191 protein-coding genes, 2 tRNA genes, 1 rRNA gene and 8 pseudogenes (1 of these 202 cut by a window edge) are annotated in these 230686 nt (G+C 41.4%); 21 read left to right on the plus strand and 181 right to left on the minus strand.

Annotated elements, in window-relative coordinates:
• The 8 genes from PCY71_RS06910 to PCY71_RS06945 form a co-directional block, all read right to left on the minus strand.
• Positions 1-411 (minus strand): 16S ribosomal RNA (locus tag PCY71_RS06910); the annotation flags it as partial.
• A 301-nt stretch (positions 412-712) separates the two neighbouring features.
• A complete protein-coding gene (locus PCY71_RS06915; protein WP_004192139.1) occupies positions 713-1639 on the minus strand; it encodes an ATP-binding cassette domain-containing protein in 927 nt (308 codons plus the stop codon).
• A gap of 10 nt (positions 1640-1649) precedes the next feature.
• Positions 1650-2717, minus strand: coding sequence for an ABC transporter ATP-binding protein (locus PCY71_RS06920; RefSeq protein ID WP_301412487.1), 1068 nt, complete (start codon positions 2715-2717; stop codon positions 1650-1652).
• A gap of 8 nt (positions 2718-2725) precedes the next feature.
• The gene (gene oppC / locus PCY71_RS06925; protein WP_002893621.1) at positions 2726-3652 is read right to left on the minus strand and encodes an oligopeptide ABC transporter permease OppC; all 927 of its coding nucleotides are present in this window, start codon (positions 3650-3652) and stop codon (positions 2726-2728) included.
• The gene (locus PCY71_RS06930; RefSeq protein WP_301412488.1) at positions 3652-5148 is read right to left on the minus strand and encodes an ABC transporter permease; all 1497 of its coding nucleotides are present in this window, start codon (positions 5146-5148) and stop codon (positions 3652-3654) included. The genes oppC and PCY71_RS06930 overlap by 1 nt, the downstream gene beginning before the upstream one ends.
• Positions 5149-5212: 64 nt before the next feature.
• Positions 5213-7198, minus strand: a complete 1986-nt coding sequence (locus tag PCY71_RS06935) for a peptide ABC transporter substrate-binding protein (protein WP_301412489.1) — start codon at positions 7196-7198, stop codon at positions 5213-5215.
• A gap of 232 nt (positions 7199-7430) precedes the next feature.
• A complete protein-coding gene (locus PCY71_RS06940; RefSeq protein ID WP_301412490.1) occupies positions 7431-9401 on the minus strand; it encodes a peptide ABC transporter substrate-binding protein in 1971 nt (656 codons plus the stop codon).
• 191 nt (positions 9402-9592) lie between these two features.
• Positions 9593-11548, minus strand: a complete 1956-nt coding sequence (locus tag PCY71_RS06945; protein ID WP_032911845.1) for a peptide ABC transporter substrate-binding protein — start codon at positions 11546-11548, stop codon at positions 9593-9595.
• A 295-nt stretch (positions 11549-11843) separates the two neighbouring features.
• Between PCY71_RS06945 and pbp3 the strand changes: the two genes are divergently transcribed.
• Complete coding sequence (gene pbp3 / locus PCY71_RS06950) at positions 11844-13112, plus strand: D-alanyl-D-alanine carboxypeptidase PBP3 (RefSeq protein ID WP_004185468.1); 1269 nt, start codon at positions 11844-11846, stop codon at positions 13110-13112.
• Positions 13113-13251: 139 nt separating this feature from the next.
• On the opposite strand, the gene sufB is transcribed toward pbp3, so the two are convergent.
• The 9 genes from sufB to PCY71_RS06995 all read right to left on the minus strand — a co-directional run bounded on the left by sufB (position 13252) and on the right by PCY71_RS06995 (position 23505).
• Positions 13252-14664: a Fe-S cluster assembly protein SufB gene (gene sufB / locus PCY71_RS06955; protein ID WP_002893631.1), complete on the minus strand. Its 1413-nt coding sequence runs from the start codon at positions 14662-14664 to the stop codon at positions 13252-13254.
• Between the two features lie 17 nt (positions 14665-14681).
• Entirely contained in the window at positions 14682-15119 is a 438-nt protein-coding gene (gene sufU / locus PCY71_RS06960; RefSeq protein ID WP_048774121.1) for a Fe-S cluster assembly sulfur transfer protein SufU, read from the minus strand.
• Entirely contained in the window at positions 15106-16338 is a 1233-nt protein-coding gene (locus PCY71_RS06965; RefSeq protein WP_002908866.1) for a cysteine desulfurase, read from the minus strand. The genes sufU and PCY71_RS06965 overlap by 14 nt, the downstream gene beginning before the upstream one ends.
• Before the next feature lie 41 nt (positions 16339-16379).
• A complete protein-coding gene (gene sufD / locus PCY71_RS06970) occupies positions 16380-17642 on the minus strand; it encodes a Fe-S cluster assembly protein SufD (RefSeq protein ID WP_125342582.1) in 1263 nt (420 codons plus the stop codon).
• Positions 17643-17683: 41 nt separating this feature from the next.
• Entirely contained in the window at positions 17684-18454 is a 771-nt protein-coding gene (sufC, locus tag PCY71_RS06975; protein WP_002893635.1) for a Fe-S cluster assembly ATPase SufC, read from the minus strand.
• A gap of 89 nt (positions 18455-18543) precedes the next feature.
• The gene (locus PCY71_RS06980) at positions 18544-19710 is read right to left on the minus strand and encodes a glycosyltransferase family 4 protein (protein ID WP_002908072.1); all 1167 of its coding nucleotides are present in this window, start codon (positions 19708-19710) and stop codon (positions 18544-18546) included.
• On the minus strand, positions 19701-20453 hold the full coding sequence (gene mecA, locus PCY71_RS06985; RefSeq protein ID WP_002911767.1) for an adaptor protein MecA: 753 nt from the start codon (positions 20451-20453) through the stop codon (positions 19701-19703). The genes PCY71_RS06980 and mecA overlap by 10 nt, the downstream gene beginning before the upstream one ends.
• Positions 20454-20627: 174 nt before the next feature.
• Complete coding sequence (locus PCY71_RS06990) at positions 20628-21470, minus strand: undecaprenyl-diphosphate phosphatase (RefSeq protein ID WP_101771966.1); 843 nt, start codon at positions 21468-21470, stop codon at positions 20628-20630.
• Between the two features lie 139 nt (positions 21471-21609).
• Positions 21610-23505: a DUF2207 domain-containing protein gene (locus tag PCY71_RS06995; RefSeq protein WP_002893641.1), complete on the minus strand. Its 1896-nt coding sequence runs from the start codon at positions 23503-23505 to the stop codon at positions 21610-21612.
• Positions 23506-23636: 131 nt separating this feature from the next.
• On the opposite strand from PCY71_RS06995, the gene PCY71_RS07000 reads away from it, so the two are divergent.
• Positions 23637-25202 (plus strand): ABC transporter substrate-binding protein/permease, encoded by a 1566-nt coding sequence (locus PCY71_RS07000; protein WP_002893643.1) that lies wholly within the window; start codon positions 23637-23639, stop codon positions 25200-25202.
• Positions 25199-25939: an amino acid ABC transporter ATP-binding protein gene (locus PCY71_RS07005; RefSeq protein ID WP_125380133.1), complete on the plus strand. Its 741-nt coding sequence runs from the start codon at positions 25199-25201 to the stop codon at positions 25937-25939. Before PCY71_RS07000 ends, PCY71_RS07005 begins: the two co-directional genes overlap by 4 nt.
• Before the next feature lie 95 nt (positions 25940-26034).
• On the opposite strand, the gene PCY71_RS07010 is transcribed toward PCY71_RS07005, so the two are convergent.
• The 16 genes from PCY71_RS07010 to PCY71_RS07085 form a co-directional block, all read right to left on the minus strand.
• A complete protein-coding gene (locus tag PCY71_RS07010) occupies positions 26035-26250 on the minus strand; it encodes a hypothetical protein (RefSeq protein ID WP_002893653.1) in 216 nt (71 codons plus the stop codon).
• 108 nt (positions 26251-26358) lie between these two features.
• Positions 26359-27252 carry an SPFH domain-containing protein gene (locus PCY71_RS07015; RefSeq protein ID WP_023917194.1) on the minus strand — a complete coding sequence of 298 codons (894 nt, stop codon included), beginning with the start codon at positions 27250-27252 and terminating at the stop codon, positions 26359-26361.
• A gap of 95 nt (positions 27253-27347) precedes the next feature.
• Positions 27348-28598 (minus strand): threonine ammonia-lyase IlvA, encoded by a 1251-nt coding sequence (gene ilvA / locus PCY71_RS07020; RefSeq protein WP_002902420.1) that lies wholly within the window; start codon positions 28596-28598, stop codon positions 27348-27350.
• 99 nt (positions 28599-28697) lie between these two features.
• Positions 28698-29720, minus strand: a complete 1023-nt coding sequence (ilvC, locus tag PCY71_RS07025; protein ID WP_002902418.1) for a ketol-acid reductoisomerase — start codon at positions 29718-29720, stop codon at positions 28698-28700.
• A 64-nt stretch (positions 29721-29784) separates the two neighbouring features.
• Positions 29785-30261 carry an acetolactate synthase small subunit gene (ilvN, locus tag PCY71_RS07030; protein WP_002898887.1) on the minus strand — a complete coding sequence of 159 codons (477 nt, stop codon included), beginning with the start codon at positions 30259-30261 and terminating at the stop codon, positions 29785-29787.
• Positions 30254-31954 (minus strand): acetolactate synthase large subunit, encoded by a 1701-nt coding sequence (locus PCY71_RS07035; RefSeq protein WP_125380131.1) that lies wholly within the window; start codon positions 31952-31954, stop codon positions 30254-30256. The genes ilvN and PCY71_RS07035 overlap by 8 nt, the downstream gene beginning before the upstream one ends.
• A 262-nt stretch (positions 31955-32216) precedes the next feature.
• Positions 32217-32816, minus strand: coding sequence for a response regulator transcription factor (locus PCY71_RS07040; protein WP_125380130.1), 600 nt, complete (start codon positions 32814-32816; stop codon positions 32217-32219).
• A complete protein-coding gene (locus tag PCY71_RS07045; protein WP_101771965.1) occupies positions 32813-33913 on the minus strand; it encodes a sensor histidine kinase in 1101 nt (366 codons plus the stop codon). The genes PCY71_RS07040 and PCY71_RS07045 overlap by 4 nt, the downstream gene beginning before the upstream one ends.
• Positions 33914-33917: 4 nt before the next feature.
• Positions 33918-34652, minus strand: coding sequence for an ABC transporter permease (locus tag PCY71_RS07050; RefSeq protein ID WP_004192169.1), 735 nt, complete (start codon positions 34650-34652; stop codon positions 33918-33920).
• A 10-nt stretch (positions 34653-34662) separates the two neighbouring features.
• Positions 34663-35538 carry an ABC transporter ATP-binding protein gene (locus tag PCY71_RS07055; protein ID WP_301412491.1) on the minus strand — a complete coding sequence of 292 codons (876 nt, stop codon included), beginning with the start codon at positions 35536-35538 and terminating at the stop codon, positions 34663-34665.
• A 417-nt stretch (positions 35539-35955) separates the two neighbouring features.
• Positions 35956-36564, minus strand: coding sequence for an SP0191 family lipoprotein (locus tag PCY71_RS07060; RefSeq protein ID WP_048774099.1), 609 nt, complete (start codon positions 36562-36564; stop codon positions 35956-35958).
• Positions 36565-36673: 109 nt separating this feature from the next.
• Positions 36674-38338 carry a DAK2 domain-containing protein gene (locus PCY71_RS07065; RefSeq protein WP_048774096.1) on the minus strand — a complete coding sequence of 555 codons (1665 nt, stop codon included), beginning with the start codon at positions 38336-38338 and terminating at the stop codon, positions 36674-36676.
• A 2-nt stretch (positions 38339-38340) separates the two neighbouring features.
• Entirely contained in the window at positions 38341-38706 is a 366-nt protein-coding gene (locus PCY71_RS07070; RefSeq protein WP_002893676.1) for an Asp23/Gls24 family envelope stress response protein, read from the minus strand.
• 141 nt (positions 38707-38847) lie between these two features.
• Positions 38848-39036, minus strand: coding sequence for a 50S ribosomal protein L28 (gene rpmB / locus PCY71_RS07075; RefSeq protein WP_001140948.1), 189 nt, complete (start codon positions 39034-39036; stop codon positions 38848-38850).
• A 126-nt stretch (positions 39037-39162) separates the two neighbouring features.
• A complete protein-coding gene (locus PCY71_RS07080; RefSeq protein ID WP_002905297.1) occupies positions 39163-39825 on the minus strand; it encodes a hypothetical protein in 663 nt (220 codons plus the stop codon).
• 5 nt (positions 39826-39830) lie between these two features.
• Positions 39831-40277 (minus strand): LytTR family DNA-binding domain-containing protein, encoded by a 447-nt coding sequence (locus PCY71_RS07085; RefSeq protein ID WP_023917202.1) that lies wholly within the window; start codon positions 40275-40277, stop codon positions 39831-39833.
• 272 nt (positions 40278-40549) lie between these two features.
• Between PCY71_RS07085 and PCY71_RS07090 the strand changes: the two genes are divergently transcribed.
• Positions 40550-40813, plus strand: coding sequence for a SemiSWEET family transporter (locus tag PCY71_RS07090; protein ID WP_002902394.1), 264 nt, complete (start codon positions 40550-40552; stop codon positions 40811-40813).
• Between the two features lie 52 nt (positions 40814-40865).
• Here the strand turns inward: PCY71_RS07090 and PCY71_RS07095 are convergent.
• The 30 genes and pseudogenes from PCY71_RS07095 to PCY71_RS07240 form a co-directional block, all read right to left on the minus strand.
• Positions 40866-40938, minus strand: a tRNA-Thr gene (locus PCY71_RS07095).
• Between the two features lie 51 nt (positions 40939-40989).
• Positions 40990-41448, minus strand: a complete 459-nt coding sequence (locus tag PCY71_RS07100; RefSeq protein WP_002902392.1) for a GNAT family N-acetyltransferase — start codon at positions 41446-41448, stop codon at positions 40990-40992.
• A 50-nt stretch (positions 41449-41498) separates the two neighbouring features.
• Positions 41499-42284 (minus strand): ABC transporter permease, encoded by a 786-nt coding sequence (locus tag PCY71_RS07105; protein ID WP_002905302.1) that lies wholly within the window; start codon positions 42282-42284, stop codon positions 41499-41501.
• Position 42285: 1 nt separating this feature from the next.
• Positions 42286-43104, minus strand: a complete 819-nt coding sequence (locus tag PCY71_RS07110) for an ABC-2 family transporter protein (RefSeq protein WP_002905303.1) — start codon at positions 43102-43104, stop codon at positions 42286-42288.
• A gap of 1 nt (position 43105) precedes the next feature.
• A complete protein-coding gene (locus PCY71_RS07115) occupies positions 43106-44098 on the minus strand; it encodes an ATP-binding cassette domain-containing protein (protein WP_002905304.1) in 993 nt (330 codons plus the stop codon).
• Positions 44099-44318: 220 nt separating this feature from the next.
• A complete protein-coding gene (locus PCY71_RS07120; protein ID WP_002905305.1) occupies positions 44319-45236 on the minus strand; it encodes a zinc ABC transporter substrate-binding protein in 918 nt (305 codons plus the stop codon).
• Between the two features lie 70 nt (positions 45237-45306).
• A complete protein-coding gene (locus PCY71_RS07125) occupies positions 45307-47739 on the minus strand; it encodes a pneumococcal-type histidine triad protein (RefSeq protein ID WP_048774093.1) in 2433 nt (810 codons plus the stop codon).
• A gap of 319 nt (positions 47740-48058) precedes the next feature.
• Complete coding sequence (locus PCY71_RS07130; protein ID WP_002908770.1) at positions 48059-48940, minus strand: class II fructose-bisphosphate aldolase; 882 nt, start codon at positions 48938-48940, stop codon at positions 48059-48061.
• A gap of 177 nt (positions 48941-49117) precedes the next feature.
• A tRNA-Leu gene (locus PCY71_RS07135) sits at positions 49118-49203 on the minus strand.
• 144 nt (positions 49204-49347) lie between these two features.
• A complete protein-coding gene (locus tag PCY71_RS07140) occupies positions 49348-49758 on the minus strand; it encodes a GyrI-like domain-containing protein (RefSeq protein ID WP_002908767.1) in 411 nt (136 codons plus the stop codon).
• A gap of 70 nt (positions 49759-49828) precedes the next feature.
• Complete coding sequence (locus PCY71_RS07145) at positions 49829-51442, minus strand: CTP synthase (protein WP_002908765.1); 1614 nt, start codon at positions 51440-51442, stop codon at positions 49829-49831.
• 197 nt (positions 51443-51639) lie between these two features.
• Positions 51640-52326 carry a B3/4 domain-containing protein gene (locus tag PCY71_RS07150; protein ID WP_048774090.1) on the minus strand — a complete coding sequence of 229 codons (687 nt, stop codon included), beginning with the start codon at positions 52324-52326 and terminating at the stop codon, positions 51640-51642.
• A gap of 120 nt (positions 52327-52446) precedes the next feature.
• Positions 52447-52596 (minus strand): annotated as a pseudogene (locus PCY71_RS07155) (DNA-directed RNA polymerase subunit delta); the annotation flags it as partial.
• 354 nt (positions 52597-52950) lie between these two features.
• On the minus strand, positions 52951-54738 hold the full coding sequence (locus PCY71_RS07160) for an ABC transporter ATP-binding protein (protein WP_048774088.1): 1788 nt from the start codon (positions 54736-54738) through the stop codon (positions 52951-52953).
• A gap of 3 nt (positions 54739-54741) precedes the next feature.
• Positions 54742-56448 carry an ABC transporter ATP-binding protein gene (locus tag PCY71_RS07165; RefSeq protein WP_048774086.1) on the minus strand — a complete coding sequence of 569 codons (1707 nt, stop codon included), beginning with the start codon at positions 56446-56448 and terminating at the stop codon, positions 54742-54744.
• On the minus strand, positions 56442-57134 hold the full coding sequence (locus PCY71_RS07170; RefSeq protein ID WP_048774085.1) for a 4'-phosphopantetheinyl transferase superfamily protein: 693 nt from the start codon (positions 57132-57134) through the stop codon (positions 56442-56444). The genes PCY71_RS07165 and PCY71_RS07170 overlap by 7 nt, the downstream gene beginning before the upstream one ends.
• 8 nt (positions 57135-57142) lie before the next feature.
• Positions 57143-58849 (minus strand): FtsX-like permease family protein, encoded by a 1707-nt coding sequence (locus tag PCY71_RS07175; protein ID WP_048774082.1) that lies wholly within the window; start codon positions 58847-58849, stop codon positions 57143-57145.
• A gap of 1 nt (position 58850) precedes the next feature.
• Positions 58851-59552 (minus strand): ABC transporter ATP-binding protein, encoded by a 702-nt coding sequence (locus PCY71_RS07180; protein WP_048774080.1) that lies wholly within the window; start codon positions 59550-59552, stop codon positions 58851-58853.
• Positions 59553-60146: 594 nt separating this feature from the next.
• Positions 60147-60818 carry a hypothetical protein gene (locus PCY71_RS07185; protein ID WP_048774078.1) on the minus strand — a complete coding sequence of 224 codons (672 nt, stop codon included), beginning with the start codon at positions 60816-60818 and terminating at the stop codon, positions 60147-60149.
• Positions 60811-61257, minus strand: coding sequence for a 3-hydroxyacyl-ACP dehydratase FabZ (gene fabZ, locus PCY71_RS07190; protein ID WP_048774077.1), 447 nt, complete (start codon positions 61255-61257; stop codon positions 60811-60813). The genes PCY71_RS07185 and fabZ overlap by 8 nt, the downstream gene beginning before the upstream one ends.
• Positions 61254-62288, minus strand: a complete 1035-nt coding sequence (locus tag PCY71_RS07195; RefSeq protein WP_048774075.1) for a beta-ketoacyl synthase N-terminal-like domain-containing protein — start codon at positions 62286-62288, stop codon at positions 61254-61256. Before PCY71_RS07195 ends, fabZ begins: the two co-directional genes overlap by 4 nt.
• A gap of 1 nt (position 62289) precedes the next feature.
• Positions 62290-63507 carry a beta-ketoacyl synthase gene (locus PCY71_RS07200; protein WP_048774073.1) on the minus strand — a complete coding sequence of 406 codons (1218 nt, stop codon included), beginning with the start codon at positions 63505-63507 and terminating at the stop codon, positions 62290-62292.
• Positions 63508-63531: 24 nt separating this feature from the next.
• A complete protein-coding gene (locus PCY71_RS07205) occupies positions 63532-63765 on the minus strand; it encodes an acyl carrier protein (protein WP_002279484.1) in 234 nt (77 codons plus the stop codon).
• Positions 63766-63794: 29 nt separating this feature from the next.
• Positions 63795-64532 (minus strand): 3-oxoacyl-ACP reductase FabG, encoded by a 738-nt coding sequence (gene fabG, locus PCY71_RS07210; RefSeq protein ID WP_048774069.1) that lies wholly within the window; start codon positions 64530-64532, stop codon positions 63795-63797.
• A 103-nt stretch (positions 64533-64635) separates the two neighbouring features.
• Complete coding sequence (locus PCY71_RS07215; RefSeq protein ID WP_048774067.1) at positions 64636-70320, minus strand: non-ribosomal peptide synthetase; 5685 nt, start codon at positions 70318-70320, stop codon at positions 64636-64638.
• Positions 70317-72782, minus strand: coding sequence for a type I polyketide synthase (locus PCY71_RS07220; RefSeq protein WP_048774065.1), 2466 nt, complete (start codon positions 72780-72782; stop codon positions 70317-70319). Before PCY71_RS07220 ends, PCY71_RS07215 begins: the two co-directional genes overlap by 4 nt.
• An 11-nt stretch (positions 72783-72793) precedes the next feature.
• Positions 72794-79282: a non-ribosomal peptide synthetase gene (locus tag PCY71_RS07225; RefSeq protein ID WP_048774063.1), complete on the minus strand. Its 6489-nt coding sequence runs from the start codon at positions 79280-79282 to the stop codon at positions 72794-72796.
• 40 nt (positions 79283-79322) lie between these two features.
• Positions 79323-82280: a type I polyketide synthase gene (locus PCY71_RS07230; RefSeq protein ID WP_048774061.1), complete on the minus strand. Its 2958-nt coding sequence runs from the start codon at positions 82278-82280 to the stop codon at positions 79323-79325.
• Between the two features lie 20 nt (positions 82281-82300).
• Positions 82301-85537 carry a non-ribosomal peptide synthetase gene (locus tag PCY71_RS07235; RefSeq protein WP_048774058.1) on the minus strand — a complete coding sequence of 1079 codons (3237 nt, stop codon included), beginning with the start codon at positions 85535-85537 and terminating at the stop codon, positions 82301-82303.
• A gap of 36 nt (positions 85538-85573) precedes the next feature.
• Entirely contained in the window at positions 85574-86323 is a 750-nt protein-coding gene (locus tag PCY71_RS07240; RefSeq protein WP_048774055.1) for a thioesterase II family protein, read from the minus strand.
• 729 nt (positions 86324-87052) lie between these two features.
• Between PCY71_RS07240 and tnpA (PCY71_RS07245) the strand changes: the two are divergent.
• Both tnpA (PCY71_RS07245) and PCY71_RS07250 read left to right on the plus strand, forming a co-directional pair.
• Positions 87053-87516 (plus strand): annotated as a pseudogene (tnpA, locus tag PCY71_RS07245) (IS200/IS605 family transposase).
• 258 nt (positions 87517-87774) lie between these two features.
• Positions 87775-88009, plus strand: a pseudogene (locus PCY71_RS07250) (IS3 family transposase); the annotation flags it as partial.
• A gap of 55 nt (positions 88010-88064) precedes the next feature.
• Here PCY71_RS07250 and PCY71_RS07255 read toward each other — a convergent pair.
• From PCY71_RS07255 to PCY71_RS07365, 23 genes are all read right to left on the minus strand, one after another.
• Positions 88065-88943: a helix-turn-helix domain-containing protein gene (locus tag PCY71_RS07255; protein WP_301412492.1), complete on the minus strand. Its 879-nt coding sequence runs from the start codon at positions 88941-88943 to the stop codon at positions 88065-88067.
• Between the two features lie 92 nt (positions 88944-89035).
• On the minus strand, positions 89036-89629 hold the full coding sequence (gene rpoE / locus PCY71_RS07260; RefSeq protein WP_048774053.1) for a DNA-directed RNA polymerase subunit delta: 594 nt from the start codon (positions 89627-89629) through the stop codon (positions 89036-89038).
• Positions 89630-89814: 185 nt separating this feature from the next.
• Positions 89815-91098 (minus strand): trigger factor, encoded by a 1284-nt coding sequence (tig, locus tag PCY71_RS07265; RefSeq protein ID WP_268689447.1) that lies wholly within the window; start codon positions 91096-91098, stop codon positions 89815-89817.
• Positions 91099-91177: 79 nt separating this feature from the next.
• A complete protein-coding gene (locus PCY71_RS07270) occupies positions 91178-91741 on the minus strand; it encodes a TIGR01440 family protein (protein WP_048774048.1) in 564 nt (187 codons plus the stop codon).
• Positions 91742-91753: 12 nt separating this feature from the next.
• Positions 91754-92236, minus strand: coding sequence for an ECF transporter S component (locus PCY71_RS07275; protein WP_048774046.1), 483 nt, complete (start codon positions 92234-92236; stop codon positions 91754-91756).
• The gene (locus tag PCY71_RS07280; RefSeq protein ID WP_048774044.1) at positions 92217-92987 is read right to left on the minus strand and encodes a bifunctional hydroxymethylpyrimidine kinase/phosphomethylpyrimidine kinase; all 771 of its coding nucleotides are present in this window, start codon (positions 92985-92987) and stop codon (positions 92217-92219) included. The genes PCY71_RS07275 and PCY71_RS07280 overlap by 20 nt, the downstream gene beginning before the upstream one ends.
• On the minus strand, positions 92977-93726 hold the full coding sequence (truA, locus tag PCY71_RS07285; RefSeq protein WP_048774042.1) for a tRNA pseudouridine(38-40) synthase TruA: 750 nt from the start codon (positions 93724-93726) through the stop codon (positions 92977-92979). Before truA ends, PCY71_RS07280 begins: the two co-directional genes overlap by 11 nt.
• A gap of 256 nt (positions 93727-93982) precedes the next feature.
• Entirely contained in the window at positions 93983-99610 is a 5628-nt protein-coding gene (locus PCY71_RS07290; protein ID WP_301412493.1) for a ZmpA/ZmpB/ZmpC family metallo-endopeptidase, read from the minus strand.
• 318 nt (positions 99611-99928) lie between these two features.
• On the minus strand, positions 99929-101062 hold the full coding sequence (gene dnaJ, locus PCY71_RS07295; protein ID WP_301412494.1) for a molecular chaperone DnaJ: 1134 nt from the start codon (positions 101060-101062) through the stop codon (positions 99929-99931).
• A gap of 198 nt (positions 101063-101260) precedes the next feature.
• The gene (locus PCY71_RS07300) at positions 101261-101893 is read right to left on the minus strand and encodes a DJ-1/PfpI family protein (RefSeq protein WP_048774037.1); all 633 of its coding nucleotides are present in this window, start codon (positions 101891-101893) and stop codon (positions 101261-101263) included.
• Between the two features lie 227 nt (positions 101894-102120).
• Positions 102121-103950: a molecular chaperone DnaK gene (dnaK, locus tag PCY71_RS07305; protein ID WP_002908744.1), complete on the minus strand. Its 1830-nt coding sequence runs from the start codon at positions 103948-103950 to the stop codon at positions 102121-102123.
• A 260-nt stretch (positions 103951-104210) separates the two neighbouring features.
• Positions 104211-104747 carry a nucleotide exchange factor GrpE gene (grpE, locus tag PCY71_RS07310; RefSeq protein WP_002905347.1) on the minus strand — a complete coding sequence of 179 codons (537 nt, stop codon included), beginning with the start codon at positions 104745-104747 and terminating at the stop codon, positions 104211-104213.
• 35 nt (positions 104748-104782) lie between these two features.
• Complete coding sequence (gene hrcA, locus PCY71_RS07315; protein ID WP_301412534.1) at positions 104783-105817, minus strand: heat-inducible transcriptional repressor HrcA; 1035 nt, start codon at positions 105815-105817, stop codon at positions 104783-104785.
• Between the two features lie 163 nt (positions 105818-105980).
• Positions 105981-106709 (minus strand): ABC transporter permease, encoded by a 729-nt coding sequence (locus PCY71_RS07320; RefSeq protein ID WP_048774034.1) that lies wholly within the window; start codon positions 106707-106709, stop codon positions 105981-105983.
• On the minus strand, positions 106702-107559 hold the full coding sequence (locus PCY71_RS07325) for an ABC transporter ATP-binding protein (protein ID WP_185761346.1): 858 nt from the start codon (positions 107557-107559) through the stop codon (positions 106702-106704). The genes PCY71_RS07320 and PCY71_RS07325 overlap by 8 nt, the downstream gene beginning before the upstream one ends.
• Before the next feature lie 23 nt (positions 107560-107582).
• Positions 107583-108155: a DUF2812 domain-containing protein gene (locus PCY71_RS07330; RefSeq protein ID WP_048774030.1), complete on the minus strand. Its 573-nt coding sequence runs from the start codon at positions 108153-108155 to the stop codon at positions 107583-107585.
• Entirely contained in the window at positions 108155-108478 is a 324-nt protein-coding gene (locus PCY71_RS07335; protein WP_002908738.1) for a PadR family transcriptional regulator, read from the minus strand. The genes PCY71_RS07330 and PCY71_RS07335 overlap by 1 nt, the downstream gene beginning before the upstream one ends.
• A 218-nt stretch (positions 108479-108696) precedes the next feature.
• Positions 108697-109485: a D-alanyl-D-alanine carboxypeptidase family protein gene (locus tag PCY71_RS07340; RefSeq protein ID WP_048774029.1), complete on the minus strand. Its 789-nt coding sequence runs from the start codon at positions 109483-109485 to the stop codon at positions 108697-108699.
• Positions 109472-110170, minus strand: coding sequence for a histidine phosphatase family protein (locus tag PCY71_RS07345; RefSeq protein ID WP_048774027.1), 699 nt, complete (start codon positions 110168-110170; stop codon positions 109472-109474). Before PCY71_RS07345 ends, PCY71_RS07340 begins: the two co-directional genes overlap by 14 nt.
• A 99-nt stretch (positions 110171-110269) precedes the next feature.
• A complete protein-coding gene (locus PCY71_RS07350) occupies positions 110270-110971 on the minus strand; it encodes a histidine phosphatase family protein (protein WP_048774025.1) in 702 nt (233 codons plus the stop codon).
• Between the two features lie 136 nt (positions 110972-111107).
• The gene (locus PCY71_RS07355; RefSeq protein ID WP_048774023.1) at positions 111108-112004 is read right to left on the minus strand and encodes a hypothetical protein; all 897 of its coding nucleotides are present in this window, start codon (positions 112002-112004) and stop codon (positions 111108-111110) included.
• Between the two features lie 132 nt (positions 112005-112136).
• Positions 112137-113474, minus strand: a complete 1338-nt coding sequence (locus PCY71_RS07360; protein WP_002908731.1) for a PFL family protein — start codon at positions 113472-113474, stop codon at positions 112137-112139.
• A gap of 10 nt (positions 113475-113484) precedes the next feature.
• A complete protein-coding gene (locus tag PCY71_RS07365) occupies positions 113485-113751 on the minus strand; it encodes an ACT domain-containing protein (protein ID WP_002905356.1) in 267 nt (88 codons plus the stop codon).
• A gap of 255 nt (positions 113752-114006) precedes the next feature.
• On the opposite strand from PCY71_RS07365, the gene PCY71_RS07370 reads away from it, so the two are divergent.
• Positions 114007-117114 carry an LPXTG-anchored zinc carboxypeptidase gene (locus PCY71_RS07370; protein WP_002908729.1) on the plus strand — a complete coding sequence of 1036 codons (3108 nt, stop codon included), beginning with the start codon at positions 114007-114009 and terminating at the stop codon, positions 117112-117114.
• Positions 117115-117172: 58 nt separating this feature from the next.
• Here PCY71_RS07370 and PCY71_RS07375 read toward each other — a convergent pair whose 3' ends face one another.
• Positions 117173-118207, minus strand: coding sequence for a dihydrodipicolinate reductase (locus PCY71_RS07375; RefSeq protein WP_032912381.1), 1035 nt, complete (start codon positions 118205-118207; stop codon positions 117173-117175).
• Between the two features lie 86 nt (positions 118208-118293).
• Here PCY71_RS07375 and PCY71_RS07380 point away from each other — a divergent pair, with 86 nt between their 5' ends.
• A complete protein-coding gene (locus PCY71_RS07380) occupies positions 118294-119130 on the plus strand; it encodes a helix-turn-helix domain-containing protein (RefSeq protein WP_002908727.1) in 837 nt (278 codons plus the stop codon).
• 150 nt (positions 119131-119280) lie between these two features.
• Here PCY71_RS07380 and PCY71_RS07385 read toward each other — a convergent pair whose 3' ends face one another.
• The 9 genes from PCY71_RS07385 to PCY71_RS07425 all read right to left on the minus strand — a co-directional run bounded on the left by PCY71_RS07385 (position 119281) and on the right by PCY71_RS07425 (position 130213).
• Positions 119281-123507 (minus strand): GH32 C-terminal domain-containing protein, encoded by a 4227-nt coding sequence (locus PCY71_RS07385; RefSeq protein ID WP_223310343.1) that lies wholly within the window; start codon positions 123505-123507, stop codon positions 119281-119283.
• A 281-nt stretch (positions 123508-123788) separates the two neighbouring features.
• Positions 123789-124727, minus strand: coding sequence for a RimK family alpha-L-glutamate ligase (locus PCY71_RS07390; RefSeq protein WP_032912379.1), 939 nt, complete (start codon positions 124725-124727; stop codon positions 123789-123791).
• 14 nt (positions 124728-124741) lie between these two features.
• Positions 124742-125992 (minus strand): dicarboxylate/amino acid:cation symporter, encoded by a 1251-nt coding sequence (locus tag PCY71_RS07395; protein WP_002908724.1) that lies wholly within the window; start codon positions 125990-125992, stop codon positions 124742-124744.
• A gap of 184 nt (positions 125993-126176) precedes the next feature.
• Positions 126177-126506, minus strand: coding sequence for a hypothetical protein (locus PCY71_RS07400; RefSeq protein WP_002908723.1), 330 nt, complete (start codon positions 126504-126506; stop codon positions 126177-126179).
• A gap of 15 nt (positions 126507-126521) precedes the next feature.
• Complete coding sequence (locus tag PCY71_RS07405) at positions 126522-126803, minus strand: hypothetical protein (RefSeq protein ID WP_002908722.1); 282 nt, start codon at positions 126801-126803, stop codon at positions 126522-126524.
• A gap of 38 nt (positions 126804-126841) precedes the next feature.
• Positions 126842-128566 carry a hypothetical protein gene (locus PCY71_RS07410; protein ID WP_032912378.1) on the minus strand — a complete coding sequence of 575 codons (1725 nt, stop codon included), beginning with the start codon at positions 128564-128566 and terminating at the stop codon, positions 126842-126844.
• Positions 128559-129011: a hypothetical protein gene (locus PCY71_RS07415; protein WP_002908720.1), complete on the minus strand. Its 453-nt coding sequence runs from the start codon at positions 129009-129011 to the stop codon at positions 128559-128561. The genes PCY71_RS07410 and PCY71_RS07415 overlap by 8 nt, the downstream gene beginning before the upstream one ends.
• 267 nt (positions 129012-129278) lie before the next feature.
• Positions 129279-129722 (minus strand): hypothetical protein, encoded by a 444-nt coding sequence (locus PCY71_RS07420; RefSeq protein ID WP_002908719.1) that lies wholly within the window; start codon positions 129720-129722, stop codon positions 129279-129281.
• A 47-nt stretch (positions 129723-129769) separates the two neighbouring features.
• The gene (locus PCY71_RS07425) at positions 129770-130213 is read right to left on the minus strand and encodes a hypothetical protein (protein WP_048774020.1); all 444 of its coding nucleotides are present in this window, start codon (positions 130211-130213) and stop codon (positions 129770-129772) included.
• 413 nt (positions 130214-130626) lie between these two features.
• On the opposite strand from PCY71_RS07425, the gene PCY71_RS07430 reads away from it, so the two are divergent.
• Together PCY71_RS07430 and PCY71_RS07435 are read left to right on the plus strand one after the other, a co-directional pair.
• Positions 130627-130863 (plus strand): hypothetical protein, encoded by a 237-nt coding sequence (locus PCY71_RS07430; protein WP_048774018.1) that lies wholly within the window; start codon positions 130627-130629, stop codon positions 130861-130863.
• A complete protein-coding gene (locus PCY71_RS07435) occupies positions 130853-131989 on the plus strand; it encodes a YcjF family protein (RefSeq protein ID WP_048774016.1) in 1137 nt (378 codons plus the stop codon). Before PCY71_RS07430 ends, PCY71_RS07435 begins: the two co-directional genes overlap by 11 nt.
• A gap of 104 nt (positions 131990-132093) precedes the next feature.
• Here PCY71_RS07435 and PCY71_RS07440 read toward each other — a convergent pair whose 3' ends face one another.
• Complete coding sequence (locus PCY71_RS07440) at positions 132094-132642, minus strand: GNAT family N-acetyltransferase (protein ID WP_048774014.1); 549 nt, start codon at positions 132640-132642, stop codon at positions 132094-132096.
• Positions 132643-132805: 163 nt separating this feature from the next.
• Here PCY71_RS07440 and PCY71_RS07445 point away from each other — a divergent pair.
• Positions 132806-132988 (plus strand): annotated as a pseudogene (locus tag PCY71_RS07445) (site-specific integrase); the annotation flags it as partial.
• A gap of 327 nt (positions 132989-133315) precedes the next feature.
• Here the strand turns inward: PCY71_RS07445 and PCY71_RS14965 are convergent.
• From PCY71_RS14965 to PCY71_RS07490, 10 genes and pseudogenes are all read right to left on the minus strand, one after another.
• Positions 133316-133567 (minus strand): annotated as a pseudogene (locus tag PCY71_RS14965) (hypothetical protein); the annotation flags it as partial.
• 42 nt (positions 133568-133609) lie between these two features.
• On the minus strand, positions 133610-133948 hold the full coding sequence (gene cadX, locus PCY71_RS07450; RefSeq protein WP_000711078.1) for a Cd(II)/Zn(II)-sensing metalloregulatory transcriptional regulator CadX: 339 nt from the start codon (positions 133946-133948) through the stop codon (positions 133610-133612).
• Positions 133949-133959: 11 nt separating this feature from the next.
• Entirely contained in the window at positions 133960-134574 is a 615-nt protein-coding gene (locus tag PCY71_RS07455; RefSeq protein ID WP_002911684.1) for a CadD family cadmium resistance transporter, read from the minus strand.
• Between the two features lie 299 nt (positions 134575-134873).
• The gene (locus PCY71_RS07460; protein ID WP_009660066.1) at positions 134874-136937 is read right to left on the minus strand and encodes a heavy metal translocating P-type ATPase; all 2064 of its coding nucleotides are present in this window, start codon (positions 136935-136937) and stop codon (positions 134874-134876) included.
• Between the two features lies 1 nt (position 136938).
• Positions 136939-137217 (minus strand): DUF6110 family protein, encoded by a 279-nt coding sequence (locus PCY71_RS07465; RefSeq protein WP_002893755.1) that lies wholly within the window; start codon positions 137215-137217, stop codon positions 136939-136941.
• 180 nt (positions 137218-137397) lie between these two features.
• A complete protein-coding gene (locus tag PCY71_RS07470) occupies positions 137398-138000 on the minus strand; it encodes a transposase (protein ID WP_255260894.1) in 603 nt (200 codons plus the stop codon).
• Between the two features lie 477 nt (positions 138001-138477).
• Positions 138478-139527 (minus strand): DUF389 domain-containing protein, encoded by a 1050-nt coding sequence (locus PCY71_RS07475; RefSeq protein WP_000126416.1) that lies wholly within the window; start codon positions 139525-139527, stop codon positions 138478-138480.
• Positions 139524-139847, minus strand: coding sequence for a potassium channel family protein (locus tag PCY71_RS07480; protein ID WP_048774011.1), 324 nt, complete (start codon positions 139845-139847; stop codon positions 139524-139526). The genes PCY71_RS07475 and PCY71_RS07480 overlap by 4 nt, the downstream gene beginning before the upstream one ends.
• Positions 139844-140203 carry a hypothetical protein gene (locus PCY71_RS07485; protein WP_000397555.1) on the minus strand — a complete coding sequence of 120 codons (360 nt, stop codon included), beginning with the start codon at positions 140201-140203 and terminating at the stop codon, positions 139844-139846. Before PCY71_RS07485 ends, PCY71_RS07480 begins: the two co-directional genes overlap by 4 nt.
• Positions 140128-140430 (minus strand): TMEM175 family protein, encoded by a 303-nt coding sequence (locus tag PCY71_RS07490; protein ID WP_006151097.1) that lies wholly within the window; start codon positions 140428-140430, stop codon positions 140128-140130. The genes PCY71_RS07485 and PCY71_RS07490 overlap by 76 nt, the downstream gene beginning before the upstream one ends.
• A gap of 603 nt (positions 140431-141033) precedes the next feature.
• Between PCY71_RS07490 and PCY71_RS07495 the strand changes: the two genes are divergently transcribed.
• Positions 141034-141183 (plus strand): hypothetical protein, encoded by a 150-nt coding sequence (locus PCY71_RS07495; RefSeq protein ID WP_158002082.1) that lies wholly within the window; start codon positions 141034-141036, stop codon positions 141181-141183.
• Positions 141184-141420: 237 nt separating this feature from the next.
• On the plus strand, positions 141421-141639 hold the full coding sequence (locus PCY71_RS07500) for a hypothetical protein (protein ID WP_048774009.1): 219 nt from the start codon (positions 141421-141423) through the stop codon (positions 141637-141639).
• A 320-nt stretch (positions 141640-141959) separates the two neighbouring features.
• Here the strand turns inward: PCY71_RS07500 and PCY71_RS07505 are convergent, their stop codons facing one another.
• From PCY71_RS07505 to PCY71_RS07525, 5 genes are read right to left on the minus strand one after another with little or no spacing between them, the layout of a single operon-like run.
• Positions 141960-145034, minus strand: a complete 3075-nt coding sequence (locus PCY71_RS07505; protein WP_048774140.1) for a type III restriction-modification system endonuclease — start codon at positions 145032-145034, stop codon at positions 141960-141962.
• A 9-nt stretch (positions 145035-145043) separates the two neighbouring features.
• Complete coding sequence (locus PCY71_RS07510; protein WP_048774007.1) at positions 145044-145874, minus strand: hypothetical protein; 831 nt, start codon at positions 145872-145874, stop codon at positions 145044-145046.
• A gap of 1 nt (position 145875) precedes the next feature.
• Positions 145876-147816 carry a site-specific DNA-methyltransferase gene (locus PCY71_RS07515; protein ID WP_048774005.1) on the minus strand — a complete coding sequence of 647 codons (1941 nt, stop codon included), beginning with the start codon at positions 147814-147816 and terminating at the stop codon, positions 145876-145878.
• Positions 147817-147872: 56 nt separating this feature from the next.
• Positions 147873-148547 (minus strand): DUF4391 domain-containing protein, encoded by a 675-nt coding sequence (locus PCY71_RS07520; protein ID WP_048774003.1) that lies wholly within the window; start codon positions 148545-148547, stop codon positions 147873-147875.
• Positions 148531-151800: a helicase-related protein gene (locus tag PCY71_RS07525; RefSeq protein WP_048774001.1), complete on the minus strand. Its 3270-nt coding sequence runs from the start codon at positions 151798-151800 to the stop codon at positions 148531-148533. The genes PCY71_RS07520 and PCY71_RS07525 overlap by 17 nt, the downstream gene beginning before the upstream one ends.
• A 428-nt stretch (positions 151801-152228) precedes the next feature.
• Here PCY71_RS07525 and PCY71_RS07530 point away from each other — a divergent pair.
• Positions 152229-152891 (plus strand): annotated as a pseudogene (locus PCY71_RS07530) (tyrosine-type recombinase/integrase); the annotation flags it as partial.
• A 109-nt stretch (positions 152892-153000) separates the two neighbouring features.
• Here PCY71_RS07530 and rpsI read toward each other — a convergent pair.
• From rpsI to rlmB, 5 genes are all read right to left on the minus strand, one after another.
• The gene (gene rpsI / locus PCY71_RS07535) at positions 153001-153393 is read right to left on the minus strand and encodes a 30S ribosomal protein S9 (RefSeq protein WP_002902303.1); all 393 of its coding nucleotides are present in this window, start codon (positions 153391-153393) and stop codon (positions 153001-153003) included.
• A 19-nt stretch (positions 153394-153412) separates the two neighbouring features.
• Positions 153413-153859, minus strand: a complete 447-nt coding sequence (gene rplM / locus PCY71_RS07540; RefSeq protein ID WP_002893769.1) for a 50S ribosomal protein L13 — start codon at positions 153857-153859, stop codon at positions 153413-153415.
• 180 nt (positions 153860-154039) lie between these two features.
• On the minus strand, positions 154040-154903 hold the full coding sequence (locus PCY71_RS07545) for a DegV family protein (protein WP_048773999.1): 864 nt from the start codon (positions 154901-154903) through the stop codon (positions 154040-154042).
• Positions 154893-155414: an NYN domain-containing protein gene (locus PCY71_RS07550; RefSeq protein WP_002902298.1), complete on the minus strand. Its 522-nt coding sequence runs from the start codon at positions 155412-155414 to the stop codon at positions 154893-154895. Before PCY71_RS07550 ends, PCY71_RS07545 begins: the two co-directional genes overlap by 11 nt.
• A complete protein-coding gene (gene rlmB / locus PCY71_RS07555) occupies positions 155411-156139 on the minus strand; it encodes a 23S rRNA (guanosine(2251)-2'-O)-methyltransferase RlmB (RefSeq protein ID WP_002914047.1) in 729 nt (242 codons plus the stop codon). The genes PCY71_RS07550 and rlmB overlap by 4 nt, the downstream gene beginning before the upstream one ends.
• Positions 156140-156291: 152 nt before the next feature.
• Here rlmB and PCY71_RS07560 point away from each other — a divergent pair, with 152 nt between their 5' ends.
• Complete coding sequence (locus PCY71_RS07560) at positions 156292-157248, plus strand: aromatic acid exporter family protein (RefSeq protein ID WP_048773996.1); 957 nt, start codon at positions 156292-156294, stop codon at positions 157246-157248.
• A gap of 124 nt (positions 157249-157372) precedes the next feature.
• On the opposite strand, the gene PCY71_RS14970 is transcribed toward PCY71_RS07560, so the two are convergent.
• The 9 genes from PCY71_RS14970 to pnp form a co-directional block, all read right to left on the minus strand.
• Entirely contained in the window at positions 157373-157795 is a 423-nt protein-coding gene (locus PCY71_RS14970; protein WP_002907990.1) for a hypothetical protein, read from the minus strand.
• A gap of 358 nt (positions 157796-158153) precedes the next feature.
• Positions 158154-158585, minus strand: a complete 432-nt coding sequence (locus tag PCY71_RS07570; protein ID WP_048773994.1) for a hypothetical protein — start codon at positions 158583-158585, stop codon at positions 158154-158156.
• Positions 158586-158604: 19 nt separating this feature from the next.
• Positions 158605-158997: a Mini-ribonuclease 3 gene (locus PCY71_RS07575; protein WP_048773992.1), complete on the minus strand. Its 393-nt coding sequence runs from the start codon at positions 158995-158997 to the stop codon at positions 158605-158607.
• Positions 158990-160333: a cysteine--tRNA ligase gene (cysS, locus tag PCY71_RS07580; protein WP_048773990.1), complete on the minus strand. Its 1344-nt coding sequence runs from the start codon at positions 160331-160333 to the stop codon at positions 158990-158992. The genes PCY71_RS07575 and cysS overlap by 8 nt, the downstream gene beginning before the upstream one ends.
• A 17-nt stretch (positions 160334-160350) precedes the next feature.
• Complete coding sequence (locus PCY71_RS07585; protein ID WP_048773988.1) at positions 160351-160872, minus strand: dihydrofolate reductase family protein; 522 nt, start codon at positions 160870-160872, stop codon at positions 160351-160353.
• An 8-nt stretch (positions 160873-160880) separates the two neighbouring features.
• Positions 160881-161645, minus strand: coding sequence for a nucleoside phosphorylase (locus PCY71_RS07590; protein ID WP_048773985.1), 765 nt, complete (start codon positions 161643-161645; stop codon positions 160881-160883).
• 13 nt (positions 161646-161658) lie between these two features.
• A complete protein-coding gene (locus tag PCY71_RS07595; RefSeq protein WP_048773983.1) occupies positions 161659-161877 on the minus strand; it encodes a YdeI/OmpD-associated family protein in 219 nt (72 codons plus the stop codon).
• 30 nt (positions 161878-161907) lie between these two features.
• Entirely contained in the window at positions 161908-162525 is a 618-nt protein-coding gene (cysE, locus tag PCY71_RS07600) for a serine O-acetyltransferase (protein ID WP_002899011.1), read from the minus strand.
• A gap of 91 nt (positions 162526-162616) precedes the next feature.
• Positions 162617-164818 (minus strand): polyribonucleotide nucleotidyltransferase, encoded by a 2202-nt coding sequence (gene pnp / locus PCY71_RS07605; RefSeq protein ID WP_048773980.1) that lies wholly within the window; start codon positions 164816-164818, stop codon positions 162617-162619.
• A 409-nt stretch (positions 164819-165227) separates the two neighbouring features.
• On the opposite strand from pnp, the gene PCY71_RS07610 reads away from it, so the two are divergent.
• Positions 165228-166589, plus strand: coding sequence for an MFS transporter (locus PCY71_RS07610; RefSeq protein WP_048773978.1), 1362 nt, complete (start codon positions 165228-165230; stop codon positions 166587-166589).
• A gap of 115 nt (positions 166590-166704) precedes the next feature.
• Positions 166705-168501 carry an oligoendopeptidase F gene (gene pepF, locus PCY71_RS07615; RefSeq protein WP_048773976.1) on the plus strand — a complete coding sequence of 599 codons (1797 nt, stop codon included), beginning with the start codon at positions 166705-166707 and terminating at the stop codon, positions 168499-168501.
• Between the two features lie 68 nt (positions 168502-168569).
• Here the strand turns inward: pepF and tnpA (PCY71_RS07620) are convergent.
• A pseudogene (tnpA, locus tag PCY71_RS07620) lies at positions 168570-169015 on the minus strand (IS200/IS605 family transposase).
• Positions 169016-169179: 164 nt separating this feature from the next.
• Between tnpA (PCY71_RS07620) and PCY71_RS07625 the strand changes: the two are divergent.
• Positions 169180-169512, plus strand: a complete 333-nt coding sequence (locus PCY71_RS07625; RefSeq protein ID WP_048773974.1) for a hypothetical protein — start codon at positions 169180-169182, stop codon at positions 169510-169512.
• Between the two features lie 76 nt (positions 169513-169588).
• On the opposite strand, the gene PCY71_RS07630 is transcribed toward PCY71_RS07625, so the two are convergent.
• The 8 genes from PCY71_RS07630 to PCY71_RS07665 all read right to left on the minus strand — a co-directional run bounded on the left by PCY71_RS07630 (position 169589) and on the right by PCY71_RS07665 (position 175270).
• Positions 169589-170899 carry an AAA family ATPase gene (locus PCY71_RS07630; protein WP_239683264.1) on the minus strand — a complete coding sequence of 437 codons (1311 nt, stop codon included), beginning with the start codon at positions 170897-170899 and terminating at the stop codon, positions 169589-169591.
• 6 nt (positions 170900-170905) lie between these two features.
• Entirely contained in the window at positions 170906-171940 is a 1035-nt protein-coding gene (locus PCY71_RS07635) for a hypothetical protein (RefSeq protein WP_048773971.1), read from the minus strand.
• Entirely contained in the window at positions 171933-172577 is a 645-nt protein-coding gene (locus tag PCY71_RS07640) for a hypothetical protein (protein WP_048773968.1), read from the minus strand. The genes PCY71_RS07635 and PCY71_RS07640 overlap by 8 nt, the downstream gene beginning before the upstream one ends.
• Positions 172578-172639: 62 nt before the next feature.
• Complete coding sequence (locus PCY71_RS07645) at positions 172640-172981, minus strand: helix-turn-helix domain-containing protein (RefSeq protein ID WP_048773967.1); 342 nt, start codon at positions 172979-172981, stop codon at positions 172640-172642.
• 565 nt (positions 172982-173546) lie between these two features.
• On the minus strand, positions 173547-173906 hold the full coding sequence (locus PCY71_RS07650; protein ID WP_111675286.1) for a hypothetical protein: 360 nt from the start codon (positions 173904-173906) through the stop codon (positions 173547-173549).
• Positions 173907-174114: 208 nt separating this feature from the next.
• Complete coding sequence (gene trxA / locus PCY71_RS07655; protein WP_111675285.1) at positions 174115-174429, minus strand: thioredoxin; 315 nt, start codon at positions 174427-174429, stop codon at positions 174115-174117.
• 18 nt (positions 174430-174447) lie between these two features.
• The gene (locus PCY71_RS07660) at positions 174448-174669 is read right to left on the minus strand and encodes a DUF4649 family protein (RefSeq protein ID WP_002899027.1); all 222 of its coding nucleotides are present in this window, start codon (positions 174667-174669) and stop codon (positions 174448-174450) included.
• Between the two features lie 187 nt (positions 174670-174856).
• Positions 174857-175270 carry a YjdF family protein gene (locus tag PCY71_RS07665; protein WP_111675284.1) on the minus strand — a complete coding sequence of 138 codons (414 nt, stop codon included), beginning with the start codon at positions 175268-175270 and terminating at the stop codon, positions 174857-174859.
• A gap of 287 nt (positions 175271-175557) precedes the next feature.
• Here PCY71_RS07665 and PCY71_RS07670 point away from each other — a divergent pair, with 287 nt between their 5' ends.
• Complete coding sequence (locus PCY71_RS07670) at positions 175558-176484, plus strand: S9 family peptidase (protein ID WP_111675283.1); 927 nt, start codon at positions 175558-175560, stop codon at positions 176482-176484.
• A gap of 332 nt (positions 176485-176816) precedes the next feature.
• Here PCY71_RS07670 and PCY71_RS07675 read toward each other — a convergent pair whose 3' ends face one another.
• From PCY71_RS07675 to PCY71_RS07695, 5 genes are all read right to left on the minus strand, one after another.
• The gene (locus PCY71_RS07675; RefSeq protein WP_049547646.1) at positions 176817-179210 is read right to left on the minus strand and encodes an AAA family ATPase; all 2394 of its coding nucleotides are present in this window, start codon (positions 179208-179210) and stop codon (positions 176817-176819) included.
• 685 nt (positions 179211-179895) lie between these two features.
• The gene (gene rpsO / locus PCY71_RS07680) at positions 179896-180165 is read right to left on the minus strand and encodes a 30S ribosomal protein S15 (protein ID WP_004193424.1); all 270 of its coding nucleotides are present in this window, start codon (positions 180163-180165) and stop codon (positions 179896-179898) included.
• A gap of 275 nt (positions 180166-180440) precedes the next feature.
• Entirely contained in the window at positions 180441-181436 is a 996-nt protein-coding gene (locus tag PCY71_RS07685; protein ID WP_049547647.1) for a hypothetical protein, read from the minus strand.
• Positions 181437-181633: 197 nt separating this feature from the next.
• The gene (locus PCY71_RS07690) at positions 181634-182362 is read right to left on the minus strand and encodes a pseudouridine synthase (RefSeq protein ID WP_301412495.1); all 729 of its coding nucleotides are present in this window, start codon (positions 182360-182362) and stop codon (positions 181634-181636) included.
• Between the two features lie 11 nt (positions 182363-182373).
• Complete coding sequence (locus tag PCY71_RS07695; RefSeq protein ID WP_301412496.1) at positions 182374-183543, minus strand: MFS transporter; 1170 nt, start codon at positions 183541-183543, stop codon at positions 182374-182376.
• A 194-nt stretch (positions 183544-183737) separates the two neighbouring features.
• Between PCY71_RS07695 and def the strand changes: the two genes are divergently transcribed.
• Complete coding sequence (gene def, locus PCY71_RS07700) at positions 183738-184370, plus strand: peptide deformylase (RefSeq protein ID WP_032912376.1); 633 nt, start codon at positions 183738-183740, stop codon at positions 184368-184370.
• Positions 184371-184430: 60 nt separating this feature from the next.
• Here the strand turns inward: def and PCY71_RS07705 are convergent, their stop codons facing one another.
• From PCY71_RS07705 to PCY71_RS07755, 11 genes are all read right to left on the minus strand, one after another.
• Positions 184431-184661, minus strand: coding sequence for a GlsB/YeaQ/YmgE family stress response membrane protein (locus PCY71_RS07705; RefSeq protein WP_002893807.1), 231 nt, complete (start codon positions 184659-184661; stop codon positions 184431-184433).
• Between the two features lie 94 nt (positions 184662-184755).
• On the minus strand, positions 184756-185997 hold the full coding sequence (locus PCY71_RS07710; RefSeq protein ID WP_301412497.1) for an aminopeptidase: 1242 nt from the start codon (positions 185995-185997) through the stop codon (positions 184756-184758).
• Positions 185998-186018: 21 nt separating this feature from the next.
• Complete coding sequence (locus PCY71_RS07715) at positions 186019-186171, minus strand: hypothetical protein (RefSeq protein WP_002893811.1); 153 nt, start codon at positions 186169-186171, stop codon at positions 186019-186021.
• A gap of 87 nt (positions 186172-186258) precedes the next feature.
• Positions 186259-186537 (minus strand): type II toxin-antitoxin system YafQ family toxin, encoded by a 279-nt coding sequence (locus tag PCY71_RS07720; RefSeq protein WP_002926081.1) that lies wholly within the window; start codon positions 186535-186537, stop codon positions 186259-186261.
• Positions 186530-186793 (minus strand): type II toxin-antitoxin system RelB/DinJ family antitoxin, encoded by a 264-nt coding sequence (locus PCY71_RS07725; RefSeq protein ID WP_002905395.1) that lies wholly within the window; start codon positions 186791-186793, stop codon positions 186530-186532. Before PCY71_RS07725 ends, PCY71_RS07720 begins: the two co-directional genes overlap by 8 nt.
• A gap of 108 nt (positions 186794-186901) precedes the next feature.
• A complete protein-coding gene (locus tag PCY71_RS07730; RefSeq protein WP_048773947.1) occupies positions 186902-188791 on the minus strand; it encodes a DUF262 domain-containing protein in 1890 nt (629 codons plus the stop codon).
• Complete coding sequence (locus tag PCY71_RS07735; protein WP_301412498.1) at positions 188785-190131, minus strand: DUF262 domain-containing protein; 1347 nt, start codon at positions 190129-190131, stop codon at positions 188785-188787. The genes PCY71_RS07730 and PCY71_RS07735 overlap by 7 nt, the downstream gene beginning before the upstream one ends.
• Positions 190132-190171: 40 nt before the next feature.
• Entirely contained in the window at positions 190172-190294 is a 123-nt protein-coding gene (locus PCY71_RS07740; RefSeq protein WP_002893824.1) for a hypothetical protein, read from the minus strand.
• Positions 190295-190380: 86 nt separating this feature from the next.
• On the minus strand, positions 190381-191328 hold the full coding sequence (locus PCY71_RS07745; RefSeq protein ID WP_301412499.1) for a YafY family protein: 948 nt from the start codon (positions 191326-191328) through the stop codon (positions 190381-190383).
• Between the two features lie 37 nt (positions 191329-191365).
• Positions 191366-193276: an AAA family ATPase gene (locus PCY71_RS07750; RefSeq protein ID WP_048773939.1), complete on the minus strand. Its 1911-nt coding sequence runs from the start codon at positions 193274-193276 to the stop codon at positions 191366-191368.
• A gap of 75 nt (positions 193277-193351) precedes the next feature.
• Entirely contained in the window at positions 193352-197740 is a 4389-nt protein-coding gene (locus tag PCY71_RS07755; RefSeq protein ID WP_048773937.1) for a PolC-type DNA polymerase III, read from the minus strand.
• 166 nt (positions 197741-197906) lie between these two features.
• On the opposite strand from PCY71_RS07755, the gene PCY71_RS07760 reads away from it, so the two are divergent.
• The gene (locus PCY71_RS07760; protein ID WP_048773934.1) at positions 197907-198455 is read left to right on the plus strand and encodes a lipoprotein; all 549 of its coding nucleotides are present in this window, start codon (positions 197907-197909) and stop codon (positions 198453-198455) included.
• A gap of 83 nt (positions 198456-198538) precedes the next feature.
• On the opposite strand, the gene PCY71_RS07765 is transcribed toward PCY71_RS07760, so the two are convergent.
• The 30 genes and pseudogenes from PCY71_RS07765 to rsgA form a co-directional block, all read right to left on the minus strand.
• Positions 198539-198919, minus strand: coding sequence for a PH domain-containing protein (locus tag PCY71_RS07765; protein ID WP_032912374.1), 381 nt, complete (start codon positions 198917-198919; stop codon positions 198539-198541).
• Positions 198920-199009: 90 nt separating this feature from the next.
• Positions 199010-200860, minus strand: a complete 1851-nt coding sequence (locus PCY71_RS07770) for a proline--tRNA ligase (protein WP_048773932.1) — start codon at positions 200858-200860, stop codon at positions 199010-199012.
• A 65-nt stretch (positions 200861-200925) separates the two neighbouring features.
• Positions 200926-202182, minus strand: a complete 1257-nt coding sequence (rseP, locus tag PCY71_RS07775; protein WP_002908668.1) for an RIP metalloprotease RseP — start codon at positions 202180-202182, stop codon at positions 200926-200928.
• 226 nt (positions 202183-202408) lie between these two features.
• A complete protein-coding gene (locus PCY71_RS07780) occupies positions 202409-203212 on the minus strand; it encodes a phosphatidate cytidylyltransferase (protein ID WP_002905403.1) in 804 nt (267 codons plus the stop codon).
• Positions 203213-203230: 18 nt separating this feature from the next.
• Positions 203231-203980 (minus strand): isoprenyl transferase, encoded by a 750-nt coding sequence (locus PCY71_RS07785; protein ID WP_002905404.1) that lies wholly within the window; start codon positions 203978-203980, stop codon positions 203231-203233.
• Between the two features lie 230 nt (positions 203981-204210).
• Positions 204211-204546 (minus strand): preprotein translocase subunit YajC, encoded by a 336-nt coding sequence (gene yajC, locus PCY71_RS07790; RefSeq protein WP_004192420.1) that lies wholly within the window; start codon positions 204544-204546, stop codon positions 204211-204213.
• Positions 204547-204723: 177 nt separating this feature from the next.
• Positions 204724-206700, minus strand: coding sequence for a transketolase (gene tkt / locus PCY71_RS07795; RefSeq protein ID WP_002908667.1), 1977 nt, complete (start codon positions 206698-206700; stop codon positions 204724-204726).
• A gap of 462 nt (positions 206701-207162) precedes the next feature.
• Positions 207163-207420 carry a hypothetical protein gene (locus PCY71_RS07800; protein WP_002893837.1) on the minus strand — a complete coding sequence of 86 codons (258 nt, stop codon included), beginning with the start codon at positions 207418-207420 and terminating at the stop codon, positions 207163-207165.
• A 199-nt stretch (positions 207421-207619) separates the two neighbouring features.
• Positions 207620-208369, minus strand: a complete 750-nt coding sequence (locus PCY71_RS07805) for a CPBP family intramembrane glutamic endopeptidase (protein WP_002908666.1) — start codon at positions 208367-208369, stop codon at positions 207620-207622.
• Between the two features lie 209 nt (positions 208370-208578).
• Entirely contained in the window at positions 208579-210717 is a 2139-nt protein-coding gene (locus PCY71_RS07810; RefSeq protein ID WP_301412500.1) for an ATP-dependent Clp protease ATP-binding subunit, read from the minus strand.
• 457 nt (positions 210718-211174) lie between these two features.
• Positions 211175-211939 carry an amino acid ABC transporter ATP-binding protein gene (locus PCY71_RS07815; protein WP_002908664.1) on the minus strand — a complete coding sequence of 255 codons (765 nt, stop codon included), beginning with the start codon at positions 211937-211939 and terminating at the stop codon, positions 211175-211177.
• Positions 211940-211951: 12 nt separating this feature from the next.
• On the minus strand, positions 211952-212638 hold the full coding sequence (locus PCY71_RS07820) for an amino acid ABC transporter permease (RefSeq protein WP_002908663.1): 687 nt from the start codon (positions 212636-212638) through the stop codon (positions 211952-211954).
• 3 nt (positions 212639-212641) lie between these two features.
• Positions 212642-213334, minus strand: coding sequence for an amino acid ABC transporter permease (locus tag PCY71_RS07825; protein WP_002908662.1), 693 nt, complete (start codon positions 213332-213334; stop codon positions 212642-212644).
• Positions 213335-213541: 207 nt separating this feature from the next.
• A complete protein-coding gene (locus PCY71_RS07830; protein ID WP_002908661.1) occupies positions 213542-214426 on the minus strand; it encodes a transporter substrate-binding domain-containing protein in 885 nt (294 codons plus the stop codon).
• A gap of 15 nt (positions 214427-214441) precedes the next feature.
• Entirely contained in the window at positions 214442-215443 is a 1002-nt protein-coding gene (locus PCY71_RS07835; RefSeq protein ID WP_048773928.1) for a uroporphyrinogen decarboxylase family protein, read from the minus strand.
• 88 nt (positions 215444-215531) lie between these two features.
• Complete coding sequence (locus PCY71_RS07840) at positions 215532-215732, minus strand: hypothetical protein (RefSeq protein ID WP_048773927.1); 201 nt, start codon at positions 215730-215732, stop codon at positions 215532-215534.
• 55 nt (positions 215733-215787) lie between these two features.
• Entirely contained in the window at positions 215788-216834 is a 1047-nt protein-coding gene (locus PCY71_RS07845) for a uroporphyrinogen decarboxylase family protein (RefSeq protein ID WP_301412501.1), read from the minus strand.
• Between the two features lie 212 nt (positions 216835-217046).
• Positions 217047-218096 (minus strand): annotated as a pseudogene (locus PCY71_RS07850) (LLM class flavin-dependent oxidoreductase).
• A gap of 230 nt (positions 218097-218326) precedes the next feature.
• Positions 218327-220138: a glutamine--fructose-6-phosphate transaminase (isomerizing) gene (glmS, locus tag PCY71_RS07855; protein ID WP_002920298.1), complete on the minus strand. Its 1812-nt coding sequence runs from the start codon at positions 220136-220138 to the stop codon at positions 218327-218329.
• 350 nt (positions 220139-220488) lie between these two features.
• Positions 220489-221496, minus strand: coding sequence for a type I glyceraldehyde-3-phosphate dehydrogenase (gene gap, locus PCY71_RS07860; RefSeq protein WP_002893859.1), 1008 nt, complete (start codon positions 221494-221496; stop codon positions 220489-220491).
• A gap of 323 nt (positions 221497-221819) precedes the next feature.
• Positions 221820-223901, minus strand: coding sequence for an elongation factor G (fusA, locus tag PCY71_RS07865; RefSeq protein WP_002902195.1), 2082 nt, complete (start codon positions 223899-223901; stop codon positions 221820-221822).
• 272 nt (positions 223902-224173) lie between these two features.
• Complete coding sequence (gene rpsG, locus PCY71_RS07870; RefSeq protein WP_002893865.1) at positions 224174-224644, minus strand: 30S ribosomal protein S7; 471 nt, start codon at positions 224642-224644, stop codon at positions 224174-224176.
• A 19-nt stretch (positions 224645-224663) separates the two neighbouring features.
• A complete protein-coding gene (rpsL, locus tag PCY71_RS07875) occupies positions 224664-225077 on the minus strand; it encodes a 30S ribosomal protein S12 (protein WP_002893867.1) in 414 nt (137 codons plus the stop codon).
• A 215-nt stretch (positions 225078-225292) separates the two neighbouring features.
• On the minus strand, positions 225293-225757 hold the full coding sequence (locus PCY71_RS07880) for a hypothetical protein (protein ID WP_301412502.1): 465 nt from the start codon (positions 225755-225757) through the stop codon (positions 225293-225295).
• Positions 225758-225778: 21 nt separating this feature from the next.
• Positions 225779-226594: a pur operon repressor gene (purR, locus tag PCY71_RS07885; protein ID WP_032905583.1), complete on the minus strand. Its 816-nt coding sequence runs from the start codon at positions 226592-226594 to the stop codon at positions 225779-225781.
• Positions 226595-226686: 92 nt separating this feature from the next.
• Positions 226687-227631, minus strand: a complete 945-nt coding sequence (locus PCY71_RS07890; RefSeq protein WP_002893873.1) for a 3'-5' exoribonuclease YhaM family protein — start codon at positions 227629-227631, stop codon at positions 226687-226689.
• On the minus strand, positions 227621-228877 hold the full coding sequence (gene rmuC / locus PCY71_RS07895) for a DNA recombination protein RmuC (RefSeq protein WP_002920302.1): 1257 nt from the start codon (positions 228875-228877) through the stop codon (positions 227621-227623). Before rmuC ends, PCY71_RS07890 begins: the two co-directional genes overlap by 11 nt.
• Before the next feature lies 1 nt (position 228878).
• Entirely contained in the window at positions 228879-229511 is a 633-nt protein-coding gene (locus PCY71_RS07900) for a thiamine diphosphokinase (protein ID WP_048773920.1), read from the minus strand.
• On the minus strand, positions 229504-230163 hold the full coding sequence (gene rpe, locus PCY71_RS07905) for a ribulose-phosphate 3-epimerase (protein WP_048773917.1): 660 nt from the start codon (positions 230161-230163) through the stop codon (positions 229504-229506). The genes PCY71_RS07900 and rpe overlap by 8 nt, the downstream gene beginning before the upstream one ends.
• A gap of 11 nt (positions 230164-230174) precedes the next feature.
• Positions 230175-230686, minus strand: the 3' portion of a protein-coding gene (gene rsgA, locus PCY71_RS07910) for a ribosome small subunit-dependent GTPase A (RefSeq protein WP_048773915.1). 367 nt of this gene lie beyond the right edge of the window; 512 of the gene's 879 nt are visible here — the last part of the coding sequence; its start codon lies off the right edge, out of view; its stop codon occupies positions 230175-230177.

Raw genomic sequence — 230686 nt, forward strand, 5'->3', positions numbered from 1 at the left:
ACGCGGCGTTGCTCGGTCAGGGTTCCCCCCATTGCCGAAGATTCCCTACTGCTGCCTCCCGTAGGAGTCTGGGCCGTGTCTCAGTCCCAGTGTGGCCGATCACCCTCTCAGGTCGGCTATGTATCGTCGCCTTGGTGAGCCGTTACCTCACCAACTAGCTAATACAACGCAGGTCCATCTGGTAGTGATGCAATTGCATCTTTCAATTAATTATCATGCGACAATTAATATCATGCGGTATTAGCTATCGTTTCCAATAGTTATCCCCCGCTACCAGGCAGGTTACCTACGCGTTACTCACCCGTTCGCAACTCATCCAAGAAGAGCAAGCTCCTCTCTTCAGCGTTCTACTTGCATGTATTAGGCACGCCGCCAGCGTTCGTCCTGAGCCAGGATCAAACTCTCATTAAAAAGTTTGAGTTCGCACTCATTACTGTCCACTGACAGATTTATTTCTCGTTTTTTGACAGGTTACATATCTCTATGTCACCCTGCACTTGGTTCGTCTTGTTCAGTTTTCAAAGGGCTTTGTCTTTCGCGACAACTATATTAGTATATCACCTATACCACCAACCTGTCAATACCTTTTTTGAAAAATTTTTAAAAAATATTATTTTTAAATTGGTGGTTAGTTCTACATACCTTCGAGGCTGTTAATTGACCTACATTCTTTCTTTTAAAGGCGCAAAAAATGCCCTTTCGGACATTTTTTCTATTCTTGTTCTTGTTTATACTTTTCGAGTTCAGCTTTATTAGCCCAGACATAATGTCCTGGACGAATCTCTGCCATTTCTGGTTTATCAACTGAATAATCGTGCTGTTCAGGATCATAGACCTTCAACACTTTTTTACGCTCCAAGATTGGGTCTGGAATTGGTACAGCTGAGAGCAGGGATTGTGTGTAAGGATGGACAGGATGGTTGAATAGCTCCTCTGTCTCTGCCACCTCTACAATGACACCTTTGTAAATCACGGCGATACGATCAGAAATAAAACGAACTACCGAAAGGTCATGGGCAATAAACAGGTAGGTCAAGCCAAGCTCTTTTTGAAATTTTTTCAAAAGATTCAAGACCTGTGCTCGGACAGACACGTCCAAGGCGGAAATCGGCTCATCAGCAATCACGAAGTCTGGTTGCATGACCAAAGCACGAGCAATCCCAATCCGTTGACGCTGTCCACCAGAGAATTCGTGAGGATAGCGAGTTAAATGCTCAGCCAACAAACCGACTTCATTGATGATATCTTTGACTTTTCTTTGACGGTCTTCTTCGCTATCAAACAAATGGTAATTATAGAGACCCTCAGATATTATATAGTCAACCGTTGCACGTTCATTCAGGCTAGCTGCTGGGTCTTGGAAAATCATCTGAATCTTGCGAATCAAGTCCGCTTCTTCTGCTTTTGACTTTTTACCATTAATCTTTTTGCCTTCATAGAAGATATCGCCTGCACTGGTATCATTAAGGCCAATAATAGCTCGACCAATAGTAGTCTTACCAGAGCCTGATTCTCCTACAAGAGAGAAAGTTTCTCCCTTATTGATGAAGAAATTTGCGTTTTTTACTGCTACAAATTTCTTACTTCCTTCGCCGAAGGAAATTTCTAAATCTTTAATTTCAACTAATTTTTCAGTCATTTCCTTCCTCCTAAGCTTCTAATTGATTGAAGCCCATTTTTGAACGAATTTTTTCATGTAGGTTTTCGATAATCTCTGGTTTATCAACCTTAGGCGCATCTTCGTGCAGCAACCAAGTCTTAGCCCAATGAGTATCTGAGACCTTGAAAGCCGGTGCTTCTTCTTCAAAGTCAATTGACATGGCATAGTCAGAACGCAAAGCAAAGGCATCCCCTTTGATCGGTGAATAGAGAGACGGCGGAGTACCAGGAATCGAGTAGAGGGCACCATTCGCATCTGCCAACTGAGGTAAGCTGGATAGCAAACTCCATGTATAAGGATGTTTTGGCTCGTAGAAGATTTCTTCAACTGTACCGTATTCTACAATTTCACCGGCATACATGACCGCAACCTTATCTGCAATACTAGCCACAACACCAAGGTCGTGCGTAATAAAGATGGTTGTGAAATGATATTCTTGCTGCAAGGATTTGAGCAAGTCAATAATCTGCGCTTGAATCGTTACATCGAGGGCCGTTGTTGGCTCATCACAGATAAGAATATCAGGACGGCAAGCTAAGGCAATAGCAATAACAATCCGCTGACGCATACCACCTGAGTATTGGAAAGGATATTCTTCGAAACGTTTTTCCGCATCTGGAATTCCGACCTTGCTCATGTAATCAATGGCCATTTTTTTAGCTTCTTTGGCTGATTTTCCCTGGTGCTTGATAATGACTTCTGTAATCTGGCTTCCAATCGTATTAATGGGATCCAAGCTCGTCATCGGATCTTGGAAGATAGTCGCAATTTTTGCACCACGAATTGGCTCCCAATCCTTATTACTCTGAAGAGTTGTCAAATCTTTGCCACGGTAGTCAATGGTTCCTTTAGCTACACGGCCATTTTCTTCTAACATACCCGTAAAGGTCTTGGTTAAGACAGACTTACCTGAACCAGATTCACCAACAATAGCCAGTACTTCACCTTCAATCAAGTCCAGAGAGACTCCGCGAATGGCTGTTAAAACTCGGTCGCGAACATCAAATTCCACGACAATATCGCGAGCAGTCAATATTACATTTTCATTCTTTGTCATATTTACTCCTATCTATGTGTACGTGGATCGCTAGCGTCGGCTAAGTTTTGACCAACTACGAAGAAAGTAAGGGATACCAAAATCAGAGTTGTGAGTGGAATCCAAAAGAGGTAGGCATTCGTCGTCACGTTTTGTGAATAATCTGAAATCAAGCGTCCCAAACTTGGCACTGTTACAGGAAGACCTAATCCAAAAAAGGACAGAAAGGCTTCGTAAGAGATAAAACTTGGCAGCATCTGTGAAGTGGTGGTCACGATAACAGATACCAACTGCGGCATAATGTTCTTCGTAACAATCTTGAGGGTTGGTGTACCAAGGGTACGAGAGGCAAGGTTATATTCCAAATCCCGATAGCGCATAATCTGCACACGGATAGTGTAGGCAATACCGACCCAACCAGTAATCGTCATGGCAAAAATAAGATTCCAGAAACCAGCACCGATAGAGTAGGTCAAGACAATAACAATCAAGAGGGCTGGAATATTTGAAATGATATTGTAGATTTCCATCATGACACGGTCAACTGTTTTGGAAATTCCCCAGATACCGCCGATGATAACTCCGATAGCCAGATTAATAACCGTCGCAATAATCGAAATAAGAATAGAGTTACGGGCACCAAACCAAACACCGTCAAAGAGAGACTTACCATTACTATCCGTTCCAAACCAGTATTGAGAACTTGGTTTGATGTAACGCATGCTAAAGTCATTTACCTTGCTCACGTCATTAAAGTCGAAGTTTGAAAACATAGGATAAATGAAGCTCATGAGAATAATGGCAATCAGAATCCCCAGCATGGTAATGGTTGATTTCTTTTTCAAGAATTGACGCATGACTGATTTCCAGTAAGAGTAGGCTGGAGCATCAATCGTTTCAGAGGCAAAATCGTCACGTTTGACAAATTGGAATTTGCTTTTATCAATTGTAGCCATTATTTACCTCCTTTTGATGTTAACTTGATACGTGGGTCCAGTACAGTCATCAGAATGTCACCCAGCAAGAGAGCAAAGATAGACAGACATGTGAAGATGAATACAAGACCAACAACCATAGAGTTATTGGATGCCTTAACGGAATCAATCAGCATCTTACCCATACCAGGGAAAGCAAAGACTGTTTCTGTCAGGGTTGCACCGGAAATAACTCCGACGATTGAAGCTGGGATACTAGATACCAGTGGCACCATAGCATTTTTAAATATGTGCTTGTTAGAAATTTCCTTTTCTGAGAGACCCTTAGCACGCGCAAAGCGGACAAAGTCCTGAGACTGTAGGTCAATCATATACCGGCGAATCCAAACCGCTGTCCAAGGAGCACTCAAAAGGCCTAGGATAACAGCTGGCAAGACATAAGAACGCCAATCTCCCGCTCCCAAGATTGGGAAAGAGTCTGGAAGACCGACAGCAGAGCCCGCCAAACGAACGATGTAAACCAAGGCGATGGTTGGCAGTGACATCATAAAGGTCAAGCCCGCTGTAGAAATGCTATCAAACCATGTATTCTTGAGTCGAGCCATGTAGGATCCGAGTGGAATAGCAATCAGATAAGACAGAGCCACACCAATCAAACCGATAATGGCTGAGCTGGTAATCATGGATGGATTTTGATAGTTGCTTTGAGTCGCCGTATAAGCATCTCCCTTACCAAACTTAGCAATATCCTGTGAGTCGGCTTTGCTTGGCGTCTTATAGGTACGAGAGTAAATGTTAACAGATGATATCTTTTTACCTGTTGGGAATTGAACTTCAGAAGACTTAGTTTGTCCTTGTCCCTGTGTAATAACTTGCAGAACAGGGATATTAGCATAGGTCGGATAAGAATTACCTAAATTAAAGGTAATAAAGTTCTGGTGGACAAATGGAAACTGACCATTAAAGTAAAGCAAATATTTATGCTTGGTACCAGAACCCACAAGAGACCAGCCAACAGAAGGATCATTTTCAAACCGGATATAACGCTCTAGGTTTGGATTCTCCTCATCTTGGATAACATTTGGATGGTCAATTTGAATCAAATTAGCATAGAACTCAAAGACACGTTCATAAACAGGTACTTCACGTACAGCATAGAATTCTCCGCTCAGTGGGAATTTCTGCAATTTCCAGCCATTACCGAGTTTATCAATATACTTCTGATAAATCTTCTCGTTTGCTTCAGTAGCTTCTGTGGTAACAGAAGAATCTTCCTTGCTAGCCTTCTCCTGCAGTTCCTTGGTATCATAATAGTCAATGTAACCCATCCGCTCAAAGATGGTGTTTTCATAGTTAGTCTTTTTATCTTTATTGGTCGCTATTTTATTATAGTTAGGATCCTGCTTGAAAATCAACCTTCTTGGCACCATAGTATAGATAATGGCATAAGTCAGGGTCGTCACCAAGAAAATCGACACAATTGAGCGTAAGATACGCATAAAAATATATTTTTTCATTTATCGTTTCCTTTAAATTCCAAAAGAACTTTCTCCTCTATTAGAGAAAGTTCTCTTAGCAAGCTTATTTCACGTGGTCTGCTAATTCTTCTTGAGCTTTTTTATTAGATTCCGCACGTTCTTTATTCCATTTTTCCTGAGCGCTATTATAATCTTTTGTCGTTACAGGCTCATCCTGCAATTTCATGTATTTATAACTTGCTGCTTCACGCGCCTTAGCACCAGACCAAGCAAACGGTGCTGAGAAAGGCACTACCTTAGTCAAGGTTGGACGACCTGTTCTAGAAGTTACCGGAATCAACAAAGCACTATCAGTCAGCCAAGCCTGAGCAGCCGCATATTTTTCATAACGCTTGTTCAAATCTTGCTTTTCTGCACCAGCTTCGTCAACCAGCTTGGTATATTCATCCAAACCAACTTGTTTCGCTGCGGCATTATCTGTGCCATCAAATCCTAAGAAGGTCTTGGTGTTTTCACCACCAGGTTTGATAACATCAAGATAGGTAGATGGATCTTGATAGTCCGGAGACCAGCCGACATTATCTGAAATATCCCAGTCCTCTTCAGCAGCAGAAGGAGCAAACAAGGTAATGTTAGTCACTTCATCCTTAGACAATTGGTGAACATCAATCACAACATTATCTGTTCCCAAAGTCTTCTCAATGGATTGCTTGAGGGATTGAACGCGCTGTACTTTAGAAGTAGCTGTTTGATCAACCGGAATGTCCAGATGAATTGGGAATTCCACTCCATCAGCTTTCAAAGCTTCTTTTGCTTTAGCGAATTCAGCCTTTGCTTTGTTCTCGTTATAGAGACCATCTTGACCATCTGAGAAGTCAACGTCTTTCCATTCGTCGCCATAAGTTACTACTTTTTCCTTAACTAAGTCACCGAAGGACTTGTCACCAGCCTGCACAAATGTAGGTGGGATGTAAAGGTTACGAAGAAGTTTGTCTGCTCCGTCCTTACCATTAATCTGAGATGCATAGGACTCACGATTGAAAGCAAAGGTCAAAGCCTGACGGAAGTCTTTGTTAAACAAGGCTTTCTTAGTTGAAGTCTTTTGAGCTTCTGATGTCTTAGCAGTATGGTTGTAAGACTGACGATCAATGTTAGTACCTACTAAGAAAGTTGAGGCATCCTGCGGTGTATAGACGATATTATCTTTAAAGTCTTTTTCAACCTTTTCATAAGTCGCACTAGTTGGGAAGAGTCTAGCTGTTGTCAGAGCCCCTTGACTGAACTGATCAGCTAGTTTCCCTTGATCTTGTCCGTCATAGAAAGAGAGTTTCACTGCATCTACATGAACATTTTCTTTGTCCCAATAATTAGGATTCTTCTCAAATTGGATTTCCGATTTTGAAGTCAATGATTTGAGCAAGAAAGGTCCGTTATAAAGCAAGCTTGTTGGATCAGTTGCTTGAGCGAACTTATCACCTTGGTTTTTCAAAAAGTCTTTGTTTACTGGGTAGAGAATTCCCATTGTAGTTTTAGAATTCCAGAAGCTTTCTGGCTCATTAAGAGTATACTCAACGGTATGATCATCGACTGCTTTGATCCCTACTTCTGAGAAATCAATCTTCCCAGAAATATAGTCCTTAAGCCCTTTGACAGAATCCTGAACCAAGTAGATTGTTTCAGATTTATTGTCTGCCGCATACTTAAGACCTGTAACAAAGTCTTCTGCTGTAACATCTGCGTACTCTTCACCTTCGGAAGTATACCACTTAGCGTCTTTGCGAAGCTTATAAGTATAGGTTTTCCCATCTGGTGATACAGTCCATTCCTCTGCCATTGAAGGAACTAAGTTTCCATATTGGTCGTTTTCTAAAAGACCGTCAATGACATTGGCAGTCAAGTCTGTTGTAGCAGCCTTGCTTGAAGTGAGATAGTTCAAGTTTTCAGGATCTGTCTCGTAGATATAATTAAAGGTGTTAGAAGAGTCTGAGCTGCCTGACTTTGTGTTTGGCTTAGAGCCTGAGCAAGCTGCAAGAAAGCCAGCCGCAAGAAGAGTAACTCCTGCTAACGCAAGGACTTTTCTTTGTTTCATATGGGTTTCTCCATCTTTTAGATTTTTAGATTTAATTAAGATTATAGCATAGATAGTACTAAAAGTAAAATAAATTTTCAGAATATTAAGTTAGCTCACTAACACCCTAAGATGTTTATGTAATCAGGCTTCCTGCATGTTTGCTATATAGGATTAGACAAGCTCAAACTCGCTTATTCTATCTCTCAAATCATCAAAAACCCCACTGTTGCTACAATGGGATTTTCTTGATTTATTTGATATGTTCTGCGAGTTCTGCTTGAGCTTTTTTATTGGATTCTTCCTTTTCTTTTGCCCATTTTTCACGCGCTTTTTCATAATCTTTAGTCGTTATTGGTTTATCTTGGATTTCAACATATTTAAAACTGTATTCGCCCTTGTTTCCAGTCCAAGCAAATGGTCCTGAGAATGGAACAACCTTACGGACACTTGGTGTTGCACCAGATGACCAAGCTGGCATCAACAGAGCACTGTCTGTCAGCCAAGCCTGAGCTGCAGCATATTTTTCGTAACGTTTGTTAATATCCTCGTTTTCCGCAGCTGCGTCTTCCAAGAGCTTGTCATACTCTTCAAAGCCGGCCTCTTTAGCTGCTGCATTATCTGTTCCAGGGTCAAAACCAAAGTAGCTGTCAACATTCTCACCAGTCTTAGAGCCAGTGATTTCCAGATAAGAAGATGGATCGTTATAATCTGGACTCCAGCCAAGATTATTATTCAAGTCCCAGTCTTCTTGGGATGCAGAGGTTGCAAAGTAGGTGATATTATTCAACTCATCATCTGTCATCTGCTGAATATCAATTACTACATTGTCAGAGCCAAGATTGGCTTCAATAGACTGCTTCAATGACTGAACACTCTTAACGCCATTGGTATCTGCTGAGCTAACTGGAATATCCAGATGGATTGGGAATTCCACTCCTTCTGCCTGCAGCGCTTCCTTAGCTTTGGCAAATTCTGCCTTGGCTTTTTCTGGATTATAAAGACCATCCTGAGCGTCGTCTAATTTGACTCCCTTCCACTCATCACCGTAGCTAGCCAGATTTTCTTCTACAATGCTGCCGAACTCTTTACCATTAGCTTGAACAAAGGTTGGCGGAACAAAGGTATTACGAAGCTGCTTGTCTGCTGCTTCTTCGCCATTGGTTTGGGCAGAATAGGCAGTACGGTCAAAGGCAAAAAGCAGAGCCTGACGGAAATCTTTATTGAGCAGTGCTTTCTTAGTGGAAGATTTCTGTGCATCTGTTGTCTTGGAGGTATGCTCGTAAGACTGACGGTCGATATTAGTTGTGACAAAGAAGGTTCCTGAACCTTGAGGAGTGTAGACGATATTATCGCCATACTGTTTCTTCACACTGGCAAAGTTGGAGCTATTTGGGAAAAGACGAGCAATGGTGTAGTTGCCGTCAGAGAAGCCACGCACTAGAGATTCTGTATCTTGACCATCGTAGTAAGAAAATTTGACAGTGTCAATTTTCACCTTTTCCTTATCCCAATAGTTTGGATTCTTCTCTAAGCTAATTTGAGATTTCGAAGTGATAGATTTCAAGATAAACGGACCGTTATAGAGGACACTGGTCGGATCCGTTCCCTGAGCAAACTTGTCACCTTTTGATTTCAGGAATTCTTCGTTAATTGGGAAAAGAATCCCCATGGTTGTCTTAGAATTCCAGAAACTTTCTGGCTGATTCAAAGTGTATTGAACAGTAGAATCATCCACCGCCTTGACACCCACTTGGGAGAAATCAGTTATTTTACCATTGACATAGTCGTCCAAGCCTTTAATGGATTTTTGAACGATATAGAGACCATCAGACTTGCTGTCAGCAGCATGCTTAAGACTGGTCACAAAGTCCTTAGCAGTCACATCTGCATATTCTTCACCATCAGAAGTATACCATTTCACTCCCTTACGAAGCTTATAAGTATAGGTCAGACCATCTTTTGAAACAGTCCAATCTTCCGCTAGAGAAGGCACTAAGTTACCATACTTATCACTTTCCAGCAAACCATCTACTACATTAGCCATAATCTCATTGGTTGCCCGCTTATTGGACACAGTGTAATCCAGCGTATCTGGATCTGCCGTATAAACATAGCTATAGTTTTTCCCAGATGAATTGGAGCCGCCAAACGAACAGGCAGCCAAAATTCCTGCAGAGAGAATGACAAGCCCAGCAGCTGCAGCTAACTTAGATGTTTTCATAAACTTCCTCCAGTTTTCATTAAGATTACTTTCATTATAGCACTTCTGCGACAGGATGTAAACGCTTCAATGTAATGGAGAGTCATATAAAAAAGAGACTGGGACAAAATGTCTCAGTCTCGCTTTATCGTATTCACAAACTTTTGATTCCAAACTGTTTATAAAGAATCAAAAGCTCGCGGTTCAGAACCTTATTTAATGTGTTTTTCTAAGTCTTCTTGGGCTTTTTTATTGGATGCTTCCTTTTCTTTTTCCCATTTCTTAAGAGCCGCTTCATAGTCTTTAGCTGTAACAATATCATTTTGGAGCTCCATGTTCTTAAAGACATAGGCATCTCCTTTGATTCCGACATAAGAGTAAGACTTGGTAAATGGCACAACCTTCTGAACGACTGGTGAACCACCACCAGAAACACTAGGAATAACAATGGAGCTATCCGTCAACCAAGCCTGAGCTGCTGCGTATTTGGTGTAACGAGCATCTGTATCTTGTTTTTCTTGATCAGCTTCATCCAGCAAAGCCTTGTATTCATTCAAGCCAACCTTATTTGCCACATCAGCATTTTTCCCTTTTTCTATACCAATATTATCTGCAGCATCACCTGTTTCAGGGTTAAAGATATTCAGATAAGTTGATGGATCTTGGTAGTCTGCTGACCAGCCAGACATGTTGAGATCGTAGTCTTTCTGAGCTGCTGTTTCTGCAAAGTAGGCAGAATTATCAAAGTCATCTGTTGACATTTGCTGAACATCAATAACGACATTTTCTTGGCCAAGCGCTGATTCGACAGACTGTTTGAAGGAATTCGTCCGTTGTACCAAAACCTTGTCAGACTGATCGACAGGGACGTCAATATGGATTGGGAATTCTACACCTTCAGCTTGCAAGGTTTCTTTTGCCTTGGCAAATTCCGCCTTGGCTTTATCAGCATTGTAGATGCTGTCTTGGGCATCTGTCAGTTTGACACCGCTCCACTCATCACCGTATGTAGGAAGTTTGCTCTCTACTACATCTGAAAAGTCTTTGCCATCAACCTGCACGAAGCTAGGAGGAACTAGCAAGCTACGGATGAGTTTAGTCGCCCCATCTTTACCATTCATCTGAGCTCCAAAAGATGTCCGGTCAAAGGCAAAGTTGATTGCCTGACGGAAGTCTTTATTTTGAATAGCAGCTGTAGTTGATGCCTTTTGAGCATCTGATGTCTTAGACGAATGATTATAAGTCTTACGATTCAGATTGAAAGCAAAATAGAAACTAGTTGAATTCTGTGGTGTGTAAATAATATTGTCTTTGTACTGCTTTTCTACAGAAGCATAGTTAGAGCTCGTAGGGTAAAGCCGTGCTTGAGAATAAGCCCCGTCTGAGAAGTTGCGGATCAAGGATTCCTGATCCGAACCATCAAAATAAGTCAGTTTTATATTTTCAACCTTGACATTGTCCTTATCCCAATAGTTCTGGTTTTTAGCATATTCAATGACAGACTTAGAAGTGAATGCTTTCAGAACATAAGGTCCGTTATAAAGAATGGAAGAAGGTTTTACGGTACCAAAATCTTTGCCTTGTGACTTCAAGAAATCCTCATTGATGGGGAACAGAATCCCCATGGTCGTCTTAGAGTTCCAGTAGCTTTCTGGCTGGTTGAGCGTGTATTCGACCGTGTGGTCATCAACTGCTTTTACTCCAACTGTTGAGAAGTCTTTAGACTCTCCTTTGACATAGGCATCCAAGCCTTTGATAGAGCTTTGGACGATAGGAAGAGCTTCAGAATTTTCATCTGCCGCGTGCTTCAAACCTGCTACAAAGTCTTGTGCTTTAACCTCTGCATATTCTTCACCATCTGATGTGTACCACTTAGCATCTTTACGAAGCTTATAGGTATAGGTCAAACCATCCTTTGATACAGTCCAGTCTTCCGCAATAGATGGAACCAAATTGCCATATTTATCATTTTCTAAAAGGCCGTCCACCAAGTTTGTAATAACATCGGACGTAGTAGCCCGATTTGAATTGACATAGTCCAAAGTATCAGGGTCACTCAAATAGACATAAGAATAGGTATTGCTGGCACTAGAGTTTCCACAAGCAGCTAAAATCAGTGTTGACACGACTGTCAGTCCAGTAATGGCCAACCATTTAGATTTTTTCATGAGCATTCTCCTTCTCAATTCAGTATATTGTATTATTATACAATATTTTTCTAAAAAAGTAAACGCTTTATGTAAAAAAGTAATAATTTTCTATTTTTCAGCCTTATAAACTGTGTTATTTCAAATATTTTTTAATTATTGTCATATTTTTCTATGCTAAACTTTATAAAAATGCGTTTAAAGTCAATATCAGCGCCTTTTTACATCTATTCTGTAATATTTTTATTATCCTTCATTTGTGAAAGAAAAGAGCTTTTTATGATACAATGGTTATATCTTGTTTTAGGGGAAAGAAATGAAACGATTATTCCTATGTTTACTAGTTTTGGTCGGAATGACCGCCAGCAAGGTTGCAGCAGATGATTTCAACATTGCAGCTAAGAGTGCAATGGCTGTAGACGCTACTTCCGGAAAGATTCTCTACGAAAAAGATGCTAATACTCCAATCGAAGTCGGCTCCATCACCAATCTTTTGACCGTCTATCTGGTCTATGAAGCCATTGACAGAGGAGACCTGACTGCCGATACCTATGTTGATATCTCAGACTACGCCTACACTCTAACATCTAATCCAAATATCAGCAATGTCCCTTTGGAAGCCAAACGTTACAAAGCCAAGGACTTGATTGCCGCTTCCTTGATGTCCAGCTCCAACAGTGCCACGATTGCCTTGGCTGAAAAGGTTGGAGGCAGCGAAGAAAATTTCGTCCAAATGATGAAGGCCAAGCTTAAAGAATGGGGAATCAAAGATGCTACTATTGTGAACTCCACAGGGCTGAATACTCTTCTTCTAGAATACGCAACTGAAGAAACAGAGTATAGCGCCTCAGCTAGCACATCTAAAAAAAGCAAGGACACTGAAAATAAATTCAGTGCCTACGACTTGGCTGTTATCAGCCGGCATCTGATTATGGACTTCCCTCAAGTGACAGACATCACTTCCAAGTCCACAGCTAAAATTGCAGGGACGAGTCTGGAAAATTATAACTTCATGTTGGAAAACCAGTCCAACTTCCGCTCAGGTGTAGACGGACTCAAAGCCGGCAGTTCGGATAAGGGAGGCTCTTCCTTTGTTGCGACGACTACTGAAAATGGTATCCGCATGATTACTGTTGTGCTGGACGTTGAGCAAACCGACGGCGACCCCTACGCACGCTTTGTAGCCACAGCATCTTTGATGAACTATGTTTCGCAAAACTTCACTCAGACGACCATTGTGGCTGAGGGGGAGACCTACAATAAAAGTAATTCAACCGTTATTGACGGCAAGCAAAAGACCGTTCCAGCCGTCGCCAGCAAGGATTTCACCATCATTGAGCGCATCGCCAATCAGGCTGAGCACAAGGTGGAATTTTCCACCAACGAAAAAGGCTTCCAAGCTCCGCTGAAAAAAAATACTGAGCTCGGAACCTTGACCTATACCGACCCTGAGCCAATCGGCCAAGGTTATCTGGAAAACAAAGCGCCTTCTGTCACGATGGTGGCAGGCCAAGAGGTAGAAAAAAGTATCTTCTTCAAGGTCTGGTGGAATGACTTTGTCCGCTATGTCAACGAGAAATTATAAAGAACAACCGCGAATCAAATGATTCGCGGTTGTTTTGTATGTTTTCTAAATGTTGGACTAGAGCTAGCAAACATCTTTGAATATTAACTCACAATGCGTGTCTTCAAGCAGTGATTCAAAATTTCGCTTAGACGAAGCTTTACCCAACTGATCCTTCCATTTCATAGCTGATAAGGCGGTTAAGCTCAACAGCATACTCCATAGGCAGTTCTTTAGTAAATGGCTCGACAAAGCCCATGACAATCATTTCGGTGGCTTCGGATTCGGACAAGCCACGGCTCATGAGATAGTAGAGCTGCTCTTCTGAAATCTTAGAAACCTTGGCCTCATGCTCCAGAGCCACCTGAGAATTATGAATTTCATTAAAAGGAATGGTATCTGACGCTGAAATATCATCCATGATAATCGTATCACACTCAATATGGCTGACGGATTTCTGTGAATTCTTTCCAAAGGTCACTTGACCGCGGTAATCCACCTTACCTCCACCCTTAGCAATAGACTTAGACACGATAGATGAGCTGGTATGAGGAGCATTGTGAATCATCTTAGCACCTGTATCTTGGTGCTGATTGGTATTAGCAAAGGCAATGGAAAGCATGGTTCCACGCGCTCCAGGTCCATCCAGATAGACAGACGGATATTTCATAGTCGTTTTCGCACCGAGGTTCCCATCAATCCACTCAACCGTCGCATCTTTCATAGCCCGCGCCCGCTTGGTCACGAGGTTGTAGACATTATCTGACCAGTTTTGAATAGTGGTGTAGCGCATATAGGCACCATCGAGGGCAAAAATTTCGACAATCGCAGCATGCAAGCTATTGCTAGAATATGTCGGAGCAGTACATCCCTCAACATAATGGACGCTAGCGCCCTCATCAACAATAATCAAAGTCCGCTCAAACTGACCCGAATTTTCATTGTTAATCCGAAAATAAGTCTGCAAGGGAACATCTACCTTGACACCTTTTGGCACATAGATGAAGGTACCACCTGACCAGACGGCGGAGTTGAGAGCTGCTAGTTTGTTATCTGTTGGAGGGACCAATTTAGCAAAATACTGCTTGAAGAGCTCTGGGTATTCCTTAAGAGCTGAGTCGGTATCCGTAAAGACAATTCCTAGCTTTTGGAACTCTTCCTTCATATTGTGGTAGACCACTTCGGACTCATACTGAGCAGCCGCTCCAGCGAGGTATGCTCGCTCTGCTTCTGGGATCCCAATCTTCTCAAAGGTTTCCTTGATCTTCTCAGGCACTTCATCCCAGCTTCTAGCAGGCTTATCAGAGGCCTTTTGATAATAAATCAAGTCATCAAAATTAATTTCCGACAAATCCGGCCCCCAAGTCTGCATCGGCATCTTCTTGAAAGCCTCGTAGGATTTGAGGCGGAAATCCAGCATCCATTCTGGTTCATCCTTGGCTGCAGAAAGCTCACGAATGACCGCTTCATTCAGCCCTTTCCCTGTCGAGAGAACAGGCTCAACATCGTCATGAAAACCAAACTTGTATTCACCGAGATCAATCGGTTTTGGTTCTACTCTTTCTTCTGACATAATTTCCTTTCACATTCTTACTTTTTATCTTCTTCAATTGCTCGCTTAAGGGCATTCCAACCCAAGGTCGCACACTTAATCCGCTGCGGGAATTTGGCAACGCCTGCTAAAAAGGCTCCATCTCCCAATTCTTTCTGGCGACTGTCTTCTTGGCCCTGAACCATCTGCGAGAAAACTTCTGCTAATTCCAGCGCCTGCTCTTTTGTCTTGCCCAGAACCGCATCCGTCATCATGCTGGCCGAAGCCGTTGAAATGGTACAGCCGGAATTCACAAAGGCAATATCCTCAATGTGGTTTTCAGCATTAAACTTCACAGACAAGCTGATAACATCACCACAGGTCGGGTTATTAAGGACTACCTGCTCCACATTTTCCAGTTTCCCATGATGATGGGGGTGAGCCGAGTGGTCCGTCACAACCGCCTTGTAAAGACTGTCTAACTTAGAAAGTGCCATTGAAAAACTCCTTTGTCTTTTCTAAAGCATCTACCAGCTTGTAGCAATCCGCATAGGTATTGTAGATATAAAAGCTAGCCCGCACAGTCGCTGGCACCTGCAGATAGGTGAGCAAAGGCTGGGCACAATGGTGACCCGCCCGAACAGCCACTCCTTCGTAGTCCAGAGCCGTCGCGACATCATGCGGATGGAGACCATCTAGGTTAAAGGCAATCACGCCTGAACGCTGGGCCAAATCCTGAGAGCCATAAATGGTCAAGCCTTCCACTGCCTGTAGCTTAGGAAATACGTAGGCAATCAGGTCCTGCTCATGCTGGGCAATGGCATCCATGCCCAATTCTTCCAAATAATCAATGGCCGCCGCAAGACCGATTGCTCCTGCCATATTTGGAGTGCCGGCCTCAAACTTCCAAGGAAGCTCCTTCCAGGTCGCTTCCTGCTCATAGACGAAATCAATCATTTCGCCGCCGAATTCGACTGGCGACATCTGCTCTAGCAGCTCTTCCTTGCCATAGAGAACTCCGATACCAGTAGGTCCGGCCATCTTATGCCCCGAAAAGGCGAAGAAGTCCGCATCCAAATCCTGCACATCAATCTTCATGTGCGGAATGGATTGAGCCCCATCTACCACCAAAAGTGCTCCTTGCTGATGAACCAACTGGGCAATCTCCTTGATGGGATTGATGACACCGAGGACATTAGAAGCATGAGCCAGAGAGACAAACTTTGTCCGATCATTGAGCTTAGTACGGAAATCTTCCATATCCAGAGCACCATCTTTGAGATAGACATAGACTAACTTGGCTCCGGTCTTCCTACAAGCTTCCTGCCAAGGAATGACATTGGAATGGTGCTCCATGATAGAAATCATCACTTCGTCACCAGGCTGCAGCCTTTCAGCCGCAAACTGAGCCACCCAGTTGAGACTCGTCGTGGTTCCTCGTGTAAAGAGGATTTCTCTGCTAGAAGCTGCGTTGATAAAAGCACGAACTCTTTCTCGGGCTGCTTCATAGGCCGCTGTCGCCCGCTCGGCTAGCGTATGGACACCGCGGTGGACATTGGCATTGTCTCTAAGATAGTAGTTTTCAATAGCTGCCAGCACCTGCTTGGGTTTCTGGGTTGTCGCCGCATTGTCCAAATAAACCAAAGGCTCATCATTGACAATTTGGTCCAAAATGGGAAAATCTTGCTTGATTGCTTCTGCATTAAACATGGACATGAAGGCTCCTATCTAACTAATACGGGACAAGGCCCAGCTTTTTATCTTTTTGCGAGAATAATATCGATATTTTCAATCATTTCATCACGGACTTCCTTAACAGGGATTTCTACTATCACTGAGCCCAAGAAGCCGCGCACGACCAAGCGTTCAGCCGTCGCCTTATCAAGACCCCGACTCATGAGGTAGTACATATCCTCTGGATCCACCTGGCCGATAGAAGCCGCGTGACCAGCTGTCACATCGTTTTCATCAATCAAGAGGATTGGATTAGCATCTGAACGAGCCTGGTCAGACAGCATGAGAACTCGGCTTTCCTGCTGGGCATCTGCTCCCTTGGCACCTTTGATAATATGGCCGATACCATTGAAGGTCAGGGTTCCTTTTTCTAGGATAACCCCGTGCTGCAGGATATTTCCGATAGAGTTGCAGCCATAGTTAGTTACTCGGGTATCAATCCCCTGAACCTGCTTGCCACTTGAGAGAGCCACTACTTTCATATCCGCATGGCTGCCCTTGCCATAAAGGTCGCTATCAAAGTCAGCCACAACATTGCCTTCGTTCATAACGCCGATAGCCCAGTCAATCATGGCATCATTGTCCAGCTTACCTCTACGGCTGATATAAGCTGTTACATTTTCGCCCAAGCGATCAATAGCTGAAAACTTAATCTGAGCTCCAGCCTGAGCAATAACTTCGACAGTGATATTGGCTGTTACTGGGACAGAGCCCTCGCCGTAAGTTTCCAAGCGTTCCAAGTAGCTAACCTTGGAATGCTTGCCTGCGATAATCAAAATATGCTTGTTAAAAGGAACATCGCTTTCGCTGTCCTGATAAAAAATTCCTTCAATTGGCTGGTCAATCTCAACATTGTCCGGCACATAAAGAACGGCACCGCTGTTGAAATAGGCAGTGTGGTAAGCTGCCAATTTGTCCTCGTCGTACTTGACCGCAGACATAAAATGCTTCTCTACCAGCTCTGGAATCTCTTCTAAGGCAGTGTGGAAATCAGTGAAAACCACACCTTGTGCTGCCAAGTCAGCTGGCAATTGCTCCAAAACAATATGAGTTCCCACTTGGACAAGCTTGAGATTGTCATCTAGGGCTGTAAAGTCTGGAACACTTGTCAGCGGCTCACTCTCTGAAATACGGCCGTCACCCAGATTCCAACGGTGAAATTTAACCCGCTCAATACGCGGCAATTCTAACTGGTCAATCTTATCAAAGGCCTGCTGGCGCAGTTGAAAGAGCCAATCTGGCTCTGCATGTAGCTGTGAAAATTCTTGAATCAATTCTTTAGTCATGTCATTCTCCTATCTTTTATCAAAGTCAAAAGAATGTTTGACTAGGCTTCTTCGGTATAGGTGAAGCCCAACTCTTCAGCCAATTTAGCATAGCCTTCTTTCTCCAAGCGGACTGCCAATTCAGGACCGCCAGAAAGAACGACTTTACCATCCATCATGACATGAACTACATCTGGAGTGATATAGTTGAGCAGGCGTTGATAGTGAGTGATAATCATAGCACCAAAACCTTCACCTCGCATAGCATTAACCCCTTTAGATACAACTTTAAGAGCATCAATATCGAGACCAGAGTCAATCTCATCTAAAAGTGCAAAAGTCGGCTCTAGCATGAGCAACTGCAAGATTTCATTGCGCTTCTTTTCCCCCCCAGAGAAACCTTCATTAAGGTAGCGCTCAGCCATTTCTTCTTTCATGTTGAGCAGTTCCATCTTTTCATCCAGCTTCATGATAAAGTCGCGGACAGAGATTTTTTCCTCGTCTTCCTTGCCAGCATTCATAGCTGCACGTAGAAACTCTGCATTAGTAATACCAGGAATTTCACTAGGGTACTGCATAGCCAGGAAGAGTCCCATGCGAGCACGCTCATCCACTTCCAACTCCAAGATATTGACTCCATCAAAAAGCACCTCTCCTTGAGTCACTTCGTAGTTAGGATTGCCCATGATGGCTGCAGACAAGGTTGATTTCCCTGTTCCATTCGGGCCCATAATTGCTGCAACCTCTCCCGTTTTCAGAGTGAGATTCACCCCTTTGAGAATTTTTTTCCCTTCAATTTCAACATGAAGATCTTTGATTTCTAAGACAGACATTTCTTTTTCCTTTCTTTGCTTAGCTGATTTACACACTTTAGTATACCAAAAAAAAGCCCAAAAGGCTTTTATTTTGTTTAGAGCTATTCTTATTTATTCCTCTTTTGACGCCATTTCCGCCGAACTTCCTCTCGGTAGGAGGAGTTGCCAATAAAGCGGAGAATATTGAGTAAAGGAGTACGATTAGGCCCCAAAACTCCAACCAGCTCAGCAAAGAGCTCAACTCCCAGAAGTAAGCCTATCATCAAGAGCACGCCACCAATTCGACTGGAAACATTCAACAAGAGAGAAATCATGGCAAAGACCAGTGAAATCCCATAGATAACCAACACTGTTCCTCGGTGAGTCAATCCCAAGGACAAGAGTCTGTGATGGAGATGGTGCTTGTCAGGTGTGTAGAATTTCTGGCCAGATAGAGTACGGCGGATAATCGCCAGAAAAGTATCCGTAATCGGCACCCCTAGGATAATCATAGGGGTCACCACTGCAACAGCCGTCGCATTTTTTAGCCCTTGCAAGGACAAGACGGCAATCATAAAGCCGATGAAGAGGGCCCCTGTATCACCAAGATAGATGATAGCTGGGTGGTAATTGTAAGGGAAAAAGCCCGCAATTGACAAGACCAAGACGAAAATAGTCAAGGTCAGAAAGAGATTGTGCTGGGGTAAAAAGAAGTAAGAAACAATCCCCATCGTCACTAGCGAGATGATGGACACCCCACTCACCAGACCATCCAAACCGTCAATCAAATTAACTGCATTGGTGATAGAAATAATCCACACCACTGTCAAAATATAGGACAACCAAGGCTCAAAATGCAGGAAAGGTCCGCCAAAAGGAAGCTTAAAATCATCCAATCGGAAATCAGTCAGCCACCAGATTAGACTGGCTGCTAGAACAATCCCACCCATTTTCAGCAAAGGCGACAGTTCTTTGATATCATCAACCAGCCCTGTAAAGGCAATAATCAAACCACCTAGAACGACCGGCCAAACATAATCAAAATAGGTCTGTCCAAAAAAATCTACAGCAACAATCTGCGGCATCAAGAGCAGAGTAGAGATAGAAAAGGCCGCTACAATCGCCAACCCGCCACTGCTAGGCATGGGCTTTTTATTGATGCGGCGCGCATTGGGATAATCTACCGCCCCAATCTTAAAGGCTAGGAGCCGAACCAAGGGTGTCAGAATCACCCCGATAAAAAAAGTTCCCAGCAATACCAAGATAAACTTTAAAGGAAAAGTAATCATAGGCATTCAACCTTCTGCAGGCCGGAGACAGCATCTGTCACCAAAAGCAGATGACCGTGTTCCTGCAGCACTGCCCGAGTAATATCTGAATCATCTGCGAATTCACGCATCTTGGCCAAGAGCCAAGCTGGATAGCGCTCTGGGAAACCCTCAACGTCTACCAAAATCGTCAAATAATAAGCTGAATCATACTTATAAAGCTCTGATAAGTCAATCTTATAGTCCACCGTCTGGGCAAAAGCCGCAGCAGCCTTAATATCTTCAAAACGCAGGATATAGTATATATAGCGCTCTGCATTTTCTGCCGACTGCTCATCCGCCGCCTCCTGAGAAAGCTGCTCTCTTTCCTCTGCTTCGGCTGTTTCCAAAGATTGGACCGCTTCTATATCTTCCTTGCTCTTTTCAAAAATGCTCTTTTCCAATGTCTTGAGGAATTCATCGGGAGACATATGAGATAGCTCATCCATGTCTGGCAGATCTGCCAAATCCTCAAAACTCAGATTCTTATCCAACTTAGACTTGGTAACAAACACATCCACCTTATCTGGCTTAGGCGTCACACGGAAACTCAGCATACCGCTATCCAAAAAATTATCCGGCATTTCCAACTCATCTAAGATGGTATAGAAAAACTCTTCCGTCTTTTCTTGGGGAACCAAGAAATCAGCCATTTCCATGCCGCGCTCTTCCAAATCTTCCAGCTGAATCGTGATTTTTATGGTCGAATCACTAATCTGTTTCATTTCCATATCTCTACCTCATACACTTCTAGTCCTACTATTATACTAAAAAATCCCCCGTATTTCAAAAAATAGCTAGTATTGGTCTGAAAATGGAGGTTGCAAGAAAAAAACTCTCAGAAAATTCCGAGAGCTTATTATTTCACTACATGAGAGAGTCAGGGAAACATTAAAATTACCTTTTTAACCCATCAAGGCTTTGATGGCTGCATAAACCAGAAGCACGCCGCCTAGGCCAATCCGATATTTCCCAAAAATTGTAAAGTCATGCTTTTTGACGTAGTCTGTCAGAAAACGAATCACGATTAGACTGACACCGAAGGCCACCCCCATGGCAACCAAAAGCAAGAAGATTTGCCCAAATCCCAGACCATTCCCATTCTTGATGAACTTGAGAATTTTCCAGCCGCTAGCGCCAAACATAATGGGAATCCCTAGATAGAAAGTGAACTCTGTCACGACAGAACGGCTGACACCATTTAGGAGACCGCCGACAATGGTGGCACCAGAACGGCTAGTCCCAGGAAAGAGAGCTAGAATCTGAAAGAGACCAATTTGCAAGGCAGTCTTGTAAGGAAGAGAAGCTAAATCTGTCACAGCAGGCTCCTCATGCTCACGCCTTTCCAGATAGATAAAAGCCGCCCCATAGACAATCAGCATCACTGACACAGAGACCAGATTATAAAAATGCGCTTCAAACCAATCATCCAAGAATAAGCCGATAACAGCAGCCGGCAAGGCTGCCACGACGACCTTGGCCCAAAGCTGCCAGGTCTTTTGAACCTGACGTGCTGACTTGCCTGATTTAAAAGGGTTGAGCTTGTCAAAATAGATGACGACAACCGCCAAAATGGCTCCCAGCTGGATAACAACATTAAACATTTCCATAAAGGCTGGACTTTGATTCTTAAACTGGATAAAGTCTTGAATTAAAATCAGGTGCCCTGTACTGGAAATCGGCAGCCATTCTGTGATTCCTTCGATGATACCGTAAATAATAGAGATAAAAATTTCAATGATAAACATAGAATACTCCTGAAACAAGGGTTTACTCAAGGAAAGTCACATTTAAATTCCCAAAGAGTATTAAGCCTTATTATATCACAATTTCAAGGCCAGGAAAAGCCAGTACTAAGACTTTTCCGGATAGGCGGGGGCTTGTCTATCAGAAAGCTCCACCGCCTCCACCGCCTCCGCCGCCGGAGAATCCACCACCTGAACTTCCGCCAGATGAGACAGAGAAATTGCTGGCTGTGGTGGCTACATGGCCGTAGTTTGAGAAGCTGTGCATACTACTATAGAAGGCATAGTGCAAGTTAGCCTGAACATAGCTGTCCATAGATGGATTTTCCAAGTGAATCTGACGTAGAGCCATGACACGGCTGACGCGATCTGCATAGCCAAAGAGGGTCGCATAGACCAAGAGACGGTTCCAAAGGATAATGCCTTCGATTTCTGTCTTGTCCAGATGGGCAATATCTCGCAGCATATTGGAAAAACTTCTCCACAGATAGTAATCATGCGCGCCTTCATCATTCAGGACACCGTCTTGCCAATAAAGCTGTGCCTTACTAGCAAAAATGCAAATCATAACAAGTCCCACCAATGCTAAGGGAATATATATCCAGATAAGACTTTCAAAAGCGGCCATATAGACAAACAAAACTCCAAGAGAGAACAACAAAACAGCACTAGCTAGAATAATGGCAGTAATCAGCAATCTCTTTTCCTGAACTTTAAGAGGCCGGTAGTGACCAAAGAGACCCAAACGCTTGCCTTCCGAGCGCACTTCTTTAGATAGGGAGCGCAAACTGTTAGTAAATAAGGACTTGATATTACTACCGATGTTACGGATATAGGACTCATCTGCAGAAGACTTGTGCTTATAAATATCTTCTGAAATTTGATAGGCTGAAAATAGATCTTTGACTTTTGCTTGGGATTGCTTGTTAAAAGCCATGCCCAGAAAACGTCTCTCAAAGTCCGCTAACCCATCATAGGTCGCTATTTGCAGAACAGGATTTTCAGCATCTCCCTGCAGGAGGAGATTGCCCCTATCCAGCAGGTCTAACAGAGTCGCCTGGACCATGTTTTCAAAGTTCAGCACTGCCTTGCCGCCCCTAGTCGGATCGACATCCTCCATGTCTACTGCGTAAATATTTTCCGCCAAGACAAGGGGAGCCAAGTCCTGAGGAGCTTCGTATAGACGGGCATTCTTAGGATAAGACTGCTTAGGCTTGATCTTCTGAGCAAAGACAAAATAAAGGATAGCCGCTGCAAGGATGGCACATAGGAGCAGCAAGGGTATATAAATTTCTCCTAGCTGCCGGTAAAAGACCGTCTTGCGGGCAATCTTTTCTTCTTGAGCTTTAAAGGTCGGCAAGTAGTCGCTCTCGTCTTCATTCTGGGACACAAGAGAGACCGCTTGTCGATCCCAATAGCCGTGGAGCTCGACATTATCGCCCGAGCCAATTCCATTGATTTTGACCAGATAATCGGTGCCATTCTTATCCACGAAAGGCTGAGTACCAAAGTAGCCACTATGAGCAAAGAGCTCGCTCTTATCTGGATTGCTCAAGCCAGAAACTGTCAAGACGACCTCTCCTATCCCCTGGTCCCAGTCGCTGATAGGAGTCCAGTTGAGCTCAGCAATATCCCTGTGAAGAAAAAGGAGATTTCTCAGCTGCCAAGTTACAGTGACAACAACTCTGTCACCGTCGTTTCCGGAGTTATAGATTTTGACTTCATAGCCATCTCCCAAGTCTTTGACTTGGGGGTTAATGTCCATATCTGGTTCACCATTCGTCAGAACCGAGACCGTCGGATTCCCATCAATGGCAAAGCCATTAGGCATCTTTCCAGCAGAGCCCAGCGAAACAATCTGACCATTATAGTCGTCATTAAACTTGTAGGTCACTTTCTCTGTGTAGGTAGCTGTATTGTCCTCACGCAAGGCCAGATCGCCTTGATAGGATTCAATATCATAGTCAACAGCCGAGACAACCCGACCAAAACAAAGGCAGGAAAATAATACTAACAGGAGATAAAAATATCGTTTCATACTCAACCTCTCTTTACAGATATTTTGTTCTATTATATCATTTTTATCAAGTAAGGGCTTACTTGGATTGAAAAGAACGGTAATTTTCGATAGAATAGGAAGAACTATTATTAGATAAGCAGGAGAAACCCATGAAGAAATTATTACTCACTTTATTTACTGCCCTCCTGGTCGCTTTAGGAACAGCCCAAGTTATCCAAGCCGATGACTACCTGAGAATCGGTATGGAGGCAGCCTACGCCCCCTTCAACTGGACTCAAGATGACGATTCCAACGGTGCTGTAAAAATCGAAGGCACCAACCAATATGCCAACGGATACGATGTGCAGATTGCCAAAAAAATTGCTCAAGAGATGGGCAAGGAACCTCTGGTTGTCAAAACTTCCTGGAATGGCTTAATTCCTGCTCTGACTTCTGGCAAAATTGACATGATTATTGCGGGTATGAGCCCAACTGCCGAGCGGAAAAAGGAAATCGCCTTTTCCAACAGTTACTACACCAGCGAACCAGTTCTCCTAGTTCGTAAAGATGGAAAATATGCATCTGCTAAGACTCTAGAAGACTTCAAAGACGCTAAAATCACTTCCCAGCAAGGAGTTTACCTCTACAATCTCATTGACCAACTGCCTGGTGCCAAAAAAGAAACAGCTATGGGCGATTTTGCTCAGATGCGTCAAGCCTTGGAATCCGGCGTTATTGATGGCTATATCTCTGAGCGGCCAGAAGCCTTGACTGCCGAGACTGCCAACTCAAACTTCAAAATGATTCAATTTGAGAAAGGCTTTGAAGTTGGTGAAGAGGATGCTTCTATTGCCATTGGTATGCGCAAGGATGACAGTCGTATCGAGCAAGCTAATGCAGCAATCGCTAAGATTACTACTAATGATCAAGTCAAGCTGATGGATGAGATGATTCAGAAACAGCCTGTTGATACGGATAGTGAAACAACGAATGAATCATTCTTCAGTCAAGTGGCTAAGATCCTGGCTGAAAACTGGCCTCAATTCCTACGCGGAGCTGGTTTGACTCTACTCATTTCGATTACAGGGACCATCGCAGGTCTCATCATCGGACTGCTGATTGGCGTTTATCGGACGGCACCAGCTTCTAAGAATAAACTCCTGGCATCACTGCAAAAAATCTTCGGCTGGTTCTTAAATGTCTATATTGAGATTTTCCGCGGAACTCCAATGATTGTTCAGTCTATGGTTATCTATTACGGAACAGCCCAGGCTTTTGGAATTTCTATCGACCGGACTATCGCTGCCATTTTCATCGTCTCCATCAATACTGGAGCTTATATGAGCGAGATTGTCCGCGGTGGTATCTTTGCCGTTGATAAGGGGCAATTCGAGGCCGCAACAGCACTGGGTATGACCCATGGCCAGACCATGCGCAAGATTGTACTGCCTCAGGTTGTCCGCAATATTCTGCCCGCAACTGGTAACGAATTTGTCATCAACATCAAGGATACATCCGTGTTGAACGTTATCTCGGTAGTTGAGCTTTATTTCTCTGGAAATACTATCGCTACCCAGACTTACCAGTACTTCCAAACCTTTACTATCATCGCTGTAATCTACTTTGTCCTGACATTCAGCGTGACACGCATCCTGCGCTATGTTGAAAAACGCTTTGACACAGACAACTACACGACAGGTGCCAATCAAATGCAAACAGGAGAAGTAAAATCATGACAGAAACCATTTTAGAAATTAAAAACCTCAAAAAGTCCTACGGTGAAAACGAAGTCCTCAAGGACATCTCCCTCACTGTTCATAAAGGAGAAGTGATTTCCATCATCGGCAGCTCTGGCAGCGGAAAGTCAACCTTCCTGCGCTCTATTAATCTTTTGGAGACACCAACCGGTGGTCAGATTTTCTACCGAGGTAAGAATGTCTTGGCAGAGAACTATAATCTGACCCATTACCGTGAAAAGCTGGGCATGGTCTTTCAGTCTTTCAATCTCTTTGAAAATCTTAATGTTCTGGAAAATACCATCGTCGCTCAGACAACAGTTCTGAAAAAAGAACGGTCAGAAGCCGAAAAAATTGCCAAAGAAAACCTCAAGAAGGTTGGAATGGGCGAGCAATACTGGCAGGCCAAGCCTAAGCAACTCTCAGGCGGTCAGAAGCAGCGAGTCGCTATTGCCCGTGCCCTCTCCATGAATCCTGATGCTATCCTCTTTGACGAGCCGACTTCAGCCCTCGACCCTGAAATGGTTGGTGAAGTTCTGAAAATCATGAAAGAACTGGCTCAGGAAGGGCTGACTATGATAATCGTAACCCACGAGATGGAATTTGCCCGTGATGTCTCCAGCCGTGTCATCTTTATGGATAAAGGCGTCATTGCTGAATCTGGCAGTCCGCAGGATATCTTCACAAATCCAAAAGAAGAAAGAACCAAAGAATTCTTGCAACGATTCCTCAGCTAAATTACTTCTATTTTCAAAAGCAAAAAGGAATCTGGAACTAAGTCCAGATTCCTTTTTTTATTTAATGAGCAATATCAGTTGCACGATTTTGAAGTTTAGTCTTCAAATTTTTCATGGTTTTTGTCGTAGAAATCAATCAAGCCAAGAGCTGTTTCAAAAGAGATATTTTTCACTTTTGCACGTCCTTGAGCAAGAGCAATGATAGACATTTCACGTGCATTTGTTTCTTTACTAATACGGTAACCGGTGATCTTCTTATCACGTACCCAACTAACAACAGATTCTACTTTCTCGAAATTAGATTTAGCCATTTCTTACTCCTCTCTATTCTAGCTACATCAACTACTATAATTGTTTTTATACAGTTTGTCAACTTAAACAAACCAAATTCGAACAAATTAAATAATTCTGAATTTTCTTTACTTAGCTTTGAGGGCTGAAAGTATCTGAGTCCGAATACTTTCGACACCTTCTGGATTTGCTGGAAGGAAGATAGTATTATTACCCGAACTATCTGCAAAATTATTCAGCGTATCCAGGTACTGGTTGGTCAAAAGGATAGACATAATCTGCTCTTCTGTCAACTCAATATTGGCCCCCTTCAATTCTTTGATGGAGTCAGCCAAACCATCCACAATGGCCTTCCGCTGCTCAGCGATACCAACCCCATGAAGACGGTCTTTCTCAGCTTCTGCAGAGGCGGCTGTCACAATCTTAATCTTATCTGCTTCAGCCAATTCCTGAGCAGCCACACGCTTACGCTGCGCCGCATTGATTTCGTTCATAGACTGTTTAACTTCAGCATCAGGCTCAACCTTGGTAATCAAGGTTTTGACAATGATATAGCCATAGGTCGACATTTCTTCAGCTACCTGTTTTTGGACCTCTAGGGCAATTTCGTCCTTCTTTTCAAAGAGCTCATCCAAGGTCAGTTTTGGAACGGAGGAACGAAGGGCATCTTCAATATAGGACTTAATCTGTGCTTCTGGTCGCATAAGTTTGTAATAAGCGTCAATCACGTTGTTCTCATTTACACGATACTGGGTCGCAACATTCATAGTTACGAAAACATTATCCTGTGTCTTGGTCTCAACGACAATCTCGCTCTGCAGCAAACGAAGTTGGACGCGAGCCGCTATCTTGTCAATCCCTAAAGGAAGACGGAAATTGATACCGCTGCTGCTGGTTTTGTGGTAACGTCCAAAACGTTCAATGATTGCCACAGATTGCTGACGAACCACATAGACTGCACTAAGCAGCAAGAATATAAAGATTATAATCAATATGATAAAGAAAAATGGAATAAACAACATGTTCAAGCCTCCTTGATTCACTATAGTATATTCTAACATATTTAATTTGCAGTTTCAAATAAAAGCATACAAATTAGGCTAAAATATATTTACAATTAGACAAGCATATTGTAGAGTGTTTCATTCCCGTTCAGATTGATAAAGGACGGATCAAACTGCTCAATACGGTTAATCAAAGAAGCATAATCATGCTTATCTGCCAGAGAAATACCAATCAAAACTGGTCCCGTTCCCTTACTCGCCCGCTTGATATATTCAAAACGAGTGATATCGTCATTAGGCCCTAAAATATCATTTACAAATTCCCTCAGGGCACCCGGACGCTGCGGGAAGTTGACCACGAAATAATGCTTGATACCATCATAAATAAGTGCCCGTTCTTCCATCTCTGGCATACGGTTGATGTCATTGTTTCCACCTGAGATAATGCAGCAGATAGTCTTCCCCTTGATATACTCGCTCAGCACTTCCAAAGCAGCAACACTTGCCGCACCAGCTGGCTCTGCGACAATCCCTTGCTTGGAGTATAGGTCAATAATGGTCTCTGAAATAAGCCCTTCATCTACACCGATAAGATTTTGAACATTCTTTTGTGTAACCTCATAGGTTGACTCACCAACCTTCTGTACTGCGATGCCGTCCGCAAATTTGTCGATTTCTTTAAGCTTGACCGGACCTCCAGCTTCAAAAGCTGCTTTCATACTGCGGGCACCGTTGGCTTCCACACCAATAACTTCGATATCTGGCTGACTTTCTTTGATATAGGTTGAGACTCCTGATATCAGGCCGCCGCCGCCAACTGGTACTAAAACTGCATCAAAATCGATAGCTTCTCTCTTGGCCTCATCTAAGATTTCATAGGCTACAGTCCCTTGACCAGCTTGGACATCATCATTATCAAAAGGATCGATAAAGGTGCGATTTTCAGCCTTAGTATAGTCAAGCGCAGCCTTGGCCGAAGCATCAAAGGTATCTCCGACCAATTTAATTTCCACAAATTCACCACCAAAGAAGCGGACCTGGCCAATCTTCTGCTGAGGAGTCGTGATGGGCATAAAAATAGTTGCTGGAATTTTCATTTCCTTACAAGTATAGGCCACTCCTTGGGCGTGATTTCCCGCAGAAGCACAGACAACCCCACGCTGACGTTCCTCTTCATTAAGTTGAGAAATGGCATAATAAGCCCCGCGGAGTTTAAAAGAGCGTACCCGCTGCATATTTTCCTTCTTCAGGTAAATCTTGGCATGGTACTTCTCCGACAAATAGTGGTCGTAGTCAAGCGGAGTATTGACAACCACATCTTTTAACACTTTATGAGCATGAGTGATATCTTTTGCTCTGAGCATATTTTTTCCTTCCCTGTCTCTCCAGTTTATTCTCTATCAAGCAAAACAAGGGGCTGGGAATTCGCATTCCAACCCCTAATGTCTTATCTGCTCTTTACCTTAATTGTAAATCTTGAAAGCATCGTCGTCGTTTTTACCAACGAATGGCATTGCTTTACGCAATTCTGCACCGACCTTCTCAATCTCCAGATTAGCAGCTTGCTCGCGGTAAGCAGTCAGTTTTGGACGACCAGCTTTATAGTCATCAACGAAGTCGTTCGCAAATTTACCGTTTTGGATATCAGCCAAGACCGCCTTCATGTTTTCTTTGACTTGCTCAGTAATCACGCGCGGACCAGATACATAGTCACCATATTCGGCTGTATTTGAGATAGATTGACGCATCTTCTTGAAGCCACCTTCATAGATCAAGTCAACGATCAGTTTCATTTCATGAAGAACTTCAAAGTAAGCCAATTCTGGGGCATAGCCTGCTTCTGTCAAGACTTCAAAACCTGCTTCGATAAGGGCAGTCAAACCACCACAAAGGACAGCTTGTTCACCAAAAAGATCTTCTTCAGTTTCTTCTTTGTAAGTTGTTTCAAGCAAACCAACACGAGCCGCACCAACACCTTTACACCAGTCCATTGCGATGTCTTTGGCATTTCCAGTAGCGTCTTGGTAGACTGCATACAGAGCTGGTACACCAAAACCTTCTTCGAAAGTACGGCGAACCAAGTGACCAGGGCCTTTCGGTGCACACATAAAGACATCTACATCGGCAGGAACTTTGATAAATTCAAAATGGATGTTAAAACCATGAGCAAATCCAACTGCGTTTCCAGCTTCCAAGTTTGGAGCGATTTCTGCTTCATAAAGATCTTGTTGGATTTCATCTGGAGCCAAAATCATGATAACATCAGCCAATTTAGCTGCTTCTGCTACTGTATAAGTATCAAAGCCGTCTTCTTTAGCCTTGTCAAATGACTTACCAGGACGAACACCGATAATCACATCGTGGCCTGTATCGCGCAAGTTTTGCGCATGAGCATGACCTTGTGATCCATAGCCGATTACGGCAATTTTCTTACCGTCAAGCGCTGCTACTTTTACATCTTTTTCGTATTCCATTGTTACTGCCATAAGTTTTACTCTCTTTTCTATTTTTATTGCCTGTTAGGCGGTTTTAACAAATTAAAGGTTTGATTTAATCTCGGGTAAAGCCTGTCGCTCCAGTCCGAGCAATATTTTTAATACCATATGGGCGAATGACTCGAAGTAGAGCCTCGCTCTTCTCCGCATCACCAGTCATCTGAACGGTAATGGAGCTAGGTGCTACATCCACAACTGTTGCCCGGAATGGCTGGATAATAGACAGAATCTCTGCTCGCTTATCAGCTGGAGCCGAGACCTTAACCAGAATCACTTCACGCTCCAAGTGAGGACGGTCTGTGATATCTCGAACCCGAATCACATCAATCTGACGATTGAGCTGCTTGATAATCTGCTCGACTTCTGCCAATGAAGCCACATCAATGATGATGGTGATACGGGATACTTCTGGATTTTCCGTCGTTCCGACTGAGATACTCTCGATATTAACCTGACGTCTGGAAAGGACACCCGTGAAGCGGTTCAGAACCCCCGAACGGTTTTGGAGTTTAGCTGTCAACATTCTACGCATGGAACTTCACCCCCAACATCTCATGATTGCTCTTGCCAGCTGGCACCATTGGAAGAACGTGCTCCTTGCGAGAAATATCTACCTCAATAAACATCGGTATATCTTCCTTCAGGACTTCCAAATCCTGGACAATAGTCTCTGGATCGTCAAATTTATAGGATTTAACACCATAAGCCTGAGCCATGAGCTGGAAATCTGGCAATGTTTCAAAGACAGACTCAGAGGTACGACCATCATAGAAAGCTTCCTGCCACTGGCGCACCATGCCTAGCGAATGGTTGTTAAGCATGATGACCTTAATCGGAATCTTATAGATATTGAGAATAGCCATCTCTTGGTTTGTCATCTGATAGCCACCATCTCCAACAAAGAGCACCACTTCCTTATCCGGGTTGGCAATCTTAGCCCCAATCGCTGCTGGAACACCGAAGCCCATGGTTCCTAGACCACCAGACGTTACCAGTTGACGCTCGTTTTTATAAGGATAATATTGGGCAGCCCACATCTGGTGCTGACCAACGTCTGTTACAACGATGGCATCACCCTTGGTCAGCTCACCAACGCGCTCAATGACAGCTTGAGGCTGTACAACACGTTCTTTCTTATCATATGAGCGAACTCGTTCCTTATCTTGCGTTACTTTGTCAATCCACTTGCTGGTATTATTATGCACCTGCTCTTCATTCAGCAACATCTGCAGGGCTTTCTTAGCATCCCCTACGATAGGAATATCTACGCTGATAATTTTTCCAATTTCCGCTGGGTCAATATCAATATGTGCTACTTTAGCGTTCTTGGCAAAGGTTTTCGGATTACCGGTCAGACGATCATCAAAGCGGCAGCCGATACTAATCATAAAGTCAGCCTCAGTCATAGCAATATTGGCCGCAAAAGAACCGTGCATTCCACCCATACCTAAGAACAAAGGATGGTCTGTCGCAATGGTCCCTTGCCCCAACAAGCTAGTGACCACTGGAATCTGATAACGCTCCGCAAACGCAACCAATTCCGCTGCTGCCTCGGCATAACTGATACCCCCTCCCGAAAGAAGGACCGGCTTTTTAGCCTTAGAGATTTGCTTGATAATCTTCTTAATCTGCAATTCATTGGGCTCAATAGTCGGCTGGTAACTCGGCAGATGCAACTTGCTGTCGTAGATAAAGTCCGTTTCCAGAGCCGAGACATCCTTAGGCAAATCAATAACGACTGGCCCAGGACGACCTGTCGTCGCAATGTGAATAGCTTCTGTAATAATACGCGGAATGTCTGCCGTCTCCCGCACCTGATAATTGTACTTGGTAATAGGAGTCGTAATCCCAACAATATCCGCTTCCTGAAAAGCATCTTTACCGATCCCAGCCTTGGCTACCTGACCAGTAAAGACTAAAAGGGGGACGCTATCACTCATGGCGTCCGCAATACCGGTAATGGCATTAGTCGCTCCCGGACCGCTAGTCACAACTGCAACTCCGATTTTCCCAGTAGACTTAGCATAGCCTTCTGCTTCGTGAACACAGCCTTGCTCATGGCGGCCTAGAATATGACGGATGCCTTCAAAACTATAAATAGCATCATAAAGCGGCAGTACAGCGCCACCGGGATAGCCAAAAATCGTATCAACACCAAGATTTTTCAAGGTTTCCAAAACAAGCTCTGAACCTGTCTTAGAAGTTTCTAATTTGATTTTCTCCATTCTTCCCCTTTCATTTATTTACAATTTTCTAAAAATTCAAAAAGCTTTCTACTATGATAACATTTTTGAAAAAAATTGCAAGCCATGCAGAATGTTTTTCTACATTTTTTCTCTAAATCCGAATGTTTTTTTTCTAATAAAAGATAAAAAGCCAGAACTATATTTATAGTACTGACCTTTCATTAGAATTATTAGCTCTCAAATGTTCCGTTTATGGGAAAGCTCCCGCTCCTCATCTTTTCTAAAAAACTGATTCTACCAGCTATAACCAGCCTTGCTCTTGGCCAATTCGGACGGCTTCTGTTCGATTTTCAGCATCTAGCTTGGTCAAAATAGCAGACATATAGTTACGAACCGTTCCATTTGACAGGAAGAGTTTTTCAGCAATTTCTTTATTGGATAGGCCAGTCGCCGCAGCTTGCAGGACTAGCCTCTCCTGCTGAGAGAGAGGGTTCCTACTGGTCATTAGCACCTCCATCAATTCCGGCGAATATTCCTTTTGCCCATCTAGAACGGTATGGATGGTCTTCATCAAATCCGCAATGCTGCGCTCTTTGAGCACATAAGCATCTACATCCGCCTTAACAGCTCGCTCAAAGTAGCCCGGTCGCTTGAAGGTTGTGACGATGATGACCTTGATGTTGGGTCGATTGGCCTTGACCCATTCGAGAACGTCTAGGCCGGTTTGGTGGGGCATTTCCACGTCCAAAATAGCTACATCAACAGTTTCTGAGCTAAGACAGTCAATAGCCTTCTGCCCATCTGCGGCCTGATAGACTTCTTCGACATCTGGCTGCAGCTGCAAGAGCTGAGCTAAGGCATCTCTCAGCATACTTTGATCTTCTGCTAACAAAAGTTTCATGCTTCCTTCCCTCCGTATGGCAATTCAATTCGAATCCATGTTGGATCTTGGCTGCTAAGAATCTCAAGCTTTCCTGATAAGGCAGACAGCCGCTCTCGAATACTATGCAACTCCCGTCCGGTCAGCTTCTGAAAACCACAACCATCATCCTGAATGTCTAAAATAAGCTTTTCGTTTTTCTTTACCAAAGAAAAATTACTCTTTTTAGCCTTGGCATGCTTGATAATATTGGTAGCAGCCTCCAGCAAAATCATACTGATTGTTGACTGCTGACTCGGTGGGACACTGGCAACATTGAGCTGGTTATCCATTTCTACCTGAACACCGCTCATCTCCAGCATGGCACGAATGGTCACTAGTTCCTCGTCCAGCGTCCGATTCTTTAGATCATTAATAATCCGCCGAACATCAGCCATGGACTTCTTGCTGATCTCTTGCACTTCCTGCAGTTCTTTTGCTGCCTTGTCATAGGCTTCCATCTGCAAAAACTGCTGAGCCAGCTCCGCCTTAACACTGAGCATAGCAAAGGTATGCCCTAGACTATCATGTAAGTCACGGCCAATCCGATTCCGCTCATTTTCTGCCAGGAAAAGATTCAGCTGGGCATTTTGCTTGACCTTTTCTTCCTTGATCTGCTCTGCCGTCTGAATCCGATAGAGACCAAATGTCATACCATCCGAAAAGAGAAAGATTACAATATAGAAAAGCAATTCTGTTGGACCAACATTGCCCATCAAATAATTAGTTAGTACAATAGCAGGCTGCAAGGCGATAAAGGTCAAAAAACGCCAGGATTTAAAAGAAATATCATCCAGTTCGTAAATTAGCAGATTAGATAGATAAAAAATATACCAGGTAAAACCTGTATTTAAGAAGACAGAACTATAATATATGTAAGAAATCAAGAGCCACCAAGAAAAAAACTGGATAAGGCGATGGTTACTTAACAAGACCGCATAGTAAGCCACAACAAAAATAGCTGTCCAGAGCAAGAGGAAAAGCGGGTATTCCCCGCTGATTACTCCCGCCACTGGAAAGATGATAAAGACCAGCGCAATATGAAACATATAGTGGACTTGTTTAAGCTTTTCCCACATGCTTTTATTTTACCTCAATTCGCTTTTTGAGCTGCAGCACAAGAATGCTGACCAAAACCGTATAAATCAGAACAATCAAAGCTGCCTTGCCATTGAACTGATGGTGTTCTAGATAAGAAGACACGACTTGCATCAGTTGATAACTTGGCGTCAACTTACCGATTGGCTGGAGCCATTTTGGAAACATAGTCAGAGGGAACCATAGACCGCCCAGAACAGCCAGTGCCATATAGACAATATTGCCCACTACAGACATGAGTTGAGCACTTGGCAAGAGGCTGACCAATACACCCATGGCAATAAAGACCACACTTCCTACCAGAAGGATCAAGGCAATAAGAAACCAGTCCACCATTGGCAGATTAACCCCGCGAACAAAATGCCCAATCGAGAAGACTACGATTATGGAAAGCATAAAAGTCAACAGCGTACTGCAAAGCTTTGATATATAATATTTTACCATAGAAATCGGCGAGTGCTGAATCATTTTTTGCCAGTTATTATTTTTATCAGACTGCAAAGTGCTTGGAATGCTAAAGAAGGCACTAGACATGATACTAAAAAGAGTCATAGAGAAAAGGTAGCCTCGAAGCACATGTTCAGGCGTATCACTTCCAGACATCATTCCTGAGAAAATCAGGTAAAAGACGCTGGGCAGACCAATAGACAAGAGATAATAAGCAGCCTGCCGCTTCATTAAAATCAACTCAATCTTCATAAGACTTGCCATATTTTTCATGATTACTCTCCTATTCTTGTGTCGTTTCAAAAATACTATCCAAGAGGGTACGGTTACGTACTTCAATCTCTTCGATTGTACAGCCGTTTTCCTGAAGAACCTGCCAGACCTGTCCAGCATCCCTAGTAGCAAAAGATAAAGCCTTTTGCTTGATTTCTAAATCAGTCACATTATCCAGTTTTTCCAGCACAGACTGATAAGTCAGCGGCAAGGTAAAGTGTTTTTCCTGCTCCTCACTGCGCATGGCATAAGGCGTCGTGTCCCGAATCAACTCGCCCTTGTGCAGCACCAAAATCCGATCTGCCGTATGCTCGACTTCTTCGATATAGTGCGAAGAATAAACGATGGTCACTCCCTGCTGCTTGAGCTGATTAACAATTTCCCAGAAATGCTGACGAGTAGAGGTGTCCATAGCAGAAGTCGGTTCGTCCAAGAACAGAATCTTAGGACGGCCAATCAGACTCAGAACAAAAGAGAAGAGACGCTTTTGTCCACCAGACAGCTTGCTGGCCAACTGATTCTTTTGCTTGTCTGTAAATTGCAGCAAGTCATCAATTTCTTGATCAGACAGACTATTTGGATAAATAGCTTGGAAGAACGTCAAGAGTTCCTTGACCTTCAAATCCTCCACCACTGTATTTTCCTGTGGTAAAATCGCTACCGACTGCTTGAGATGATTTTCAGTAGGCTTTAGTCCCTGAATCCTTGCCTGACCTGCTGTCAGAAACTTATCGCCCAACAAACAGTCCATGAGAGTTGTTTTCCCTGCTCCGTTGGGACCAATCAAGGCCACACAGTCACCTTGAGAGATTTCAAACGAAATATCCTTTAAAATCTCCTTACCGTGAATGCTTTTTGAAAGCTTCTTTACTTCAATCAGTTCCATTTTGCTCCTCCTTTGATTTGATAAACCGTATGTGCATCTTTCCTTTATTTTTCCAAAGCCGGAAGAATACTAAGCACTATCGCTTTTTCAATGCCTACAGCAACCTTTTATCATTTTGTTAACTATATTATAAGGCAAAGAAATTTTTCCTACTAGTTGATTTTGTCACCAGCTGACATGACAAATGTCACTATTCCGCTTTTAGAGCACAAAGCCAGCAAATATTGGAATAATCTGTTTATCTCCCTTCTGAATGAAGACACAAAAAAAGCCGGTCCCCCTCGTTGAGAGGAGCCGACTAGTTGTATGTCTGTTGCAATTTAGATAGAAGCTGGAATTAAAGCAGCCTAATCTAAAAAATTTTTCAATAGACTAGCTACTCAATTTGTAAGATGAGAGACAAACGCTTTTTAAACTTTAGCTCTGCACCTCTTCTTTGAGACCATTGAGCTTCAGACTCAGAATGAACATCTCAGGTGTAATATCCTTAATATCCTTCAGTCCAAAACCTTGGAAGAAACTGTTCTTTTCCACCTCTTCGACATTGACCTTTTGCAAATCAATTTCAATCAAGGTCTGCAATTTCTTCTCTGCTGTAACTGAATAATCAATATTAACACCTTCCAAACTCTTAGCTGCTACATAGTTTGAATCAGACTGCATTCCTTCACGAATGATAGTCGTCATTTCCTCTGGAGTCAAAGTAGCTGATGCCGCACTAGCTTCTTCTGGCAAGGAAGTGAGCAATTCCATCCGAAGATTCAAGATTTTCTTGCCCTGATAGGTAATTGTATCACGATGATGAATTTCTTCAATGTCTCCAACCAAGGTTTTAGAGACAATCTCTGTACTTTCGGAAGAAGAACTGGATGACTTGCTAGAGCTGGAGCTGGAGCTAGATTTAGTCCGCCTAGAAGAAGCTGCTGATTCAGAAGAATGTCTAGGACGATGCTTGCTGAAGCTAGGAAGCACACAGCCCGTCAAGAGTACCGAAGCAGAAATAACAAGAATGAAAAATTTTTTCATAGTTCACCTTTTTTACTTTTTATTTGTTACAGTATAACATAATACCAGTTTCTTGTCTAAGTATTTTCTATAAAATGACAAAAGGCAACCTTTCGATTGCCTTTTTATGCTATTCAACACTAAAAATATATGGATAAACCGGCTGACTGCCCTGATGAATTTCTACTTCAACATCCTCGAATTGTTCCATTAAATCTTGAGCAAGACTGCTAGCCAACTCTTCGCTGCCGTCTTCACCGATATAGATAGAGACAATCTCGCTGTCTTCATCCAGCATCTTGCTGAACGTTTCTTTCAAAGCTGTCAGCATGTCTGGATTAGAAACAACAATCTTGCCATCCACCATACCGAGGTTGTCATTCTCATGAATTTCCAAGCCATCAATCGTCGTATCACGAACCGCAGTCGTCACGCTGCCGCTGACTACTTCTGCCAAGGCTGCAGTCATACGCTCTTGGTTTTCCTCAATAGTCTTGCTGCCATCAAAAGCTAGGAGACTGGTCAAACCTTGAGGGATCGTGCGAGTCTCAATAACAGCTGCAGGCTGTTCAATCACTTCTGCTGCTGATTGGGCTGCCATGAAGATGTTTTTATTGTTTGGCAAGATAATAATATTACGAGCATTGACTTGCTCCACAGCTTTGATGAAGTCTTCTGTTGATGGGTTCATAGTTTGACCGCCAGAGATGATATAGTCAACTCCCTGAGCCTTAAAGATTTCAGCCAGACCATCACCAGCCACTACAGCAATAATCGCAAACTCTTTTTCTTGAGCCGGCTTAGCTGAGCGCTCTTCCTTTTCAACCTGGGCTTCGTGTTGGTTGCGCATATTGTCAACCTTGACCTTGACCAAACTACCGTACTTGAGACCTTCCTGCATAACCAATCCTGGATCTTCAGTATGGACATGGACTTTGACGATTTCATCATCGTTGACTACCAACAGGGAATCTCCCAAATCGTTTAGGTAGTTGCGGAACTCATCATAATCAAAATCTTTTACATAGGTTGGTCCTGTCTTAAGGGCCACCATGATTTCAGTACAATAGCCGAAAGTGATGTCTTCTGTCGCAACATGGCCAGCTACAGACTTATGATGCTCAGCATTAATCATCTCAGACATGGTCGCAGGTGTCGCCACGAAGTCCTCGGAAGCAATATATTCGCCTGTAAGAGCAGACAGGAAGCCTTCGTAGATAAAGACCAACCCTTGACCGCCAGAGTCCACAACACCGACTTCTTTCAGAACCGGCAGCATATCCGGTGTCTTAGCCAAAGCAGCCTTTGCTCCTTCAAGAGCTGCTTTCATAACTTCTACAGCATCATTAGTGACTTCAGCTTTCTTCTTGGCTCCGATAGCCGCACCGCGGGAAACAGTCAAAATCGTTCCCTCAACCGGCTTCATAACTGCCTTGTAAGCCACTTCTACACCAGACTGAAAGGCCAGAGCTAGATCTTCACCAGTCAGCTCTTCATGCTCTTTCACACTTTGAGAAAAACCGCGGAAAAGCTGGGAAGTGATAACTCCTGAGTTACCACGCGCGCCCATCAAAAGACCTTTGGCAAAGATACCTGCCGCTTCTCCAACTGTTGAAGCAGACTTATCTGACACTTCCTTAGCACCATTTTCAATGGTCATGCCCATGTTGGTCCCTGTATCTCCGTCTGGAACTGGGAAGACATTCAAAGAGTTTACATATTCAGCCTGTTTATTTAAGCGAGTAGATGCTGCCTGCACCATTTCTTGGAATAAACTAGTAGTAATATTTGCCACGATTATTCTCCTACGACTTTAATATTTTGGATATAAACATTCACTGCATGGGCAGTAATTCCGAGCTTGTTTTCCAAACTGAATTTAACACGCTCTTGGATGTTTTTGGAAACTTCGCTGATTTTGACTCCATAGCTTAACACAGTGTAGACATCAACTGCGATATCACCTTCATCAGTCGCTTTCACAACCACGCCCTTAGCATAGTTTTCTTTTCCTAAAAGGGCTTGAAAATTATCCTTGATTGCATTTTTGCTGGCCATGCCAACTACACCAAAAATTTCAGTCGCTGCACCGCCGACGATTGTCGCAATCACATCATCAGTCAGCTCAATTTGACCATCTTTTGTATTAATTTTCACAGTCATAATTTGTACCTCAAAAGTATTTTATAGTTTATTCTACCATATTTTATACAGGGTGTAAAAGAGGAAGGGTCTAAATCAACTGTCTAGGCGGAAATTTACAAGCAAAAAAGGACGGAAAATTTCCATCCTTTTAAATAAAAATTAAACGCGTTCAACTTTACCTGATTTAAGGGCACGAGCTGAAGCCCAAACTTTTTTAGGTTTACCGTCAATCAAAACAGTAACTTTTTGAAGATTTGGTTTAACAGCGCGTTTTGTTTGGTTCATCGCGTGAGAGCGGTTGTTTCCTGATACAGTCTTACGACCAGTAAAGTAACATACTTTAGCCATTATCGTGTTTCCTCCTATTAGATCTAATATTACGGATGTGCTAGCACCACATACCTTCCTATATTACCAAAAAACTTGACGTTTGACAAGTACATTTGTCCAAAGTTTCGAAATTAATCCGTTTTCCTAAACATAGCTAATCTTCAAAGAACCGAAAGCTACGTTGCCTTTGACATAGAGAGTTTTTCTCTTTTCATTGACATTGCGGGGATTGTAGACAGAGCCAAAGGCATTATCTACATCCAGCTCTACACGCCAGTCGCTGGGCACATAAAGCATCACACTGCCAAAAGACAGATCCACTTCAAAAGTTGCTGAGTCCCCTTCGATAGTCGCATTATCAAAATAAACCGATGCACTGCCAAAAGCACAGTCTAACTTTTCATAGGTGAAGTTATCTGAGTTGATATAGCGCGTGCCGCTGCCAAAAGCAATATCATCTTTTGAGGAAGAAGAGGCAGTTGAGAAGATACGCCCCTTAAAAATGCGCCGGGGCTTGAAAATCATATTGAGACCGATGCAAGCCAGAATACCACCCAAAACCAAGGTTCCTGTTGAAATAGCTAAAAAGTGGTAAACGGCATTGGCAATAATCAGCGCAATAACTGCCATGATCAGCCCAGTGCCAAAGTCTCTTTCTAAGAAATTTTCCAAGGCGAAATAGGCAAACATTGCAACTACTAGCATGGGCCAAATATTAAAATTGAAGGCAGGAATCCCAAAATTCCCCTGCAGCAGAACCCAAGCTGCCAAGACTAAAAAGCCGATTCCAAAAATTGTTTTTTTCATGAAAATTACCTCGTTTCGTTTAACTTTTCTTTTAAAATTTGATAGTAGTGTCGGGAAACGTGCACTTGTTTATGTGTGTCATAAAATTGGATAGTACTGGTTCCCGAAAATGATTTATCCAAAGCGTAAATAGCCTTGGCATTGGCAATAGTAGACTTTGAAATGCGACAGAAATATGCCGGAAGTCTCTCTTCTAATTCGTATAGCTTCAATTTGACTTCATAAGCATCATCCCTGCTATGAGCATAAATTTTGGTAGCATCCGTTTCAAAAAATAAAATATTCTTCAAATCGACAAAATATTCACTTGTATCCTTATAGAAAGCTATCGGTTGACGGTTGGCTTGTTCAAGAGCTGCTTGAATCCGAGCCACCTCTTCACCATATTGAGCCGTTCGGATAACGACTTCAGTTTCTGCCATATCTGTATCAAGCTCAATCCTAATCTTCATAGCCACTCCTTTCCTTGCTTCTGACTTCATTATAACAATTTTCAAAAAAGAAACAAGGCATTTTCAGTAAGTGGTTATTTTTGATAACTAAGTGGTAGCTTACCCTTCTCAAAAAATGTTAAGCAAATTTGATTTCTCATCCTAGACTCTCCAATAGATTCGTTTAGTATAAAAGCACGACTTACACATATTGAATATCTGTCTTATTTTATGATCAAACAAATTTGAAAACTTTTTTCCTTCTGATATAATAGTACCTCAGGAGGTACTATATGTCTAAACAAAAAATTAATCGCTTTGTCGGATCTATTGGAGCTTTTATTGGGATTCTTGTCTTTATTGCATATATTCCACAAATTATCGCTAACTTGCAAGGAGAAAAAGCTCAACCATTCCAACCACTATTCGCAGCAGTTTCTTGTTTAATTTGGGTAATCTATGGTTGGACCAAAGAACCTAAAAAAGACTGGATCCTTATCATTCCCAATGCGGCAGGAGTGATATTAGGCGGTCTAACTTTTCTTACTTCTTTATAAGAATTAGATAAACAAAACCAGCAACCCATGAAAAAGTTGCTGGTTTTCTTTCTGCCGATTGCAGGGATCGAACCTGTGACCTACGCGTTACGAGTGCGTTGCTCTACCAACTGAGCTAAATCGGCGTCTTTTCCCCTTTATTTTAGCATCTTGAGTTTTTTTGTCAAGTTAGAATTTCACAATTTCTTAACCCAAATCAAACAAGGGTTGCTTTTATCCCAAAGTTCAGGAAAAATTTCTAACTTTTTAAAGCCCTGAGCCTGATAAAAAGCGTTAGTTCTGTCATAGGTAGGATAATAACCTGGTGCTACCGTTTTTACTTGCAGATAGGATGCTTTTTGACGAGCAGATTTTTCTAAAACTTCTAGAAGTTGACTACCAATTCCCGCTCTATGATAGAATTTCTTAACAGCTAAGCAGTCAATCTCTGCACAATCTTCACTAGAATAAGATAAGCTTACAAAGCCAGCCAATTTACTCTCCTGATAAGCAACCCAAACTTGTAAATCCCTAGCTCCTTCAATGTAAGCTTGTGTACTTTCAGGTATTCCAAACCATTCTGGTAGATCCTTTAAAACTTCACTGACTGCTATCATCTTTTGTTTTTCTTCCTTCACTTCTTCAATCGCTACCATCTTTAAATCCTTTCATGTTTTAAGCTTTAGGACTAAACATATTTTCCATCTTACGAACCCGCACTTTCGTAGGCATCCAATCCCCTATCCCAGAGTTTGAGCGAAATGAAAAAGAAAACAAGGGAAATCAGAATCAAACCACCAATGTTAAAGAGCCCATTTTTGTCCTGCAAGAAATAGCTAGCAGGATAGTAGGCTGTAAAAGCAAAAGGAACGATAAAACTAATCAACCAACGAAGGAGCGAATTGTAAATGGAAATCGGGTACTTGGCAAAATCATTAAACATATAGAAAATGTAAATCATAGCACCTGACTGCTTGGTCCAAAAAGCGATACTGGCTGTCGCGATTTTCAAAGAAGTATAAATCAGGGTCGCAAAAGGAATGCAGACTAGGAAAAGCAAGAACTTGGGAATAGTCCAAGTAATGCTAGAGAACGTTGTCGCTAGTAAAATTCCACCGACCAAGAGCTCACCCAAGGCATCAATCTGAAAAGTCTCGACTAGGATGTGAAAGAGAGGATTGATAGGACGAGTCAGATACTTGTCAAACTCTCCCTTTCTCACCAATCGTTGCCCCAGTGCCCAGAGATTGTCAAAAAAGAGATGGTCCAGTCCCTTGGGAATCAAGGAAAAACCATAGATAAAGGCAATCTCTTGAAAGGTCCAGCCTTCTAGCGAGGGGATGTGTTGAAAGATGACATTGAGAAACAAGAGGTTCAAGCCTTGGGTCAGGAAGACACCTAAAACACCAACCACAAAATCAACCTTGTATTCCATGATTTGCTTGATGTACTGTCTGATAAAAATCAGATGCATGCGCTGATATTTTTTCATACTAACCTCCTTGAATGGTGATAAATGACTGGACTCTTTTCCAAATCAACTGAGACAAGCCCACCATCACTAAGAGCCAGAAAAACTGTAGCAAAAGCGCTTGATGAATCTGACTGGCATCGTATTTCCCAACGATAATCATAACCGGAGTGTAAATCAAGGATGAAAAAGGCAAAAAGGAAAGAATATTTGAAACAATTTTAGGAAAGAAAGCCAAGGGAATCAAACTCCCCGACATAAAGGCCACTATAGAAGTCTTGAGTAGATTAGAACCCCATAGATTTTTAAATACAAAGGCTGAAAATCCAAAGCAGATATTAAAGAAAAAGTTAATCAGGTAGGCCAGCGTTAAGCTAAAGAGATAAAGGACAGTTAATCCCAGCACTTCTACAATCCCTTGCCCAGAAAGGATTTTTACCAATACAATGACACATAGAAATGGAACTCCAACAGAAATAAAAATCAACCACTTGGAACCAAGTTCGGTGAAGAGATAGGAGGCCGCAAAATGAACTGGTCTCAGCAAGCGCATGATAATGGAGCCATCCTTAACCTCCTCCCCAATCATAAAGGAAGAATCCGACTTGGTCAAAAGATTGGTCACAAAACTCATGATGATGTAGAGGGTGATATCTGCCATGCTGAAACCCTGAATCAAGGACTCTTGCGAGGAATCAAAGACTGCCTTCCAGAGATAAAAGGCCACAAAAGCTCCCATGACATCGCCAATTCGATAGAGAAGAAAGTTGACTCGATAGGTAATCAACTCCTGAACCCCTGCATTGATAAAGGGTTTGTAACGTCTCCACAATTTGACCATCTTAGAGCTCCTTTCGATAGAAGCGACGGATAATATCCTCAATATCCGTATCTAGCATCTTCAAATCACGAATTTCAAAATCAGACAGGGTTTGCTTGATAATATCAGCCGACTGGTAGCGGGAACTATCGAATTCAATATTGAGACTGTTTCCTTGTCTATCAATGGTCATATCCGAAAAATCTTCATAGTGAGAAACGAGGTGACTTTGACCTGGTAGTAGTTCAAAGGAGAGAGTCTTCATCTTGCCAAAGGTTTCCTTGAGCTGGTTAACCGTTCCATCAAAAATCTCCTGCCCCTTGTCAATCATAAAAATCCGATCACAGAGTTGCTCAATGTCGCTCAGGTCATGAGTGGTCAAGAGAATGGTTGTTTCTTCCTCCTGATTAATCTGGGTGATAGCCCGACGAATATTGTCCTTGACCGAAACGTCCAACCCAATGGTTGGTTCATCTAAAAAGAGAACCTTGGGATTATGAAGTAAGGAAGCCGCAATGTCCGCCCGCATCCGTTGACCAAGTGAAAGAGTCCGCACGGGATCTTTGATAAATTCCTTCAAATCCAAGACTTCATTCAAAAAGTCCATGCGCTTATGGAAAAGCGAGTCTGGCACATCATAAATTTCCTTCAAGACTGTATAGGTCTCTTGCAGTGCCAAATCCCACCATAGCTGGGTTCGTTGTCCGAAGACCACTCCAATATCCTTGACATAGTCTTGACGATTATCCTGCGGAATTTTGCCGTTGATTCGACAAAAACCAGATGTCGGTTTCAGAATTCCTGTCAGCATTTTGATGGTTGTCGACTTCCCAGCACCGTTGGCCCCGATAAAGCCTAAAATCTGCCCTTTTGGAACCTCAAAGGTTAAATCCTTGACCGCTTCAAAGGTCTGCTTTTCAGGATGAATAAAGGAGCGCAAAGCCCCCTTCAATCCCGGTTCCTTGACAGCCTTCACAAAATTTTTCTGAAGATGCTCTACTTCTATCATTGCCATACGTTTCTCAATATCCCATCATTCAATTCATGTTACAGATCATTTCCCTACTTAACTCAGGAAAATAGAATCTTATCTCCTCACTATACTACCACTTTTACTTTCAAACGAACATAGGTAATTTAAAAATAATTATCATATTTTGTCACACACCAAAAAAACCCACCTTTACAGGCAGGTTTCTGTTTTGTATTGTTCAGCTAGATTAAGCTTTACCTTCTCATTTCAATTCTTTAGCCAAGATACTCATGTTTTCTTCTAGATTCTCTAGGTAGTTTTTATCATTTTGAGGATCTGCTTCCAAAGGATTGAGAGTTTTTAGCCTGACACCTGTTGACTTTACGAGCGTTTCTGCCACTTTCGACGATGCATTACTTTCGGTAAAAATCGTCTTAACTTTATAGGTTTTCACAAATTCTTGAATTTCAGTAAGCTGCCTTGCATTTGGCTCTTGTTCAGGAGAAATCCCTGCAATACCTAGCTGCTGCAAACCAAACCGCTTTGCTAAATACGAGAACGCAGTATGTTGAGTGACGAAAGTCTTTTGCTTAGCCTTTTCAAAGATTGGTTGGTATTTTTTGGTCAATTCTTGAGCTTTAGCAATGAATTTCTTAGCATTTTTTTGATATATTTCCTTATGTTCTTTATCGAGTTCAGATAGCTTATCCGCAATAATCTGCGCTTCTTCACCAGCTTTTTCAGGATCTAGCCATGTATGAGGATCGTAGAGAGTTTTTTCATCGATTCCTTCGCCAGCTTCCACGTCTTCCAAACCCGGTACACGCTCCAAGGTCATTCCTTCGGATGCTTCCAGCACTTTCACCTTAGATTTTTGCAAATTTGGATCTAGGCTCCCCGCCCATGACTCTAAGGTATGTGAATGATAGACAAAAACATCCGCATCATAGATAGACGCTATATCATTAGCTGATGGTTCAAAAGAATGGATCCCTGTACTAGATTGAATCATGCGAACATCATTCAAATCACCAGATACTTCTTTAACCATGGCATAAACCGGATAAAAACTGGTCACAATCTTCAAACCTTTAGCTTGTTGTTCTTCTTTCTGAGTACACGCTCCCAGCATCAGAGCTAGTATACTCAGCGTTATTAATACTGCAGTTCTTTTCTTCATATTAACTCCAAAATTGTTGGTTCATCTTTTATTTATCAATAAAACATTCATATCTAAAAACAGATAAAAATCAAGGTGTTGTTTCTGTATTAGTAGCAGGTGTTGAAACAGCTGATTTCAACAAGGTTAACAGTTTTTCTACTTCTGCCATGATGTTATTATTATCCATAGTCCCTAAATTAAGATTATTTCGCAATCCTGTTAAGGTCTCAGTTGCATTGGATTTCAAACTTGGATCCGTCGTCTTTTCAAGTAAGTCTTCCGCCTCTTGCAACTTAGCTTCTACTTTAGCAGTTTCAACTTGAGGTACTTCTGGCTCAGTTGGTGTTTCCTCTTCAACTTCTTCTTGAGGTTTCTCTGGGCTAACAGCATCCTCCTTGTCATCTTTTTTACCTAAAACATGATCACTTGCATTCCCCCATCCATCGCTAGACTGTGGTCGCTCATCTGGATGTTCAACATAATACTTGATAGTTGCAAATAAATCCTCTAATGTATAGCCATTAGGAGCTCGGTAAGTCTTATCATCGAACCAAGCAAATTTGATGTTGTGGTAGTGATCCTTATGAGGGATAATCAGATTACCATTTTTTACTGCTACAGTATGCTCAACATTGTAAGGCAGACGAACGAGCGGTATCCGTTTCTCTCCTTGAACACGTTCGTAGATAGCAGACGCACTTTCTCCACTTGGATTGGCTTTGGAATCATCTGTTGGTGCAGGTGGAAGCAGACCTTTTTCTTTAGTATAGGTCTGAGCAGCTGCTTTTTCTTTAGCTGAAAGACTATCTTTTCCTATCCAGTGACTGTGTCCCATATGAGGGGTTACATAAGCATCTCCTTCGTCGCTGATAATATCGCGCGCATCAAAGATATATCCATCAGATGTCGTATATTTGTCAGCTAGCTGGGCTACTCGAACTTCGGTTTCAGTATACTCAATCTGTGAATTTGCTTTGCCTAGACGTTCTGGATGATTGATAGGCGCAAGAAATGCTAATAAGTCATCAATTAATTGCACCTTATCACTTGTTTCATCATTCAAACGCTTCACTAAATCATCCAAGGCTTGAAAATCTGACAAACGTCCCTTATTTTCTAGCAATTGCTGATGGGTCTGAGTCAGAAGACCATATACCTTATCATAAAACTCTTGATCTTTCGGTTCAACTGATTCTTTCTTAGCTTGCAGGACATGAGGTATGCTTTTCTGCTTCGCCAATTTATTTTCAATCGCTGTAATAATCTCTTTAGGCAAGTCTTTAGCTAAAAGATAGCGGGACACTCCTTTATCCTCTAGCACATAACCGTCAGCTATTTTCCTAACAACCTGCTGGATTAAATCCTTATCCAATGAATCCGCATGTTCCAAATTTAACTTTGGAGGAAGAATCGGTTTTAAAGCTGGTTGAGATGGAGTTAGTATCGGAGTTGGTATAGGTCTATAAGGTGTCAATCCTAACATAGGTTTATTAGGCTGACTTATAAGAGGAATTGTCCGAGCAAGCTTTTCTTCCAATGCCGACATTTGTGTATAAGGAATAAAGTGATAATGATTACCATGTGGCACTGCTACTCCATTTTGTGTTCGACTAGTAATTTGTGCTGGATCAAAGATCAAGCCATCTGATTCAACATGACGCTGACTAAGTGGAAGATTATAAAGTTGCTGAAGGAGACCCTTAACATCTTCTCCTTGACTCGGTTGATAGTTGTTTGAAATTTGAGTAAAAGTAGGTTGTGTCTGTATCCAGCCACCGTTTCCATTATTATACGAACGGCTGACTACAGTACTAGCTACTTTTCCTCTACCTGATAGGTAAGCTTGAGCTGCAGCTAGCTCACTAGGCGACAAATCACTCTTTGGGATATAGTGAAAATGATTACCATGAGGTACGATATAGGCATCTCCCGTATCCTCAATAATGTCTGAAGCATTAAAAACATAGCCATCATCTGTTGTATAACGGCCTTGAGCTCTAGCTGTTGCTACTTCATTGCTTATTTTCGTAACATTATGACCATGTTCCTGCTTTTGACGATTAATCTCTTCCTTACTGCGAATATTATCTGCACGAGCTATATCTTTCAGATAAACATAATATTGTCCATTAACCTTGATAACATATCCACCTTTGACTTCATTGACAATATCCTCAGTCCTAAGTCGATAGTTGGGATCTTTCATCAAAAGATCTTCGCTGAAAATAGCATCATATGGAACTTTCCCATTATAATAATGATAGTGATCACCATGAGAAGTGACATAACCCTGATCAGTAATTTTGATAACAATCTGCTCCGCGTTAATCCCCTCTTTTTTGCTTACTTCGTCAGGCGTTAACTCCTCAGACTTTTGAACACCTTGCTTACCATCAATATAGCTAACTCGATTGGATTTTTTAATCGAACTGTTTGCCTGATAATAACCTAACTGATGAGCAAAAAGACCCACAGTAGCAATGACAACAATTCCTGTTAAGTATTTCTTATTTTTTTCCATTGAATATCACTTTCTTTTTTGATTACATAGAATTCGCTAAAACTTATCACAATTTACAATTAACTCATAATATACCCCCAAAGAAATCATCTAAATATTTTTTCTATAAAATATAGCAGAAACTCAATTTTTAACAACTTATTAAACTCATTAACTAGTTAATTAACTGGTTAATATTTTACTCCTCATCATCTAGTCTGTCAAGATTTTTTTATTAGATTGTAAGAAAAATATTATTTGTTCTTTATTTGTCCAATTGTCATAATACAAAAAAAGCTTATCCTTTCGGATAAACTTTTTTAAAAATATATCAAGCTTCTTAAGCTTTACCTTCTGAACCGAATACGTCGATACGTTCTTCAACTGATGCTTGGATAGCTTTTACACCGTCAGCCAAGAATTTACGTGGGTCGAAGAGTTTCTTCTTGTCGTATTCTGCTTCGTTTGCTTCGTAGTCGCGAGCAAATTTACGAGTTGCGTTAGCGAATGCGATTTGGCATTCAGTGTTAACGTTAACTTTCGCAACACCAAGTTTGATAGCTGCTTGGATTTGGTCATCAGGAATACCTGAACCACCGTGCAATACGATTGGGAAGCCTGGAAGAGCTTCTGTCAATTTCTTCAAGTGGTCAAGGTCAAGACCTTCCCAGTTTGCTGGGTATGGGCCGTGGATGTTACCGATACCAGCTGCCAAGAAGTCGATTCCAGTTTCAACCATTGCTTTAGCGTCTTCGATTGGAGCCAATTCACCTTTACCGATGATACCGTCTTCTTCACCACCGATAGTACCAACTTCAGCTTCTACTGAGATACCTTTAGCGTGTGCTTTTTCAACGACTTCCTTAGCCAATTTAAGGTTTTCTTCTACTGGAAGGTGTGAACCATCAAACATGATAGAAGTGTAACCAACTTCGATACACTCAAGTGCATCTTCGTAGTGACCATGGTCCAAGTGAATCGCAACTGGTACAGTGATGCCCATTGATTCTACAAGGTTAGCGATCAAGTTGCGAGCAACTTTGTAGCCACCCATGTATTTAGCAGCACCCATTGAAGTTTGGATAAGCACTGGTGCTTTCTTAGCTTCTGCCGCACGCAGGATAGCTTGAGTCCACTCAAGGTTGTTTGTGTTGAATCCACCAACTGCGTAACCATTGTCACGAGCTGCTTGGACAAATTTTTCTGCTGAAACGATTGCCATTCTTATCAGGCCTCCTCTTATTTTTTGTGGTTAAACCACTTACATTGTTTATTTTATCACTTTTTCACTAAAATTGCTAGTTTTTCCTGAAATTTTAAAGAATTGCAGGTAGACACTTAGCCTTTTTAAGCGTTTCTATTGCAAAAAGAAAAAGCTGACCGAAGTCAGCTTACTTAATGCGGAGAGAGGGACTTGAACCCTCACGACCTAAAGCGGTCACAGGATCCTTAGTCCTGCGCGTCTGCCAATTCCGCCATCCCCGCGATTGAGTACCTTACTAGTATAACAGGACAGCTAAGGCTTGTCAAGAAAATTTTTGACTTTATTTCAAAAAATCAACTTTCTACTCAATCAGCAAATCTAAGAAATCTAAGCGAAAATGAAGCTAAGGCAGGAACATAGAAAACTCAAGGTTGCTGAGTCGCAATAAAGACAGCCACCGTTTGGTCGGGATCGTATTTTTCAAAGTCAATAGTGTAGTCCCGATGAAGCTCACCTGATTCTTCTGCCTGCCAAATCCTCTGCCAAGCATGAAGAATCGCTTGCGGATCCTCCTTATCCGCTTCAAAGACTTGATAGGTCTGCTCGGATGTGTCAAAATCATAGACTTCCCCATCTGTCAAACGGCAGATAGAGAGGCTGTAGTCTCCTTTGTAATCATTGGCATAGTCATGATAGACGGCATAAACCGGCTCCCCCTCAGCAAAAGCTTCTTTCACAGCTCCCTCTTGTTGCTGCCAGAGAGCTTGGATTTTTTCTATACAATGCTCATCTTGAAAATTATTAGTACGAATACTAGCTAAAATGTTTAGAAACATCTTCTTCCCTCCTTTTATTTTTCATTATAACATTTCTCTAGAAAAATCGCTTATCCTAGAAAAAGCAAGTCTATCTCTCCTGGCTCTTTTCTACCGCTGCTGTGACAAATGCCCTATAAAGACCTTCAGGTCGGTTCGGTCGGCTGGAAAGCTCTGGGTGATACTGACAAGCAACGAAGAATTTGTTTTCTGGGATTTCTACTATTTCGACCAAGCGATTGTCTGGTGAAACTCCTGAAAATACAAATCCGGCCGCCTCAAACTGCTCGCGGAAAGCATTGTTAAACTCATAGCGATGGCGGTGACGGCGCTGCACGACTTCTTGATGGTCGTAAGCTGCTGCTGCCTTAGAGCCAGGCTTAAGCTTAGAAGGATAGAGCCCCAGTCTCAGCGTCCCACCCAAGTCTTCGACATCAATCTGATCACGCATGAGATCAATAATCGGAAATGCTGTGTCTGGATTGAGCTCCGCTGAGTTAGCATCTGCCAATCCCAGGACGTGACGGGCGAATTCGACACAGGTTAACTGCATACCCAAGCAAATACCCAACATAGGCACATCCTGCTCACGCGCATAGCGGATTGCCTGAATCTTACCCTCAGTTCCTCTCTGACCAAAGCCGCCCGGAACGATAATCCCATCCGCACTTCCAAGAAGCTCAGCTGCGTTTTCGGCCGTTACCTGATTCGCATCAATCCAGTTAATCTTAACCTCCGCATCATTAGCATAGCCGGCATGCTTGAGCGCTTCGACAACTGAAATATAGGCATCTGGCAACTCGACATACTTGCCGACCAGAGCAATCTGAACCTGCTTTTCCAGACTCATCACTTTCTCTACCATGGCTGACCATTCAGTCATATCCGCTGCCGGCACATCCAGCTTCAGATGGTCACAGACGATTTGGTCCATCTTTTGCGCCTGCAAATTGAGAGGAATTTGGTAAAGATGCTCCACATCTAGCGACTCAATGACCGCCTCCGGCGCCACATCACAGAATTGAGCCAGTTTGTTTTTGATATTTTGTCCAGCTGGCTTCTCTGTGCGGATGACCAGCATATTAGGCTGAATCCCCAAACCTCGCAACTCTTTGACAGAATGCTGAGTCGGTTTGGTCTTCATTTCGCCGGCTGCCTTGAGATAGGGCAGGAGAGTTGTATGGATATACATGACATTGTCTACACCGACATCCGCCTTCATCTGGCGCAAAGCTTCTAAGAAAGGAAGAGACTCGATGTCGCCCACTGTACCTCCGACCTCTGTGATAATCACATCCGAGTCCGTGGTCCGTGCTGCCCGCTTGATCTTGTCCTTGAGAGCATCTGTAATATGCGGAATGACTTGGACCGTCGCTCCCAGATACTCGCCTTTACGCTCCTTGCGTAGGACTTCGCTATAGATTTTACCAGTGGTGACATTGGAGTATTTATTGAGATTGATGTCAATAAAACGCTCATAGTGCCCCAGATCCAGATCCGTCTCGGCTCCATCATCTGTCACAAACACTTCCCCATGCTGATAAGGGCTCATGGTGCCGGGATCAATGTTGATATAAGGGTCAAATTTCTGAATCGTAACCTTGAGGCCGCGATTCTTCAAAAGTCGGCCCAAGCTAGCTGCCACAATCCCTTTCCCGATAGAAGATACTACACCGCCAGTGACAAAAATATATTTAGTTGACATACGTGCTCCTTTTCATAAAACAATTCATTCCAGCAACCACGTCGTTGCCGGAAACTTATCTAGAGGAGGATTTTCCGTAATCTGTCTGAAAAAGAAAAATAGCTCCCTGAAAACAGGAAGCTCTGACCTCTAAAAGAGGTGCCCGAACAGTATGATATCGCAAACCTAAAAAAATGTCAAATATTTTCAGTCGGTTTTCATCCATTTTCACCAATACTGATAACATGTGTTTCAAATTCTAAATTAGGCATAGACTCTGCTAAATCGTGACAGATTCGCTCCAAGGCTTCCAGACGCATTTCGACAGAGGTATTGGCATTCCCCTGAATGATGAAAATGGCGTCCTTGGTCTCCTCATCAAACTTATAATACTCGCTGTCACGAACATCCAGCCAAGCCAAAATTCCTTTGGCATCCCGATAGACATAGTCCGTATTGGCAACATGCTTCTCCTTGGACAAAATAGGCAGAAAGACATCTTCCTTTTGGCTTACGGTGAATTCTATCTGGCCATCAATCTTATCAAAATCATGCCCTCCAATGGCCAGTAGAGAATGCAGGGCTTCGACGTTATAAATATCAATAATGCTATTAATATGAGGGAGCGAGCCTCGGTGCTGGATATTGCGAATCAGAGCGGGAACAGTGGGAGGATTTTTCTTGACACTGCGACCTACGCGCTGCAGTATTTCTACATAACCTTGAACCACCGGCGACTCAAGCACCTCATCCAAGTCGCAGGCTAAAGCCCAGTCTTCCATTTCCTTTTTCTTTTTTAGAAATGAGGGGGATAGCTCTGCATGTGGATTAACATTCTTGGCAATCCCAATAACGACGCTCTTAATACCTAAATCACCTAGACTCTTATCAATGACAAATTTCATAGCAGCTTACCTCCGTCTTTTCTTTATTAAATTTTATTAGTATTCTACACCTTCCGAACTTATATTTCAAGGAATATTAAAAGAAACAAGGGATTCGTCCCTTGTTTCTTTTTGCTTGATTTATACTTCCTCTTCAGTCTCCGTGTCTTCGTCAGAGTAGTCGTCATCTTCTTCGTTGAGTTCGACTTCTTCGCCTAGATCATCTGGAGCGATTTCGTTGATTTCAGCATCATAAGCTTCCACTTCGTTCTTCTCATCGTCTGGATTTTCCAAAGAAAACTGATTTAGCAAAAAAACTGAAAAAACGCTAAGTGATGCCTCACTTGCTATTAATAATCATTCCAGAAAATGTTTGGGTTACAAAACAGCTTTTAAAGCACTTAGAGATGAGCTTTAAAATGTTGCAATTTTTATTGCAATTGTATGAAGCTCAAAGCCTTGGCAGCCTCCAGCTTAGCTAGTGGTTTTCTCGTTTTTCTCTACGAGAAAAATTGGCTCGAAGCCAAAACAAAACACACCTAAAGTTATACACAAAAAATCTAACTTTCAGGGTACGGTTCAATTGAACTGCTTTTTTACATATACAAAAGTAGTGTTACACCACTTATGGTACAACAAGGTTCATTACTCTAGAACAAACTGATTTCTGTAGAGTTCAGCATAGACCCCATTCCTTTTAAGAAGGTCACCATGCCTGCCTTCTTCAATCACTTTCCCCTCCTTGATGACAATAATCTTATCTGCATTTAGGATAGTTTTTAAACGATGAGCTATAACAAAACTTGTCCGCCCAGAAGTAATCATTTCTATGGCAGATTGAAGCTTATTCTCTGTTACAGTATCAACATTTGAAGTCGCCTCGTCCAAGATAAGTATCTGCGGGTTACTTAATAGCGTTCTGGCAATACACATCAATTGCTTTTGCCCTATCGAGAACACATTGCTATCATTTGATACCATGGTTTCGTACTTATCAGGTAATCCAGCGATAAAACAATGAAGATTGACTGCTCGGGCAGCTGATTCCACCATTTCCTGGCTGGCTTCAGGATTACCAAACTTAATATTTTCAGCGATTGTTCCTGCAAACAGCACTGATTCTTGAAAAACTGTACCTATTTGTCGACGCAGAGAAGACAAACCATATTCACTAATATCTCTTCCATCAAAAGTAATCCTCCCACTATCAGCATCATAAAAGCGATTTATCAAATTCATAATCGTTGTCTTACCTGAGCCTGTTGGACCCACGATGGCCACCACTTCTCCCTTATTAACTTTAATCGAAACATCAGATAAAATTTTTTTTGCTGAGGGATAGGCAAAACTCAGCTGCTCAATGGCAATCCCATACTTTAGCTCATTGAATTCCGCTTGATAAGACAAATAATCTTCTTCGGGCAGTTCAAAGATTTCCTGAATACGAGCTGCTCCTGTTAGGGCAAGTTCTATCTCTCCCCAAGAGGCTGATATCTGCAAAATAGGCTGGTAATATTGCTGTGAATATTGGACAAAAGTGACAATCAATCCCAAAGCTATTGCTTTGGAAAAAGACTGCTGACTAAGCACAATAGCTGAGCCTCCAAAAATAACAATAGCTGTGTTAAGCAGACTCAGCCCGTTCATCACCGGAAGGAGTAAACCACTAAACAGATCCCCCTTATATCCTGCCCTTCGCACTCGCTCATTATGGTCTATAAATTTAGTAATAGTCTCCTGCTGCAGACCTTGAACAATAATGACCTTTTGCCCAGAAATTTTTTCATCTATATAGGCATTCAGCTGCGATACCCCCTCCTGTTGTTGTCTAGTATACCTCCTTACTGATTTAGCAAGGAAAATAAGGAAGGCTAATGCAAGTGGTGTCGAAGCAATAGTTAGCAGAGCAAGTTGGCTGTTCTTTACGAACATTATCCAGACCAAACCAATATATAAAACAGTATTCCTAAGAATCTGAATAAAACCTTGACTCAAGGCACTCTGAATGTTATCTAGGTCGCTAGTAAAACGTGATAAAATCTCCCCATCTTTATGACTATCAAAAAAATCAATATGCAAAGTCCCGACTTTGCTAAAAAGATCTTTCCTCACATGATTAATGATAAAGGAAATGAGACGGTTAAAGAGACGCAAATAAATAAAAATAATAATAGATGATATAAAATAGGTTAATAGAAGCTTCAGCATCAAAGCGTTAAAATCAGTTAGCATAGGCACAGTAGATTGAGAATTTATTGCTTCTGCGGCTCCTCTGTATGCCATGGCCCAATCAGCTAGCTCTGCCACTGCTTCCCCCAGATAAACTGGTGCCTTTACTTGTAAGTATGTCGCCAGTACAACTAGAAACACAACCAGAGTGAAGGACCACTTATACTTGTTGAAATAATATCCATAAAACTTCAGAACTCTCAAGCATTATCCCTCCTTCCCTTTTTGGGAGGCGTAAATTTCACCGTAAACAGCATTACTTCCAATCAGTTCCCTGTGCGTCCCTTGACCCACTAACCGTCCTCTATCAAGTACCAGAATTTTATCCGCATGGACAACAGACGATATTTTTTGTGCAATGATAAGTGTTGTTGTCCCTTTCAGTTTATGTTCAAGAGCTTCCTGTACCAATCGTTCTGATTTAGCATCCAAGGCCGAAGTCGAATCATCTAAAATCAGAATTTTCGACTGTCCAATAATTCCCCTAGCTAGACTTAGACGTTGCTTTTGTCCCCCTGAAAAATTACTCCCTCGTTCCTCAACTAAACTTTCATAATTATCAGATAACTGATTAATAAATTCATTAGCCTGAGCAATACCTGCCGCATATTCCATCATCCTTTGGTCAGCTGCAGAGAAGCCCTGCCTTAAATTATCAGCAATCGTACCACTAAAGAGGACCGCTTGTTGTAACACAATAGAGACCATCTGACGCAAGGTTTCTTGATCGAAGCCCCTTATGTCTTTGCCGCCAATTTTAATCTGACCACTATCTGGATCAAATAAGCGAGGAAGTAGTTGAGCCAAGGTTGATTTCCCTGATCCTGTTGTTCCCACGATACCAACTACTTGACCAGCATCTACCGAAAAACTGATATTTGACAGCGTTTCTTTGTCATCGTTAGGGTATGTGAAACTGACATGTTCAAAATCAATTCTTCCTTCCAGAGATTCTGGCGATTCATTTCCAAATGTTATTTTAGGTTCCCTATTCAACAGTTCTTGAATACGGCCTATTGAGACGACAGATCGGCTAATCTGCATTCCTACGGAGCCGAGCGTGATAATCGAAAACATCATTTGCATGGCATAAGTAAGGAACGCTGCTATTTTCCCAACAACTACCGGATCTATTTTTGCTAAGTCTGACACAATATAAATAGCAATATACATCGCAAAAAAGACGATAAGAGTCATGACTGGCTCCATGAAAGCAAACCGATTCCCAACAAATAGATTAATCTTAACAAGTTCATCAGAAACCTTTTCGAATTTCCTATTTTGATTTTTCTCTTGGACAAAAGACTTAACCACTAGAATACCATAAAGCTGTTCTTTCACAATAGTATTCATTTTTTCGATGAGAGTTTGGAAGTGCTTAAACTGCGGAGAAACCATCATTATAATCATTACGACAGCTGTAATAATTAGCGTCACCATCCCTAATACAAGCCACCACAATTGAGGAATGGTGACAATTGCCAAGATAAAAGAACCTAACAATAGGATTGATACGCGAAGAATCACTTGGAAAATTGCCATCACTAAGTGTTGAATCTGGTTAACATCATTGGTGACACGCACCACTAGATTTCCGACACCCAGTTCTTCTACATCGGCATATGAAAACTTCTGGATTGTTCGGAATATCACCTCACGTATATCTGCAGAAACCTCTTGGGAAATTTTTGATGAGAGCACTGTATTAATTATACCGGCTACGAGTCCAGCACTCGCTATCATTAACAACAGAAGCCCCGTGCTATAAACCTTATCTTGCTTATCTTCTAACATAGCTCCCAATACAGTGTTTAAAAATCTTGGTTGCAGCAGACTACCTGAGACAACTATACCAATCATGACAATGGCGATTACCGCACGACTTCTGTAGCGCATAATAGCTTTAATTAACATCTACTCTCCTTAAAAGCTGGTAGCATGGCTTCTATGGTCAGTTCTATTAAACTGGAACAAAACCATCTTGTCTGTGAACAAACAGCGAGACTGTAGCCATTCTCTATCTGATACCGTCTTAAGAAATACTTTTTCTCTTTCTCTACTACTGAGCAAAAATCCTCTCCTTCTTGGACAATAGAAAACTTGTCCAAAGGCTGAGATAGCCCTCTCCCAGTTGCTTTAATGTAAGCTTCCTTCATACTCCATAAGTCATAGAAAGCAACTGATTGCTCATCTTTTTCCAAAGAGAATAAATAGTTTTGTTCTCTCGGTGAGAAGTAATATTTGGCAAGACTATTTTTAGCTCCCCTATGCTCCTGAATATCTATTCCAACAATAGATGAATCCACAACACAGACAATCCACTCCCCTGAATGAGAAATATTATAATGAATCTGGCTATAATCTTTTATGTATGGTTTCCCATAAGTATGTCTTCTAATTCGGATATCTTTATTTGTCAGATTATATTCTTTTATAACAGCGTATCTAGACAGGAGATGACCCAGAAGCGACCTCTGACGATCTTGCCAAAACCGATAACGCAAAATCTGTTTTCGATCCTCTTCTTCAATCAGTCCCAGAAGGGAGAAAAACATTCTATCCCCTAGGGGATTTCGGCTTCTAATCTTAAAAATCTTCATGCTGTTTCTCACCATTCTGATAAGAATTCTGCCTGCCGATTATAATCCCTGATTTTTTTAACCTTTTGAATAAATAAAAATCTGATGATATAACATAGGGTATTCAAGATGGCAAACATATAAACAAAGGTAATCCAGTTGAGCTGGAATGGCATATAGTCCCCTGTCTGAAGAGAAGTCATAATCTGGATATTCCTCGCAGCATAGATGGCTACAGGCAGAGTGAGCAAGAAAAGTAGATTGCTAATCACAATGTAGGGGGTAAGCAGGATACGATAAACCTCTCTCTCCTCATATCCTAGTAAATCGAACATTAATAGAGTCTTCATATTACCATTCAAGCCTATAAACACTGCTAAATAAATCAATAAACATCCCGTTATGACACCGATACTTTGGTTAATAATAGCACTTGCTTTGTTGGAAGTCTGACTTCTTTGAATCGCTGATAATTTTTCCTCTAGGGAGCGAGTTTTTCCCTGACCTTCTTCTTGAGGCTTATTGGTCAATTTGCCATTAAAACTATCTTTAGTCTCATCTACCATTGCTGATGCTTGGTCTTTGGGAATATATATTGTCTTTAAATCGGCATTCTCCGCAAATCCAGCTATCTTTATCTGATGTCGCTTTCCCTTTACTATTAACTCTAGAGTATCCCCAACTTTAAGACCATAATTCTCTCGCAACTCAGGATTTACAAAGACACCTTGTGTGGGATCTAGGATTTCTCCCTTACTGCCAATCAGCTGAAATAATTCATTTTGGCTTGTAAACGAAAGGGCCTGATAGGCTATAGTTTCGCCTTTTATCATTAGCTCAACATCGTATCTCAGATAGGTTACAGAATCTGAAGCTGGCTTAGCCTCCTCCTTTTGGTAGTTATCATAGCTGATTTCATAAGAATAGTGCCGGCCTTCCTTCTGAGATTCAAGGATTTTAGAGGAGCTAAAAGTCAGAGACAAGCTTAAGACAAACATGATACTAAACGTAACAATCGCAACCAACAAGAGACCTAAGGTGCTGAAATGATTTAGAGTTAGTTTAAATTTGAATTTATGCTTCATCGGCAGCTTTTGAATCAGCTTCTCCATTAAGCCGGGGCGGATGCTTTTTCCATCTGTCTGTTTCATCATTAAAGCCAAATCTGTCTTTCTCACTGTCAGTCCCGCCAGATAAGTAAGAGCTCCTAGGAAAAGACTTAGGAAGAGGGTTCCCGTCATAACCGACTGCAGAGAAAGTCCTTTACTCAACCCTTGAACGAGATAGGTCTGGCTATTAGCAGAAAGGAGGATGTCGGATCCCCAGAAACCCAAGACTAAGCCAATCAAGGAACTGATCAAGGATACCCCGCTGATTAATAGCGCATATCTTGCTAGCACACTGGAGAAAGAAAAGCCGAGAGACATCAGCTGGGCCAGCTGTACTCGATTTCTTTGGAGCGTTCCTCTGATGAATAAGGATAAAATGAGGGAGAAGATGGCTACCATGGCGACAGTAATGTTTCTGATTAAGAGTTGATTACTTTTCAAAGCTGTGAAATAATTAGCCTCATTGCCTGATAATTGCTCTCCACCTAAACGAAGTAAATTGGCATCAATCGCGAAATGAACGAAGAAGTACATAAAGGAAATGAATATTAAAATCAGAGATAGAATGGACACCATTGTCCTCTTAGCAAAAAAGTCTCTGGATAGATATTTAAATAGCAACCCCATATTAAATCTCCCAACTCATTTGATTCGGTGACAGCTTCTCCATATTCATGTCGTCCCTAACAATACGTCCATCTTCTAAGAGCAGTATTCGGTCAGCTGTTCTAGCAATTTCTCGATTATGTGTCGTAAAAAGGATACCGGTTCCGTAGGTTTGCTTGATAGCATGCAATAAAACAATAATGTTCTTACTATTTTCGCTGTCCAGAGCACCCGTTGCCTCGTCACAGAATAAAACAGCCGGTTTCTTAATCACAGCTCTGGCAATGCAGACCCTCTGTTGCTCACCGCCCGACAGCTGATGAGGATATTTGTTCAAAAGTTTCTCAATTCCCAGTAGCGAAGCCAATTCTTCTAGGTCCGCTGTCTCTGCGGCATACTTGCTGCCCAACTGAATATTCTCCTCAACTGTCAGATTAGGAATTAGCATGTAGTGCTGAAAGACCAAACCAATGTCTTCTCTCCTAAACTTGGCCACTGCCGATTTACTCAATTGACCTATCTCCTTTCCTTTATATAAGACCTGTCCTGAACTTGGTTTCAGTAGAGAAGATAGGATATTAAGCATCGTTGACTTTCCTGAGCCGCTGTGACCCAAGATTGCTACAAACTGCCCCTGATCAATTTTTAGATCCGTATTCTGCAGGACATACTCATCCTCATATTTTTTGCTGATTGATTTAGCTTCTAATAGTGTTTCTGTCATAGCACGCTCCTTTTATTTTATTTATACTCAATAAAAGTCAAAAAATAGATTAGACAGAAGTAGCCAAGACGGCAGGAACCTGCTCGTCTCGACACGAGAAAGGCCAAGGGATTTTCTCTAACTCCCGCACTAACCATCTTTCTTGAAACGATAATTTCAAGAAAGATGGTTAGTGCAAGCCACAGACTGTTCAAAAGCTCCAGTGGAGGTTTTGAGGTTGTGGATACAGCTTCCGATAGGAAGTGTCAAGAATATGGCTATTGACGAAAGCTTTGCTTTCTTCATCTGCAACCTTTAACAATCCCCCAGACTGTTAAAGCTGACGTAGTATAACTTTTGACTTTTGAAGAGTATTAGCGACACATCTCTGTAAATATGTCTGTATCAATAGTAGCATAATCTAAGCTAAATGATTAAAAAAACATTATATCTCTCTTTAAACATTTTTGTGTAATATTAATTAACGATTTTGTTAGCTATATCCACAGACTTTTTAAGTTCTAGCGCGGGCAACTTCAGCCCAAAACAGCTATCCCTTGCATAAAGTGACTGATACCAGCTAGCAAGATGATGTATTCTCTTCTTCGCCAGCAATTACTCTGGACTTTCAAAACCCTGCTTGCTTTTTTTCAGCATCTCTAAGCCCAACAAGCCGAACCACAGAAAGGCCAAAATACCTTTTGCTATATTTAAAATAGAGACAATTAATAAGGGGATATTGGGAATAGAAACCAAGATATACATCATTCCCAATATCAGCCCAGCAACATTATAAGATCTGAACTGCCCTTTCCTTAAAGCATACAGACTGATTAAAACAATCCATATCCCCACAAATCCATACACAACTATCCCATTTGGCGAGAAAGAAATATAAGGATCCATAGTTAGGATAATCTCCCTCTTTAAGTCAGCTGCTGATGTATAAACATCGGCCATAGCAGGCTTTGCTGTCAGGGCCTTGAAGTTGGCTACCGCTAAAACAGCAAAACCCGTATAAGCCAGCTTCTGCGACCACCTAACCAGTGAATTATCCTGTACTTCCAAGTAATTCGTGATGGCTTCTATCACTCCTAGACCGAACACACCGATTAAGGCTAAACCAAGATATGATAGTACAAATAAAATAGGTGATGCAGACATCTTAGTCAGAAAAAGGTCTATCTTTCCTTCTTGAGAGATAATGGGTTGCAACATCACAATCACTCCCATCACTAGCTGACACAAGCTACTCAGTACCGAAAAACGTCCCCCTGTTTTATACACTTTTTTCCTCCTTATTCAATGATTCTTTGATAGAGAAGATTAGCTCTCCTTTAGCAACAATTTTGTCTTCCACATATGCTATCGCATCAACAACTACACCCGAAGCCGTCACAGTCCTACTCTCTACAATCATGCGCAACTGATCCCCAGGAACAACCACTGATTTAAATGTCATCTTTGTAGAATAGAGCAAAAATAAGGTGCTGTTTCCCTGCTTCTTTTCATTAAACAAAAGGATAGCTGACTGAGCCAGAGCTTCAGTGATATAAACTCCTGGAAAAATAGCCTGATTAGGAAAATGTCCCAAAAATACCATTTCGTTACCTGTGATATTTTTTACAGTACTTATTTTTTTATTTGGGAAAATCTCAAGAACTTTATCCACCATCAGCAGGGGAAATTTCTGAGGCAATATAGCATTTACTTCCTGAAAATTCATAGTTTTTCTCCTTTATGGGCTAACTGAGAACTCTTCAACAACAACCCTCTGAAGTTTCCACCTTCATCATGACAGAAGATTAACCCATTTCCTCCCTGAAACTTTTGCAAGCTACATAGAACTTGTGCTACTCCTGTTGACCCAAATAGGTCACCGCCAAAAACGTCCCCTATAGCAATCAGCTCAGCCTGTTCAAAACATTTGCGAAAATAAGTGTCTCTTTCTTGATGGCTTGTATCGAGATAGCTATCTGCTACACAAACCGTTGATATTTTGTCTCTATCTTTAGCCAAGTCATCTATCAAGTAGCTATACTCGAGCCGACTCTCCAACTCAACTCCACCACCAGCCAGTAAAGCAGGGGCAAATGTGGAACTAAAATCCACAATTTGCCCATAAATCTTTGCACCTCTGGCCTGCGCATGTGATTCAGATTCTAGGATAATGGTCCCCCCCAGCTGTCTAAATTGATTCAATTGCTCTGCACTCATAAGATTCGTTTCTTCCAACCATTTTTTATAGGTTGGAGTCCACTCCTCCACGCCAGTCATAATAACCAAATCAACTTCCTGTTTCTGAATCATATGGTAGGCATACTCAAGAGCATCTAACGATGCCACTCGACCTGTTGATATAGTCGTATTGAATCCAGTAATATTAAAGTGTATTCCCAGTTTGGCTGCAGTAGCATTCAACACAAGGTTAGGTCCCTGCATAGCACCTACAGCCCTAGGACCTTCTGTTAAAGTCAAATAATCAAAATCCACAATCGTTGACATTGAGGAAAGGTTCGTGGCGACGACAACTCCGCTACGTTCAGGGACTAGATCTTCTACCTTGGCATTTTCTTTTGCCATTTTAGCTGCAACTAAAGCCATTTTGGTGGCTTCTGTTAAATAGCGCAACCCTCTTCCACCGAGCAAGTCCTTGTAGTTTGCCTCCTCCAGCTTAAGAACCGGAAACAGGAAATCTCCACTATGGTTCATTTCTTCCGTAATCAATGCCCCACCAGTAATAACAACAGTCTCCATACTATTTCTCCTGACTTAAAATGATACAACTGATATTGCCTCCAAAGGCAAATGAATTGCTTAAAATACAGTCTATGTCTTTAGCAGCCGTCGGCTTACTTACTACATTTAATCCAATCTTGGGATCTAAATGCTCAAGATTCATATTAACCGGTAATCTACCTTCATTCAGAACCAGTACTGAGGCGACAGCCTCAATAGCTGCAGCTGCCCCCATTGCATGCCCAAACATTGACTTGATTGAGCTAACCGGAATGCTCTTGATAGCATCTCCAAATGTTTGGGTCAGTGCATAAGACTCTGCTGCATCATTTGCCTTTGTTCCCGTGCCATGAGCACTGATATAACCAATATCGCTTTTCTTGGTTCCGCTACTATTAAAGGCTTTGTGAATGGCTAACCTAGCCCCTTGACCTTCCGGATGAGGAGCAGTTGCATGATAGGCATCACAACTGTTGCCATATCCTAAAATTTCAGCATATATTGTCGCACTTCTCTTCTTTGCACTTTCATAGCTTTCTAGAACCAGGGCTGCTGCACCTTCTGAGACAATCATCCCTTGTCTGTTCTCATCAAATGGCTGACATAGGTCTGATGACATAGCTCCCAATCGTGAAAACATCGTATAACAAACTCTAGACATCGCATCACTTCCACCACAAACAATACAGTCCGCTTTGCCACTCTTAATCAGATCAGCCCCATACCCGATAGCATAATTTCCTGCAGCACAAGCTGTAGGAATAACGAGGTTCGGTCCCTTCAGTTTTAGCTCTGCCGCAATCGCACTTGTCATAGCATTAGGCTGGAAGTTTTGAAATGGACATTGTATTGATTCCTTATTTTTTCCCACAAGTAAATTGGTGTATTTTTCAGATATCTGCTGGTTTCCCATGGTTGTGCCAAAGATACATCCCAGTCTTCTGGAATCATAAACTCCGTCCTCTACACCAGACATCTGTAGAGCCATTTTAGAAGTTGCCACAGCAAACTGCGTGCTACGATCAAATTGCCTATAATCTAGAAGGTTAAAGTAGTTTTCGGGGTGAAAGTTCTTTACTTCTCCCCCTTGTTTGATATTGTGCTGCGATACATCAAAGGAAGTAATCGGACCAATACTGTTTCTTCCCTCGAAAATAGCATCCGCAAACTCTTCTAGAGTATTTCCGACGGGTGTCAAAAGTCCCATCCCTGTGACAACGACTCTGTCTGTCCCCATATTAACACCTCCTTCTGTATCTAACTATTTATTAGATAGACCTTGCTCAACAATTTTGTAAACATCATTTAAAGACTGAAGATTTGGGTAGTCTTCTTCATTGATGACAATATTGAAACTTCTTTCCAGCTGGCTTACTAATTCTAAAATGAGCATTGAATCAAATTCGAACAATTCAATGAACTTAGTATCATCTGAAAATCCTTCCATCTCCACGATTTCTTCTACAATTTCTCTTGCTTTTGTTTTGTTTTCCATGTTAATTTCCTCCAAATTATAGTAATATTTTAGGTGGTAAGACCGCCGTCTATAGCAATAACCTGTCCGGTTATATAGGATGCAGCATCTGATAACAGTAGCTCCACAATGGGTGCGACTTCCTCCACGCTTCCTTCACGTCCCATAGGGATTTGACCATACATCTGTTTCTTGACTTTTTCATTAATAGCAGATGTCATATCTGTCTTTATATACCCAGGAGCAACAGCATTTACTCTAACTCCAAACATCGCCGTCTCAACAGCAAGTGATTTTGTTAAACCAATCAAACCGCTCTTGGATGCGCAATAATTAGTTTGTCCTGCCATGCCTTTTATTCCTGCGACAGATGAAACATTGACGATAACTCCTGCTTTATTTTTCATAAATTGTGTAATCAATGATTTAGTCACATGAAACGCGCCGTTTAGATTGGTGTCTAAAACACTGTCCCACCTGCTCTTATCCATCAAAAACAAAGAGCAGTCATCAGTAATTCCAGCATTATTCACCAAACCATAGATAATACCTCTTTCCTCCACAATCTTTTTGATTGTTTCATTGACATTCGTATAGTCTTTGACATCACACCGATAACCTTTGAGATCTTGACCTCTTTCATAAGCGTTCTCTGCCATTGCATCTGCAGTATCTTGACTGCCATAATACAAGAAAGAGACTTTATAGTTTTTCCTAAGCAATTCGTCAACTATACCTCTTCCAATTCCCCTTGCCCCTCCAGTGACAAGTATATGTCTGTTCTCCATTTGATTTTTTCCTTTCTGTGTGAATGGGCTTCTAAATGACGGTTCAATAGAAAACCTTGACCAAGCAATCGTCTCGTTTAGGTCAACCCATTGTAGACGAAAATCAATCGCTCTCACCCAAGCTAGTTTCAGCTTTCTCTGCTGGGAAATAGCCAACCTCAATGAAATAGTTCTTCTGTGCCTTTAATACTGCACTGTCAACCTGAATACCATTTTTAAAATACGGTACATGCTGAGATGTATTGTCGTTTTTGAAATAAAGCCTTCCTCCATCAAAAGTACCGTCCTGCAGCAAGTGCGCAAAATGCCTTGCCGAACTCTTAGCAGACGAAATTTCATCTATCCACAGCTCTGTATCTACCGATTTTAATTGATAGCCATCAGAAATTGATTGAACGATATCTTGTAAACTCGTTTTCTTAAGATTGAAAAGATGATAGTTTCTATTTAGATCATGACTCTTCATAATCCGAATCACTGCGTCAGTTAGGTAATCAACAGGAGTCAGTTCAAACGCTAAGTTTTGATTAGGGTACACTCCCGTCTCAATACAGGCTTTGATAATTGACCATATGAAGTCTTTTTGCTGACAAGCACCTGTTTCACTGTGGCCAGAAATCCTACCTAATCTATAGATATTCACCGGGAGCCCTTTCTTTTTCGCTAACTCTAGAATTTTTTCAGCTGCCCACTTAGACTGGGTATAACCCATCGGCAAATTATGATATCCCCCTAACATTTGATCTTCATCAACCAAATGTTGGTGCTGCGCATCTTGTGGCGGTTCATAAACATATAAAGTGGAAATGAAGTGAACTGGCTTCACTTGATATAGAACTGCAAAATCCACAATTTCCCTAGTCCCGTCCACATTAGCTTTTTTTAGATTATCATAGGGTTCAAAGAAGTTAACTTTCGCACCATTATGAACGATAGTATCAATAAGTTGAGCATAAGCGATATAGTCCTCCTTATCCATACCAAGGTGAGGTAAAGCTAAGTCCCCACAAATGACAACGATTCTGTCCTCATCATTTGGATTATAGATCTTATACTTCTGCAAGGACTCAACTAGCCTTTTCCTAGCCTCTTTCTGGCTTTTTGCTCGGACCAGACAATATAATGTAGCTGTAGTCTCCTTCAACAAACGATTAAGTAAGAAAGAGCCAAAGAAGCCTGTTGCTCCCGTCACTAATATATGGCTCATGTCTGTGTTCGAATGCTTACCGGCAACCTCAAAAGTTTTCGATAGATACACATCGTCTTCTATATGAGGTATCTTCTTCTCTCTATTTTGAGATGTTCCTAACTGACTCTGTATATAGCGACTATTTCCTAGGATAGTCGGCTCCTCAAAAAGCTCTTTAAGTGAAATACGGACACCAAAGATATCATTAATGGAGAATATTAAATTTGTTGCAAGTAAAGAATGACCACCGATTTGGAAGAAATTATCCTCTGGTGAAATAGATTCTAGATGCAGTAAATTTTTCCAGATCTTTGTTACTTCTGCAACTATATGCTCCTCATACCAATTTTCATCTTGATTGAGTAATTGAGTATTGCTATTGGGCCTTGGTAAGGCTTTGTAGTCTATTTTTCCATTAATTGTCAAAGGAATATGATCAATCAAGACAAATTCATTAGGAATCATATAATACGGTAATCTATCCTGTAAAAAGTCCGTTAATTCCTCTATCACCTTACATTGAATCTTATATTTCAGAGGAACTGTTGTTTCCGTCTTAGCAGGATTATAGCTGTAATAGTTACTTAAATAACGAGCAACAGATTCTTTATTCACAGTCTCAGGATTGTAAATTATTACATCAAGACAAGCAGGAAGATTATCAACACTCGTATAAGTGCGGTATCCCTTTTCTCTTGCCAATGCTTCAAGCTTTAATTTATCATTACTATTCCAAATCGGAAAAAGCTTTATATAATTCTTAATTAATAATTCTTCGTCCACGTTAGGTAAATTATCCACAAGGTATTTCTCATAAGCTACCCTCCTATCTGGAACATTTACAAAATGGATGACCTCTTCGTCAGGAAGATCCATCACATTTTCGCCATCTGACCAATCCACAACTGCTGGTTCCAAATAATCGCTTGTTTTAGAATTCTGTTGCTTATCAATGGTCAGAACGACATCATATCTGTATTTAGAGAGTTCATTATCAATATCACCTATCTTAGGTGTAATCTCTACATTGGCTATCTCAGGTAGTCGATTTGCTAAAAACTTGAAATAATCATGAGCAAAAATAAGTTCTTTCTCATTTTCCCTTCTGATAGACATGTTCTTTCTCAGACAAGCTACATTATCTTCCGGACTTAGACGAGACAACTCAACAGACATATAGTACATATCCAATCGATCGTAACTTCGAATATCTCCTATAACGATATGTCCTTGATCCTGCATGCGTTCAATGGATGCTGCTAAAGTATTTTCAAAATAAGCTACATCTGGGAAATACTGAGCGACTGAATTAATAATCACTGTATCAAAATTCTCATCGAACTGATTGTCCAATTTTTCCACAGAGGCGTGAATAAGTTCTACGTGGTTATAGTTAAAGTTATTTTCTTTAATCACCCGTTTATTGTATTCAATAGCTTCCTTTGATATATCCAAACCAACATATCTCTCCACTCTATCAGCAAGTTTATGCAGAATCATGCCTGTTCCAACACCAATCTCAAGAACTGATTTCATTGGGATATCATAAAGCTTTCCGCTAATGGACTGCAGCCATTCTTTCATCTCAGTCTCTGTCATCTGTTGATTATCATAAGAATTATTCCAACCTGTAATATTAAAGCAGTCATAGCCACCAGTATTACTTTTCTGATAGTTATAATTAAAAACTTCCTCAGTCTCTTCATCATAATCAGATTTTTTCAAGAGTTCCTGAACAATTCCCTCCTTTTTATCCCGACTGAGGGTAAAATAAGAAATTATTCGAGCGTCATCAGCGGATTTATCTAAAACAATTAAATTATCATTGATTAGAGGACTCTGACTAATTTGTTCCTTAATCTCATTAAGTTCAATTCTAAAACCTTTAACCTTGACCTGACCGTCGTTTCTTCCAATATATTCCAGCTCTCCGTTGAAATGCTTACAAGCCAAATCACCTGTTTTATATAAAACACTATTTGCATCATTTGAAAAAGGAGATTTTATAAAACGCTCTGCGGTGAGCACTTCCTGATTCCAGTATCCTTTTGTCACACCAGCTCCACCGACATACATTTCACCAATGACGCCATCCGGAACTAGTCGCATTGTCGGATCCAGTACATATATCTGCAAATCTTTAATAGGTTCTCCTATAATACTTCTGGAAGTATTGTTTAAGCTATCTTTAGTCAAAAGAGCATAAGTCACATGGACAGTTGTTTCGGTAATTCCATACATATTGACTAACTGGGGAGAAACATCTCCATAACTCTCCATCCAAGAAGCTAACATGGCAAAATCCAATGCTTCCCCACCAAAAATAATATAGCGGAGGTTTAGAGTCTCTTTGCACTCTTTCTGATATAGTAGTTCACACTGCAATAGCTGACGGAAAGCGGATGGGGTTTGATTCAATACCGTTACCCTGCGCTCAATTAAAAGTTCCAGAAAATCTGCGGGCATCCTGCTAGTGTCATAAGGTACAATAACTAACTCCCCTCCATAAAGCAAGGCTCCCCAAATTTCCCAAACAGAAAAGTCAAAGGCTACTGAGTGAAACATCGTCCACACATCCATATGGTCGAAATGGTAGAGCGACTCTGTATTGCTAAACAGGCGTAGTACATTATTATCACTGACTATTACCCCTTTTGGATTTCCTGTGGAACCGGAAGTGTAAATCATATAAGCGTCACTATCAGCACTTCTTTCAAGTACTTCTATTTCAACAGGCTCACTTAATGCTCTTTCCTTTTCCTCACTGATATCTACTATAGGGACATTGCTTCTAGTGATAAGTTTATCTAACTTTCCTCTCTGCCCAATCAATAATTCCAGCTCAGCATCTTGGGTGATAAAATCCAATCGCTCCTTGGGGGCATCTGGATCAAGGGGGACATAAGCACAATTGCTCTTTAGAATAGCAAGAATTGTGACAATCATATCAATAGAACGGTCCATACATATTCCTACAAATCCCTTTTTACCGGCAAGATAATGATTGAGACGGCGACTTAACTGATTGGATTTCTGTTCTAGTTGCCTATATGAAACCTCTTCCCCCTGATAACTGATAGCCGTCCTATCAGCATGTTTACTTGCCATTTGTCTAAACTGCTCAATCAGGTTATCTCCTGACAGTGGTTCACTGTCTAGTCGGCTGTGCTCATTAATTATAGGTTTTTCTGTATTGGCTATCTGTTTAATCGGTTGTTTGCTATTTTGTAAAATATCATCTAAGATTGCGAGATACTTATCTGCCATTGCCTTAACTACATCAAGGTCAAACATCTCTTTTTTATACTCAAAAGCCAGCCTTATCCCTTGATCAGTCTCCATTGCCGTCAACAATAAGTCAAATTTTGCCTTGGTATTATCAAATGCATGGCTCTCCACAGTGAGCTCTGGAAGACTTACCTCAACTCTATTAGTATTCTGTAGAGTAAACATTGTCTGAAAAATTGGCGACTGATCACTAATTCTATCACCTACAACCTCTTTTACAACATATTCAAAAGGGATATCTTGATTAGAAAAGGCATTTACAGTTCCCTTTTTAACCATCTGCAACATCTGGTCAAATCGATCGTCAATATTCATTTTCAAACGAATAGGAAGGGTATTGACGAAAAAGCCAATTAAGTTTTCTAGTTCCTTATGCCGGCGATTTGCTATCGGAGTTCCAATAATTAAATCATCCTGGAAGCTATACTTATTGAGCAAAACAGCATACATAGCAAGAAGAGCCATGTAGAGAGTTGTTCCCGTCTCCTTACACAATTCCTTTAAAAGAGTCAGACGACTGTCATCTATATAGGTAATGTATTTTCCAGCCTCTGACATTTCTGCTACATGTTCCCGGCCTCTTATCTTTATTTCCAAGGGGTCTGGTAATGGTATTAGCTGCTCTTTCCAATACTGACATTGGCGTTCCACCCTCTCAGTACCAAGATAATCTTCTTGCCAAAAGGTATAGTCAATGTACTGATAGTCAAGAGGTTCAACCGAATAATCATCCTGTAGATACCGCTGATAGTAGTCCATCAATTCTTGTCCAAAAATTGCAAAGGACCAAGCATCAGAAACAATATGGTGCATAGTAACTACCAAATAATAAGAGTCGGGCTTAGGCCCTTTGACTAGGGATGCTCTAATCAAGAGATCCTTTTCCAAATCAAAGGGTTTAGATATCTCCTCTTTAATAAACGATGAAACTGACTGTTCATCAGACTTCGACAGATCAATTACTTCAATCTTACGTTCAAAAACGTCATTGACAAACTGAATAGGAGTGCCTTCTTTATTCAGTCTAAAATTGGTCCGTAAAATATCATGTCGCTCCACAATCTTCAGGAGACTATGGATTAGCGCTTCTTTATTTAACTTACCCGTTATTTCTAGCACAGAATGCATATTATATGCATCATCGGCTTCATTCAGGCTGTGTAAAAACCACATCCTCTTTTGAGCATGAGACAATGGAGCTTCTTTGCGATTTGTTTTCACAATATTTCGTTTCTTAATCTGCTCACTTCCTGTCTTCCCCTTTAAAATATTAGCCAGCAATTCTTGTTTTTTCCTACTCTCACCATTCATTTTTCTTCCTCAATTCTAAGCAATCTGTCAACCTCTTGGTCGTCCATTGACTCTATGAGCTCCTTTAGCCTTTTCTCGACCAATTTAGCCAACTTTGATACTGTTGAGCAATCAAACAAATCATCCATTTCTAGGTCTATAAGAAACTCATCTTTAACAGCAGCAGTCAGCTGCGTACCCATTAAAGAATGGCCCCCTAGTTCAAAAAAATCGTCCTCGACACCTAGACCAGAGATTCCCAATAAATCCTCCCATATATGAACAAGCCTTTCTTCCAGTTCGTTTTCCGAACTCTTATAAGCTGTCTTTAATTGTGGTCTGACATGTTGGTGCTCTTGCTTTGTTTTAACTTGCACTGCTATCTTTGGAATTTCTTTTCCCTCTGTTTGACTGCTAACATACCAGTAAGAATTTCTTTTGAAAGGATATGTGGGTAGGGATATAATGTTCTGTTTCTCCTGTTGAATCAGCTTTTGCCAATCCAGATGATTGCCAGCTTCCCACCAATTTTTAATGATCGTTAAACAGTCTAAGTAACTGCTGACCGACATGAGCACCTCGTTAGAGTCTCGAACCTTGTCATCCGACAGCCCCAGATAGTCCGCAATAGTTTTTCTCAGTTTCAGAATGTTACTGTCTCCTCGTTCTTCAAGATTATGTATAGATACTTCCAAATCCACACCCAGCTCTTTGAGAAAACTAATCGCTGCTAACTGTTCAGCCAAAATATCAGATGAAACAACTGTCTCGTTTCCCATATCATCTGCCCAAACTTTCGTCAAGTTGCTTTTAACCTTATTATACAAATCTGCAAATAGGGAATTTTCCTCGCTAAGCAATTCTAAATCTGAGCAGATTTCTGGTTCCACTAGAGACACAGATAGACAGGATATCTGCTCCGTTTTGCTTAAACCCTCATTTAAAAACTGTTCAATACCACAAATAAAGTCACGAATGTCTTTTGCTAAAAATACCTTTCTAACATTGAACGACTTTCTGCCTTGTTGCAGGGTTCTTTCGACATCAGCCAAGTTCACTTCTGGATGTTGCGATAGATAGTTGACTAAGTTTTGACACATCTGTCTCAAATCCTCGTCATTTCTGGCTGATAGCGGTAGACAATAGTAGCTTTTCCCTGTTCTCTTCTGAATAGGTTTAATATATTCCTCCAAGATAATATGCCCATTGGTTCCACCGATTCCAAAGGAACTAACAGCTGCTCGTAAAGGCTTCTTCTGAGTATAGTCTATTCCTTCTTTGTTGATATAGAATGGGGAGTCTTTAAAATTAATCTTCGTATTTTCCTTAGTTAGATTGACCATTGGGGGTAATAGCCGATTTTTAGTTATCAGAGCTCCTTTGATAATCCCTGCAATACCGGAAGCAACATTAAGGTGACCCATATTAGCCTTTATGGAGCCTAAGGCGCAGAATTGTTTTTTCTCCGTATAACTCTCATATACTTGCGAGACAGCTTCTACCTCAATAGGATCTCCCATAATTGTTCCGGTACCGTGTGTTTCCAGATAAGAGATGGTGGCAGCGTCAACCTGTGCAAAATCTAAGGCATCACCAATGACTTCCATCTGACCGCTGACACTAGGTGCCGTGTAGCCTACTTTATCACTACCGTCATTATTGAGAGCAAATCCTTTGATAACAGAATAGATCCTGTCATTATCTTCAATGGCATCCTCTAAACGTTTTAAAGCGAGACAAGCCACACCACTGCCAAAAACAGTACCATTAGCAGATTCATCGAATGGACGACAGTAACCGTCTTGCGAAAGAATACTGCCTTTTTCGTACATGTAACCTGTTTTTTGAGGGACATTTATGGTGACTCCACCAGCTAAAGCAAGATCCGCTTGATAAGTTAGTAAACTTTGGCAAGCCATAATGGTACCGACCATTGAACTTGAACAAGCAGATTGTACTGTCATTGTCGGACCAGTACAATTAAGTTTATAGGCAATCTTTGTAGCTATGTGATCCTTATCCAATCCATGCAATAGGGCTTGCATCCCTCCTGCATCCTCCACGAAACGAGAATCATCTTGAATACCTTGTAAAAAATAGTTACTGGCACTCGTACTAGCAAACACAGCTACTTTTTGATTACCATTGTCCGGAATATAACCTGCATCCTCCATAGCCTCCCAAGCTTTCTCTAATAGAAGTCTCTGCTGGGGGTCCATATAAATAGCTTCTTTAGGACTAATCTTGAAAAAATCTGCATCAAATTTATCAACATCTTCTATGTACGAACTACGCTTTACATAGTTTTTGTTTTGAATGGTAGCTGCATCAATCCCAGCCTGTTCTAACTCTTCTTGAGAAAGGGTCTCTAAACATTCAGTCCCATTTTTAATATTTTCCCAATAGTCTTCCAAGTTATTTGATTTGGGAAATTTACAAGCTATCCCCACAATAGCTACCGCATTTGAAATATCTTCACTCATTTTCTGCTCCTTTATCGTTTAAAGTTACCAAAGGATGGGCGCCGCTGCTTAACTCGCTTACGAGTATGATTAGGTTCAGTAGAGGAGGCTGCTGCCTGAATATTGCTCCCCAATTTTTGTTTAATATGGTGGCTAATCAACTGGATAGACGGATAAGTAAATAAATCAATAAGCTTCAATTTAATAGTAAACGCCTGTTCCAACCGAGTCTTTATCTGCGCTAGCAGCAAGGAATGCCCACCAACATCAAAAAAGTTATCATCTATACCAAGATTTTTAAGATTAAGCACGTCTATCCAAATCTGCTTGACAAGTTTTTCTACTTCATCCTTTGGTTCAGGCCCTGCCTCCTGTAAATCGTCCACTGCTTTTGGTAATCTTCTGTAATCTACTTTCCCGTTTGGGGTCAAGGGAATTTGTGAAACAAGAACAAAGCGCTCAGGAATAATATTCTCCGGAATCTGCGATAACAGAAAATGCCGCATGTCGTAGTTTGTAAATAACCCCTGATCAACCACCTCCAAGTAAGCTACTAGTTGTTCTCGCCCTTTGACTGATAGAGTATGAACCAGTGAACGGCGAACGTTATCATGTTTCGAGAGTGCTAATTCAATATCTCCAGTCTCCACACGGTAACCACGAACATTGATTTGTCTGTCTTTTCGTCCCTCAATAATGATACTCCCATCATGTCGGTAGCGCCCAACATCGCCGGTTTTATAAATTTTCCAACCTTTTTTTTCTTGAGAATCTAAAAACTTTTCCCGATTCAATTTCTCATTATTAACATAACCTTGACTAAGGTAGGGGGTTTCAACATAAATCTCACCTAGTTCACCTAATCCGGCTTTAAGACCAGATTCATTGATTATTGATAATTCTACTCCATCGATTCCACTGCCGATAGGTATACTTTCCTTTTCAATGTCAAAGTCTTGAGGAATGTCGTAATAACCCATGACTTGGGGAGTTTCTGTTGTTCCGTAAAAGTTAGTACAGCTTGCCTTAGGGCTAACTTCCTGGGCACGTTTGACAGGGACTGCAGTTAACTCTTCGCCACCAAAGAAGTAATGATTGACCTTTGGGAATCTCACCTCTCCTTCCGACAACATCATAAATAAGGATGGTGTTATGTTTATTTCGTTTATTCCCTGATCATTTATCCACTGTCCTATATTCTCAATATCATACCTGGATTTCTGACTTTGAATCGCTAATCTACCACCGATAAAAAGCGGAGTGAAAATATCTCTGATTAAAGGGTCATGGGATAAACCAGCAAAAAGACCGAAGACACTGTCCTGACCAAGCCCATAATGCTGTGCAAACCACTCTATGAAGTGTATAACCGGTGCATGCGAAGTAGAAACGCAATTGGGAGTCCCTGTTGTTCCTGAAGTGAACAGCACATAAGCTAAATCCCCATCTCCCCTCAGCAGAGTCGTTTTGGACACTTGTTGCACATCATATGCAGCCATCAGGGCATCATAACTACTGTATAGTTTAAGCTCCTTGTTTAAAAAGCTAGCATTTGTCAACTCTTTTTTATTGACAACGATAACCCCTTTTGCCTTAATGGAGGCCAACTGCTTCTCTAGTCTGGCTTTGGGATATTCAGGATCAAAAATGCTGAACACTCCTCCTATTTTTAGAGTTGCAAGCATGCTAATAACCAAGTTCATGTTGCGCTCCCCATAGATTATGACAATATCTCCTTGCCCTAGACCCTTACTGGCTAAAACAGAAGCTAATTTTTCTGACGCTTCCTCCAGTTGCGAATAGGTAATTGAACCATTTTCATCTGACATGGCCACATTATCAGGATACTTTCTTGCACTCTCTGAGACAATTTCATCAATGCATGACATGCTTCTCCGAACTCTCTGGGGCCTATAGGCAGATATTTGCTTCGCTTGTAGCTTCCGCCGGAAATCTTGACTCTCTATCGAAATATCTTTGATTTTAACTTCTTTATCCGCCAGCACAGAATTAATGATCATACATAGCTGATTCAGATATTCCTGCATGCTCTCTTCTTTATACAGGTCACTGTTATAAACTAAGCGAAACTTTATTTCTCCGGAATACTCTTCAACATATAAGGTTAAGTCAAATTTGGAGATTTCCTGTTTGAGAGGATAAGGTACTGCCTCTAGACCGTCCATAGAAAAATTGATTCCATCAGGATTCTGCACATTTAACATAACCTGTACCAAAGGTGACCTGCTCATATCTCTATCAGGTGAGATCATTTTCACAACATCATCAAAAGGAAAATCCTGATTATTGAATGCAGATAGTGCCCGATTTCTAATTGTTTCCATATAATCGGAGACCGTCTGTTCTTGTTCAATGTTACAACGCATAACCACTGTATTCACAAAGAATCCAAGCATAGCTTCCATTTCTTTTCTAGATCTCCCCGCCACAGGAACCCCAATCGGCAAATCCCTCTCTCCACTTAATTTATGCAATAAGATGGAGAAAACTGTCATCATAAACATAAAGCTCGTTATTTTATTTTCCTTGCAGAAATTTTTTAACTGGCTAGCATGGCTCCCAGTCAGTGAACGTTCCACTGTATTGCCATTATGACTTTGCAGTTTAGGGCGTTTATAATCTGTCGGAATAGATAAGGCAGGCATATCTGAATCTAGGGTATTTGCCCAAAAATTTCTCTGCTGCTCTTGCATTTCTTTTTGCTGCTTAAGCCAGTAGACATAGTCCAGATATTGCAAGTCTGACTCCCTTGCTAACTGCACTGTCTTCTCTCCTCCTTTTAGTAAGCTATTATATAATTCCGAAAGTTCGCCAATCAGCAGTTCCATAGTCCAACCATCTGAGATAATATGATGTATAGCAATGACTAGAATGTATTCATGCTCACCTAAATGGATGACTGATACTCTGATTAGCGGTTCACTGCTTAGGCTAAATTGACGCTTTTCAATAGATGATATAACCTCTTTTGCGGCAATTGCTGCTTGATCAGCTCCTAAATCTGCTAAATAATAATGACTCAGGTGAAGGGGTGTTTCAGTTCTTATTATTTGATAGGGAATTCCTTCTCTATCAAAGAAATTGACCCGTAAAATCTCATGATTTCTGGCTAATTGATTCAGTGCCTTCTCAAGCAAAACGCTATCTAAATATCCTTTTAAATGAATTGGCATGACAATATTATATCCACCGTTTTGAGGCGCTACCTGCTCAGTAATCCAAAGCTGCTTCTGCTGTGGAGAAAGTTCCAGTTCGTCGTACCGTTCCACCTTTTTAATCGGTTTGGCAGCAGTAGTCAAATCTGATTTGTCAAAATAAGCAGCCATATCCAAAACAGTTGGCTTGCTGAACACCGTATTTGCAGTCAAATCAAGATGAAATTGCTGATTGATATCATTTATCAGTTTTGTGGCAGTCAGTGAGTGTCCGCCTATTTCGAAAAAGTTATCGTCTATTCCAATATCCTCTGTATCTAAAACATTTTTCCAAATAACCAGTAGTGCTCTTTGAGTTTCAGTCTCAGGTTCCTTTACAGCCCGTTTTACTTCTATATTGATAAGCAGTTCCTTTTCAATTTGCCTCATATCTGCTTTTCCATTCCAAGTCAGAGGGATTTCACTTACAAAACTAATAATGTCTGGCACCATATAGTGCGGAAGCTGAGTTTTGAGGTAAGCTCGTATTTCTTGAGCAGTCCTGGTCTGGTGGGGGCCCAGTCCACTCTTTACCACTGCATACAGAACGTCTAGACCTCCTTTGTTGATGATACCAATTACAGCATCCTGAGCTTTGAGATAATCCAAAATGCTGGCCCGTATTTCATCTGTCTCGATACGAAAGCCACGTAATTTGACCTGACTATCCTTTCGACCTAGGAAATCTAGTTCCCCCTCCTGATTCCAACGAACCATATCACCAGTTGCATATAAGAGGCGCTCCTTTCCATCTCTGAAAGTCTTGCTAATAAACTTTTCTTTATTTAAATCTTCACGGTACAGATAACCACTACATAGCCCTATACCCCCTATATAAAGTTCTCCTACGCTCCCTTTAGGCAACAAATTTAACTGTTCATCCAAAACAAAGACATCGACATTGTCTAGTGGCTTGCCAATAGTCATCTTCTTTCCAGGCTCGCATTTTGCAGTTGTTGTCCAAATCGTCGCTTCTGTCGGTCCATAGGCATTGAAGAAATGATAGTCCCGCCCCCACATATTCACCAATTCGCTAGGACAGGCTTCACCTGCAACAATGATTGTCTCTAATTTATCTAATACTTTAGGAGACGCTAAAGAAAGCACGGAGGGAGTTAAACAGATATGGGTAATCTCTTTGTCCTTAATGAATTTGGTTAAGTGATTTCCTAAAACCTTATCTTTGTCAACAACATGAAGTTCAGCTCCATTTCCTAATGCCATCAACATCTCAAAAATTGAAGCGTCAAAGCAGAAAGAGGCAAATTGGAGTATCTTGCTTCCTTCATTAAGTCCGAATAGTCTTCTCTGTTCCTCAACCACATTACACAAGCCTCTATGTGGCACTACAACTCCTTTGGGATTTCCAGTAGAACCAGACGTATAGATAACATAAGCAGCATCCTCAGAATCCACGACAGGCTTGGGAACAGGAACTGTATTTGGTTTCTCTAACAAATCTTCAATAGCTTTTATATGATTTATACCCAAAGATGCCCAATCAAGCTTTGTTCTATCCCTTCTATTCAACAGCAAAGTTTTAATTCCTGCATCATTCGTGATATAATGAACTCTCTCACTAGGATATCCAGTATCAATGGGCACATATACCATACCAGCTTTTAAGATAGCTAGCACAGCAACGATAGCTTCTATGCTTTTATCCATAAAAACACCAATGAAAGATTTAGGGCTGACTTCACTAAGTAATTGATCCGCTATTTTATTTGACGCTGCATCCAATTGCTCATACGTTATAGTATCGTCACCAAAGGATACAGAAATGTTGTCCCCATATGCTGAGACGATTTTCTTGAAATGCTCAGTTACCAAGCTGTCTACGATAGGCCTTTGGGTATTTAAGCTAAGGAGCTCTTCTTCCTGCTCCGCTGATAGTAGAGAAATATCTTTTACTGCTAAACACGGATTTTCTACCACCGTTTCAATGATATGCAACAGAGCTTGCAGTAACTGCTCTATTCTATCTGCAGTAAACAAATCCGACCTGTACTCTATGAAACCGTTTAGGATATCATTTGTATCAAAAACAGATAGGGTCAAATCAAACAGCGCCTGACTAGTCTCTACATCCCTAAAATCAATTGCCATCCCCATGAAATCCATTTTAACCTTTGGAGTATTTTCATAGTTGTACATCGCTTGAAATAATGTCGGAAATCGATTATCCTGCTCATACTCTATCTTATTCAGACAGGTATATAAGTCAACATCCTTGTGCTGCATTACCTCGTAGAATTTCTTTTGTGTACCTTTTAGATAATCCCCTAAGCTGACACTATCATCAATAACTGTTCTGACTCCCAGAGTATTGATTAAGCAACCAACTAGATTTCTAAAAGCTGGATTTTCTCTATCAGCAACAGCTGTCCCTACCACAAAATCCTTTTGTCCCGTATACTTACCTAACATCAATTGATAAGCTGACAAAATGATATTAGATGCTGTAATATGGTGGGTTTTCTCGTATTGCTTTATCAGATTAACCAAACTTTGATCCAACTTAAAGTAGAGTCTTTTACCTTGGTATGACGGTTGAATGCTTCTTTCAAAATCACTTTCCAACCTTAAGATTTTTAAACCTTCCAGCTCCTTAACCCAATAGTCGGATGACTCTGTCTTCTGTTGTTTTTTCCATATCAAATAGTCGATATTATTATTTTTTTCGTATATCACATGAATCGGTTGATTCTGCTTAGACAGATTATAATAGTTTTGTAGCTGACGGATAACAATCCCAAACGACCAGCCATCCATTACTGTATGATGTGTGGCTAAAATCATAACAAATTTGTCACTAGCTAACTTGACAACTGTTACTCGTAACAAGGGGAGGCAGTTCAACAGCATTTTCTGCTGTGACTCAGACTGGATTAACTGATTGACCTCTACCTCCCCATCAATCTTACCAGATAAATCGATATAATTTAAACTGGTAGGTGATGCTTCCTCTATAACCTGCCTGTAACTCTTAGCAGTTTTCTCAAATCTTGTCCTCAAAGCACTGTTGTATCGCATCAAATGGTCTAATGCTTGATTTAATACCTCTACATCAAGCTTCCCTGATATATTAACGGCAGATACAAGGTTATACACTCCCAGCTCACTGTTCATTTCTTCATAATCAAGCATATGCTTCTGCATCGAGGATACTTCATACTCTTGTAAATGGTTGCTTTTAAAGCCTCTTTCTTTTTGAATGGCTGATTGATTAAGCCTCTTAGCTAAGAGCATCTCAACCTGGCTGATTCCTTGATTTTTCACTTTACTTTGTCCATCTAATTTCATTAACTTCCTCGTCTTGTATAATATTTTATAGTGATGTGTTTTAACCTTCTGCTATCAATTGATTTGTAACAATCTCAGCAAGCTCTGAGATACAGCCTGATTCGATGATACTTTGAATCCCTACTTCCAAATCTATACTTTCTTTGATAGCCCCAGCGTACTGGCTGGCCAAAAGCGAGCTCAGACCCAATTCAAAAAAGTTATCAGATACTCCGATATTTTCGACGCCAATAATCTCTTTAAGGAGATTCAAGAGCAGCACTTCTACTTCATCTCGTGGCTCTACATAAGCAGCAGAAATTCTATCTCTACTGATGTTGGAACTATAAACATTACTACTATCCCCTGTTACTCCCTCTCGACTATGGTTATTAGTTGCCATAATTGAGAATTCTTGATGGTCAAATTGATAGGTGGGCATGTGAATTCTACTTGCTTTGCCATTCTGAAGCGTTTCAAACTCTACAGAAACCCCTAACTCCCAAAGGTGGGCCAATTTTTCCAGAAAGAAACTGTATTGATCCTCCTTAGAATACCGACCCGGCAACATTTCGACAAAGAAGTGTTCCTTAGATGCCTGTTGCTTTGCCAAATCAATAAGCGTTTTTCCAGAGCCAATTTCAATAAAAACAGCTTCTCCCCCATCTAATAATTGTTGTACCCCCGATGAAAACAGGACCGGATTAATGATATGGTTTTTCCAGTAGCTGCTCCTAGACATCTGTTCCTTTTCAACCACTCTTGCGGTGGTATTAGAGATGCACTCTATAGAAGGATCTTTCAAATCAAATTTGTCTAAGTAGGTTTCAAATCGCTTAGCAGCTTCTTCCATCATGGGCGTGTGGAAAGCATGGGAGGTTTTCAGAGCTTGGTGTAATATCTTGTTAGCCGATAAAACTCGTTCAGCCTTAGCAATCTTATCCTCAGCTCCACCCACTACTACTGCTTTAGGGGCATTAACTGCAGATATATGGACACCGTCCAAGTCGAGTGCTGCTATGTCTTCTACTGAGGCCCTCACTGCTAACATCTTTCCTTTATCTGCTTTCTGGAGATATTGACCCCTCCAGTAGACTATTTCCAAGCCCTGTTCAAATGTCATGACACCTGATAAACATGCGCCAATACACTCTCCTAAACTATGTCCGATAATTTTATCAGGCTTTATTCCAATAGACATTAGATACTTTCCCAGTGCATAGGAGATAATAAAAATTAAAGGCTGAGCGTATTCTGTATTGTCGATAATTTCTTGAGCCTTACTAATGGAAATTTTGTCTGGATACAACACTTTAATAAAGTCTGCTTCGTATTTACTACGGAGTATATCGAACCCTTTGTTAACAATATCTCTAAATGAGCTGATTCTCTCATACAATCCCTTAGCCATATTTACAAATTGGCTCCCCTGTCCCGTTACCAGAAAGTAAACCGGCCTCTTTTGAGCTTTGGCTAATTTCATCCCTTTTAGACGCTGTTGAATTTGTCTGCTTAAATCTTCCCTACTTTCCGAAACAACAGCCTGTCGCAGATTAAAGGCTTCTCTACCTTCTTGCAATATCTTCGCTATATCGTAGAGATTATCGCTCCTATTTTGGAGCAGCCAGTCTGACAACTTTTCCATATTCATCATCAAAGAATTTTGTGTTTTGGCAGAAAAAGGGAAAATCTCTTTTCTTGTCTGTTTATTATGCTCCTTCTTTCTTATAGGTGCTGTCTCTAAGATAGCATGAGCGTTAGTCCCACCGATTCCAAAGGAACTTACTGCTACCCGTATAGGGACTTTTGGGTCTAATTTAATCAGCTTTTGATTTATGAAGAAGTGACTATTCGTCAAATCAAGCTTTGGATTCTCCTTATGAAATCCTGCCATCGGAGGAACCACCCCATGCTTAAGAATCAATAAGGCCTTTATTAATCCGGCAACGCCTGAAGCGGCATTCAAATGCCCAATATTTGATTTGATACTACCAATCGCACAAAAATTTTTCTTAGAGGTTTCTTCTCCATAAACTTGTGACAAAGCTTTGAGTTCCAATAAATCGCCTATTTCTGTACCAGTACCATGTGTCTCAATATATTGGATGGACTCAGCAGGAACATCTGCTATGTCCAGACAATCTTTTATTACCTCAGCTTGTCCTGACACACTCGGAGCAGTAAAGCCTACCTTATCATTCCCATCATTATTGATAGCTGAACCTTTGATAACACCATATATATCATCATCATCTTTTATTGCTTCATCTAAGCGTTTTAAGACAACGACTCCTACACCATCACTAAATACTGTTCCATCTGAGTTAACTTCAAACGGGCGACAAGCTCCCGACTTTGAAAAAATCATGCCATCTTGATACTTATATCCTTGCTTGATAGGGTAAGAGATAGATACACCGCCGGCAACAGCCATATCACAATCACCGCTTAACAAGCCTTGACAGGCAGAATGAACAGCTACTAAAGACGTAGAACAAGTTGACTGAATGACCACACTTGGACCTGTTAAGTTCAGCTTATAGGATACACGAGTTGATAAAAGATCTTTATCGCTGCCTAACATGATATTGAAATCATCATACTGACTAAGTATTCCTTTTTGTATAGCACGGAGTAAATAAGTATTCATTCCTGAGCCAGCATAGACACCAACTCTTCCTTTGTATTTAGAAATTGCATAACCCGAATCTTCTATACCTTTCCATACTTCCTCCATAAATACTCGTGCTTGAGGATCCATAATCATTGATTCTTTGACGGTATAATCAAAGAATTCAGAGTCGAAGTTATTTGGTGAGTCAATGACACCTTTTACTCTGACATATTGATCTGATTCAAGACTTTCCTCAGGTATCCCCTCATTTATCAGCTCTTCCTTGCTAAAGTGCTGCAAACAGTCCTTTCCTGATAGTAAATTTCCCCATAACCTATCTACAGACTCTGCCTGAGGAAATCTACCTGACATACCTATAACTGCAATTGCATTTTCATTTGTCATATTTTTATTTACCTATGCTTTCAATTAATATTTGACGGCTTACGATTACGGCGCTCTCTTATATCACCAAGTCTATTCTTCCTTCTCTGCTTCCCAGAGTGACTAGGCATCTCAGTTCCTTCTTCACAAGTCTGTAACTTGAGAAAGTTAGACAATCCAGAAATGGTCGGGTAAGTAAAAATCTCTGAAAGTCCCACTTTCACCTGCAGTTCTTCCTCTAGCCTCTGCTGTAAGCTCATAGCCAGTAAAGATGTCCCACCGATATCAAAAAAGTTGTCCTCTGCATCAAAATCCCAATGGCCTAAGATATCTCCCCAAATCTGACTTACTTTTTGATAGGAACTTGGACTATCTGCTAGCTTTCCTCTAGTTTTTGATAGAACCTCTCCCTCTAAGGATAATAATTTTTTCTTATCAACCTTTTGATTTGGGGTTAAAGGGATTTGATTAATTCTAATGAATTCTGATGGCATCATATACGGAGGTAGATTTTGGCTACAAAAGCTTCTTATCTCTTCTGACAGATTATTTCGTTCCTCTTCGTGCACAATATAGGCTACCAGTTTATCTCCCTTAAGCAAGACCGTATTACCTTTAATGCCGGGAAAATCACTTAGAATGTTTTCAATTTCTCCAAGTTCAATCCTATAACCACTGAGTTTAATCTGATCATCGGTACGACCCACTATTTGAATCTCTCCGTTATCCAGATATTTTGCCAAGTCCCCAGTATCGTAAATTCTTTTTTGACAACCATCAATTTCAATGTCAAAGAACCGTTCTTGTGTAAGAATCTCTTGCTTGAAGTAGCCAACAGCTAATCCTACACCTGACAAATACAGTTTGCCAGTGATATTTTTAGGTGCTATCTCATAGAACTCATCTAAAACATAAGCCTCCATATTATGAATTGGGCTCCCTGCAGAAATTAGTTCATCTGTAACTGACAATTGTTTAATCGTTGCCCATATAGTAGCCTCGGTAGGACCATACACATTCCAAACCTTTGAGAAATTAGAAAGTAGCTGATTGGAAAGCGATTTAGAAACCATTTCACCACCGACCAATACATCAAGTTCCTTTTTTCCTTGCCATTCCGACCCCAGAATCATTGTCCAGGTTGTAGAGGTCCCTTGAAAGATATTGATACCAAATTCCTCAAGGACCTTTGTAAACAAATGAGGAGTTGTAATAATGTCTTTGGTTAATAGAGAAGTCTCCCCCCCCAATGTCAGTGGCAAAAGGAATTCTAAAATAGAAATGTCAAAAGAAATACTTGTAATCCCCCCGATATTTACTTTCTCTTTCTTTCGCAGATTTAATAATTCGCTCATTGACTGCAAAAAATTAATCAATGCTCTATGCTGTACCTCAACTCCCTTAGGTTTTCCTGTTGAGCCAGAAGTAAAAATGATATAAGCACTATCTTCTGATTCTACACTTATAGATTCGGCATTAGTAGCTAGATAATGAAGAGGCACTTCTAAGGCCTCTTCCACAGTGATAGCCTCTCTTAAAAATTCTTCCTGCTCTTTCAGTACCTCTCTTGTTATAATCGCTGTTGATGCGGTTTGTTCTAAAATATAGTTGATTCTATTCTTTGGAAACGAGATGTCCACTGGAACATAGACAGCTCCTATCTTCATAATGGATAGAAAAGCCACAATTACTTCTGCTCTCTTGTCCATGTATACGATAACCGGTTCTCCCTTCTTAATGCCTCTCTGTCTGAGCTGATAAGCTAAAGAATCAATACATATCTGCATTTGCCCATAGGTCAACGTCTTATACATGTCTCTTACAGCAATTTTATCGGGATATTTGGCAGTATTTTCTTCTATCAACTTAACCACATTGGAATACTCTTTAAAGATCTTGCTTCTTCTTTTAGAAGCAGTCATCAATTCTCGCCTCTCATTATCATCTGCATACCTGAGTTTCTGTAAGTCAATTTCAATATGGTTGACCACTCTAGATATTAATTTTTTATAGCGAGAAATATAGTCATCTATTTTACTTTGTTTAAAAATACCAATATTGTATTTAAAAATTCCTGTAAATCCCTCTCTGTTCTCCACTAGTTCTAATGCCAAGTCCATCTGATCCAACTGCTGCTTAACAGGAAAACCTTTAATACTGTAACCTATAATAGTCTGTTTAGCATCCAAGCTCTGGTCTATATATAAGTCACTGTCAGTTCTTTTCGACAGATAATTAAAAGTAGTCTGAAATATTGGATCCTTCTTATCCCTGTTGGGATTAATCTTCTCTACCATTAAAGGATACGGCACCCTTTTATGTAACATAGCTTCCACAAAAGTTGAGTTGACAGTCTTAAGCATTTCGACAAAATTACCGTTTTTACTCTCCATTTTTATAGGTAGCAAATTGACAAAATTCCCGATAGCCTCCCTATACTTGAGCGCCCTCCTAAGGCTGACCGGAACACCAACAATCGTATCTCTTCTACCATATACTTGACAAAGAAGTAAATGATAAACCGTGAGAAAAAAGATAAAAGGAGAAATATGAATGGATAGACACAACTGTTCAATTTTTTTATTTTCTTCACTATTGATTTCAAATTCAACTTTGGCCCCTCTGCTCCCCAAAAACTCCTGTGGTTGCTTTTTCTCAACACCAAAATCAAGTCTTGTATCGGTAACCTTGAGTTTATTTTCCCAAAAAGCCATCTTTTCTGGGAAACGATTTGAAGAAATAAACTGTCTTTCTCCGTTCACAAAACTTTTATATGGAGTCTCTATTCTTCTGACAACTGTATCATGCCCATTGGCCAAAGCATCATATATTGTTATAAAATCATTCATAAAAATTTCAACACTATTAAAATCAGCAATCACATGGTGAAGCACAATGCTAACTATAACATAAGACTCCTTTGGGTAAAGATACACTCTCAATAGGCTATCTACCAATAAATCATAGCTTTTATGAAAATCTGAATTAATCTTGTTCGAAATCTCTACGCTATCTAAGTTCCTGATATCCTCTATAACAAAATCATACTCGGCTCCCTCATCAATATATTGGTATATTTCTCCGTTCTCTTTAAAAAATTTAGTTTTGAGAATCTCGTGCTTCAGCATCAATTTATCAAATACTAATCGAAATAGCTGTTTATCAAAACGTTGGAAAAATTCAAAAGCAATCCCTACATTATATGCCGTGCTTGAGGGATTCAATTCCTGTAAAAAATACAAAGACTGTTGTCCGTAACTTAGATTATACTTATTCACTTCGTTCTCCATTTCTTATCTAATTTTCATAAAGACCTAATACTTTTCTTCTAGAATAATTGAAGCCAACTCTTCAAAAGAATCCTTGAAATAAAAGTGACCCCCGTCAAATAAGCGGACCTTAAATTCATCTCCAAAACAACTATTCCACGCTAGCAAATCTTTGACGCTTACCGCATTATCCCTGTACCCGCCTAATATTGTCACAGGAATATCTAAATCAAGATTCTTCGGACATCTATAGTTATCACAAAGAGTAAGGTCTTTACGGAGCGTTGGCAACATCATAGCCAGCAACTTTTCATCATGCGATACTTCTGGACTAGTTCCACCAAGGTCAAAGATTTTAGATAGTAACTGCTTGTCAGGCAAAAGATGGTAGTCTTCTTTTGTGGATAGATGAGGGGCACGCATGGAGGACAAAAATAGGTGCTTTGGCCTTTTTCCGTAGAATCTCTTAATTCTATTTGTCAATTCAAATGCTATCATTGCTCCCATACTATGACCTAAAAACATAAATGGTCTATCTAAATGAGGTAAAAGAGCTGACTCTAAATCTTCTAGCAAATCTTCCAATTTATCATATGCTTTCTCCTTAATCCTATATTCCCGACCCGGAAGCTGTATAAGATATATATTGAAAGTCTGATTAAGATAAGGTAACAAGGAAGTATAATAAGAGGCCCCACCTCCAGCATGATGGAAAACAAACAAACAATCTTTATTCTCTGATATATGGTTTTCGATAAACCATGGTTTTAACTTTATATTTGTCCCAGTTCTCATTTTTATGTCTTTCCCCTCTAAAATTATGTTTCATTCGCTCCAAAATAAATCTATGATGTTAATCCCCAATTAATTACATCACTTGCTTTTTAATTTTTATTGCGTATTTTGTTGTCAGTACTTATATTTTATGCTATGTTTTTGCTATTTTCTTGTTTTTTCAAATCTGCACCTAATTTTATTTTAAATTGCAAATTTACAATTCCGCTTATTACTGATATTTTGATGCTACAATAATTACACCAAACTTATTGATAGAAGGAGGATTAATTATATGTTTATCACATTATTAAAGATCGTCTTTTTGCTACCATTTTAAAATAATCTTCTTCATTTAGATGAATAACCAGAAAAACCTTCCCTGTTCTACCTCATACAACCTGAAAGACGATAATAACTTATTGCCGGTTGTATGTGGCCATAAGAAGCCAATTTTGAGTTATAACCACCCGTGAAAACGGGTGGCTTGTACACCGGCATAAGTTATTTCCCTCCAGCGATGTCTAAAGCTCGCTGAACTTCGTTTAGATTAATACTATGTTTGCTTGACTAATGCCCGTAACAACGGGCTTTTACCTTGTTATTGACTTTCAGTCTGTCTCGCTCCGTGAGGTGCGAGACAAATAAACCACCCGCTATACGGGTGCGCATCGAAGGTTATACCAAAAAAACTCCAAACGCGATACAATAAAGGTGTTCAAGCCAATTGTAAAGCGAAAGGAGAAATATATGGCGCAAAAGGCACATAGTTTATCACACACAAAGTGGATGTGTAAATATCACATTGTGTTTACACCTAAGTATAGGTGAATCTTATCTATAATCAATATCAAAACAGTTTGGGTGAAATATTTCACCGATTATGTAGTTATAAAGGTGTTGAAATTATCGAGGGTCACTTAATGCCAGATCATGTACATATGTTGGTAAGTATTCCACCGAGGATAAGTGTTTCTAGTTTTATGGGGTATTTAAAAGGTAAAAGTGCTCTCATGATGTTTGACAAACACGCCAACCTAAAGTACAAGTTTGGGAACCGGCATTTTTGGGCGGAAGGCTATTACGTGAGTACAGTAGGACTTAATGAAGCCACAATTAAGAAATATATCCAAGAGCAGGAAAAGCATGATATAGCGTTGGATAAATTGAGTGTAAAAGAATATGAGGATCCCTTTAGGGATAGTGGTAAGTAATGCAAACACCTCTTTGAGAGGTTTGTGACGAGTCAAGAGCAATGAGGCTTGAACAAAGTGAAAGCCAGCGTCTTTAGGCGCTGGCTGGTGATGTGGGCTTATAGCTCTGGGACAAACCACCCGTTAGACGGGTGGTTATGATTCTAAATTACCAGCTGAGAACGGAGCCTCGTACTTTTTGACACTTAGCGTATCAAAAAGCAATAGCATTTTCCTCCTGCTCGCGTATATATTTAGCAACTGTCTTTTCGTTTGGGAGGAATTCAACCATCCATGTCGCACAAGGGAAACAGTCCAGACAATAGCATGATGGAGTCTTTCTTTGGCATTCTTTAAGTCTTAGATGTTTTATTTTTGTGAAAAGAATTTTAAGTCTTTAGAAGAACTTGAAAAAGCTATTGTAGACTACATTGATCACTACAACATCAAACGAATTAAAGTCAAACTAAAAGGATTTAATCCTGTTCAATACAGAATTAAATCCTTTCAATAATTATTTATCTAATTTTTGGGGGTCAGTGCAAAGCCTGTTAAGGTGTTTTATTGTTTTAACCCTGAGCAGACAGCAATTGTTTCTGTTTGGCTTTTAATGTCTCTACCAATGCTGGGTTACCTATTAGCTCCAAGGCTGAAAGAAAATCTTCTAATTCTTGATTCGCTTGCTCCTCTCCCTCTGTACATTTGATAACCAATTTAAAAAAATTCAATATAGCAATAAAATACATATCTTGCTGTGTCAGCAATTTCTCTAATACGTCCATAAAATAACTGACATAGTAGGTCTGTTTCCGTTCCAATAGAACAGATATGATATTTAATAAGGCCAACTTAGCTGCATTGTCATGACTGGGAATCGAGCTATAGAACTTGTCTCGTTCTACAAAGGCTTTCCCTAAAAAAAGAAGATCTTCTGTTGATAAAAGCGTTAGTGTGTTACCAAAAAGATAGAGTTCATACTCCGTCCATTCTTCAATATCATAAAGATATTTGGTCAACAGATTGATTTCTTCTTGATCAATAGTATAAGAACTTTCTAAAGAATAGATACAGTCCTTAATGATCAAGAGGTTCAGATGGTTATATATTTCACTTCTTTCATAATCCTTATATTCCTCAAGCAAACCTTTAAGGCCTTCCACATCCTGTTTACCATACAATTCCATAATTTTTTTACCTACAGCAAAGTAAGGCGTTTCTTTGTAATTATTGAGAGCATACCCAAACTCAGCAAAGGTCATATGGATACCGGAAATGGCCAGCAGCATACGATCAGCTGACAGCATAGTCTGCCCATTTTCAAACCTAGAGAGTTGAGATAGAGACAGATTATCCCTAACAACATCTTTGAGTTTCAGACCTCTGGCTATTCTCAATTCTCGATAAAGCTCCCCTAGCTCCATAGATTTTTGCCTATTTAGATTTTTCAAGATAATCAACTCTCCTTTTTCTAAATAATAGCGTTGTATGTGTCTCTTTTTTGAGAAAAGAAAAAACCTCTGGCTCCTCTTCTTAACCTAGCTTATTCTTCTTCCTCTTCAGTCTCCGTGTCTTCGTCAGAGTAGTCGTCATCTTCTTCGTTGAGTTCGACTTCTTCACCTAGATCATCTGGAGCAATTTCGTTGATTTCAGCATCATAAGCTTCCACTTCATTCTTCTCATCGTCTGGATTTTCCTCATCGTATGAGAGAGCTGGATCTGCTTCGTAGCCGTCCTCATCTTCTGGATCGTCATCGCTGTAGTCAATGGCATCCTCGTCGCCATCCATAAAGGCATTGACGCGTTTCTTCTTACGTTTCTTAGGTGCGTCGTCCTCATCAGTCTCTTCCAAGGCGATGATCTCTTCATCCACTTCGTCGATGGCATACCATGAACGCAGGCCCCATTTATTATCTCCCAGCGGAATAAAGCTGCCGTCTACATTGAGTTCTGTGTAGAATAAAGGCAGAGCATCACGAATCTCACTGTTTGATTTTTCCAGATAGTTTTGAATTTCATTGACCAGATCATTAAAATACATCTCATGGTCGCGGCCGCGGGCTTCCAAAATGGCACGCGCCACTTCAATCATAGAAAGCTCACTTTTTTCTTGTCCAGCAAATACTTCTAATTCCAAAGTTGATCTCCTTTAAGATTAAGTAAAGGCTTGTCGCCCTCTTGCAATTTTTCGCTACTTTCTATTGTACGATAAATTTCTATTTTCGTCAAAAGAAAATCCAGGAAAAATCATGGAACAAGTACAAAAAGAAACTAGTGCATTTATACACTAGTTTCAAATGATCTCATTTTGAATGATGAAGCTTATTTCACTTTCGCAGTGCTTGTAATCACTTCGACAGCTTTCTTGATAGCAATGTCGTGTTTCAGCATGTCTTCTGACAGCAATTGACGAACACGTTCTACTTCCATGTTGTAGTCTGTAGCCAATGAAGTTACTTCTGCTTCGATTTCTTCTGCGCTAGCTTCAAAACCTTCTGCCTTAGCAACAGCTTCTACGACAAGGTTTGTCTTAGTACGTGACTCAGCATCTGCTTCGTATTGCTTGTGCAGGTCTTCCTGAGTAGTACCAGTGATTTGGAAGTACATGTCAGGTGAGATTCCTTGGCGTTGCATATTGCCCAAGAATTCATTGACTGCGCGGTGCACTTCTTCATGAACCATTTCAGATGGGAGCTCAACGATTTCAGCGTTTGCTACTGCTTGATCAATAGCTGCTGCTTCTACCGCATCCTTATAAGCTGTTTCCTTAGCTTCTGACAATTCTTTGCGGTACTTTTCTTTCAGCTCGTCAAGAGTTTCCACTTCTTCGTCGATATCTTTTGCAAGTTCATCGTCCAATGCTGGAACTTCTTTTTCTTTAACTTCGTGAATAGTTGTCACAAACTTAGCTTCCTTGCCTGCCAAGTCTTCTGCTTGGTAGTCTTCTGGGAAGGTTACGACAACATCCACTGTTTCACCTGCACTGTGGCCAACCAACTGCTCTTCAAATCCTGGGATGAATTGACCGCTGCCAAGTCCAAGTGAGAAGTTGTCGCCCTTGCCGCCGTCAAATTCAACGCCGTCAACAGAACCAACAAAGTCAATCACAACTGTATCACCGTCTGCTGCTGGACCTTCTTTGAGAACCAACTCAGCCAAGTTGTTGCGCTCACGCTCAATGCGCTCATCTACTTCAGCATCAGTTACTTCTTTAGTAGCTTCAACAGTTACTTCCAAGTCTTTGTAAGCACCCAGCTTAACTTCTGGCTTAGTGACTACTTCAGCTTTGATGACCCAGTCTTGGCCTTTTTCCATAGACTCGACATCAAACTGAGGTTGAGCAACTACTTCGATACCTGCTTCTTTGACAGCCGCTTCGTATGCTTCTGGAAGAAGAGCGTTCAAAGCATCTTGGTAGAGGGCTTCTTCACCAAAACGTTGGTTGAAGATAGCACGTGGAAGGTGACCTTTACGGAAACCTGGTACAGCAATATCTTTTTTTACTGAGTTAAATACACGGTCCAAGGCAGGCTTGATTTTCTCTTGACTGATGCTAAAAGTCAAAAGACCGCGATTTGTTTCTTTGTTTTCAAATGATACAGACATTCTGTCATTTCTCCTTAAAATTTATTGAATACAACCCATTATAGCATAATTAGAGTTTTTTTCAAAATTATTTTTCCTTTTATCCCTTCCTGATTTTATCCTCTGTATAGGCCGCTCTGGCGCCGCCGATTAGCTTGGGACGGCTGGCTAAAGCCGTGACATGGGCAGCTCCCAATTCCTTGAGAATCGGTCGGATAGGAATCTGCACGTGCTTGACATGCATGCCGATAGCAGTATCGCCAATATCCAGCCCCGCCTGAGCGACAATAAACTCTACCTCAACAGGATCCTTCATGTATTGAAAAGCCGCTAGCTGACCGCTGCCTCCAGCATGAAGAGTAGGCAGAACATTGACAATTTCTAAATCTTTCTTATCCGCCAAGGCTCTTTCGACTACGAGGGCGCGATTGAGATGCTCACATCCCTGAACTGCTAGGAAGATACCTTTCTCTTCTAAGACATCCAATATGGTTTTGACAATGACCTGTCCGACTTCCAGACTGGAATCCTGACCGATATGGCCTCCGACAACCTCGCTGGAGGATAGACCTAGAACAAAAATATCTCCCTCAACCAAGGCAGCCTTGTCCAAAACATCTAGAACAATCTGACGAGTTTCCGCTCCAATCTTAGCTAAGTCCATGTCTCACCTCGTTTATTTCACTGCGACCGTCTTTTTCAAACTCTCTGGGAAGGCTTTATAAAGAGCAAATCCAACTGCTAAACCAAAAGCATTCTGCATAAAATTACTTAAGATTTCGGCTAGGGCAGCCCCGACACCATTCATAATACTACCAAAGAGGGCATAGCCACCGACCATAGCTCCTGCGGCCAAGACCAGACCAAGATAGCGACTCTTGCCCTCAAAGCCAGCAAAGAAACCTTGAAGTCCGTGGCAAATCAGACTGAAAATCATCCATTGGGGATAGCCGGCAATCATATCAATCAAAAAGCCCGAAAGTCCTCCGACAATAGCCGCTTCCTTGCGGCCAAAGTAGAAGGCTGTAAAATAAATCCCTGCATCCAGTAGCGTCAAAAACCCTGTCGGAGTCGGGATTTTTAAAAAATTCCCCAAAACCACAGACAGAGCTGTGATGAAAGCTAAGATAACTAATTTTTTAACTTGATGATTTCTCATACTGAACTACCCCATATTGATCTGAGCGCTGAATCGCTCGGTAAACAAAATCTTTAGACAATTGAACTGCTGCAAGTGGAGACTTGCCTAGAAGCAGCTGACTGGCAATGCTGGAAGCAAATGTGCAGCCTGCTCCGGTATTGTTGCTAGCCAGCACTGGCGATTCCATGACCTTAAAATCGCGTCCGTCATAGTAAACATCCACTGCCCGCTCCTTGCTTAAGCGATTGCCGCCCTTTATCACTACATGCTTGGCTCCCAAATCATAGAGCTCCTTGGCTGCAGCCTGCATATCCTCCAGACTTTTGATTTCTTTTTGGATCAATAGCTGAGCTTCTGCCAGATTTGGCGTGATGATGCTGACATGAGGGAAAAACTTGATGATTTCTTCTCTCAGTGCACTGACTTCCAAGTCATGATTTTCCTTGCAGACCAGAACAGGATCCATCACAACTGGTATATCCGCATGCTGCTTGACAAAAGCCAAAACCTGCTCTGCTATTTCCAGATTGGGTAAAAGTCCTATCTTAATAGCAGAAAAAGGAACATCCTTGAGACTGGCTAACTGCTGGGCAAAAACCTCTTCCTCAACTGGAATAACTTCAAATCCCTTATCAGTCATAGCTGTCAGGCAAGTCACAGCTACAAACCCATGCAGACCATTGACTGTATAGGTAGCCAAATCAGCGTGCAGTCCGCCACCGCTGAAAATATCATTGCCCGAAAGGGCTAAAATCAACTTATTCTTCATAACGAATCTCCTTTAGATAGAGGCCGTTTGGACCAGCTGTTGGCCCTGCCAGATGACGGTCTTTCTCCGCTAAAATCCTCTGAATCTGCTCCACCGGCATGCGCTTGTTGCCAATCTTGAGCAAGGTACCGACCATATTGCGGATCTGCTTGTAGAGAAAGCCATTGCCCGAAAAAGTAAAGACTAGAAAATTACGCTCTGCATCATAGCGAACCTTGGCCTCGGTAATGGTCCGAACCTTGTCTTCCACGCTGGTCCCAGAAGCCGTAAATCCAGTAAAATCATGCGTCCCCTCTAACTGAGCAATCGCTTCTTCTATGAGACTCAGCTCCAAAGGATAGGGATAATGCGTGGCATAATGGCGCATCATAGGATTTTTAGGCCGGCCGATGTCCAACAAAAATTCATAGGTCTTGCTGTGCTTATTGTAGCGAGAATGAAAATCATCCGATACCTGCTCCACCCTGATAAAATCAATATCTTCCGGCGTCTGCGTATCCAAGGCGAAACGAAGCTTTTCTTCATCCCGCTCTTCTGGTAAATCAAAATGCAGCACCTGGCCCAGAGCATGGACACCGCTGTCGGTCCGACCCGCTCCATGAATCACCACAGGCTGGCCTTTATTGATACGGGTCAGGGTCTTTTCAATCTCTTCCTGAACACTTCTGGCATGGGGCTGTCGCTGAAAGCCAGCAAAGCCATAACCATCATAGGAAATAATAGCTTTATATCGTGTCATATGTTTATTTTAGCAGGAAAAAAGGCCCCCAGCAAGCCCTAAAAGCAGGAACTGTCTGGGGACAGATTTTTATGAAAATACCGTATAAGAATTTGGGATAATCTGCACTTTGACTTGCCATTATGCAACAAAACAACCCATATGAATCAGACTGTCAGTGACGACACAAACAGAGCAAATTCAAATGGGTTATTGATTATATATTGCTAAAGGTCATTATTTGCAGTTACACGTGCAGCAAATCTGGCACTATTTCTTAGGAGCCCCAAATGGAGTTTTCATCCATAAAGCTGTTGGTATTCTTGAGTAATTGTGTAAAGACAGCATACTTGAAGTCCTTGGTTGCCCGTTCATCGACACGAGCCTTCTTCAGATCTTTGTCAACAGCTTCTGCAAAGCCAGCTTTCAGCTCTTCATAAGTGTGATAGACTTTTCCGTTGACCGTCACTGGCTTAATACCTGAACTTTGTGCTTTATCCACAACTTTTCTGAAGTAGGCTTTCTTGAAGGCTTCCATGGTTTCAAATTCGCCTTCAGAAATTTGCTTAATGATAAAGTTATCGCTCAAACCAGTCACACCTTGCTCATTGGCTGTCTTACGGTGTTTATTAGAAGCATAGCTTACAAAGCCTTTTTCATAGCCATAGTAACCCCAGATTCTGAAGGTATTATGCTTGAACATCAAGGCGCCTGGCGCTCCAGTATTGTTTTGACCGCCACCATAGATACCTGTCATAAAGTCGATCGCAATGTAACTAGAGTCATAGTCAGCAGGGTTATAAGTTCGATTGTCAACCGCACGGTTAGACAGCAAGCCTTGGTCAACCAAGTCCTCTACAGAAGAGACTGACATGGCCGCTTTCTCCTCTGCCGTTAACTCTCTCACGACATCATATTGAGTCCGAGCATCTACAACCTTCGGCTCAATCTTCTTGAACCATTTAGCTGCGGCTTCATTTCCTCTATCCACAACCGCTTGGCCCTCAAGGTAATCCAGCAGCATGAGGCTATCATTATAGCCCTTCATGTAATGGTCGATGTCTGCTCGATTCTTGAAGAGACTTGGCGAGCTATTGAAAATGAGACTGCCATTATTTGGACGATCAAAGGCCATATTGAGACCCAAAGCACCCCAACCTGGCTGATCAGGAACAGGTGATTGGAGCAACCCTTGGGCATAACCTTCTGGTCCGATACCTTGTCGTCTGCCATGTCCGCCCAGATAAATATCTCTGTCATTGACGTGGGTAAGCTCGTGCGTGAAGACGGACACACCATATTCCGTCAAGAGGTCAAAGGCCTCGAAGTTCACACGGATTGAACCAGCAGCATGGGCGCCATAGCCATTTGACTTGTACCAGCCACCAGCTCTGCCACCAACTAGGTTAAAGAACTCGCGGGATGGTGCATAAGGATTGCCCTTATTATCATTTCCGTTGACATCAATCCAGCCACGTCCTTCTACATCGAAACCATCCCATACAGCTGTTACATTTTGCTTGACCATTCTGGACTTGATATCATCTGAGAGAAGCTTGTACCAAGTGTCTACGTGATTTCGATGCTGGGTCGCTACTTCCTTGATGCGCGTGTTAAATCGTTCATCAGTCCATGACCGGCGCTTGTCTCTGTTGACGAAGGCCATCGTGCTATAGTTTGACAGAATAGCTAAACGCGTATTCTTCAAGGTTAGAAGCGGAAGGATATAGTTGCTGAAATATTCAGAGTTGAGATTATCAAAGACGCGATACTTGGCAGACTTAATCTCCTCGACTTCTGACTGGCGTTCTTCAAACTGAATAAAGCCTCGGGTTGCATCCTTGAACCAAGAATCCATGTCCGCAAAGTCAGTCAGCAGGCGACGGTTGTAATCCAAGTAAGACACCAAATCACTAGACTTGGACTCAGCCTTCAACTGACGCGCAAACATATTGACATTGTCTGCCCCTTTCAGTTGATTTTCTGTCGAACGTCCAATCTTAATCAAGCGGTCCAGCAATGGCACTTTTTCACCATAGAAGTCTGGTTTGAAGAGCACCAGCTCCTTGAGGTTGTAGTCGCCAAACTTGAGATCGTAATAACGGTTGAGATAGGTCAGACCGAGCATGATAGCGGTCTTGTTCTCTTCAATTTTAGCTTTCAGAGCTTCGTTGGCTGCTGGATTGTCAGCATGGAATCTTGTCCACTCATTGGCCAGGAGCTTGCCAAGCATATCCTGCAAGTTGGCTTTCACTTCAGCCAGAGATTCATCCAAGAAGAGGCGCTTCACTTTGTTGACCCTATCATTATCATTAGGAAGACCAACAGAACGATAGACTTCATCACTGTATAGTTCAAAACTCTTCAAGCTCTCAGTCAGCTGCGTCAGCAAGTCTTCTTTGACTGCCGTTGAGTGATTTGGAGTATAGACCGTACCAAGCTCTGCAATCTGATATTCCGGCAGAGCAGTCTGTTCAAATCGTGCTTGATTTTGAAGATTGTAGACGGTCTTGCTTCCGTCTTCAAAATGGACTAAGATCTTATCTGCATCCGTTCCGCCAGCAACAAATTGGTTGCCCTTCAGCGCTTGAACTGATAGGACTTTCTTAGTCAACAAGTCACCCGCCTTACCAGCATCCACCAGCTTATTGGCTTCATGAATCAAGAACTCTTGGTTGTAGAAAGGCATAAAGCGCTCTAGGTTCTGATAAAGCTGTTCATTTTCTGCCTTGTAACCTGGCTTATCTTGATAAGTACTTGTTCTCAGGATAGCAGCATTTAGCTTCTCAGTTGTTACTTCATTGGCGCTGCTTTGTTCAAGAGCCGTAATCCGATAGCTCTTGACTTTTTGCTCCGCTTCAGCTTCTGTCAAGCGACGGAACTTGGCATCTTTTCCTGTCTTGGTTCCAGAGCTTTGTCCCTGAACACCAAAGAGGTTTTGGAGTTTTTGTCCCATCCAAGCATCAGTAATCTCATTATCTGAGCTAAAGAGCTCTTTTCCGTTCACTACTGTAGCATAGCTGACAGTGTCATTGATAGTTCCATACGGCCAAATGGAAGCAGCGATACCAGCCGCATTTCTTGAGCCCGCATCCTCTAACTTACCTTTGGCAACGGACTGAGTCAGCTTGCCCCAATTACCCCAGCCTGCACCTGAATAGTTAGTGAAGTTTTGAGCGACCAGCATACCTGCATTTTGGCCACTCTTGACCCAAATATCTGCTTCGACATAAGCCCGGCTTACCAAGGACATGGCGTTGGTTCCAGCGATACCTGCTGTAACAGAGTTTCCACCCTTGGACTTAATCTGGCCCTTAAAGGAAACATTTTCAACTCGAGATTGGCCTTCTATATTGTTAACCAGACCGGCAATATGGTCTCTTCCTTCCAAGTAGCCTTGGACATTGACGTTTTCGATTACTCCTTTATTCTTCAAGCGAGCAGCAATTGTCGCAATTGTATCGCCCGCTTGCGAATCTGGATAAACCATATTGACCCGCTTAAAGTCAATATCCTTGACCGTTCCGCCAGTAATCGTATCAAATAGAGGATGCGCTAAGTCTAAAATCGCATGGCGCTCACCATTTTGCCCACCAATCAGCTGGCCTTTGAATTCACCTTGCAGGTAAGACTTGCTGTTAGCTGGTTTGTCAATCAGCTTGGCACTGATACTGCGGCCCAGAATAAAGGTTCCAGAAGGATTTTCCTTGATGCCGTCCAAAAGGTCTTGGAAATCATAGTAGACATTTCCTTCCCGCTTCTTGGCCTTTTCCAGATAGAAATCAAAGCTGTTCTGAAGACCAGTTGCGCTTCTTTGCAGCAAGTCTGGCAGCTGAGCCTGAATCTTGAAGACAGGTTGGTTATCAACGACCACTTCCTCAATAGAGGTAACCGGTAGGACAGTGTCCTTGAACTGGTCGGATGTAAAGTGCAGGTAATATTGGTCCAGATTTGCTGGTTTCTCAGCCAGAGTAGGCATCAATTTTGTCTGGCCATTTTCAACCTTCATCAAAGCGACATTAGTGATGGACTTGAGTTCCACCTTCTTCAGATCAAGCTGGACTGTCTCTTGAGCTAATTCTTGACTTTCCGAGCCATTTCCTAAATCATAGGACAGAATCGTCTCAATCTTATACGGTGTATAGTAGTCCAAACCACTGAAGCTAGCAGTCAACTGGCCTGCCGCCAAGTTCTGCTCTGCTATCAGCTGGCCATCCTTCTTCAGACGAACATGAGCACTAGTAAAGGCTTGATCTCTGTCCGTCAGCTGGTATTGGACCTGAACTGACTTCTGCAATTCATCCTTCTTAACCGCTGAAACAGTCAGAGTTGGTGCTGCTTTAAGAGCCAATAAGTCAGATAAAGCCTGCTTGAGTTGGTTGACACCCGCATCTACTTCATCTTGACTTGACGAAGTTTGATAAACCGTCGCAGCCATATTCTTAATTGCCTGCAGCTGCTGATAGGATTGGTTAGTGTAAACTGCAGGATCCACAGCTGCTGCTAAAGCCAGCTGCTTGCTCAATTCTTCTTTATTGATGCGAGCCTTGCTACCTCGAGTGACCACTGTATCAACTACTTCATGCAAGATTCTTTCAGTTGTTTGTGGCTCCGATATGCGATTACCATCCAAGACTTCATAGCTGGTTACAATTTCTTTTTGTCCTGGAGTTCCATCGACAGTGGTCTCCTCATCAAGATACTTGCTATCATCTGTCTTGTTGACAACTTGAGGTTCAATCGTTTCTAGCTTGATGTCTGTATGTAGACTAGGCTGTTCTGGCTGAACTGTTGACTCACCATTAACGCCGCCTGTGTATTCTGGTAAAGCTGGCTCAACTGGAGCCACGTCACTAACTGTAGCTACTGGAGCATCATAGACTGGATTGTCTGCTTGAACTAGCGATTCGCCATTAACGCCGCCTGTGTATTCTGGGAGGACTGGCTCGACTGGAGCCGTGTCACTAACTGTAGCTACTGGAGCATCATAGACTGGATTGTCTGCTTGAACTAGCGACTCACCGTTCACAGCACCGCTGTACTCTGGCAAGGCAGGTTCTTGTAAACTTTCCCCTTTTGCCGTTTCTATAGGTGGATTTGACGGCTGAGGAGCTGGACTAGGATTTGGAGTTGGAGCTGGAGTTGGAGTTGGAAGATTCCCTATCTGGCCAGAATCACTTTCATCAGGATTCAGCTGATACTGCAACCCTGCCTGAGCAGATCGATCAATAGAATTAGAATCCTCTTTTGCAGATTCTGACACTTCTGCTTGCGCTTGAGCCTCTTGACCAGCTAGCAGAGAGGCCGGCTTGTTATCTGTCAAAGTACGCAAATCAGAAGCGGTAAAGTAACCGATATAGTTATAGCCTGCAATAGTCACATCCGCTTCAGAAACTGCTGACGAAACCGCAACTTGACGGTTATAGGAAAGCAATTCTCGATTTTCTAGCGCAAACGCTTGAGGAGACTGTAACACAGTTTGTCCCAAGCTACCTAGCAAAAGCACTCCTAGTAACTTACCAGATTTCTTTCGTGAGAATACCAAGACAGCCAAAATAGCCGTTCCCGCAAATAAGCCGAGAAGCGGCTGACCATTATTTCCTGTACTCGGCAAGACAGCTTGCCCATCTTGCTTCCGATAAATCAAGTAATAATTTTCCCCTGTTTGCAGATTTTCAGGCAGACCTTTCTTAATCAGACCTTTTTCCTGCTCTGTTAGCTCTTGCTCTTCAACATAAGTATAGTGAGCAGTCGCACCGCCTCCTACTTCATCTGCAGCAACTGTCGAACTGGACAAAGAGCTCCCAAAAATCAGAGCTGCAATGGCAACTGAGCCCACACCGACAGACAATTTGCGAATCGAATATTTCTGAATTCGCTCCTGCACTTTTTCAAAACGTTTCACTTTATAAATCCCCTTTTTCCTAAAATGTATAAAGTTAATCTCCCATTATCTTCCTAGCCAACTCCCCAGCAGGCTAAAAAGATGCGTCTTATACATATAGTATTATCATATATCTTTTAGGAAATTTTTACAATAGATTTTACTTAAAAAAACAATTATTTTTTGTAAAAGTAAATTGAGAAAATCACTTTAGTCTTTATAGCGAATTTCTTTTAATTAAAGGGCTGGTCAATGCGGTTCTCTTACTTGACTAGATTTGCCAAATCTCCTTCTAGAAAACATAAAAAGAACAGCTTTAGGCTGCTCCTTTTTATCTGATTACAAATCTTCCAAGGCATCTTTCATTTTGTCGAAGAAGCCTTTTTTCTTAGGATTGACCGAAATATTGCCAGCTTCCGCAAATTCTTTGAGGGCTGCTTTTTGACGGTCGTTGAGGCCAGTCGGCGTCACAACATTGACAGTTACATACTGGTCACCCATGCTTCCACCACGCAGACTCGGTGCTCCCTTACCACGCAGACGGAAACGCTTGCCAGTCTGTGTTCCTTCTGGGATATTCAGCTCAACATCCCCGTGAACAGTTGGAATATCTACACTGTCACCAAGAGCCGCTTGGACAAAGTTGAGATTGATCTTGTAGTAAATGGTAGAGCCATCTCGCTCAAACTTGTCACTCGGCTCAACTTGGACCACGACATAAAGGTCACCATAAGGGCCGCCATTAAAGCCTGCCTCGCCTTGACCAGACAGACGGACCTGCTGACCAGTTTCCACACCAGCAGGGATTTTCACCTTGACGCTGTGAGCCTGTTTTTCATGACCCGTTCCGTGACAGGTTTCACAAGGACTTTTGATTTCTTTTCCTCGGCCGTGACAGACATCACAGGTTACTTGGCGACGCATCATGCCAAGCGGTGTCTGGGTATCAACATTGATGACACCTGAGCCATGACAGCGGCCACAGGTAACAGGACTAGTCCCTGGCTTAGCACCAGACCCGTCACAGGTACGACAAGTCGCTTCGCGGTTATACTTGATTTCCTTCTCAGCTCCGAAAATCGCTTCTTCAAAGCGGAGATTTACACGATACTGAAGATCATCACCTTGGCGCGGAGCATTAGGGTTGCGAGTGCCCCCACCGCCAAAGAAGCTGGAGAAGATATCTTCAAAGCCGCCAAAGCCGGAGCCATCAAAGCCACCGAAGCCGCCTGCACCACCGCCAAAGCCACCATTAGCTCCCGCTGCACCGTATTGATCATAGGCTGCCCGCTTTTTCTCGTCGCTCAGCGTTTCATAAGCCTCTTGGACTTCTTTATATTTGTCCTCCGCCCCAGCTTCCTTATTAATGTCGGGGTGGTACTTTTTAGATAATTTCCGATAGGCTCTCTTGATCTCATCCTGAGAAGCATTCTTAGAGACACCTAGACGGTCGTAATATTCTGTATTGTTCATGTAAGATACCAAGACCGTAAAATTCGACTGAAAAATAGGAAATCAGGCGACGGAGCGATGCTCCTAGACAGATTTCTCTTTTTTCCAAGAATTTAGGTCGGGTTCAGTTCCTTTCTTTTATATTGAGTCAGAATTTTTGGAACCCGTGTTCAGTTGCGAACACCCATGTTCCTTTCTTTAAATTTTAGAAAATATTGATCAGAGGGTATTTTCAAATTCATGCTTCATTTCAGCAAACTCTTCTTCTGATAAAGTGAATATCAAGTCCTCTTCCGAATATTGATTCCGTTCTTTAAAATAGTTGTCAGCATTATCTACCAAACCTAGACTAAGAAGCACTTTTCTCGCAAACGCTTGATGTGCAAAGCCAACAGCCGTAATGATGTTCTTATTTTGCAGGACCGCTTTAGCTTTGAAATTCTCCCTTGGAAGAAATTCAAAATAGTCAAAGAAGTTTTGCCAAATCCCACCAGTAAATTTAGTGTCCTTCAATAAACCTGCTTTCGCCAATAAAATGGGCGCTGAGGAAATAGCTGCAATTAAAACTTCTTGCTGCTTCAAACTTCTTAGGAAAGAAATCAATTTTTCATCATGCAGAGTAGGGACAATATTTATCATTCCTGGCAAAATGACACAAGAATAGTCTTCGATAACTACTTCATCCAGTGTTCCAGTAGGTTGACAGGGAAGTCCATCTTCCGATCTTATAACATTTCTATCTGTACCAACATAATCAACCTCAACACCAAAAGATAGAGCTAAAGTACTGGTCAGACCAACTACTTCATAAAGTGAAAAATTAGGATAAATTAAACAGAGCACTTTCTTCATAAGCGTCACCCTCTAGTTTAGCGAAAAACAGAGGCTGGGTTGCAACCTCTGGATTTCTTCCTATCATTACGACGTGAAATTTTCAAAACAATATTTTTTGAAAAATTTTTGACGCGGTAGCTGATTGGATTTTAGGTTCGTCTTTCAGACTCCCAAAAATCCTAATCATCCTCGCGGGGGTTCGACTACGAACTAAAAACTTTCAATTTTTAGTTCTGTCTCACCGCCTATTTCTCCGTAAACTCTCCGTCTACGACATCGTCGTCTGCTTTAGTTGAGCCTGTGTTTTCAGCTCCTTCTGCTCCTGCTTGGGCTTGTTGAGCCGCAGCAGCTTGCTCATAGAGTTTCACTGCCAACGCTTGAGCTTTTTCGTTAAGAACTTCCAATTTCGCTTTCATGTCGTCCAAGTTATTATCTTCTTGCGCTTTCTTAAGGTCATCAAGAGCAGCTTGAGCAGCGTCACGCTCTGCGTCGAAGCCTTTGCCTTCAGTTTCCTTGATGGTCTTTTCAGTCGCAAAGATAGCTTGGTCAACTTCATTACGAAGGTCAACTTCTTCCTTACGTTTCTTATCTGCTTCAGCGTTCGCTTCTGCATCCTTCATCATGCGGTCGATTTCTTCGTCAGTCAAGCCGCTGTTAGATTGGATAACAATGTGTTGTTCTTTTTGAGTTCCAAGGTCTTTAGCCTTAACAGATACGATACCGTTCTTGTCGATGTCAAATGTTACTTCGATTTGAGGGATTCCACGAGGAGCAGCTGGAATATCTGTCAATTGGAAACGTCCCAGAGTCTTGTTGTCTGCTGCCATTGGGCGTTCACCTTGAAGAACATGGATATCAACGGCTGGTTGGTTGTCTGCTGCTGTAGAGAAGACTTGTGATTTAGAAGTTGGGATTGTTGTGTTGCGGTCGATCAACTTAGTGAAGACGCCGCCCATTGTTTCAATACCAAGTGACAATGGTGTTACGTCAAGAAGGACAACGTCTTTGACATCACCAGTAATGACACCACCTTGGATAGCAGCACCCATGGCAACTACTTCGTCAGGGTTCACTGATTTGTTTGGCTCTTTACCAGTTTCAGCCTTAACAGCTTCTACAACAGCTGGAATACGAGTTGAACCACCAACCAAGATTACTTCGTCGATTTCTGACAAGCTCAAGCCTGCGTCAGAAAGAGCACGGCGAACTGGTTCTTTAGTGCGCTCTACCAAGTCACGAGTCAAATCGTCGAATTTAGCACGAGTCAGAGTCATTTCCAAGTGGAGAGGTCCAGCGTCCCCGGCTGTGATAAACGGCAAGCTGATTTGAGTTGAAGTCACGCCAGAAAGATCTTTTTTAGCCTTTTCAGCTGCATCTTTCAACCGTTGAAGCGCCATCTTATCATTTGACAAGTCGATGCCGTTCTCTTTCTTGAACTCAGCCACCATGTGGTCGATAATCTTTTGGTCAAAGTCATCACCACCAAGTTTGTTGTCACCAGCAGTTGCCAGTACATCAAAGACACCATCACCCAACTCAAGGATTGAAACGTCGAATGTACCGCCACCTAAGTCAAAGACTAAGATCTTTTCTTCTTTATCTTGTTTGTCAAGACCGTAAGCAAGAGCTGCTGCAGTTGGTTCGTTAACGATACGTTCTACTTCAAGACCAGCGATTTTACCAGCGTCTTTAGTCGCTTGACGTTGTGCATCGTTAAAGTAAGCTGGTACTGTGATAACCGCTTTGCTTACTTTTTCACCAAGGTACTCTTCTGCATAGCCTTTCAAGTATTGCAGAATCATAGCTGAGATTTCTTGCGGAGTGTATTCTTTGCCGTTAGCAGCTACTTTTTCAGATGTTCCCATTTTTGATTTAATAGAAATGATTGTATCTGGATTTGTTACTGCTTGACGTTTTGCCGCATCACCAACGATGATTTCACCATTTTTGAATGACACTACAGATGGTGTTGTACGGTTTCCTTCTGGGTTTGCAATGATTTTGCTTTCAGTTCCTTCAAGAACTGCAACTGCTGAGTTTGTTGTACCTAAGTCAATACCGATAATTTTAGACATATGTTTTTCTCCTTGTTATTTTAATTCTAATTTTGACTTTTTGATATTCCCCTTAAGTGGTGGGGACGCGAGCAACTCCCTTCGGGATTTCATCACTTATTTTTGAGCCTTCTGTCTCAAAAATCCCCTGTTTCAGTAGCACGAGCTACTGAAACTTTCACCACGGCGGGAAATATCTTCCTTGCAAGCCTCCGGCTTGCCTCTTATCTTTCTTTCATAGTTTATTGTCGTTTCGGACAAGATTTTTCAAGTTTTCTAGCCTAGTTATAGACCACTACCATTGCTGGGCGCAGGATACGGTCATGAAGTTTGTAGCCTTTTTGGAAGACCTGCGCGATAGTGTCAGCTGGGTGCTCATCGTCAGCTGGAACGGTTTGAATGGCCATGTGATAGTTATGGTCAAAAGCTCCGTCAGCTGGGATTTCTTCGATACCCTCTTCTTTGAGAGCATGAATCAAGCTTTCCTGCACCATTTCCAGTCCTTTTTTGACATCATCTGTCAACCCTTCAACGGCAAGTGCGCGCTCCAGATTATCTATCGAAGGCAAGATAGCTTTCGCCAAGTCCTGACTGCGGTATCTTTGCAGCTGCTGGCGTTCTTCATTTGCTCGGCGCTGGATGTTCTGCATTTCTGCATGAGCGCGAAGATATTTGTTTTCAAAATCTTCTGCCCGTTCATTGGCTAGTTCTAACTCTGATTTTTCAGGGCTTGCTGATTCAGCTTGTTCAGCTGTTTCTACAGCTTCCTCTTTTACTTCCACATCTTCTGGATGTTCTTCTTGTTTATGTTTTGCCACAAGGCACCTCCTTTTTAGGAATATTTATACTATATTTAATGGACTTCGTAGTGATTGCTGCTCAGATAGCGATAGAAGTCGGTCAGTTTCATGGTCAGCACGCGGTTGACGACATTCATCTGACTGACCAGTCGTTGGTAGTCAAGATTGACCGGACCGACAACTGCCAGTACTCCGAAGCCTCGATAAGGAATCAGGAATTTGCTGGAAATCAATGTCAAATCAGCCAAACAGCTTTCTCTACTGTCTGCCACGCGCACGCTTTGCATCTGATCCTCGGCCAAGCTGTCGCGAATCTCAAACGCTACTTTCTGCGGGTCATCAAAAAACTGATAAGCCGTCAGGTCTGAGAATTCCAAGAGCTGAACCTTGCCAGACAGAATCACATTTTCCTTGAAAATATCACCAAAGATGTGCTCAAAGAGCTGGATGACATTGTCCGTCGTAGTGAAATAGCGTTGGATAATCTGCGGAATTTCCGTCCGAATCTTGTAATGGATGTCCAGCACTGTCTGACCCAAGAACCGCTCCCTTACCAGGCCTTTAAGCCTATCCAGGTCTTCTTTTAGGAAGTTGCGCGGAATCATAAACTGACTGGTGATAGTATTGGACTCATCCAGGGTGAAGACTGCCAGAGCCGTATGCTGACTGAGCACAACGATATCAAAAGCTGTCAAGCGCTGCCGACTGGGTTCTACATCCAGTGCAACAACCGTGAATCCACTGAGCTTGGTCAAAAGATCCGCTGCCTGTTGAAGAATGTCCTCCAAGTTGAAAAACTCATGGTCAAAGGCTTTGATAACCTCATAGAGTTCATTCTCAGCGAGACAATCAAAGGACAGAGAATGCTTGACAAAGTATTGAAAACCAGCCACACTAGGCTTACGGCCGCTAGACGTATGCGCCTTTTCCAGAAGCCCCTGCTTTTCCAAAGCCGCCATATCATTTCGGATAGTGGCACTGCTGGAATTGATGGAATCCTGCAGGGCTTTGGAGCCGACTGGCTCGTGAGTCTTGGTAAAGATATCAATAATCAAATTCAAAATCTCATTTTGACGCTCCGTGACCACGGCATCACCTCCAATCAAGATTCTGCTGTCGATTAGCACTCAACAACCTCGAGTGCTAACTCATGATTCTATTATACACTCTTCCACACCAAAGTCAAGACAAAAACTCAAAAAATTAGCACTCTTTTTACAAGAGTGCTAAAAATCAGTCTGGCGACCTAGATTAATCCTCCAGGATTTGCAAATGGCGCATCAAATAGAAAGAAATTCCTGCAAAAAGAAGCAACCAAACTAGCAGAGCCAAAAATTCTCCGCTCCATAAATGGAAATGAGACCAATCTTTCATATAACTACTAAAAAGGCCCATAAAGCTGTAACGCAGCACTTTAAATAACTCCTCGCTCATATTTGAAAACATAGGAATAAATGCCGCCAAGAGCATGGCTGGAACACTAAGAGATTGTGCCATGACCTGATTTTTACAAAACAGACCAACCATTAAAAAGAAAAAAATTAAGACCAGCATGGTCAACAAGAGAACCAAACTATAGCTGAACAGATGATTAGAAAGCTTAGCTCCCACCAAAAGTGGGGTAATGACGATATAAAAAATTCCAATAATCGCTGGCCAGATTAAAGCGGAGAGAATATATTGACCAGCTGTCACACCAGCCAAGCGCAAACTTTGCAAATTACGTTTTTCTCTTTCCTCAGCTAGGATGATGATGATAGGTGTTCCAACAGACATGGCTAGAGAGAAAGGCAGGGAGATCGTAAGCAACATAGTAGCTAGTTTATCCGCGCCAATTTCCTTACCAGCTCCATTCAGAGAAAAAATAAATTTATAGAGAAAAATGAGGAAAATCGGCATAAAAACCTGCAATAGAATACTTTTATTAGCTAGCGTCACTTGACCTCTCAGCCAAATCATACCTTTTAATTTATTAGACATTTAAGGTACCTCCTGTCAACGTGATGAAAACATCTTCCAAAGTTGGTTCGCAGGAATGAATACTGATAACATTGGACAAATCCAAACCACCTTGCAGTTCATCAAAGGTAACTGTCTTCGTCGTCAAATCTACATATTCTAAACGAACCTTCTTATCTGTATTATACTTTTGGATTATCTCATGCGGACTGCCTACTTCGACTAATTTTCCTTTACTTAGCAAGGCCAAGCGATCACACAAGAGGGTAGCTTCCTGCATGTCATGAGTCGTCAGAAAAATAGTTGTCCCCTGAGCTTTTAGTTCCAGCAGCAATTCGTGAATGGTGCGAGAGGTTGACGGATCCAAACCACTGGTTGGCTCATCCAAGAAGAGCAGTTTAGGTCGATTAATCAAGGCACGCACCAGTAACATGCGCTGCTTCATACCCGTAGATAGTTTTTCAGCCACCTTGTTGCGGCTATCATAAAGCCCCACTTTTCGGAGAAGTTCATCGACTTCTGTCATATTAACACCAAAGAGCATAGCATAGGCCTTGAGATTTTTATAAAGTGACATCTTTTCATAAAAGCCACTGCCATCGCTGACAATACCAATCTGCTCCAGGACTTCTACCTTAAAATCCTCAACCGGAGCAGACAGCACATGAGCTGTTCCAGCATCTGCAGACAACTGACCAGTCAAGATATTGATAGTCGTCGTTTTACCAGATCCAGACGGTCCTAGGAAGCCAAAAATTTCTCCCTCTTGGATGGAAAAATCGATTCCTGCCAAGGCTTCTTGTTCCTTGAATTTCTTTTTCAAGCCTTGCACTTCAATAATGGTCTTGTTCATTGTTTTCCTCGCTTTCATAACAGTATTTAACAAAACCGCAATCAATCTTTCAGTTCCTGCCTCATTTTCCAAAAACGCAAGGCAATATGGACCAGTTGACAGAACAGAATGATCAATATAAGACAGTCTATTGCTAAGATTGATTTGAATAATAGACTTGCTTTCAAACTTTTCTGGGAAATATCTAGAATGAGATAAGTCGTGACACACAAAACCATGATGGCTGGCAAAAATCGCCATACAAGCAAACGCTTGACCATCTCTAGCTTAGACCATGCGTCATTATAGATTTCAAGATCGCTGTCTGCATCAAGCTGAGAAACCGACTTGCGGAAATAAGAAAATTGATTAAAGTTTGTAATATGCTCCCAGCCACAATCCTCAAACAGTTGATAATAGGATTCTTGCTCCGCCTTCTTTATGGGGCGAAAATCTAATTGATAGGCCACGTCCTGAGGCGGACATGCTTCAAAAGTATAACGAACCGCAACAAGAAAGGGAGAATAACTTACTTTTTTCAATTTCCAGCCTTGGCTATGCATTTGTTTAAAATAAGCTGCTTCTCTGTCATAGTCTGCAATGGTAAAGATTTTATAGACAATTTTCTTTTCCATCAAACTTCCTCCTTACTATTGCGGTAAAGGCGCTCAATCCGCTGGATTTCCAACTCTAAAATCTGTCTTCCAAGCTCCGTGATAGAATAGAGTTTTCTCTTTTCTTCCTCACGAACAAAGGCAATCAGACCATCTTTTTCCATCTTTGCCAAGGTTCCGTACATGGTTCCCGGGCTGATGGATAGCTGTCCTTCTGTCAGCTCCTTGACTTTTTGAGTAATACTGTAACCGTGCCTCTCCTTCTGAAGACAGAAGAGGATATAAAAACCTGTCTCTGTCATTGGCACATAGACTCTCCTAAGCTTTTCTGTCAGTCCACTCATTTTTTCATCTCACTTTCACCTCGATATATCGAACCTTGATATAAAAATTATATCGCAGTTCGATATAATTGTCAAGGATTTATAAATATTTTTTACAGAAAGTGATTCATTTTTATCTTTCAATACTTGTAGTTGATTTAATCTGAAGCTAAAAGGATTAGAGAGCTACATCCTGATAAATCTGCATAAAAAAAGCCAGGAACACCTGACTTACTTGTTTATTTTCCCGCTGCCTTAAGCAGGGCGATATATTCTTCCAGAACCAGATTATGCTTCTGCATATACTGGGCATTCTCCACACCGACATAACGGTAATGCCAGTTCTCAAAATCAACTCCAGTAATGTCACTCTTGCCATCTGGATAGCGAAGGACAAAGCCATACTGCGGAGCTAGTTGGGCAATTTTGGCTGCCAATTCATCCTCCTGGCCTTCTGGAGCGCTCATATCAATAGCCAAGCCCGTTTGATGCTCGCTGGCTCCTGGAAGCTGCACCTGCTTCAGCACGATGCTGACTGCTTCTTCATTTGACAAGCCTTTGGCAACTTCCCCAGCAACTTTTTCGTTATAGAGTTCCTCCTGCTCAGCTCGGCTGCGATAGCCAGAGATTAAAGTTTCTTCAGGAGCTATCGCCTGGGCTGCTGCTAGGAATTGCCGAGTATTTTCAGCAATGCGGCTGTCCACCTGCACCTCTCCAATCTGAGTCAGTTCAGGTGTCTTTTCTTCTTGCTGGTTGTCTCGATTGACCAAAATCAAATTCCAGTCAGCAGAAGAAACCTTGGGCAAATCAGACTGCGAGCTCTCTGAGCCAGAAGAGCCTTTCGTAGCAGAACTACTCGACGAACCCAAAAACTGAATCTTTGCAAGCAGATCTTGTAACAAGGACGGGCGGAAATAAATCGCCGTTCCTCCAGCTGCCAGGCACAAGACGATTAACAACAAAAACGTTAATCCAATCTTCTTAGACTTCGATTTTCTCTTTTCTTTGCGATGTTTAGCGCGCTTCAACTTCTTCCTCCATTACTTTGGCACCGGTCTCTCGATAAGACATGTCTCCGACGCAAGCTACTGTGAATTTACCGTCTTCATAGTCTACAACCGTCACACTGCCATTGTCCAAACCATGAGGCTGAGTTCGGTTGATTAGATAAACAAAGGTTCCGATAGTCATGCCGTGGCTGACTACAAGAGCATTGCCGCCGCCAGCAGCTTCCAGCTCCTCAGCTATGGCTGAAAAACCTTCCCAGATTCGGCCGCTGAGCTTTTCCCAGTTTTCCGCCCAGCCTGCTGTATCTACTTCTACAAGACCTTCTGCCAACTCAGCATAGCTGAGCTGATGGACATGCTCAATATTGAAAACCCGAGGCATCACGCCCATAAAGAGCTCTCCATCATAACCACCGTCAAAACTGCCAAAACACCATTCGCGAATCCGCTTGTCAAAGGTATAAGGAATCTGTCCTGTCAGACCCAGCTCCTCTAGAATAATGCCCATAGTCTGAATAGTCCGGCCGCTGTCGCTGGAACGGGCCATTTTGAAATCAAGCCCAGCTTCTCTCAGGCCAAGGCCCAACTCATGAATGCCACGTTCCCCGACTTCAGTCAATGGGGTATCAGACCAGCCTTGAGCCCGGCCGATAGTATTAAACATGGTTTTGCCATGACGAACCAAGTATAATCTTGTTTTTGCCATTTCATTTCCTCCGTTATTCTTTTCATATTATACCATTTTATGAAGAAATTGGCGCCATCCGGCTTTCAAAGCAAAAAGCAGGAGTCTCAAAACTCCCGCTCATTCTTGATTTTCTCGGTCCAATATAGCTACGCCAATCTGACGGTAAGACACATCGCCCAGAGCTTGAATGCTGAAGCGACCATTTTCATACTCCAACACTGTGACACTGCCATTGTCGACATTAGGATTTTTCGTAATATTCTCATCAACCAGATAGGCCAAGGTACCAATGGTCATGCTGTGGCTGACGACCAGAGCATTGCCGCCGCCAGAAGACTCCACCTCTCTAGCCATGGCTTCAAATCCTTCTAAAATCCGACCGCTAAGCTTGTCCCAAGGCTCAGCCCAGCCAGCCGTATCCACTTCCACCAGACCATTCGCCAAATCCGGCCAACTGAGCTCTTTGTAATTATCCGTCTTAAGAACTCGTGGGATAACGCCATGAAAGAGCTCACCCCCATAGGCCCCATCAAAACTACCAAAGCACCACTCCCGGATGCGCTTATCATAGCGATAGGGAATCTGGCCAGTCAGACCCAGCTCCTCTAGGATAATCCCCATAGTCTGAATGGTCCTGCCGCTATCACTGGAAAAGGCCTTGATAAAAGGCAAGCCAGACTCTCGCAATCCGATACCCAGCTCACGAATACCGCGCTCGCCTTCGGCAGTCAGCGGCGTATCAGACCAGCCCTGTGCCCGGCCGATAGTATTAAACATGGTCTTGCCATGACGGATAACATAGAGTCTTGTTTTTGACATAGTTTACCTCTTTTATTTTTATTTGTTATAGTCAATTTTGAAAAAGGCCTTCGAATTCTTTAGGATAAAGAAGAAGGAGAACTCCGTTCTCCGCTATGATAGACAGCGGCTCACCGTGAAATCAGCATCTAATCAACTATAGAGACTGAATATGAACTTTTACAGCACTGACACATCCAAGAACAATGAACAAATAATGGAGCCAATAATTAAGACCAAACTGTCCGGATAAAGCGGCTTTATTAATAGCGATAAGGGCTTGCACAATATTGCCTTCCCCTTGGTAAAAAGAATTGGCATAACCGATTTGAACAGCTAAAAAACTCATCGTTAAAGTAAAAAAGAAACTTGCCACAATTCCTAAAACAGAAATCCCTTTGACAAACTTTTCATAGCAAGCAATGCTAAATAGCAGTGTAAAACTTGATATGTAGCCCATAGCCAAGGATGCACCTGTCAGGAAGAAGACAAGGCATGCACCAAGCAAGCTAATCAAGAAAGCCCCGACAATCCCCAGGAAATAATGTATTTTCTGCGGACTTTGATGAGGAAGGGAGAGTTTTGTCACCTTATCCTGTGAGATGGAAATCATTCGCTCATAGCTAGATGGCGTGAGAAAGAGCCAATCTCCTTTGAACTGATACAGGTCCACATCTCCGGTTTCACCGGTTTTCTCACAGGCGCTGACCAACCCTTGCTCCTCAAAGTAGCGGGTACAATCTTCGATAGCCTCCTCCAAAATATCCGGCAGCAAATCTCGGTCTTGATTAGCCAAAATCTGACAGGCTAGGCTATAGCCAGCTCTCTCAAAATCAATCAAGACCTCGGAATCGTTGATCAGAGCTTCCAAGGTATCTCGACCAATATAACCCTGCTCACATCTGACTGAAAAGAAAATCGCAAATTCATCGCCATCTGTTATGGTCTCTAGATAAAAAGCATAATCCCTTCTACGGCCATATATAATGCCGCTCTCTTTATCAAAATCCAAACCTAAATCAAGGGCCAGCTCAGCTAGCTCTCTTTTATTCATAACCTAAACAATCTCCTTATAATCTCCTACATTTCAAGCATCCAGCTAGACTCAATCCCGCAAACCCCTACTCGGAAACTGAATAGCTGTCCTTTATAATGCTTTCTTAAAAGCTGTTTCAAATCTAGCTTTTTAATTTTTAAAGCTGTGAATAGGCGCTGGAATTTGACCGCCCCGCGCGATAAAGGCTGCTGACGAAGCCTGATTGACCTTCATGACCGGAGCTGTTCCCAAGAGCCCGCCAAATTCAATCATATCGCCTTCCTTACCTTTCGGAATAATCCGCACAGCTGTCGTCTTTTGATTGATAACGCCAATAGCTGCCTCATCCGCAATCATGGCTGCGATGGTTTCAGCCGGCGTCGCCTCTGGAATGGCAATCATATCCAAACCTACAGAGCAGATAGCTGTCATCGCTTCTAGCTTTTCTAGATTGAGCGAGCCATTTTGCACAGCCGCAATCATGCCCTCGTCTTCTGACACAGGGATGAAAGCACCAGACAGTCCGCCAACCTGATTGCAGGCCATGACACCGCCTTTTTTGACTTGGTCATTGAGCAGGGCAAGGGCTGCTGTCGTGCCATGAGTGCCGACTGTTTCCAAACCCATTTCTTCCAAGACACGGGCGACTGAGTCCCCGACCGCTGGTGTTGGAGCCAGACTCAAGTCAACAATCCCGAACTTGACGCCCAGACGCTCGCTGGCCATCTGACCGACCAACTGACCGATACGTGTGATTTTGAAGGCTGTTTTCTTGACTGTTTCAGCCACCACGTCAAAGCTCTCACCTCGGACCTTTTCCAAGGCTCGCTTGACAACACCGGGCCCAGAAACACCGACATTGATGACCACATCTGCTTCGCCGACACCGTGAAAGGCGCCTGCCATGAAAGGATTGTCTTCTACCGCATTGGCAAAGACGACCAACTTGGCCGCACCCATATCAGATAACTGAGCGGTTTCCTTGATAATCCGCCCCATATCCGCAACAGCTGTCATATTAATACCAGTTTTGGTTGAGCCGATATTGACAGAGGAGCAGACCTTGTCCGTCTCAGCCAAAGCACGTGGAATGGAATTAATGAGAATTTCATCGCCTTTTTGATAGCCCTTTTGGACCAAGGCCGAGAAACCACCGATAAAGTCAACGCCGATTTCCTTGGCTGCCTTGTCTAAAGCCTTGGCCAGAGGCACGTAGTCTCTGCTATCTGTCGCTGCCCCAATCAGCGAAATCGGAGTCACTGAAACCCGCTTATTGACGATGGGAATCCCGAGCTCTGCAGCAATTTCATCCCCAACTGCCACCAAGTCTTTCGCTTTGGTCGTGATTTTTTTGTAAATCTTCTCCGCCGCCCGATCAATATCTGTGTCAATACAGTCCAAGAGTGAAATGCCCATGGTGATGGTCCGAATATCAAAATTCTGCTCCTCAATCATGGCAATGGTTTCTGTTACTTGTCTAATATCCATTCTTCACTCCTTAGATATTGTACATGGCATCAAAAATGGCTGCGCTTTGAATGTTGATTTTAACGTTGAGCTCTTGACCGAAAGCTTCAAACTCATTGCGAAGGGCCGTAAAATCTTGCTTTTCATCGCTGGACACCAAGGCCATCATGGTGAAATATTCCTCCAAAACGGTTTGGGAAATATCATCAATATTCAGCCCCAGCTCCGCAATCTTAGTGGAAACTCCGGCTACAATCCCTGTTTTATCTTTTCCGATAACGGTAATAATTGCTTTCATGCTTGGCTCCAATCATTTTTAGTTTGTCTCATTGTAGCATAAATTCGAGGATTTTGTATACTATTTCAGAAAATAAAGGCAGAAGGTTCGGATATTGCAAATAGCACTTGAAACAAGGAAAATTCTCCTACGCTCAGCAATTCATCTGAGAGACCATTTTGGGCAACTTTGTATGTTTTTTCTATTTTCATTTGAAAGCGCTTTCTATATTTGTTATACTAAATATAGAATATTTTACACAAAGGAGATTTCCTAATGAACGATTCATACAAGAAGCGTCTCTATACTCAGGCCTTGAGTTTATCAGCCGCTGTATTGATGGCTGTCTTAGCTCAGGGCAAGGCCGTAGCTGACCAGCAGAACAGCACTGAGTCACAGCCAGCCGCCAATCAGATAGAGGCTGTAACTCCTGCGACAGAAGCTGCTCAAGCTGTTCCAAATCAGACAGGAGAAAAAGAACAGACTCCTGCTCCTGCAGCGGACAATCCAGCTGTCTCTGCAGCAGCTCAAACAAGAGCAGTTGCTTCTGAAGAAGGCAAGACCCAGCTGGCCGACAGCACTGTCTATATGTCCGAGCCTGCAGAGGTCAAGGAAACCGTCCAAGGACAGGCTTCTCAGGCGGGTAAGCTGACTTGGACTCTGGACAATAAACCGATTGCCGACTGGAAAACCTGGAACATGGACAGCGGCACCTTTACCGGCCAACCCTTTGTCACAATTGAGGAAAAGGCCGACGGGAACGATCTTCATCTGAATCTGCAGTTTCAAAAGCTTTTCGGAGACGATCTCAGCCTGCGCTCTCCCCATAATATTCGCCGGACCTATCGAAACTTCATTGGCAGCCATGAACTGGTTGGTACGAGCCAGGACTTGAGCTTGACCATTCGCAAAAATATCGTCTTGCGCCCTTATGAAGACTCCCACAGCCATGAGGAGATGCTGGCATCCATCGAAAAGAGCAGACAGGATGCCAAGACCGATCGCTTGGTACAGATTGAGAACATCGGAAAGAGTGCTCAGGGTCGCGATATCAAGTTGGGTATCATCAGTTCTGACCAAAAGAGCATTGACGACTACCTCAGCACAACTAATCCACAGGCCTTGACCAAACCAGCAGAAATGCTGGCAGCTCTCAAAAATGGCAACTTAGACTATAAACTACCTGTGCTCATTAACAACACTCACGCTGATGAACAGCCTGCTATTGATATTATCACAGGTCTCTTTAAAACTTTTGCAACTAAAGACCAAATCAGCTTCAAAACAACCGCTGCAGATGGTTCTGAAAAACTTGTCACTCTCAAAATCCAAGATTTACTGAAGAAGTTTATCTTTCTCTTTGACTTTACGGAGAATCCTGACGGCGATGTCCTCAACACTCGGGCTCTGGCCAATGGACTTGACCCTAACCGTGATACTGGCTACCAAGCCAATCCTGAAACCCGTACTGTTGCTGGATTGATTAACAAATGGAACCCAATTGCCCTCTATGATATCCACGGATTTGTCAAGGAATTCCTGATTGAGCCGGCAACCCCGCCTCACGATCCTAACTTTGAATATGACCTTTTAGCTGACCTCATGCTGGACAATGCCCATCATATGGGACGGGCCGGCGTTGCCAACTCTGGCTACGAAAAATACATCATTCCAAAACTGGACTGGGGAGACGGATGGGACGATTCCTTCTCCGGCTACACAGCGGTTTATTCTATGTATCATGGCATCCTGGGACATACCATCGAAATTCCCGAGGGTAATCAAGAGTCCTACAAGGCTGGATATTATGCAGTTTTAGGAGGTCTTGACTATCTAGCTCAGAACCCCGACAAGCTCATGGAGATGCGTCTCAACTTCTACCTGCGCGGCATCAATAAAGTCGAAGATCCTAAGGCAGAAAATGAACTCGTCGGACCAGATGGTCAGGTCGTAGGCCGGATTAAAAAAGGCCAGGAAAAATTCTTCCCAGACTACTATGTCATCCCGATGGGAGTGGACAAGGACAATGATACCCAAGAAGCCTTTAATATGATTGACTATTTCAAGCGCAACGGTGTCCTTGTCAAAGAACTCAAGGAAGATAGCGGAAACTATAAAAAAGGCGATTTGGTTGTCGATATGGCGCAGGCCAAGCGTGGCTATGCCAATCATGTCCTCTACAAAGGCTCAAATGAATCCAAGTGGGCTGCCATGTATGCGGAATTGGTTGTCAATTTCCCTGATATGAAAGGCTTCAAAGCCCAGCCAGTCTTTGGCGACAAGCTCTTTGAAGGCAAGCTAGGCGATGTGACAGCCCTCCGTGCTGCTCGGACCAGTCAGGTTGATCATAAAGCGCCTTATTACGTCATTGCCAATACATCTGAGAGCGCGGTCAAGGCCGTCAACCAAGCTCTTGCTGAAGGTAAGAAAGTCTACCTGACAGATGACGGCTACATCGTTGATACACCGACCTTTACCAGTCTCCTAAATCGTTATGCCATTTATGGTGATGCCCTCTATAAGATTCCACAGGGACCGACTCTGAAGCCTCTCAAGGTCTATGCACCGCCGCATCAGTTTTACTGGGCAGGTGTGGACTCACCAGCTCACACTGCTTTGGCTCTGAAAAATATGGGCTTTGAAATCGTCGACAGCCCAGAAGAAGCGGACGTCATAGTTCTTGAAAGCAACAACTATGACAAGTCTCTTGTCGGACTTAAGCCAACCATCGTCGTCGGAGGTTCTGCTATGCAGCGCTTGGAAAAACTAGGAATCTTAGATGGATTTGACGCTGAGCGCTTCAAGAACGGCAGTGACTATGAAGGATTGATGAAAGCCGTTATTCAAGACCAAGACCCGCTGACCAGCGGCTACAAGAAAGATGGACTCTTTTACTCCAACTCTGGTAACTGGATTGCTAAGATTCCTGCCAACTTTAGGACTCTTGCCAGCATTGCTGGCAGCGACTTCTATATCGCTGGCTGGTGGCCTGGCAATGAACAACTGGCCAACAAAGTCGTAGCCATTGCTGGTACCTATAAAGAGCAGCCTCTCTTTGTCTATGCTGGCAATCCGACCAATCGGCTTCACCCTGTTCACTTCTACCGTTGGATCTCAAATGCTATCTTTGGCAGCCAGTTGGCCGAACTGACAGACCTCCCAAGTCCTGCGACACCTGATCCAACCTATCAAGCGCCAAGTCAGACTGTCCTTGACTGGAAGCCTGCTACAGTGAAGCCACCGGCTCAAACGGTAGTCCTGACCTACAAGAGCCAGACACTTCCGCAGACCGGCAGCCAAGAAAAAAGTGCTAGCTTTGCTCTAGCTGGACTCCTAATCGCAGGAGCAGCTGGACTCTTACTTTTAAAGAAAAAGGAAGACTAATACTTAAAAATACACCTCCCAATGGATGCGGGAGGTGTATTTTTAGTTATAAGCTCTGCTATTTTTCCACATAGGTATGAAGCGGATAAGTCGGATAGGCCAAGTCACGCGCCAACTCTGAGGTTACATAACCTGCCGGTGCATCTAACACAGAAGGGATTCGATTGACGATAGTGGCACAGGTCAAGGCTACAGTATCAGGCTTGCTGACTGAGAAGACTAGATTTGGCTCACCAGTAATTTCCCAATCACACATATCTCCGTCATTTTCACGATAGACCTTGCCAATACACTCTACTTCCAACTCAATTCCCTGATGGGTATGAATGGTTGTCACAGCTGACATACCCGTTACTTGCCCCGCCGGAACTGTGCGACCCAGCGTTTCAGAATAAACATCTTCATCCAAAATATAAGGAACACTCTTTTGTGAAATATCCTGAATGGTCCAGTTCATCTTAGAGCAAATAGCCTCAGCAGCATTCCACATATAGGACGGCAGACTCTCAGCACTAGCAATTTCCTTTTCAAATCGCTCTGAATCGTAACCAGCACCATGCGCTTCTGCCAAAGCTAGACCATAATCTTCCACATTATAGCTGACAATCCCTTTCACCTTTTGAATGCGATTAAGGCCAGACATAGCCAAGCAAGGCATATTAATCCAGTAAATATCCTGCATGCCAGATCCCATTATAGTGACACCATATTCTTTGGCCAGCTTGTCCAAGCGGTTTGTTTCGGATGGCGACGTCGTCCAAGGGTAGATGGCTTCCTCACAGGTCGTGATGATATTAACTCCATGCTTGATGGCTGTTTCAAAAAAATCATACATTTCCGGCATATAGGAAGCAATGGTGACAATGGCAATGTCAGCGTCACACTCTCCAAAGACACGTTCAGCATTATCAGAAATCAGGACACCAGTCTTATAGCCTAGCTCTGCAAAATCACCAACATCCTGTCCTACTACAGCAGGATTGTTATCAATAGCTCCTACGATTTCTACACCGTGATCCAGTAGGTACTTGAAAATCACTTTAGACATCTTGCCGCAGCCATACTGAACAGCACGAATTTTTGTATTTCTCATGGCAAACCCTCCATTAATTGTTATTATTTTCACAATTATAGTATAATATCTCTAGTAACTAGAGAGTCAATAGAGGGTTTTAAAAAATGAAAAAAATTTTGCGTATCGGAGAATTTTCCCAAATAAATCAGATTTCCATCCAAACTCTAAGATTCTATGACCAAATCGGTCTTTTAAAACCCTATAAAGTCAATCCAGAAACCAACTATCGCTACTACCACATCAATCAATCTTCTCTGGTTGACTCCATTCAGTACCTGCGTCAACTGAATTTTTCTCTAGAAGACATCAAAGAAATCCTATCTGACAAAGACCATTTTCAACTGCACCAGCTTATCGAGGAGCGCTATCAGCGTCTTCTAGAGGAAAAAGAGAATTTAGAAAAACAAATCCAAGAAATCGAAATCTTTCGGTCTGGTGCCCGTATCTATGGCGAAAAGCAGAGCGAGCAAGAACTGGAAATTCTAACTTTTCCTGAACGGCAGCTGCTTACTTTTGAAATTGATCAAAACATTTATCAAATGAAAAGTGAGGAATACGAACTTGCTCTCCGCTACTTCAAACAAGAAATCCTGCGTTACAGTCCTTTTTTCACCCATTTCAGTCGTGTTGGTTCCATTATGAAACAAGAAGATTTCCAAAAAGAAAGATGGATTTCCAAACAACTCTGTCTCTTCCATCATACTCCCAATGAACTCCCTCACTTAAATCGAATGTTGCTTCCGGCAGGAAATTATGCTGTTGCTTACTGCTCTTCCTTTGCAGATGAACTTGAAGCTCTGCCGCATTTTTACCAGGCTCTGACTCAAGCTGGGTATACTCCTGTGGGTGATTATATCTGCGAGGTCATCCATGAACAGCCACAACTCCAGGAGCAGCACCGCGATATGTTCATCCGGATGCAAGTTCGGATAGAGGATTAAAAAAGGAGGAAAGAGGATGTAGCGGAATTTCTTGCCAGATACTGGAGCAAGCTCAGCCAAAAACGAATCACTTCACAAGCCGTAATTATATAAAAAAAGGACGGGAAAACACCCATCCTTTTTATGTGCAAATAACCATTGCTTAGCATCTTAGTCTTCTTGCTTCTTTCTTCCAGCTAGAAGACCCATTCCCAGAAAAGCTAAACCAGCCAGAGGCAGAAACTTATCTTCTTGAGTGCCAGTCTTAGGCAGAGCTGAGTCGGGAGCTGGCTGCAATCTTGGCGACGAAATAACTTTTCCTTCCTCACCTTGCTTCAGAGCTTGAGGTTGGGTCCTTGTCAAAGGCTGTTTAGCACTTTCAGCCACCACCTTGCTGCCAACTTCTACTAGTTCGTCAACTGCTAGAGAGAACACTTCCTGACCGAGGACGGTTCGCTGACCGTTCAAGACTTCTACAAAGACTCGCTTTTGACCTTTTTGGCCAGCTACAAGTATCCTCCGCTGCCCTTGTTCCAGTTCTGGATTTTCCTGTTCTCGGGTCTGATATGCAATCTCTTCCATTATGACTTCTAAGAAAGGTTTTTCTTCCACTAGGTCCTTTATCCCCTCTTCCGGAGTGACCTGATGACTTGGTTTCACAGCCAGAGCAGCAAGAGCTGTCTTCAGATCTTGCTCTGCTCTATCTAAATCTGCCTGCTCCGCTTTTTCATCTGCCAAGAGAGACTGGGCTCGAGCCAAGGCTGACTGGTAAGCCTGAACTGTCTCATCTGTGTAGAGGCTTGGATCTAGACTAACCGTACTGTCTACCACTTTCTGCAGAGAAGCCTTATTAACTGCTGGGGCATGAAGATTGGTCACAAAGAAATTGCGCGCTTCCAAGTCTCCATCCCAGAGTCCTAGACCGACGTAGGCATCATTATAATAAGGCTCAACCGTATCAAATTGGTGGTTCAGGTATTCTACACCGTCCACAGATACACTGACACCATTTTTAGTTTTCACTAGCTTAACATGGTGGAACTGGCCGTCATTAAGATGCTTGCCATTCATGCTACTTTCTGCAATCGTCTCTCCCATAAAGTGGTAAAATCGAATCTTATCATTATCGCCAAATTGAATAGAATAAGCATTGCGAGGATCAACATTTTCAGACGCATAGAAAATGTTAATCAAGCCTTTTTGATACTTGAGATCCACATCCAAGTTATACTCAGAGAAAGGAATCTTCTGACCTCCCATATAATAATCATTGGCGCTGGTATTCTGATTATAGAGGCTTTCACCGTCGACATACCACTTACCAGAGACAGCTTTTAAGTCTGGAACATTGGTCTTAAAGTCATTGCGGCTGATATTGATGGTGAAGGCCTTGGAAAGGCTTGGATTTTCCTTAGAGGTCGCCGTTACCTTGACCACACCCCTTTGCAGAGCAGTCACTCGCAGCTTGTTGCCATCTTCCGCGACAGAGACCAGATCTGGCTGATCAACACTCCAGCTGACCGCTTGAGAGACACTTGCTGGCATGACATATGCTTTCAAATCCAAAGTATCGCCGACATAAATATTATTTGTTACAGGAGAAGCCTGCACTAGTTCCAGTGGTTTGGTCACTGCCTGCTTGTCTTTCCAGATGCCCTTCAGCGGATAAAGAGCAATGTCAGCCTTAGCTGCACCACCTTCTACAAACACTCTAGCCGCAAGGCTATTTGGTGCAGGGAAAATCTGATTGGCACCCGCTACAGTATACCCTTTGGCAAAGACTTCTAGGCTGGAGCGATCCACATAGAGATGCAGATCTATGCTGCCATCCGCATTGCGCTTGACGGACTGACTATCCACCTGAGGAAATTTATTACTGAGAAGAATGCCGGACTGGCTGCGGTCAATAGAGAGAGTTTCCTTTTCTAAATCATAGGTAACTCTAGTCACTTCTCCATCTCCAACCCGCAGGTTAAAACCGACTTTCTTGGTCGTTTCACTTGGACGGAAAGTAGAGACAATTTCATACTGATCACCGGAAAAATCTTTCAACAGCTCATTCTTCTCACTAACTTCCACGTCTTTATACAACACAGTCTTGTCTTCCTGACGCAGAGACTGATAAGCTGTAATTGGCGTCTGAGTCAGCCGATAGCTTCTGTCTTGCTTGATAAGGCCTAGTTTGAGGTTAAGATTGAAGGTGCCGTTGAACTTCTGACCGACGGTATCGGCTACCAGATTACAGTAATCTTCCCAGGTATTCATCCAGTTAGACGCGATAATGTCGGGTAGGGTTGGATTAGCCTTGCTGCCAAAGTCCTGAACGTAGTAAGTCATGGCCGCATAAGAGTCTTTACCAAAGTTCATAACCTGATCAGCCAGAGCAAACTCAGCATCTGGTACGAAGGTCCACTTGCCCTCCACCTGTCTAAAATCACCGACCTTATAGGAGCGCCCGCCACGAGACAGGACCCACTTAAGGCTACCATCGTCTGCCAGTAGAGGATACAGATCTGGGCACTCCGTGTGGAGATCCGCATAAGTTGACTCCACCTTCCAATTACGCAGATTATCAGACGAATAAATTCTCAGCGGTCCGCCTGCAACGACCATAAACCATTTACCCTCCCAACGGAAGACCTTGGGATCACGGAAATCCTGAGATTGCAGTGGATCGTCCGTCCAGTCAGCTGCAATTTGATCAAGCTTCGTCCAAGTCCGGCCCTCATCTTTACTGTAGGCCAACTTGATGCGCTGACCGTTTCCGTCGGCAGTAATCAGTGCGACTAAACCGCCCTGGTCATTGTCAAACAAACCAGAGGAATTGGTGGTATCTGCTACTATTGATCCTGAGAACATAGCCCCATTAGCATCCGGATAAAAGGCAATCGGCTGTTCTTCCCAATGAATCAAATCCTTGCTGGTCGCATGGCCCCAGTGCATAGGTCCCCACTTTGTATCGTCGTAAAACTGATAGAAGAAATGATAGACTCCCTTATAATAAACCAGCCCGTTGGGATCATTGGCCCAACCGTCCTTGACCGAATAATGATACTGACCGCGATAGAGTTCATTGTAGTAAATCTCATCTGCCTGCCGACGATGGACATTGAGCCGATAAGTCAGGCTGACCTCCTGCCCATCCGCATCCGTCACAGTGCTGGTCACAGTCAGATAGTTTGCCCCCACTGCCAGCGGGATATTCTTCAAATCACTATAGACCCTACCTGCAGCATCGGTCACGCTTACCTTGGCAGCAGGATTTTTTGCTACGACGGTCAAGTCTACAGTCTCAGCATCATGCTTGACATACTGGATAGTGATAGGAGCAGTAAACTGACCTTTCTGCTCCACTTTCCCAACCGAAGAAGTCACCCTTATATCCTCCAACTCAGGATTAGACTGAGGAGTGATTTCTTTATAAAAGGTATTTTGAAAAAGCAGCTCGCTATTCCAGTTAAGTAAGCCAAAATAGCCTTCTGACAAGTAAGTATTCTGCCCCTTATCATCTCTCTGAAGCGTGTAATCTCCTGAGCTGGCCACTAGGATATCATTGACATAGTAGGATACCCAAGAGCCAATTGAAACGACCTTGAGTCGATATTTATTATCATCCGTTGGCTCGATATTTTTTTCATTGATAAACTGATAGTCACGACCGCCTTGCCAACGCCAAAACTTTACATTGTTGCTACCACCATCAATATTAACTGCATAGCTGCTCTTGTCATCCGGATTATTATTACTGCGGAAAATGAGGGCTGCCGCCCCTTCCTTACTGAGGAAAGTTACATCCGTTGAGTAAACAAAATCCTTGCCCTGACTTTGAGAGTAAAAGAAACTATCACCTTTGCCTCTGGCATCACTATAAAGACCTTGTTCCCGGACTTCCCAAACTCCATTTTTGTCTCCCTTGGCTTCTGCCAAATTAGTATTGAAGCCTGACTGCTTATCTACAGTCTCTACGGCAGGGATTTTTTCCGAAGCAACTTCCTTCGCCGCTGGCTGTTCGTCTTCTTCCTGTTTGGTCTCTTTAGCATTTGCTGTGACTTGATCTTCCTTATCAGCCTTTTGGTTGGCTGACTCTACTACTGCATCCTGACCACCCGCTTCCGTCGCTACAGTTGCAGCAGTCTCCCCAGCTACAAGGTTTTCTGTCTTATCAGCATTCATTGTAGGAGCAGCTGTTTGTCCGCTCTCAGGCTCTGAGACAGCTGATGAATCAGCCTGCAAGACCTGCGCAGGAGCTGGATTAGCCTTAGCCTCATCCGCATAAACCACTCCACCCCCATCTAACAAGAATGCTCCAAAAGTCAGCAGGGCACACCCAAAAACCCAACGCTTGCCGCTTTTTCTCATAAACCAATTTTTACACACTTTTTCCTGATGATTTTTCATGACACACCTCAATATTCTAAAAATAAAATCAGACTTCTCACAACCAAATTGCTTCTACATAACACACTCCTTTCAACTTTTCTTGTTCAAAATGAACACCTGGTTTAACACCTAACTCCCTTATAAAAAAGAAGCAATCTCAATAATTTAAATATAACAAATTTTTGTAAGCGCTTCATCTAACGTTTGTCATAAAAACAAAATGACAGATGTCATATTTTAGAAATAATGAAGAAAAAACAAAAAGCCTCCAAAACGGAAAGCTTTTGTTTGTTTTAAATTTATTCTGGATAGGATGCTGCCAGCTCGTTCTTTAGATATTCTGCCAAGTGCTGATGAGCAAAAATTCCTGCTTTTTCTTCTGCTGTCGGATTATAGTTGGTATTGGTATTCACATCATAGACATAAATCTGACCCGACTCCGACTCTACCCACTCAATAGCTGCTACATCAATACCAGCCTGAGCTAGAAAGGTTTCATAAGCCTGTCTTTGACTAGCATGCAGCGGCTCCGTGATTTGAAACTTATCCGATGTTTCCAACTGAGCAGGCTTTTGCCCAATCTGACACCCATCTGCCGGACAAAGCTGAAAGCCATCTGATGAATCAATGGACACAGTATAAAGAAACTTCTGGTTGATAAACTCCGAACGACGAATCCGACCATCCGCAGGCTTGATATAGGCCTGAAGCAGGGTAATCCCATCCACAGAAGGCTCAAAAGCAGGACTCTCTACATAGGATTCCAACTCTTCCTCACTATTGAAGAGCTGCACTCCCAAACCTTTCCCCGCCCGATTATGCTTGGTAATCAGGGGATAAATATTAAGCTTTCTAGCTGCCTCAAGAATATTCTCCTGTCCCAAAATGGCTACTGTCTCTGGATAAGCAATTCCAGCCTCAGAAAGCTTCAAATATTGTTTAATTTTGCTGATTTCCAGATTAATAGCCCCGCTGCCGTTGATGACCTTGCGACCGTGAGCTTCCAGCCAAGTTAGAACTTGCTCTGTAAATTCCGGTGCATAGCGGTGTCCACGCGTATGAGAAGAGGCTGACATCCGATTGTAGAAAATTCCTGTTGGGGGCGGACTCTGCAAATCTAGGATCCCACTTGACAAATCCCATAGTTCATAGGGCACATCTTTTTCCTCCAGCCACTTGACCAAGTGCTGCGTCCACTCCAAATTTTCATGAATAACGTATACTTTTGCTTGGCTCATAAGTCTCCTCTCCATTATGAATACCGAACAGCCAGCTTACTGCTTTTCGATTCTTCTACTACATTGCCTTCCGTCTTTTCAATAACACTGACGGCCAAGACCTGGCCTAGAACATTGAGGGCAGTTCGACCAGCATTGACAAAGAAATCAACCGCAAAAATCAAGGCAACGCCTTCCACCGGTAGGCCTAGCTGAGGCGCAGCTGCCAGCAAGACAACAATCGCTCCAGAAGGCACCGTCGCAGCTGTTTTACCAATCAAAGTCAAAAGCAAAACAGTAAAGAAAAGTCCTGATACAGAAAAAGCAATCCCATAAGCATGGGCAATAAAAATAGTTGCTACAGAGAAATACACAGCGGCCCCCTCAAGATTAAAAGTGTAACCCAAAGGCACAACCAAATCTATGACATGCTCATCATAGCCCTGCTTCTTTAAATCTTTCAACAGAGGCGGCAGGACAACACTGGAACTGCCAGAGACAAAAGCCAAAGTCAGAAGACTCCAAATCCGTTGTAAGCTTGACAAATAAGGAATTCTGAAAGCGAGAGCAAGCAATGGAAAAATCACTAAAGCTAGCACCGCATAAGCCAGATAAGTTCCTGCTACAAATTGCCCCAAACCGACCAACTTGTCAACTCCTGTCGTAGCCACATCCTTAGCAATAAAACCAAAAATACCAATCGGAGACAGCTTCACAATCACACCGACAATTTTATAAATAGCCTCAATCCAAATCTGCAGCAGCTCAACAGCTTTCTGAGTCTTTTCTTCCTTGAGACTTCCAAGCCCAAAACCTAAAAATATAGCAAAAACAATAATAGGAAGCAAAGCCCCTTCTGAAAGCGACTTGATGATATTGGAGGGAATGAAGCTAAGAAAAAACTCATCCAATTGAATACTTTTGGCAATCCCATCAATGCTGGCTCCCGCCTGACCGATATTGACTCCCTGACCAAAGCCTAGATAATAAGCTGCAAAGACAAAAATAAAGGTAATCGCCGTCGTGACCGCAAAGAAATAGAGCAGACTCTTTGACAAAAGCTTCCCGAAAGATTTCTTGCCGATCACACCAGCCACAGCTACGACTACAACCGGAAAGACTAGCGGAATAATCACCATATTAATCAAACTGATAAAAGCTTGACCCAAAAACTGGTAAAAAGCCGAAAACTGCGGCCAGATAAGAGCAACAAGAACACCCAAAATCAAAGCAATCAACAACTGCAAGCCCAGAGAAATCTTTGACCATAAAGAAACGATTTTCATCCCAAACTCCTTTAGTCTATTTTGATAGCTATTTTACTATGATTGCCCCTATCTGGCTAATATATATTTTCTATGAAAGTAATAGAAGAATTTTATGGTGGAGTTGAATAGTGAAAAAAAGACATCCAAGAGTAAATTCTTGAATGTCTGTAAACATTTAATCTCCTAAAACTCCAATACTTGCTTAGTTATTTTGCTTTTTAGCTTTTTTCTTATAGAGAGCATCTAATTGCTCCTCATAATCCCAACGAAGTTTTGAGCGTTCCTCACCGATATCATCGATTTGCTCAAGAACATCTTTTCGAAACAACTCTGCATTAGTATCCATTTGAAAAATATCGGGATACGCCTCCACAGGCAGTTCTCCGTTTGCTATTTGATAAACTTCATCTTTTAATTGCTCTGTCGTATGAAGGACATAAGACAAATTGTCTTCTAAATATTCCTCTTTTTTCTTTAATTCCCTCATCTTTTTATCAAACTGTTCATCCAGTCTATAAATTTCTGCATTCATCTTTATCACCTAAAACTAACTTTTGATTGGACTTGTTAATTCTGGTTTTGGCATTTGCGATAGATAGTCTTTAGCTGCATTTGCTGCTTGACCTTCTAGCCCATCCGTGATATTCGTATTATATGTATTTTTAGCATAATCTTGCAGTTCTTGTGCTTTGGTATTTAATGTTTGTTGAAGCGCCTCTCTCTTGGCCTTGGCAGCTGCTACAGAGGCTATAACAGCCGCTTTTATAGCTACTCTTTGTTGATTCTTCAATATTTCTATTACAATATTTTCACTTGTTTTCTCTGCCATAATTATCCTTTGCTTTTATCATTTAAACTTCAGTACAATCAAGAGAAGGCTGCAAAAATATCTGCAGCACCTTGAGCATCTACTTGCTCAAGATTTTGTGCACACTGAATCATACTTTGAGAGAAATTAGTTATCTTAGTTTCAAATTCTTTTAAATGAGTGATATTTAATTCGTTAATCCCTGAATCCCACAAGTTTTCAAAGGACAGTTCTGACATTAGCCCCTCTATCTCCGAAGCAGACAACAAACTTCCTAGAGCCTCAATAGCACTTCTCTTAGAGTCGATAAATTCCTTAAGATTTGATTCGGCATCAGCTAAGGCAGTTTTCACTTCAGATATCTTTTGTTCAATATCTGAACCAGCCAATTCTACAGCAGTATACAATAGCTGACTCCTCAGCAAAATACGATCTTCGTAACTACCTGCACGCTTGATTCTCTCGTGTAAATTATTCGGATTCTTAAGATCGAGATTCTCTCGATCCCATTCCAAAGACTCCTTCTTTGCATCCTTGATGATTTTTGCATATTCCTTTTCATAATTTTCATATGTGTCTATGAGCTTATCTCTGTTATTAAAAATATTCCGTACTTCTTCCCAGCTCAACCCCAATTTATCTTTTATCTCAATTATACTTTTTTTAATCCCTAATAGACTTCCCTCTTTCATACTATCTAGTAGTTGTCCCGCTAATCTATTAAACTCCTCTGGACTCATGGTTACTAATTTTTCAATCACTTTTTCTGGAACATATCTTTTTATATTTTCAATGCTCTTTTTGTTTAAGTCCGCAAGTTTATGACCTGCTTTCCACAACTCAGGGTGATAGTCTTCAGAAACCTCTAAGAGATTTCCCTTACTATCTATCTGATAAGCGCCCAAGTCATGGGAGGAGTGTTTATCCATCATACTTGTATATTCGATCGGAACTACCACTCTGACATCACCAAATTGCTGATCCCAAGGTTTATCACGATTGAGCATACTAACAGGATCAAAAGGGTTAACATAATAAGTTGTTTTAGCATCTAATTGTGGGATTTTATCGCCATAACCTGCTTTTTCTAGACTCTTAGTAGGATCCGGACCATCAAAAAGAACAATATGGCCAACCTTACTCAACTCTTCCTCATTAAGTCCTGCAACTCCCTGTATCGAAGTCATCGTCCCCAACGAATGAGCCGTTATATCCATCTTGGCATCTGGTGCTGCATATTGGTTTAGTTCAGCTATTTTTGCCTTCATGCCTTCAGTAGCATGCTTGGCTTGAGGAATAATCGCGTCTGTCAAAGCAAAGGCCGCATCATTGTATACCCAATCTTGAAAGTTGAAATCGCTAGGGTTGTATGTCCGCAAGTATTCAACCCAGTTCTTTTGTGCCTCATCTATATCAATTCCGAAACCATCACTCCCACGAACGGCAAAATAGGTCTGTTTGGTATTTTGGTTAATCGTATCTGTATCAGTGACATAGTAGGCATTGTAGCCTGTCTTTTTGTCTTCAAGCAGTCCTTCATTGTCAGGTTGAAGATAAACCTTCCCTTGGTTGGGGAGGTCAGTGCCACCACCTTGGGTAACTTGGCCTTTTTTATCTTTGGCATCTTTAGAGAAGTCAAATACTAAAGACTTACCAGAATTAAGTATTTTTTGTTCTTCAGGAAGTAATTGTTCAAAACTAAATCCATTCGGTCTATCTCTATAGGCTGATTCCGCTAACGAAGCGTATATATTATCAAAACTTTTTAAATTCCAATTAGGCAAAAAGATCACCTCTTATTCTTAATTGATTACTAAGGAACATCTCATCCATATTTAATGTTCCATCATCATTTATTGGAATTAATATTCCCCAACTTGAACTGTCAGCATTATTGAAGCCTCCATAAATTTGCAACATTTCCCCCCCACCTTGAGGAGTACCATTACTCGCTTCACTCCATCTAACCCCATCCCAATCAATCTGAACTGATTCGACTTTTGGACTCTGGGCCTTCACAAAATCAATTATTTCTTGCTCATGATCTTTGAGATAAGCGAGCTGTTTTTGCTTGATAATTTCCTCGTCATCTTTGATAGCCTTTTTTGAAGAAGTAACTTCCTTATCTTGTTTATTACTTTCTTTTTGAGTCATGGCGCATCCTCCTATACTTACTAGTGCCACTATTGATGCAACTGTTGTAATTATGATTTTCGTTCGTTTCCCCATAGCGCCTCCTTGTATTATTTTATTAATATTATACCGCTAATTTTTTCGTCTAGCAACACCAAGAAAGTTTAAACTTTTCTTTTTAATCTTTTGGCTGTCGCCTTATTGAATGGCCAACAGTTCTGTATTCATGACATTAATTTACCTGAATCAAGTACTATCCGGCTTTCCAAATCTAATTATTCATATGGAAAATGATTAGGTCTATCCCTATAGGTTGATACCGCTAATGAAGCATATATATCATTAAAATCTTTCAAATTCTAATTAGGTAATTGGTTCACCTCCGATACTTATGTAATCACCCATAATCATTTCTTCAAGATTTACACTTTCATCATCATTAATTGGGATGTCCACTCCCCAACCCGATTCTTCAATATTATTTATACGCCCAAAAACATTAATATAATACTCGGGATTTGTAAGACCGCCATCACTCCATTGCGTCTCTTCCCAATCAATCTGAACTGATTCAATTTTTGGACTTTGGGCTTTCACAAAATCGATTATTTCCTGCTCATGTTCTTTGAGATAGGCGAGTTGTTTTTGTTTGATAGCTTCCTTGTCATCTGCAATATCCTTTTTTGAAGAAGCAACTTTCTTATCTTGCTTATTACTTTCTTTTTGAGTCATGGCACATCCTCCCAGACTTACGAGCGCCACTATTGATGTAATTGTTGCAATTATGATTTTCGTTCGTTTCTTCATAGCTCCTCCTTAGTATGCTTTATTAATTATCAGAATCTAAATTCTAATTAATCAATCATCCTACCTCCTATCGTAGGTTCGTGAATCATATACATCCCCCCCATATCAATTGACTTATCATCATTAATCGGTATATCCACTCCCCAACCTGATTCTTCAATATTATTGATTCGCCCAAAAACATTAATATAATACTCAGGATTTGTAAGCCCACCATCACTCCATTGCGTCTGTTCCCAATCAATCTGAACTGATTCAACTTTCGGACTTTGAGCTTTTACCAAATCTATAATTTCTTGCTCATGCTTTTTTAGATAAGCAAGCTGTTTTTGCTTGATGGCTTCTTTATCATCTTTGATAGCCTTTTTTGAATAAGCAACTTTCTGATTTTCTTTATTACTTTCTTTTTGGGTAAGGGTACATCCCCCAATCATTACTATTGCTACTATTGAAAAAACTGTTGCAATTATGATTTCCGTTCGTTTCTTCATAACGTCTCCTTAAATTTTTTGATACCACACTAATTTTCTAAAACAGCTGCTAACATCCATACTAATTTTTCAGTCACTCAAAACTCAATATTACACATCTAGTGTACTATATAAATTTTTAAAAATCTATAAATTACTAAATCTATGAACTACACCCGCAAAGCTGTTGGTTTATTTTTCTTGTACCTTGGAGAGCCAGAGAGGCTGAAAGCCACATAACTGCTTTTCTATCTTCAATATCTTTGCCCCCTCTTCATTACAACTAATAGAACTCTGCTAACATTACTTCAATTTCTATCGAAGAACTTGTTCTAAAATCTTTAAAACAAAGAGATAAACAAAATCATTAAATTGACTCTTTTAATTTCTTATATGATATAATTATTTAAAAAATCATATTAGTGAGAAACATTATGTCAAAGACAAAAGGTAACAAAAAAAGAAATTCTTCTAAAGTAAAATATATCTTAGGAAGCGGAGCTTTAATTTTAGCTTCTACAGTGATTCTGCCTAAAGTTTTGAAAAAAACAACAAATTATTTATATAAAAAGCAAGTAAAAATAACTAATCATCGAAAAGTCAATTTTGATTGTAAGGACAAATTGGTTAAAAAATCTGAATATAAAAAGGTAGCAGATCATGCAAATTAATACTGATAATATTGCGCAACAATGTCTCAATGCGATTAATGATAGAATTCATAATTTAAAAAGATTAAACATCATTGTAATTGGGAAATCAGGTGTCGGCAAAAGCACACTAATCAACAGTTTGTTTAGAGGTAATTTTGCCGATACTGGATTGGGTCGACCAGTAACTCAAGAAATTCGCAAAATTGAAAAAAACGGATATCCTTTGGCAATCTACGATACACCCGGCTTTGAATTGTCATATACCCAACAGGAGAGTGTCAAAGATGAAGTGATCAAACTAATTAACAACGGTTACTCTTCTAATGATATCAATGAGGTAATTCACTGCATTTGGTATTGTATTAATGTCGGTTCAAACCGTACTTTCGATAGTTCGGAAGTGGAATGGCTCAGAGAGTTTTCTGAGAAAAATAAAACGTCTAAGGTACCAATCATTGTTGTCCTTACTCAATCTGTACCTAAGAAGAAAGCATTAGAAATGAAAGCTCATGTTGAGCAGGAAAACTTAGATGTTTGTAAAGTTGTGCCAATTTTAGCTCAAGATATGGATTTTGATGAGGAATATGTCGCTAAAGCTTTTGGATTAGATACTTTGATTGATGTAATGTCTGAGGTATTGCCAACTGAACTACAAGATACTCTCCAAAATATCCAAAAAGTATCTCTGGAGTCTAAAAAAAAACATGCTAGGGCAGTCATTGCGACTGCAGTAGCAGCAAGTTTTGGTGAAGGTTTCGCTCCAGTTCCATTCGCAGATGCATTCATGCTTGTTCCAACCCAGATAAGCATGATCACTGGCATTACTGTAATATTTGGCCTTGATATAAATAAAACTTTTATAACCGCCTTTGTATCCTCAACCTTAGGGTCTGGGGGAGCAACATTCCTTGGAAAAACAATTGTCTCCAATATACTCAAATTTATCCCAGGAGTAGGAACAGCAGTTGGAGGAACGATTTCTGGAACCACTGCTGGATTAATTACAACTGCTTTGGGCGAGGCTTACCTATTTTTAATGGAACAAATATTTAAAGGAGAAATAAGCAAAGAAGCACTAGGTACTCCTGCCGGACAAAAACAAATGACAAAACTTTTTAGAGAACAATTGTCTAAAAAAAGATAATACACCAAGATTTTGAAGCTTGGTGTATTTTTAGGTTAAATTGCTTTTTACATCAAAAAAGACATCCAAGAGAAAATTCTTGAATGTCTGTAAAGGTTGATAACTCAATCAGTCCTGTCAGTAAACTGGAATTGATGATATTGCGGTCTCATTATCTCAAATACTGCTGTATGAATCCACTCATTATTCATTTGTAAATCATTTTCTATGATCCTAATAAAAGTGAAACCATTTTTCAAAAGCACTCTCTTAGAGGCTAGATTATCCGTTGCTGTTCCCGCAATGATTCTATTTAAACCATAAGTATGAAACGCCTTGTCTAAAACGAGTTTAACCGCTTCGCTTGCATAGCCTAAATTAGCATAGTTTTCTCCAATCCTATATCCAAGTTCTGCTGTTTTTCTATCACTCCCTAAAACACTTAAATTGATCCTTCCGACCATAACGCCTTGCGAATCTCTGATAAGATGCATGTAGATGTCATGATTTTCTTGTTCCGCTAACAATTCCCTTGTAATTTCCTTAAAACCTTCTGAATCAAAATAGTTACCTGGTCTAGGAGGTAAATTTCGCTCAAAATACTCCCGATTTTCTTTTTCAAAAGTATATACATCTATACTATTTTCTTCAGACATCAGCTCTAAACTTATCATTGTAAGCCATCTCCCATCATTATCTACATTCAGATTTTCTCATCTTTACACAAAGTCAAATTTACAGAATATGAATCTAAACCAATACTTTTGTTTATTCATGTCGTTTTTATATTATAACACAAAAGACTATTAACAAAAATAATATCCAAGGTTAAAACAAGCTTCACTTCATAAACTACATCATACCGGAGTAACACTAGCTAAGTAAGCAAGGACATCATTGCAAGCAATTTCAGAGGCTCTTACGCATAGTGATACGATTACGACTAAGACTTATGTCAACACTTCAAATGTAATCCCAATGACTGTTGGAGAGATTGCTTATCGTTCCTTAAATAAATAATGGTGTGAACTTGGTGTGAAAAGTGGTGTGAATTTTGCTAAAAATCATCAAAAAAACACCCCATGGTGTGAACCATGAAGTGTTTCGAAACGTTGGTATAATCGTATTGATTAACGTTTTGAGAACTGACTAGCTTTACGAGCTTTCTTAAGACCTGGTTTGGAAAGTATGGGTTTCAGTTGGACTAAAAACAGCGTATTATCAAGGCTTTTCAGAACGATATCTACTGATTAATTTCATAAAATATGAATCAATAGATTATAAATAGGGGAATAGTTTAGGTCTGTAAGCATTAAAATAATACACCTAACTTTGATCACCATTTTTTTAGTTATTCACTCTTTTTTCAGATAGTGTTTTTAAAGTTATGATATAAAATGCCGCAATTAAAACACTATACATCATAATCGGAGGATAGACAATTAAGGATAGAATCAATCCCACTCCTTTAATTATTAGGTCAGGTATCAATAACTTTCTATATTGTGCGGTAGCTTCAAGTAATTCTTTCTGATCTATATTGGGTTTATCAATTACTTTATGTAAAAACCAGTTTGCTACCGTTGAAACAACAACGATTATAATCTCCCTATAATCATGGAAAAGTAGTAAAAATAGTTGTTATCCTAGTTGATTAAAAAAATCTCTGATTTCCTCATCCTTTATAAAATAATATATAATTTTCCCCTCTCTTCTAGTGTCCAAGATGTTTTGATTGGCTAGTTTACGAAGATGGTGGGAGGCAGATGCCATACTGAGATTTAATAAACAGGCTATATCGCAGACACAGAGTTCTTCGACGGCAAGGAGATAAAAGATGATATTTATCTGTTTATTATCGGTAAATTTTGATAAAATGCGAAGTGATTTTTGGACTTTTTCCTTTTCAAGGTAGTTCGTTGCGGTTGTAACATTTTGTTGATTTATAACATCCACTTGACAGATACTATCTTTTTTCATAATTTTTTCTCCTAGCCTAACACAGCCCATAGCATGTCAAAGCTGTTGTTTTCAATCAGGATATACATCCCCAATCCTAAATAGACAACGGCAATAAACCATCTACTATATTTTTCCAAAGTTTCTCCAACAGAAGGGACTTGTGCTAATTTTTGGGCAGAAAAAACCAAGAGATAAATCATGACTAGAAAAGTAAGTAAAGTCACTATCAAATTCGCTAAATTTAAGGTGGTAAAATATGGGACAAAGACACCAATATTATCAGCGCCACAACTTGCAAAAGTAATCATAGCGACTAGAAAAATCAGGTTTTTATTGTCTTTTCGCAAACCATCTTTTGCAATAGCTTCTCCATCAGAATCTCCTAAAAGCAAAACTTTGAGGCCTAGGAAAATTGGAATCAAACCGAGTAAACCTAAAATCTCTTTACTAGGAATATAATTTAAGACAAATGCAAAAAGCAAACTTAGGAATATTAGACTAACAGAGCCTAGAAATTGTCCTAAATAGATGTTAATGATGTCCTTTCTGCTTTTTCTTTTGGCAAAAAATAACATTAGGATAATAAGTAAGTCTACGGCTGTCCCAGAATACAGGATTATTGAAGTAACAATATTTTGAATCATAAAACACCTCATTCAAATATATTTTTGAATGTATTCTAACATTAACCTTTGTAGATGTCAACTTCAAATCCACCAATTAATAATTGCATGTCAATATTTGTATTGTGAAACTAGTTTCAGAAATATATAGTCTTAAAGTATGTCCACTGCCAATGGTTTTTTCAATATTTAAAAGGAGAGAACCAATTTGGTCCTCTCCAGGGTATAATTTTCCATCAACCCACTACAGTTGACAAAGAGCCGTTATTCTCAAATGAGACAACTCCTTTTAGTTTTTATAACCTCAGCTTCTCGGTCTCTTACCTAGTTTTAATAGAAAGACTACGAAGGACGATTCTTAAAGTAGTCAGATTGTGCAATATCGAAAGATTAGATGGGCTTAACCAATTTAACAACCCAAATCCAATTAAACTTCCATTTATTACAACTGTTTCTTGAATATTTCTTTGAATTAATTTCTGCAACGATTCAGATAAAGAATTCAATTCCTCGAAGAAATCTAAACGATTATCTAATAATAAAATATCACTCATCTGCTTAGAAATATCAGCACTTTCATTCATCACAACCCCAATATCTGCAAGCGTCAAGGCAGCAGAGTCGTTTAACCCGTCTCCAACCATCAAAATAGTTCGGCCAGCTTTCTGTAATTCCTGAACCAACTGAAACTTACCATCTGGTTTTAAATCAGTATAAACGTTGTCAAATGGCAGATCTTTAACCAACTCTTCTGTTCTAGCCAACGTATCACCAGTTGCCAGAATCAGTTTTTTCCCTTGGCGCTTTAGCTTTTTCAATGCAACTTTCGCCTCGCTTCTCAAGGGAGTGTGGATACAAAACATCCCAATTAATTCTTTCTTATAAGCCAAAAACAATAAATTGTAATGAGTCTTATATTGCTCAATCAAGGCCAGCTGCTCAGAACTAATTCTTACCTGTTCGTCTTGCATTAGTACATAATTTCCAATGACAACCGATTGACCATCAATTTGCGATTTAATCCCTTTGCTTGCAACATACTGAAGCTTGCCATGCATTTCTTCGTGTTCAATGCCTTCAATTTCAGCTTGTTTAACAATTGCATTGGCAATAGGATGATAGATATGTTCCTCCAAACATGCACTTATTCTTAAAATATCTTTCTCAGTATAATCTCCGAAAGGAAGAACCTTTTCAACCAAAGGATAACTCGTCGTGATGGTACCCGTTTTATCAAACAAGAAAGTATCCACTTCCAGATATTTTTCTAATACATCACCATCTTTAATAACCATTTCTCGATTTAGACCTTCCTTTATGGCCGTAAGGTAGGCTACAGGTGTGGATATTTTTAGAGCACATGAAAAATCCACCAATAAAAAGGAAATGGCTTTTGAAAACGAACCTGTTAACAGATAAGTCAAACCAGCACCTAAGAAGTTATATTTTACAACCTTGTCTGCCATCCTAATAAAATGACGTTGTTTTGTCTTCTTACTCTCTTCAGATTTTTTCATCAGATTGATGAGTTGCAAAATACGACTGTTTATCTGATTATCAGTCACACGAATTCTTAACTCTCCTGTTTCCAAAACAGTATTCGCACATACAGAATCTCCCTCTTTCTTTTCAACAGGGAAGCTCTCTCCAGTCAAGGAACTCTCATTGACCATGCCTAATCCTGAAACCACTTGGCCGTCAAACAAGATTTCATTCCCTTGGGAGACAACTAATACATCACCTACTTGAACATCAGAACTCTTGATGCTGATGACCATGTCTCCCCGCACTAAGAAAACATCACTTTCTTTAGCAAGAAGGCTTTGTTCCAAATCTGTTGCTGTTTTTTTTAAAGACCACTGATCCAGATGATTACCCAAATCAAGCATAAACATGATGTTGCTAGCTGTCTTGGATTGGTTCATAAACAAGGACAACAAAATGGCCGAACAGTCCAAGACCTCCATGGTTAGTTCCTTGCGCGCTAAAGTTTGATAGGCTTCTTTGACATAACCCAAAGCCTGATAACAAGTCCAAATATAACGAATAGGGTAGGGTACAAAACTTCGAAACAGCAAACGCTTAATCGCTGCACCCGATACAATTGAATAAGCACTCTCTTCTCTACGAATGGGAAGAGTCATCAAGTCCGAAACTTTCCCCTTGTCAATTTTTTTTAAAAAGGCCTCTGCATTTTCTAATACAGAGAAGCCTTCTTTCATACGTAGAGTAAAGTGCTGCTGATCCATATAAAACTGAATAGAGTCGATCCCTTTTTCATCTTTAGCCAAGGAACGAAGATAATCTTGAATATCCAAGGTCAGTGAAAACGAGGACGATAATCGGATATGTTGATATCCTCTGTGTAGCACTTTAAAAGACATATTATTCACCTGTCAGGCTATCTAATTGTTCTTCTTTCTTTTCCTGTTCGTATAAATATTTAGCGTCTTGTAAAACATCATCACCGTGTTGTTTTACAACAGAAACAGATGCATCCAGTCCATCTTTCAATTTGTAAGCTTTAGCCAAGGCCTTAGAATAGCCTTTCTTAGCTTCTTTACTTGCTAAGACTTTCAAGCCAAGCGTCCCAAATGCTACCCCTCCTAAGAAGAGAGATGATTTTTTCGCAACTTTTGCGACGTTTAATACTTCTTTTAACATGTTTATTTCCTCCTTGTAACTATTGTAGCGAAAAATGACAGCAAAAGCAATTGCTGATATCTGATATATAGATAAAATTCTCTATACTGATATTTAATTATATTATGATGAAAACAATATACTTTATTTTTTGATACTGTCAATAATTATGTGTAAACACTTAAGTAGAGTTACGGAGTGTTAATTAAATAAGCTTTCAAGTGTATCAGAACATTGACCAAACCCTTTATGGATTCGTTGACTTTGCTTGAAATTATAATCTTCAAACAACGTAACTAAGTAACGTTCCAGAGCCTCCTCATTAGGAAAAAGAACCTTCTTTTTCGTTTGATGTTTGATTTCTTTGTTAAGAGACTCAATGAGGTTTGTCGAATACATGCTGTGCCAAATCTGGTAGGGAAACTGATAAAAAGTTAAAAGATTATCCGTCTTCTCCAGACTTTCCATGACTTTCCTATACTTTGGTTTCCATTCGGCGAGAAAGTCCTCTAAAGCTTGTCCTGCCATTTCTAAATTTTCAGCACGATAAATCATTATAAATTGCCCCAGAATAACCGCTCTATCTGCTCGTTTCACTTTACTAGCTAGATTTCGACTAATATGAATTAAGCAACATTGTTGTTTAGCTAATGGGTGAGCCTGACTGATAATCTGCTCAAGCCCCTTAAAGCCATCTGTAACTACAAGAGAAATCTGTTGGATTCCTTGGTTTTGAAGCTTGTCTAACAGGGTGGACCAAGAAGCATTGTTTTCTTGAGGCAACTGTGCATAGCATATCTCTATGCGACTAAAGTCGCTAGAGCTATCCTAATTGCGCACCGCCAGTTCTCATAGAAAAAAACACCTTGCAAGATGCAAAGTGTTTTCGTTTGTATTCTGCTGTCCAGTAACGAATTAACGTTTACTAAATTGTGATGCTTTACGGGCCTTTTTCAAGCCTGGTTTGGAAAGTATGAATTTCAGTTGGACTAAAAACAGCGTAATATCAAGACTTTTCTCCGCTTTTATAAAAGCTTTTTTCCAATCAAATTCAACTAATTTTATCCGAATGGTGTGGATTTTACCCCCAAAATTACAGAGAATGGAGCTGATAAACACTAAACGTTCACACCATTAGTTAAATGATTTTTTGTTCATCATTTTTCTTAGATGATAGAACTTCTAATTTATTTCTTATTCAAGCAAAAACAACCTGCTATAAGTAAGAAAGAGGAAGATACAAGAAAAACACGGCGTAAAAACCGATTCAGTTCATTGTCCTCAATCCTTGTCTGCTTCATTTTCTTTTACGAGATCGTTTTGTGAATCTTTTTCAGAGAGTTTTTGATCAATATACTTGTCAATGTTTTCATAAAATTCCTTGGTCGCTTCACTATCTAATGTTGGCGAGTTCTGAACTTGATTCACTTTCAATTGAACAGATTGAATACCGTAAGAGGCTTGTTTTTGGTGGAGTGTTTCTAATTCTTCTTCTGAAATCGGATCTCCAACAACCGTCAAGACCAATTCATTGTTACTTGACTTGTAGACTTGATTAATAACCGTATAATTGGCGAACTCTTTTCCTACAAACTGTTTGATCCCTTCTTTGCGCGCTTGTTCTATTGTCAGAGTAACTGCCGAATAGCTAGCTGGAAGAATCAACAATACAATCAAAGATATCAAGCCAATTCTCATTTTAATGCTCAGCTCTTTAAATGAAGTTAAAGGAGATTTTCTCATCAAAATTCTTGTTCCAACAATGTTGGCTAGCATGATAAAGACACAGTTGATCAAGAAAAGATAGAGAGCCCCCAATAAAAATCGTACATTCCCATTAGCTAAACCATAGCCAGCAGTACAGATAGGCGGCATCAGAGCTGTAGCAATGGCTACTCCTGGCACGATATTGTTTGCTTCTTTTTTCCTTGAACCGATCACACCAGCAATCCCACCAGCAATAGCAATGAGGACATCCCAAATGGTTGGAGAGGTTCGTGCAATCAACTCGCTACTTGCATAAGACAAGGGAGAAATCCAGAAATACAGAGTCGAGACAAGCAAACTGACCAACACTTGAGTCAATAAAACCTCTAGAGATTGCTTGATTAAACGCGTATCAAAAATAGCTAAACCGAATCCCAGTCCAACAATCGGTGTCATGAGAGGTGAAATCAACATGGCTCCTATAATGACAGCTGTTGAATTCATATTTAGTCCGATAGAGGCAATAAAAATTGCACACATCAAAATCGCTGTATCTCTCAATCGAACATGAAGGTCATCGTATAATTTCTCACGGTATTCCCGTGTTGAATAATTGGCAGTCATTTGTCCTCTCCTCTTTCCTTATTTAAATTGGTATAATAATTAAAAATAACAGCTGATAAACAGCCAAAAAATATGAGCCCATAAATCGTCAAGAAGACACTGGTAATCCTTCCAATCAAGGTCACAGCTATGAGATCCCCGTAGCCGACAGTCGTCGAAGTCACAAAAGCATACCAAAGACCGTCTCCGTAATTTGTGATAGCAGGTTCAACTAGGAAAAGCACGCCTCCTGACCCAAAAACAAAGGTCACAAAACTCAGAGCAAACCGAGTAAAACCCGTAACCTGCATAATATGCCATAACATTTTTAAACGTTTCATTTGTTCTCCTTATTCATACTAGCTCCTGACCGAGCCGTTTTTTTCCAATAATCAAAGTGAAGATAGGACATGATCTCCATCAGAGAAAGATAGACAAACTGATAGATCTGATTTAAGCTGATTATCAACTGATATTGTTTGAAAAATGACTGGAAGAAAGACCAGATATGACTGTCTTGAATCAGTCCCTTCTTAATATCAGACAGGATATTAGCTAAAGCTCCCAAGGACTGAAACGGTAAATCCTTGACATTTATATAGATCCGGTCCACCACATCATTCAGACTGGTATCTTGGATGGCATGAAATTCTCCAAAGAGAACTCCTGCCGCTCCAAGAGTAGAAACAAATTCCACCAAATAATTTCTGAGGAAATTTTCTCAACCTTTTCCCATAATGTGTTTAGTGCCATCCATAACGATCCCAACCAGAAAAAGGAAAGAAAACAAGCAAAGAAATTTTGCCGTAAATCCCAAAAAGCTTCAAGACTTGGTGTTGTTGGTTTTTCTAACTCTAAAACCAAGATGGTCATAATAATTGCTAGAACAGCATCTGTCAATACAATTAATCTGTCTTTCTTCATCGGATTGCATCCCCTTTCTTTTTTGTAACATTCTATCTTATCGCATAATATTGGATATTCTTTCATAATCCGACTACAAACAAAAATAAACCAAAAAGTATGTCCCTATTATACTATATTTAACTCTAGAAGTATTCATCCATCTAATTAATAAATATATCATATTTCACAATAAGTGAATACTATCAAAGATTCATCCCCTTTCACTTCATCATGTAGTGTTGCTTAGATTTATCAAAAACAACCAAATTTGTATTAATTTCAAGTATCACCTAGTTACAAAAATTTGGGGTGAACAGAAAAAGCATCCCGTATTTTTGATACGAAATGCTTTCAATAAGTTTAAATAAGTTTTAACGTTTACTAAATTGTGATGCTTTACGAGCTTTTTTCAAGCCTGGTTTGACAAGGTACTGCTTTAATAAGTTTCAAAATGCTTTTATATCAACATTTGGCAGGATTTAACTGCTTTTTATATTTTTAAAAATTAAATGAGTTTAATTAAAATAGGGGTGATTACTTTAAATATTTATTTTGAGACTATAAATTACTCATAGTATTCTTTGAATTATAGTATATAATAGAAGACAACGGAGGCCTACTATGATAGATGAACAATTACAGGATAGTTTAATGCCCACAACAGTTTTATTGAATAACTTTGTTACCAATGAAAATAAATCTAATTATGAGTTTTTTATTGGAGTATCTCAATCAATCTCATTTCTTTCTAGAAAAATTAAAACACCTTGAATACAAGAAACCTCTAGATGAAAGCAATTCTGAACCAGATGCACTTACACCATTATATAGTATTTTGATTTCAAGTTACTTGACTCGACAACTCTACTTCGAGCATTACGATTAACTAGTCCAAGTATAACAATACTATCCGAAGGAATAACAGCATATGGAATTTCAAGGGAACCAAATAAAGATTATCAAGGTACCCAAATTCATAAAATTTTTAGATCATTAACTCTAGATAGTATGCTACAATTACGAGAAAAACAACATAGAAAATCCCTAAGTAAAGAAGATGATATTCTCAGCGTATTAAACACAATAGAAACCCCAAAAAATCTACTGCTATTTTTCCCTAATAAATTCTATATAGAAAAAGAAACAGACCTAGATAAATTAACTTTTATTGTCAAAGATGCTCTAGAAAATGACTTTATTGAGTTAGCAAAATACCGTATTTCTTAGTGGTTTACAATGAAAAATCAAAAGATTTTGACATTAAAGAAGTTGAAGAAGAATATTGGAAAAATCAACAAATCGGTCAATTCTACTAACTTCTAAGCTTTATAAAATATCACACCAAGGATATCCATCTTCTCTAAACTCTCTTTGTAAAAATTTTTCTATTCGTTATTCTAATGATAAAAAAGAAACTTGCGAACATACGTGAAACGTTTTATAACAACAAAAGAAAGATAAAAAGATTATTGCACCCCTGTTAAAAAATCATAAATATATATTTTTTTCTATAGTAAGAATATGTACACTTATTGATTATCCTCTCACTATCTTACTATATTCAACAACTCCTCATAGCTAGAAACAACCCCATAAATATATTGGTCGCTAATCAAACCAGCTTCAGCAAGTGCTCTAAAATGCGCTTTTGCACACTCAATCTTTGCTTTTTCAGCTTGTTTAAGCTGAAGGCTAGACATGGAGCCTTTCGTTTCTGCCACGAAGTAGATATGTTTCACACTTCCTTCACGAAAGGCTATTGCCCAGTCTGGATTGTAATTTCCAAGAGGTGTACGAATGCTAAACTTCCCAGGTAGTTTCACGTACACACGAACGTCTTCATACTGTTCTAAGGATTCTTTAAACTTACGTTCGGTATTCGAGTCAACCTTTACAAAATTATAGATACCTTTTTTCGACTCTAGCAAATGCTCATCTGAAAGTTTCGCAGTTTCTGCATTGTCATAGAATAGATCCATACCGTATTCATCTTCCAAAATATTGTATTGAATATGCTTGATTATTTGAGTTGCTTTTTGCTCATTAATCAACTTCGATACTTTTAAAATAAATTCTTCTGGGTTTTGTTTGAACTTTTCAAACTTATCAACTTGAATCTTACTCAGAATTTCTGCTACTACCTTACGGGTTAGACCCGTATGATCTGCTACTTCTCCTAACAAATCATACTGAGTTGTAATTTGACTATTTTCGACATATTCCTGAGAACGAGCATTTTCTCCCACATCTAGTTCCAAACCTTCTTTTGTCATTTGAACTGCACTGGCTTGGGTAATATTGTACACTGGTTGACTAACCACTAGCTTCTCATTAATATAAGCAACAGACTGCTCTATTAGCTCAGTATCATCAAAAGTAACTTGATAAGCTGTTTTACGATTAATCTGATTCCAAAGTGATAAGAACTCTTTTCGGGCGATATTTTCTTTATTTACTTCCTTAGAGAACTGCACTGTTGTATTATTTGCATTTTCGATCTCATATTTTCCAGGTTGGTAAATACTTTCTAGTATTTCAACGACTTGTTTCTCATATCCTGGAAGAGTATCTGATAAGTTCAACTGATTATTTTCCTTGGCAGTAAAATATTTTTCAGTAAGTTGACCTTTCTTATCAATATAACCCTGACTGATCAAATCATACTGAATGGACTCTGCCTGTTCTTTAGTAATCCTGATCTTTTCTCCTGCTTCGTTTTCGATTACTTTATTTTCAAATAAGGCAACATCGACTTTTACAGGACGATCAACTAAAAGCTCTTTCAGCTCTGCTTGTAATCCACGCGCAAATTGATCATAGCTTTCATTTGCAATGATAGTTAATTTATTGATCTCATGAACTTCACTCTTTAAAACTTCCAGGTCTTGACGCACACCCTTTTGGTCCACGGCCAAACGCATTCCACGGCCAATTTCTTGTCGTTTCCGAGTCTCTGCTGAAGATTGCTTGAGAGTACAGATTTGAAAGACATTGGGATTATCCCACCCTTCTTTTAAGGCTGAATGCGAGAATAGAAAGCGTACTGGTTCCTCGAAACTCAATAAACGTTCCTTATCTTTCATGATCAAATCATAGGCATCTGTATCATTGGATGAATTGCTTTTCTTATCACTAGTAGATTTGTAATCCACAAATACCGTCTTATCTGACTTTTTCACTTTATCAACTGAAAAGTAACCCGCATGAACTGCATTGCCACCAAGATGAGATTCCAAATAACGATAATAAGAAGAGGGTTCTTGAGTCAGTAAGAACTGTCTAACTTGACTTTCATACTCATCTTCAAAGATTTGAGCATACTCTCCGTTGTGAGGATTATTTTGAGAATCGTATTGCTTATATTTTGCAACCTCGTCAATGAAAAATAGAGAAAGTACTTTGATTCCACGACTATATAGTCTACTTTCCTTCTCTAGGTGGCTCTTAATGGTCTCACGAATTTGAATTCTTCGAATGCTAGACTCATCCACTTCACCCATGACCTCTCCAACATATAATTCCTGCACCGCACCGACCTGGATTTTATTGTCTCTTGCATTAAATTGACTCAACGTCATGCCTTGATAGGAGGACAGATTACCTGATTCAGCATATAAGTCAAAAGGAGCTTCAACTATTCTTGTCTTACGTTTCACGCTCGACTGAGTTCTTACCTCGAACTCAATCTTAGCCTTAGGAGCTCCTGTTTTTTGGGGAATAATTTCCTGTAAATAGAGATAACCCTGCGTCCCAGTCGTTCCGGTTTGCTCGATAGCCTTCACCTCAATCTTCTTAACCAATTTTTGGTTATAGGCATCCATAGCATCCAATCGATAAACCATATCATACTTTTCTTTATGAGTAGCTGAGTAACGAAGGGTAAAGAGAGGCTTAAAGTCTTTTAGTCGTTCTTTGGTCTGCTTACCTTCAACAGATTGGGGCTCATCTATAATCATAATTGGGTTCATAGCAGCTAATACGTCAATTGGACGACGCCAACGAAAACTTTCCTGCTCAGAATGGATCCGTCTAGCATCTTTCCCTTTTGCATTAAAGGCCTGGGAGTTAATGACCATGATCTGAAGGTCCGACGAGTTAGCAAAACTATCTAAATCTCCTAGACGGGAAGAATCATAAACAAAATATCTAGGCTGTTTTCCATATTCCTCCTGAAAATGAGTTTTCATGATTTCTAAAGACTTAAGGACTCCTTCACGTATAGCAACACTCGGAACAACAATGACAAACTTCAGCCAGCCATAGCGTTTATTTAACTCCATAATGGTACGGATGTAGGTGTAGGTTTTCCCCGTTCCTGTCTCCATCTCTATAGAAAAATTATAGGCCGGACGCCCTGTAACCATATCAACCGACAAACTTTCAGAGGGTCGTAATTCAAAACGATTCTGCACGGCATGGACATTCCGCCGAATAGTTTCCCGATCTAATTGAATAGGAGCATTTCGATAAGCATCTAGAATCAAGTCCACTTCATCTGACTTTTGACGACCTGGATCAGCCATATACCTAATTCCAGCTTGTTTGGCTTGCCCTTGAAATATATCTGCAATAGCACTAACCGCATCCAATTGAAATTGTTGTTCTTTAAATTGTAGCTTCATTTTGTACATTTACCTTTCTGAAACCTTCCCAAAGAAATCTATCATTGATTTTCCAAAATTAGATAATACTAACTTATTTTTAGCTTTGAGTTTTGGTACTTTTGATTTTGTTCTAGATTTTATCGGATGAATTCTAGTTTTAGGTTTTTCTAATCGATCTTGAACCTCAATAATTGCATCACGGTATTCAGAAATAGCTACATTTATTTTTTCGATATCTTTCCCAACGTCCAATATAAATTGGTTCTCAATTAATCCCATTCTTTCTAAATTAGACTTAACAGCTCTCAATTGTTCAGGAGAAGTATCTATACTCGGTGTCTCTTCTGGGTTTAAATAATAATAAGAAAATCCACGTTGCATTTCAAAAAGCACTTTCAAATCTAGTACAGTAAGAGTAGAAAGAGTATCATAATAAATATAACTAATATCAACATCTATGCTCTGAAATTCTGACAGTCTCACAAAACTACTTGCAAAAAATTTTATCTTTTCCTCTTGTTTTTCCTCAACAGTCTTTTCAAGCATATAGGTAAATACTGAATCTATATCTCTCTTAACCTCAACACTCATAACGTTGAGATTCCGTTTAATAGCATCATAATCATCTTGAAGTTCAGCCACCAGTAGTTCAAGGTTTTTTATTGATCTAGTTAATTTAAAAGTTGAAATAGCATTACCTAAAATCGGAATAGAAGAAAGTCCTAAAGAAAATGTAGTTTCTGTAATTGCAGAAAGTCCTTGCTCCTTAATCCAGTCTTTTCCCGCATCAATCATAACATCTAAAAACGTTTCAACTAAAGTATCTTTACTGAGTTGACTGATTTCTTGTTTATCCACCCTACACTACCTTCACTTTTGTATTAGGTGATAATTCTTTAAAGATTTCACCTACATTAATTTTATCTGCCGAATTGGCAAATGAGCTATCACGGAAAACGGCACGAAGTGGTTGTGCTTGAGCGATATGACGGATAACTTTTTCTGATATTTCATCTTCAAAACAAGCCATGAGTGAACCCTGATCCACATCAAAAACTTCTACTCCTGCCACTTTCGTCGAATCAATGGCTAGTGACAGTTCCATCCCCCATGTCAACATAATTTGGAAGAGCAAATCAAGTCCAGTACGCCCTTCTTTGACATTGGATACACTATCAAAAAGTTCTCCTTGAATAAATTGATCTGGGCGATCTGAAACATCCTTGAAATTAGAAGAATCTAACTTATAGGCTTTAAATCCAAAATCTTGCTTACCAACCAACTCAGGATGCTCCTCCTGAATCTTGGCAGCAGCACGGCGAATCCGCTCACGTGAAATTTGGTCAATGGTTTCATAACCTGCTTCTTTGGCAGCAGATTTTTCAGCAACTGCTTCATCCAACGTACACAAGATAAACTTACGATTTCCACCATCTTCCGCATTCAGTTGCATGACTGCATCTGCTGTGGTTCCAGAACCACCGAAGAAATCTAGAATTAGAGGAGAATTTACGGTTAAGCGATCAACTAAATACTTAATTAAATTAGAATCTTTAGGATAATTGAAATAACCTTTTCCAAGAAGAATTTGTGTTTGTTTTGCCCCTTGTGTACTTGAAAAATTTTCAACAACTCCCATCGGACGTTGAGTTCTATCAATCCTTGCGCCATTATTATCATAATTTAAATATTGTTTTGTATAAACTGTCCAAATTCCATTCTTGTCTTTTTTAAAGATAAGATACTCATTATCAATGCCCCATTTTAACTTTTCCTTACTCCATCTCCAACAAGCTTTTTGTCCCGAATTATTTTGAGAAGGAGTAACAAAAGTTCCATCAGGACACTCTATTGGATAGTCTAACGATTCAGAATATTGGATAGAACCCATTCCCAGTTTTTGCAGATAATACTTACCTCGAATTTCATCAGATAATACATACCTATCAATATTAGTAATTTCTACTCCATTGATTTCAAGTAAATCTATTGACTTAGAATAACAAAGAATATACTCATGTTTAAGTCTAAATAACTTACTATCTGAGCTTCCTCCCCCTTCTTTATTAAGCCAAACTAGATTTGCTACAAAATTCTCCTCACCAAATATCTCATCACAAATAGCTTTAAGATTGGACTGTTCATTATCATCGATAGAGATAAAGATAACACCTGAATCTTTGAGGAGATTACGCGCTAGGCGGAGGCGGGGATACATCATATTGAGCCAGTCTGAGTGGTATCTAGCCGAAGTCTTTTCGTTTTTTGTAAGCCCAACTACCTGGTGTCCTTCTTCATCCAAGAGCTCCATCTCTTCTTTCAACTCTTCGTCTGTTTTTTGGAACTTATCAGAGTATACAAAGTCTTTCCCTGTATTATAAGGTGGATCGATATAGATCATATCGATTTTTCCGAGATAGGATTCTTGTAAGATTTTCAAGACTTCTAAATTATCCCCAGTGATGAAGATATTTTCACTCTTATCAAAGTCAATACTTTCATCAAGGTTTGGCCTCAAGGTTTTAGTTGTTGGTCGTCCAGCTTCTGCGATTGCTTCGCGTTTTCCAACCCAGGTAAACTCATAGGACTCTCTACCATCCACAATTTCCTCTGATAAAAACTGTTTCAGTTTCTCAAAGTCAATTGCAGGGCGAAGTCTTCCGTGTTTATCTCTTTTTTCTGTTAAGACTTCTGGAAAGAGTTGGCCAATTTTTGAAATATTATCTGTGAAAACATCTTTGGAGCCTACTTTTAAAAGATCGAGGCCGGTATGTTCGCCTTTGTATTGTTCTGTAGTCATATGCAACCTTTCTTATAATGGTTTCTGTATACTTGTCTATAGTATACAAGTAATCCCTATTTTAATTTTTGAATCTGTTTAAGAACTGCCTGGTAGTCTTTCTTTACTTCCATCTGCTTTCTCATCGATTTTTCTGTATACATTTGTTTCTTAAGACGTTGAGCTTGCTTCTCCAGTTTTTCTAGTTGTTCCGTCAGCTCAACCGACTCTTTCAAGTTACCATCCAACTTACCTTGAAGTTGGTCTTTCCCTGTTTCCTTAATCAACATTTCATAGACTTGATCTAAATCATTGCCTTCAAATTGGATATGACAATCCTCTTGTGTACAAAAACGGCGGACAATTTTGAAATATCTTCCATCTTTTTCTTGTGCCAGTGCTTCCTTGTAATGAATCAAGAGTTCATCCTTTCCAAAAGGAAGTTTAAGAACAAAGAATGTATAAAGACCAAGTCGTTCATCTAGTTTTTCTAGCAAACTGGTTGTGAACTCTTGCTGATTGAGGTGAATTTCTAAAACCATGATCTGCTTAACGGTATTTCCCTCAGGAACATTCGTCGTTTGAGGATCTATCTGGTGGGTGATCTGAATGAGTTGAATCTGATCACGTAATTCTTGCTTTTCCTGTTTGGTCAGAGCTAGGTTATCAAAAAAATCACTATTGCCCTTTTTGTGAGGTCTGTAGAGCACATGAGGAGTTGGCAAACAAGTATAATTAGGAAACTGTATCATAACTATCTCCTTTTAGCAGGGCAAAGAAACAAATCAGTTCAAAATCATCCATCCCTTCGATGCTGGTATTCATCAAATTAACCGTTCCGAAATTGAAGAGTGCATCCATAGTAGAGAGTTGATCTTGTTCCATCAGTTGCTCAATGGCCTGTTGTAGTAGCTTGGAATATCCAGACATCTCTTTCCCGTCTTTTGTTTGACGGTTATACTGATTCACTAGAGATTGCAATGGTTGCGTCTTGCCACGACATAGACTTCCCAATAGATCTAAAATCTTTTTGCTCTCTTCCGGAGAAACTACTAAATCACCTGCACTATTTACATAGAGAATATAATATGGATGAAGTTGATTCTTCTGATTCTTACCTCTAAGTTCGTCTTTATTTTTTAAAACAAAGATTGCTCCTTCTGCTTCCTTATTCTCAACTGACAAGATGGCTTGTAGTCCTTTTGGTACTTTTTCCAATTCAGGATGGTTTTCGAGATACTTCAGAAGATCCATTCGATAGTCTTCCAATCCTAGATCCATAATAGAAATTCCTTCACTCATCTCTTCTAAGTCGACAACTTCATTTCTAAGACGCTCTAGTTGTTTCTTACGATAGTTATTATCTTCTATCTCTTCACTAGAAAGAACGTTATCATCTGCAGTAGAAGTGAGGACAGATATTTTCATACGTGATTCAACACGAGATTTAAGATCGATGTATTCATCTAACTCGATATTTGGCCAAAAATTTACAAGCTGGATAAACTTATTCTCACTCCCAATCCGATCCACACGTCCAAAGCGTTGAATGATCCGAACAGGATTCCAATGGATATCATAATTGACCATCATATCTGCATCCTGCAGGTTTTGTCCTTCAGAGATGACATCTGTTGCAATCAAGACATCAATCTCTCTTTGATCATCCGGAAATAGGAGATTCCTATCTTTTGATAGTGGTGAAAAATAAGTTAAAAGGGAATTGAGGTCTCGATGGTTCGTTTTTAGCGTTGTTTCAAATCCTTTTGTACCAGAAATTTGTGCCGTATGAAGTCCGTATTTATCTAGTACATACTGGCTAATATGTTTATAGAGATAATTAGTGGTTGTCGCAAAGGCAGAAAAGATAATGAGTTTTTTATTGCCTTCATTGATTGGATGAGTCATTTTTTCATCGATCAACCGATAGAGTGTTTGCAATTTTTTATCTTCTGTAGGAGTGATTTGATCGATCAGTTCTTCTAATTCCAGCAAAATTGCTTGATCTTTCTCTAACTCTAATTTCCAACTGCGATAGTCCATATCTTTCAAAGCAATTCTATTCTTCTTCCCGATAAAGACGTCCAAGTTGCTATCTTCTATATCGAAATCATCTTCATTTAAGACAGACACTCCAGATAAAGCATCTAAACCAGTTTGCTCATATGTTGAAATAGCTTTTAAAGTCTCATCTACATACGATTTAACGACATCGATCAAGGTATAACGAAAAGCTGCAACAGAACTTTCTAAGCGTTTAAGCAGATTGATCATCATCAGCTTTTTCATCCCCGACTCACGACCCAGTTGAGTAAGGTTGGCTTTATTCCCTGCTAATGTTATTTCGTATTTCTCACGCTTTGAGGGATAGATATAAAGTGAAGGTTGGTAAATTGTTAACTGTAACTGATCTAACAACTGGTATAACTTTTTATAGGTCACATCTAGATCCGACACTGTCAAATCAGGTTCAAAGTTTCTTGGTTTCAGACGTTCTGGAAAATCTCCAATCGCTTTTCGATCATAAAATTCTCGGATGTGTTTACGACTACGAGCAATCGTCACACTATCCAGCATTTTAAAGAAATCAAAGTCTAAGGTCGATAATAGTTTATCTGTCGTTCGCTCTTCAGCTGGTAAGTCTGCCCATTTGTTATAGGCCAACTGAGCATTCCGAAAAATATCATTAATGGACGACTGTGTATCTAATTTTCCATCTATCTGCTCTACATCCCCTTCATAGGCTAAAGCGATCTGATTTTTCAGATCATTAAAGCGATTATTAACTGGAGTAGCTGATAACATCAGTACCTTAGTAGGAACACCCGATTTGATAATTCGATTCATTAATCGGCTGTAACGATTTTCACGTCCCTCCGCTTGATCACTTTCGCTGGATCCACCATTACGGAAATTATGAGACTCATCAATAACCACTAAGTCATAATTTTCCCATTTATTTAAGGCAAGATCTATACCATTCGAAGTTCCTTTATCTCGACTTAAATCGGTATGATATAAAACATCGTAAATGAGATGACGGTCATAAATAGGGTTGTTGACATAATCATGTCGGTACATGTTCCAGTTGTTTTCTAACTTTTTCGGACACAAAACTAAAATTCGTTTCCCACGATAGGCATAGTAGGTCATGACAGCTAAAGCTGTAAAGGTTTTTCCTAATCCTACCGAATCTGCTAAGATACAGCCGTTATACTTTTCAAGTTTTGAAATGATTGATTTTACTGCATCTTGTTGGAAATCGTAAAGAAGATTCCACAACTTGGTATTTTTATAGCCCACCTGTTCATTTGGGGTATAGTCATCATTGATATCCTCAAGAAACTCGCTAAAAAGATTATAGAGCATGACATAGTATAGAAATTCAGGGGAATGTTCTTTATGAGCTAAATTGAGAGTTTCCAAGAACTCTTCTGTCACATCCCGAAAATACTCATCATTTTGCCAGAGACTATCAAATTCATCTAGATAGGATAAACTCAATGGAGCATGGTAGATATTCCGTGTCGTTTTGAACAAAGAAGAATCATAGCCCAATTCCTTTCGATCAAAGTTTTTGAGTCGATCCACAGCGACAGTATCATCATCCGTTTCTATCCGCATACCATTTGGTATCTCATCGGTTTCAATGTTGATAGATTTAAAACAAGCCTTTTTCCTAATCCATTCAGCACATTCTCTAGCAATTGTTTTTTGGGTTAATTCATTCATTAACTTCAGCTCATAACGTCCTCCAAAAATAGACTGTTCTCGCTCTTTTTTGGGGATCGTATATTCACGATATCCAACTCTCGTCTCATCAGTCACAAAGGTTGGATTTGTAAAGATAAATTTCAACTCCTCGATCGTTTCAAGTTCTTCCTTTAACTGTTGAAAGGCAAACATCGAAAACGTTGCAGCAGCAATCTTTACCTTGCTTCCGGGTTTTATTTCTTTCTTTAATTCATCTCCTAGACGAATACTCCGATTATCAATCTCCATCATAATCTCCTAATATTATCTCAACAACTTAATTATATCATACGAAGATAATACCGTCTGCTTAAATTAATAAACCTGCTTATTTTATCAAATATTTTCTAAATACCTTCCCTAAAAATTTAATTGTCCATCTTTTCTTCAAAACTATTTTATAATCATATAGTTTTTCGAGATTGACCCATGTCATTTATAAATTCTTTTATCAACTCACATTAATAATAGTTGTAGTTCTGCTTTTTTCTTTGCTTCCAGTTCTGATAACTTTGTACTATCCCAAGCATAAGCAATTGATTCTCCTTTGTTATAAACCAACCAAATTTTCTATATTTTCTTTAAAAAAATGCAAATTCTATTGATTGAATAACTCAGGTTTTTTTGATTAGAAATAAAACCTTCTCTACTAATTTTGTTTTGAATCTGGTTCTTCAAAGAAAGAGAGTAAACGTGAAGAAGATCTTTCTCTCGATAAAGAGGAGCTAAAATTATGGTTACAAGCTTTTGACACTGATTTAGAAGAAGGACTCATTGACCTAAAAGACTACACTCTCTTTTATACAACATTCTTCTTATCTGATCGAAAATCAGAAAGTTATGCTTTGCAATGGAAACACATCAACTTTTCAACTGGAGAAATACTTATAGAACAAGCTTTAGACCGTTTTGGTAATGTGAAATCAACTAAGGGAAACAAAAAAACTTTCTTTAAAGCACCGACCGAACTAATGGAGCTTCTAGCAAATTGGAAAGTTAAACAACAAGAAGAACTCAAACTTTTTGGACTACGACAAACACAGAAACAATTTGTGTTTACATATAATGACCGGACTAATAATATTAATCTTCTTCTCCATACAGACTATCTGAACTATAGAATGAAGTCAGTTAGACGAAGACATCCCGAATTAGCACCAGCTTCACCACACAAACTAAGACATACTGGTACCACTCTTGCTAAACAAGCAGGTGTTTCTCTTGAGGCCATTTTAGAAGCTCTTACTCATAGTGACAAGGAGATTACAAAAATTTACACTAATACCAAAGATAAAGTCAATCAGACTGTAGGTGATATTGCTTTTCGTAGTTTAAAAAATTGATGGGGTGAATATGGGGTGAATTTTGAGGTGAACTTTGATTTTTTGAAACAAAAAAGACATCCAAGAGAAAATTCTTGAATGTCTGTAAACGTTGATATAATCGTATTGATTAACGTTTTGAGAACTGGCTAGCTTTACGAGCTTTCTTAAGACCTGGTTTCTTACGTTCTACCATACGGGCATCACGTGTAAGAAGTCCTGCGCGTTTCAATGAATCGCGGAAGTCTGGGTCTACTTGAAGAAGGGCACGAGCGATACCGTGACGGATAGCGCCTGATTGACCAGCGTAGCCACCACCATCAACGTTTACGAAAACGTCGTATTGACCAACAGTTGAAGTAACTGCGAATGGTTGGTTGATAACCAAGCGAAGGTCAGCGTGTGGGATGTACTCTTCAACATCTTTTTTGTTTACAGTGATTTTACCAGTTCCTGGAACAAGGCGAACGCGTGCAACAGCGTTTTTACGACGTCCAGTACCTGCATATTGTGCTTGTGACATAGCTTATTTGTTCCTTTCCTTAGATAAGTCCTGAAATATCAAGAACTTCTGGTTGTTGTGCAGCGTGAGTGTGCTCAGCGCCTACAAATACTTTCAGCTTCATACCTTGAGCGCGGCCAAGAGTATTGTGCGGAAGCATACCTTTAACAGATTTTTCGATCAAACGAACAGCGTTTTTAGAGCGAAGCTCACCTGCTGAGATTTGTTTCAATCCACCTGGGTACATTGAGTGAGTGTAGTAAATCTTATCAGTTGCTTTTTTACCAGTCAATTTTACTTTTTCAGCGTTGATAACGATTACGAAGTCACCTGTATCAGTGTGTGGTGTAAAGGTTGGTTTGTTTTTTCCGCGAAGTACGCTTGCTACAACAGCAGAAAGGCGTCCAAGAGGGACATCAGTAGCGTCCACTACATACCATTTGCGTTCAACTTCACCTGGCTTAGCCATGTATGTTGTTTTGTTCATGATTTCTCCTATGAATATCGTTTTTGTTTACAGGGCGGATGTTCCGGTCCGCGAGTTATTTGAAAGGTTCCGGGGCCTTACAAATGGGGTAAACAATACCGCCTACTATCATATCAAAAATAGTAGGCAAAAGCAATAGATTTGAAGCAATTATTTATGAAATAGCGATTTCATGTTTTCTTAGTCTTGAATGTCTTGGGCGATACTAAAGAGTCCCAAAGTTCCAGGACCAGTATGGGTAGAAATGACAGGTCCCAGAGGCATAAGGAGAACTTCCTCTACTTGGTCGCTTTCCAGCAGCTGGGCTTTTAAACTCTCAGCAATCTCTTTGGCACCTGCATAGGCGATGACCACCCGCGGGTCAGCAACTCCCTCCAGAGTCATGCGGACCACTTCGGCCTGCGCCTTCTTCTTGCCGCGAACTTTAGCGACAGAGTCCAGAGTTCCATCTCCCTTGACAGCGATAATCGGCTTGATATTGACCAAGCTCCCCATAAGCGCAGCAGTTTTGGAAATCCGACCGCCCCGCATGAGGTGATTGAGGTCATCAACCAGAAAATATGTCTTGACCTTAGGCACCAAACTCTCAATCAAGTCTGCTGTCTGCTCCAAGGTCTGGCCTGCCGCTCTAGCTTCTGCCGCTTTCATGACTAAAAGTCCTTCCCCCATAGAAGCCGCCTTGGTATCAATGATGCGAATCAGTGCACCTGGAAAATCTTCCAAGACTATCTCCCGTGCCATGACTGCGCTCTGATAAGTACCCGATAGGGCTGAAGCAAAGGCTACATAGAGAACTGGTGTCCCTTCCTTAGCATAGCTACGAAAGACATCTTCAAACTGGCCGACATTGATCTGGCTGGTAGTTGGCTTGCTTCCGGACTCCATCTTGTCCAGAAGTTCTTGGCTGGTCAGCTTGCCTGCACCAACTGTCTCATAGGTTTGTCCATCTAGCTGAATGGTCAGGCCTAGGACCTGCACGTCATTTTCCTGGGTCCAGTTTTCTGGCAAGTCTGCTGTTGAATCGGTTAAAATTTTAAAGGTCATCTTTTTTCTCCATCATTTTTTGTAAATCGCGCAAAGATTGGCTGTCCATCGGTCGCAAGGGCGGTCTTTGCAGGTTGATTTGTCCGCTCAGTTTATTGAGGTCTGATTTGGTAACAGCCACTCGCTTCTCTAGCTCTCTAGCGGAAACTCTCAAAGCTCCTTGGGCGAAGACAGTCCACTGCTCATTGAGATCGCTAGTCGCAACTGACACCTGATTTTTGGGTGTATTGAGCTCAGCTGCCAAGCGCTCGATATAGTCATCCGCCGTTTCCTCCTCCTCGGTGAAAACGACCGTCACATTAAACTCCTCATAGGTCTGCCGAACTCCCGGCATATACTGGGCATCAAAGACACAGATAACTTCCAGTCCTTCAAAGCTGGCATAATTGCTGAGTTTCTGGAGCAGAATCGTTCGCGCTGCATCTAGCTCTCCGCGGTTAAAGTAAGGACGAGTTTCCCGCCAAAAGGCCGTCATATTGTAGCCGTCCACCAGTAAGATTTTTCTTTTCATAGGCGATTGCGAAAGACTTCATACATGAGAATAGCCGCTGCGACACTAGCATTAAGGCTCTGGACATGGCCATTCATAGGAATGGAAATCATCTCGTCCACCTGCTTTTTAATATTGCTTGAAATCCCCTTACCTTCGTTGCCGATGATGAGGGCCAGCTTGCCTGCCGTATTCCACTTATGAGAAGGCGTCCCCTGCATATCCGTACCGAAAATCCAAAAACCAGCTTCCTTGAGCTTGTCCAGAGTCTGGCTGAGATTGGTCACACGGGCAATGGGAATATGCTCAATGGCACCCGTTGAAGTCTTGGCTACGACTGGTGTCACACCGACTGCTCGGTGCTTGGGAATGATGACTCCCGCTACATTGGTCGCGTCAGCCGTCCGCAAGATAGAGCCCAGATTGTGAGGGTCAGTCAGCCCGTCCAAAATCAATAGGAGCGGATTGTCTTCCTGCTCTGCTTTTTTCAACAGCACCTCGAAGTCAGTATAGGCGAACTCCGCCACCCGCAGGACAAACCCTTGGTGAACTGCCCCATCAGTCATTTCCTGTAAGGTTTTCTTAGGCGTCCATGAGATAGAAACCTTCTTTTCCGCTGCTAAATCTTTGATTTTGTCGACCTTTTTACCACGCAGGTCGTCTTGAATGTAGAGTTTATTTCCAGTGTTGGCTGCGAGAGCCTCTGTCACCGCATGTACACCGTAGACAATATCGTTTTTTTCCATAGGACTAGTATAACACAAAGGCGAAAAAATGGCGGCAGGATTTACTCGGGCGAGACAGAATTCTGCTCTGATAAAAAGCAATCAGCAGCCCCCAAGATTCCCCGCCAGTCGTGCTATAATAGAAAGAAATCTAAAAAAGGAAACTCTGACTCATGTCTCTCCTCCAACGCACCATCAAGCTGGTACTAGCTACCTGTCTAGCTGCTTGTCTGGCTGACTTTTTAGGTCTGGCCTACTCAACTTCAGCCGGAATTATTGCCATCCTCAGCGTGACTGATACCCGCCGCAGCACAGCGAAGCTAGCTGGCAACCGCTTTTTATCTACCCTACTGGCTCTGACTATCGGAAGCCTGGCTTTGCACTTTCTAGGTTTTCATCTCGGAGCATTGGCCATCTATATCGCGATCTATGTGCCTCTGGCCTTTCGGCTTGGTTGGGAAATCGGCATCACACCTAGTACCGTCCTAGTCACCCATCTGCTCTTAGAAAAATCCACCTCCTGGTCTCTGCTTGGAAATGAGCTAGCTCTATTTCTTATTGGAACTGGCTTTGCACTCTTAGCCAACCTCTATATGCCCTCTCGCCAGCAAGAAATTGACAGCTACCACGAGCAAGTGGAGGAACAGCTGAAAAAGATTTTGCTGCGCTTTGAATATTTCTTAAAATCTGGAGACGGCCGAAATGATGCAGCGCTGATCAAGGAGCTGGACAAGATTTTGCAACAGGCCTTGCAGCTGGTCTATCTGGACCACTCCAACCACCTCTTTCACCAGACCAACTACCATATCCACTATTTTGAAATGCGGCAGGCTCAAAACCGTATCCTACAAGACATGGCCAGCAATATTAATAACTGCCATCTAGCAGCCAGTGAAAGCTTGATTTTAGCCCGCCTCTTCTCCCAGACCGCTACGCAACTGAGCCAAGAAAATCCCGCCCGAGACCTTCTGGACGAGATTGACAACTATTTAACCGTATTTCGCGAGCGGCCGCTCCCTAAGACCCGCCAGGAATTTGAAACCCGTGCCATACTTCTGCAGCTCCTGCGAGATTTGGAAACCTTTATTAGAATTAAGGTAGAATTTTACGAGAATTATAAAGAAGACTAGCTGTTTTGTTTGGCAAATAAAGTACTAATACTAAAAAAGAGATAAAGACTTTTAATCATCTTTATCTCTGAATTAAAATAATTTGTTTTCATTTCATGACATCGGCTATAAAGCTGATGTCTTTTTAATTAGGTTCTTTAGTGTCATAAACCTTGTTTCCCTTAAAATAGACGTAATAGTCCTTATCATCCTCGTCTGCCCAAACGAAGCGAGTAAACATACCTGTCACATCCAGTCCACGTGGTTTCCCTAGTTTTTTGACAACATCTTGGGCTGACATTCCTTTGGAAATACCGCTTAAACTTTCCACCTGCTTAGAGGAAGTGAATGTAATCAGCTTATTCATGACAACAGAATTTTCATCATAAGCAATAAGGATAGTATAATTATCTGATTTCCACAGGTCACCTCCACTACTGAGCTCTGAAGTTGGCTGACCCAACTTAGCACGTACTTCATCCTTTTTAGTAGCAACCCGATCAGACTCCTCTTCAAAATAAATGAGATTGATTGATTTAAATTCTTCCCACTTATCAATATCTTGCATATCAGTAAGGGCATCCAAAGATTGACCAAAATCATTAAAGAGAGTATATGGATCATCTTCAATTGCAGAAGACGAACTAGATGAGCTATAGTCATAGTCGTTATCAGAGTATTCTTTTTTCGAAGATGAGCTCTGTTTTCTAGAGTAGCTAGAGCTAGACGAGGAAGAGGTATTGCCACTTCGTCTGAAAAGAGGGGCAAACATGCAGGCGCTAAGTGTCATCAGACTAAACAAGCAGACTGCAAACAATATAAATTTTTTCATAAGATTCCTTTATTCAATTTAGATACATTATTTTACTGTATCTTAGGTTTATCTATCGATTTTTCATAAAACATAAGAGCGTTATTACTAAATATTACTCTTCGATATCAATTCCTTTGGATTCAAATAAATCACGTACTTCTTTAGAAAATGGAAAGATTGTTCCGTCGATGGTTTTTAAATTCGAAAACTGTGATAGCTCCTTTTCACTCACATTTTCCAAATCAAATTGATCATCTTCGCCATCCCATAAAGGGATTAATTGCGCATAGATATCATTACCTCCATCAAAGAAGAGGCTTTCCACATTCTGCGCATACTCTTTAGGTATTTCCAACTGTTTAAAATAAGTCTCTACTTCAGGGATTGGTGTCTCATCAAAGTCTTCTGGATCTACAGATAATTTCTCAGATTCACAAAAACTGTAAACGTCAAATCGTGGCTCAAGCACGTTTTGTTCATACATTAACTCCTGAATAATAGCCAACTTGAAATTAAAATTATCAAATTGTAAGAAAGCACTCATAAATTAGTTCCTTTCAAAATCAGAACGAAGCCTCTATCTTCCGGATACACCAGTCAATCAGCTCTTCCAGTCGCTCAATGGCTTCGGTCATATGCAGGTAACCCATGACTGCCTCAAAGCCAGTAGACATACGGTAAGTAACAATATCTGCATTCTTGGCCTTGGTGTGACTATTAGCATTGCGGCCGCGCTTGTAGATATCCTCTTCCTTTTCCGTCAGAATCCCTTCTTCCAGCATGAGAGAGATAAGATTAGCCTGAGCCTTGGCAGAAACATACTTGGTCGCTTCCCTGTGCAGCTGATTGGGCTTGGTCAGACCTTGAAAAATCAGGTGACGTCGGATATACATGGAGTAGACAGCATCTCCCTCAAAGGCGAGGGCAATACCGTTAATCAGGTTGACATCAGTCACGTGTCCACCTCACTCCGTCCTTAGTATCCAAAAGCTTGATGCCCTGAGCGGCCAATTCATCTCGAATACGGTCTGCAGTCGCAAAGTCTCGATTAGTCCGCGCTACTTGGCGTTCCTCAATCAAGCGCTCAATGTCCGCGTCCAAAACTTCTTCTACAAAGACGATACCAAAAACTTCTAATAGCTCGGCAAAGGCTGCCTTGACTTCAGCGGTGTAGTTACCAGAGTTGATCCACTTAGCCAGCTCGAAGACAACCGTGATACCGTTGGCTGCATTGAAATCTTCGTCCATAGCAGCGGTGAACTTGTCCAGAAAGGCCTGAAGCTGAGCAGAGTCTGGCTGACCAGTGAAAGGCTGCTCATAGGTATTCTTCAAATACTTGAGATTAGTCGCTGCATCATGAACAGCTTTTTCTGTGAAATTAATCGGCTTGCGGTAATGCTGGGTAGCAAAGAAGAAACGCAGTACCTGACCGTCAATGGTCTTGAGGGCATCGTGAACAGTGATAAAATTGCCTAGAGATTTGGACATCTTGACGTCATCAATGTTGACAAAGCCATTGTGCATCCAGTAGTTGGAAAAAGTCTGACCAGTCTTGGCCTCTGACTGGGCGATTTCATTGGTATGGTGAGGAAACTCTAGGTCTGCCCCACCACCGTGGATATCAATAGTATCACCCAAGATCTCCGTCGACATGACCGAACACTCGATGTGCCAGCCCGGACGACCTGCTCCCCAAGGACTGTCCCAGGAAATCTCGCCCGGCTTGGCTGCCTTCCAGAGAGCAAAATCCACCGGATTTTCCTTACGAGCAGTCTCCTCATCTGTCCGACCAGAAGCACCCAACTCCAAGTCTGCCAAAGTTTTATTAGCTAGTTTGGCATAATTATGAGACTTTTCGACACGGAAGTAGACATCGCCCTCTGACTCATAGGCGTAGCCCTTGTCCACCAAAGTCTGCACAAAGTCAATGATTGCCTCCATAAAGTCAATCACACGCGGATGCTGAGTAGCCGGCTTGACACCTAAGGCCGTCACATCCTCACGAAAAGCTGCGATATACTTATCAGCCACTTCTTTTGGTGTGATGCCTTCTTCCTTGGCGCGATGGATAATCTTATCATCTACATCTGTAAAATTGGAAATATAATTGACCTCAAATCCCCGATACTCAAAATAGCGACGAACTGTGTCAAAAGCTACTGTTGAGCGGGCATTGCCGACATGGATATAGTTATAAACCGTCGGACCGCAGACATACATGCGAACCTTGCCCTCTTCAATGGGCACAAATTCACGTAGGCTGCGGGTCATGGTGTCGTAAATTTTAATCATGCGGTCCACTCCCTTCTCTATTTCTGACTTTTTCGGCTGAAAACCAGCTCTGCAAAAGGGCCAAATTGTCTGAGGCTATCCAGTTGGTAAAAGCGCTGCCCTTCCTCTTGGGTAAAGAGGGGAACCCCCTTTCCTAGGATAAGGGGCGCTATCTGAATAATGAGGTGGTCGAAATGATCCGCATCCAGGAGCGGTCCTACCAAGGAATTACCACCAATCACAAAGACATTTTTGCCTTTGTCAATCTGGTGAACAAAGTCCACCACATCCCCAGCTACTGGCTGGTAATTGCTGACAGGCAGGTGCCTATCATGCGTAAAGACATAGTTTTCCGTAGCTTGATAAAAACTTTCTACATCTTGCAAATTTTGGATTTCCTCAAAGGTCCGCTTGCCCATGATGGTGATATCCATTTGCTTGTAAAAGTCATCATAGCCTGTATCCTCTACAGAACCAAGCTGATGCAGCCAGTCTATCCTGTGCTGGCTGTCTGCCAAGTAGCCATCCATGGTGATACAGCCGTAAAAATATACTGCCATTCTTGTAGTTACCTTTCTAGTTCCTTTGCTATTGTCAAAGCGATAGTGAAAAAAGTCATGGCATCAGCTGTCCGCTCTTCATGGCGGGCATCCCAGGTTCGGTTATGATGATCTACATAGTCAGCTGTGTAGAAGAACTGATAGACTTTACTCTTGCGAAATTGACTCCAAGCCATGATAGCTGAAGCTTCCATGTCCACCACTTTGGCTCCAGCAGCCAAGCGACGCTTGACTTTCTCAGGCGTTTCCCGATAAAAGGCATCAGTCGTCCAAGACTTAGTGCGGATGTGCTCTATATCGTGCTTGTCAAAGATGGATTCCAGCTTAATCAACAAGGATTCATCATAGGAGATTTCGTCACCCGGTGGAACATAGTGATAGCTAGTCCCTTCATCTCGCAATGCGGCTGCGGGCAGGATAATCTTATCCGCCTCAATTGAGCGATCCAAAACGCCACAGGAACCTAGAATGATGAAATTCGTGAAGCCTCTGGCCGCTAACTCCTCCAGCTGGCCGACTATCATGGGAGCCCCAATCGGAGCCAACATAACTGCTAGTTTGCTAGGACCTTGACCATAAATATACCATGGATGCTGTCCGTTTATGCTTTTCAAATAGCCTCCTGGATAGACTTCTTCTGACTCAATCAAACGTTTCAGAATTTCGCCATTAAAGGACAGGATGATGGTTTCGCAAACCTCACCCTTGTCATGGACTGGCTTTTCAGTTGGCTCAATGACTGCTGCTACATCTTCAAATTCCTCTAATAGCATAACTTCTCTTTCTTTAAGGCTTCAGCAAATCCACCTTCATCTTTTCTATGCGACGCAGCTTGGTCTCATCTTTTTTGGCTTCACTGATATAGCGAGCCCATTCGCGCTGGTGGCTAGGCGGTAGTTTGGTAAAGGACTCCTTGGCAGGACCGTCCAAGCCTTCTTTCAGCTCAAGGACTACCTGGTTCAAAATAGCATCTGATAAATCTGACATGTCGGTTCCTCCTGTCATATTTTACTTAGATAAATTTGCTAACCTTTTCTAAAGACTTGATGAATGGTGACTGGCTTCGCGGGCATGCTCTAGCTTGTCTAGATAGTATTCCCGCTTCTCCTCTACCTCGTGAATGGTCGGCTCGTCTTTCTCACCGTGAACACGGACAATCTTAGCTGGTACGCCAACCACTGTCACATCACTTGGAACATCTGCCACTACAACTGCACCGGCTCCGACCTTGGCTTTTTCACCAATCTCAATTGGCCCAATGACTTGAGCATGGGCAGAGACCAAGGCACCTCGACGCACGGTCGGATGGCGTTTACCTGTATCTTTGCCCGTACCGCCTAGGGTCACGCCGTGGTAAAGCATGGCCCCCTTCTCCACAATGGCTGTCTCACCAATCACCAGGCCACTGCCATGGTCAATAAAGACACCCGACTCAATCTGAGCACCGGGATGAATCTCAATCTGGGTCCAGAAACGCCAGAATTGACTGTGCATGCGCGCCAGCAGCTTAAAGCCATGCCGCCACAAAAAATGCGAGAGGCGGTGGGCCGCCAAAGCTTTAATGCCCGGATAGGTTAGCAAGACTTCCAGCGACGTTCGTGCCGCCGGGTCATTTTCTTTTACAATATCAATAGATTCCTTCCACCAACCCATGCTAGCCTCCTTCCTTCTCTAAACAAGGAGAGACGAGAACTAGGCTCGCCTCTGCCGATTTCTGATGAGGTCTACAGGGATGAGCGACCTCTTATTCTTCTGTTTTAGGGCTTTCTTGATGGTCCTTATGACCCTTGTGCTCCTTGTGCGGATGATGTCCCTTGTCATGATGATGTTTCGGCTTATCAGACTTTGGTGGACGCGGCAGCAATACTTTCATGGAAGCATCTACCCGGCCTTTGGCATCAATCTTGATCACCTTGACATCCACTTCATCACCGATTTGTACGACATCCTCGACATTGTTGGTCCGAGTCCAGGCTAACTCTGAGATGTGAACCAGGGCATCTGTCTTGTCAAAGAGATTGACAAAAGCACCGAATTTCTCAATCCGAACAACCTTGGCATGGTAAACTTCGTCCACTTTTGCTTCGCGGACCAATCCAGCAATGATTTCCTTAGCACGATTGATGGCGTCTTGATCGCTGGAGTAGATGGATACATTTCCTTCCTCATCAATGTCAATCTTAACACCGGTCTCAGCGATGATCTTATCGATGGTTTCTCCACCTTTACCGATGACAATCTTAATCTTGTCCACATCAATCTTGATGGTGTCGATTTTCGGAGCGGTCGGAGCCAACTCAGGACGCGGAGCTGGAATCGTTTCTTCAATCAAGTCCAGGATTTCAAAGCGGGCTTTCTTAGCCTGAGCCAGAGCTTCTGTCAGGATTTCCGCTGTAATTCCTTCAATCTTGATATCCATCTGCAGGGCGGTAATCCCTTCGCGAGTACCAGCTACCTTAAAGTCCATATCACCAAAATGGTCTTCCAAACCTTGAATGTCCGTCAGAACCGTGTAGTTGCTGCCATCTGAAATCAAGCCCATGGCAATTCCGGCAACCGGCGCTTTAATCGGCACACCACCTGCCATCAGAGCCAAAGTCCCCGCACAAATAGAGGCCTGTGAGGAAGAACCGTTTGACTCCAAGACTTCTGCTACCAGACGGATAGCGTAAGGAAACTCTTCCAAGCTAGGCAAGACTTGCTCCAAGGCACGTTCCCCAAGAGCACCGTGTCCAATTTCACGACGACCAGGAGCCCCATAACGGCCTGTCTCACCGACAGAGTATTGCGGGAAATTATAGTGGTGCATGAAGCGTTTCTTGTATTCTGGATCCAAGCCGTCCACAATTTGCGTTTCGCCCATTGGTGCCAAGGTCAGAACAGACAAGGCCTGGGTTTGACCGCGAGTAAAGAGACCAGAACCATGCACACGCGGTAGATAATCCACTTCCGCATCCAGCGGACGGATTTCATCAACCTTACGGCCATCAGGACGGACCTTATCTTCGGTAATCAAACGGCGCACTTCTGCATGCTCCATTTGCTCCAAGATTTCAGCCACATCACGCATGATACGGTCGAATTCTTCATGTTCCGCGTATTTCTCTTCATAAACTGCTGTGACTTGGTCTTTAACAGCCTGAGTTGCGGCTTCACGCGCCAGCTTTTCTTCTACCTGAACAGCCTTTTGCAAGTCGCTGTTATAGGCTGCGATAATCTCTGCCTGCAACTCTTCATCAACATGCAGCAATTCTACTTCTGCTTTTTCCTTGCCGACTGCTGCGACAATTTCTTCCTGGAAGGCAATCAATTCTTTGACCGCTTCGTGCCCTTTGAGAAGAGCTTCCAGCATGATATCTTCAGAAAGTTCCTTAGCTCCGGATTCTACCATGTTGATAGCCTCTTTGGTACCAGCCACTGTCAGTTCCAAAAGTGAAACTTCTTTTTGTTCCTTGCTAGGATTGATGATAAATTCACCATCTACATAGCCGACTTGAACTCCTGCGATAGGGCCATTAAAAGGAATATCTGAGATAGAAAGAGCCAGAGAGCTACCGAACATAGCAGCCATTTGAGGCGAAGCATCTTCGTCATAAGAAAGAACGGTATTGATAACCTGAACTTCATTGCGGAAGCCTTCCGCAAACATAGGACGAATCGGACGGTCAATCAAGCGGGCAGTCAAAGTCGCATCTGTTGACGGACGGCCTTCGCGCTTGTTAAAGCCACCAGGATATTTCCCAGCCGCATACATCTTTTCCTCATAGTTGACCTGCAATGGGAAAAAGTCACCAGTAGCCATCTTTTTGGACATGGTTGCCGCAGTTAAAACGGTACTTTCTCCATATCGAACAACGGCGCTGCCATTTGCCTGCTTTGCAACCTGACCAGTTTCAACTACCAGCTCACGACCTGCAAAAATAGTTTTAAAAACTTGTTTTGTCATAAAGACTCCTTGCCGAGCACATGCTCAAATTTTTTCATACGCCTTGGCTACAAAGATCAAGATATTAAGACCTTAAGCAACCCATAGGACATGTTCAGTTAGCACTGTGACTTTAATATCATGGTCTTAGTAGCTTATTATATCCTCATCTTTGTATCAAGCACGTACAGACCTTATTTTACCACAATTTCAGGCAAAAGAAAAAGGCTGGAAATGGCTTTTTTCTATAAAAGTACTGAAAATCCATTTTTCTTTTCTATAGCTGATTATAGTTGGCTGTCAGAGTTCGTTTTTTCCCTTTCGATTCATCAAATAAGATGGCGGTATAGCCATTATTCACTTTTCAAAGAGAACTTCTTGCTTTATAATAAATACAGTGACTCATTTCAAACATGTAAAGGAGACAATCGTGCCAAATCATCAAACAGTTGAAAAGAAAGATTTTTTCTCGCTCCTTGCGACAGCCTTAGTCAGCTTTGCAGGCATCTTATCTGAAACCAGTATGAATGTAACCTTTCCGCATCTAAGTAAGGTCTTTGGCTTAGGATTGGGAACGCTGCAATGGATTACAACAGGGTATTTGCTAGCGGTAGCCATTACAATTACTTTAGGAGCGACCTTAGCCCACAATTGGAAAGAGAGAACCATCCTCTTTACTGCTTTGGCCAACTTTTGCTTGGGCACACTGATTGCCATGTTGGCTTCAAGCTTTCCTATCTTGATGGTAGGGAGAATTCTGCAAGGAGGAGCTACTGGATTAGCCATTCCTTTGCTCTTTAACTTGATTGTTGAGCGTATTCCTAAGCAAAAAATCGGAACCTACATGGGCTTATCTGGGATGGTGGTCAGCCTAGCACCAGCAATTGGGCCGACTTACGGTGGTTTTATGATTAGTCGTTTTGACTGGCATATGATTTATACCTTTATTCTTCCTGTCCCAATCATTTCCTTTATTCTTGGCTTTTTCTTTTTAAGAAATTCCGAGAAGTCTAGGAAACGCGCCTTTGATCTTCTCTCATTTCTCCTCTTAGCAGGCTCACTCGTCTTTGCCATTGTAGCTATCTCCAGCTTAGAAGAAGGACATATTGATTGGCTCTATCTTGTTCTCTGTCTACTGCCACTAGCTTGCTTTATCTATCGGAGCTTGAAAATCGATCATCCATTCCTAGATATTCGGATTTTAAAGCAACCAACGGTCTTATTGGCTATTTTACCTTTCTTCATTTTTCAGTTTATCAACCTATCGGCTAATTTTCTGATTCCCAACTTCCTAGTCATAGAAAAAAACATTTCAACTGCTCAGGCAGGCTTCGCACTTCTTCCAGGAACCATGCTCGGAGCCTTCCTCTCTCCTGTCTTTGGTAAACTCTATGATAGGAATGGTCCTAAACCAACCCTTTTTACAGGAAATTCTCTTCTTTTCCTTGCTGTACTCTTACTCCTTATCTTTACAAAAGAACTCACCTTAACAGCTGTTATTGCGATTTATATTTGCTTTACCTTGGGACGAAATATGGCCTTTAATAACACACTAGCCCTAGCGACGACTCAAGTTGATAAAGGAAAGACTGCAGATACGACTGCGCTCTTTCAGCTGGCCCAGACCTTTGCGGGCGCAATAGGTACCGCAGTAACGGCCGTCATCGCTAATCAAGCTCCCAATATGACAAAAGGAACTCAAAACGTCTTCACCCTGCTATTAAGCCTGGTTATCTTCGTATTCTTGTCTTATCTACTGCTTTTTAAAAGGATTGCAGCAAAGAAACATTGACTTTTATCCTCGATCTGATAAACAGCTAAAAATTACTGACTTATCCTTCTCCCCCAAAGACATTTTGGGGGATTTTTTGCTATACTATTTCTATATACGACAAAAGGAGTAGACTATGGAACAAAAACATCGTTCTGAATTTCCGGAAAATGAACTCTGGGACCTAACGGCCCTTTACCAAGACCAGGAGGACTTCCTGCGAGCTATTGAGAAGGCCAGAGAGGACATCCAGAAATTCGTCCGTGATTACCAAGGCAAGCTCAGCACTTTCGAAGATTTTGAGCGGGCATTTGCTGAGCTAGAGCAGATTTATATCCAAATTAGCCACATTGGCAACTACGGTTTTATGCCACAGACCACTGACTTTGGCGACGAGAGCTTTGCGCAGATTGCCCAAGCAGCTATGGAGTTTGAGACCGAGGCCAATGTCGCACTCAGCTTCTTTGACGACGCCCTGGTCGGTGCAGACGAGGCTGTCTTGGAGAAACTAGGCCAAGAACCCCATTTGACCTCAGCCATTCGCCAGGCTAAAATCAAAAAAGCCCACTATCTGGGAGCGGATGTCGAAAAAGCCTTGACCAACCTAGGTGAAGTCTTTTACAGTCCACAGGATATTTACACCAAGATGCGGGCTGGCGACTTTGCCATGGCTGACTTTGAAGTAGACGGCAAAGTTTACAAAAACAGCTTTGTCACCTATGAGAATTTCTATCAAAACCATGAAAATGTAGAAATCCGCGAAAAATCTTTCCGCTCTTTCTCAGAAGGGCTTCGTCAGCATCAAAATACTGCTGCAGCTGCCTATCTGGCTCAGGTCAAGTCTGAAAAATTGCTGGCTGACATGAAGGGCTATGACTCTGTCTTTGACTACTTGCTAGCTGAGCAAGAAGTTGATCGCTCTATGTTTGACCGACAGATCGACTTGATTATGAGCGAATTTGCCCCAGTAGCTCAGAAATACCTCAAGCATGTCGCTAAGGTAAACGGACTTGAAAAAATGACCTTTGCTGACTGGAAGCTGGACTTGGACAGCGAGCTCAATCCCGAAGTTAGTATTGATGATGCCTACGACCTGGTTATGAAGTCAGTCGAGCCACTCGGACACGAATACTGCCAAGAAGTTGCCCGCTATAAGGAAGAACGTTGGGTCGACTTTGCGGCCAATGCCGGAAAGGACTCTGGCGGCTATGCTGCGGATCCTTATCGAGTTCACCCTTATGTCCTCATGAGCTGGACTGGCCGTATGAGTGATGTCTATACTCTGATTCACGAGATTGGCCACTCTGGTCAATTCATCTTCTCCGACAATCACCAAAGCTATTTCAATGCCCACATGTCCACCTACTATGTGGAAGCACCGTCTACCTTTAATGAGCTCCTGCTCAGTGATTATCTGGAGCACCAATTTGATAACCCACGCCAGAAACGCTTTGCCTTGGCTCACCGTCTGACGGATACCTACTTCCACAACTTCATCACCCACTTGCTGGAAGCTGCCTTCCAACGCAAGGTCTATACTTTGATTGAAGAAGGCGGAACCTTCGGCGCAAGCAAACTCAACGCTATCATGAAAGAAGTCTTGACAGAATTCTGGGGGGATGCCGTTGAGATTGACGACGATGCTGCCCTGACCTGGATGCGCCAAGCGCATTACTACATGGGGCTTTACAGCTATACTTACTCAGCAGGTCTGGTCATCTCTACTGCCGGTTACCTCCACCTGAAAAATGACGAAAATGGTGCCCGTGACTGGCTTGAGCTACTCAAATCCGGCGGCAGCAAGACTCCGCTTGAGTCAGCTATGATTATCGGAGCAGATATCTCAACAGACAAACCACTCCGTGATACCATCCAATTCCTGTCAGACACAGTTGATCAGATTATTGCTTACAGCGAGGAGTTGGGGGAGTAAAGAATAAGTCATCACCATCCTTGAAAACGGGTGGCTTGTACTTGATCAATGCCCGTAAAAACGGGCTTTTATCTTGTTCTAAAACTACCGTCTGAGAACGGATCCTCGTACTCTTTGACACTTAACTTATCCAGGGCAATGTCATTTTTCTCTTGCTCGCGAATATATTTGGCAACTGTCTTTTCATTGAGGCCAACGGTACTTACATAGTACCCTCTCGCCCAAAACTTTCGATTACCATACTTATATTTAAGGTTGGCATGTTTATCAAATATCTCATGAAATCGGAAATCGAAAGTTTTGGAGGAATCAAGACAAGCATATGAACATGTTCTGGCATCATATGTCCCTCAATAATTTCCACACCTTTGTATTGACATAGATGACGAAAAATCTCAATGAGATTTCGTCTTATTTTGTAGTAAATAGTTTTTCTGCGATACTTGGGGGTAAAGATGATATGATATTTGCACATCCATTTGGTATGTAATAAACTGTAACTGGTGTTAGCCATTTCTTTTTCCTCCTTTGTCTTACCTGAACAAGTAGATTATACCATGAAAAAGAAATGAAAGCTCAAAGCCTTCGCAGCCACCAGCCTAGCTGGTGGTTTTCTTATTTTTTTACGAAAAAACTGGTTTGAAGCCAAAAATAAAACCAAATAGGAGGTACAAACATATGAAAAGACTACTAAGTTTTCTTGCTCTTACTGCTGCCATCTCGTGCCTAGTTGCCTGCTCCAGCCAGGAAAGCATGAATGGAGAGTGTTACGAAATTGGAGACTTCGGTACTGACTTAGTTATCACTATTGATGGTGATACAGGTACTGTGGATGCCAAAGGTTCTACTACCAATATGACTATCGACACTGACTTAAAAATATTTACTTTTGAAGGATTCTCAGACCTAACTGTAGAATACGAATACGGGGATGGAGTCATTACTGTTAATATCACAGGCTTAGAACGACAATGCTATAGAAAAGGTAGTGAGGCGTATGAAAAGAACTGAAAGAGTCTGGTGTTTAGAAATAGAAAAAGGTTCAGAGAAAAAATCTGAACCTTTTTATTATCTCTCGATTTGAAATTTATATGCCAAAATCCTCAAACTTAATTTCTCGCAAATCATTATCAGTTATTGTATCTAAGTTTGCAATACGATTTGCTTGATTTGAAAATGCTCTTTCGAATAGGTTTCTAACTTCACGGCCATTAGCAAAATTTTCTTTTTTTTCTTCACAAATTTTTTTGAAATAATTCTTCATCAGAGGCATGGAATCTTCTTCCAATTTTACATCGTTTGAATCACAAAGAAGAACTAATATTGAAAAAAGTTGCTCAGGAGTGTAGTCATCAAAAATAATGCTTTTATTAAATCTTGACTTTAACCCAGGATTTGAAACTAAAAAATGATTCATTGGTTCATTGTAACCAGCAACAATTAGTACAAATTCATTACGATGGTCTTCCATCGCTTTTAATAGAGTGTCAATTGCTTCTTGGCCGAAATCTGAATCTCCTTTAGCCAAAGCGTAAGCTTCATCAATGAATAGTATACCTCCCATTGCTTCTTGAATCACTTCTTGAGTCTTAAGTGCTGTTTGTCCAACATAACCTGCAACCAAACCTGCCCTATCAACTTCAACCAATTGTCCTTTTTCAAGTACACCTAATTGCTTGTAAATTTTCGCAACCAATCTGGCAACAGTTGTTTTCCCAGTTCCAGGGTTACCCAAAAAAACTAAATGTTTTGATATTACAGGAACTTTCAAGCCTCGATTCTCACGAATCTTATTTACTTTCAGGATATTCGTAAGAGTCCTGATTTCAAACTTTACACAATCTAGACCAATTAATCGATCTAATTGTGCTAAAAGTTCCTCTAATGTTTCCTCATTATTCTCATTTTCAGATGGTGTTGCTTCGTTATTCACAGGCTTTTCAGACTGATTTAACACAGTTTCATTTTCTCTAGTTTGTGTTTTCTGATTAACCAAGGCATTTTTCATAGTTGATAAATATAAGGAAAATTTTTCTGAATCTGTATTTCTTTTAGTATTGTTATTGACTAAGTAATATTTCCCAACAGAAATTATTGCATTAATATAAGACTCCTCTATAGAGTGTCTACTTCCTTCAGAAAGTAAATAGAAAAATTCAGGAATATGTCCATCTTTAATAATCGGAACAGTTCCAACTTCCTCTATAAAATAGACTGATTTAAAAAATTTTACTCTTTCTGTAGAATCACTAATAGTAATGTAGGCAATAAAAGACAAAATTTCCCTAATAACTAATGTTTTGATATCAGGTATTTTCTTATTCAAGTCAGCTTGATCACAAACATAAAAAAGTTGGTCTAGTACATTTTTGATATCTATGTTCACAATTTCAACCATCCTCCATTATAATAATGCCGCTTGCTCCAAAAGTATTTTTTGCACTTCCTTCGATTCCGATGTATCTATTTCAGAAAGTGTCTCTGTAACTACACTTTCAATTACTTCGCTAACTTCCTTACCAACAGTCTCATGTACAGTTTTTAGAATACCTATATCATCTATTAATTGAATTAACTCTTGGTTATCTACTACTTCATTTCGTAGTTCTATAATCTGATTCATTAGCTCGATATAATATACGTCAACTTCCAATGCATTTAAATTTGTTTCAAAATATCCATAGTCTTGGAGTTTTTCAGTAAACCAAGATGAACCTAACCGGTCATATATGCTCATCCATTTATCATGTGAAGAATGCCAAGCTGACTGACTCGATAAAACTTCTCTATTATTAAAATAATACTGCTCATCAAAGAATTTTATCGATACTGTTAGCATAGATAATAAAGAAAAAATTGAAGTAATTAAGCTATCATTGCTTACAGAAACTCCTCTTTGAAAAATTTCAATTAATAAATTAAGTACGTTATAGATTTGATCTACCAATATCCGCATCTTCTCTTCAGAATATGGTTGTTGCCTCCTTCGACAATCTAGCATGTCAGTATAATCTCCTAAAACTTTATCAAATTCAAAAGATGAATGTACTTCATGACCGTGCTTTACAGTGTTAGCTAAGTCTCTAAATTGTTGATTTATATCCTTGCTAAGGCTATTTAACTTTGCATACATGATAGCAAAACCTGCTGTTGTTGCTGCTAGATTTAAACCATTTATAACTAATCCTAAGTTCTGCAAAGCTGCAACTTTCTGGATTAATTCTAAGTTTTGAGTTAATATTTGGTTGTTATTTCCAACCATATTTATTGCATTTTGAACCAATGATGCTACTTCATTTTGTTGTAAATTATTGAATGCAACTTTTTGAAAAGTTTCAAATTTACTTTTCTTCCCACGGATAACCACTTCCATAATTTGATCTTTGTTGACAAATTGTTGAAGTTGCTCCAAATTACTAATGTTTAATACGTCAGCCATTAAAATATTCCCCAAGGATTCTATTATCCATAAATTTGTTTGATATGATTATTGATAGTACCAACATTCCTTTTTCTCTCGTATATAATCCACCCTCATCAAAAAAATCTTTAACCTTTTTAAAATATTTATTTTGTCTGTTATAGGTTATATTCCCAAAATCTAAAAGAATTTCTTTTACATTCATTTTATTTAATGAGTAATCAAAATTTTCAATTGTTTGACCGTTGTTATAAAGAATTGAGTTATATAAGCAAAACATAATTCTATAGTAATCAACGAGCTGACTTGAAGTCAAATCTTTATTGTCTTTCAATTTACTCTTAGCACGCTCATAATATTGCCTTGCTCTACAAGGAACAGGATTGGTTTTAGTTATTGGTGAAATTCTTGTACCAACTTTAGAATCAATCACTTTGAAATAATTTTTTAGAAATTTATCCCAATTATCATTCGTTTTGGAAAATAATATCTCAAAATAATCACAAATTTTTTCTGCTAAAATCTCATCAGTAACATCATCATCATCAATTATAGAAAAAAATATATATTTATTTAATAACGACTTCTTTAGATTTTCAAAACTCTCTTCATTAAGACCGTTAATTGTATAATTCACTAGCTCAGTATACTTCATAAACTCCTCTTATTCAAAAAAATAATAAATTTAATAACGAAAAATTTTTCTTTTTGTCACTATTACTCCTTCTCTTCAAACGTCTTCTTCCGTTCTTTCATAAACTCAATGAGTTCTTCACAGAAGACGGCTTTTTCTTCTTCTGTCAGACCATCAGAGGTCTTACGGAATAGCAATTCTACGTTTGCTAATTCATCTTCTTGTTCAAGCTCATTGTCCAGCAAGCTATCTAATGAAACATTGAAGATTTTAGTAATCTTGACTAGATTATCCTGAGTTGGTTTTTTTACTCCTCGCTCCCAATCACCATAAGCTGGTTGAGAAATACCTATTTTCTCAGCCAGCTCTTTTTGTGTGAGTTTTGCTTGTTTCCTTAGTATTTTCAGGCGTTCTGTAAATTCCATTTTTCTATCCTTCAAAAAACCGTTGAAAAATATAACTAATAGTTATATTATATATTCATAGCCAATGGTTATATTCTAGTTTAAAATTTAACACCAAGTTTGAAACATTGGCATTGATTATTGATAACTTAATAAAAAAGTGCGTCTGACAACCAGAGGACTGATTATCAAACTACACTAAACTTCGCACCTTTATTGTATCTTGCTTGAAAAAGAAAGTCAAGTCCGTTTGTAGTTGAAGTTGAGATAGAAAACCATGTTTGCCATGGCGGGCTCACACTCATTTCGGACTTTCGCACTTTTCCAAATAGTAAAGTGAACTAGCTTCGCCAAAAGGCTTAAGAAAATCGTGACGGGGATGATGATGACTACCCGAATGATTGGATGGGAAAGCAATGGTAATTTACGCAACGCAACTTGCTAAACGTTGCCACCTCGGAAGGTTTGTCTGTGATAGATAGGTCTTTCAATCAAATAATCCTTTTTCAAACTGACTAATCCTACTTTTATCTGGAATAGTCTACTCCTCAAGCTGCTTGAAAACTCTAGCAGCTTTTTAAACAGTTTAATAAAAATAAAGAGACCCAAAAAAGCGGAGATAAAGTAAAATATAGGCACTAAAACAAGCGATAAATATAAACCATCTTGTCCAGTACTGTGATTTAGTATAACTCTTCATTCGCAACAGCCCGATGAAAAACCAGATCAGACTCCAAAACACTAGGCCTAATATCTGAGGGGCAAAATACGAAATTAAAAGCAAAACAGGGATCAACAAAGCCAATACTAATAAGATTCTTTTTTGTGTGATCTGCTCTCTAGGAATCATCCACCCTACAAAAAAACACAAAACTGCTGGGGCAACAAATGGTGTAAAAATCATAAAAACAAATAAAAGATGTTTTAGCAACTCAATAATAATCATCACCTCATTCCCATTATGTTTTAAATAATGCAGCTCTATAGCGCGATCCCGTTGGAAAAAATTTACCTCTACTTATTATACCTTAAAATATGCATTTTCAAACAAAAATTTTAAATTGACTCATTATTGTTATAATCGAAATAAAAAAGACCGCTCCAAACAAGAGCAGTCTCATTTTAAAACAGGCCTATATAACCGTCATCTTACTTTATGCCAACTCAGCCATAATGGCTTTAATCTGCTGGGCAGTATGAACACCCGCCACCTGCTTGACGACTTGACCGTCTTTTTTAAAGAGCAAGGTCGGGATAGACATGATGCCAAAAGTGCGTGCTGTAGCTGGATTTTCATCCACATCCATCTTGACAATCTTGAGCTCATCTTCAGAAAGTTCCTCTGAGAGCTTGTCAAGGATTGGCCCCTGCATCCGACAAGGTCCGCACCAAGTGGCCCAAAAGTCAATGAGCACTAATCCATCTTTTGTTTCTTGCTCAAATGTTGCATCTGTGATTACTTTTACCATTATTTTTCTCCTTTATTCTTAGTCAAACTTTGTCAAATCCTGCTTCATCAGGAAAAAGAAGACGTCCCCATAAGTGCCCTGGTAGTTCAAATCATGACCTTTATAAGTCAGTTTTTTAACTGGGTAATAATCTGCCACTCCAATCAAGCAGGCCTGCTGGGACTGCTCAAACTCCTGATAAGACTCAAAGGTCATCTTCCGCTCCTGCTTGACAGCATCCAAATATGTGATTTCAATCATAACTTCTCCTTTTCAAAACTACTCTTGTAATTTTTATTTTATGATTATATTGTAATCTCTTTTGTTACATCTGTCAAATAAAACGACTTGGAGAAATCAATTCACTTTTTAAGCCACTCACTGATTGCCTGACAAACAAAAAGCCTCCCTACGGAAGACTTTCCCATATAAATAAGAAAAACCAGGCTCAATGCCCCTTGTGCTTTTCCAATCGTTTTTGCTGTTTGAGTTCGAATTTCCTTTGCTTAGCCAGTTCTTTCTGCTGCTTACGCTTGACTCGATCGATTTTCTTTTGCTCTTCTAATTGCAGACTCAGCGCTTCCTGAGACTTTGAAGAACGTGAAGCCATCTGCTCTTTTTTAGCCTGTCTCTGCAGGCGTTTAGGACTGACCGACTTAGTCCTCTCCTTCACTCTGATGCTAGGACTAAACTGCAACCGATGATAATAACGGTTTAGAAAATCCAACAATTCCTGCGTGCTAGGCTCTGCACCAAAGGTGACTCGGCAAACTCTATAAGATTGAGCATGTTCCTGCTCGAAAAGACCATGCCAAAATCCCTCTTCAAAATAAACTGTCAGCGTCATTGAAATCTTATCCATGACAGCACCTCCTTTAAAAAATCCCTAAGAATGGACAACCAAGGAGGAAGGTTACTGACAAAAAATGGTTTTTGCGTCTGGACTACCAACCAGAACTGTGTTTTTATCTTAGTAGCTATAGTCTAGCAAGATTTTCTAAAAAATTCAAGATTATCAGAATCTCGCTTAGATAAGTGAATTGGATTTTCTTGTATGAAAGGCAGAAAAATCAAAAAACAAGAAAGCTCTCTTCTTGTAAAATACATTCATTTCCGCTATAATACTACAAATACTGAAAGGAGAGAACTATGAAGTATATTTGGACTTTCTTAGCAGTCTTGATCTTGACAGGACTGGCTCTGTTCTTCTGGCACTCCCAGACCAAACTGAACTCTACTCCTCCTAAGCTAGAAACCACACAAACAGCTTCTAGTGAGAAAAGCGAAAATCAACCGACTCCGACAGAGGACATTGTGTCCGAGGAATACAGCGTTTCATACGCTGACAAGCAGCTCTACGGAAAGATTACTGCTCCTTCTGACTACAAGAGTAAAAAATTGCCGACTATTGTTATCGCACATGGATTGAACAATACCCTTGAGCAATATGAAATGTACAGTCAGCTGCTGGCAAAGCAAGGTTATCTGGTTTACAGCTTTGATTTCTACGGCGGCAGCCGCCAATCGAAAAGCGGTGGACAGGATATGCTGAATATGTCGGTCAAGACCGAACTCACAGACTTGACTCAAGTCATGGAAAAGCTGAGTTCCGAGACCTTTGTAGATAAAAGCAAAATGAGCTTATTCGGTGCTAGCCAAGGCGGTGTCGTTGCCAGTCTCTATACTGCTGCTTATCCAGACCGCGTACACAAACTCCTGCTTATCTTTCCAGCTTTCGTTCTTTTCGATGATGCCAAAGAGACCTATCGTGAGCTAGGGAGTCCTGACTTCGACCAACTTCCTGATAGCCTGACACACCACAATACTACTCTGGGCAAGATTTATCTAATCGATGCCTTAGACATTGACATCCAAGCCGAACAGACCAAAATCACAGCTCCGACCCTTATTATCCATGGTACCGATGACGCAGTCGTGCCCTATCAGTATGCTGTCGAAGCAAGTCAGACCATTCCAAATGCAGAGCTGGTCACAGTAGAAGGTGGGGAACATCGCATTGACGAAAGATTTGCTATCACTGCCGCTCCTGCAATCCAAAAATTCTTGAAAGAGTAAATTTGCTGATAGAAAAAGTTCTTCTAAAATAATAGAAGGGCTTTTTTGGACCACAAAAAGAGTCTGACTGAGTTAGAAGCAAGACTAAGGAAAAGCCCTCTGAATCCAGAGGGGGTGATTTGTGCTCGGACTAAGATCCCAGTGAAAAAGAAAAAGCACTCTACAAATAAGAGTGCTCCATTCTTGCAGGATAAAATGTTTCTAGACAAGGCGACGAGCCGAAGATTGTACTAAAATTCTCTTGAAAAATAAAAAATCTCCCCTAAGGGAGCATGACACTCAGCAGTATAGAAATAAGGACCTCTCTTTAATGAAATGTCCTTATTTTATTTTTATCTATCTTCCAGAAAATCTGGGAGAGTTAAATTACTATTATTGAGAAATGATTTAAATTGTTCTGGATCATTTTGATATAAGGCGCCTAATATTATTCTAGCATCATGCTTAAACTCGCTTGTATTAATTGGATTGCGAGTTCTATCAAACCTATCTTCTCCATGAGAGTACTCATTATTTATACGTTGTATAAATGGAGCATTCTCACTTCCGAAATAATTAATAATTTTATTACCATTATTTGTTTTATAATCAGGATATTTAAAGTACAAAAGAGTTTCAATAAATTTTCTACCGTTGTTTGGAAAATTATAAAAAACAGAAAAATTATTTTCGTCTTCATCTTCCGTCGCCACTCTATATATTTGTTCAAACAGGAATACAAATTCTGTGACTTTATTTGATAAATGATTAGGCAATTTTTTTATATAACTTTTTGACGGGATATTTTCAGCTTCTTTTATCTTTTCTATTAAGTAATAATCTTTTTTATTAGAAAATCTATTTGTATATTTCAAGAAATCTAGATTATGAGTGGATAAGAAGTATTGTAAAAATTCTTTCTTTTCCAGAAGACAAAAAATTAGGTTGTAAATATAAAAAATGTTATTTTCATCCAGACTAGAGACAGGGTCATCAATAAATAAGATTGTTTTTGACTTTTCTTCTGTCGACAAACTTTCTAATCTTGTAATATAATAAGCAAAGGCTATTAATGATTTTTCCCCCTCACTTAGATTATATGCTCTTTCTTCATTACGAGAAACTTCGAAATATATACCTTCCTCATCATCGACCGATTTTAGGGACATCTCTGAATGTGCTAAAGAATTTTGAAGTATCATATTTATACGTTTTGCTGCTTCAGATTCTGACTTTAAACTACCTTCAAGTTCAATAATATCTTGCTCAAATTTTTCTTTTTCTTCGTTTAATATTTTCTGTTCCAAACTTATTTTTTCCATATCATCTTGGAGTTGGTCAACTTCTTGAGATAGTTTAGTGAACTCAGATATAGGGAATTCTTTTACAATATAATATCTTCGAAGAAAATCTATACTTTTAGTTTTCCTATCCTCAAATTGTTCTATCTGCTCAACAGTATCATCATATAGCGAGTCAATCTTAACTTGAATTTCGGGAAAATCAAGCCAATTTAAATCATTAATTTCAATTTTAGAAAAAATATCTCGTTGTTTTTCTAAAATTTTTGATTTTAGCGTTTCTAGAACTCTTTTTCTATTATTAATAGTAATTTTAATATCTTTGTTTATATTTTGAATATCGGATACAGAATCATTAAAATAGTCTTCTTTATTAATATTTGGAATAGAATCTAATTTTTGGATTTCTGATTTTATCGTATCATTTTGCACTGCTAATTTGTTTTCCAAAGAGCTTAGCTCATCAGAAAAAGCCAACTTTAGATTTTTAATGAGGTCACTATCAATGCTGTTACCACAAAATATACATTTTTCTGGATTTTCTCCATGAATATCAACACCATGCTTAATCCAATTTATTTTATCTGGACTATCTTTATATTCATCTAAAATATTACTTACTGAGACAACTTTAGATAAAAGTTCCTTCGTTTTTTCTAAAAATGATGTGAAATTAAATTCTTTGTCAAAACTAACTAAATCTATTTTTTGTGGTTTATTTATGTTTTTTTCGAGAATTCGTATTTTGGCTTGTTCAACATTCTTTTCTAACTCAGCCACAGCCTTCTCATCATCTTGTAATGGTAAAATAGGAAAATGAGCTGAATATTTTTCAAACTCCTTCTTTATATCTCGTATATCATATTTATTACCAACTACGACCGAGGGATTCTTTAAATTCTTGATTTTTGAAGCAGTTGTTCTCAGTTTTGAATCTAAACTATCTTTACTGATTTTAGTCTTTTGTTGCTTTTCAGCTATATCCGATTCAATCTGTGACAATTTTTCATTTCTAGGTTTAAGTTCGTTTAATCGTATATTTTCGATTTTCTTCAAGGTTTCATTAGTATCACTACCTATCGAAATTTGGAAACTATTTAATTTATTGTCATTGTGAAGATAAATATTATCGTCAATAAATCGCTGATTAAAAACCTTACAATCTATAGGTAACGCATGAGTCGCTATTTCATTTGATTTGATAAATATCTGGTTAGCTAATTTGATTTCAAAATCTATATCTCCGTACTTTTCTGGAAGTTGCTTAAGTTCAATACTTTGAAAAATTTTCGAATAAGTACTTTTTCCGGAATAGTTTCTACCGTAAAAAATATTAATTCTTCCATCATTAAAATCATTACCGATACCTGACTGACTATGCTGTTTATAGTCTTTATAGCAACCAAAATCTTTGATATCAATTTTTTTAATTTCTAAATCTGACATAGTTTATACCTCTTTTTCATTATATCATATAGAGATAGCATAAAACAAGATGCATACTTAAATTACTTTATAAATGAGAATTGTTCCAATCGCGCTTCGAATCGTGTCGATGAAGCAACTTCTTTCAACTCCGTAAAATGAGATTTTTAAGCCTAATCTATCACATGAAATACGTCAAAACTTAGTCTAGATTTGTCAGTCTAACTCATTCCGACAGGAGTTTCATTTCTGACTTGACAGAAAATGATTCACAAGCCGATTGGCATGAAACGCAACTAAATTATTCAGATAGACATTTATTACAATTTCATCGGAAAACTAAATAACGAAAAAGCGAGTCAGATGAACTGACTCGCTACTATTAACCCTAATAACTGAACTGCTAGGTGTCAGCTCGACTAAGGGAGAAGATTTGGTTTATTTTACCTTACAGTGCTAGGAACCGTAACCGAAGATAATACTTGAGTATATCTAGGTAAGGTGACAAGGCAATGTAAGTGGAAAATAAAGCAGATTAACGACGAAGTCCTAAAAAGTTGACAAAACAAAAAAGCCCCCTGAAGTCCGAGAGCTATTTTGAGCTCGGGCTAAAATCCTAGTGAAAAAGATGAAACTCCTTGTGTTCATCTAACACGGTGTCGTTTCCCTATTTTCATACGGATTTTTGGCGCCCTTAGCATCATGATTAACGACGAAGTCCAAGAGAGTTGATCAACTCACGGTAACGGTTAACGTCATTCTTACGAAGGTAAGCCAAGAGGTTACGACGGCGACCGATTTTCTTCATCAAGCCACGGTAAGTAGCGTGGTCTTTTTTATGTTGTTTGATGTGGTCGTTGAGGTGGTTGATTTCCCAAGTAAGGACAGCAACTTGTACCTCTACTGAACCAGTGTCACCTTCGTGACGTGCGTATTGTGCAATGATTTCATTTTTTTTCTCTTTTGAGATTGCCATGATATACTCCTTTTCTTTACGCTTCATCCGAGTGACAGGTTTGGCATGGCCTGCAACCAAGAAGAAGTTATTTGTCTTTACGACATACTTATTCTACCAAGAAGGTCTACCTTTGTCAAATGATTCTACTCCATCTTCTTCCCATCTAAATTGTAATTTTTTCGAGATAGCCAAGCATAAGCAGCTATTCCCCAGCAAGCAAATAAAAAGATAATCTGCTCAGGATAGTCATAAAAAACCAGCCTCCTAGGACTGGTTAAAAAACTTTAGTTCATCTATCTTTCTAAACTTGCTCTGATTGTACCGCCAGTATCAAGAATAAGTATTTCCTTACCATTTTGAACTACTACGAAATAATTATTAGAATTGATTTCAATGTAGATATCCTTATTACTTTTGACTTGATAGCCTTCCTCTCCGACTGATTCTTTAATCATGGCAATCTTTTCCCCGACTTCTTTTTCACTCAGTTTCTCTTCAGGATTATCAGCAATCAATTTCGTATAATCTACAAAGGGATAGAGCCCCAATCTACTCGAATCACTAGAATTATATTCTTCATCACGATCGGATTCTATATTTACAATTCCAACATCAGAAATACTTATGTTCTTTGAATTTTCACTATTTTTATAACGAATTTTCCACTCACCAACAAATGCCTTAGGATACTGAACTTTATAAAATCGAAGACGTTTGATATACTGTGAGTCATTTGAACTATTGATACCTGAACGACTATCATAAATAATCATACTGCCATCATTTTGCAAAAGGTGGTAAATCTTGTTTTCGTCAATATAAGCAGAAAAGATAGCCTTGGTATTCAGTTTGAAATGCTTATCAAAATCAGCTAAGGTCTTAATTTTTGGATCGTTTTCTGCCTTAATAAATTTTTCAAAATCAGCCTTAGCTTTGTCTCCTTCAGCTAATTTTTCAATATCTTTTTTACCATTAAATAGCTTTTTCTTATCATTCAGTTCATAAACAAAAGAAATAGAGTCAGCTGGATTAATCCATACGCCATCAAGATCCGAAATCTTCGGTCCCATTCCAAATAGTACAAACACCAAAATTCCTAAGACTGTAACAGCGATTGAAATCCCCACTATAAGGTTACGGCGCTTGTTCTTAGCTTGAAACATTCTTGTTGCTTTAGGAATTTCTTGAGTTACAAACTGCCCACTTGTCTTTGCCGCTTGAAACTCTTGAGCTGTTGGTTTTCGATGATAAGTAGCTTCAAACTGCGCAACCCACTCATTCTGATTCATAACATCCTCCTCTATAATGATTTTAACCGTGAATTCTCATTGCTAGCAAACTAACTATTTACTATCTTGAAATTTATTATACCATATATATTAACCAGAAAAACATTCACTAGTGAAAAAATTTGTGACTTGGGCTAGCATTTGATAGATTACAACTATGTGAGATGTAAAAAATTAGCTGTGAACTACTAAGTTATTTACAATTCAACCCCAAAGATTTCTAAAGAAAGCATTTCTTCCTCGGTCAATCTCCGCCATTCTCCAAGAGCTAGTGCGGAATCCAACTGTAGGAGCCCCATCGTAAGGCGCTGAAGATCCGTAACTTCTTTTCCGCAGGAAGCCACCATACGCTTGACCTGGTGGAACTTGCCCTCAGCTAAGGTAATTTCTACAAGAGAAGTCTCTTTTGCTTCATCCAGCTCTACAATCTTGAGCTGAGCTGGCTGGCAGGTGAAGTCTTTCAGTTCTATTCCTGCAGCAAAGCGCTCCTCATCTGCTTGGTTCATCAGGCCTGCCACTTGAGCTCGGTAGATTTTTTCGACGTGCTTTTTGGGTGACAGCATGGCATGGGCTAGCTTGCCATTATTGGTCAGAAGGAGAAGGCCGTGGGTATCAATATCCAAACGGCCGACAGGAAAGACTTCCTTCTGACGGGCAGTCTCGTCCAGCAAGTCCAGAACTGTCTTATGATGGTCATCCTCTGTAGCCGAAATAACTCCCTGCGGCTTGTTGAGAAGGTAGTAAACGAATTTTTCATAGGTCAGCCTTTGGCCAGAAACAATAATCTCATCTGCTGTCTCATCAATCTGGGTCTTAGGTGATTTCTCTGCTCTGCCATTGACCAAAACCAGCCCTTTCTTTAGGAGCTGCTTGACCTGAGCGCGTGAGCCCAGACCATTTTCTGCTAAAAATTTATCCAGACGCATCGTATAACCTCCTAGATTCTTGGAGCTAGTTCGCTCTTTTCTTTGCTAAATCTTAGAACAAAGAGCGAGGTCAGAATCATAGCCAGCCCCAAAACGCTGAAGATAAAGGCTGGGGCGTTAGAGAATCTCCCAATGAAACTGAGGACAAATGTAGTGGCCGTTGCTCCGATACTGCAGCCTAAAATCACGATAGAAGTGGCTTGATTGAGGAGGTGGGCGGAAATGCGCTCGGACAGGGTGTAAAAAATGGTCGTCAGACCGACACTGTAGACAAAGCCAGCGCTAATAGTAGCCATGCTGAGTGACAAGAGATTAGGTGAGAAGCCAATGATAATCTGAGTCAGTCCAAAAACCAGACCAGAAAGCATCAGCAGTTTATCTCTAAAAAAATGGGTCAAACTAGCAAAGCTGATACCCGCTGCAATCCCAATCAACTGCATCAAGGAAAGAATTACACCTGCAGTCTGGGCCGTCCCCATGCCGGACTTCTCTACAATCCTCGGAACGCGCACATTGATGGCAATATAAGTCAGCACAATGACCCCCGCCACAAAGGCAAAAGCTAGACTCAGCTGCCAATCCTGCCGGCTTAGCCTAGGAGTCAATTCAGACTGTTCTTGCTGCTTTTCAGAGACCTTGTCATAAGGGACAAAAAGCAGATAAAGCGCTAAAACCACCAGACCGAAGGTATAGACGAGAAAGGCAGCCTGCCAGCCGAGAGGAAGAAGTCGACTGACTCCAAAAGTCAAGAGGGCTGTCCCGACTACTTCTGCTGATCCCCTCAGTCCTAAAAGCCGAACGCGTTCCTGTCCCTTATAGCGCTCGCTAACAATCGAGATAGCCTTGGCATTGAGCAGACCGATTCCCATCCCAAAGACAAGCCGAGAGGCAAACATCAGCCAGTAAGACTGATTAATAAGAGGAAGAAGCCCGCAAAGTGAAAAGACCAGAAGTCCGCTGACAATCATCTGACGCTCTGTCAGGTATTTTTCAATGACTCTATTAAACAGCAACATCAGCATAATCCCAGCCGAAGGCAAGGAAACCAATAGTTCTATCCAACTTTCTGGAATCCCTTTATAAAAAGCAAACATGGCCGACTGGGCACTGGAAATCGAGAAAGCCGTTGTCAGTATCAAAGAAAGCGAGAGGATACTCACCTTTTCCATCAATTTTTTCATTCTATTTTCCTTTAAAATTCACACTACCTCTATCATACAGTTTTTTGTGTCAAGACGCAATTTCTTTGTCAGGAATATTATGGGTCGCTGTCGCTCCATTCAAAAAGCAGGCACCCCCAGCCAGTCAAAACCGCTCCCGCCTTTATTTCTTGCAGGTTTTATGTTATGATGAAGGATAGAAAAAGGAGAGAATCATGTCTGTGAGTGAAAAAACATCTGTTATTGAACGATTAACCAAACCAGCCCATTTAATTGATATGAAGGACATTATCCGCGAGGGCAATCCGACCCTGCGCGCTATCGCTGAAGAAGTCAGCTTCCCTCTATCAGACCAAGAAATCATTCTGGGCGAGAAGATGATGCAATTTCTCAAGCATTCCCAGGACCCAGTCACGGCAGAAAAAATGGGGCTGCGCGGCGGTGTTGGTCTAGCTGCTCCCCAGCTGGATATTTCCAAACGGATCATCGCTGTTTTAGTTCCCAACCCTGACGACGAAGAGGGCAATCCGCCTAAGGAAGCTTATAGCCTGCAAACGCTGATGTACAATCCTAAGATTGTGGCCCATTCCGTTCAGGATGCTGCCTTAGCTGACGGTGAAGGCTGCCTGTCAGTCGATCGAGAAGTACCGGGCTACGTGGTTCGGCATGCACGAGTCACCGTGGATTACTTTGACAAGGACGGCCAAAAGCATCGTATCAAACTCAAGGGCTATAACGCCATTGTCGTTCAGCATGAAATCGACCATATCAACGGCATTATGTTCTATGACCGCATCAATGAAAAAGACCCGTTTGCAGTCAAAGACGGCATGTTAGTGATTGAGTAAATAACTTGCATATCATTATCAAAAATACCTAGATAGTTCATATCTAGGTATTTTTTCTATCTAACTATCCCGTCTCCAGAAAATAGCCAAGAGGATAACTGCTCCTAGCACTGATGGAACAATAGCTGTATCAGCAAGCATTGGTCCCCAATGGCCAAAGAGAAATTGACCTATCAAGGAACCAAACCAACCCAGAAGGATTTTCCCGATACAGCCCATGCGCTCCCCACGGCTGGTAATAGCCCCGGCGATAAGGCCGATAATAAAACCGACAAACATACTACCAATCATATATTCCCCTTCTTTCTATATTTCTAGCAAGGCTTCTAAAGAAGCAAGTGGAAGCTATCATTATGGAATGCGCCATTTAAGGCAACTCGAAATCTTAGATTGCCCAGTCTCCATTTCTAAAGATTGCTACACGGCTGCCGTCTTCTCGGATACCGTCAATATCCATCTGACCAGAGCCAATCATAAAGTCCACATGGACATCCGAGCGGTTGAGACCCGCTGCTTCAAGCTCTTCTTCAGAGAAATTCTCTCCACCGACCACACTAGTCGCATAGGCTGCACCGATAGCCAAGTGGTTAGAAGCATTTTCATCAAAGAGAGTATTGAAGAAAGTAATGCCTGACTGAGAAATCGGACTTGGATCTGGTACCAAGGCACACTCACCTAAAGCACGCGCACCAGCATTTTCAAAGACAAGATCCTTCATAACTTGATCGCCCTTTTCAGCAGTAATATCCACAATCTGGCCATCCTTGAAGGTCACCTTGATGCCTTCGATGATGTTGCCATTGTAGCTGAGAGGCTTGGTGCTAGTCACATAACCTTCTGCCCGGCGAAAGTCCGGTGCTGTAAAGACCTCTTCTGTCGGCATGTTGGCAATGAAATACTCGCCCTGAGCATTTAGACTGCCAGCTGACTCCCAGTGATGGTTCTTGGGCAAGCCCAATGTCAAGTCAGTTCCAGGAGCTGTGTAGTGCAGAGCTGTGAATTGCTCCTCGTTTAAAACCTTAGCTTTTGAGCTGAGTTTTTCTTCATGCGCCTGCCAAGCGGCTACTGGATCATTCTCATAGACACGGCAGGTTTTGAAAATCTGATCCCAAAGCAAGTCTACCGCTTCCTCATCACTGGCTGCGTTTGGAAAGACCTTCTTAGCCCACTCTGTACCGGCTGCTGCAGCGACTGTCCAGCTGACTTTATTGGATTGGGTTGCAATCCGCATCGGCTTCATGGCTATCCCCATAGCCTTAGCAGAAGCCGATAATTTCTCAGCATCCACGCCATTTAAAGCTCCTGGGTCAGATGAACGAACGCCCAAGCGGCTGGCTTTCTTCTCAAGAAGATAGTTCATCTCAGCCACCTTATAGTCTGGAACATTGTCCAAGCGCTCCATCGGCGCATGGAGGAATTTCTCCAGCGTACTCAAATCATCCGCCCACTGGACAATGACTTCGTGAGCCCCCAGAGCATAGGCCTCCTTGACAATCAAGTGAGCCAACTCACGCTGCTCCACATCAATATTGAGCGCCACCGTGTGACCCGGCTGCACATTAATACCATTGGCAACCAATAGTTTAGCGTATTTTTCTAAGTTTTCTTTAAAATTTGGCAGAACCATTCTGCTTCTCCTTTTCTTTTGTTATTTCTCTTTAAACAGGGACAGTAGGCTAACCGCTGCCACTGTGCCGCAAATCAAGGCAGTCATTTTCAAAATCGTATCTGGGTCAAGATCCAGCTGGTAATCAAAAACTTTTTGCGCTGGCTTATCTTCAGCATTTATTCTAAGTTTCATGAGATAGTCCTTTCTAAATCATAATTCTAAGGTATAAACTCCTACTTGTACTGGCGTCTTCAGAATCCTCAATTATCTTTTAATAGATTAAAACAAATCACTATGACTGCCTGTCCTAAGCAAGTTTAAAATCAATTCTTCCTTATCCACTTTATAAACCAAGAGCCAATCTGGCTGGACATGGCATTCTCGCACTCCTTTAAAGTGCTTGGATGCTGTCAGTTGATGATCTCGATATTTAGCAGGAAGTTCTTTTTCTTGAATCAAAAACTCCAAGACTTCTTCTAACAATTCTGCCTTAAGTCCACGCTTCATAGCCAACTTAAAATCTTTTTTAAACTGTTTATGATACCGAATCTTAAGCACGCAAATCCTCCATTAAGTCTGAGACACTCCCAAAAGACTGACTCATATTCCGATTTTGCTCTAAATCTGCCAATACTTCCATTAGCTTCCTACTTTCATCCAGTCTGACATCAAAGGGTAGCCCTTGGTACTGAATAGCCTGACGAAGAAAAATATTGATAGCCGTTGTCATATCCATTCCCAAGCTGTTGAAAACCTGTTGAGCCTGCTCCTTGACCTCACTGTCCAAGCGGATACTCATACTAGTCTTTGACATACTCTCACCTTCTTTCTATAGACTATTTTAACAAAAAAGAAAGCCATTGTAAATCTATTAGATATACAATGGCTTCTTAAATTCTCTATTTACGCTAAATCTGATAACTTACTTTTTACTTTCTATAAATTGGTTAACCATAGGTAAAATCTCTTTTTCCAGTCCTTTTATCTGATCCGCTTCCCAGCCAGAATCCTTTTGTTTTGTTATTTCTGCCATCATCTGTAATTTTAAACTCTGACGATAGAATATACCTTCTTTTTCCCATTGTTTTAATTTAGCTTCCGGATAGGAATTACCAAACTTGGAATTCTGGCTATCGGTAATGATACAAAGATTGCCAAAGGAATGTAAAAACTCAGCAGGTAATTGGCTTTTTCCATCATGCCCATTTGGATTCTGAGGGAACCAATGCTCTATGGAGCGGCGATAGGCAAATTTGAAATCTTTAAATTCAACACTCGAATATTTTTCTTTTAAATCAGAACGATTTTTCCATAAAACATAATCCACAAAGTTAAACGCATAAACAGGAATATCCCCGTATTTCTTTATACTTCTATCCTCAGTAAATAATCTCTCTTCTGCATATCTCACTGCCATTTTTTCAAGAAACTCCTTAAACTGAACAGCAAATTCTGCTTGATTTAACTCTTCCATATGCTTGTAGAGAAATTGTAAGATCTCATATAACCAACGACTATCACGATTAGCGGTGAAGGTGACAGCAAACATGGATTGGAGGAGAATAATGTTTTTGTTAATCTCCGAATCTGAAAACGTATTATTAGTAAAGCGTTCTTCAACTATATAGTGCTCCTTCGATTTTCCATTTGGTTGATATTCATAATAAGTACCCTTATGTAAAAACCATTCATCCTTATTTCTACTTGAAGAATCCGTATTTGAATTTCTAACGATGTAGTTATCAAAAATATGCTTCATTGTAAGAAGAAGTTTACTAAAATCAATTATCCATTTTTTATCACGGTTCTTTACATCAAACAATGATAACATTTTTTTATCATCTAACTGAACACCACCAACTGTTTGCCCATTTTTGAGCGCAAATGCACAAAGTAAAAAGGTCGGAAAATCAACTACTGTACTGTAATCCCCAAATTCTCTTTCCGCAAATTTTCTATTTTCAATTACCTTGTGATTTAATGCTTCTATTAGTGTCTTCTTTTCATTTAAGGTAGTATCAATGTTATCATAAAGATTTTTAAATTCATAATTTGAAAAATGCCAACCAAAAATCTTTTCTCGTTCTTGAAAATCATCTTTCCTTTTTCTTCTCATTTTAAACTGAGTAGCAACAGGCTTATCAAATTCTGCGCAGGCATCCCAAATTCTTGCAAATTTTTGCGCCATTTCTTGATCTTCACCAAACTTAGCCATCATTTGTGCTTTAAGAATTTCATGGGCCTCTAGTTGCTCTCCTCGAGAGTTGAAGCGTTCGAAATAGAGATTCAAATCTAAATCATTAGGAAGAATACTACGAAAAATAATGACATTATCAAATAGATATTCAAAGAAAGATTGAGAGTCAAATTGTCGCTCCTCTAGCACTTTCTTCAATGCGTCTTGAGCGTGTCGGTAACCTCTAGTCAGTTCATTTTCATCATCCTCAGAAATTTTTTGCTTGGTGAATAACTTTTGAATATTCTCATTTGACTTCTTCCTAGCTGGGAAAATAAGATTAACAGCTCTCAATCTATCAAAACCAAACTCATGTTTCAAAGCTAAGGCAATCAAATTAAGGGCTGTTGTCCGCTGCTGCCCATCTATGATTTTGAAAAGACCATTTTCCTCATTAACGACTAATGTTCCAATATAGTAATTTTCTCTTTGTTCTTGAAAAGCATCTGCTACATCGTTCAATAATTGCTCTATTTCATCATAAGTCCAGGCAAAATTTCTCTGGTAAAGAGGAATAGCATAGCTATCTTTATTTAACAAATGATTAACTGATAAGCTTATATGTGTTTCTACCATTTCTCTTTTTCCTCCTCTATAATCTGCTCCACAGTATAATTTTCAAATAATTCTCGATCTATCTTGACCATGAAATCATTTGGAGTTACAGCATGGGCTAAAAGTTGGAATAGTTTTTGAACCTCTTTTTGTCTGAATCTTCCACCAGCAGCATAGTTTCCAACAGTTGCATCATATATCGCTCGAGATTTAACACGGGGGTAATAAGACCAAATAAACAAAGTCTCTACTATTTCCTTTGATAGCTCTTCTTTTCCAAATCTCTCTGCAAAAAGCAAACAAATATTTAGGAACATATTGTGGCACTTGAGATAGCGTCCCTTTGAGCTATTGTAAATTTTTAACATACCTTCTGGGTAAGTCAAATTTTTTTCTTCCGCCTCAAGCTCATCAGAAAATCCTAACTTTTCATTTAAAAAAACTTTATAATCTTTAATAGTATGATGGGCAGATTCGATATATTCAAAAAATTTACTTCCATCAATAATAGGCATGGTAATTGACATAGGAAGATTTTCAATGTGGCGATACAATTCCAGGTATGGAAAGTTCTGATTTAAATCAACACCTTTAAAATCATCGATAAAATCCTCTGTAAAACGCAGATAAGAACCATAACGCTTGTTTGTTAGTCCTGTCTCTCCCCGAGACCAACGTCTCATACGAAAAAGATGTTTATCAAATAACTCTTTGAGGCTTAAATCTTTGTCTTCCACAAACTGTTCCCACTTTTCAACAATCTTTTCATCTTCTGAATCTTGCTTACGAAGATGATAAGCTTTGAGTAAATCGTGAGGTTCTAGAGATTTTCCACGATTATTTTGTGAATCAAATAATTGAAAAGCCTCTGATAATCGTTCCTGTGGCATAGTAATCACCGAGACAGAACAATTTTCAAGTAGAAAACTACACACCTGTTCAGCTTCTTTCTCGCCTACAAGTTGGATTAAATTCTTCCATTCATTAAAATTTTCGTAAGCATTATAGCAAGATAGTTCTCCAAAGCCAGCTTCAAGTAAGTTTTTTGCTCCTTTAAATTCATCATATCTATTTAAAGCATAAAGAAATAACGAAATGGAAACCAATCGTTGCTGGCCATCTACAATATCTAAGTGTCTTTCAATATCTAAGTGCCCGTCATTCTCATGCAAAATAACAGAGCCAACTTGATATTCCTTTTTCTCCATAGCATCTCGTAAATCATAAAAAAGATTACGGATATGCTTTCTGTTCCATTTATAAGGTCTTTGATAACTTGGTATTGTTAGACTATCCCATTTCAATATTTCTGATACTTTTTTACTTTCAAACCCTATTTCTTTTTCATTGGCATTCATCATTATCTCCTAAAAATCTTATCAGCATAGAATCTTTGGTCCATTAATGCTTTGGAATAATAGTAGCATTAGGAATTGCTTTTGCAACGTTTTCTGCTGCTATTTTATCAAAAAATGGTCCTGCGATTTGATTACCAAACCTATCAACTACAATCCATTCAATCATTTTTGTCTCCTTTATTTCTTAATATATAAATTCTACACCTTTCGGTGGACATTTTATGTCCACTCAAGTTCAAATATGAAAAATATTTATTGATAGTAGCCTAAAATTTCTTTCATCGTCTTCCGAATATCACCAACTAAAGACTGTGGCGACAAAATTTTAACGGCTTCTCCTTGACTGAGCAGCCAACGCTTAAGACCAGGTGTATATTGGCTCTCAAACTTAAAACGTGTCCATCCTTCGTCAGCTGATAAGCCCTGTGCATTAGGAAATTGGTCTAAAACAATAGTTGGATTATAACGGAATTCCAATTCAATTGTGATCTTTCTTCCTAAAAAAGCGTCTACCCGCTGATTACGAATATCACCATCCCTGAATTTTTTGCCATAAGAAATGCGAGGTTTAGATTCCTTTGAGGACTTCCAAGTCTGGATTCTGTCCAAACGCAAGGTCATGTAATGCTCATTCTTAAGATTGTAAGCAACAATATAAAAATAATGAATATCATAATACAGAGAAACTGGATAAATTAGATGTTCTTTTTTATCTTGATATGGACTCTTGTAGACAATTTCTAGCACCTTCTCCTTGCGAATCATCTCTGACCATTCCCAAATCTTTTGAATACGATTTTGCTCATCTGTAATCGGAGCATAGTTCAATCTTTCGCTGTTGATAATCATTTCTATCTCTTTTTGTTCCTCTTTTGAAACAAGCCCCAACAAGCTTTTTAACAAGTCCTCATTTTCTACTTTATTTAAGGCTCTATTTTCTAATAAAATCTTAGAAATTATTAAAATATCTTTTTTATTAAAGAGTGATTTTCCTTTTAAATATCTTGTATGATGTTTTGAATCGTATGCCAACTCAGCTGCTATCATGGGCTGAGTCATTATAAAATCACCTAATAAAGCGAAATCTCTCTGAATCGTTTTGGCGCTAACTCCGAATTCATCACTTAATTGATTTTTTGATAGACGAGCTCCTGCTTGCAAACGTAACAAAATGGATAAAATACGTTCTTGATCGTTCATAAAACCTCCTCTTTCCCTATATTATAACATGAATATTCTATATGCCTGCCCTAAATCCTATTATTTTTGAGTTGTTTTCTTTTTTCTCTAAATCGAGTATTGCTTTTTCAAAATCTCTGCAAGACAAATAGCTTATGTCTTCACCATTTAGAGCTGATACTCTCTCTTTTTTTATCAGTCGCTCCGCTTGAATATATAAAACTAGCTCAAAGAGTTTTCTGACATAACGAGCATTACCAAAACTTTCTGAGCAAAGGCACTTTTCAAAATGGGTCAAGAGGATAGCTTTGCATTTTTTATCTATTAGATAACCTTGTTGATTAGCCATTAGAGTCAGAATGTCATACAGTTCATACTTGTTATAATTATTAAAATAAATGTTTCTACTAATTCTAGAAGCTAAACCTGGATTGGTGTTTAAAAACTCCTCCATCATTTCTGTATAACCAGCGAAAATCACAATAACATCATTTCTATTATTTTCCATTTCCTGAATAATTGTAGGAATAGCTTCATTAGCAAAATCACGCTCTCCTTGTGGAATTAGACTATAGGCCTCATCAATAAATAAAATACCGCCTTTGGCATTATCAAATAATCTTTTAACCTTTGGAGCTGTTTGGCCAACATATTCACCAATTAAATCTGAGCGACCTACTTCAATCAAAACGTTTGATTTAATAATTCCATGTTCATAAAAAATTTTTGCCAACAATCTAGCAACAATTGTTTTTCCAGTACCAGATGCTCCAGAAAACATAAAGTGCATAGAAGGCCGAACGGGCGAAGAATTTATTTCAAATCTTCTTTGCGATATAGAGAAGTAATCTAGAATTCTATGAATCAGACTTTTAACAGTAGATAAACCAACCAAACGGTCTAGCTCCTTCAAAGTATCAGAATTTGTGCCTAATGGATTGTTGCAACCTTTCATACAAAACAGCTCCGACGGCAAGGAAACAGTTTGTTTTCCATTACTCAAATTACTTTCTATTACATTATATTCAATAATCTTTTGAGCAAAATAACAACTATCGTAACTATTTGTAAGACAATTGTGATTTGAAAGCAGTTTTATTAGATCCTCTTCTAAATGAAAACCATAATCCCCTAAGCGAAACTTTATAATATTAACAAGTTCGTTATATGAGTAGGGAGGAAAATTTAATTCATAAACAACATGAAATAGAGGAAGAAATTCTTGAGATATTTCATAAGCTATACTATATGACTCCGCCAAAAAAATATATATTCTTCCCCCCGTTGCTTCCACAATATTATTTTTTAATTCCTCTTTTTTTCTAGGTTGCATAGTTGAATAGTCCTTTATTATCACTAAACGCTGTTCTGACTCAAAATTAACTGAAAACCCATCTTTCAAAATAGTCTTACACTTGACATTTAACAACCTCATCAAATATTTGATAGCAAATTTTTTACCAGTTCCTAAAGAACCTTTGAAAATTAAAAACTGATTTTCAACAAGGACCTTTTCTTTTTTCTGCCTTCTTTCCTTTTGATTATTTAAAAACATTTTTAGTTTTAAAACATACTCTTTAAATTCATTTAAACCTACAATATTTAAGTTATCGCATTCTAAATCAGTAATAGCAAAGCCATCAGAATTTGAAAGCTCTCTTTCATCTGAATAAAGAAAAAGCTGACCTATTTGAACTGAATACTTGTTCCCCACCTCCTTTAAATATTCTCTTTTACTGATAGATTTAACTTTAAAATCAGTGTGTTCTTCTTCATTAAACCCCAAAGTTTTTAGCTTATCAAACAAATCCTCTTTGGTATATTCTGTTACTCCGACAACGTAAAGACATGTCTGGCTTTTGAAACAATAAAACCATTGATTATCTTTGATAAAATCCTCATCTGCTTCTTTAATATTTTTATTCATTTTGCTAAATTCTATTTGATAAAAAAACATTTCTTCCCCCATCTACTATTTACTAAAATAAATATAGCAAAAAAGATGGACAAATTTTGTCCATCTTTTAACTTTTTTTGAATTATTTTAGAAAAACTCATCAAACAAACTCAACTGGTTATCCTCGGGCATATTTCCTAGAATACCCATGTCGTCCATTTTTTCGACTAGGGTGCTAGAGAGGCCGCCGCGTTTGCGGAGTTCTGTCTTAGAGAGAAATTCGCCTTCTTCGCGCGCTCTGACTACTTGGCGGGCAACGTTGTCACCCAGACCGTCCATAGCGGAGAATGGTGGAATAAGGGTATCTCCTTCGATGAGAAACTCAGTTGCATGGCTCTTGTAGAGATCTAACTTTCCGAATTTGAAGCTCCGCTCCAGCATTTCATTGACGATTTCTAGAGTCGTATAAAGGTCAATTTCTACATTGGAGGCTTCGTTGTTCTTACGCTTCTCAGCGATTTCGTTCATCCGGCGCTTGACGGCATCAAGACCACCACTCATGGTCTTGATATCAAAGGCCTTGGCTCGGATGGAGAAATAAGCACAGTAGTAATAAATCGGATGATGCACCTTGAAGTAGGCCACCCGCAGGGCCATCATAACGTAGGCTGCCGCATGGGCCTTGGGGAACATGTACTTGATCTTTCCACAGGACTCGATGTACCACTCTGGCACATTGTTTTCCTTCATGGCTGCGATATAGCCATTGCGCTCTTCTTCAGAAATTTTCAGCCAAAGGCCCTTCCGCACGCGCTCCATAATCGTAAAGGCCATCTTAGGATCCAAGCCCTTGTGCATGAGGTAAACCATGATATCATCCCGACAGCCGATAACGGTGGACAGGTCAGCAATCCCTTGCTTGATCAAGTCTTGAGCATTGCCCAGCCAAACGTCCGTACCATGAGAGAGACCAGATAGCTGTAAGAGCTCGGCAAAAGTTGTCGGATGGGTCTCATCAACCATGCCCCGTACAAAATTGGTCCCAAACTCCGGAATCCCCAGCATACCAGTCGGCGTACCGATTTGCTCCTGAGTCACACCCAGGATATCTGTTCCAGAAAAGAGGGCCATGACACCGGCATCATCCATAGGAATATCATTAGGATCAATTCCAGACAAGTCCTGAAGCTTCCGAATCATGGTCGGATCATCGTGTCCCAGAACGTCTAGCTTGAGGACATTTTCATCGATATCGTGGAAGTTGAAGTGGGTGGTCTGCCACTCGGCTGTCACATCATCGGCTGGATATTGGACCGGTGTAAAGTCATAAACATCCATGTAGTTAGGGATAACAACGATTCCTCCCGGGTGTTGTCCAGTCGTCCGCTTGACTCCTGCAGCTCCCTGTGCCAGACGCTCAACTTCTGCATCCCGGTAGAACTTCCCGTAGTCGCGCTCGTAGCCCTTGACAAATCCATAGGCCGTCTTAGCCGCAACGGTACCAACGGTCCCAGCCCGAAAGGCGTATTCTGAACCAAAGATATCCCGCACGTCCAAATGGGCGCTTGGCTGATCCTCTCCAGAGAAGTTCAAGTCAATATCGGGTACCTTGTCCCCGTCAAATCCAAGGAAGGTCTCAAATGGAATATCCTGACCGTTCTTGCTCAGCTTGCGGCCGCACTCTGGACAGTCCTTATCCGGCATATCAAAGCCAGAACCATAAGATCCATCCGTGATGAACTCGCTGTATTGGCATTTGCCACAGACATAGTGGGGTGACAAGGGATTAACCTCGGTAATCCCAATCATGGTCGCGACAAAGCTGGATCCGACTGACCCCCGCGAGCCTACCAGATAGCCCCGCTCATTGGAGCGCTGCACCAGCATCTGCGAAGCCAGATAAATCACGGCAAAACCATTCCCCAAGATAGAGGTCAGCTCTTTTTCAATTCGCAAGTCTACGATATCTGGCAGCGGATTGCCATAAATTTCAAAGGCCTTTTGATAGGTCAGCTCAGCAACTGTCTCCTCAGCCTTGTCAATGAAAGGTGTATAGAGGTCCCCCTTGACAACCTCGACTGGCTCAAAGGTCTCTGCCAGCTGATTCGGATTGGTGATGACTAACTTCTTAGCCAAATCCTCGCCTAGAAAGGCAAATTCGTCTAGCATCTCATTGGTGGTCCGGAAGTGAGCCTTAGGAAGCGGAGCCGGCTGGGCATTTTCACCATGGCCAATGGTCCGGTTAATCATGGCTCCCTGACCGAGACTCCGGACGATAATCTCACGGTAAATCTCTTCTTCCGGTTCGATATAGTGAACGTTCCCCGTCGCAAGGACAGGCTTGCCCAAGCGATCGCCGACCTCAATCAGATTGCGAATAATGGTCTGCAGTTCTTCCTGGTCCTTGATTTGCTCCTTGGCAATCAGTGGCTCATAGATAGCCGGCGGCATAACCTCGATAAAGTCATAATACTTGGCTACTTCGACAGCCGCATCCACCCCCTGAGAGACAACAGCATCATAGACTTCGCCTTCTGAACAGGCTGAGCCCAGAATCAGGCCTTCTCGATGGGCATCCAGCACGGTCCGTGGAATCCGAGGGACACCTTCAAAATATTTAGTATTGGACAGACTGACTAACTTAAAAATATTCTTGAGTCCCGTCTGATTTTTCACATAAATGGTCGCATGCTTGACCCGAGCCTTCTTGTAAGAATTCTCATCGACCAAATCCGTATTCAAATCCTTGAGATTGGTCACACCATGCTTTTCAGCCACATCCTTGATAAAGATAAAGAGGAGACGGCCTGTCGCTTCCGCGTCATAGTTGGCCATATGGTGGTGCTCCAGAGCAATCTGGAAACGCTTGGTTAAAGGCCCCAGACCATGACGCTTGTACTCTGGATAGAGGTTGCGGGCAAATTCCAGCGTGTCAATAACTGGCTGGGTGATTTTCGGCAGGCCGTGACGCTCATAGTTGACATTCATAAAGCCCACGTCAAAGGTGGCATTATGGGCAACGAGGACGCTGTCCTGGCAAAATTCCTGAAATTCTTTCAGCACTTGCTCAAGTGGCTTGGCATTGCGGACATGCTCATCAGTAATCCCAGTCAGATCCGTCGTAAAGGCCGACAGAGGATGCCCAGGATTGATAAACTCATCAAACTCAGCGATGATATTGCCCTTGTGCATCTTGCTGGCAGCGACCTGAATCAAATCGTTATAGACCGCCGAAAGCCCTGTTGTTTCCACGTCAAAGACCACATAGGTCGCATCGCTCAGCTCCATGTCCACTTCATTGTAGACGATGGGCACACGGTCTTCTACAATATTAGCCTCCATACCGTAAATCAGCTGAATACCAGCTTTCTTAGCAGCCTTGTAGCCATGGGGAAAGCTCTGCACATTGCCATGGTCGGTAATGGCGACAGCCTTGTGGCCCCACTTGGCGGCCGTTGCCACGATTTCCTCCACCTCAGGCAGGGCATCCATAGTAGACATATTGGTATGGGCGTGAAACTCAACCCGCTTCTGCCCCTCAGGCATTAGATCCTTGCGCTCATAGTGGGTGACGGCCTGCACATCCTGCACATTCATCGTCAGGTCGCGGGTGAAATTGTTCATCTCCACATTTCCCCGCACGCGCAGCCAGGCGCCTTTCTTAATCATGTCAAACTTCTTGGCTTCTTCTTCGTTTTTCATCCATTTCTGCAAGGAGAAACTGGAAGTGTAGTCTGTCATCTTGAAATTGAGCAAAACTCGGCCGGTTCGAGTGACCTTCTGCTCCAGGTCAAAGACCATTCCCTCAAAGACCAGACGGTTTTCCTCAGTCTGAACTTCAATCATAGGGGTAATCTCTGCCTTGTCTAGCTTTGGTTTAGCCGCAGCCTTGCGAGCTTGGAAGTCATAGGCTGGCTTTTCCTCTGGCGGTGGCGCCATCTGCTGCAGGGATTCCATAGCTTTGAGCGCTTCTTCATTAGCCGCCTGAACAATCTTGTCATTCTCAGCCTGGAAATTCTCCGCTTGCTGCTGGGTCAGCTCATCGCTGTGCTGAACCTGACAGGTCAGCTGAGGAAAGCCGTACTTGACTAGCTGCTGGCTGAGATTGAGCAGGTGATTCTTGCGAAAATGCTCCGTATCAATGGTCGAAGCCCCCTCAATCAGCAGCTTGTCCCCATCCAAATGAACCCGCAAATCCTGATACAGGCTTTTAAAGCCATGACTGGCACATGGACCTTCCTCAAAGGCCAGCTGGTAATAAGCCTGCAAGAGCTCGTCCGACACCTGGGGAGCCTGACAGTGAATTTCAAAAATAGCCTGATTGCCCGTCTTAGAAAACTCTTGAGCTAGGCGCTTCTGCAATTCCCGAAAAATCTCAATGGGCAGAATATTCGCAAAAGAAAAATGAAACTCCCAGACCCGACTGACCTTGTGGACCAGAACCTTCTCGATTTCTGCATTCAAAAAGGCCTCTGAATTTCTCATTTCAAGGGGCATATCCAGCTGATGCATTAAAATTTCAAACTTGTTTGACATGATATTTCCTCGTACAGTAGTGACCCTATTTTACCATAAATCAGCACTTTTTTCGACAGAAAAAGAGTAGGGCAAAGCGCGAGTTCCAATACAATTATCAAGACATTCTTCTTGGTGCTAAGTTATGATATAATAGAAAAAACATTTATCAAAAGGAGTCTTAATTGTGAAGAAAATTCTATTAGCCAGCGCTTGTCTGCTGACCCTGACTGCCTGCAGTATGCCTAATCAGCATAAGCAAGAAAACAAGCCCAAGCAAAATCAGAGCCAGAGCCAAAGTAAAGTCAAAGAAGAAAAGGTGAAGACGAAAACTTTTTCTAAAAAAATCGATGAGCATTATACCAATTCAATCAAGTTTTTCTATACAAAAGAAAAGATTGTATCTTTTCAACTCATCGCTAGCCAAACTATCTCTGAAGAAAATCAAAAGATGAGCGTCGAAGAATTAACAAAATTCTATAGCGAATATGCTCAGAAAAATTCTATGATAGAAAACAAGGAAAAGTTAAAGGGGCTTGAAATTCACGTTGAGATTTCCGAAGACAAGAAAATAGCTTCAGCAATTTTTGACTTTGACCTCAGCAAAATAGATCAAGAACAGCTGATTCAGTCCACAGGTGGTTCTGATAGCGAACAAACTGTCTTTAATAAACTCCAAGATAAACCCGAAGAGGTCTTTAACTTTATGAGAGAGCAAGGTTTGACAGAAGAATAAAAAAGCATTCTGAGTGATTTAACTTTATAGTTAATGCTCAGAAGGCTTTTCTGTTTATTTTTAAATCCTAAAGGGGCAATATGCTATCTTAAAACCGCTTCCGCTAAGGCTTTTTGGATAGCGATGACACTGCGGTCGCTGGTAAATTGCAGGACTTCTGCTGGCTCTTGAGCGCTGGAAACCCAGATTTTCAGCTCAGCATCTAAGTCGAAATGCCCAGCTGTTTCTACTGAGAAGCGACTGATAGAGCGATAAGGAAAAGACTTATAAGAAGTCTTTTTGCCAGTCATTCCCTGCTTGTCGACCAAGATTAAACGCTTATCTGTAAAGACAATCAAGTCACGAATGAGGCTAAAAGCCAGTTCTACATTCTCTGTTGATGTCAGAATATCCTCTAATTGTCTTTCTGTTTTTTCAATATCTTTCTGAGAGGCATTGCCTAATAAACCGCCGAATAATCCCATCAATCGGTCCTCCAATCTATTTTTTCCTACTATAGCATTTTCACCTCCAATAAGCAAAAGAAAACTGCCAGATAAAACTGGCAGTTTATTTTATTTTGTCAAAATTGACAAGGTTTCTAGCAAATTATCAGCGTGGACTTCAATGGTATCGCCACTAGCCTTAATCTTGACTTCGACAATGCCTTCTGCAGCTTTCTTACCAACTGTCACACGGATTGGGAGACCAATCAAATCGCTGTCACTGAACTTAACACCAGCACGCTCATTGCGATCATCCACCAAGACCTCATAACCAGCACTTAGCAAGTTAGCCTCGATTTGGTCTGTTAGAGTCAAGGCTTCCTCGTCCTTGACATTGACCGGAATCAAGTGCACATCAAATGGTGCCAGCTCTTTCGGGAAGTTGATTCCCCAAGCATAGCGGAATTCGCCCTTAGGAGTTTTATTGACAAAGAGACGGGCATGCTGCTCCATAACAGCGGACAGGAGACGGCTGACGCCGATACCGTAGCAACCCATAATCATTGGTACTGCTCGACCATTTTCGTCCAAAACATTAGCGTTCATGCTGTCAGAGTAGCGAGTTCCCAACTTAAAGATGTGCCCAATCTCAATCCCGCGAGCAAACTTGAGGACACCTTGGCCGTCCGGAGAAATTTCACCTTCACGAACCTCACGGATATCCACATACTCAGCGGTAAAGTCACGGCCTGGATTGACACCGGTCAAGTGGTAACCATCTTCGTTAGCACCAACCACAGCGTTAGCTAGGTCTTGCACCTTACGGTCAGCAATGATTCTCACGCCTTCTGGCAGATTGACTGGCCCTAGTGAGCCAAAACCTGCTCCCAAGAGCTGACGGACTTGATCTTCACTCGCCACATCAAAGAAATCCGCTGCCAAATGATTTTTCAGCTTGACTTCATTAAGCTGGTCATTGCCGACCAAAAGTGCTACGACAGGAGACTCGTCAGCCATGTAAACCAAGGTCTTGATTGTCTGGCTTTCATCCAGCCCAAGGAAGGCAGCAACTTCGTCAATGGTCTTGCAGTCAGGCGTTGAGACACGGGCTACTTCTTCCTCAGTCACAACACGTCCTGCAGGCTTGTATTCATCCGTCGCCATTTCAAGGTTGGCAGCATAGCTGGACTCACTGGAGTAGGCAATGGTATCCTCACCAGATACCATCCAGCTGGTCAATTCTGTCCGAATAGCCTCCTGAACATCCTCAGGAATCTCATCAAAGCTGGCTACAGACTTGTCCAAAACCACCCAGCGGTTCACATCCGTCCGGTCTGGCGTAATGGCCATGAATTCTTGGCTGTCCTTGCCCCCCATAGCACCACCATCACCGATAATGGCTTTGAAATCCAGCTCGCTGCGGGTAAAGATTTTCTCATAGGCAGACTTGTATTCATCATAAGCTACATCCAAGCTGTCATAGTTAGCATGGAAACTGTAGGCATCTTTCATGATAAACTCACGCGTCCGCAAGAGCCCGTTACGAGGACGCTTTTCATCGCGGTATTTAGGCTGAATCTGATAGAGATTAAGTGGCAGCTGTTTATAGGATTTAACCGAATCACGGACGATAGCTGTAAAGGTTTCCTCATGGGTTGGCCCTAGGATAAAGTCGGATTTCTCCCGATTTTTCAGCTTATAGAGGTCTTCACCGTAGGTCTCATAACGGCCAGACTCACGCCAGAGGTCTGCACTGAGCAGGGCAGGCGCCAGCATCTCCACTGCACCAATCTTGTCAAACTCTTCCCGCATGATTTTTTTTGCTTTTTCAATCACGCGATTGGCCAGCGGCAGATAAGAATAGACTCCAGCTGAAACCTGACGGACATAGCCAGCTCGTAACATAAGAGCGTGGCTGATAACTTGAGCATCGCTAGGCATCTCACGCAGGGTTGGAATTAACATTTTACTTTGTTTCATAAAAACAAAACTCCTTGACTTTCATTGAATAATTTCTTTTTCATAGTTCTAAGAACTTTAGTTTCTTAGAAGAATAATTTCATGATATCGTTCCAGGTCACGGCAATCATCAGGATGACCATAATAGCCACTCCAGACAGAGTGATATAGGTCTCCGTTTCTCTTCTCAGCGGTTTTCTGCGGATAGCCTCCAGAATATTGAGGACGATTTTTCCGCCGTCCAAGGCCGGAATAGGAATCAGGTTGAAAATACCGATATTGAGCGACAGCATGGCCAAAAGGCTAAGGACTGCTGGCAAGCCTTGCTCTGCAGCCTGACTGCTGAAATTGTAAATAGCGACCGGACCGCCCAGCTTATTGATATTGAAGTTGAAGACGATATCTTTCAGAGCTGACAAAATGCGAACTGTGGTAGACCAAGCTGCAGTAAAGCCGCCAATCACCTTGTCCCAGAAGCCTGTCTTGACTGTTGGGGATACCCCTAGCAGATAACGATTGCCGTCTTTTTTAGGCTGTACGGTAATCTCTTTCGTTTCACTGCCGTGCTTATAGGTAACTGACAAGGTCGGCGCTTCCTTGCTCTTGCCTGTGATTTTCGCCAGAGCACTAGTCAGATCCGCCCAATTGTTAATCTCATAGTCATTAATCTTAAGGATTTGGTCGTTATTTTGAACTCCGGCAGCTGCTATAGCACTACCATCCATGACTTGGAAATGATTGCTGTTCTCATCACGAACGCCACCCTGAACAAAGGCCAGCAGCATAAATACCAGCACGCTCAGGATGAAGTTATTCATAGGGCCAGCAAAGTTGGTGATGAGGCGGCCCCAGATACTAGCATTCTGATACTGAACATCCAGCGGTGCAATCCGCACCTCAGTGCCGTCTTCTTCAACAATCGTTGCATCATGATCTACTGCATAAGTCTTGAGCTCGTCAAGGACCAGACCTGTGATCTCCAGCTTTTCCTCAAAGTCAAAGCCGGTCACATTCATGGGCAGAGCTGTCTGGTCAACCTTTTTGCCAGAGAGATTGATGCGAACCACCTTGCCCTCTGCATCCAAGCTCAGACTAGCCGGTGTGCCCACCTTAATGTCAGTGGAGTCTTCCCCCCAGCCGGCCATGCGCACATAGCCCCCCAAGGGTAAAATCCGAATCGTATAGGCCGTCCCGTCCTTGCCAATATGGGAGAAAATCTTGGGTCCCATACCGATAGCGAACTCTCTGACCAAAATGCCGGACTTCTTCGCAAAGTAGAAGTGTCCGAACTCATGGACCACTACAATGATCCCAAAAATAATAATAAAGGTTATAAACTGCATGGACTTCTATATTTTACCTTTCCTAGAAATCTTATTTTTTCTTTAAATCAAAGAAGGAGCAGAAAACGGCCAAATACCGAGCTTCCCGCCCCTGCATAGCTGACACTCCTGAAAATAGGTTAGAAGCTCAATTCAAAATTTTGAGCTCTAATTCCTAGTTCCTTCTCAGATTGCGCGGTCTTTGGACAAACGTACCGTCCCTTGCTTTCAGCTATGCTCGACTGTCTTAGAACAAGCCGAAGAAATGCATCAGCGGAAAGACGAAGAGAAGGCTGTCAAAACGATCCAAGACACCGCCGTGGCCAGGAATGAATTTACCAGAATCCTTGACCCCGAAATGACGCTTGACTGAGCTTTCGACCAAATCACCCAGCTGGCCTGCAATACTAAATAGCACTGCCAGAATCAAAAAGACAAAGGCATTATAAGGAGTCGCTACTTGCGGTCGAACCAACATAAAGATTCCAGTCACTAGAACGGCTGATAGAATGCCGCCCAGGCTTCCTTCAATAGTCTTATTAGGAGAAACTCTCGGCGCCAGCTTTCTTTTACCGAAACGCACCCCGACCAGATAAGCTCCGCTGTCAGTAGCCCAGACGATAAAGAGAGCTAGCAGGACCTTGTCAATATTCATCAAGCGGGCATCAATCAAGGCATTAAAACCAAGACCAACATAAAAACTAGCTGCAATCGGATAGGCCGCATCCTCAAAAGTGTAGTTGGAACCTAGGACAGTTGAAATCAACAGAAGGAAGACGACCAAGCCATAGGCCACGACATTACCATCCACTGGCAGAAACTTCAGATAGTTCTCCAAGGGCAGGGTTAGGACAAAGGCTGCCAGCATGGCCAAGACGCCCTCGATGGTCGCTGTCGGCAGACCTTTCATTTGGAGAAATTCATGCACCGCCAGCATGGCCAGTAGTCCCACAAAAATCTGAAAGATGACGCCTCCTGTCAATACCAGAGGAATAAAAATAGCAAGAGCGATTCCTCCAAAGATTAAACGTTTTTGTAAATTTTTACTCATACTCTTTTACTTTCTCCCTTAAACACCGCCAAAGCGTCTATTCCGACGGCTGTATTCTGCAATTGCAGCCTTCAAAGCCTTCTCATCAAAGTCAGGCCAGAGAATATCCGTAAAATACAGCTCACTGTAGGCTGACTGCCAAGGCAGAAAATTGCTGAGGCGCAGTTCCCCACTGGTCCGAATCACCAGATCCGGATCGCGCAGCATCTTGGGCAAATTGCTGGTATAGAGGTAGTTGCCAATGACTTCCTCAGTAATGTCACCGGGACTAAGTTTGGCATCCAAAACATCCTGAGCAATCAGTTTAACCGCCTGATTAATCTCATATCGACCACCGTAGTTTAGAGCAAAATTGAGAATCAAACCTGTATTGAGCTTGGTCAGGCTTTCAGCCTTTTCCAAAGCTTCAAATGTCGCCTCAGGAAGCTTAGCCGTATCACCAATCATCTGGATTTTTACATTGTTCTTGTGCAGCTCCGGCACATAGCGGTCGTAAAATTCAACCGGCAGATTCATGATAAAGGAAACTTCCTTTTCCGGCCGAGACCAATTTTCCGTTGAAAAGGCATAGACAGTCAAGACCTGAACACCCATTTCCTTGGCAGCAATCGTCACCTTTTGCAAGGTTTCCATGCCAGCCTTATGACCGAACACGCGAGGCTGCATCCTTTTTTTGGCCCAGCGGCCATTACCGTCCATAATGACAGCAATGTGTTTGGGAACATTCAGCGGTGCGTTCAGCTTTTCTTTTTTCTTAAAACTAAACATACTTTTTATCCTATTTAAAGTTTTGTCAGTTCATTATATCATAAATCCTTGGAATGTGGGCAATTCATCCGCTTTTTCAAGCCTGAGGCTATAAAATAAGGACAGAATGTCAACCAGAGAATCCAAACTCACCCAGCCTGTCCAAACCGCAAGGCAGATAAGCTTGCAATCAAACACCTCCTAGCCACATGAGTCAAAACAAAAAAACAGCCCGCAAGCTGTTTATTTCTTTACTCTTCAATCGCTGATTCTTCCTCGGGAAGGTCAACGCTTCCTTCACCGCCAGCAGCAGCAGGAATGCCCTCAGTCAATGGCAGTACAGTTTTAATAGCTGTCAGTTCAAAGGTCAGGTAAACACCGTCCACATCCAGAACAACTGTTTTCTTGTCTGTGTCCACTTCATCTACTGTTCCGTATAAACCGCCGATGGTAATGACTTCATAACCCTTTTGCAGCTTGTTAAGACTTTCCATACGCTGCTGAGCCTGTTTCTTTTGGGCACGCATCTGGAAATAAGTCATCCCTACCAGTACAACCGCAAATACAATAAGCATAATTGGATTCATATCTTTTCTCCTTCGAATGTCATATATGAACTACTATAGCAGATTTCCCTTATTTTTACAAGACGATTCTGACTTTTCAGGCAAAGTCCGTCTCAAGTCGGATGAAGCATGACTGGCCTAACCACATTTTTTAAAAAGTAAAAATCAGGATGACTAATACCCTGATTTTATGTCTTTTTATTTAAGATTTTTAACAACTTCTGCTACATGCTCAACTGTAAAGCCATATTCTTCCAGAACCTTGCCTGCCGGAGCAGATGCACCGAATTGATCGATTCCGATAACTGCACCGTCTAGACCGATATACTTGTACCAAGGCTGGCTAGCTGCCATCTCGATCGCTACGCGACGACGAACTGCATTAGGCAGAATTTCTTCTTTGTAGACTGCATCTTGAGCATCAAAAAGCTCTGTTGATGGCACGCTGACCACACGAATTTTAGCGCCTTCTGCTGCAAGTGCTTTAGCAGCTGCAACAGCCAAATTAACCTCAGAACCAGAAGCCAGCAAGATGGTATCGAAATCTGCCCCTGTTTCGTAGACCACATAAGCACCTTTAGCTACCTTGTCAAAGTTTGTGCCTTCTTCGACTGTCAGATTTTGACGGGTCAAGACCAGAGCAGTCGGAGTGGATTGGCTCTTAAGGGCCAAGTACCAAGCTGCCTGAGTTTCACGTGCGTCTGCTGGACGGAAAACAGTCAGGTTTGGAATGGCACGCAGACCAGCCAAATGCTCAATCGGTTCGTGAGTCGGACCGTCTTCACCTACTGCAATAGAGTCATGCGTGAAGACATAAGTCACTGGCAAGCCTTGAAGGGCAGACAAACGGACAGCTGCCTTAACATAGTCTGAGAATACGAAGAATGTACCACCGTAAACACGAAGACCACCATGAAGCGCCATACCGTTAAGAATTGTTCCCATAGCAAACTCGCGCACACCAAACTGGATGTTGCGGTTGAGACGGTGGGCATCATCCTGCAGGCCGTCTTCCTTGATGTAGGTCATATTAGAATGAGCCAAGTCAGCAGAACCGCCAAGGAAAGTTGGAAGGACCTTAGCTGCTGCATTGAGGGCATCCTGACTGGAATTACGGGTCGCTTGAGAGAAGCCATTTTCAAGCACTGGGAAGTCTTCTGGTTTGATTTCTACTGGATCCTGACCAGCAATGATAGCTGCTACTTCTGCTGCCAATTCTGGATGGGCTTGCTTGTAGTCCTCTACTAGCTGTTTCCAAGCATCGTATGCTGCGGCACCACGCTCTGCTACATTTGTACGGTAGTCAGCATAGACTTCCTCAGGAATCTCAAATGGCGCATAGTCCCAGCCCAAGGCTTTACGAGTAGCTTCCGCTTCTTCTGCTCCCAGAGGCGCACCGTGCACTGCATTCGTTCCTTGCTTGTTTGGAGAACCATAACCGATAACCGTCTTAACTTCAATCAAAGATGGTTTGCCGGAAGCCTTAGCTTCATTGATGGCTGCATCAATCGCTGCAAGGTCTGTTCCGTCTTCCACCAAAGCAGTATGCCAACCGTAGGCTTCATAGCGGGCACGAACATCTTCTGTAAAGGAATCCTTAGTCTCTCCATCTAGGTTGATATCATTTGAATCATAGAGAACAACCAGCTTGTCCAGCTTTTGCAGACCAGCATAAGAAGCAGCTTCAGCTGAAACCCCCTCCATCAAATCACCATCACCACAGATGACATAAGTATAGTGGTCAAAAATTGGATAGCCTTCACGATTATACTTAGCAGCCAAGAAACGCTCTGCCTGAGCAAATCCAGTAGCTGTAGAAATCCCCTGTCCCAGTGGGCCAGTAGTAGCATCAACACCAGCTGTGTGGCCAAACTCTGGGTGACCTGGTGTCTTAGAACCCCATTGGCGGAAGTTTTTGATTTCGTCCATGCTGACATCTTTAAAGCCAGACAGATGAAGCAAGGCATAAAGCAGCATAGAACCATGTCCTGCAGACAGGACGAAGCGATCGCGGTTAATCCAGTTTGGCTCTTCTGGATTGATACGAAGTTGTTTAGTAAACAAGTCATAGGCCATCGGCGCAGCGCCCATGACTACGCCAGGGTGACCTGACTTAGACTTTTCAATCGCGTCAATCCCTAAAAAGCGAATGGCATTAACTGATAATTGTGACATTAGATTCTCCTTATTTTTACTAAAATCTGTTCTGACATCAGAACAGGATAAACAATGGTCGTAGAAACGATAAAAATTGTCTCATATCTATTATAAGAAAATTATCCCTATATCGCAAGATAAGGATAATCTCATCTTTTTTATAGATTTATTATAAATCTTGAAAACGGTAACAAAAAGACCAAGAATTACACAGGTGACTGTTCACTCTTGAACTGTCAAAATCTGCCCATAAGGACAGAAAAAAGTAAGAAAGTGAGCATCGCTGCTCCTAAGTCCGACTGCGCCTCTGGCTTGTCTCATTAAGTTTTTACAGAACGTAGTTTTCGATTACGCTCAAACTGCATCTATGCCTCTAAGCTCTGCTCGACTCTGCGAGCCGGCAATCGCTAAGAGGCATAGAAAAACCCAGCTATCCAAATGGTTAGCTGGGTTAGGGTTGAGCTACATCATAGTTTTAGACTATCCTGCGGCCTTTTGATGAATAGTGATGCCGTATTTTTCATGGTTTTCTTCATACCAATTAATTAAGGCCATCGCAGTTTGATAAGTAATGTTCTTAATTTTGCTGGTCCCTTTAGTTAAGGTCAGGATACTCATCTTGCTGATGTTTGCATCCGTCGCAATTCGATAACTAGTTAAGGTTCCATTAACTAACAACTGAACAACAGCCTCGACTTTCCTATAGTCGGGCATGGTTGTAATATCCAACTTTTTCATAATTAAATCCTCTCCTAAAATTTAATTTACTAATCCATTATACACTTTTTTCTGACATTTACATATATAAAAACTTGAAAATGTACAAAAAAATTAGAACACAACTCATTAAAATGTCAACTTTTCCCACTTTTATAGACTTATGAGAGCCTTTTGCCTCTATTAAGATAGAAAAAAGAATTAATATTATCTTCTTTTCTTACTTTGTTAGCTCGCCTTTCCGTATTATGTTGTGCATAATTACCAGCGGCCAGACAGACTTAGTAAGTCTAAAAATCTCTGTATACATGACCGTCCAGCATGCAACAGTTATCATCCCGATAAGGAAGAATGCAAACCTTCCAACCGGCAAGGTATTTTGGATTTCTCTCTCAGACAGAAACTTCATAATGTAAGGCAGATGCCAAATCCACCAGATAAAGCCAACAAGTAGATATAGTTTTAAGTCAGATAATTTTAATTTGATTAATTGATTGGTAAGATATGCCCTCCAAACGGATTCTTCAAAAATATTTTTTATGAATTGAGTTCCGACCTGTGTGAGCAAGATGCCAAGATAGGCCGTGAACTCAACCTTCACATCTGTCACTCTGATGCCTTGCGTCATCAGTCCCAAGAATATCACTATTATCGTAACAAGTGGGTAAACTAAAAAACTAATCAGGTATAATTTTTTATTATCTTTAAAATTAATGGAAAACCCTGCTTCTTTCCAGCTATCTCCGCCAAAGCTACGGAGAAAGATGGTACAGATTAACGGAGTTACCAGCCAAATCAGCATCCCTAAAGAGCCGCTTCCTATCTCTGTTCCGATATTATCGTAAAGAGCTTGGCCGGTTACTTTATCAACAACATAACCAATCCAGCCGCATAGAGTGCTGAGAATGGCAAAGATAATGACATTGTGCTTAATTGTAGTTACTGTTTCATAGCAGTCTGCTTTCGTCAAAAATTATTCATCTCTCTTATTTGAGAGAAACTAGGTTGATTCGAGTCATCGACTGCTTCAGCAATATCAAGGAGAATTTAGTTGAGATTTTGGGATAAATGCTAATTTATTTCCAGAAAGGAGAGTTATTTGAAATTCATACTCATCAAAAAAAGACCTGCCTTCATCTCAGAAGGAGGTCTTTGAAAAGGTAGTTAACTTAGTAAGCTTTATTCTGCCTGCTTGTCTTCTTCAGATGCGTCAGCACCTTTTTCTCGGATAACCAAGACACCATCTTCCAAATCGGCTGTCAAGTGCTTAGCATCTAGATTATCCAAGTGGAAGTCGGTTACCTTGTCACGAATTTGCTGCTCGATGACACGGCGGAGCGGACGAACACCCATGACTTGGTCATAACCAGCATCGCGCAGGAATTCCTTAGCTGCGTCAGATACAGCCAAATCAATTTCTTTCTTGCTCAAGGTTTGATTTACTTCGATCAGCATGAGATTAACAATCTCCATCAAATCTTCTTTCTTGAGATGAGAGAACTCAATAACTGCGTTGAAACGATTGAGGAATTCTGGACGGAAGTAAGCTTTGAGTCGATCCATCAGATCAGGCTTTTCAGCATCTTCTTCCAAGCCTGCTTCGTAGCCAAAGCCAGCATTGGAAGTCGCAATGATAACCGTATTCTTGAAGTTGACTGTATTCCCTTGACCATCTGTCAAACGACCGTCATCCAGAACTTGAAGGAGAAGGGTAATCACTTGTGGATCAGCCTTTTCAATCTCATCCAAGAGAATGATAGAGTAAGGATTGCGGCGCACACGCTCGGTCAGGGTGTTGTTGTTGTCATCATAGCCGACATAGCCTGCAGTCGTACCAATCAGCTTGGAAACAGCAGTCCGGTCGGAGTATTCAGACATATCCAGACGGATAATGGCTTCCTTGGTACCGAACATATCCAGAGCCAGTTGCTTAGCCAGCTCAGTCTTACCAACACCAGTTGGTCCAACAAAGAGGAAACTTCCGATTGGACGGTTGCCTTCATCAAATCCTGCACGGTTACGGCGTATAGCTCTAGCCACGGCTTCTACAGCCTTATCTTGGCCGATAACTTTAGCTTTAAGACGGTCATTCATGCCCTTGAGGCGCTCAATGTCGCTGGCACCCATCTGAGATACTGGTACACCCGTCATCCGTTCAACAGACTCTGCTACGTCGTTGACTGTAGCTGTCACCTTCATATCCTCAGTGTGATTTTGAATTTTCTTTTCTAGCTCTTCAATGCGAGTCTTAGCATTCAGAGCTGCTTCATAATCTTCTTTCTCAACAGCCGCTTCCTGTTTGTTTTTCTGTTCAGCAATCTCATTTTCAACCGCATGAACATCAGTCACTGGATGCTGGGCTGCCAAGTGCGCAGCAGTCACATCGACCAGGTCAATGGCCTTGTCTGGCAGGCTCCGTTGTGGAATATACTGAACAGAGTAGTCCACAGCCGCTTTCAGCACTTCATCCGGCAGGATGACATTGTGGTGCTTTTCGTACAAGTCACGAATACCTTGAAGAATTTTATAGGTATCTTCGTCAGACGGTGCATTGACCTTGACTTCATTGAATCGGCGAGCCAGAGCTGCATTTTTGAGAATGGTATTCCGGTACTCGTCCTGAGTAGTAGCCCCGATAACTGTCAACTCACCACGAGAAAGCGCTGGTTTGAGAATATCCGCCATGCCCTTAGAGCCACTATCTCCACCGATAGATCCTGCTCCTAGGATTTGATGGATTTCATCAAAGAAGAGGATAATGTTACCGGCTTCCTTGACTTCATTGACTAAGTTTTGGATATTTTCTTCAAAGCTACCACGATATTGAGTACCAGCTTCCAGACCGGAAATATCAACAGAAATAACTTCCTTATTCTTGATGGCCGCTGGCACATCACCATTAACGATAGCCTGAGCCAAGCCTTCTACGACAGCTGTCTTACCAACTCCGGCATCTCCGACCAATACAGGATTGTTCTTGGTCCGACGAGAAAGGATTTCAGCAGTTTCTTGGATTTCCTTATTGCGTCCAATGACTGGATCTAACTTACCATCACGAGCTTCCTGAGTTAGATTGCGACCTAGCTTAGCCAGGATACCATCCTGCTTAGGTCCTTGAGCAGCAGCTTGTCCAGTTTGCTCACCTGTTCCTTGACCAGGGAGCTTGCCAGTAGCCCGGTACTGAGCAAACTCTTCCGGTGTGACCTCTCTACCATTAATCAAGTAGCGCCGGTGTTCGCTGTTGTAGCCACCCATGCGTCCCATAAGTTGGTTGAAAAGGTCGTCCATATTGTTAAAATTGTTGTAGTTGTTGTTCATAGCATTACCTCGCTGTTTTCATATTTTGCTTTACATAATTTTTGATTTTACCAAAGTTTCAGATAAGAAATCTCTTCCTTATCCACTATAAATTTTGATTTGGGAGATCTTCTGCAATCTATTATTTTACATAACTTATTCTCTTTTCAAAAATCAAGACTGATTCAGTCTCTATTTTTATGAGTGATTTGATCTCTTTCAGCAGAAGATAATTTTACATAATTTTTAATCCTCCCAAAAATAATCGCCTTCCGGCTATATTCACATCTTCTGATTAAATTTACGTAAACTTTTTTGTTTACAGTTGTAATTTTATCATGACAGAATTTATTTGTCAATAGATTTTACATAATTTTTTAAAATAAATTTACAAATGTAATTAAAAATTGTCGTTTAGGTCCTTTTCATTCCTATAAAGATGTCTTTTTATAATAAAAATCTGGACACAATCCAGATTTTAAATCATATATTCTACACTATAGCTGGCATCGGACAGAATGCGGGACAGAAACTGTTGGGTCCGCTCTTCCTTTGGACTGCTGAAGAATTCCTGAGGAGGATTTTCTTCGATGATGTGACCTCCGTCCATAAAGATAACATGGTTGGCCACATCACGAGCAAAGCTCATCTCATGGGTCACAACAACCATGGTCACTCCCTCCTGAGCCAACTGTTTCATGACGCTGAGAACTTCACCGACCAATTCCGGATCTAGAGCCGAAGTTGGTTCATCCAGCAGGATGACATCTGGCTTGACAGCAATGGCACGCGCAATCCCAATCCGCTGCTGCTGGCCGCCTGATAGCTGAGAAGGATAGTAGTCTTTGTAGGCCAAGAGGCCCACGCGATTCAAGGACTCTTCCGCAATCTTAAGCGCTTCTTCCCTCGGTATCTTACGAGCTATCACTAAGCCTTCTAAGATATTTTCAAGGGCTGTTTTATTGGCAAAGAGATTATAATGCTGGAAGACAAAGGCCGTCTTTCTACGAATTTCCAAAATCTCCTTTTTGCTGAGCTTAGCCAAATCATAGTCCTTACCAGACAAAGTCAACTGGCCGCCATCCGCTTTTTCTAAGTGATTCAGACAGCGCAGAAATGTTGTTTTCCCAGAGCCTGACGGTCCCAGAATAACTACAACGTCACCTTGATTGACCTTGAGACTGACATCTGCCAGCACCTGGTGCTCTCCAAATCGTTTGGAGATATGTTTTACTTCTAACATAATCTTTCCTTCCTAAGCAAGAGCGTAGCGCTTTTCCAAGCCCCTAAACATCCACTGAATCAAGCCACAAATAATGAGATAAATAACAAAAATCACCAGATAAGACTCTGAATACTGGTAAGAATGGGAGGCCTCTATCTTAGCCAAGGCTGTGATATCCTTGACTGTCATGACAAATACCAACGAAGTTCCCTTGACTAGATTGATAACCAGATTGGCCAGATTGGGCAGGGCTGAGCGCAGAGCCTGAGGAAAAACAATTCTCCGATAGGCTTGAAAATTCGTTAAACCAATCGCTTGAGCCGCTTCTAACTGCCCTTTATCCACTGTTAATATGGCAGAGCGCAGTATTTCCGACAAGCTGCCTGTCGTCATCAGGCTATAAATGATGAAAGCATAGTAAAGCGGATTGAACTTAAAGACGTCTACCTGACTGCCCAGACTTTTAAAAATTTGATTCAGTAAGCTAGGAAAAAGACTATAGAAAAAGAGAATGAGCAAAATGGGAGGCGTCGCCCGAATAAAGGCCAGATAAACCACTGAAAAGGTCCGCACACCTCGAACTTTATAAATCTGCCCTAAAGCCAAGAGCAAGGCTGGAATAAAGCTGAGCAGAATAGCCACCACCATAATGATCAGGGTTACCGGTATGCCTTTCAAAGTAACCAGAAAGGTATTTACAATATAATTCAAATCCATGCTTTACCTCTCCTTGACTATCAGACTTTTTTCCAGAAGCTGGGAAGCAAGCGAAACCACTAGGGCAATCCCCCAGTAAATCAAGGCCACCGCTGTATAGGTTTCGAGGGAATAATTGCCTAGATTACGGCTGATGAGATTTTGCCCCGCTCCCATGACATCAACTGCCCCAATCGTATAAGCTAGCGCAGCATCCCGCATGAGATTAAGAAGGGCAGTAGTCAGATTGGGCAGGGCGATGCGAAAAGCCTGTGGCAGGACAATACGCAGAAAAGTCTGCACCGGTGCCAAGCCAATACTGAGACCTGCCTCGGTCTGTCCCTTGGGAACAGCAAGATAAGCTGCCTTGAAGACTTCCGCAATCATGGCCGCAAAGAGCAGAATCATGGTGATGATGACAAACACAGTCCGCGACCAATTATTGATATCCAGCCCCAGCCACCATTCTAAAAACTCTGGAATGCCATAAAAAACCAAGAAAAGTAAGACAATAGGCGGTGTACATCTAAGGATAAATATATATCCTCTAGCTAGGCCAGCAAAAGACTGCTCCTCAGAAATCTGAGCCCAAGCCAACAGACCACCCAGCAAGGAGCCAATCAAAGCTGTCACAAACATAATCCATAAAGTGGTCGGCAGAGCCTGCAGCAGACTAGGCAGCAGGCCAAAGACACGGGATAAGTCATACGAGACCATAATTTTCTTCTCCTTCGACAGTGATTAGATAGAATAAGCTTCTCTTGGGCGGGCACTTTCAGCTTGGAGCAGCCATGCTCTCGCCTAGTTATCCTCTTTGAAAATTCCTTCAAACAGCAGCAAGGTCAGCTTAGAAGCCACCAACTCTATATTCAGCCAGCTTCTCAGTCAGCCTTTTGATTTTCCGTAATCAGCAGACAGCAGCCACTAATCCTTGTCCACATAAGAGAAGACATCTTCTCCGAAATACTTTTCAGATAGTTTAGCCAAGGTTCCGTCCTTTTCCAGTTCCTTAATTGCCTTCTCGTATGCCTTAGCAAATTCTTCATTTTTTTCGTTTTTATGAAGCAGGGGATAGGTCGGAATCCCCTTGTAAGGGAACCAAGTCAGTTGATCCGCATACTGGTGGTAAGAACCTTCCTTGTCAGTCACAGCTTTTTCAAACGACAGCTTGATGTCAAAGAAGGCATCGTAGCGTCCTTCCAGAACCCAAGCATAAGCATCAGCCACCTTGAAGGACTCTGCTGCAGTCAAATCAATAGGAGCACCGCTATGCTTTTGGTTATACTCTTCGATAACCGCCCATTGAGCATTCTGCGGAGAAATTGGTACCAGCTTGCCCTTTTCCTTGGCAAAGTCATCAATGGTTTTGTATTTTTCAGCGTCTTCCTTGCGGATAGTGAAACCGATAATGCTAGCACCGATTGGGCTTTTTGGAATGATGAACTTCTTCGCCCGCTCTTCGGTGTACCATGCTCCCTTGGTTCCGATGTCATATTTTCCAGATTCCAGACCGACTAAGAGATCTTCATCACTGGTACCAGTATATTCAAACTGATAGTCTGGCAGCTTTTCATCAATGGCCTTGAGAACAGCAACCTCATAGCCATCTGACTCACCTTTTTCATCCACAAAGTCATAAGGAACATAGTTCTGTGTATGTGCCACTTTCAAAGTCGTGACCTTACCGCCGCCTGATGCAGAGCTGCTCGTCTTGCTAGATGAAGCACCTGTCAAGGTCCGCCCCAAATAAGTCGCCGCTACAATAGCAATCACTGCTGCTCCACCAATAATCCATTTTTTCTTGCTCATTCTTTCGTCTCCTTCTTATGTTAAGCTTGCTGCTTGGCGAACCCACTGAATCCGCTCTGCTTCAATATCGCTTGGAATAGTACAGTCAGCCCCGATAATCAAAGCTTCCTTGCCAGCTCCTGCTATCAGCCGCTTGGTCTCATCTTGAATAGCCGCTTGACTGCCCGTGTAGAGCAGGCCGTCCTTGCCATTTTCAAAGCCACCCAGGACAGTCCGACCGCCAAATAATTTCCGGCCCTCCGCTAGGCTGATACCTTCTGGCCCCACTGCCCAATTGATGACCTGAGCTGGATAGTCAGTGAAAAGATGAACATCGTTTCGCGCGCCTTCGTAACCGCAAATGTGCAGGATATTCACTCCGCCAGCCGCGTTGGCTGCTTCCAGCACCGCCAATTCACTAGGAGCAATAAAAGTCTTATAATCTTCTGCTGACACCCGTGCATCCTGAATGCTCTGAACGCTGAGGTAGATTCCATCCGCTCCAGCTTCCTTGATAATCCGCTCCGTCAAAGCCGCAATATCTTTAGCAATCACATCCAGCACCCGCTTCGTGAGCACCGCATTCTCCGCCAAGAAATCTGCAATGATATCATCTCCACCAGCAACCTTGCCGACCAACCATTTGAAGTAGGTCACTGGCGCAAAAATATTGTAAATAGCGACCAAGTCCTCTGTAAAGCCAGCCCTAATCTTCTGAACCAGTTCCACCTGCTCACTAATCCAAGGGTGGTCAGCACCTAGCGGCTCAATATCTGCTAAGTCTTTGATAGATTGGACTTTTTTCAAGCGTTCATTAGGATAGGCAAAATAACCATCACTCATCAGCTTGATAAAGTCTGGGTCGACTTCTGCCAGAAAAGCTTGATGGCCGGACAGATTTTTCTCAATAATGGCCTGATTTCCAAAACCAGCCAGCCACTCATCCTCGCTGGTAAAATGATGCCAGAAACCAACTGGCACTCGATCAACAGGCTCTCCTCTGAAAGCTTTCAGTACTAATTCTCTTTTTGAAGTCATCTTCTCTCCTTTCTCTATTGTTCCTATCTTGCCAATGAGTTGTTTTTTAGCTTTTTCATTGGACTACTTCATCTTTTTAAGTAAAATTCTAATCCGATAAGAGCAGGACAGCGATATCATTGGGCTGCATCAAGCCAGTTGACTGCTCTGGCAGTTTCTTGAGCACCTGCAAATCATCTTCTTTTTTGTCTGAAGACTGATGAGCATAAATGTGACTGATGCTCAGAAAGGTTCCTATTATCAAGAATATCAGAGCAAGAGCTGCAAGCCTTTTTTGATATCGATTCATCTATCTTCCTCCTTGAAAGAGTTGAAAATTGCTCTTTAGGACTTTAGCAAGTCCGTCAGAACTGACTAGCAGCCTGACGGATCCAGTCCAATCTTTCTATTTCAAAATCATCTGGTACAGTACAGTCAGCCCCTAGAATCACTCCCTGACTGCCAGCTTCAGCCAGCAGCCGCTTGGTCTCAGCCTCTAACTCTGCTCGACTGCCCGTATTCAGAAGAGCTGCTCTGCCATTTTCAAAGCCGCCCAGGACAGTCTGACCGCCAAAGAGCTTGCGCCCTTCCGCTAAGCTGACCCCTTCATGATGGGTTGCCCAGTTAAAGACTTGAGCCGGATAGTCCTTGAACAGTTCCAAATCATTGCTGGCCCCTTCAAAGCCGCAGATGTGGAGAATATTCTGACCGCCAGCCGCATTGGCCGCTTCCAGAACCTTGACCGTACTAGGCTCAATATAACGACGATAACTGGTCGCATCTACCCGGCCGTCTTGAACTTGCTGGGTGCTGAGATAAATCCCCTCAATGCCCGTTTCCTCAATGATGCGCCTAGTCAAAATAGCAATATCAGTGGCAATGATATCTAAAACATGTCCTGTCAACTCGGGATCCTCTGCTAGAAAATCTGCAATTTCTCTATCTCCTCGCGACCCTTCCCGGCGGAACCAGCGCTTGAAATAGGAGACCGGCGCAAAAATATTGTAGAAGGAAGCGAGGTCCTCCGGATAGCTTGCTTTTACAGCCTTAACCATCTCAATCTGCTGCTCAATCCAAGGATGATGCTCACCGATAGACTGGATAGCAGCCAAGTCCCGAATGGACTCAATATGATCCGAATAAAGCGCGCTAGGATACTTAAAGAAGCCATCGCTCATAATCTTGACAAAGTCTGGCCGTGCAGCTCGAACATAAGCAGCATGTCCCTCAACACTTTTATTGAAAATCTCTGGATTGTCCAGGCCCAGCATCTTTTCCTCTTGGCTTACAAAGTGAAACCAGAATCCCACAGGCACTCGGTCAACTTCTTCACCCCGAAAAGCTCTCAGCACTAATTCTTTCTTGCTGACCATTACCTCCTCCTTCTTTGAATTTGTAATATATCTTACCATCCTCTCTTTCTCCTGGGAAATATATTTTCCCTATCAGCCTGATTAAAAATATTTATCAAAGCAAAATAAAAAAGCTAGACTAAGCTAGCTTTTTCAAGGCTTTTCAGACTCTGCTGAACCACCTTATTTTTTGTACCCTTTTTAGATAAGTACCATATATATTTTCTATGGATGAGATAGGTAATTTTTATCAAAAAACTGCTACTCCAATCTTACTTACCCTTAGCTGCAAAATACTCCCGCACGAGCGGTGCAACCTTAGTGCCAAAGAGTTCGATAGACTGGAGTACCTGCTCATGCGGAAGCGATCCCAACGGCAGATGCAGCATGAAGCGATTCAGTCCCAGCTCCTCTATCATCTTGATCAATTTCTGAGCGACCTTTTCAGGGCTACCGACAAACATGGCCCCCTCTGGTCCTACCTGATCCAGGTATTGCTCATAGGTCATCTCCTTCCAGTGAGGGCGGTCCTTAGAGATAGCGTCCACTACCTGCTTGGTCGGATGGAAGTAAGTCCGGACCGCCTCCTCATTATCCTCCATGACCCAGCCCCAAGAGTGGGCAGCGATCTTCAACTTTTCATCTGAGTGGCCACTTTCCTGCCCAATCCGGCGATACGCATCCAGCAGGGGCTTGAAGCTCTTAGGCTGTCCACCGATAATGGCATACGCAATTGGCAGGCCCTTCTGGGCGACCTTAATGGTGGACTCGACATTGCCCCCCGTCGCTACCCAAACTGGCAATGTTTCTTGCACAGCCCGTGGGTAGACTTCCCGATTGTCAATAGTCTGCGTCAGCTTGCCCTTCCAATTTAGCCGAGTCTAGGCACTGGCATAGAGGAGCAGGTCCAGCTTTTCATCAAAAAGCTCTTCATAATCCTTCAAGTCATAGCCAAAGAGCGGAAAGGACTCGATAAAAGATCCACGGCCAGCCATGACCTCTGCTCTGCCATTTGACAATGCATCAATCGTCGCATACTGCTGGTAGACTCGAATAGGATCCAAGCTCGACAGGACACTGACAGCACTGGTCAGACGAATCTTCTCCGTCTTGATCGCGCCAGCCGCCAGCACAATCTCCGGCGCAGAGACCGCAAAGTCCTCCCTGTGATGCTCTCCAATGCCATGCACGTCCAGCCCCACCTTGTCTGCCAACTCAATCTCTGCTACCAGCTGCCGAATCCGCTCATCATGAGTATAGGTCTGCCCTGTCCCCTCCAGCGGCGTTGTCTCTCCAAAAGTAGAAATACCTAATTCCACCATGTTTTTGTCCTCCTGATATTTAAGATAAAAATATTTTATCACTAATTAGTGATAAATACAAAAATGATGCTCAACCTATTTGTCCATCTGTATGAAATAGGATGACTGTCGTCAGCATGGCTTTGCCATGGTCGAAAGAGACTTCCAAAGAGCATCGTCTCCAAAATACCATACCAAAAGCCCCAGAAAAATCTGAGGCTTAGTATTATTATCAAGATTGGTTAGAAAGCTTATTCTACAGTGACAGACTTAGCCAGATTACGCGGTTTGTCTACATCCAGACCACGGTGCAAGGTTGCAAAGTAAGCAATGAGCTGTGTCGGCACCACCATAGAGATTGGTGACAGGTAAGGGTGAACCTGATTGAGTACGATATCGTCTCCCTCTTTGGCTACATTCTCCTCAGCAATGGTCAGCACCTTGGCACCCCGAGCTACAACTTCTGAAATATTACCTCGAGTATGGCTAGCCAAGACTTCATCAGAAAGCAGGGCCAAAACTGGTGTCCCGTCTTCAATCAGAGAGATCGTACCGTGTTTGAGTTCACCAGCTGCAAAGCCTTCACACTGGATATAAGAAATTTCTTTGAGTTTTAAGCTAGCTTCCATCGCCACATAGTAGTCTTGACCACGGCCGATATAGAAAGCATTGCGAGTTGTTTCTAGAAGGCCGCGGACCTTATTGTCAATCAACTCCTTTTCTGACAAAGTGGACTCAATAGACTGCGCAACTAAGGACAGCTCGTGAACCAAATCAAAGGCTGCCGCTTTCTCAGAAGCATTGGCATCGCCAACAGCTTTAGCCAAGAAAGCCAAGGCTGCGATTTGAGCTGTATAGGCCTTAGTAGAAGCAACCGCAATCTCAGGACCTGCATGCAGCAGCATGGTATGATTGGCTTCCCGAGAAAGCGTAGAACCCGGAACATTGGTCACGGTCAAACTTGGAATGCCCATCTGATTCGCCTTGACTAAGACCTGACGGCTGTCAGCTGTTTCGCCAGATTGGCTGATAAAGATAAAGAGAGGCTTCTTGCTAAGGAGCGGCATAGCATAACCCCACTCAGAGGCAATGCCCAGCTCAACAGGTGTATCCGTCAGCTCTTCCAGCATACGCTTAGAAGCATAGCCAGCATGGTAAGAAGTTCCAGCCGCAAGGATATAGAGACGGTCAGCTTCCTGAACAGCCTTGACAATATCCGCATCAACTGATACTTGCCCCTTATCATCTGTATAAGCGCTGATTAGCTTACGCATCACAGTTGGCTGCTCGTCGATTTCTTTGAGCATATAGTATGGATAAGTCCCCTTACCGATATCGGACAGATCTAGCTCAGCAGTATAGCTTTCACGCTCCAGAGTATGCCCGTCATAATCCTGCACTTCCACACTGTCTTTACGGACAATAACCAGCTCTTGGTCATGAATTTCCATAAACTGACTTGTCTCGCGAATCATGGCCATAGCATCTGAGCAGACCATATTGTAGCCTTCACCAAGCCCGACTAGTAGTGGAGATTTATTTTTAGCAACATAGATAACATCTGCATCTTCTGAATCCACCAAAGCAAAGGCATAAGAACCACGGATAATGTGAAGAGCTTTTTTAAAGGCTTCTAAAAGAGACAAGCCTTCTTCTTCAGCAAATTTGCCAATCAGATGCACAGCAATCTCTGTATCTGTCTGCCCCTTGAAGTCATGACCAGCTAGATAAGTATTCTTAATATCAAGGTAGTTCTCAATTACACCATTATGAACCAAGACAAAACGGCCGGTCTGTGAAGTATGAGGATGGGCATTGTTTTCACTTGGTTTTCCATGAGTAGCCCAACGAGTATGTCCGATACCAGTAGTCCCAGCAACATCAATGCCAATTTTAGCATGTAGGTCAGCGATACGACCGACCGACTTGATCAGACTAGAAGTTTTCCCTGTTGTTACAAAAATTCCAGCTGAGTCATAACCTCGGTATTCCAGCTTTTCCAAGCCCTGCATCAAAATATCTGTTGCGTTGCGATTTCCGACAACTCCGACAATTCCACACATAACATTACTTCTGATTTCTAGTCTTAGAAACCAGCCCTTCTTATTAAAATTGGTATAGTTCTATTGAAGTTAAATAACTTCAATAGAGATAGTATACAAACTCTTTTTTGGTTTGTCAAGCATGAAATTGGTATAGTTTTCTTTAAGAAAAGTATGCTTAGCTTCTCTTACCGCAAAACAGCCCCTTGAAGCATTTAGAAAAATGGACAGAAGTATCAGAACTGACTTTCTATATGACTAAAAATTTGGAAAATAGAAGCTCAATAAACCACAAACCTGTCTTTGATGATTCTCACAAAGCAAGGTACAGAAAAAGAGACTCAAATGAGTCTCTTTCTTTTACCATTGAATTATTTAGCGATTTTCGCGAAGTATTCAAGAGTACGTACAAGTTGTGCAGTGTATGACATTTCGTTGTCGTACCATGATACAACTTTAACCAATTGTTTGCCGTCAACATCAAGAACTTTAGTTTGAGTTGCGTCGAACAATGAACCGTAAGACATACCTACGATATCTGAAGATACGATTGGATCTTCTGTGTAACCGTATGATTCGTTAGCTGCTGCTTTCATAGCTGCGTTTACTTCATCAACTGTTACGTTCTTTTCAAGAACAGCAACCAATTCAGTAACTGATCCAGTTGGAGTTGGAACGCGTTGTGCAGATCCGTCCAATTTACCGTTCAATTCTGGGATAACCAAGCCGATAGCTTTAGCAGCACCAGTTGAGTTAGGAACGATGTTTGCAGCACCAGCGCGAGCACGACGAAGGTCACCACCACGGTGTGGTCCGTCAAGGATCATTTGGTCACCAGTGTAAGCGTGGATAGTAGTCATCAATCCTTCAACAACACCGAAGTTGTCTTGAAGTGCTTTAGCCATTGGAGCCAAGCAGTTTGTAGTACATGAAGCACCTGAGATAACTGTTTCAGTACCATCAAGAACGTCGTGGTTAGTGTTAAATACAACTGTCTTAACGTCATTTCCACCAGGAGCAGTGATAACAACTTTCTTAGCACCACCTTTAAGGTGTTTTTCAGCAGCATCTTTCTTAGCAAAGAAACCAGTTGCTTCAAGAACGATTTCTACACCGTCAGTAGCCCAGTCAATTTGTTCTGGGTCACGTTCAGCAGAAACTTTAACGAATTTACCGTTAACTTCAAATCCACCTTCTTTAACTTCAACAGTACCATCGAAACGACCTTGAGTTGTGTCATATTTCAACAGATGTGCAAGCATTACTGGATCTGTAAGGTCGTTGATGCGAGTAACTTCAACACCTTCTACGTTTTGGATACGACGGAAAGCAAGACGACCGATACGACCGAAACCGTTAATACCAACTTTAACTACCATTCGTGATTTCCTCCTTATGAAAATCAAAAAATTTTTATGTGAAAAGAGTAACTTGAGTTGCTACAAATCACCTTTCAACATTTCTATTATATACTTAATTGAGGTAAAATGCAACTGATTTCATTGTTATTAACAAGTATTATGAATTCTTTCACTAACTTTCATTTCGGCTTTCATTGATTTGAAAAAGCAAAGCAGTAACTTTTGAAAATGCGGGAATACAACTTACAAAATCAATCATTTCCCCTTTTTATTGAGGATATGCTTCTCTAAAAAATAGAAAAAGCACCCGCAAACGCGAGTGCCAAGGTTTAGCTCAAAGCTTAAGCTTCACCTTTGTTTTTCTTAATGATTTCTTCTTGTACTGACTTAGGTACATCTTCGTAGTGGTCGAATACCATCATGAAAGTACCGCGTCCTTGTGATGCTGAACGAAGAACTGTTGCATAACCGAACATTTCAGCAAGTGGAACATAAGCACGAACGATTTGGCTGTTACCATGTGCTTCCATACCGTCAACACGTCCACGACGAGCTGTTACGTGACCCATAACATCACCAAGGTTTTCTTCAGGAACAGTGATTGTTACCAACATCATTGGCTCAAGGATAGCAGGCTGAGCAGTCTTAGCAGCTTCTTTCAAAGCAAGTGAAGCCGCAACCTTGAAAGCTGTTTCAGATGAGTCGACATCGTGGTATGAACCATCATAAAGTTTAGCTTTCACGTCAACGATTGGGTAACCAGCAAGGACACCGTTCGCCATAGACTCAACCAAACCTTTTTCTACCGCTGGGATGAATTCACGTGGAACCACACCACCGACGATAGCATTTTCAAACTCGAAGCCTTTACCTTCTTCATTTGGTGTAAATTCGATCCATACATCACCGAATTGACCTTTACCACCAGATTGGCGTTTGAAGAATCCACGAGCTTGAGTAGAAGCGCGGAATGTTTCACGGTAAGATACTTGAGGAGCACCTACGTTTGCTTCAACCTTGAACTCACGACGCATACGGTCAACAAGGACATCCAAGTGAAGCTCACCCATACCAGAGATAACTGTTTCACCAGTTTCAACGTTTGTTTCAACACGGAATGTTGGATCTTCTTCAGCCAGTTTTTGCAGAGCAATACCCATCTTGTCTTGGTCAGCCTTAGACTTAGGCTCAACCATCAGCTGGATAACAGGCTCTGGAACGTGGATCGACTCAAGAATCACTTTTGCTTTTTCATCTGTCAATGAGTCACCAGTAGTCGTATCCTTCAAACCAATAGCAGCTGCAATATCCCCAGCATAAACGGTTTCAATTTCTTGACGACTATTGGCATGTAATTGCACAAGACGTCCGATGCGCTCACGTTTACCTTTCGAAGTGTTCATTACATAAGAACCGGATTGAAGAACACCTGAGTAAACACGGAAGAAGGTCAAACGACCTACGAATGGATCTGTTGCAATCTTGAAGGCAAGAGCTGCAAATGGCTCTTCATCAGATGCAGGACGAGTTTCTTCTTCTTCAGTGTCTGGGTTGATACCTTTGATTGCTGGGATGTCAAGTGGGCTTGGAAGGTAGTCAATAACCGCATCAAGCATCAACTGAACACCCTTGTTCTTGAAGGCTGAACCACACAATACTGGGAAGAATTCAACATTGATTGTTGCTTTACGGATAGCAGCTTTCAATTCGTCAGTTGTGATTTCTTCACCTTCAAGGTATTTCATCATCAAATCTTCATCAGTTTCAGCAACTGCTTCCACCAATTTTTCACGGTATTCTTGAGCTTGCTCAAGGTATTCAGCTGGGATATCTTCTTCCAAAATATCTGTACCAAGGTCATTAGTATAGATTTCAGCCTTCATCTTGATCAAGTCGATAATTCCGCGGAAGTCATCTTCTGAACCAATTGGCAATTGGATTGGATGAGCGTTTGCTTGAAGACGATCATGCAAAGTGCTTACTGAGTAAAGGAAGTCAGCACCAATCTTGTCCATCTTGTTAGCAAATACGATACGAGGAACTCCGTACTCAGTTGCTTGGCGCCAAACTGTTTCAGTTTGAGGCTCAACACCTGATTGTGAGTCAAGAACGGTTACCGCACCGTCCAAGACACGAAGAGAACGTTGTACTTCGATTGTGAAGTCCACGTGTCCCGGTGTGTCGATGATGTTTACACGGTGGTTGTTCCATTGAGCTGTTGTCGCAGCAGATGTGATAGTGATACCACGCTCTTGCTCTTGCTCCATCCAGTCCATTTGTGACGCACCTTCGTGAGTTTCACCGATTTTGTGGATTTTACCAGTGTAGTAAAGAATACGCTCAGTTGTTGTTGTTTTACCAGCATCGACGTGGGCCATGATACCGATATTACGAGTTTTTTCAAGTGAAAATTCGCGAGCCATTTGGTTATTTCTCCTATTAATTTATTTTACAATTTATTATAACATGATTTAGCAAAAACGGATAGGCAGGACCTACCCGTTCTCAATGCTTATCTTGTTTTTGTTTTTCTCAACTTGTAGATAAGTTGAATTGAACTCAGGCTAAAGTTAATTAGCCGATTTGAGCCGGAACGGGATGCTGTGTGAAAAAGATAAACTTCCTTGTATTCGTCGAATACTGCGTCAGTTTCCTATTTTCACCTTGCATCCTTACCGTTCCTAGCATCATGATTTTACCAACGGAAGTGTGCGAAGGCACGGTTAGCTTCTGCCATACGGTGAGTGTCTTCACGTTTCTTAACAGCTGCACCAGTATTGTTAGATGCATCCAAGATTTCTTTTGCAAGGCGGTCAACCATTGTGTGCTCACCACGTTGACGAGCAATAGTTACCAACCAGCGAAGTCCAAGTGTTGTACGACGTTCTGGACGAACTTCAACCGGAACTTGGTAGTTTGAACCACCGACACGGCGAGCACGAACTTCAAGTACAGGCATGATGTTTTCCATAGCTGTTTCAAATACTTCCAGCGCATCGTTTCCAGTTGCTTCTTTGATTTGGTCAAAAGCTCCGTAAACGATAGAAGCCGCTGTACCACGCTTACCATCAAGCATAACGCGGTTGATAAGACGAGTAACTAATTTTGAATTGTAAAGCGGATCTGGCAATACTTCGCGCTTAGGCGCTTGGTTTTTACGACTCATTTATCTTTCTCCCCTTTCCTTATGCTTTTGGTTTTTTAGTACCGTATTTAGAACGGCCTTGTTTACGATCAGTAACACCTGCTGTATCAAGTGCACCGCGGACGATATGGTAACGTACCCCTGGAAGGTCTTTTACACGTCCACCACGAAGAAGCACTACGCTGTGCTCTTGCAGGTTGTGTCCGATACCTGGGATGTAAGCTGTAACTTCAATCAGGTTGCTCAGACGTACACGGGCAAACTTACGAAGGGCAGAGTTTGGTTTCTTAGGTGTCATAGTTCCGACACGGGTTGCAACTCCACGTTTTTGTGGTGAAGATACGTTTGTTTGAACTTTTTTATGGCTGTTATAACCAACGTTCAAAGCTGGTGATTTAGATTTTTCTACTTTTGATTTACGCGGTTTGCGAACCAATTGGTTAATTGTAGGCATCTACATTCTCCTGTATTTTTTTAATTTTGGTGATGATACACTTGGTGACAGCTACCATCTGCGTGTACTTTTGCAACATTTGTCAGCACGTCTCTGTACACTTTTGAGAGACCAAAAGTAAAAAGTACCGTCTATCATTATAGCACGACGATACTTTTCTGTCAATACATTTTTTCTATTTTAAGCTTATATCTGCTTATTAGATTGCTGCCAACTTATTGCTGCGGCTGAGCCACTGCTTCTTCTGATACAGCAGCTGGATTTTCATAAACACCAGCCTGAGCCCCTTCTGGGTCAATCAGGACAGCTATTGCCTGAATACGGCTTTGGAATCTAGCCTTCGTCGCTGCATCTTTGACCTTCTCTGCTGCAGTCTTAGCTAGCTGCAAATCTTCCAAAGTATGCATGGTTTCAAGCTGTTTAACTGCTTCTTCTGCGGCCTGAACTGCTTGCTCCTCTTCCTGGATTTCTTTTTCCTGTGCTTCTTTTTGAGCAGAAGACAGTTGTAAGGAAGAACTGCTTGATGCGATGCTCGCAGCAGAGCTGACTGAATTGGTGCGGGAATTAGACTGTCCCTGTACAAAAACCATGCCGGTAATCAGAATCCCAAATAAAATCGACAATACTCCTAAACGAATCCACAGCGGACTGTGGTCAAACTTTTCTAAAACTGTTTTCATCTATAATCTCCGCCCTTTTCCCTAATCAAAAATATTTCCAATTTCCACATCAATGGTATTCGCCTTGACATCAATATTGGTTACTTTCAAGAGCGATTTATAGTCCAGATAATCGCGATTGGCCTGCGCGTTGTCCGCAAAGACGGCTACACCTGCCAACTCAGAGTCAAACTCAGATAAGAGGCTAATCATCCCTGTAATGGTCCCCCCGCCTTTGAGGAAGTCATCCACAATCAAGACGCGGCTGCCAGCCTTGAGACTGCGCTTGGACAAGAACATCTTTTCGATACGATCTCCGCTGGATCCCGATACGTAGTTGACACTGACCGTTGATCCTTCTGTAATCTTTAAATCCCGACGAACGATGACAAAAGGTACATTGAGAACATTGGCTACTGCATTGGCCAAAGGAACACCCTTAGTCGCAACTGTCATGACCGCATCAATCTGTTGATCTTTAAAGCTCTTGGCAATGATTCGCCCGATATTGTTCAGAATAGATGGAGTGCTGAGCAGATCAGATAGATAAATATAGCCCCCAGGAAGAATCCGATTGCTTTCAGACAGCTGATCACAAAGACCTTGTACAATAGTCTTAGCTTCTGTATCTGAGATGGACGGGCTAAAAATCACTCCTCCACCAGCACCAGTAATCGTTTCGATAGTTCCAATTTCAATCTCTTCAAAGGCACGCTTAATAATGACAATATCTTCTGAAATAGAAGATTTGGCAGATTCGTATTTTTCTGCAAATGTATTTAAGCTCGTTAATTCATAAGGATGGTTAATCAAATAATTGGAAATAACCACCATACGCTCACTTCTTCTTAATTTCATTTTTTCACCAATTAAAGTTATTTTATTCATTATACCACAACAAAAACAAAAAAACGAACATTCTTTTCCAAGTAATGTCCATTTTTCGTATTTTACTGTTCAAGTTTTGGTTTGTAGAAAGAACGGCCTTCAAGAGCGAATATTTTATTGCTCATTTCACCTGGATCTACAAGTCCCAAGGCAGCAGTCATCATCATCATCTCCGCATCCAGATTATCAATCATATGCAGAATTTCTGCCTCCATAATCTTAGGCCGGACAGGACTGCCGTATTCCAAGAGACCGTGGTGACTGAGAAGGACATGCCGCAGGACGATTACTTCTTCCTTGCTATCATCAATTTTCAGCTCCATCAAGGTCTTGGTCAATTCTTCATCAATCAAAGCAATGTGCCCAATCAGATTGCCACGCACAGTGTACTCTGTATTTTCTGGACCGCTGAGCTCAATAACCTTGGCCAAGTCATGGAGCATGATCCCTGCAAAAAGCAAGCTTTTATTAAGCTGAGGATAAATGTCTCCGATAGCATCCGCCAGCTTGACCATGGTAGCGGTATGAAAGGCTAGCCCCGACTCAAAAGCATGGTGATTGGTCTTGGCAGCTGGATAAGAATAAAACTCCTTGTCGTACTTGCTATAAAGCGAGCGGACCACGCGCTGCCAGACCGAATTCTCAATCTTGAAAATCATCTGAGATAAATAGTCTCGGATTTCTTTCTGGTCTACTGGTGGTTTTTCCTTGAAATCCGCTGGATCATTGGGCTCTCCAGCCTTAGGAAGACGCAGGGTCAGTTGATTTACCTGGGGCGTGTTATTGTAGACTTCCCGTCGACCTTGCATGTGCACGACCTTGCCAGCAGTGAATTCTTCAACATTATGTGGCTGAGCATCCCAGAGTTTACCTTCAATTACCCCTGTATCATCTTGGAAAGTAAAAGCCAGATAATTTTTTCCAGCCCTTGTCTGACGGACTTCTGCTGACTTGATCAGATAGAAACCTTCAAACAGTTCATCTTTTTTCATTTGATTAATCTTCATTGTTTTCCCTTTCTTCTGAAAAATCAAGTAAGTTCAAATCGAGGTCTTGGTCAGACAGCTCAATATGGCGTAAGGTTCTTTCGATAGCTCCTGTCCGCCGGGTTAAGAGTTCATCAATGTTACCCGAAGCATGCTGCAAATGTTTCTGAGCCTTGGTCAGAATACCACCGAACTTGTTAAACTCGGATTTGACAGAACCCAGAACCTTGCTGATATCGTCTGCACTTTTTTGAATATTGAGCGTTTTAAAGCCGACAGACAATGAATTGAGCAAGGCAGATAGGGTAGATGGCCCCGCTACCACAATCTGCTCCTCCCGCCGCAAACTGTCAAAAAAGGCTGGATTGCGGACAACTTCCGAATAGAGACCTTCTGTTGGCAGAAACATGATACCAAAGTTAGTTGTAGCCGGTGGTGCCAGATATTTACTCTTAATATCCTTGGCAAAGCGTTTAACACTTGCTAAGAGAGACTTGCGATAGAGCTCAATCTCTTCCTTGCTGCCAGACTCATAAGCATCTTCCAAACGGTAGTAATCGGCCAGAGGAAACTTAGAATCAATGGGCAGATAGACATATTCATGCTCCGTCTGTCCCGGCAGTTTAATGGCATATTCGACACGCTCGCTGGATCCGGCCACCGTCACAAACTCTCGCTCATACTGACTGGCCGTCATAATGTCCTCAATAATCTGCCCCAGCTGCAGCTCCCCTAAAATCCCCCGGGTCTTGGTATTTGAAAGAACCTTGTTCAGCGTGCCGACATCTCGGGCAACACTCTGCATTTCTCCCAGACCGCGATTAACAGACTCCAATTGCTTAGAGACCGTTTCAAAAGAAGTCTGAAGACGAGTCTGAAGTGTCTTTTCCAGTTTCTCTTCAACGGTCTGCCGCATCTGCTCTAGACGGGTTTCGTTGGACTCTTGAATCTGCCGCATACGCTCGTCAGTTTTATCCCGATTCTTGGTCAGGTTGTCACTGATTTCCAAGCGCAGCTCTGTCAAGTTGCGGTGCAAGTCTGTCCTGACCTCGCTCAAACGATCTCCCAGAGCTAATTCCAGCTCTTTCTGAGACGTTTCCTTTTTCTGGCTTTCTTGCTCCAAGCGATAGTCCAGCTGATCCGATAGATGATCTGCCTGATTTTCCAAGACTTGCTTTAGCGTCTCGGTCTGCTGACTAAGCTTTTGCCATAAAAGAAAGGTCAGCACTAGATTTCCTAAAAGAATGAGGATGATTATAAACTCCATATCAGCTCCTGTCTTTGCTGTAAATGACGACTGTATAGCCGCTATCAAAGTCCAAATAAATGGGCTTATCTATAAATTCGTTAGAAGCATACACTTTTTTGAAAAAAAAATTATCTTTATTGAGCGGATATTTGGCGCCCTCAATCGTTAAGGCAGCATCATCCGATGGCAGAAAGGCTAGATAACGCATGCCAGCTACTGGTTTGATTTCATGGCGCCCCTTGGGAACATAGGTCAGCAGATTCTGTTCGTCTTTCAGAAAAATCTTCTCCATATAAGGTGCAATTTTTTCATTACTGGGCAGGAAAACATTGGCCAAGGCATGATCCAGACGGCCCCCAAAGGCTCCAAAAATAGTCAGACAAGCATCTGGATACCGCTCAAAACAAGCCAGAACAGCTAACTCCAAGTCTGTATCATCCTTTTCAGGATGGGCCTGAACGACTTCCTTGACCCTATCTTTTATGCGCAGCAATTCTTCCTCAGTCACAGAGTCAAAATCCCCGACAGCCAAGTCAGGACAAACTCCCTGCTCAAGCAGAAAGAGGCTTCCACGGTCTACTCCAACTAAAACATCAAAATCTAAGCTAAAATGCTCCAAGTTCCCGCCAGCAAATAGTGCAACCTTAGTCATACAGGGCATCCCGTAAAGTCTGAACTTGATGATTGACATCACCCTTAAAGACATAGCTGCCAGCTACGAAGACATTGGCACCAGCTTCTTTAGCAATCCCAATGGTCTTATCGTCAATACCGCCATCCACTTCAATATCAAAATTCAGCTGATTGACTTCACGCAAGACAACCAATTCACGAATCTTATCCATGGTTTCTGGCAGAAAAGCCTGACCGCCAAAGCCTGGATTCACTGTCATCACAAGGACTTGATCAACCAAATTCAAAACGTTTTTGACTGCTTCAACTGGTGTTCCCGGATTAATCACTACACTAGGCTTGACTCCTGCTGCCCGAATCTTCTGCAGCGCTCCGTGGATATGTGGTGTCGCTTCAGCATGAATGCTGATAATATCTGCACCGGCACGAGCAAATTCTTCGATATGGTGCTCAGGATTGGAAACCATCAAATGGCAGTCAAAGACTAGCTTGCTGTGAGGACGCATACTGGCAACAACCCCAGCCCCAAAGCTGATGTTAGGCACAAAATGACCATCCATAATATCAATATGAGCATACTCAGCACCTGTCGCTTCTAACTTCTTCAATTCTGCTTCAAAATTAGCATAGTCCGCACTTAAAATTGAAGGGGCAATTTTGAATGATGTCATAGTTCTTCTCCTTATTTAGAATTTTTTTTGGCAACTTTTTTATAGGTTTCCCGGCGATTTTCAATCTCGCTGAGAAACTGCAGGTAATTATCAAAGCGGAATGACGCTATCTGGCCGGCCTCAACTGCTGGCTTAACAGCACAAGCCGGCTCGTGAGTATGGGTACAAGTACGAAACTTACAGGATTGGCTGAACTCAGCAATCTCTGGAAAAGCTTGATTTAGATCTTCAGCTGTACTCACCTCGTAATCCAAAGATGAAAATCCTGGCGTATCGGCAATCTTACCGCCGTTTAGATTGTAAAAGCTGACAGCCCGTGTCGTATGACGGCCGCGGCCCAGACTTTCAGAAATCTCTCCTGTTTCAAGCTGCAAGTCCGGGGCGATTTTATTGAGCAGAGTGGACTTTCCTACTCCAGTCTGTCCCATGAAAACAGTGATTTCCCCTTTCAGCCGTGGCAGCAACTCCTCAGTAGCCTTAAGGACCTCATAACCGATGGCCTGATAGGCCTGTACATAGGCAT

Source organism: Streptococcus sp. SN3 (assembly GCF_030439905.1).

Excerpts from the sequence above, each read along its gene's own strand:
- PCY71_RS07425 (WP_048774020.1), bottom strand. The coding sequence starts at position 130,213 with ATGAAGAAACGAACGGAAATCATAATTGCAACAGTTTTTTCAATAGTA.
- PCY71_RS07145 (WP_002908765.1), bottom strand. The coding sequence starts at position 51,442 with ATGTCAACTAAATATATTTTTGTCACTGGCGGTGTAGTATCTTCTATC.
- PCY71_RS06945 (WP_032911845.1), bottom strand. The coding sequence starts at position 11,548 with ATGAAAAAATCTAAATGGTTGGCCATTACTGGACTGACAGTCGTGTCA.
- PCY71_RS07385 (WP_223310343.1), bottom strand. The coding sequence starts at position 123,507 with ATGAAAAATCATCAGGAAAAAGTGTGTAAAAATTGGTTTATGAGAAAA.
- pnp (WP_048773980.1), bottom strand. The coding sequence starts at position 164,818 with ATGACAAAACAAGTTTTTAAAACTATTTTTGCAGGTCGTGAGCTGGTA.
- PCY71_RS07060 (WP_048774099.1), bottom strand. The coding sequence starts at position 36,564 with ATGAAAAAATTTTTCATTCTTGTTATTTCTGCTTCGGTACTCTTGACG.
- gap (WP_002893859.1), bottom strand. The coding sequence starts at position 221,496 with ATGGTAGTTAAAGTTGGTATTAACGGTTTCGGTCGTATCGGTCGTCTT.
- PCY71_RS07725 (WP_002905395.1), bottom strand. The coding sequence starts at position 186,793 with ATGTCAAAGACTAGTATGAGTATCCGCTTGGACAGTGAGGTCAAGGAG.
- PCY71_RS07215 (WP_048774067.1), bottom strand. The coding sequence starts at position 70,320 with ATGAATGGTGAGAGTAGGAAAAAACAAGAATTGCTGGCTAATATTTTA.
- cadX (WP_000711078.1), bottom strand. The coding sequence starts at position 133,948 with ATGAAAAAAGATAGTATCTGTCAAGTGGATGTTATAAATCAACAAAAT.
- PCY71_RS07695 (WP_301412496.1), bottom strand. The coding sequence starts at position 183,543 with ATGAAAAAATTGATGGAAAAGGTGAGTATCCTCTCGCTTTCTTTGATA.
- PCY71_RS07055 (WP_301412491.1), bottom strand. The coding sequence starts at position 35,538 with ATGGAACTGATTGAAGTAAAGAAGCTTTCAAAAAGCATTCACGGTAAG.
- PCY71_RS07890 (WP_002893873.1), bottom strand. The coding sequence starts at position 227,631 with ATGAAGATTAATCAAATGAAAAAAGATGAACTGTTTGAAGGTTTCTAT.
- sufD (WP_125342582.1), bottom strand. The coding sequence starts at position 17,642 with ATGACTAAAGAATTGATTCAAGAATTTTCACAGCTACATGCAGAGCCA.
- sufU (WP_048774121.1), bottom strand. The coding sequence starts at position 15,119 with ATGGCACTTTCTAAGTTAGACAGTCTTTACAAGGCGGTTGTGACGGAC.
- PCY71_RS07140 (WP_002908767.1), bottom strand. The coding sequence starts at position 49,758 with ATGTTTCTAAACATTTTAGCTAGTATTCGTACTAATAATTTTCAAGAT.
- rpsL (WP_002893867.1), bottom strand. The coding sequence starts at position 225,077 with ATGCCTACAATTAACCAATTGGTTCGCAAACCGCGTAAATCAAAAGTA.
- PCY71_RS07130 (WP_002908770.1), bottom strand. The coding sequence starts at position 48,940 with ATGGCAATCGTTTCAGCAGAAAAATTTGTCCAAGCAGCTCGTGACAAT.
- trxA (WP_111675285.1), bottom strand. The coding sequence starts at position 174,429 with ATGGTAAAAGTAATCACAGATGCAACATTTGAGCAAGAAACAAAAGAT.
- PCY71_RS07040 (WP_125380130.1), bottom strand. The coding sequence starts at position 32,816 with ATGAAACTTTTGTTAGCAGAAGATCAAAGTATGCTGAGAGATGCCTTA.
- pbp3 (WP_004185468.1), top strand. The coding sequence starts at position 11,844 with ATGAAACGATTATTCCTATGTTTACTAGTTTTGGTCGGAATGACCGCC.
- PCY71_RS07380 (WP_002908727.1), top strand. The coding sequence starts at position 118,294 with ATGAAAAAAATTTTGCGTATCGGAGAATTTTCCCAAATAAATCAGATT.
- PCY71_RS07090 (WP_002902394.1), top strand. The coding sequence starts at position 40,550 with ATGTCTAAACAAAAAATTAATCGCTTTGTCGGATCTATTGGAGCTTTT.
- PCY71_RS07320 (WP_048774034.1), bottom strand. The coding sequence starts at position 106,709 with ATGTCTAATAAATTAAAAGGTATGATTTGGCTGAGAGGTCAAGTGACG.
- sufB (WP_002893631.1), bottom strand. The coding sequence starts at position 14,664 with ATGTCAGAAGAAAGAGTAGAACCAAAACCGATTGATCTCGGTGAATAC.
- PCY71_RS07120 (WP_002905305.1), bottom strand. The coding sequence starts at position 45,236 with ATGAAGAAAAGAACTGCAGTATTAATAACGCTGAGTATACTAGCTCTG.
- PCY71_RS06980 (WP_002908072.1), bottom strand. The coding sequence starts at position 19,710 with ATGCCTATGATTACTTTTCCTTTAAAGTTTATCTTGGTATTGCTGGGA.
- PCY71_RS07325 (WP_185761346.1), bottom strand. The coding sequence starts at position 107,559 with ATGAAAGCGAGGAAAACAATGAACAAGACCATTATTGAAGTGCAAGGC.
- PCY71_RS07335 (WP_002908738.1), bottom strand. The coding sequence starts at position 108,478 with ATGAGTGGACTGACAGAAAAGCTTAGGAGAGTCTATGTGCCAATGACA.
- PCY71_RS07460 (WP_009660066.1), bottom strand. The coding sequence starts at position 136,937 with ATGTCTTTTAAAGTGCTACACAGAGGATATCAACATATCCGATTATCG.
- mecA (WP_002911767.1), bottom strand. The coding sequence starts at position 20,453 with ATGGAAATGAAACAGATTAGTGATTCGACCATAAAAATCACGATTCAG.
- PCY71_RS07400 (WP_002908723.1), bottom strand. The coding sequence starts at position 126,506 with ATGAATGCAGAAATTTATAGACTGGATGAACAGTTTGATAAAAAGATG.
- PCY71_RS06935 (WP_301412489.1), bottom strand. The coding sequence starts at position 7,198 with ATGAAACAAAGAAAAGTCCTTGCGTTAGCAGGAGTTACTCTTCTTGCG.
- PCY71_RS07835 (WP_048773928.1), bottom strand. The coding sequence starts at position 215,443 with ATGACTTCAAAAAGAGAATTAGTACTGAAAGCTTTCAGAGGAGAGCCT.
- PCY71_RS07440 (WP_048774014.1), bottom strand. The coding sequence starts at position 132,642 with ATGATAAGTTTAGAGCTGATGTCTGAAGAAAATAGTATAGATGTATAT.
- tig (WP_268689447.1), bottom strand. The coding sequence starts at position 91,098 with ATGTCTGTATCATTTGAAAACAAAGAAACAAATCGCGGTCTTTTGACT.
- PCY71_RS07150 (WP_048774090.1), bottom strand. The coding sequence starts at position 52,326 with ATGAAATTTGTCATTGATAAGAGTCTAGGTGATTTAGGTATTAAGAGC.
- PCY71_RS07710 (WP_301412497.1), bottom strand. The coding sequence starts at position 185,997 with ATGGTTCTGCCAAATTTTAAAGAAAACTTAGAAAAATACGCTAAACTA.
- PCY71_RS07525 (WP_048774001.1), bottom strand. The coding sequence starts at position 151,800 with ATGATGGAGATTGATAATCGGAGTATTCGTCTAGGAGATGAATTAAAG.
- PCY71_RS07490 (WP_006151097.1), bottom strand. The coding sequence starts at position 140,430 with ATGAAGAAAGACAGATTAATTGTATTGACAGATGCTGTTCTAGCAATT.
- PCY71_RS07745 (WP_301412499.1), bottom strand. The coding sequence starts at position 191,328 with ATGAACGATCAAGAACGTATTTTATCCATTTTGTTACGTTTGCAAGCA.
- PCY71_RS07050 (WP_004192169.1), bottom strand. The coding sequence starts at position 34,652 with ATGAAAAATATGGCAAGTCTTATGAAGATTGAGTTGATTTTAATGAAG.
- fusA (WP_002902195.1), bottom strand. The coding sequence starts at position 223,901 with ATGGCTCGCGAATTTTCACTTGAAAAAACTCGTAATATCGGTATCATG.
- PCY71_RS07505 (WP_048774140.1), bottom strand. The coding sequence starts at position 145,034 with ATGAAGCTACAATTTAAAGAACAACAATTTCAATTGGATGCGGTTAGT.
- PCY71_RS07640 (WP_048773968.1), bottom strand. The coding sequence starts at position 172,577 with ATGAAGTATACTGAGCTAGTGAATTATACAATTAACGGTCTTAATGAA.
- PCY71_RS07225 (WP_048774063.1), bottom strand. The coding sequence starts at position 79,282 with ATGAAATTAGATGGACAAAGTAAAGTGAAAAATCAAGGAATCAGCCAG.
- rplM (WP_002893769.1), bottom strand. The coding sequence starts at position 153,859 with ATGAACAAAACAACATACATGGCTAAGCCAGGTGAAGTTGAACGCAAA.
- PCY71_RS07475 (WP_000126416.1), bottom strand. The coding sequence starts at position 139,527 with ATGACTGCCAATTATTCAACACGGGAATACCGTGAGAAATTATACGAT.
- PCY71_RS07015 (WP_023917194.1), bottom strand. The coding sequence starts at position 27,252 with ATGTTGTTTATTCCATTTTTCTTTATCATATTGATTATAATCTTTATA.
- PCY71_RS07360 (WP_002908731.1), bottom strand. The coding sequence starts at position 113,474 with ATGGATATTAGACAAGTAACAGAAACCATTGCCATGATTGAGGAGCAG.
- PCY71_RS07520 (WP_048774003.1), bottom strand. The coding sequence starts at position 148,547 with ATGATACAGTTTCCTAATTATACTTGTTTGCCAACTCCTCATGTGCTC.
- PCY71_RS07715 (WP_002893811.1), bottom strand. The coding sequence starts at position 186,171 with ATGAAACTTAGAATAAATGCTGAAGATAAGCCAGCGCAAAAAGTTTTT.
- PCY71_RS07660 (WP_002899027.1), bottom strand. The coding sequence starts at position 174,669 with ATGATTGAAATCACATATTTGGATGCTGTCAAGCAGGAGCGGAAGATG.
- PCY71_RS06920 (WP_301412487.1), bottom strand. The coding sequence starts at position 2,717 with ATGACAAAGAATGAAAATGTAATATTGACTGCTCGCGATATTGTCGTG.
- PCY71_RS07390 (WP_032912379.1), bottom strand. The coding sequence starts at position 124,727 with ATGAGCCAAGCAAAAGTATACGTTATTCATGAAAATTTGGAGTGGACG.
- PCY71_RS07830 (WP_002908661.1), bottom strand. The coding sequence starts at position 214,426 with ATGAGCAAGAAAAAATGGATTATTGGTGGAGCAGCAGTGATTGCTATT.
- PCY71_RS07085 (WP_023917202.1), bottom strand. The coding sequence starts at position 40,277 with ATGAAGATTAGGATTGAGCTTGATACAGATATGGCAGAAACTGAAGTC.
- PCY71_RS07770 (WP_048773932.1), bottom strand. The coding sequence starts at position 200,860 with ATGAAACAAAGTAAAATGTTAATTCCAACCCTGCGTGAGATGCCTAGC.
- PCY71_RS07670 (WP_111675283.1), top strand. The coding sequence starts at position 175,558 with ATGAAGTATATTTGGACTTTCTTAGCAGTCTTGATCTTGACAGGACTG.
- PCY71_RS07705 (WP_002893807.1), bottom strand. The coding sequence starts at position 184,661 with ATGATTGGTAGTATGTTTGTCGGTTTTATTATCGGCCTTATCGCCGGG.
- PCY71_RS07625 (WP_048773974.1), top strand. The coding sequence starts at position 169,180 with ATGAAAAGACTACTAAGTTTTCTTGCTCTTACTGCTGCCATCTCGTGC.
- ilvA (WP_002902420.1), bottom strand. The coding sequence starts at position 28,598 with ATGCTCAGAGCAAAAGATATCACTCATGCTCATAAAGTGTTAAAAGAT.
- PCY71_RS07750 (WP_048773939.1), bottom strand. The coding sequence starts at position 193,276 with ATGGGGGAAGAAATGTTTTTTTATCAAATAGAATTTAGCAAAATGAAT.
- PCY71_RS07635 (WP_048773971.1), bottom strand. The coding sequence starts at position 171,940 with ATGGCTGACGTATTAAACATTAGTAATTTGGAGCAACTTCAACAATTT.
- PCY71_RS06940 (WP_301412490.1), bottom strand. The coding sequence starts at position 9,401 with ATGAAAACATCTAAGTTAGCTGCAGCTGCTGGGCTTGTCATTCTCTCT.
- PCY71_RS07005 (WP_125380133.1), top strand. The coding sequence starts at position 25,199 with ATGACAGAAACCATTTTAGAAATTAAAAACCTCAAAAAGTCCTACGGT.
- PCY71_RS07205 (WP_002279484.1), bottom strand. The coding sequence starts at position 63,765 with ATGGAAAACAAAACAAAAGCAAGAGAAATTGTAGAAGAAATCGTGGAG.
- PCY71_RS14970 (WP_002907990.1), bottom strand. The coding sequence starts at position 157,795 with ATGCAAGATATTGATAAGTGGGAAGAATTTAAATCAATCAATCTCATT.
- ilvN (WP_002898887.1), bottom strand. The coding sequence starts at position 30,261 with ATGCGTAGAATGTTGACAGCTAAACTCCAAAACCGTTCGGGGGTTCTG.
- PCY71_RS07420 (WP_002908719.1), bottom strand. The coding sequence starts at position 129,722 with ATGAAGAAACGAACGAAAATCATAATTGCAACAATTACATCAATAGTG.
- PCY71_RS07785 (WP_002905404.1), bottom strand. The coding sequence starts at position 203,980 with ATGTTTAGTTTTAAGAAAAAAGAAAAGCTGAACGCACCGCTGAATGTT.
- rlmB (WP_002914047.1), bottom strand. The coding sequence starts at position 156,139 with ATGGAAAAAAACGATATTGTCTACGGTGTACATGCGGTGACAGAGGCT.
- PCY71_RS07375 (WP_032912381.1), bottom strand. The coding sequence starts at position 118,207 with ATGAGAAATACAAAAATTCGTGCTGTTCAGTATGGCTGCGGCAAGATG.
- PCY71_RS07125 (WP_048774093.1), bottom strand. The coding sequence starts at position 47,739 with ATGGAAAAAAATAAGAAATACTTAACAGGAATTGTTGTCATTGCTACT.
- PCY71_RS07480 (WP_048774011.1), bottom strand. The coding sequence starts at position 139,847 with ATGAAACGTTTAAAAATGTTATGGCATATTATGCAGGTTACGGGTTTT.
- PCY71_RS07880 (WP_301412502.1), bottom strand. The coding sequence starts at position 225,757 with ATGAAAACAGTTTTAGAAAAGTTTGACCACAGTCCGCTGTGGATTCGT.
- PCY71_RS07035 (WP_125380131.1), bottom strand. The coding sequence starts at position 31,954 with ATGGAGAAAATCAAATTAGAAACTTCTAAGACAGGTTCAGAGCTTGTT.
- PCY71_RS07665 (WP_111675284.1), bottom strand. The coding sequence starts at position 175,270 with ATGGATAAGATTTCAATGACGCTGACAGTTTATTTTGAAGAGGGATTT.
- fabZ (WP_048774077.1), bottom strand. The coding sequence starts at position 61,257 with ATGAATTTTCAGGAAGTAAATGCTATATTGCCTCAGAAATTTCCCCTG.
- oppC (WP_002893621.1), bottom strand. The coding sequence starts at position 3,652 with ATGGCTACAATTGATAAAAGCAAATTCCAATTTGTCAAACGTGACGAT.
- PCY71_RS07755 (WP_048773937.1), bottom strand. The coding sequence starts at position 197,740 with ATGTCAAACAAGTTTGAAATTTTAATGCATCAGCTGGATATGCCCCTT.
- fabG (WP_048774069.1), bottom strand. The coding sequence starts at position 64,532 with ATGGAGAACAGACATATACTTGTCACTGGAGGGGCAAGGGGAATTGGA.
- PCY71_RS07515 (WP_048774005.1), bottom strand. The coding sequence starts at position 147,816 with ATGACTACAGAACAATACAAAGGCGAACATACCGGCCTCGATCTTTTA.
- PCY71_RS07220 (WP_048774065.1), bottom strand. The coding sequence starts at position 72,782 with ATGAGTGAAGATATTTCAAATGCGGTAGCTATTGTGGGGATAGCTTGT.
- PCY71_RS06995 (WP_002893641.1), bottom strand. The coding sequence starts at position 23,505 with ATGAAACGATATTTTTATCTCCTGTTAGTATTATTTTCCTGCCTTTGT.
- PCY71_RS07740 (WP_002893824.1), bottom strand. The coding sequence starts at position 190,294 with ATGATTGAATGGATTGTAGTTGATAGGTTTGGTAATCAAATCGCAGGA.
- PCY71_RS07370 (WP_002908729.1), top strand. The coding sequence starts at position 114,007 with ATGAACGATTCATACAAGAAGCGTCTCTATACTCAGGCCTTGAGTTTA.
- PCY71_RS07080 (WP_002905297.1), bottom strand. The coding sequence starts at position 39,825 with ATGAAAAAAACAATTTTTGGAATCGGCTTTTTAGTCTTGGCAGCTTGG.
- PCY71_RS07560 (WP_048773996.1), top strand. The coding sequence starts at position 156,292 with ATGTCTCTCCTCCAACGCACCATCAAGCTGGTACTAGCTACCTGTCTA.
- PCY71_RS07300 (WP_048774037.1), bottom strand. The coding sequence starts at position 101,893 with ATGAAGAAAGTGCTCTGTTTAATTTATCCTAATTTTTCACTTTATGAA.
- PCY71_RS07415 (WP_002908720.1), bottom strand. The coding sequence starts at position 129,011 with ATGGGGAAACGAACGAAAATCATAATTACAACAGTTGCATCAATAGTG.
- PCY71_RS07650 (WP_111675286.1), bottom strand. The coding sequence starts at position 173,906 with ATGATTATTATTGAGTTGCTAAAACATCTTTTATTTGTTTTTATGATT.
- rseP (WP_002908668.1), bottom strand. The coding sequence starts at position 202,182 with ATGCAGTTTATAACCTTTATTATTATTTTTGGGATCATTGTAGTGGTC.
- PCY71_RS07765 (WP_032912374.1), bottom strand. The coding sequence starts at position 198,919 with ATGGGATTATTCGGCGGTTTATTAGGCAATGCCTCTCAGAAAGATATT.
- yajC (WP_004192420.1), bottom strand. The coding sequence starts at position 204,546 with ATGAATCCAATTATGCTTATTGTATTTGCGGTTGTACTGGTAGGGATG.
- PCY71_RS07780 (WP_002905403.1), bottom strand. The coding sequence starts at position 203,212 with ATGAGTAAAAATTTACAAAAACGTTTAATCTTTGGAGGAATCGCTCTT.
- rpmB (WP_001140948.1), bottom strand. The coding sequence starts at position 39,036 with ATGGCTAAAGTATGTTACTTTACTGGTCGTAAGACTGTATCAGGAAAC.
- PCY71_RS07180 (WP_048774080.1), bottom strand. The coding sequence starts at position 59,552 with ATGACAGAAACACTATTAGAAGCTAAATCAATCAGCAAAAAATATGAG.
- PCY71_RS07550 (WP_002902298.1), bottom strand. The coding sequence starts at position 155,414 with ATGAAAAGAAAAATCTTACTGGTGGACGGCTACAATATGACGGCCTTT.
- PCY71_RS06915 (WP_004192139.1), bottom strand. The coding sequence starts at position 1,639 with ATGACTGAAAAATTAGTTGAAATTAAAGATTTAGAAATTTCCTTCGGC.
- rpsG (WP_002893865.1), bottom strand. The coding sequence starts at position 224,644 with ATGAGTCGTAAAAACCAAGCGCCTAAGCGCGAAGTATTGCCAGATCCG.
- PCY71_RS07590 (WP_048773985.1), bottom strand. The coding sequence starts at position 161,645 with ATGCTATTAGAGGAATTTGAAGATGTAGCAGCAGTCATTGAGCCAACT.
- PCY71_RS07845 (WP_301412501.1), bottom strand. The coding sequence starts at position 216,834 with ATGGTAAGATATATTACAAATTCAAAGAAGGAGGAGGTAATGGTCAGC.
- PCY71_RS07500 (WP_048774009.1), top strand. The coding sequence starts at position 141,421 with ATGCTACAATTACGAGAAAAACAACATAGAAAATCCCTAAGTAAAGAA.
- PCY71_RS07045 (WP_101771965.1), bottom strand. The coding sequence starts at position 33,913 with ATGTGGGAAAAGCTTAAACAAGTCCACTATATGTTTCATATTGCGCTG.
- purR (WP_032905583.1), bottom strand. The coding sequence starts at position 226,594 with ATGAAATTAAGAAGAAGTGAGCGTATGGTGGTTATTTCCAATTATTTG.
- PCY71_RS07690 (WP_301412495.1), bottom strand. The coding sequence starts at position 182,362 with ATGCGTCTGGATAAATTTTTAGCAGAAAATGGTCTGGGCTCACGCGCT.
- PCY71_RS07545 (WP_048773999.1), bottom strand. The coding sequence starts at position 154,903 with ATGACCTTTAAAATTTTAACCGATTCAACAGCAGACTTGCCAGAAAAC.
- PCY71_RS07730 (WP_048773947.1), bottom strand. The coding sequence starts at position 188,791 with ATGGTAGAAACACATATAAGCTTATCAGTTAATCATTTGTTAAATAAA.
- truA (WP_048774042.1), bottom strand. The coding sequence starts at position 93,726 with ATGACACGATATAAAGCTATTATTTCCTATGATGGTTATGGCTTTGCT.
- PCY71_RS07435 (WP_048774016.1), top strand. The coding sequence starts at position 130,853 with ATGCAAATTAATACTGATAATATTGCGCAACAATGTCTCAATGCGATT.
- PCY71_RS06990 (WP_101771966.1), bottom strand. The coding sequence starts at position 21,470 with ATGTTTATCATTGAAATTTTTATCTCTATTATTTACGGTATCATCGAA.
- PCY71_RS07810 (WP_301412500.1), bottom strand. The coding sequence starts at position 210,717 with ATGAACAACAACTACAACAATTTTAACAATATGGACGACCTTTTCAAC.
- PCY71_RS07365 (WP_002905356.1), bottom strand. The coding sequence starts at position 113,751 with ATGAAAGCAATTATTACCGTTATCGGAAAAGATAAAACAGGGATTGTA.
- PCY71_RS07900 (WP_048773920.1), bottom strand. The coding sequence starts at position 229,511 with ATGACTAAGGTTGCACTATTTGCTGGCGGGAACTTGGAGCATTTTAGC.
- PCY71_RS07345 (WP_048774027.1), bottom strand. The coding sequence starts at position 110,170 with ATGGCAAAAACAAGATTATACTTGGTTCGTCATGGCAAAACCATGTTT.
- PCY71_RS07115 (WP_002905304.1), bottom strand. The coding sequence starts at position 44,098 with ATGGCAATGATAGAAGTAGAGCATCTTCAGAAAAATTTTGTGAAGGCT.
- PCY71_RS07275 (WP_048774046.1), bottom strand. The coding sequence starts at position 92,236 with ATGAGAAATCATCAAGTTAAAAAATTAGTTATCTTAGCTTTCATCACA.
- PCY71_RS07330 (WP_048774030.1), bottom strand. The coding sequence starts at position 108,155 with ATGGAAAAGAAAATTGTCTATAAAATCTTTACCATTGCAGACTATGAC.
- PCY71_RS07010 (WP_002893653.1), bottom strand. The coding sequence starts at position 26,250 with ATGGCTAAATCTAATTTCGAGAAAGTAGAATCTGTTGTTAGTTGGGTA.
- PCY71_RS07645 (WP_048773967.1), bottom strand. The coding sequence starts at position 172,981 with ATGGAATTTACAGAACGCCTGAAAATACTAAGGAAACAAGCAAAACTC.
- PCY71_RS07355 (WP_048774023.1), bottom strand. The coding sequence starts at position 112,004 with ATGAATAAAAGAGAGCTAGCTGAGCTGGCCCTTGATTTAGGTTTGGAT.
- rpsO (WP_004193424.1), bottom strand. The coding sequence starts at position 180,165 with ATGGCAATCTCAAAAGAGAAAAAAAATGAAATCATTGCACAATACGCA.
- PCY71_RS07170 (WP_048774085.1), bottom strand. The coding sequence starts at position 57,134 with ATGAAGATTTTTAAGATTAGAAGCCGAAATCCCCTAGGGGATAGAATG.
- PCY71_RS07105 (WP_002905302.1), bottom strand. The coding sequence starts at position 42,284 with ATGAAAAAATATCAGCGCATGCATCTGATTTTTATCAGACAGTACATC.
- PCY71_RS07815 (WP_002908664.1), bottom strand. The coding sequence starts at position 211,939 with ATGTTAGAAGTAAAACATATCTCCAAACGATTTGGAGAGCACCAGGTG.
- cysS (WP_048773990.1), bottom strand. The coding sequence starts at position 160,333 with ATGATTAAAATTTACGACACCATGACCCGCAGCCTACGTGAATTTGTG.
- pepF (WP_048773976.1), top strand. The coding sequence starts at position 166,705 with ATGGAACAAAAACATCGTTCTGAATTTCCGGAAAATGAACTCTGGGAC.
- rpe (WP_048773917.1), bottom strand. The coding sequence starts at position 230,163 with ATGACATCATTCAAAATTGCCCCTTCAATTTTAAGTGCGGACTATGCT.
- PCY71_RS07465 (WP_002893755.1), bottom strand. The coding sequence starts at position 137,217 with ATGTTAAAAGAAGTATTAAACGTCGCAAAAGTTGCGAAAAAATCATCT.
- ilvC (WP_002902418.1), bottom strand. The coding sequence starts at position 29,720 with ATGGCAGTAACAATGGAATACGAAAAAGATGTAAAAGTAGCAGCGCTT.
- PCY71_RS07350 (WP_048774025.1), bottom strand. The coding sequence starts at position 110,971 with ATGTCAAAAACAAGACTCTATGTTATCCGTCATGGCAAGACCATGTTT.
- PCY71_RS07675 (WP_049547646.1), bottom strand. The coding sequence starts at position 179,210 with ATGTCAGATTTAGAAATTAAAAAAATTGATATCAAAGATTTTGGTTGC.
- PCY71_RS07280 (WP_048774044.1), bottom strand. The coding sequence starts at position 92,987 with ATGAAGAATAAGTTGATTTTAGCCCTTTCGGGCAATGATATTTTCAGC.
- tkt (WP_002908667.1), bottom strand. The coding sequence starts at position 206,700 with ATGTCACAATTATCAGTTAATGCCATTCGCTTTTTAGGGATTGACGCG.
- PCY71_RS07495 (WP_158002082.1), top strand. The coding sequence starts at position 141,034 with ATGATAGATGAACAATTACAGGATAGTTTAATGCCCACAACAGTTTTA.
- PCY71_RS07455 (WP_002911684.1), bottom strand. The coding sequence starts at position 134,574 with ATGATTCAAAATATTGTTACTTCAATAATCCTGTATTCTGGGACAGCC.
- dnaK (WP_002908744.1), bottom strand. The coding sequence starts at position 103,950 with ATGTCTAAAATTATCGGTATTGACTTAGGTACAACAAACTCAGCAGTT.
- PCY71_RS07270 (WP_048774048.1), bottom strand. The coding sequence starts at position 91,741 with ATGGACTTAGCTAAGATTGGAGCGGAAACTCGTCAGATTGTTCTAGAT.
- cysE (WP_002899011.1), bottom strand. The coding sequence starts at position 162,525 with ATGGGTTGGTGGAAGGAATCTATTGATATTGTAAAAGAAAATGACCCG.
- rmuC (WP_002920302.1), bottom strand. The coding sequence starts at position 228,877 with ATGGAGTTTATAATCATCCTCATTCTTTTAGGAAATCTAGTGCTGACC.
- PCY71_RS07430 (WP_048774018.1), top strand. The coding sequence starts at position 130,627 with ATGTCAAAGACAAAAGGTAACAAAAAAAGAAATTCTTCTAAAGTAAAA.
- PCY71_RS07200 (WP_048774073.1), bottom strand. The coding sequence starts at position 63,507 with ATGGGGACAGACAGAGTCGTTGTCACAGGGATGGGACTTTTGACACCC.
- def (WP_032912376.1), top strand. The coding sequence starts at position 183,738 with ATGTCTGTGAGTGAAAAAACATCTGTTATTGAACGATTAACCAAACCA.
- PCY71_RS07110 (WP_002905303.1), bottom strand. The coding sequence starts at position 43,104 with ATGGTCAAATTGTGGAGACGTTACAAACCCTTTATCAATGCAGGGGTT.
- dnaJ (WP_301412494.1), bottom strand. The coding sequence starts at position 101,062 with ATGAACAATACAGAATATTACGACCGTCTAGGTGTCTCTAAGAATGCT.
- PCY71_RS07800 (WP_002893837.1), bottom strand. The coding sequence starts at position 207,420 with ATGAAAAAGTTGGATATTACAACCATGCCCGACTATAGGAAAGTCGAG.
- sufC (WP_002893635.1), bottom strand. The coding sequence starts at position 18,454 with ATGTCTGTCTTAGAAATCAAAGATCTTCATGTTGAAATTGAAGGGAAA.
- PCY71_RS07405 (WP_002908722.1), bottom strand. The coding sequence starts at position 126,803 with ATGGCAGAGAAAACAAGTGAAAATATTGTAATAGAAATATTGAAGAAT.
- glmS (WP_002920298.1), bottom strand. The coding sequence starts at position 220,138 with ATGTGTGGAATTGTCGGAGTTGTCGGAAATCGCAACGCAACAGATATT.
- PCY71_RS07230 (WP_048774061.1), bottom strand. The coding sequence starts at position 82,280 with ATGACAAATGAAAATGCAATTGCAGTTATAGGTATGTCAGGTAGATTT.
- PCY71_RS07735 (WP_301412498.1), bottom strand. The coding sequence starts at position 190,131 with ATGATGAATGCCAATGAAAAAGAAATAGGGTTTGAAAGTAAAAAAGTA.
- PCY71_RS07825 (WP_002908662.1), bottom strand. The coding sequence starts at position 213,334 with ATGGTCTCGTATGACTTATCCCGTGTCTTTGGCCTGCTGCCTAGTCTG.
- PCY71_RS07585 (WP_048773988.1), bottom strand. The coding sequence starts at position 160,872 with ATGGCAGTATATTTTTACGGCTGTATCACCATGGATGGCTACTTGGCA.
- PCY71_RS07685 (WP_049547647.1), bottom strand. The coding sequence starts at position 181,436 with ATGAATCAGAATGAGTGGGTTGCGCAGTTTGAAGCTACTTATCATCGA.
- PCY71_RS07070 (WP_002893676.1), bottom strand. The coding sequence starts at position 38,706 with ATGACTGTGAAAATTAATACAAAAGATGGTCAAATTGAGCTGACTGAT.
- PCY71_RS07595 (WP_048773983.1), bottom strand. The coding sequence starts at position 161,877 with ATGACAGGAGGAACCGACATGTCAGATTTATCAGATGCTATTTTGAAC.
- PCY71_RS07820 (WP_002908663.1), bottom strand. The coding sequence starts at position 212,638 with ATGGATTTGAATTATATTGTAAATACCTTTCTGGTTACTTTGAAAGGC.
- PCY71_RS07395 (WP_002908724.1), bottom strand. The coding sequence starts at position 125,992 with ATGAAAATCGTTTCTTTATGGTCAAAGATTTCTCTGGGCTTGCAGTTG.
- PCY71_RS06965 (WP_002908866.1), bottom strand. The coding sequence starts at position 16,338 with ATGTCCATGTTTAATGCAGAAGCAATCAAGCAAGATTTTCCCATTTTG.
- PCY71_RS07570 (WP_048773994.1), bottom strand. The coding sequence starts at position 158,585 with ATGAGTGCTTTCTTACAATTTGATAATTTTAATTTCAAGTTGGCTATT.
- PCY71_RS07240 (WP_048774055.1), bottom strand. The coding sequence starts at position 86,323 with ATGAGAACTGGGACAAATATAAAGTTAAAACCATGGTTTATCGAAAAC.
- PCY71_RS07175 (WP_048774082.1), bottom strand. The coding sequence starts at position 58,849 with ATGGGGTTGCTATTTAAATATCTATCCAGAGACTTTTTTGCTAAGAGG.
- PCY71_RS07100 (WP_002902392.1), bottom strand. The coding sequence starts at position 41,448 with ATGGTAGCGATTGAAGAAGTGAAGGAAGAAAAACAAAAGATGATAGCA.
- PCY71_RS07840 (WP_048773927.1), bottom strand. The coding sequence starts at position 215,732 with ATGAATCGATATCAAAAAAGGCTTGCAGCTCTTGCTCTGATATTCTTG.
- PCY71_RS07165 (WP_048774086.1), bottom strand. The coding sequence starts at position 56,448 with ATGTTAATTAAAGCTATTATGCGCTACAGAAGTCGTGCGGTAATCGCC.
- PCY71_RS07000 (WP_002893643.1), top strand. The coding sequence starts at position 23,637 with ATGAAGAAATTATTACTCACTTTATTTACTGCCCTCCTGGTCGCTTTA.
- PCY71_RS07195 (WP_048774075.1), bottom strand. The coding sequence starts at position 62,288 with ATGGAGACTGTTGTTATTACTGGTGGGGCATTGATTACGGAAGAAATG.
- PCY71_RS06930 (WP_301412488.1), bottom strand. The coding sequence starts at position 5,148 with ATGAAAAAATATATTTTTATGCGTATCTTACGCTCAATTGTGTCGATT.
- PCY71_RS07630 (WP_239683264.1), bottom strand. The coding sequence starts at position 170,899 with ATGGTTGAAATTGTGAACATAGATATCAAAAATGTACTAGACCAACTT.
- rpsI (WP_002902303.1), bottom strand. The coding sequence starts at position 153,393 with ATGTCACAAGCACAATATGCAGGTACTGGACGTCGTAAAAACGCTGTT.